General features: G+C 72.3%; 205 protein-coding genes, 2 tRNA genes, 3 pseudogenes and 1 riboswitch (2 of these 211 cut by a window edge). Of the genes and pseudogenes, 91 read left to right on the top strand and 119 right to left on the bottom strand.

What is annotated here, in order from left to right; translation table 11 throughout:
* The 4 genes and pseudogenes from AAC944_RS24560 to AAC944_RS24545 form a co-directional block, all read right to left on the bottom strand.
* Positions 1-456 carry the start of an SAV_2336 N-terminal domain-related protein gene (locus AAC944_RS24560; protein ID WP_051872174.1) on the bottom strand. 2,835 nt of this gene lie to the left of the window's left edge, so only the first 456 of its 3,291 coding nucleotides appear in the window; its start codon is at positions 454-456; its stop codon lies off the left edge, out of view.
* A 7-nt stretch (positions 457-463) separates the two neighbouring features.
* A complete protein-coding gene (locus AAC944_RS24555; protein ID WP_030620942.1) occupies positions 464-1,486 on the bottom strand; it encodes an AAA family ATPase in 1,023 nt (340 codons plus the stop codon).
* A gap of 110 nt (positions 1,487-1,596) precedes the next feature.
* Positions 1,597-3,621, bottom strand: a complete 2,025-nt coding sequence (locus AAC944_RS24550) for a VMAP-C domain-containing protein (protein WP_051872173.1) — start codon at positions 3,619-3,621, stop codon at positions 1,597-1,599.
* A 29-nt stretch (positions 3,622-3,650) separates the two neighbouring features.
* Positions 3,651-4,049, bottom strand: a pseudogene (locus tag AAC944_RS24545) (CU044_2847 family protein); the annotation flags it as partial.
* Positions 4,050-4,176: 127 nt separating this feature from the next.
* Here AAC944_RS24545 and AAC944_RS24540 point away from each other — a divergent pair.
* The 4 genes from AAC944_RS24540 to AAC944_RS24525 all read left to right on the top strand — a co-directional run bounded on the left by AAC944_RS24540 (position 4,177) and on the right by AAC944_RS24525 (position 7,475).
* Positions 4,177-4,356, top strand: coding sequence for a DUF6104 family protein (locus AAC944_RS24540; protein ID WP_018536135.1), 180 nt, complete (start codon positions 4,177-4,179; stop codon positions 4,354-4,356).
* 115 nt (positions 4,357-4,471) lie between these two features.
* Positions 4,472-5,350, top strand: coding sequence for a DUF4097 family beta strand repeat-containing protein (locus tag AAC944_RS24535; RefSeq protein ID WP_051872171.1), 879 nt, complete (start codon positions 4,472-4,474; stop codon positions 5,348-5,350).
* A 3-nt stretch (positions 5,351-5,353) separates the two neighbouring features.
* Positions 5,354-6,418 (top strand): PadR family transcriptional regulator, encoded by a 1,065-nt coding sequence (locus AAC944_RS24530; RefSeq protein WP_030620934.1) that lies wholly within the window; start codon positions 5,354-5,356, stop codon positions 6,416-6,418.
* Positions 6,419-6,596: 178 nt separating this feature from the next.
* Entirely contained in the window at positions 6,597-7,475 is an 879-nt protein-coding gene (locus AAC944_RS24525; protein ID WP_030620931.1) for an SCO6745 family protein, read from the top strand.
* A gap of 93 nt (positions 7,476-7,568) precedes the next feature.
* Here AAC944_RS24525 and AAC944_RS24520 read toward each other — a convergent pair whose 3' ends face one another.
* The 5 genes from AAC944_RS24520 to AAC944_RS24500 form a co-directional block, all read right to left on the bottom strand.
* Positions 7,569-8,006, bottom strand: a complete 438-nt coding sequence (locus tag AAC944_RS24520) for a Clp protease N-terminal domain-containing protein (protein ID WP_030620928.1) — start codon at positions 8,004-8,006, stop codon at positions 7,569-7,571.
* A gap of 143 nt (positions 8,007-8,149) precedes the next feature.
* Positions 8,150-9,376, bottom strand: a complete 1,227-nt coding sequence (locus AAC944_RS24515; RefSeq protein WP_051872170.1) for an extracellular solute-binding protein — start codon at positions 9,374-9,376, stop codon at positions 8,150-8,152.
* A gap of 192 nt (positions 9,377-9,568) precedes the next feature.
* Positions 9,569-10,195, bottom strand: coding sequence for a HutD/Ves family protein (locus AAC944_RS24510; protein ID WP_368396438.1), 627 nt, complete (start codon positions 10,193-10,195; stop codon positions 9,569-9,571).
* A complete protein-coding gene (locus AAC944_RS24505; protein ID WP_030620920.1) occupies positions 10,195-11,157 on the bottom strand; it encodes a zinc-binding dehydrogenase in 963 nt (320 codons plus the stop codon). Before AAC944_RS24505 ends, AAC944_RS24510 begins: the two co-directional genes overlap by 1 nt.
* A gap of 232 nt (positions 11,158-11,389) precedes the next feature.
* Complete coding sequence (locus tag AAC944_RS24500; protein ID WP_030620918.1) at positions 11,390-12,598, bottom strand: NAD(P)-dependent malic enzyme; 1,209 nt, start codon at positions 12,596-12,598, stop codon at positions 11,390-11,392.
* A gap of 539 nt (positions 12,599-13,137) precedes the next feature.
* Here AAC944_RS24500 and AAC944_RS24495 point away from each other — a divergent pair.
* The 3 genes from AAC944_RS24495 (at position 13,138) to AAC944_RS24485 (ending at position 15,900) form a co-directional block, all read left to right on the top strand.
* On the top strand, positions 13,138-14,106 hold the full coding sequence (locus AAC944_RS24495) for an ABC transporter substrate-binding protein (RefSeq protein ID WP_030620916.1): 969 nt from the start codon (positions 13,138-13,140) through the stop codon (positions 14,104-14,106).
* 67 nt (positions 14,107-14,173) lie between these two features.
* Positions 14,174-15,118, top strand: coding sequence for an amino acid ABC transporter permease (locus AAC944_RS24490; protein ID WP_030620913.1), 945 nt, complete (start codon positions 14,174-14,176; stop codon positions 15,116-15,118).
* A gap of 29 nt (positions 15,119-15,147) precedes the next feature.
* Complete coding sequence (locus AAC944_RS24485; RefSeq protein ID WP_030620909.1) at positions 15,148-15,900, top strand: amino acid ABC transporter ATP-binding protein; 753 nt, start codon at positions 15,148-15,150, stop codon at positions 15,898-15,900.
* A 67-nt stretch (positions 15,901-15,967) separates the two neighbouring features.
* On the opposite strand, the gene AAC944_RS24480 is transcribed toward AAC944_RS24485, so the two are convergent.
* Positions 15,968-16,774: a class I SAM-dependent methyltransferase gene (locus AAC944_RS24480; protein WP_078888822.1), complete on the bottom strand. Its 807-nt coding sequence runs from the start codon at positions 16,772-16,774 to the stop codon at positions 15,968-15,970.
* Positions 16,775-16,820: 46 nt separating this feature from the next.
* On the opposite strand from AAC944_RS24480, the gene AAC944_RS24475 reads away from it, so the two are divergent.
* Positions 16,821-17,441, top strand: a complete 621-nt coding sequence (locus AAC944_RS24475; protein ID WP_051872169.1) for a CGNR zinc finger domain-containing protein — start codon at positions 16,821-16,823, stop codon at positions 17,439-17,441.
* Here the strand turns inward: AAC944_RS24475 and sodX are convergent.
* Positions 17,438-17,905, bottom strand: a complete 468-nt coding sequence (gene sodX / locus AAC944_RS24470; RefSeq protein WP_037772921.1) for a nickel-type superoxide dismutase maturation protease — start codon at positions 17,903-17,905, stop codon at positions 17,438-17,440. The two genes, AAC944_RS24475 and sodX, sit on opposite strands and share 4 nt — an antisense overlap.
* Before the next feature lie 141 nt (positions 17,906-18,046).
* On the opposite strand from sodX, the gene sodN reads away from it, so the two are divergent.
* The 6 genes and pseudogenes from sodN (at position 18,047) to AAC944_RS24440 (ending at position 22,296) form a co-directional block, all read left to right on the top strand.
* Complete coding sequence (sodN, locus tag AAC944_RS24465) at positions 18,047-18,442, top strand: superoxide dismutase, Ni (RefSeq protein ID WP_030017226.1); 396 nt, start codon at positions 18,047-18,049, stop codon at positions 18,440-18,442.
* Positions 18,443-19,009: 567 nt separating this feature from the next.
* Positions 19,010-19,213, top strand: coding sequence for a cold-shock protein (locus AAC944_RS24460; protein WP_030620896.1), 204 nt, complete (start codon positions 19,010-19,012; stop codon positions 19,211-19,213).
* Between the two features lie 370 nt (positions 19,214-19,583).
* Complete coding sequence (locus AAC944_RS24455; RefSeq protein ID WP_030620893.1) at positions 19,584-21,068, top strand: DEAD/DEAH box helicase; 1,485 nt, start codon at positions 19,584-19,586, stop codon at positions 21,066-21,068.
* Positions 21,069-21,163: 95 nt separating this feature from the next.
* Positions 21,164-21,478 (top strand): SCO5918 family protein, encoded by a 315-nt coding sequence (locus AAC944_RS24450; protein ID WP_030620890.1) that lies wholly within the window; start codon positions 21,164-21,166, stop codon positions 21,476-21,478.
* Positions 21,479-21,594: 116 nt separating this feature from the next.
* A pseudogene (locus AAC944_RS24445) lies at positions 21,595-21,855 on the top strand (MerR family transcriptional regulator); the annotation flags it as partial.
* Between the two features lie 219 nt (positions 21,856-22,074).
* Positions 22,075-22,296: a CarD family transcriptional regulator gene (locus tag AAC944_RS24440; protein WP_030620888.1), complete on the top strand. Its 222-nt coding sequence runs from the start codon at positions 22,075-22,077 to the stop codon at positions 22,294-22,296.
* A 319-nt stretch (positions 22,297-22,615) separates the two neighbouring features.
* On the opposite strand, the gene AAC944_RS24435 is transcribed toward AAC944_RS24440, so the two are convergent.
* Positions 22,616-23,752: a fatty acid desaturase family protein gene (locus AAC944_RS24435; protein ID WP_078888820.1), complete on the bottom strand. Its 1,137-nt coding sequence runs from the start codon at positions 23,750-23,752 to the stop codon at positions 22,616-22,618.
* 69 nt (positions 23,753-23,821) lie between these two features.
* Positions 23,822-24,943 carry a ferredoxin reductase gene (locus tag AAC944_RS24430; protein ID WP_438272755.1) on the bottom strand — a complete coding sequence of 374 codons (1,122 nt, stop codon included), beginning with the start codon at positions 24,941-24,943 and terminating at the stop codon, positions 23,822-23,824.
* A gap of 577 nt (positions 24,944-25,520) precedes the next feature.
* Here AAC944_RS24430 and AAC944_RS24425 point away from each other — a divergent pair.
* Positions 25,521-26,261 (top strand): GAF and ANTAR domain-containing protein, encoded by a 741-nt coding sequence (locus AAC944_RS24425; protein ID WP_051872167.1) that lies wholly within the window; start codon positions 25,521-25,523, stop codon positions 26,259-26,261.
* Positions 26,262-26,301: 40 nt separating this feature from the next.
* On the opposite strand, the gene AAC944_RS24420 is transcribed toward AAC944_RS24425, so the two are convergent.
* Together AAC944_RS24420 and AAC944_RS24415 are read right to left on the bottom strand one after the other, a co-directional pair.
* Complete coding sequence (locus tag AAC944_RS24420; RefSeq protein WP_037772938.1) at positions 26,302-27,036, bottom strand: GAF and ANTAR domain-containing protein; 735 nt, start codon at positions 27,034-27,036, stop codon at positions 26,302-26,304.
* Positions 27,036-27,752 (bottom strand): GAF and ANTAR domain-containing protein, encoded by a 717-nt coding sequence (locus AAC944_RS24415; RefSeq protein WP_051872166.1) that lies wholly within the window; start codon positions 27,750-27,752, stop codon positions 27,036-27,038. The genes AAC944_RS24420 and AAC944_RS24415 overlap by 1 nt, the downstream gene beginning before the upstream one ends.
* Positions 27,753-28,167: 415 nt before the next feature.
* Between AAC944_RS24415 and AAC944_RS24410 the strand changes: the two genes are divergently transcribed.
* Complete coding sequence (locus AAC944_RS24410; protein WP_368396437.1) at positions 28,168-28,587, top strand: hypothetical protein; 420 nt, start codon at positions 28,168-28,170, stop codon at positions 28,585-28,587.
* Positions 28,588-28,593: 6 nt separating this feature from the next.
* Here AAC944_RS24410 and AAC944_RS24405 read toward each other — a convergent pair whose 3' ends face one another.
* From AAC944_RS24405 to AAC944_RS24395, 3 genes are all read right to left on the bottom strand, one after another.
* Positions 28,594-29,847, bottom strand: coding sequence for an RNA polymerase sigma factor (locus tag AAC944_RS24405; RefSeq protein WP_030620865.1), 1,254 nt, complete (start codon positions 29,845-29,847; stop codon positions 28,594-28,596).
* A 15-nt stretch (positions 29,848-29,862) separates the two neighbouring features.
* Positions 29,863-30,276, bottom strand: a complete 414-nt coding sequence (locus AAC944_RS24400; protein ID WP_030620863.1) for a YciI family protein — start codon at positions 30,274-30,276, stop codon at positions 29,863-29,865.
* 223 nt (positions 30,277-30,499) lie between these two features.
* The gene (locus AAC944_RS24395) at positions 30,500-31,459 is read right to left on the bottom strand and encodes a LysR family transcriptional regulator (RefSeq protein WP_030620860.1); all 960 of its coding nucleotides are present in this window, start codon (positions 31,457-31,459) and stop codon (positions 30,500-30,502) included.
* Between the two features lie 215 nt (positions 31,460-31,674).
* Here AAC944_RS24395 and snpA point away from each other — a divergent pair, with 215 nt between their 5' ends.
* The 4 genes from snpA to AAC944_RS24375 all read left to right on the top strand — a co-directional run bounded on the left by snpA (position 31,675) and on the right by AAC944_RS24375 (position 35,880).
* A complete protein-coding gene (gene snpA, locus AAC944_RS24390; protein ID WP_030620856.1) occupies positions 31,675-32,328 on the top strand; it encodes a snapalysin in 654 nt (217 codons plus the stop codon).
* Positions 32,329-32,721: 393 nt separating this feature from the next.
* A complete protein-coding gene (locus AAC944_RS24385) occupies positions 32,722-33,414 on the top strand; it encodes a FadR/GntR family transcriptional regulator (protein WP_030620853.1) in 693 nt (230 codons plus the stop codon).
* A 62-nt stretch (positions 33,415-33,476) separates the two neighbouring features.
* Positions 33,477-34,724, top strand: coding sequence for a CynX/NimT family MFS transporter (locus AAC944_RS24380; RefSeq protein WP_037772918.1), 1,248 nt, complete (start codon positions 33,477-33,479; stop codon positions 34,722-34,724).
* Between the two features lie 67 nt (positions 34,725-34,791).
* Positions 34,792-35,880 (top strand): magnesium and cobalt transport protein CorA, encoded by a 1,089-nt coding sequence (locus AAC944_RS24375; RefSeq protein ID WP_030620846.1) that lies wholly within the window; start codon positions 34,792-34,794, stop codon positions 35,878-35,880.
* Between the two features lie 59 nt (positions 35,881-35,939).
* On the opposite strand, the gene AAC944_RS24370 is transcribed toward AAC944_RS24375, so the two are convergent.
* Positions 35,940-36,938, bottom strand: a complete 999-nt coding sequence (locus AAC944_RS24370) for an NAD-dependent epimerase/dehydratase family protein (RefSeq protein ID WP_030620843.1) — start codon at positions 36,936-36,938, stop codon at positions 35,940-35,942.
* A 204-nt stretch (positions 36,939-37,142) separates the two neighbouring features.
* On the opposite strand from AAC944_RS24370, the gene AAC944_RS24365 reads away from it, so the two are divergent.
* Positions 37,143-38,081, top strand: a complete 939-nt coding sequence (locus tag AAC944_RS24365; RefSeq protein ID WP_030620840.1) for a beta-ketoacyl-ACP synthase III — start codon at positions 37,143-37,145, stop codon at positions 38,079-38,081.
* Between the two features lie 178 nt (positions 38,082-38,259).
* On the top strand, positions 38,260-38,706 hold the full coding sequence (locus AAC944_RS24360) for a VOC family protein (RefSeq protein ID WP_368396436.1): 447 nt from the start codon (positions 38,260-38,262) through the stop codon (positions 38,704-38,706).
* A 22-nt stretch (positions 38,707-38,728) separates the two neighbouring features.
* Here AAC944_RS24360 and AAC944_RS24355 read toward each other — a convergent pair whose 3' ends face one another.
* On the bottom strand, positions 38,729-39,640 hold the full coding sequence (locus AAC944_RS24355) for a glutaminase (RefSeq protein ID WP_030620834.1): 912 nt from the start codon (positions 39,638-39,640) through the stop codon (positions 38,729-38,731).
* Positions 39,641-39,650: 10 nt separating this feature from the next.
* Entirely contained in the window at positions 39,651-40,346 is a 696-nt protein-coding gene (locus AAC944_RS24350) for a helix-turn-helix domain-containing protein (RefSeq protein ID WP_030620831.1), read from the bottom strand.
* A 124-nt stretch (positions 40,347-40,470) separates the two neighbouring features.
* Here AAC944_RS24350 and AAC944_RS24345 point away from each other — a divergent pair, with 124 nt between their 5' ends.
* The 3 genes from AAC944_RS24345 to AAC944_RS24335 all read left to right on the top strand — a co-directional run bounded on the left by AAC944_RS24345 (position 40,471) and on the right by AAC944_RS24335 (position 42,560).
* Positions 40,471-40,707, top strand: a complete 237-nt coding sequence (locus tag AAC944_RS24345; RefSeq protein WP_030620828.1) for a hypothetical protein — start codon at positions 40,471-40,473, stop codon at positions 40,705-40,707.
* 241 nt (positions 40,708-40,948) lie between these two features.
* Positions 40,949-41,539 carry an N-acetylmuramoyl-L-alanine amidase gene (locus AAC944_RS24340; RefSeq protein ID WP_030620825.1) on the top strand — a complete coding sequence of 197 codons (591 nt, stop codon included), beginning with the start codon at positions 40,949-40,951 and terminating at the stop codon, positions 41,537-41,539.
* 127 nt (positions 41,540-41,666) lie between these two features.
* Positions 41,667-42,560 carry a 1-aminocyclopropane-1-carboxylate deaminase/D-cysteine desulfhydrase gene (locus AAC944_RS24335; protein WP_196943202.1) on the top strand — a complete coding sequence of 298 codons (894 nt, stop codon included), beginning with the start codon at positions 41,667-41,669 and terminating at the stop codon, positions 42,558-42,560.
* Between the two features lie 65 nt (positions 42,561-42,625).
* Here AAC944_RS24335 and AAC944_RS24330 read toward each other — a convergent pair whose 3' ends face one another.
* Positions 42,626-44,233, bottom strand: coding sequence for a Na+/H+ antiporter (locus tag AAC944_RS24330; protein WP_030620819.1), 1,608 nt, complete (start codon positions 44,231-44,233; stop codon positions 42,626-42,628).
* A 39-nt stretch (positions 44,234-44,272) separates the two neighbouring features.
* Between AAC944_RS24330 and AAC944_RS24325 the strand changes: the two genes are divergently transcribed.
* From AAC944_RS24325 to AAC944_RS24310, 4 genes are all read left to right on the top strand, one after another.
* Positions 44,273-44,533, top strand: coding sequence for a UBP-type zinc finger domain-containing protein (locus AAC944_RS24325; RefSeq protein ID WP_030620817.1), 261 nt, complete (start codon positions 44,273-44,275; stop codon positions 44,531-44,533).
* A gap of 97 nt (positions 44,534-44,630) precedes the next feature.
* Entirely contained in the window at positions 44,631-45,119 is a 489-nt protein-coding gene (locus tag AAC944_RS24320) for a GNAT family N-acetyltransferase (RefSeq protein ID WP_030620815.1), read from the top strand.
* A 265-nt stretch (positions 45,120-45,384) separates the two neighbouring features.
* Positions 45,385-45,801, top strand: a complete 417-nt coding sequence (locus AAC944_RS24315) for an ATP-binding protein (RefSeq protein ID WP_030620813.1) — start codon at positions 45,385-45,387, stop codon at positions 45,799-45,801.
* Positions 45,802-45,844: 43 nt separating this feature from the next.
* Positions 45,845-46,777 (top strand): RNA polymerase sigma factor SigF, encoded by a 933-nt coding sequence (locus AAC944_RS24310; protein ID WP_030620809.1) that lies wholly within the window; start codon positions 45,845-45,847, stop codon positions 46,775-46,777.
* A 324-nt stretch (positions 46,778-47,101) separates the two neighbouring features.
* Here AAC944_RS24310 and AAC944_RS24305 read toward each other — a convergent pair whose 3' ends face one another.
* On the bottom strand, positions 47,102-47,557 hold the full coding sequence (locus AAC944_RS24305) for a hypothetical protein (RefSeq protein WP_030620806.1): 456 nt from the start codon (positions 47,555-47,557) through the stop codon (positions 47,102-47,104).
* 82 nt (positions 47,558-47,639) lie between these two features.
* Between AAC944_RS24305 and AAC944_RS24300 the strand changes: the two genes are divergently transcribed.
* Both AAC944_RS24300 and AAC944_RS24295 read left to right on the top strand, forming a co-directional pair.
* Positions 47,640-48,623: a diacylglycerol/lipid kinase family protein gene (locus tag AAC944_RS24300; RefSeq protein WP_030620803.1), complete on the top strand. Its 984-nt coding sequence runs from the start codon at positions 47,640-47,642 to the stop codon at positions 48,621-48,623.
* A gap of 318 nt (positions 48,624-48,941) precedes the next feature.
* Positions 48,942-49,199, top strand: coding sequence for a WhiB family transcriptional regulator (locus AAC944_RS24295; protein ID WP_003983230.1), 258 nt, complete (start codon positions 48,942-48,944; stop codon positions 49,197-49,199).
* 430 nt (positions 49,200-49,629) lie between these two features.
* Here the strand turns inward: AAC944_RS24295 and AAC944_RS24290 are convergent, their stop codons facing one another.
* Both AAC944_RS24290 and AAC944_RS24285 read right to left on the bottom strand, forming a co-directional pair.
* The gene (locus AAC944_RS24290; RefSeq protein WP_030620801.1) at positions 49,630-51,099 is read right to left on the bottom strand and encodes a sensor histidine kinase; all 1,470 of its coding nucleotides are present in this window, start codon (positions 51,097-51,099) and stop codon (positions 49,630-49,632) included.
* A 376-nt stretch (positions 51,100-51,475) separates the two neighbouring features.
* On the bottom strand, positions 51,476-52,018 hold the full coding sequence (locus tag AAC944_RS24285) for a TetR/AcrR family transcriptional regulator (protein ID WP_368396433.1): 543 nt from the start codon (positions 52,016-52,018) through the stop codon (positions 51,476-51,478).
* 287 nt (positions 52,019-52,305) lie between these two features.
* Here AAC944_RS24285 and AAC944_RS24280 point away from each other — a divergent pair, with 287 nt between their 5' ends.
* Positions 52,306-53,067 (top strand): SDR family oxidoreductase, encoded by a 762-nt coding sequence (locus AAC944_RS24280; RefSeq protein ID WP_030620793.1) that lies wholly within the window; start codon positions 52,306-52,308, stop codon positions 53,065-53,067.
* Positions 53,068-53,214: 147 nt separating this feature from the next.
* Here the strand turns inward: AAC944_RS24280 and AAC944_RS24275 are convergent, their stop codons facing one another.
* The 5 genes from AAC944_RS24275 to AAC944_RS24255 all read right to left on the bottom strand — a co-directional run bounded on the left by AAC944_RS24275 (position 53,215) and on the right by AAC944_RS24255 (position 59,274).
* On the bottom strand, positions 53,215-54,285 hold the full coding sequence (locus AAC944_RS24275; protein WP_030620790.1) for an SIS domain-containing protein: 1,071 nt from the start codon (positions 54,283-54,285) through the stop codon (positions 53,215-53,217).
* Positions 54,286-54,336: 51 nt separating this feature from the next.
* Positions 54,337-55,911, bottom strand: a complete 1,575-nt coding sequence (locus AAC944_RS24270; protein WP_030620787.1) for a glycoside hydrolase family 3 protein — start codon at positions 55,909-55,911, stop codon at positions 54,337-54,339.
* A 217-nt stretch (positions 55,912-56,128) separates the two neighbouring features.
* Positions 56,129-56,959, bottom strand: a complete 831-nt coding sequence (locus AAC944_RS24265; RefSeq protein ID WP_030620784.1) for a carbohydrate ABC transporter permease — start codon at positions 56,957-56,959, stop codon at positions 56,129-56,131.
* Positions 56,956-57,942, bottom strand: coding sequence for a carbohydrate ABC transporter permease (locus AAC944_RS24260; protein ID WP_030620782.1), 987 nt, complete (start codon positions 57,940-57,942; stop codon positions 56,956-56,958). The genes AAC944_RS24265 and AAC944_RS24260 overlap by 4 nt, the downstream gene beginning before the upstream one ends.
* Before the next feature lie 78 nt (positions 57,943-58,020).
* Positions 58,021-59,274 carry an extracellular solute-binding protein gene (locus AAC944_RS24255; protein ID WP_030620780.1) on the bottom strand — a complete coding sequence of 418 codons (1,254 nt, stop codon included), beginning with the start codon at positions 59,272-59,274 and terminating at the stop codon, positions 58,021-58,023.
* A 242-nt stretch (positions 59,275-59,516) separates the two neighbouring features.
* Here AAC944_RS24255 and AAC944_RS24250 point away from each other — a divergent pair, with 242 nt between their 5' ends.
* The 8 genes from AAC944_RS24250 (at position 59,517) to AAC944_RS24215 (ending at position 70,453) form a co-directional block, all read left to right on the top strand.
* The gene (locus AAC944_RS24250) at positions 59,517-60,278 is read left to right on the top strand and encodes a GntR family transcriptional regulator (RefSeq protein WP_030620778.1); all 762 of its coding nucleotides are present in this window, start codon (positions 59,517-59,519) and stop codon (positions 60,276-60,278) included.
* A gap of 165 nt (positions 60,279-60,443) precedes the next feature.
* Positions 60,444-62,597: a carbon starvation CstA family protein gene (locus tag AAC944_RS24245; RefSeq protein WP_030620776.1), complete on the top strand. Its 2,154-nt coding sequence runs from the start codon at positions 60,444-60,446 to the stop codon at positions 62,595-62,597.
* A gap of 167 nt (positions 62,598-62,764) precedes the next feature.
* Positions 62,765-62,986 (top strand): YbdD/YjiX family protein, encoded by a 222-nt coding sequence (locus AAC944_RS24240; RefSeq protein ID WP_051872189.1) that lies wholly within the window; start codon positions 62,765-62,767, stop codon positions 62,984-62,986.
* A 310-nt stretch (positions 62,987-63,296) separates the two neighbouring features.
* Positions 63,297-63,566, top strand: a complete 270-nt coding sequence (locus AAC944_RS24235) for a DUF3311 domain-containing protein (RefSeq protein WP_051872068.1) — start codon at positions 63,297-63,299, stop codon at positions 63,564-63,566.
* A 74-nt stretch (positions 63,567-63,640) separates the two neighbouring features.
* Entirely contained in the window at positions 63,641-65,257 is a 1,617-nt protein-coding gene (mctP, locus tag AAC944_RS24230) for a monocarboxylate uptake permease MctP (protein ID WP_030619317.1), read from the top strand.
* Between the two features lie 253 nt (positions 65,258-65,510).
* A riboswitch (cobalamin riboswitch) is annotated at positions 65,511-65,641 on the top strand.
* Positions 65,642-65,795: 154 nt separating this feature from the next.
* Complete coding sequence (locus AAC944_RS24225) at positions 65,796-68,270, top strand: ribonucleoside-diphosphate reductase subunit alpha (protein ID WP_030619320.1); 2,475 nt, start codon at positions 65,796-65,798, stop codon at positions 68,268-68,270.
* The gene (locus AAC944_RS24220; protein ID WP_051872071.1) at positions 68,270-69,379 is read left to right on the top strand and encodes a ribonucleotide-diphosphate reductase subunit beta; all 1,110 of its coding nucleotides are present in this window, start codon (positions 68,270-68,272) and stop codon (positions 69,377-69,379) included. The genes AAC944_RS24225 and AAC944_RS24220 overlap by 1 nt, the downstream gene beginning before the upstream one ends.
* Positions 69,380-69,493: 114 nt before the next feature.
* Positions 69,494-70,453, top strand: a complete 960-nt coding sequence (locus AAC944_RS24215; protein WP_078888759.1) for a glycoside hydrolase family 20 zincin-like fold domain-containing protein — start codon at positions 69,494-69,496, stop codon at positions 70,451-70,453.
* 85 nt (positions 70,454-70,538) lie between these two features.
* On the opposite strand, the gene def is transcribed toward AAC944_RS24215, so the two are convergent.
* From def to AAC944_RS24175, 8 genes are all read right to left on the bottom strand, one after another.
* Complete coding sequence (gene def / locus AAC944_RS24210) at positions 70,539-71,180, bottom strand: peptide deformylase (protein WP_030619329.1); 642 nt, start codon at positions 71,178-71,180, stop codon at positions 70,539-70,541.
* Positions 71,181-71,289: 109 nt separating this feature from the next.
* The gene (locus AAC944_RS24205; RefSeq protein ID WP_030619331.1) at positions 71,290-72,276 is read right to left on the bottom strand and encodes a tetratricopeptide repeat protein; all 987 of its coding nucleotides are present in this window, start codon (positions 72,274-72,276) and stop codon (positions 71,290-71,292) included.
* 286 nt (positions 72,277-72,562) lie between these two features.
* Complete coding sequence (locus AAC944_RS24200) at positions 72,563-73,768, bottom strand: HD-GYP domain-containing protein (protein WP_037772816.1); 1,206 nt, start codon at positions 73,766-73,768, stop codon at positions 72,563-72,565.
* Between the two features lie 125 nt (positions 73,769-73,893).
* Positions 73,894-75,384 carry an HD-GYP domain-containing protein gene (locus AAC944_RS24195; protein ID WP_078888760.1) on the bottom strand — a complete coding sequence of 497 codons (1,491 nt, stop codon included), beginning with the start codon at positions 75,382-75,384 and terminating at the stop codon, positions 73,894-73,896.
* Positions 75,385-75,510: 126 nt separating this feature from the next.
* Positions 75,511-75,891, bottom strand: coding sequence for a mycothiol system anti-sigma-R factor (rsrA, locus tag AAC944_RS24190; protein ID WP_030619340.1), 381 nt, complete (start codon positions 75,889-75,891; stop codon positions 75,511-75,513).
* Positions 75,888-76,601: a sigma-70 family RNA polymerase sigma factor gene (locus AAC944_RS24185; protein ID WP_030619343.1), complete on the bottom strand. Its 714-nt coding sequence runs from the start codon at positions 76,599-76,601 to the stop codon at positions 75,888-75,890. Before AAC944_RS24185 ends, rsrA begins: the two co-directional genes overlap by 4 nt.
* Positions 76,602-76,917: 316 nt before the next feature.
* Positions 76,918-77,553: an alpha/beta hydrolase family protein gene (locus AAC944_RS24180; protein ID WP_030619345.1), complete on the bottom strand. Its 636-nt coding sequence runs from the start codon at positions 77,551-77,553 to the stop codon at positions 76,918-76,920.
* Between the two features lie 46 nt (positions 77,554-77,599).
* Positions 77,600-78,418, bottom strand: coding sequence for an SOS response-associated peptidase (locus AAC944_RS24175; protein ID WP_030619349.1), 819 nt, complete (start codon positions 78,416-78,418; stop codon positions 77,600-77,602).
* A gap of 35 nt (positions 78,419-78,453) precedes the next feature.
* Between AAC944_RS24175 and AAC944_RS24170 the strand changes: the two genes are divergently transcribed.
* The 4 genes from AAC944_RS24170 (at position 78,454) to AAC944_RS24155 (ending at position 82,137) form a co-directional block, all read left to right on the top strand.
* Complete coding sequence (locus tag AAC944_RS24170) at positions 78,454-79,170, top strand: M50 family metallopeptidase (protein ID WP_030619352.1); 717 nt, start codon at positions 78,454-78,456, stop codon at positions 79,168-79,170.
* A gap of 132 nt (positions 79,171-79,302) precedes the next feature.
* Entirely contained in the window at positions 79,303-80,664 is a 1,362-nt protein-coding gene (gene aroA, locus AAC944_RS24165; protein ID WP_030619356.1) for a 3-phosphoshikimate 1-carboxyvinyltransferase, read from the top strand.
* Between the two features lie 12 nt (positions 80,665-80,676).
* The gene (gene rsgA / locus AAC944_RS24160; protein ID WP_030619359.1) at positions 80,677-81,684 is read left to right on the top strand and encodes a ribosome small subunit-dependent GTPase A; all 1,008 of its coding nucleotides are present in this window, start codon (positions 80,677-80,679) and stop codon (positions 81,682-81,684) included.
* A 129-nt stretch (positions 81,685-81,813) separates the two neighbouring features.
* Entirely contained in the window at positions 81,814-82,137 is a 324-nt protein-coding gene (locus AAC944_RS24155) for a DMT family transporter (RefSeq protein ID WP_030619363.1), read from the top strand.
* 108 nt (positions 82,138-82,245) lie between these two features.
* Here the strand turns inward: AAC944_RS24155 and AAC944_RS24150 are convergent, their stop codons facing one another.
* Positions 82,246-82,941, bottom strand: coding sequence for a TetR/AcrR family transcriptional regulator (locus AAC944_RS24150; protein ID WP_030619366.1), 696 nt, complete (start codon positions 82,939-82,941; stop codon positions 82,246-82,248).
* A 189-nt stretch (positions 82,942-83,130) separates the two neighbouring features.
* Here AAC944_RS24150 and hisN point away from each other — a divergent pair, with 189 nt between their 5' ends.
* Positions 83,131-83,925 (top strand): histidinol-phosphatase, encoded by a 795-nt coding sequence (gene hisN / locus AAC944_RS24145; protein ID WP_030619369.1) that lies wholly within the window; start codon positions 83,131-83,133, stop codon positions 83,923-83,925.
* 228 nt (positions 83,926-84,153) lie between these two features.
* Positions 84,154-84,558, top strand: a complete 405-nt coding sequence (locus tag AAC944_RS24140) for a CBS domain-containing protein (RefSeq protein ID WP_030619372.1) — start codon at positions 84,154-84,156, stop codon at positions 84,556-84,558.
* A gap of 118 nt (positions 84,559-84,676) precedes the next feature.
* Here the strand turns inward: AAC944_RS24140 and AAC944_RS24135 are convergent, their stop codons facing one another.
* Positions 84,677-86,140, bottom strand: coding sequence for a catalase (locus AAC944_RS24135; protein ID WP_030619375.1), 1,464 nt, complete (start codon positions 86,138-86,140; stop codon positions 84,677-84,679).
* A gap of 155 nt (positions 86,141-86,295) precedes the next feature.
* Here AAC944_RS24135 and AAC944_RS24130 point away from each other — a divergent pair, with 155 nt between their 5' ends.
* Positions 86,296-86,712, top strand: a complete 417-nt coding sequence (locus AAC944_RS24130; protein WP_030619377.1) for a Fur family transcriptional regulator — start codon at positions 86,296-86,298, stop codon at positions 86,710-86,712.
* A 257-nt stretch (positions 86,713-86,969) separates the two neighbouring features.
* Positions 86,970-87,118, top strand: a pseudogene (locus tag AAC944_RS24125) (ABC transporter ATP-binding protein); the annotation flags it as partial.
* 497 nt (positions 87,119-87,615) lie between these two features.
* On the opposite strand, the gene AAC944_RS24120 reads toward AAC944_RS24125, so the two are convergent.
* The 4 genes from AAC944_RS24120 to AAC944_RS24105 all read right to left on the bottom strand — a co-directional run bounded on the left by AAC944_RS24120 (position 87,616) and on the right by AAC944_RS24105 (position 92,835).
* Positions 87,616-87,689, bottom strand: a tRNA-Met gene (locus AAC944_RS24120).
* Between the two features lie 106 nt (positions 87,690-87,795).
* Positions 87,796-89,631, bottom strand: coding sequence for a tetratricopeptide repeat protein (locus AAC944_RS24115; protein ID WP_196943153.1), 1,836 nt, complete (start codon positions 89,629-89,631; stop codon positions 87,796-87,798).
* A 202-nt stretch (positions 89,632-89,833) separates the two neighbouring features.
* Positions 89,834-89,907, bottom strand: a tRNA-Met gene (locus AAC944_RS24110).
* Between the two features lie 51 nt (positions 89,908-89,958).
* A complete protein-coding gene (locus AAC944_RS24105) occupies positions 89,959-92,835 on the bottom strand; it encodes a UPF0182 family membrane protein (protein ID WP_030619383.1) in 2,877 nt (958 codons plus the stop codon).
* 199 nt (positions 92,836-93,034) lie between these two features.
* On the opposite strand from AAC944_RS24105, the gene AAC944_RS24100 reads away from it, so the two are divergent.
* On the top strand, positions 93,035-93,589 hold the full coding sequence (locus AAC944_RS24100) for a PPA1309 family protein (RefSeq protein ID WP_030619386.1): 555 nt from the start codon (positions 93,035-93,037) through the stop codon (positions 93,587-93,589).
* 92 nt (positions 93,590-93,681) lie between these two features.
* On the opposite strand, the gene AAC944_RS24095 is transcribed toward AAC944_RS24100, so the two are convergent.
* From AAC944_RS24095 to AAC944_RS24080, 4 genes are all read right to left on the bottom strand, one after another.
* On the bottom strand, positions 93,682-94,776 hold the full coding sequence (locus AAC944_RS24095; RefSeq protein WP_030619389.1) for a YlbL family protein: 1,095 nt from the start codon (positions 94,774-94,776) through the stop codon (positions 93,682-93,684).
* A gap of 74 nt (positions 94,777-94,850) precedes the next feature.
* Complete coding sequence (locus AAC944_RS24090; RefSeq protein WP_490368269.1) at positions 94,851-95,018, bottom strand: hypothetical protein; 168 nt, start codon at positions 95,016-95,018, stop codon at positions 94,851-94,853.
* A gap of 544 nt (positions 95,019-95,562) precedes the next feature.
* Positions 95,563-96,042, bottom strand: coding sequence for a molybdenum cofactor biosynthesis protein MoaE (locus AAC944_RS24085; RefSeq protein WP_030619394.1), 480 nt, complete (start codon positions 96,040-96,042; stop codon positions 95,563-95,565).
* A gap of 241 nt (positions 96,043-96,283) precedes the next feature.
* Positions 96,284-97,435 (bottom strand): SDR family oxidoreductase, encoded by a 1,152-nt coding sequence (locus tag AAC944_RS24080; protein ID WP_030619397.1) that lies wholly within the window; start codon positions 97,433-97,435, stop codon positions 96,284-96,286.
* 249 nt (positions 97,436-97,684) lie between these two features.
* On the opposite strand from AAC944_RS24080, the gene AAC944_RS24075 reads away from it, so the two are divergent.
* Both AAC944_RS24075 and AAC944_RS24070 read left to right on the top strand, forming a co-directional pair.
* Complete coding sequence (locus tag AAC944_RS24075; RefSeq protein WP_030619400.1) at positions 97,685-99,160, top strand: zinc-dependent metalloprotease; 1,476 nt, start codon at positions 97,685-97,687, stop codon at positions 99,158-99,160.
* 2 nt (positions 99,161-99,162) lie between these two features.
* Entirely contained in the window at positions 99,163-99,693 is a 531-nt protein-coding gene (locus AAC944_RS24070; protein ID WP_030619405.1) for an NUDIX hydrolase, read from the top strand.
* Positions 99,694-99,781: 88 nt separating this feature from the next.
* Here AAC944_RS24070 and AAC944_RS24065 read toward each other — a convergent pair whose 3' ends face one another.
* From AAC944_RS24065 to AAC944_RS24050, 4 genes are all read right to left on the bottom strand, one after another.
* Entirely contained in the window at positions 99,782-100,540 is a 759-nt protein-coding gene (locus tag AAC944_RS24065; protein ID WP_030619408.1) for an AIM24 family protein, read from the bottom strand.
* 20 nt (positions 100,541-100,560) lie between these two features.
* Complete coding sequence (locus tag AAC944_RS24060; RefSeq protein WP_030619421.1) at positions 100,561-101,244, bottom strand: AIM24 family protein; 684 nt, start codon at positions 101,242-101,244, stop codon at positions 100,561-100,563.
* 11 nt (positions 101,245-101,255) lie between these two features.
* Positions 101,256-102,977, bottom strand: a complete 1,722-nt coding sequence (locus AAC944_RS24055) for a TerD family protein (RefSeq protein WP_030619422.1) — start codon at positions 102,975-102,977, stop codon at positions 101,256-101,258.
* 139 nt (positions 102,978-103,116) lie between these two features.
* Positions 103,117-103,716, bottom strand: coding sequence for a M48 metallopeptidase family protein (locus AAC944_RS24050; protein WP_030619425.1), 600 nt, complete (start codon positions 103,714-103,716; stop codon positions 103,117-103,119).
* A gap of 393 nt (positions 103,717-104,109) precedes the next feature.
* On the opposite strand from AAC944_RS24050, the gene AAC944_RS24045 reads away from it, so the two are divergent.
* Together AAC944_RS24045 and AAC944_RS24040 are read left to right on the top strand one after the other, a co-directional pair.
* Entirely contained in the window at positions 104,110-105,405 is a 1,296-nt protein-coding gene (locus AAC944_RS24045; protein WP_051872075.1) for a ThiF family adenylyltransferase, read from the top strand.
* Between the two features lie 139 nt (positions 105,406-105,544).
* Positions 105,545-107,080, top strand: a complete 1,536-nt coding sequence (locus AAC944_RS24040; protein WP_078888763.1) for an ABC1 kinase family protein — start codon at positions 105,545-105,547, stop codon at positions 107,078-107,080.
* A 76-nt stretch (positions 107,081-107,156) separates the two neighbouring features.
* Here the strand turns inward: AAC944_RS24040 and AAC944_RS24035 are convergent, their stop codons facing one another.
* The 5 genes from AAC944_RS24035 to AAC944_RS24015 all read right to left on the bottom strand — a co-directional run bounded on the left by AAC944_RS24035 (position 107,157) and on the right by AAC944_RS24015 (position 111,534).
* Complete coding sequence (locus tag AAC944_RS24035; protein WP_368397355.1) at positions 107,157-107,285, bottom strand: hypothetical protein; 129 nt, start codon at positions 107,283-107,285, stop codon at positions 107,157-107,159.
* A gap of 623 nt (positions 107,286-107,908) precedes the next feature.
* Positions 107,909-108,226 (bottom strand): putative WhiB-interacting protein, encoded by a 318-nt coding sequence (locus AAC944_RS24030; protein ID WP_030619430.1) that lies wholly within the window; start codon positions 108,224-108,226, stop codon positions 107,909-107,911.
* Positions 108,223-108,576, bottom strand: coding sequence for a WhiB family transcriptional regulator (locus tag AAC944_RS24025; protein WP_030619433.1), 354 nt, complete (start codon positions 108,574-108,576; stop codon positions 108,223-108,225). The genes AAC944_RS24030 and AAC944_RS24025 overlap by 4 nt, the downstream gene beginning before the upstream one ends.
* A 146-nt stretch (positions 108,577-108,722) precedes the next feature.
* Positions 108,723-109,073, bottom strand: coding sequence for a hypothetical protein (locus tag AAC944_RS24020; RefSeq protein ID WP_030619436.1), 351 nt, complete (start codon positions 109,071-109,073; stop codon positions 108,723-108,725).
* 193 nt (positions 109,074-109,266) lie between these two features.
* Positions 109,267-111,534 (bottom strand): ATP-dependent DNA helicase UvrD2, encoded by a 2,268-nt coding sequence (locus tag AAC944_RS24015; RefSeq protein ID WP_030619441.1) that lies wholly within the window; start codon positions 111,532-111,534, stop codon positions 109,267-109,269.
* Between the two features lie 223 nt (positions 111,535-111,757).
* Between AAC944_RS24015 and AAC944_RS24010 the strand changes: the two genes are divergently transcribed.
* Positions 111,758-112,015, top strand: coding sequence for a glutaredoxin domain-containing protein (locus tag AAC944_RS24010; RefSeq protein WP_030619445.1), 258 nt, complete (start codon positions 111,758-111,760; stop codon positions 112,013-112,015).
* Positions 112,016-112,107: 92 nt separating this feature from the next.
* Here the strand turns inward: AAC944_RS24010 and nudC are convergent, their stop codons facing one another.
* The 5 genes from nudC to AAC944_RS23985 all read right to left on the bottom strand — a co-directional run bounded on the left by nudC (position 112,108) and on the right by AAC944_RS23985 (position 122,803).
* Positions 112,108-113,043, bottom strand: a complete 936-nt coding sequence (nudC, locus tag AAC944_RS24005) for an NAD(+) diphosphatase (RefSeq protein ID WP_030619446.1) — start codon at positions 113,041-113,043, stop codon at positions 112,108-112,110.
* Positions 113,044-113,134: 91 nt separating this feature from the next.
* Positions 113,135-114,535: a dipeptidase gene (locus AAC944_RS24000; protein WP_030619447.1), complete on the bottom strand. Its 1,401-nt coding sequence runs from the start codon at positions 114,533-114,535 to the stop codon at positions 113,135-113,137.
* Between the two features lie 10 nt (positions 114,536-114,545).
* Entirely contained in the window at positions 114,546-118,226 is a 3,681-nt protein-coding gene (locus tag AAC944_RS23995; protein ID WP_078888773.1) for an ATP-dependent helicase, read from the bottom strand.
* Positions 118,227-118,359: 133 nt separating this feature from the next.
* Entirely contained in the window at positions 118,360-122,049 is a 3,690-nt protein-coding gene (locus AAC944_RS23990; RefSeq protein WP_063759989.1) for a UvrD-helicase domain-containing protein, read from the bottom strand.
* Positions 122,050-122,356: 307 nt separating this feature from the next.
* The gene (locus AAC944_RS23985) at positions 122,357-122,803 is read right to left on the bottom strand and encodes an MGMT family protein (protein WP_368396431.1); all 447 of its coding nucleotides are present in this window, start codon (positions 122,801-122,803) and stop codon (positions 122,357-122,359) included.
* Between the two features lie 464 nt (positions 122,804-123,267).
* Between AAC944_RS23985 and AAC944_RS23980 the strand changes: the two genes are divergently transcribed.
* On the top strand, positions 123,268-126,108 hold the full coding sequence (locus tag AAC944_RS23980) for a lysylphosphatidylglycerol synthase transmembrane domain-containing protein (protein ID WP_078888774.1): 2,841 nt from the start codon (positions 123,268-123,270) through the stop codon (positions 126,106-126,108).
* 143 nt (positions 126,109-126,251) lie between these two features.
* On the opposite strand, the gene AAC944_RS23975 is transcribed toward AAC944_RS23980, so the two are convergent.
* The 9 genes from AAC944_RS23975 to AAC944_RS23935 all read right to left on the bottom strand — a co-directional run bounded on the left by AAC944_RS23975 (position 126,252) and on the right by AAC944_RS23935 (position 136,532).
* Positions 126,252-126,905: a hypothetical protein gene (locus AAC944_RS23975; RefSeq protein ID WP_030619458.1), complete on the bottom strand. Its 654-nt coding sequence runs from the start codon at positions 126,903-126,905 to the stop codon at positions 126,252-126,254.
* Positions 126,906-127,024: 119 nt separating this feature from the next.
* Positions 127,025-128,203, bottom strand: a complete 1,179-nt coding sequence (gene moeZ / locus AAC944_RS23970; RefSeq protein WP_030619462.1) for an adenylyltransferase/sulfurtransferase MoeZ — start codon at positions 128,201-128,203, stop codon at positions 127,025-127,027.
* A 63-nt stretch (positions 128,204-128,266) separates the two neighbouring features.
* Entirely contained in the window at positions 128,267-129,085 is an 819-nt protein-coding gene (locus tag AAC944_RS23965; protein ID WP_030619468.1) for a spherulation-specific family 4 protein, read from the bottom strand.
* Positions 129,073-130,053, bottom strand: coding sequence for an NAD-dependent epimerase/dehydratase family protein (locus tag AAC944_RS23960; protein WP_030619469.1), 981 nt, complete (start codon positions 130,051-130,053; stop codon positions 129,073-129,075). The genes AAC944_RS23965 and AAC944_RS23960 overlap by 13 nt, the downstream gene beginning before the upstream one ends.
* Positions 130,050-130,193 (bottom strand): hypothetical protein, encoded by a 144-nt coding sequence (locus AAC944_RS23955; protein WP_196943155.1) that lies wholly within the window; start codon positions 130,191-130,193, stop codon positions 130,050-130,052. Before AAC944_RS23955 ends, AAC944_RS23960 begins: the two co-directional genes overlap by 4 nt.
* An 88-nt stretch (positions 130,194-130,281) precedes the next feature.
* Complete coding sequence (locus tag AAC944_RS23950; protein WP_063759990.1) at positions 130,282-131,787, bottom strand: hypothetical protein; 1,506 nt, start codon at positions 131,785-131,787, stop codon at positions 130,282-130,284.
* The gene (locus tag AAC944_RS23945; RefSeq protein ID WP_051872079.1) at positions 131,784-133,682 is read right to left on the bottom strand and encodes a glycosyltransferase; all 1,899 of its coding nucleotides are present in this window, start codon (positions 133,680-133,682) and stop codon (positions 131,784-131,786) included. Before AAC944_RS23945 ends, AAC944_RS23950 begins: the two co-directional genes overlap by 4 nt.
* A gap of 235 nt (positions 133,683-133,917) precedes the next feature.
* A complete protein-coding gene (locus AAC944_RS23940) occupies positions 133,918-135,408 on the bottom strand; it encodes a DUF3152 domain-containing protein (RefSeq protein ID WP_368396430.1) in 1,491 nt (496 codons plus the stop codon).
* Between the two features lie 8 nt (positions 135,409-135,416).
* Positions 135,417-136,532: an alpha/beta fold hydrolase gene (locus AAC944_RS23935; protein WP_051872082.1), complete on the bottom strand. Its 1,116-nt coding sequence runs from the start codon at positions 136,530-136,532 to the stop codon at positions 135,417-135,419.
* Between the two features lie 213 nt (positions 136,533-136,745).
* Between AAC944_RS23935 and AAC944_RS23930 the strand changes: the two genes are divergently transcribed.
* The 4 genes from AAC944_RS23930 to AAC944_RS23915 all read left to right on the top strand — a co-directional run bounded on the left by AAC944_RS23930 (position 136,746) and on the right by AAC944_RS23915 (position 138,757).
* Positions 136,746-136,961, top strand: a complete 216-nt coding sequence (locus AAC944_RS23930; protein WP_030619483.1) for a hypothetical protein — start codon at positions 136,746-136,748, stop codon at positions 136,959-136,961.
* 147 nt (positions 136,962-137,108) lie between these two features.
* Entirely contained in the window at positions 137,109-137,750 is a 642-nt protein-coding gene (locus tag AAC944_RS23925; protein ID WP_030619486.1) for a TetR/AcrR family transcriptional regulator, read from the top strand.
* A gap of 248 nt (positions 137,751-137,998) precedes the next feature.
* The gene (locus AAC944_RS23920; RefSeq protein WP_030619489.1) at positions 137,999-138,226 is read left to right on the top strand and encodes a DUF3107 domain-containing protein; all 228 of its coding nucleotides are present in this window, start codon (positions 137,999-138,001) and stop codon (positions 138,224-138,226) included.
* A 249-nt stretch (positions 138,227-138,475) separates the two neighbouring features.
* Positions 138,476-138,757, top strand: coding sequence for a hypothetical protein (locus AAC944_RS23915; protein ID WP_030619504.1), 282 nt, complete (start codon positions 138,476-138,478; stop codon positions 138,755-138,757).
* Positions 138,758-138,953: 196 nt separating this feature from the next.
* Here the strand turns inward: AAC944_RS23915 and AAC944_RS23910 are convergent, their stop codons facing one another.
* Positions 138,954-139,703 (bottom strand): ferritin-like fold-containing protein, encoded by a 750-nt coding sequence (locus AAC944_RS23910; RefSeq protein WP_030619507.1) that lies wholly within the window; start codon positions 139,701-139,703, stop codon positions 138,954-138,956.
* A gap of 486 nt (positions 139,704-140,189) precedes the next feature.
* Between AAC944_RS23910 and AAC944_RS23905 the strand changes: the two genes are divergently transcribed.
* Together AAC944_RS23905 and AAC944_RS23900 are read left to right on the top strand one after the other, a co-directional pair.
* A complete protein-coding gene (locus AAC944_RS23905) occupies positions 140,190-142,727 on the top strand; it encodes a DEAD/DEAH box helicase (protein ID WP_037772825.1) in 2,538 nt (845 codons plus the stop codon).
* Between the two features lie 128 nt (positions 142,728-142,855).
* Positions 142,856-143,731, top strand: a complete 876-nt coding sequence (locus tag AAC944_RS23900; RefSeq protein WP_030619513.1) for an alpha/beta fold hydrolase — start codon at positions 142,856-142,858, stop codon at positions 143,729-143,731.
* A 16-nt stretch (positions 143,732-143,747) separates the two neighbouring features.
* Here AAC944_RS23900 and AAC944_RS23895 read toward each other — a convergent pair whose 3' ends face one another.
* Entirely contained in the window at positions 143,748-144,680 is a 933-nt protein-coding gene (locus tag AAC944_RS23895) for an NYN domain-containing protein (protein WP_030619518.1), read from the bottom strand.
* 227 nt (positions 144,681-144,907) lie between these two features.
* On the opposite strand from AAC944_RS23895, the gene AAC944_RS23890 reads away from it, so the two are divergent.
* Positions 144,908-145,066: a DUF8834 family protein gene (locus AAC944_RS23890; RefSeq protein ID WP_181138532.1), complete on the top strand. Its 159-nt coding sequence runs from the start codon at positions 144,908-144,910 to the stop codon at positions 145,064-145,066.
* Positions 145,067-145,186: 120 nt separating this feature from the next.
* Here the strand turns inward: AAC944_RS23890 and AAC944_RS23885 are convergent, their stop codons facing one another.
* From AAC944_RS23885 to AAC944_RS23870, 4 genes are all read right to left on the bottom strand, one after another.
* Positions 145,187-145,792: a MarC family protein gene (locus tag AAC944_RS23885; protein ID WP_030619520.1), complete on the bottom strand. Its 606-nt coding sequence runs from the start codon at positions 145,790-145,792 to the stop codon at positions 145,187-145,189.
* 128 nt (positions 145,793-145,920) lie between these two features.
* A complete protein-coding gene (locus tag AAC944_RS23880; RefSeq protein ID WP_030619522.1) occupies positions 145,921-146,796 on the bottom strand; it encodes a PHP domain-containing protein in 876 nt (291 codons plus the stop codon).
* 168 nt (positions 146,797-146,964) lie between these two features.
* Positions 146,965-147,603, bottom strand: coding sequence for a DUF6758 family protein (locus tag AAC944_RS23875; protein ID WP_030619527.1), 639 nt, complete (start codon positions 147,601-147,603; stop codon positions 146,965-146,967).
* A 259-nt stretch (positions 147,604-147,862) separates the two neighbouring features.
* The gene (locus AAC944_RS23870; RefSeq protein WP_030619532.1) at positions 147,863-148,447 is read right to left on the bottom strand and encodes a suppressor of fused domain protein; all 585 of its coding nucleotides are present in this window, start codon (positions 148,445-148,447) and stop codon (positions 147,863-147,865) included.
* A 508-nt stretch (positions 148,448-148,955) separates the two neighbouring features.
* On the opposite strand from AAC944_RS23870, the gene AAC944_RS23865 reads away from it, so the two are divergent.
* Together AAC944_RS23865 and AAC944_RS23860 are read left to right on the top strand one after the other, a co-directional pair.
* Entirely contained in the window at positions 148,956-150,086 is a 1,131-nt protein-coding gene (locus tag AAC944_RS23865) for a magnesium and cobalt transport protein CorA (RefSeq protein WP_030619544.1), read from the top strand.
* Positions 150,087-150,149: 63 nt separating this feature from the next.
* Positions 150,150-150,698 carry a hypothetical protein gene (locus AAC944_RS23860; RefSeq protein ID WP_030619545.1) on the top strand — a complete coding sequence of 183 codons (549 nt, stop codon included), beginning with the start codon at positions 150,150-150,152 and terminating at the stop codon, positions 150,696-150,698.
* 40 nt (positions 150,699-150,738) lie between these two features.
* Here the strand turns inward: AAC944_RS23860 and AAC944_RS23855 are convergent, their stop codons facing one another.
* Positions 150,739-151,524, bottom strand: coding sequence for a hypothetical protein (locus AAC944_RS23855; protein ID WP_030619546.1), 786 nt, complete (start codon positions 151,522-151,524; stop codon positions 150,739-150,741).
* A gap of 258 nt (positions 151,525-151,782) precedes the next feature.
* Between AAC944_RS23855 and AAC944_RS23850 the strand changes: the two genes are divergently transcribed.
* The 3 genes from AAC944_RS23850 to AAC944_RS23840 are packed head-to-tail and all read left to right on the top strand — an operon-like array spanning position 151,783 to position 154,974.
* Complete coding sequence (locus AAC944_RS23850; protein WP_078888767.1) at positions 151,783-153,177, top strand: magnesium transporter MgtE N-terminal domain-containing protein; 1,395 nt, start codon at positions 151,783-151,785, stop codon at positions 153,175-153,177.
* Positions 153,167-153,757 carry a DUF1003 domain-containing protein gene (locus AAC944_RS23845; RefSeq protein ID WP_030619549.1) on the top strand — a complete coding sequence of 197 codons (591 nt, stop codon included), beginning with the start codon at positions 153,167-153,169 and terminating at the stop codon, positions 153,755-153,757. Before AAC944_RS23850 ends, AAC944_RS23845 begins: the two co-directional genes overlap by 11 nt.
* Positions 153,758-153,816: 59 nt before the next feature.
* The gene (locus tag AAC944_RS23840; protein WP_030619551.1) at positions 153,817-154,974 is read left to right on the top strand and encodes an Mrp/NBP35 family ATP-binding protein; all 1,158 of its coding nucleotides are present in this window, start codon (positions 153,817-153,819) and stop codon (positions 154,972-154,974) included.
* 159 nt (positions 154,975-155,133) lie between these two features.
* Here AAC944_RS23840 and AAC944_RS23835 read toward each other — a convergent pair whose 3' ends face one another.
* From AAC944_RS23835 to sigE, 5 genes are all read right to left on the bottom strand, one after another.
* A complete protein-coding gene (locus AAC944_RS23835; RefSeq protein ID WP_030619553.1) occupies positions 155,134-155,781 on the bottom strand; it encodes a hypothetical protein in 648 nt (215 codons plus the stop codon).
* A gap of 117 nt (positions 155,782-155,898) precedes the next feature.
* Positions 155,899-156,363 carry a sec-independent translocase gene (locus AAC944_RS23830; protein ID WP_030619557.1) on the bottom strand — a complete coding sequence of 155 codons (465 nt, stop codon included), beginning with the start codon at positions 156,361-156,363 and terminating at the stop codon, positions 155,899-155,901.
* A 220-nt stretch (positions 156,364-156,583) separates the two neighbouring features.
* Entirely contained in the window at positions 156,584-158,416 is a 1,833-nt protein-coding gene (locus tag AAC944_RS23825; protein WP_030619559.1) for a S1C family serine protease, read from the bottom strand.
* A 168-nt stretch (positions 158,417-158,584) separates the two neighbouring features.
* Positions 158,585-159,709 carry a zf-HC2 domain-containing protein gene (locus AAC944_RS23820; RefSeq protein ID WP_030619561.1) on the bottom strand — a complete coding sequence of 375 codons (1,125 nt, stop codon included), beginning with the start codon at positions 159,707-159,709 and terminating at the stop codon, positions 158,585-158,587.
* A complete protein-coding gene (gene sigE / locus AAC944_RS23815; RefSeq protein WP_368396429.1) occupies positions 159,706-160,485 on the bottom strand; it encodes an RNA polymerase sigma factor SigE in 780 nt (259 codons plus the stop codon). Before sigE ends, AAC944_RS23820 begins: the two co-directional genes overlap by 4 nt.
* 153 nt (positions 160,486-160,638) lie before the next feature.
* On the opposite strand from sigE, the gene AAC944_RS23810 reads away from it, so the two are divergent.
* Complete coding sequence (locus AAC944_RS23810; RefSeq protein WP_030619577.1) at positions 160,639-161,322, top strand: O-methyltransferase; 684 nt, start codon at positions 160,639-160,641, stop codon at positions 161,320-161,322.
* Positions 161,323-161,564: 242 nt separating this feature from the next.
* Here AAC944_RS23810 and AAC944_RS23805 read toward each other — a convergent pair whose 3' ends face one another.
* A complete protein-coding gene (locus tag AAC944_RS23805) occupies positions 161,565-161,732 on the bottom strand; it encodes a DUF3117 domain-containing protein (protein WP_103832883.1) in 168 nt (55 codons plus the stop codon).
* A gap of 327 nt (positions 161,733-162,059) precedes the next feature.
* Here AAC944_RS23805 and chcB point away from each other — a divergent pair, with 327 nt between their 5' ends.
* Entirely contained in the window at positions 162,060-162,860 is an 801-nt protein-coding gene (gene chcB / locus AAC944_RS23800; RefSeq protein WP_030619580.1) for a 2-cyclohexenylcarbonyl CoA isomerase, read from the top strand.
* 36 nt (positions 162,861-162,896) lie between these two features.
* Here the strand turns inward: chcB and AAC944_RS23795 are convergent, their stop codons facing one another.
* Positions 162,897-163,454 carry a DNA-3-methyladenine glycosylase I gene (locus AAC944_RS23795; RefSeq protein WP_196943159.1) on the bottom strand — a complete coding sequence of 186 codons (558 nt, stop codon included), beginning with the start codon at positions 163,452-163,454 and terminating at the stop codon, positions 162,897-162,899.
* Between the two features lie 47 nt (positions 163,455-163,501).
* Complete coding sequence (locus AAC944_RS23790) at positions 163,502-163,933, bottom strand: DivIVA domain-containing protein (protein WP_030619586.1); 432 nt, start codon at positions 163,931-163,933, stop codon at positions 163,502-163,504.
* 92 nt (positions 163,934-164,025) lie between these two features.
* Here AAC944_RS23790 and folP point away from each other — a divergent pair, with 92 nt between their 5' ends.
* A complete protein-coding gene (gene folP, locus AAC944_RS23785) occupies positions 164,026-164,886 on the top strand; it encodes a dihydropteroate synthase (protein WP_030619589.1) in 861 nt (286 codons plus the stop codon).
* Between the two features lie 44 nt (positions 164,887-164,930).
* On the opposite strand, the gene AAC944_RS23780 is transcribed toward folP, so the two are convergent.
* A complete protein-coding gene (locus AAC944_RS23780; RefSeq protein ID WP_030619592.1) occupies positions 164,931-165,710 on the bottom strand; it encodes an LOG family protein in 780 nt (259 codons plus the stop codon).
* A 210-nt stretch (positions 165,711-165,920) separates the two neighbouring features.
* The gene (gene dapE / locus AAC944_RS23775) at positions 165,921-167,012 is read right to left on the bottom strand and encodes a succinyl-diaminopimelate desuccinylase (protein WP_030619594.1); all 1,092 of its coding nucleotides are present in this window, start codon (positions 167,010-167,012) and stop codon (positions 165,921-165,923) included.
* Between the two features lie 103 nt (positions 167,013-167,115).
* Here dapE and AAC944_RS23770 point away from each other — a divergent pair, with 103 nt between their 5' ends.
* Positions 167,116-168,033 (top strand): VldE C-terminal domain-containing protein, encoded by a 918-nt coding sequence (locus AAC944_RS23770; protein ID WP_030619597.1) that lies wholly within the window; start codon positions 167,116-167,118, stop codon positions 168,031-168,033.
* A 324-nt stretch (positions 168,034-168,357) separates the two neighbouring features.
* Positions 168,358-168,831, top strand: a complete 474-nt coding sequence (locus tag AAC944_RS23765; protein ID WP_030619600.1) for a hypothetical protein — start codon at positions 168,358-168,360, stop codon at positions 168,829-168,831.
* Between the two features lie 106 nt (positions 168,832-168,937).
* Here the strand turns inward: AAC944_RS23765 and dapC are convergent, their stop codons facing one another.
* Positions 168,938-170,035 carry a succinyldiaminopimelate transaminase gene (gene dapC / locus AAC944_RS23760; RefSeq protein ID WP_030619603.1) on the bottom strand — a complete coding sequence of 366 codons (1,098 nt, stop codon included), beginning with the start codon at positions 170,033-170,035 and terminating at the stop codon, positions 168,938-168,940.
* A 90-nt stretch (positions 170,036-170,125) separates the two neighbouring features.
* The gene (fdxA, locus tag AAC944_RS23755) at positions 170,126-170,446 is read right to left on the bottom strand and encodes a ferredoxin (protein ID WP_030264070.1); all 321 of its coding nucleotides are present in this window, start codon (positions 170,444-170,446) and stop codon (positions 170,126-170,128) included.
* Positions 170,447-170,588: 142 nt separating this feature from the next.
* Here fdxA and AAC944_RS23750 point away from each other — a divergent pair, with 142 nt between their 5' ends.
* On the top strand, positions 170,589-171,596 hold the full coding sequence (locus AAC944_RS23750; protein ID WP_030619606.1) for a GNAT family N-acetyltransferase: 1,008 nt from the start codon (positions 170,589-170,591) through the stop codon (positions 171,594-171,596).
* Positions 171,597-171,613: 17 nt separating this feature from the next.
* Positions 171,614-172,489 (top strand): transglutaminase-like and tetratricopeptide repeat-containing protein, encoded by an 876-nt coding sequence (locus AAC944_RS23745; RefSeq protein ID WP_030619611.1) that lies wholly within the window; start codon positions 171,614-171,616, stop codon positions 172,487-172,489.
* On the opposite strand, the gene AAC944_RS23740 is transcribed toward AAC944_RS23745, so the two are convergent.
* The 5 genes from AAC944_RS23740 to AAC944_RS23720 form a co-directional block, all read right to left on the bottom strand.
* Positions 172,482-173,666 (bottom strand): PP2C family protein-serine/threonine phosphatase, encoded by a 1,185-nt coding sequence (locus AAC944_RS23740; protein WP_063759991.1) that lies wholly within the window; start codon positions 173,664-173,666, stop codon positions 172,482-172,484. The genes AAC944_RS23745 and AAC944_RS23740 overlap by 8 nt on opposite strands.
* A gap of 133 nt (positions 173,667-173,799) precedes the next feature.
* On the bottom strand, positions 173,800-175,893 hold the full coding sequence (locus AAC944_RS23735) for a hypothetical protein (protein WP_030619616.1): 2,094 nt from the start codon (positions 175,891-175,893) through the stop codon (positions 173,800-173,802).
* Between the two features lie 165 nt (positions 175,894-176,058).
* On the bottom strand, positions 176,059-176,529 hold the full coding sequence (locus tag AAC944_RS23730) for a DUF6113 family protein (RefSeq protein WP_051872084.1): 471 nt from the start codon (positions 176,527-176,529) through the stop codon (positions 176,059-176,061).
* The gene (mshB, locus tag AAC944_RS23725; RefSeq protein WP_030619621.1) at positions 176,526-177,461 is read right to left on the bottom strand and encodes an N-acetyl-1-D-myo-inositol-2-amino-2-deoxy-alpha-D-glucopyranoside deacetylase; all 936 of its coding nucleotides are present in this window, start codon (positions 177,459-177,461) and stop codon (positions 176,526-176,528) included. Before mshB ends, AAC944_RS23730 begins: the two co-directional genes overlap by 4 nt.
* Before the next feature lie 146 nt (positions 177,462-177,607).
* Positions 177,608-177,802, bottom strand: coding sequence for a hypothetical protein (locus tag AAC944_RS23720; RefSeq protein WP_030264052.1), 195 nt, complete (start codon positions 177,800-177,802; stop codon positions 177,608-177,610).
* Between the two features lie 208 nt (positions 177,803-178,010).
* Here AAC944_RS23720 and AAC944_RS23715 point away from each other — a divergent pair, with 208 nt between their 5' ends.
* From AAC944_RS23715 to AAC944_RS23690, 6 genes are all read left to right on the top strand, one after another.
* The gene (locus AAC944_RS23715; RefSeq protein ID WP_030619623.1) at positions 178,011-180,218 is read left to right on the top strand and encodes a S9 family peptidase; all 2,208 of its coding nucleotides are present in this window, start codon (positions 178,011-178,013) and stop codon (positions 180,216-180,218) included.
* Positions 180,219-180,633: 415 nt separating this feature from the next.
* Entirely contained in the window at positions 180,634-181,665 is a 1,032-nt protein-coding gene (locus tag AAC944_RS23710) for an ABC transporter permease (protein ID WP_030619625.1), read from the top strand.
* An 89-nt stretch (positions 181,666-181,754) separates the two neighbouring features.
* A complete protein-coding gene (locus AAC944_RS23705) occupies positions 181,755-183,560 on the top strand; it encodes an ABC transporter substrate-binding protein (protein WP_030619627.1) in 1,806 nt (601 codons plus the stop codon).
* Positions 183,561-183,673: 113 nt separating this feature from the next.
* On the top strand, positions 183,674-184,651 hold the full coding sequence (locus AAC944_RS23700) for an ABC transporter permease (RefSeq protein ID WP_030619629.1): 978 nt from the start codon (positions 183,674-183,676) through the stop codon (positions 184,649-184,651).
* A gap of 11 nt (positions 184,652-184,662) precedes the next feature.
* Entirely contained in the window at positions 184,663-185,724 is a 1,062-nt protein-coding gene (locus AAC944_RS23695; RefSeq protein ID WP_030619631.1) for an ABC transporter ATP-binding protein, read from the top strand.
* A 15-nt stretch (positions 185,725-185,739) separates the two neighbouring features.
* On the top strand, positions 185,740-186,891 hold the full coding sequence (locus AAC944_RS23690; RefSeq protein WP_030619634.1) for an ABC transporter ATP-binding protein: 1,152 nt from the start codon (positions 185,740-185,742) through the stop codon (positions 186,889-186,891).
* Between the two features lie 164 nt (positions 186,892-187,055).
* Here AAC944_RS23690 and AAC944_RS23685 read toward each other — a convergent pair whose 3' ends face one another.
* The 12 genes from AAC944_RS23685 to AAC944_RS23630 all read right to left on the bottom strand — a co-directional run bounded on the left by AAC944_RS23685 (position 187,056) and on the right by AAC944_RS23630 (position 203,889).
* Entirely contained in the window at positions 187,056-188,099 is a 1,044-nt protein-coding gene (locus AAC944_RS23685; protein ID WP_051872086.1) for an ABC transporter ATP-binding protein, read from the bottom strand.
* Positions 188,089-189,138, bottom strand: coding sequence for an ABC transporter ATP-binding protein (locus tag AAC944_RS23680; RefSeq protein WP_051872088.1), 1,050 nt, complete (start codon positions 189,136-189,138; stop codon positions 188,089-188,091). Before AAC944_RS23680 ends, AAC944_RS23685 begins: the two co-directional genes overlap by 11 nt.
* 41 nt (positions 189,139-189,179) lie before the next feature.
* The gene (locus AAC944_RS23675) at positions 189,180-190,169 is read right to left on the bottom strand and encodes an ABC transporter permease (protein WP_030619642.1); all 990 of its coding nucleotides are present in this window, start codon (positions 190,167-190,169) and stop codon (positions 189,180-189,182) included.
* A complete protein-coding gene (locus AAC944_RS23670) occupies positions 190,162-191,085 on the bottom strand; it encodes an ABC transporter permease (RefSeq protein WP_030619644.1) in 924 nt (307 codons plus the stop codon). Before AAC944_RS23670 ends, AAC944_RS23675 begins: the two co-directional genes overlap by 8 nt.
* Positions 191,086-191,089: 4 nt before the next feature.
* Complete coding sequence (locus AAC944_RS23665) at positions 191,090-192,718, bottom strand: peptide ABC transporter substrate-binding protein (RefSeq protein ID WP_030619646.1); 1,629 nt, start codon at positions 192,716-192,718, stop codon at positions 191,090-191,092.
* Positions 192,719-192,954: 236 nt separating this feature from the next.
* Positions 192,955-194,016 carry an ABC transporter ATP-binding protein gene (locus tag AAC944_RS23660; protein ID WP_030619648.1) on the bottom strand — a complete coding sequence of 354 codons (1,062 nt, stop codon included), beginning with the start codon at positions 194,014-194,016 and terminating at the stop codon, positions 192,955-192,957.
* Complete coding sequence (locus AAC944_RS23655; RefSeq protein ID WP_030619651.1) at positions 194,009-195,046, bottom strand: ABC transporter ATP-binding protein; 1,038 nt, start codon at positions 195,044-195,046, stop codon at positions 194,009-194,011. Before AAC944_RS23655 ends, AAC944_RS23660 begins: the two co-directional genes overlap by 8 nt.
* Positions 195,047-195,057: 11 nt before the next feature.
* Positions 195,058-195,984: an ABC transporter permease gene (locus AAC944_RS23650; protein WP_030619654.1), complete on the bottom strand. Its 927-nt coding sequence runs from the start codon at positions 195,982-195,984 to the stop codon at positions 195,058-195,060.
* On the bottom strand, positions 195,977-196,900 hold the full coding sequence (locus AAC944_RS23645; RefSeq protein WP_030619656.1) for an ABC transporter permease: 924 nt from the start codon (positions 196,898-196,900) through the stop codon (positions 195,977-195,979). Before AAC944_RS23645 ends, AAC944_RS23650 begins: the two co-directional genes overlap by 8 nt.
* Positions 196,901-197,040: 140 nt before the next feature.
* Entirely contained in the window at positions 197,041-198,669 is a 1,629-nt protein-coding gene (locus tag AAC944_RS23640) for a peptide ABC transporter substrate-binding protein (RefSeq protein WP_030619660.1), read from the bottom strand.
* A 469-nt stretch (positions 198,670-199,138) separates the two neighbouring features.
* On the bottom strand, positions 199,139-201,046 hold the full coding sequence (gene typA, locus AAC944_RS23635; protein WP_030619663.1) for a translational GTPase TypA: 1,908 nt from the start codon (positions 201,044-201,046) through the stop codon (positions 199,139-199,141).
* A 149-nt stretch (positions 201,047-201,195) separates the two neighbouring features.
* The gene (locus tag AAC944_RS23630) at positions 201,196-203,889 is read right to left on the bottom strand and encodes an ABC transporter substrate-binding protein (RefSeq protein ID WP_030619666.1); all 2,694 of its coding nucleotides are present in this window, start codon (positions 203,887-203,889) and stop codon (positions 201,196-201,198) included.
* 308 nt (positions 203,890-204,197) lie between these two features.
* Here AAC944_RS23630 and AAC944_RS23625 point away from each other — a divergent pair, with 308 nt between their 5' ends.
* The 4 genes from AAC944_RS23625 to AAC944_RS23610 all read left to right on the top strand — a co-directional run bounded on the left by AAC944_RS23625 (position 204,198) and on the right by AAC944_RS23610 (position 208,166).
* Positions 204,198-204,509 (top strand): Rv0250c family protein, encoded by a 312-nt coding sequence (locus AAC944_RS23625; protein ID WP_030619669.1) that lies wholly within the window; start codon positions 204,198-204,200, stop codon positions 204,507-204,509.
* A gap of 89 nt (positions 204,510-204,598) precedes the next feature.
* On the top strand, positions 204,599-205,426 hold the full coding sequence (locus AAC944_RS23620; RefSeq protein WP_030619671.1) for a succinate dehydrogenase subunit SdhC: 828 nt from the start codon (positions 204,599-204,601) through the stop codon (positions 205,424-205,426).
* 26 nt (positions 205,427-205,452) lie between these two features.
* On the top strand, positions 205,453-207,399 hold the full coding sequence (locus tag AAC944_RS23615; protein ID WP_030619676.1) for a fumarate reductase/succinate dehydrogenase flavoprotein subunit: 1,947 nt from the start codon (positions 205,453-205,455) through the stop codon (positions 207,397-207,399).
* Positions 207,396-208,166 (top strand): succinate dehydrogenase/fumarate reductase iron-sulfur subunit, encoded by a 771-nt coding sequence (locus AAC944_RS23610; protein WP_030619678.1) that lies wholly within the window; start codon positions 207,396-207,398, stop codon positions 208,164-208,166. The genes AAC944_RS23615 and AAC944_RS23610 overlap by 4 nt, the downstream gene beginning before the upstream one ends.
* Before the next feature lie 30 nt (positions 208,167-208,196).
* Here AAC944_RS23610 and AAC944_RS23605 read toward each other — a convergent pair whose 3' ends face one another.
* From AAC944_RS23605 to AAC944_RS23580, 6 genes are all read right to left on the bottom strand, one after another.
* Entirely contained in the window at positions 208,197-210,887 is a 2,691-nt protein-coding gene (locus AAC944_RS23605) for a SpoIIE family protein phosphatase (RefSeq protein WP_368396428.1), read from the bottom strand.
* Between the two features lie 291 nt (positions 210,888-211,178).
* Entirely contained in the window at positions 211,179-211,559 is a 381-nt protein-coding gene (locus AAC944_RS23600) for an ATP-binding protein (RefSeq protein WP_030619685.1), read from the bottom strand.
* Between the two features lie 215 nt (positions 211,560-211,774).
* Entirely contained in the window at positions 211,775-212,185 is a 411-nt protein-coding gene (locus AAC944_RS23595; protein ID WP_030619687.1) for a (deoxy)nucleoside triphosphate pyrophosphohydrolase, read from the bottom strand.
* A gap of 51 nt (positions 212,186-212,236) precedes the next feature.
* Positions 212,237-212,416 carry an SPOR domain-containing protein gene (locus tag AAC944_RS23590; protein WP_030619689.1) on the bottom strand — a complete coding sequence of 60 codons (180 nt, stop codon included), beginning with the start codon at positions 212,414-212,416 and terminating at the stop codon, positions 212,237-212,239.
* Positions 212,417-212,683: 267 nt separating this feature from the next.
* Positions 212,684-214,375, bottom strand: coding sequence for an APC family permease (locus AAC944_RS23585; RefSeq protein WP_030619691.1), 1,692 nt, complete (start codon positions 214,373-214,375; stop codon positions 212,684-212,686).
* Between the two features lie 283 nt (positions 214,376-214,658).
* Complete coding sequence (locus tag AAC944_RS23580; RefSeq protein ID WP_030619694.1) at positions 214,659-215,411, bottom strand: GntR family transcriptional regulator; 753 nt, start codon at positions 215,409-215,411, stop codon at positions 214,659-214,661.
* A gap of 451 nt (positions 215,412-215,862) precedes the next feature.
* Here AAC944_RS23580 and AAC944_RS23575 point away from each other — a divergent pair, with 451 nt between their 5' ends.
* Positions 215,863-216,630, top strand: coding sequence for a PIG-L deacetylase family protein (locus tag AAC944_RS23575; RefSeq protein WP_037772811.1), 768 nt, complete (start codon positions 215,863-215,865; stop codon positions 216,628-216,630).
* Between the two features lie 21 nt (positions 216,631-216,651).
* On the opposite strand, the gene AAC944_RS23570 is transcribed toward AAC944_RS23575, so the two are convergent.
* From AAC944_RS23570 to AAC944_RS23555, 4 genes are all read right to left on the bottom strand, one after another.
* Positions 216,652-217,599, bottom strand: a complete 948-nt coding sequence (locus AAC944_RS23570) for a helix-turn-helix domain-containing protein (protein WP_030619699.1) — start codon at positions 217,597-217,599, stop codon at positions 216,652-216,654.
* A gap of 169 nt (positions 217,600-217,768) precedes the next feature.
* A complete protein-coding gene (locus AAC944_RS23565) occupies positions 217,769-218,593 on the bottom strand; it encodes an alpha/beta hydrolase fold domain-containing protein (protein ID WP_051872089.1) in 825 nt (274 codons plus the stop codon).
* Between the two features lie 16 nt (positions 218,594-218,609).
* On the bottom strand, positions 218,610-219,572 hold the full coding sequence (locus tag AAC944_RS23560) for an alpha/beta fold hydrolase (RefSeq protein WP_051872091.1): 963 nt from the start codon (positions 219,570-219,572) through the stop codon (positions 218,610-218,612).
* The gene (locus AAC944_RS23555; RefSeq protein WP_078888771.1) at positions 219,569-221,206 is read right to left on the bottom strand and encodes a flavin-containing monooxygenase; all 1,638 of its coding nucleotides are present in this window, start codon (positions 221,204-221,206) and stop codon (positions 219,569-219,571) included. The genes AAC944_RS23560 and AAC944_RS23555 overlap by 4 nt, the downstream gene beginning before the upstream one ends.
* Before the next feature lie 125 nt (positions 221,207-221,331).
* On the opposite strand from AAC944_RS23555, the gene AAC944_RS23550 reads away from it, so the two are divergent.
* Both AAC944_RS23550 and AAC944_RS23545 read left to right on the top strand, forming a co-directional pair.
* The gene (locus AAC944_RS23550) at positions 221,332-222,357 is read left to right on the top strand and encodes an AraC family transcriptional regulator (RefSeq protein ID WP_030619718.1); all 1,026 of its coding nucleotides are present in this window, start codon (positions 221,332-221,334) and stop codon (positions 222,355-222,357) included.
* A 100-nt stretch (positions 222,358-222,457) separates the two neighbouring features.
* Positions 222,458-223,315: an SDR family NAD(P)-dependent oxidoreductase gene (locus AAC944_RS23545; RefSeq protein WP_037772813.1), complete on the top strand. Its 858-nt coding sequence runs from the start codon at positions 222,458-222,460 to the stop codon at positions 223,313-223,315.
* A gap of 50 nt (positions 223,316-223,365) precedes the next feature.
* Here the strand turns inward: AAC944_RS23545 and AAC944_RS23540 are convergent, their stop codons facing one another.
* Complete coding sequence (locus AAC944_RS23540; RefSeq protein WP_030619725.1) at positions 223,366-224,049, bottom strand: MOSC domain-containing protein; 684 nt, start codon at positions 224,047-224,049, stop codon at positions 223,366-223,368.
* Positions 224,050-224,090: 41 nt separating this feature from the next.
* Positions 224,091-224,483, bottom strand: coding sequence for a hypothetical protein (locus AAC944_RS23535; protein WP_030619729.1), 393 nt, complete (start codon positions 224,481-224,483; stop codon positions 224,091-224,093).
* A 283-nt stretch (positions 224,484-224,766) separates the two neighbouring features.
* Here AAC944_RS23535 and AAC944_RS23530 point away from each other — a divergent pair, with 283 nt between their 5' ends.
* From AAC944_RS23530 to AAC944_RS23515, 4 genes are all read left to right on the top strand, one after another.
* On the top strand, positions 224,767-225,099 hold the full coding sequence (locus AAC944_RS23530) for a hypothetical protein (protein ID WP_368396427.1): 333 nt from the start codon (positions 224,767-224,769) through the stop codon (positions 225,097-225,099).
* Between the two features lie 111 nt (positions 225,100-225,210).
* Positions 225,211-225,522, top strand: coding sequence for a pore-forming ESAT-6 family protein (locus AAC944_RS23525; RefSeq protein ID WP_030625554.1), 312 nt, complete (start codon positions 225,211-225,213; stop codon positions 225,520-225,522).
* Positions 225,523-225,567: 45 nt separating this feature from the next.
* Positions 225,568-225,972: a DUF6507 family protein gene (locus tag AAC944_RS23520; RefSeq protein WP_368396426.1), complete on the top strand. Its 405-nt coding sequence runs from the start codon at positions 225,568-225,570 to the stop codon at positions 225,970-225,972.
* Positions 225,969-227,251, top strand: partial view of an ADP-ribosyltransferase gene (locus tag AAC944_RS23515; RefSeq protein ID WP_368396424.1) — the 5' end (the start) only. It continues 1,762 nt past the right edge of the window; the window shows 1,283 of its 3,045 coding nt (coding positions 1-1,283); it begins with the start codon at positions 225,969-225,971; its stop codon lies off the right edge, out of view. The genes AAC944_RS23520 and AAC944_RS23515 overlap by 4 nt, the downstream gene beginning before the upstream one ends.

Genomic DNA, 227,251 nt, shown 5'->3' with positions numbered 1-227,251 from the left:
GCGCAGGGCGCGCTGCAGGGCGAGCAGGTCGGGCAGCGCGGGCGCGGCGGGCACGCCCACGGGCAGGCCGGTGCCGTACGGGCCGGCGGGCGCGCCGGTGCCGTCCGGACCGGCGCCGGGCAGCTCCTGGCCGTCCGGGTAGAGCGCGACGCGGGAGGCGGCGGGCGGCCCGGCGGACGCGTCGCCGGGCGGCTCGCGGTCGGTACCGGTGCCGCCCGGGGGCGTGCCGGTACGCGCGGGCGCGGACGCCTGCCCGCCCGGCGGTCCGCTCCCGGCGGCCGCCGTACCGCCGCCGCTCTCCTGCTCCGCCGCGCCGCCGCGCGGCCGGGACCACTGCGCCAGCCACAGGGCGTCGGCGAGCTCCCCGGCGTCCGGGTCCAGGCCCGCGCTGCGCAGGGCGGCGACCACGTCGGCCCAGCTCTGCGGGGCGGTGGGGCGTCCGGCACGGTCCCGCATCACGCCATCACCTCGGCCGGTCGAGGCGCTGGATGAGGAGGTCGGCGAGCCGGTCGCGGGTGGTCGGAGCCGCCTGGTGGGTGAGGTAGATGGCGTTCAGCAGCTGGTCGGCGGCGAGCAGTTCGCTGCGGGAACGTTCCAGGAAGCGGGCGATCAGGTCGTCCCCCGCGCGGGCCGCCTCCTCGCCGAGGTGTGCCCGTACGACCGTGGCCAGCCGTTTGTGGTCGGGCTGCCCCAGCTCCAGATGGATGCAGCGGCGCAGCAGCGGCGCGGGGAAGTCCCGTTCGCCGTTGCTGGTGAGGATGACGAACGGGAAGGCGTGGCAGCGCACCCGGCCGTCGCGGATGCGGACCTTCTGGCCGTCGTCGGTGAGCACCTCCACCTCGGGCTCCCGCTCGGCCAGCCGCTCCAGCTCCGGGATCGAGAACTCGCCCTCCTCCAGGACGTTCAGCAGGTCGTTGGGGAGGTCGATGTCGCTCTTGTCCAGCTCGTCGACGAGCAGGACGCGCGGCTGCGCGGTGGGCAGCAGGGCCGTGCCGAGCGGGCCGAGCCGGATGTAGCTGCCGATGCCGCCGGGCGCCGCGGCCTGCGCGCCGGGCCCGCCGGCCGCCCGGCTGCTCGCGGCGATCTGCACGTCCTGGAGCCGGGCGATGGCGTCGTAGTGGTACAGCCCGTCGCCCAGCGTCGTCCGGCTCACGATCGGCCAGCGCAGCACCCGGCCGAGCTTCAGCTCGTGTGCGACGGCGTGCGCGAGGGTGCTCTTGCCGGTGCCCGGATTGCCGGTGACCAGCAGCGGACGGCGGAGGTACAGCGCGGCGTTGACGATCTCCAGTTCTTCGGCGCTGGGCCGGTGCATCTCCGCGACGTGCTCGCCGAGCCGCCGGGTGGAGGAGCTGTCGGTGGCCGGGCCCGGCGCGACGAGCGGGGCACCGTCGAAGTCCCGCCAGGGCGGTGGGTCGGGGAGCGCCGCGATGCCGTCGTGGGGCTCGCCCGTGCCGCGGTAGATGAGCCATTCGTTCGGTCCGCTCACTGCGAACTCCTCATCACTGGTGGGTCATCGGCGGTTGCGCACCGGCCACGTCCCGACCGTATCGGGACCGGCGGCGGCCCGGTAGGAGCACACGGAAAGACGCGCGTCCCTCACGGTGTCTCCAGCACGTCGTCGTCCCCCGGCAGCGGCCGTCCGGGATCGTCGTACAACAGCGTGATCCCGCGTGACCAGTATGCTTCCGGCTCTCCCGCGCCGATGCCGGCGCGCAGCTCACGGACGGCGGCGGGCAGCCGGTGGGCGGTCGTCCCGCTCTTCACCGTGCGCAGGACGCCGCGGTGGTACTCCCCGCACACCGGGTCCATGCGCTCCCTGCGCCACAGTGCCACCGGATGTCCGCTGCCGACGATCCGGCGGACCGTCTCGCGTCCTCCGTCGCCCCCGGGAACCCGGCACAGCACCGGGAAGGTCCGCGGCCCCAGGTCCCGCAGGGCCTCGGGGGTCACGTCCTCGGGGCGGCCCTCGGCGCAGTCGACACAGGCGTGGTCCATGCCGTCCTCGTGCAGCCGCGTCCAGCGCTCCTGCGGGCCGGGCCCCGGCTCCGTACCGTCCGGCGAGGTGCCCGGGGGCCGGTCGGCACAGCGCACCACCACCGGCCGCAGCTCCCCTATCGGCCGGGATCCGGGCGGTATCCGCCAGGTGTCCACGTCCAGGTCCAGCAGCGCCTGTCTGAGGGCGACTTCGAGGACGGCGGGTCTGTCCGGCTCGTCGCTGCGGCGGAACGCCTCGCCCAGCGGCCCGGCCAGCTCGGCGGGCAGGTCGGCCAGCGCGGTGCCGTGCCGGCCCTCGCCCAGCGGCAGGTCGCCGGCGGGTCTGCTCGCGGTGATGTACCAGTCGAACCGGCCCTGCTCCCAGGCGCGTTCGGTGATCTCCAGCAGTACCGAGGGCAGCGGTCCAGCGGCCGCGGCGTCCTCCGCGCGCCGGGCCCGGCCGATCGCGCGGGCGCGCACCCTGGCGTGCCACTCGGCGCCCAGACGGTTCCTGGCCAGCGGCGGCAGTTCGGTCATCGCCAGGTCGCGCACCCAGTCCCAGACCGCCTCGGCGGCCTCGGGTGCGGCCGGGTAGGGGTGCTCGGCGGTGGCGGCGTACACCGCGTACCGCAGTACTGCCTCCAACTCGCTGTGAGCGTCGCGGAGTTCCAGCCGGTCGAGGTAGACCTCCAGGCCCTCGCGCCAGCCACGGGGCGCGATCCGCAGCCCCTCGCCGCGTCTCGGGAGCAGCTCGTCGACCAGGGCCACCAGCGCGGGCGTGCCGGCCGGCGGCGGGAGCTGGGCGAGCAGGCCGTGCAGTACCACGCGGCGCTTGGGCGTCAGCGCGGCGACCGTGGAGGCCGAGGCGGGCAGTCCGCTCTGCGCCTCCGTCCAGGTGTCCCGGGCCTCGCTGACGTCGGCGTGCAGATCGGCGTGGTACCGGTCGTGCGCGTGCAGCACGCGGTGGTACGGGTCGTCCTCCTCGCGGGCGATCCGGGCGCCGGGGACGCCGATGCGGCGCAGCTGGGCCAGCGCGACGCCGAGCCCGCCGTCCCGCGCGCCGCCCCGCCGTCCCTTCAGCACGCCGATCACCTCGCCGCGCTCCACGTCGACCAGCGGGCCACCGGACAGCCCCTCCGGCATCTCGTCCTCGTTGCCCAGCCGCAGCAGTCCCTCGCCGCCGAACTCGCCGCGTACGGTGCAGCGTCCGTCGAACGCGCCGACCGTCCCGGCGATCTCGGTGTACCCGAAGTAGGCGACGCGCTCGCCGCCGTGCGCCCGCACCGTGCGCGGCGAGAGCCAGCAGCAGGCGTGTGCGGTGGGCTGGAGCAGCCGGATCAGGGCGAGGTCGGGCGCGGGCAGGAAACCGCCGGTGCGCACGGCGGGCTCGGCCCACTCGACGCGGCCGCGTGCGCTGCCCCCTTCGAAGCTGACCCCCACTTCGCCCCCCTCGCCCTCGAGCGCGACATGGGCGCAGGTGAGCACCCAGTTGGGGGCGACGAAGAAGCCGCTGCCCCACAGGGGCGGCTCCGGCGGCCCTTCGTGGGGATACCCGTCGCGGACGGCGTGGATGCGCACGGTGGCGGCCTTGACGAGCGGGGCGAAGCGCCGGGAGAAGTACGCGTCCGGATCGTGCGCCCCGTTCATGCGCCGCCCCCGGTCCCGCCCTCCGCGAGGTCGGCGGGCGGGTCGCCCTGCCAGGTGAGGGTGACGTTGAGGGCGGCCTTGGCCTCGCCGTCGGCGAGCAGCCCGACCAGGGTCCCCGACTTCCCGCTCAGTTCGATGCCGAACTGCACGCTGACCTCGTCGGGCCGCAGTCCCCGCAGTGCTCCGGCGAGCGACCGGGCGACGCCGTGCACCAGCCCGTCCAGGCTCTCCACCCGGCCGACGACGCGATCGGTGAAGAAGCCGCTGTCGGCGTAGTCGGTGCCCTCTCCCCCGCCGCGCCGCCCGCTGTCCACGTACGCCGCGCTCCGCGGCCCCGGCAGGAGTCCTTCGGCGCCGGATATCCGGGCCCAGACGGGCGTGCCGTCCGGCAGTTCGATACGTGCGACACGTGTCGCGTCCTCGCTCATGCCACCCCCCGTTGTCCGCTGGGCCAGGAGACGCTCCCGCGTCCGGAGCCGATGCGGGGTCCCGGACCGCGGCTGCCTATCCTGACCTGGAATGTCCTTACCCCTACCCCTTTAGCGGAGCGCTCACGTGTATTTCACCGACCGAGGCATCGAGGAGCTGGAGAGCCGACGCGGCGAGGAGGAGGTGACCCTCGGCTGGGTCGCCGAGCAGCTGCGCACGTTCGTCGACCTCAACCCCGACTTCGAGGTGCCGGTGGAGCGGCTGGCGACGTGGCTGGCGCGGCTGGACGACGAGGACGACGAGTAAGGGGGGAGCGTCCGCGGGGCGGCCGCGCGGTGCTTGACTTCCGCAGACCGCGATATATCGTGTTCCACAGGGAACGCGATATGTTGCGTTGCCCGTCTACCGAAGGGGGTCCGGAATGTCAGCCCGGAAAGAGTGGCCGGACGGCCCGGTCGAGGTGACCGCACCGCGCACGCTCGACATCGAGGCGCCGGTGGACACGCTGCAGGTACGCGTCTTCGGCGGCACGGTCAACGTCGTCGGCAGCACCGGCACCGACCGCACCCGCGTCGAGATCACCGAGATCCACGGCCCGCCGCTGACCGTCTCCTACGACGCGGGCACCCTCACCGTCGGCTACGACGACCTGCCCTGGAAGAACTTCCTGAAGTTCCTGGAGCGCAAGTCCTGGCAGCGCAGCGCGGTCGTCTCGGTGACCGTGCCGGCCGCCGCCGGGGTGGAGCTGGGCACGGTCGGCGCCGGCGCGGTGGTCTCCGGCATCGCCGGCCGTACGGAGCTGCGCGGCGTCTCCGGCGACAGCACGCTCGTCCGGCTGGCCGGACCGGTGCGCGCCGAGACCGTCTCGGGCCGGGTGGAGGCCCAGGCCGTCGGCGGCGACCTGCGGTTCCAGTCCGTCTCCGGTGACCTCACCGTCATCGAGGGCGGCGGCGGTGCGGTACGCGCCGAGACCGTCAGCGGCGACCTGGCGGTCGACCTGGACCCGGCGGCCAAGGGCACCGACGTACGGCTGACGACGGTCTCCGGCGAGGTCGCCATCCGGCTGCCGGACCCCGCCGACGCCGAGGTGGAGGCCAACACCACCAGCGGCCGGGTCGCGAACGCCTTCGAGGACCTGCGGGTCGGCGGCCAGTGGGGGGCCAAGAACATCACCGGGCGGCTCGGCGCGGGCACCGGCCGCCTGAAGGTCACCACCGTCTCCGGCTCCCTGGCGCTGCTGCGCCGCCCGCGTTCCGAGGACGCCCCCGCCGACCCGCCCGCCGACAAGAAGGTGCTGTAAGCCATGCCTCCCGTCTTCGCGCACGGCCGCCTCCGTCTGTATCTGCTGAAGCTGCTGGACGAGGCGCCCCGCCACGGTTACGAGATCATCCGGCTGCTGGAGGAACGCTTCCAGGGCCTGTACGCGCCCTCCGCCGGCACCGTCTACCCCCGCCTCGCCAAGCTCTCCGACGAAGGCCTGGTCACGCACGCCACCGAGGGCGGCCGCAAGGTCTACTCCATCACCGAGACGGGCCGCGCCGAACTGGCGGCGCGCGGCGGTGAACTGGCCGAACTGGAGCTGGAGATCAGGGAGTCCGTCGCCGCGCTCGCCTCCGACATCCGCGAGGACGTCAGCGGCTCCGCGCGCGACCTGCGCCGCGAGATGCGCGAGGCCGCGCAGGCCACCCGCAGGCAGGGCGGCCGTCCGGACGGCACGGAGTACGGCAAGGGCGAGGCGTACGGCTACCCCGACCCGTCGGACTTCTTCGACCGCGCCGTCGGCGACCCCGAGGCCTGGCGGCAGGCCAAGGAGGAGTTCCGGCGCGCCAAGGAGGAGTGGAAGGAGCAGGCCCGGCGCGCCAAGGAGGAGAGCCGGCGCGCCAAGCAGGAGGCGCAGCGCGCCCGGCGGCAGGCCAGGACCGCCAAGGACTCCGCGCGCGAGGAGGTCCAGGAGGCCCTCCGCCGGGTGCAGGAGAAGGCCCAGGAGCATGTGCGGTCCGGCGACTGGCCGGGCGCGGTACGTGAAGCGCTCTCCGAGGTCTCGCGGGAGGTCGGCCGCTTCACGGAAGGCCTCACGGCCCCGTCCGGGTCCTCCGGCGCCCCTCAGGACACCGGCCCCGCGGACTTCAGGAAGGACGCGGCTTCCGAAGGGGGCCCGACGGCACCTCCCGCGCCCGCGTGGGCGCGGGAACCGGCCACCGGTGACCCGGCCCGCGACCTGGACCGGCTGCTGGACCGCTTCCGCGACGACCTCAGGGACGCCGCGCGCGATCACGGCGTGGACGAGGAGCAGTTGGCGGAGGCCCGCCGGCAACTCGCGGCGACCGCCGCACACATCGGCGCGCTGCTGCGCCGCCCCGCACGGTAGTCACTCACGGTCATTTTCGAAGGGCTGGGTTCACCCCGGGTAATCGGGGCACCCGGCCCTTCGCAGGGCCGTCCGTCCACCCTGGACCGACTACGGCGTTCCGTAGCCCCCTGGCCTTGCCGACGCTGGAAGTCAACTCTTCTCGCTCATAGAGACCTTGAAGGCCATGAGGTGTGCGATGTCGGAATACCCCGCGGTTGCCCGTCGGCTGTGGCATCAGTTCGAACCGCTGCACGCCACTCTCTACTTCGCCCCCGAGGCCTTCGAGGAAGCCGCGGCGATCGGGTACGACGTCGGCACCCGCTGGCCCAGCTACTTCGCCTGGCGCACCGCGCCGTTGGGTGCCGCGGGGCCGGAGCTGGTGTCCGCCACGTACTACAGCTTCAGTCCGCGGATGGTCGAGCAGTACGTGCCGCTGATCTGGTCGACCGCCGCGCCCGCCAAGGTCCTCGAAGCCCGGCTGCGCGCGATGGACCGGGTGCTGCGCGGGCTGATCGACGGCCGGCTGACCAAGGAGCAGCTCGCGGAGGCGGCCCGGCTGGCCCGCCAGGCGGCGGAGAACGCGATCCCCGCCGCCCGGCCGCTGGCCGCCGCCAACCTGGACCTGCCCTGGCCCGCCGAGCCGCACCTGGAGCTGTGGCAGGCGCTGACCATCCTGCGCGAGCACCGCGGCGACGGGCACCTGGCCGCGCTGCTCACCGCGGGCCTGGACCCGTGCGAGTCGCTGGTCTCCTTCGCCGCGGTGGGCGCGGCCCCGGAGGAGCACTTCCGCAGCCGGGGCTGGACCGCACAGGAGTGGAGCCAGGCCCGCGACCGGCTCGCCGCACGCGGCTGGATCGCGCCCGACGGCCGGGCCACCGGCCAGGCGCGCGAGGGCCGGGAGGAGGTCGAGCGGATGACGGACCGGCTGGCGGCCGGGCCCTGGCGGGCGCTGGGCCGGGCCCGCGCCGACCGCTTCGCGCAGCTGATCAAGCCGCTGCTGGCGGCCGTCTTCGAGTCCGGCCACCTCCCGAGGACCACCACCCTGGGCATCGGGAGGATCCGGGTCGCGTACTGACGCTCCGGGGGCGCGCGGATGTCTCCGCTCCGGCTGCCACGGGCGGTGGCCGGGGTGCCGCGGATGCCGGCCGGCTGCCGCGTACGGTGTCCTTCAGGCGGCCCGGGGCGGCTCGGCGAGCACCCGCTCGACCCCGGCGCGGGTCACGCCGTGGTCCGCCAGGACGGCGGTCGCCACGCCGGCGCCCGTGGTCAGCGCGAGCAGCAGGTGCTCGTCGCCGATGTGCTGCTCGCCGCGGCCGAGGGCGATCCGCAGCGAGCGTTCCAGTACGCCCTTCGCCTCGCGGGTGAAGGGGCGCCGCCCCAAGCGCCCCCGCGCCCGCGGCTCCGCCTGTGCCAGCGCCTCCTCCAGTGCCGCCCGGCGCGCGGGCACCCCGAGCGCCGCCAGTGCCTCGGCCGCGGCCGTGCCTTCCTGGTCCAGCAGTGTCAGGAGCAGTTCCTCCTCGCCCACCGTGCCACTGCCGGTGAGGTCGGCGCGGGCGGCGGCGCCCCGTACGACCTCCCGGGCGCTCGCCGTGAACGTCTCGAACATCAGCGCCTCCCGTGCTTCTTGTGGACCGCCTGCCGGCCGACCCCGGCGCGTCGGCGGTCTCCTGCCACGACCAGCCTCCGGCGCGGGCGCCGCGCACCTGCACCGCTTTCCGTTGCTCCGACGGCACGCCCCGGACGGACGCCTCAGGACACCTGCGACATCTCGCTGTCCGCCTTGTGCTGGATGGCGGACAGCACGGCCGCCGGGTTCCCGTCCTCGCTGACGGCGCCCGCGATCCGCTCCTGGAGGGCCGCGGTCACCTGTGGCCCGCCCACCGTGTCCAGCTGCGGGAACTGCGCGCCGCCCAGCTGGTCGACGAAGGGCCACAGCGCGCGGTGGTGGCCGTCCGCGCGCATCACCTCGGCCGCCGGCACGGTGACCGGCAGCGTGCCCTCCTGCTCGGCGTACCGGGTGACGTTCGGCGTGCTGTAGAGGAAGTCCAGGAACGCGCCGGCCTCCCGGGCGTGCCCGCGCTGCTGGAACGCCACCAGCCAGTCCGTCCGGCCGGTCGGCGTGGCACCGCCGCCCTGCCGCCGCGGGAAGGCGGCCGTGCCGTACGCCAGGTGCGCCCGGTCGGCCCGTGCCATCAGCGCCGGGTGGGCGAGCAGCATCCCGACCTTCCCGGTGACGAAACCGCGGTAGGCCTCGGTGCGGTTCAGGCCGGCTCCCTCCGCCCCGGTCAGCCCCGGCACCACCAGCCGGTCGCGGACGGCGCGGAGCGCCGTGACGTTCTGCGGGGAGTCCAGTATCCAGCTGCCGCCCAGGCCGACGTAGCCGCCGCCGTTGCCGAGCAGCCAGCTGAGCGTCTCGTCCTCGGCGGCCTCGGGACCGAGCTGGAGCGCGTACGGCGTCCGCACGCCCGCTTCGCGCAGCGCGGCGGCGTCCGCGGCGAGTTCGGTCCAGGACGTCGGCGGGCCGTCGAGACCGGCCTTCTCGAAGAGCTTCTTGTTGTAGAAGAGGCGCGGCGTGCTCGCGCGGAACGGCAGCCCGTACTGCACGTGGCTGATCTCCCCGGCCCGCGCCAGCGACGGCACGAAGTCGGCCTGGGTGCCGATGGAGAGCAGGTCGTCGGCGCTGTAGAGCCGTTCCGCCCGCGCGTAGGAGGCGAAGGCGCCCGTCTGCGCGATGTCCGGCGCCTTTCCTGCCGCGACGCGCGCCGCCACCACCTTGTCGAGCCGGGTGTGCGGCACCCGGTCCACGTCCACCGCGATGCCGGGGTGCCGCTTCTCGAAGGCGGCGACGAGCTCCTTCCAGAACCCGGTGCCGGCCTGTGTGCCGTCCTCGCCGTAGTCGGCCACCACCACCTGCAAGGTGACGTCCGCGTCCCCCGCGCCGCCGGAGCCGCACGCGCCGAGCGTGAGCGCCAGCACCAGCGCCAGCCCGGCCGCGCGTCTCCGACCGGCTGCCCGTCCCGTCGCGCGTAAGGGCGCGCTTCGCCGCCGTATGACCATGTCCGCCTCTGTGCCGAAATCCCGCGGGCGAGCGGCGGTTCCCCCCAGCCGTGCCCCTGCGCCACTTCCTGCGCACATGATTGCCGCACGGTTCGCACGGAGGTGCGGAAATCAGCCGCCTACGGAAGGGGCGGACGGGACGAGTGTGACCACTGCGGCGACGCCGTCCGGGCCCGCGTCGAGTCCGGCGGCGAACCCGGCGGGCAGCAGCGCGGCGTCGTAGCGGCCGAGCCGCACCGGCTCCCCGGCCGCGGCGGGCGTCAGCACCACCTCGCCGGCCACCGCCGCGACCAGGACGGCCCCGTCCGGGCCCGCCGCCGGGCGCACCGCGTACCGGCCGCGGGCCATCACCACGTCAGCGGTGCACCGTCCGTCCCGCACCATGACGTTGAAGTTGACGACGGGGCCGGCCGCGAGCCGGCAGTCCGTGGCGGCGCCACCGGGGAACGACAGCGGCCGGAACCGCTCGCCGACAGCGGTCCGCTCCCCGTCGACGGTCAGCTCCATACCGGCCCCGGCCACCATCGTCAGGACGCGCCGGACGCCGGGCAGCGGGGAGTACGGACCGTCCCGGTCCACGTCCGCCAGGCTCACCCGCCAGTCGAAGGCGTCCCAGCCGGCGCCGGGCGGCCCGGCGGCGATCTCCCGGGTGACGCCGCCCCCGTTGCTCCAGGGGGCGGCGGCGCGTCCGGCGGCCGGCAGCAGCTGCACGCGGTCCATCAGAGGTGCCGGGTCCATCAGACGGTCAGCACGACCTTGCCGAAGAGGTCGCCCTCCGCCATCTTCGCGAAGCCCTCGCGGGCCCGGTCCAGCGGCAGTTCCGAGTCGATGACCGGCTTGACGCCCTTGGCGGCGCAGAAGCTGAGCAGCCCGGCCAGCTCGTCCTTGCTGCCCATCGTCGAGCCGACGACCTTCAGCTCCAGGAAGAAGATGCGGTTCAGCTCGGTCTTCTCGGGGTTGAAGCCACTGGTGGCGCCGGAGATGACCAGGGTGCCGCCGGGCTTGAGGGACCGGACGGAGTGCGACCAGGTGGCGGCGCCGACGGTCTCGATGACGGCGTCGACCCGCTGCGGCAGCCGCTCGCCGGTCGCGAAGGCGCCCTCGGCACCCAGCTCCAGCGCCCGCTTGCGCTTGGCCTCGTCCCGGCTGGTGGCGAAGACCCGCAGGCCGGCCGCCGCGCCGAGCACGATCGCCGCGGTGGCCACGCCGCCGCCCGCGCCCTGGACCAGTACCGAGTCCCCGGGCCGTACGCCGGCGTTGGTGAAGAGCATCCGGTACGCGGTCAGCCACGCGGTCGGCAGGCAGGCCGCCTCCGCGAAGCTGAGCTCCTTCGGCTTGGGCAGGACGTTCCAGGCCGGGACGGCGACCTGCTCGGCGAAGGTGCCCTGGTACCGCTCGGTGAGGATCGAGCGCGGCTCCTCCGGGCCGACGCCGTGGCCGGACTGGCCGATCACGGAGTGGATGACGACCTCGTTGCCCTCCGCGTCGGTGCCGGCCGCGTCGCAGCCGAGGATCATCGGGAGGGCTTCTTCGCCGAGCCCCACACCGCGCAGCGACCAGAGGTCGTGGTGGTTGAGGGAGGCGGCCTTGACGTTGACGGTCGTCCAACCGGGGCGGACCTCGGGAGCCGGGCGCTCGCCCAACTCCAGGCCGCTGAGCGGATCGTCACGGTCGATTCGGGCGGCATAGGCAGCGAACATGATCCCAACGTAGGCGTCGGATACGCCGTTGCGGAACCGCTACGCGGTGTGACACGCGCCCCTTCAGGGGCGCGGGGAACTGCGCGACCGGCCACGACGTCGCCGCAGGGGTACGCGCCCGCGCCCGGCCGCGCCGCCGCGAGGGTTGCCCGCGCAGTTCCCCGCGCCCCTGAAGACGGGGCCGGGCCCGCCCCCAGAAGGGAGCGGGCCCGGAAACGTACGGCAAGCGGCGTCAGCGCCGTGCGACGCCCTCCGCGCGCGCGGCCGCGGCCACCGCGGCCGTCACCGCCGGGGCGACCCGCTCGTCGAACGGCGAGGGGATGACCTTGTCCGCGCTCAGCTCATCGGCGACCACGGCGGCCAGCGCCTCCGCGGCGGCGAGCTTCATGCCCTCGGTGATCTGCGAGGCACGCACCTGGAGGGCGCCCGCGAAGATGCCCGGGAAGGCGAGCACGTTGTTGATCTGGTTCGGGTAGTCGCTGCGCCCGGTGGCGACCACCGCGGCGTACTTGTGCGCGACGTCCGGGTGGATCTCCGGGTTCGGGTTGGCCATCGCGAAGATCAGCGAGTCCTTCGCCATCTTCGCCACCGCCTCCTCGGGCACCGTGCCGCCGGAGACGCCGATGAACACGTCCGCACCCTCCAGCGCCGACTCCAGGGAGCCGGTGAGTCCGCCCTTGTTCGTGAAGCCCGCCACCTCGCGCTTGACGTCGGTGAGGTCCTCGCGGTCCGCCGAGACGACGCCCTTGCGGTCGCACACCGCGACGTCGCCGATGCCCGCCTCGATGAGGATCTTGGCGATGGCGACCCCGGCCGCACCGGCGCCGGAGATCACCGCGCGCAGCTGCCCGAGCGAGCGGTCGGTGAGCTTGGCGGCGTTCCGCAGCGCGGCCAGCGTGACCACGGCAGTGCCGTGCTGGTCGTCATGGAAGATCGGGATGTCCAGCTTCTCCTGGAGCCGACGCTCGATCTCGAAGCAGCGCGGCGCGGAGATGTCCTCCAGGTTCACGCCTCCGAAGGAGGGCGCGAGCCGCACCACGGTGTCGATGATCTCGTCGGTGTCCGTGGTGCCGAGCGCGATCGGCACCGCGTCGACCCCGCCGAACTGCTTGAAGAGGATGGCCTTGCCTTCCATCACCGGGAGGGAGGCCTCCGGGCCGATGTCGCCGAGCCCCAGCACCGCGGTGCCGTCCGTGACCACGGCGACGACCTGGGACTTCCAGGTGTAGTCGTGGACGAGTTCGGGCTGCTCGGCGATGGCGCTGCACACCTTGGCCACGCCGGGCGTGTACGCGAGGGACAGGTCGTCCCGGTCACGCACGGGCACCGTCGCCTGGACGGCCATCTTGCCGCCGCGGTGGAGCGCGAAGGCCGGATCGAACGGCTCTCCGTCCGTGCTGCTGTCGCTGTCGCTGCGAGGATTGACGATCTCCGCTGCCACTGGTCTGACCCCTTTGTCGTAAATCAGTTGAGGGTGGCCACTCCCTGGATGAGGGGTGGGCGGGCACCGCGTCCGCGCCCTGAACAGCGGATGACCGCCGCACGGGGGGAGGTACGGACGCCGGGCGCGCCGCACACGCGCCCTGAGCCCCGGATGAGGGGTGTAACGACCCTTTGTACCCGACGGGCGTGCGCCCCGACGAGTCGGATGGGTTACCCTCGCGTTCGCGATTCCGACAATAACCGCGAATACCGCGGAATGCTGGACGGATACTCCAGCGGCCGTCCACATACCGAGACTTCGAGTCCGGAAACACCTTTCGTCCGGCCCGGACGGATTCGCCGTCCGCCGGTGACCAGCCACGCCACGTCCGTTATCCGATTTTGACCTGAGCGACAGTCCGAATAGCGGAGTCCGGATGGCAAGATTCCGTGACCGAACGAGGTCGCGATGCCCGATGGTGTGCGCCCGGCCCCCATCCCACCGGCTTTCACACCCCGGTCCGCAGTCGGCTCATTCCGATCCGCAGGAGGAAACGCATGACCGCAAGCTCCACCCGTCGCCCGGCCTCCGGCAGGTCACGCACGGCCGCCGGCGCAGCGACAGCGGTCGTGGCCGCCCTCCTGCTCAGCGGCTGCGGCGACCAGACGGACGCCGCGATAGCCCGCCGCGAGGCGGCGAAGACCCGCGACGTGAACGCCCCGCTCTTCAAGAAGCTCCCCAAGGCCGTCCAGGACAAGGGCTTCCTCCAGGTCGGTTCGGACGCGACGTACAAGCCGGTGGAATTCCGTAAGAACGGCGCGATCGTCGGCATCGACCCCGACCTCGCCGCGGCCATGAGCAAGCAGCTGGGCGTCAAGCTCAATTTCAACAACGCCACCTTCGACACCCTCATGGGCGGTCTGAAGTCCAAGCGCTACGACATCGCGATGTCGGCGATGACGGACACCAAGGAACGCCAGCAGGGCATCGACTCCTCCACCGGCAAGAAGATCGGCGAGGGCGTCGACTTCGTCGACTACTTCAACGCCGGTGTCTCCCTCTACGTCCAGAAGGGCAAGAGCGGCTCCGTCTCGGACTGGGACGGCCTCTGCGGGAAGTCCATCGCCGTGCAGCGCGGCACCGTCTCGCACGACTACGCCAAGGACCAGTCGGCGAAGTGCAAGAAGGGCGGTCAGGAGGAGATCTCCATCGAGGCCTTCGACAACGACTCCGAGGCCCAGACCCGGCTGCGCACCGGTGGCGTGGACGCGGTCTCCAGCGACTACCCGGTCGCCGCGTACGCCGTGAAGACCTCCGGCGGCGGCAAGGACTTCGAGGTGGTCGGCGACCAGGTGGAGGCGGCTCCGTACGGCATCGCCGTGCCGAAGAGCCAGCCGCAGCTGCGGGACGCCCTCAAGGCCGCGCTGGAGGCGGTCATCAAGAACGGGGACTACGCCAAGGTCCTCGAGAAGTGGCAGGTCAAGGACGCCGGGGTCAAGGAAGTGAAGATCAACGGCGGCTCCTGAGCCGGCCGCTCGAGTCGCTGTCCCTTCCCGCCCGCCGAACTCCGCCGAACCCCGAAAGGCAACACCCGTGTCTGTCGACGTCGACAAGGCGGCCAGGCCGCCGCAGGACGCTCCCCCGCCGCTGCCCGAGCCGATCAAGGCGATACCCGTGCGCCACTACGGCCGCTGGGTCGCGGCCCTGGTGGTCATCGGCCTGCTCGCGCTGCTCGTCCGGGCGTTCGCCTCGGGCAACGTCAACTGGGGCGCGATCCCCGACTACCTCTTCAACGCGGACATCCTGCGCGGTCTGCGCAACACCCTCCTGATCACCGTGCTGTCCATGGTGATCGGTGTGGTCCTCGGCGTGATCCTCGCCGTGATGCGCCAGTCCAAGAACCCGGTGACCTCGACCGTCGCGTGGTTCTACATCTGGTTCTTCCGCGGTACGCCGGTCTACGTGCAGCTCTTCCTGTGGTTCAACCTCGGCCTGGTGTTCCAGTACATCGACATCATGCCGATCTACAAGGACGAGTGGGCGGACTTCATGACCCCGTTCCTGTGCGCGCTGCTGGGCCTCGGCCTGAACGAGGCCGCGTACATGGCGGAGATCTGCCGCGCCGGTCTGAACGCCGTCGACGAGGGCCAGACCGAGGCCGCGCACGCGCTCGGCATGAGCCACGGCAAGACACTGCGCCGCATCGTCGTGCCCCAGGCGATGCGCGTCATCGTGCCGCCGACCGGCAACGAGGTCATCAACATGCTGAAGACCTCCTCGCTGGTGATCGCGGTCCAGTACTACGACCTGCTGCAGTCCGCACAGAACGTCGGCCGGGACTCCGGCGTCGTCGTCGAGATGCTGATCCTCGCCGCCGTCTGGTACCTGGTCGCCACCAGCGTGCTCAGCGTCGGCCAGTACTACCTGGAGCGCCACTACGCCCGCGGCTCCAGCCGCCAGCTCCCGCTCACCCCGCTGCAGAAGGCCAAGGCCAAGCTGTCCGGCGGCTTCAACCGTTCTGCTGCTGGAGGTGCCTGATGACGGACAAGAACAACAAGGCCGTCCCCATGGTGAAGGCCGAGGGCGTCCACAAGTCCTTCGGTGCCGCGCACATCCTCAAGGGCATCGACCTGGAGGTCGCGCCCAAGGAGGTCTTCTGCCTGATCGGCCCGTCCGGCTCCGGCAAGTCGACCTTCCTGCGCTGCATCAACCACCTGGAGAAGATCAACGCAGGGCGGCTCTCGGTCGACGGCGAGCTGGTCGGCTACCGCGAGCACCACGGCAAGCTGTACGAGCTGCGCGACAAGGAGGTCGCGGCGCGCCGCCGCGACATCGGCATGGTCTTCCAGCGCTTCAACCTCTTCCCGCACCTGACCGCGGCGGAGAACGTCATGGAGGCGCCGGTCCAGGTCAAGGGCGAGTCCAAGGCCTCGGCCCGCGAGCGCGCCATGAAGCTGCTGGACCGGGTGGGCCTGAAGGACAAGGCCGGCAACTACCCCTCCCAGCTCTCCGGCGGCCAGCAGCAGCGCGTGGCGATCGCCCGCGCGCTGGCCATGGAGCCCAAGCTGATGCTCTTCGACGAGCCGACCTCGGCGCTCGACCCGGAGCTGGTCGGCGACGTGCTGGACGTCATGAAGGACCTGGCCGCGGACGGTATGACCATGGTCGTGGTCACCCACGAGATGGGCTTCGCCCGGGAGGTCGGCGACTCGCTGGTCTTCATGGACGACGGCGTGGTCGTCGAGTCCGGCCACCCGCGCGACGTCCTGACCAAGCCGCAGCACGAACGCACGAAGTCGTTCCTGTCGAAGGTGCTCTGACCTGACGGACCGATGGCGAGGGGGTGGTGCGGGACGATCCCGCACCACCCCCCTCACCGCCCCCCGCCTACTTCAGCCCCAGCACCATCGCGTCCGACGGCGACGCCCAGACCGTGCGGGCCTCCGCGAAGCCGGCGTCCCGGAGGGTCTGTGCGTGCCACGCCGCCGAGGGGGTCTCGCCTTCCGCGTGCTCGCCGTAGATCTCGAACCGTTCGGCGGTCGGCCCGGCCAGCACCGGGTCGGCGGCGGCCAGCGCCCACCATTCCTTCCAGTCCACCGCGCCGGCCGCCTTGGCCGCGTCCATGCGGGCGTGCCGCTGCGCCCGGTCCGCGGCGTTCAGCCGGGGCGTCGCCGGGTCCGGCATGTGGTCGGCGTTCAGGAAGACGCCGCCCTCCCGGACCAGGCCCGCGAGCTGCCCGTACAGCACGGTCAGCTCATCGGCGTGCAGCCAGTGCAGCGCGGTGGCGGTGAGCACCGCGTCGTAGGAGTCGTACGGCAGCTTCGCCGGCCACTCCGGGTCCTTCAGGTCGGCGCGGACGAAGGTCACCCGCTCGTCGCCCGCGAAGTACCCCTCCGCGATGGCCAGCAGCGCCGGGTCCAGGTCGACGCCCGTACTGACGGCTCCCGGCAGCCGCTTGAACAGCCGGTCGGTGATACTGCCCGTACCGCACGCGAGATCGAGGACCCGTGGCTCGGGGCCCGCCACCGCCTCGACCATGTCCACCATCACCCGGAACCGCTCCTCGCGGTCCGGCAGGTACCACTCCTGCTGCCGGTCCCAACTCTCCTGCCAGGCCTGCCAGTCCGCCTGAGTCACGGCCTCGGTCACCGGAACCCCTCCCGCCTGTAATACCCTCGAACAGACAATGCCCATTACGGGCTCTGCACGCAGACTAGCCCGCGCCCGGTAAGGACTACAAGTGGAACTGGCCTATTACTCGGATTATGCCGTGCGGCTGATCAACAGCGAGCAGCCGGAGCGCGGCGGCGACACCCTCACCTCGGTCGAGGCGGTACGGGCCCTGTTCGGCGCGGCGCAGACCACCGCACGGCGGGCCACCGAGGCCGACGTGACGCGCCTGCGCGCCGTCCGCGGCCGGCTGCGCGCCGTCTTCGAGGCGGCCGACGCCGGGGACGAGACGCTCGCCGTCGACCTGCTCAACGCCCTGCTGATGGAGTACCCGGTCAGTCCGCAGATCTCCGGGCACGAGATGCGGGACGCCGACGGGCGCCCCGACTGGCACCTGCACATCGCCGACCACGCCGCCAACGCCACCGCCGGCTACACGGCCACGGCCTGCATGGGCCTGGCCGTCCACCTCACCGACCTGGGCGTGGACCGGCTCGGCATCTGCCGGGCGGCGCCGTGCCGCAACGCCTACCTCGACACCTCCACCAACCGCTCCCGGCGCTACTGCTCCGACCGCTGCGCTACCCGCGCCAACGTCGCGGCCTACCGCGCCCGCAAGCGCCAGGAGGCCGCCGGCGCCCACCCGGAGCCGGACCCGGCCCCCGGGGAGCCGGGGAACGCGGACGGCTAACGCCGGGCGGCCTTGGTCCCCCGCGCCGGACGCAGCGGCCGGACGGGACGGACCGCCGACACCGCCCAGGACAGCACGCCGGTGACCGACCGCCGGACGTCCCGCGGCGGCCGCACCCGCAGCCACGCCCTGGCCACTACCAGCTCGTCGGGCACCGTGCCGAACTCCCGGCTGTCGTTCGCCACGTAGGGGTTGTCCCCCTGGACCCACCAGCCACCCGTACGCCGCTCCACCGCCCGTTTGACGATGAGCAGGTCCTGCCGGAAGGGGTGCTTCAGCACGATCACGTCCCCCGGCCGCACCGCCGCGCCGTACTTGACCACCAGCTGGTCGCCGGGGTGCAGCGTAGGCACCATCGAGGGGTTGTACACCTCCGCCAGGCCGATCGTCCGGAGCGGTCCCCTGCCCTCCCGGCCCTGCTCGTGTTCCTGATCGGGCCAGCGCTCATGCACCTGCTCCGGCATCCGGCACCTCCCGGTCCGTTCCTCCACCAGTCCCAGCCTGACACTGGACTTTTGCCCTAAGACCCCCGGGGCACCCGAGAAAAGGCTTCCCGTACCGAGTAATCTCGCACCTGAGAAGACGATCACGAGGAAGGACTGAACATGCTTTCCCGCCTGTTCGCCCCCAAGGTGAAGGTCAGCGCCCACTGCGACCTGCCCTGCGGTGTCTACGACCCGGCCCAGGCCCGTATCGAGGCCGAGTCGGTCAAGGCCGTGCAGGAGAAGTACCAGGCCAACGAGGATGCGGACTTCCGCACCCGCGCCGTCCTCATCAAGGAGCAGCGCGCGGAGCTGGCCAAGCACCACGTCTCGGTGCTGTGGAGCGACTACTTCAAGCCCCCGCACTTCGAGAAGTACCCGGAGCTGCACCAGCTGGTCAACGACACCCTCAAGGCCCTCTCGGCCGCCAAGGGCTCGAACGACCCCGCCACCGGCCAGAAGGCCCTGGACTACATCGCCCAGATCGACAAGATCTTCTGGGAGACCAAGCAGGGCTGAACCCGGCCCTGAGCCGTCCGGCCCGCGCTTGCGCAGGCCGGACGGCTCACCTGTCCGCACCCGGTCCGCAGCCGCCGCACACGGCGGCACGGCGGCCGGGTGCGGTCGTCTTCCCGGCCGCAGGTGAGCGTGGACCCGCAGCGCGATCGCGAGCCCGAAGCGTGGCCGAGGACGCACCCGACCTGTCCGACGCCCGCCCGCCCTCAGCCGCCTGCGGTGCCGCGGTGCCCGCCGGAACCGTGCGGCGGGATTTTCCGGAAGCAAAAACCCTCTCGGGTCAGCAGGACGAATATCTGTCGCGGCGAAGTGAGAAATCAACGCGACGCACGGCCGGCCCACCGCGCACAACAGAGGGAACCGAACAAGCACCATGCGGGCCCGGCCTCGCCGTGCTACTGTCCATATCGGTTGCAGTTGTGGTTCCCAAAACTTTGAGCGGCTCACCGAGATTTCGCGCCGGTGGGGGCGCTTCTGTACTACCGGATCAATTTCCGGACGGGGCAATCATTGCGGCGACACGGAGTCCGCACAGTGCGGACTCCTGGCACTGCCCCGAAGGAGATCGACATGGCATCCGGCACCGTGAAGTGGTTCAACGCCGAGAAGGGTTTCGGCTTCATCGCGCAGGAGGACGGCGGCCCTGACGTGTTCGCCCACTACTCGAACATCGCCGCCCAGGGCTTCCGCGAGCTCGTCGAAGGCCAGAAGGTGACCTTCGACGTCGCGCAGAGCCAGAAGGGCCCGACGGCCGAGAACATCGTTCTGGCCTGACGCCGACCCGCGGTACGTGTGGGGCCCGCGCCTTGGGGTGCGGGCCTCCACCCGTCACAGCTCCTGGCGTGACCTTCCGCGCCACTCCGCGACGATCTCGCGCACCACGTGATCACCCAGAGAATCCGCCGGCCTCATCGAACGCAGATTCTCTTTTTCAGAGGCTCCGGACGCATATCCGACAGGGCCCATTTCGGCCGGCGCTTCACCTTCCCCGGTAAGGCGCGCCCCCCATTTCAGCGAGAGCATATGCGGATTTCTCCGCCGCGCCGACTCGCTTTCGCACTCCATCGGCTCATTCTTGCGACTCTCCGTACCGCGCACGGCTGCGGAAATTCCTTGATACGTGCCGCATCGAGGAAGGTTCCGCATGAACCGCACGTACACGAACGACCGTTCCGCCCGCCTCCGTGAGGGCGGTTCCGGCTCAGGGGACGACCGCAGCCGCTTCGGGGGCCGGCGCCGTTCGGCCGGCTACGGACACCGGACCACCACCGCCGACCCGGGTGAGTTCGCCCTCCCCGACACGATCACCCCCGCACTGCCCGCCGTCGGGGCCTTCGCCGACCTCGACATGCCAGGGCAACTACTGGCCGCACTCGGGGCGCAGGGCGTGACCGTGCCGTTCCCGATCCAGGGCGCGACCCTGCCGAACACCCTTGCCGGCCGTGACGTACTCGGCCGCGGGCGCACCGGTTCCGGCAAGACCCTCGCCTTCGGCCTCCCCCTGCTGGCCCGGACGGCCGGACGGCGCGCCGAGCCCCGGCAGCCGCTGGCGCTGGTCCTCGTGCCCACCCGCGAACTGGCGCAGCAGGTCACCATTGCGCTCGCCCCCTACGCCCGCTCGGTGGAACTGCGGCTGACCACGGTGATCGGCGGGGTGTCGATCGGCAAGCAGTCCGGCGCTCTGCGCACCGGGGCCGAGGTCGTCGTCGCGACCCCGGGCCGGCTGAAGGACCTCGTCGACCGCGGTGACTGCCGGCTGGACCAGGTCGGCATCACGGTCCTCGACGAAGCGGACCAGATGACCGACATGGGCTTCCTGCCCCAGGTCACCGCGCTCCTGGACGAGGTGCACCCCGAGGGCCAGCGGATGCTGTTCTCCGCCACTCTCGACCACAACGTCGACCTGCTGGTCCGGCGCTACCTGACCGACCCGGTGGTCCACTCCGTCGATCCGTGCGCAGGCGCGATCAGCACGATGGAACACCACGTACTCCATGTGCACGGTGCCGACAAACACCGGACGACGACCGAGATCGCGGCACGCGAGGGCCGGGTGCTCATGTTCCTGGACACCAAGCACGCCGTCGACCGGCTGACCCAGCACCTGCTGCGCAGTGGGGTGCGAGCCGCGGCCCTGCACGGTGGCAAATCGCAGCCGCAGCGGACCCGCACCCTGACGCAGTTCAGGAACGGGCAGGTGACCGTGCTGGTGGCGACGAACATCGCAGCGCGCGGCATCCACATCGACAGCCTCGACCTCGTCGTCAACGTCGACCCGCCCACCGACCACAAGGACTACCTCCACCGAGGCGGCCGCACCGCCCGCGCCGGCGAGACCGGCAGCGTCGTCACCCTGGTCATGCCGAAACAGCGCCGTGGGGTGCTCCGCCTCATGGCGGACGCGGGCATCCGCCCGCAGACCACCCAGGTCCACTCGGGCGAAGAGGCCTTGACCCGCATCACAGGTGCCCAGGCGCCCTCGGGCATTCCCGTGGTCATCACCGCCCCGGCAACCGAACACTCCCGGCGCGGCAGTGCCGGAACCGCAGGCCGGCGCCGCCCCCGTTCGACGGCCCGGCACACACCGGTGCGGCGGTCCGCCCTCGGCCGGGCAGTCGGCAACACCTGAGCGGAAACCGGCCCGCCTCCACGGCAGGCACTTCTGACGATGGTCCGGACACAGACACCTGATCCCGGTAAGCCCCCTTCTTCCTGTGAGGCATCATGCGCTGCGTCATCGCCCGTTTCCCGTTCGACCTGACCAGGAGTGGGGTGCTGGCGGCGATGAAGGACATCGAGCCCGAACCGGTCGTGGTCGGCGAGTCCGTGATCATCGGCCGCCACCGGTATCCCGTCAAACAGGTCGGCCAGGTCATCACCCGCCAGGACCGCCGCGACTTCAGCGCCGGCGAGGTGGTCCGGGCCATGACCCTCCTCGGCTTCACCTGTCGCGGCCTTGCCCAGCGCCCCGTTCCCACGCACCCCCTCACTCCCCAGCAGTGGGCCTCCGCGATGCTCGGCACCACCGGGCCCGCCTGACCGACGGGCCGGCAGCAAGGCCCGTACTCGAACCGCCACGAGGGCCCTCTCGGTAAGCTCCGGGAGGGCCCTCGTCGTCTGTCGCCGGGCTGCCGTGACGGCGAGGCCTCGGCAGCACGACGGGGCGGGCCGCTGAGCTGATCGACGCCACTCCCGGCTTCCTCCGCGCCGTCGGAGAGGCTCGCCTCATCACCCCGCTCCGGCCCGCGGGCGGGCACCGGCGTCACTCCCGCCACCAGCTGCGGATCGCGGCCGGCGCGCGAACTCATCGACCAGGGCGCCCCGTCGAGGCAGCTTGCCGCATCGTCGTCCTCGAAGACCAGCTCGAAGAAGTTCAGCGCATCGACACCGAGTTCCGCCGTACCGCCGACACACCGCACGACGACCTTCACCGAGACGGCCGGCCCTCCGCCGGACGACTGCGGAAACAGGCGTGCTCCAGGCCGAACGGCGTGGGGCGGCCTTGCCCGCGGGCAGAGGAGACCCCGCCCGTCGAGCTGGTGCAGCGGTCCTCGCCGTCCAGCCGTCCGGGTCCGAGTCGACGGCGGACGCGAAAACCATGGCAGAAAGAGGCAAGCAGCCGCATACTGGTGGCAATGACAAAGCCAGCCGCCTCAAAGCGGTATCTGCCTACCAGCCCCTTCAAGGCCCCGGCCCCTCTGCCGTGCGAGCAGTTCGCCGTGGGCGACCGGGTCACACACGACATGTACGGACTCGGCCGCGTGATCGGCATCGAGAACGGGCTCACGGTGCTCGTGGACTTCACTTCGGCGCAGAAGCGCATCACGAGCCCGTACGCCAAGATGAGCAAGCTGTAGGACCTCTGTGCCCGGTCACGGCACGCCATCCCGCTATGTCCTTGTCACGAATGGGAGCCGTCTCATCGACCTGACCTCGTTGTTCTCCGCCCCGGAAGGGGCACCCCGCCGTGCCACCGCAGCATCGCCGTCTCCGGCGACGAACCCCTTCAAGATCCCGGATTCCGAAGGGAACGAAGCTGCCCTCCCCAAGGATGCGCAAGCGTCCGTCCCGGGCACGGATCCGGCCCCGACCGTCGGTTAGGTCCTGGGCTGTTCCCCGGCCGGCCCCGGCCCCCGGCCGGGGCCGAAGGGGCAGGGGCCCCGGCCGGTGTGCCCCTCAGACGGACTCGTCGCCTTCCGGCCTGCTCCGCGTCGTCCGGCGGAGGTCCGGCAGCGCCATGCGGCAGATGCGCGCCCAGGTGGAGGCGTACTGCTTGAGGAGGGGGCCCGTGGTGTACGGGACGCCGTGGGCGGTGAGGACTTCGCGGACGCGGGGAGCGATCTCGGCGTAGCGGTTGCTCGGCAGGTCCGGGAAGAGATGGTGTTCGATCTGGTGGCTGAGGTTGCCGGAGAGGACGTGGAGGACGGTGCCGCCCTCGATGTCGGCCGATCCGAGAGCCTGGCGCAGGTACCACTGGCCGCGGGTCTCGTTCTCGGTCTCCTCGACGGTGAAGGAGCGGACGCCGTCGGGGAAGTGGCCGCAGAAGATGACGGTGTGGGCCCACAAGCTGCGCGCGGTGTTGGCAGTGAGGTTGCCGAGCAGGCAGGGCAGGGCGGAGGGCCCGGCGAGCACGGGGAAGAACAGGTAGTCCTTGGCGGCCTGGCGGACTCCTTTCCGCACGGTGCCGGTGGCGTCACGGAGGAAGGCCCGCAGGGACTTGCGGCGTTGGAGGACGGCGTCGGCCTCCAGGTCGTACAGGGCGGCCAGCCACTCGAAGAAGGGCGCACCCAGGGCCGTGTAGAAGGGCTGGAAGAGATGGACGGGGCGCCACGCCTGGTCCTTGGTCATCCGCAGGACGGTGAACCCCAGGTCGCGGTCGCGGCCGACGACATTGGTCCACGTGTGGTGGATGTGGTTGTGGGTGTGCTTCCAGGCGTAGGCAGGGGTCGGGTTGTCCCATTCCCAGGTGGTGGAGTGGATCGCCGGGTCGCGCATCCAGTCCCACTGGCCGTGCATGATGTTGTGCCCGAGTTCCAGGTTCTCCAGGATCTTGGCGGTGGTGAGCGCGGCCGTGCCGACGAGCCAGGCCGGGGGCAGCAAGGAGACCGCCAGCGCGGCGCGTCCGCCGATCTCCAGGCGGCGGTGGACGGCCACGACGGTGTGGATGTAGCGGGCGTCCTCCGCGCCGCGGCGGGCGAGGACATCGGCACGGATACGGTCGAGCGCACGGCCCAGAGCTTCGGTGTCCGTGCCCCGCGGGGGCACGTCAGGCGAATCGGGCAGGACCGGCTCGGTCGGAACAGCTGTGACCATGGTGGACGGCTCCTCCGGTGAGGCGCGCAGGAATACGCAGGACAGAGATCCGCGAAGCGATGCGGGGCTTCACAGGTCGAGGGTGACAGGGCCGCAGGCGGCCGATACGCAGGTCTGGATCAGATCGCCCGGCTCGCCGTGCACCTCGCCGGTGCGCAGGTCACGGACCCGGCCGTGCAGCAGTGGGGTGACGCAGCCGAAGCAGATGCCCATGCGGCAGCCGCTCGGCATGGCCACCCCGGCGGCCTCCCCGGCCTGCAGCAGCGGCGTGCCGGCGCCCACGGTGGTCTCCACCCCGCTCGCTGCGAAGCGCACCCGCGCGTCCGAGGACAGGCTGCCGGCAGGGCTGGACGGCCCCGGCGGCAGGGGCCGGAACCGCTCGACGTGGAGACGGTCGGCCAGTCCCGCAGCGGCCCAGAGCCGTTCGGCGGATTCCAGCAGCGCGGCGGGGCCGCAGGCCCAGGTGGCGCGCTCGCGCCAGTCCGGACAGACGGCGGGCAGCCGCGCCGGGGTGAGATGGCCGGCCGGGCGGGCGCCGGCGCGGGTGTGGTGCTCGTGCAGCCGGAACCAGGGCAGGCGCTCGGCCATCGCCCGCAGTTCCGGGCCGAAGACCGTGCGGCCGGGGTCGGGGGAAGAGTGCACCAGCAGCACGTCCGTGCCCGCCGTGCCCCCCTCATCACTGAGGGCGCGCAGCATGGCCATGACCGGGGTGATGCCGATCCCCGCGGTGAGCAGCAGCACTCGCCGAGGTGGTGGCGCGGGCAAGTGGAAGGTGCCCTGGGCCGGGCCGAGGCGCAGCACGTCCCCCGGCCGGAGGCGGTGGGCCAGGTACCGGGAGACGCGGCCCTCCGGCAGGGCCTTGACCGTGATCGAGAACGGTTCTCCGGGCCCGTCGGGCGGCGTGGTGAGCGAGTAGGCACGCCAGTGCAGCACGCCGTCGATCCGTACGCCGAGTGGAACGTACTGCCCGGCCCGGTGCGCGGGCCGCCAGCCGTGGCCGGGACGGAGCACCAAGGTCGATGCTTCCGCCGTCTCCGCTCGTACCTCCTCCACCCGCCCGGCCGGCCACCGTCGCGACAGGAGGGGATCGGCCAGCGCCAGGTAGTCGTCCGGCAGCAGGGGCGTGGTGAGCCGTCCCGCCGCTCCCAGCACCAGGCGGACGGCACCCTCGGTCAGCACCCTGCGAGGCAAGAGACGGACCATACTGCGCACATCCTCTCCCCGTCGGCGAAAGACCCGGGGGCGGGCTGAGCCGGTGCGGTACGGCTCGGGAGGCCGCCAGCCTTTACGGCCCCGGGGCGGAAGACAAAACGCCGGGGGCGGTAATCCGCCGCAGCACGCTCCGGCCGACCCGTACGCGGGGCGCCGCGTTGCTGCCGGGATCTCCGGTGCTCCGGGACGGCCACCGCCCTGGCCCGGGCGGGACGGGCCGCACGGCTCGCGGCCCGGCGGAGACGGGTGCCGGACTGGTGATCATGGGTTTGACCGGATCCGATGCCGGCACAGGCCAGGCCCTACGCATCCCGCCGCACCGGGACGGCCCCCTGAATGCCGTGTCCCGACCCGCACCAACAGCAGAGCCGGTGACAGACGCACGGCATGGGCGTCGGCCGGCAGCCGAGACCTGCGGGACCTCGCTCGTACGGTTCATCGGCCGGCCTCGGTGTCCCTACCGCCCCGGCGGTCGTCCGGGTTTGCGGCGGCGGCCGGAGGGTTACCCGTCGAGGTACGCCGTACCGACGGACCTCCGACCGGAGCGTGTGATCGTATGAGGGAGCCGTCCGCCGCCGCGGAGCACGTACTCGCCGCTGCCGCCGAAGCGGACTCGCAGAGCCTGCCCGAGCGGCTGTGTGCCGCCCTCTGCCAGGCGCTGCCGGTGGACGGGGCGACGCTCTCGCTGCTCACCGACACACCCGACCGGCAGCTCCTGCACGCGAGCGGTACCGCGGCGCTGCGGCTGGAGCAGGTCCAGTTCGAGATGGGCGAGGGGCCGTGCGTGACGGCCGCTGCGACCGGACAGCCGGTGATCGTGCCGGACCTGCACGGCCGGCTGACGCAGTGGCCGCTCTTCGGCCCCGCGGCGCGCGAGCAGCTCCCGGAGGTCGGGGCGGTGTACGCCTTCCCGATGACCGACGACGACGCGGAACACCCGATCGGCTCGGTGGACCTGCTGCGGCGGGAGGCGTGGGACCCGGACGAGGCCACCCTGGAGGAGTGCGCCGAGGCCACGCGGGCCGCGACGGTGGCACTGCTGACGGCGCCGGGCGCCCTGCCGTGGGAACCGACACCGGCGATGGACGCGCACTGGGGCCGCACGCACCGTGCGGCCGGCGTGCTCTCCCAGCGGATGGGCGTGCCCGTCGGGGAGGCGCTCGCCCGGCTGCGCGCCGACGCGTTCGGCAGTGGCCGGCCGCTGCCCGACGTCGCCGAGGAGACGCTGACCCGGCTGCTCGGCGGAGCGGCCGGTGGCGGGGCGAGCGACGGTCACGACCCCCGGGGGCCCGCGTGAGGCGTACGGACGGAAGCCCCACAGCCCCGCCCGGGACGCCCTAGCCGGCGTTGCGGAGGGCCGACTCGTCGAGCGTGCCGTCGACGACCTGGCGGGCGAGGTCGGCCAGCCGCTCGCGGTGTGCGCGGGCGTAGCCGCGCAGTACGTCGAACGCCTCGTCGACGCCGGTGGCCCAGTGTTCCGCGAGGACGCCCTTGGCCTGCTCGATGACGGTACGGCTGACGAGGGCCGCCTGCACCTGCGCCCGTTCGACGTTGCCGCGCTCGGCGGTCTGCTGCTGGAGGACGGCGATGGTCGCCACGTCGGCGAGGGTCCGGCCGAGCCGTGCCTCCGACGGGCCGAGGGTGTGCGGTCCCGCGTGCAGCAGCCCTATCGCGCCGATGGGCCGCTGCCGCAGCCGCAGCGGCAGGGCGTGGGCGGTGGCGTACCCGGCCTGCCGGGCGCGTTCGGTGAACGGGAGCGGGGCGGTGCCGGCGGGGGTGGTGAGGGGCACGTTCAGCCGGGGCTCGCCCGAGTGGTGGCTCTCCGCGCACGGGCCGCTGTCGCTCTGCAGCGCGAACAGCTCCAGCAGCCGGGTCCGCTCGTCGGAGACCGCGACCACCTGGAGGCCGCCGTGCGGATCGGCGAGCATGACGCCGACCGCGGTGACATCGAGGAGTTCGACGCCCCGGACACACAGCCGGTGCAGGGCGTCGATCAGGTCGAAGTCGTCGAGCAGCGTGCCGACCGCTTCACCGAACGCCTGCAGCGCCCTTTCCTGCGGAGCCACCGCCATCATCCCCTCTTCCGGCCGGACACGTCCGGCTCGGGTCCATCATCTCGGAAGTCCAGACGCCTGGCGACCACATCCTCGGCGACCTCCAGGATGGGCCGTCCGTACCGGTAGGCGTACGCGCGCAGCCGGAGCAGCGCCTGGGACAGCGGGATCTCCGCCTGCACACTGATCATGCCGGTCGCCTGGTGGACGGCCGCACGGTAGAGGTCGGACGGGCGCTCCAGGGCCAGGAGCGCGTCGCTCACGGCTCCGCCGTCCAGGAGCACGGCGGTCAGCGCGCCGGTCAGGATCAGCGCGTCGTCCATGCCGGCGTCGGACAGCGGCCCCGCCGCCTGCCGCTGGAGGGTCAGTACGCCCAGGCAGACGCGGCCGACCAGCAAGGGGAAGCAGAACACCGCGCCGATGCCGAGCGACGCCAGTTCGGGCAGCAGCAGGGGCCAGCGGTCGGCGGGGAGCCGCGTCAGGTCCGGTTCGATCAGCACGGCGCCGTGGGTCATCGCGTCGACGCCGGGGCCCTCGCCCAGCGTGAACTGGAGGTCCTCCAGCGGGCCGCTCGCGCCCGGCGCCACCCACACCACCTCGGCCGCCTGGTCGCTGGAGAGCAGGGACAGGGCTATGCCGTCCACGCCCAGCGCCTGGGCGCAGGCACGCGGGTCGCTGCCGATCACGCCCTTGCCGTCGCGGACGGGATGCAGGTCCTGCAGCACGGCGGCCATCCGTGCACTCGTACCCACCGGCGTTCACCCGCTCTCCCGTACTCGCCGCACCGCCGCTTTCCGCCTGCCATTTCGCAGCGGGCCCACCCCCCAGCCTATCGGCTGGTTCCGCACGATCAGCGGCGAGCGGACGACCCCACCGGAATCCCGTCTTCCGCGCCGCACCCGAACGGTGCCGGCCGGCCCTCGGCGGATTCGGGCCGCGGGGAATTCCGGGCGGATTTCCCGGTGCATTTCACCCACGGATTCTTTTGGCGGCGTATCGCGGGCGGGTGTAACGCGACGGGGGCCGCCCGGCGCAGACGGAGATGCGGATGCCGAGCGCAGCCGCGGGGACCACCGGCCGGATGCGCGTACCACCGGCCGTGATCATTTCCTTACCGCCGAGGCGTGCCGCGCCGGATTGGACATTCCCGTGACCCACCCCCACGGCTCCGTGCCGACGCCCGGGCCGCACCCCCCGCAGGGCCCCTACGACGCCGGGTACGCCCCGTACGCCCAGGGGCGGCCGGCCTACGACGACCGGAGCCGCGAGCGGTACCGGCGCCCCCGTGACGGCGCGGGCACGGCCCGGACGGCACTGATCGTCCACACGATCGCCGACATCGCCGCGGGTTTCCTCGTGCTGTGGATCCTGCTGTACCTGCTCGGCGCGAATCAGGCGAACGTCTTCGTCGATTTCGTGGAAAGCGTCGCGAACGGTCTCGCGTGGTGGTCGCAGGACATTTTCACCATGGACACCGAAGGCCTTCGCGTGTTCCTCAACTTCGGCCTGCCGGCAATCATCTACGCCTTTGTCGGGCACGGCATTTCCGCGCGGATACGCCGGCTCTGACCGCGGTCAGCCGGTTCCTTCCCGCAGCCGCGCCGCCCGGGTCTGGAGGTACCGCTTCTCCGGCAGGCCGAGTGCCCGCTCGGCGGCGCGTCCGTACGCCGCACGGGCCTCCTCGGTCTCCCCGGCCTGCTCCAGGAGGTGCGCACGGGTCGCTTCGAGGCGGTGGTGGCCCGCCAGGTGCGGATCGCCGGCGAGGGTGGCGAGGAGGTCCAGCCCGGCCCGGGGTCCGCTGACCATGGCGAGGGCGACCGCCTCGTTGAGGGTGACCACCGGGCTGGGGGCGATCCGGTGCAGCAGCCGGTACAGGCCGAGGATCTCGCGCCAGTCGGTGTCCTCGGGGCGCTCCGCCTCGTCGTGCACCGCGGCGATGGCGGCCTGCAGCTGGTACGGCCCGAGCGGGGCGCGGCGGAGCGCGTCGCTGACCAGCGCCACACCCTCGGCGATCGCCTTCCGGTCCCACGCGCCGCGGTCCTGTTCGGCGAGCGGGACGAGCGTCCCGTCGGGTGCCGTGCGCGCGGCGCGCCGGGCGTCGGTCAGCAGCATCAGGGCCAGCAGTCCGGCGACCTCGCCGTCCTCGGGGAGCAGCGCGTGCAGCGCGCGGGTCAGCCGGACGGCCTCCTGGGACAGCTCGACGCGGTGCAGCCGGCTGCCGGAGGTCGCGGTGTACCCCTCGTTGAAGATCAGATAGAGGACCTGCAGGACCGCGTCGAGCCGCGCGGCGCGGTCCTCGGGGGCCGGCTGCCGGAAGCGCCCGCCCGCCTCCCTGACCCGTTGCTTGGCGCGGGTGATGCGCTGCGCCATCGTAGGCTCCGGCACCAGGTAGGCGCGGGCGATCTCGGCCGTGGTGAGGCCGCCGACCGCGCGCAGCGTCAGCGCGGTCTGCGCGGCCGGGGTGAGCGCGGGGTGGCAGCACAGGAACAGCAGGGTGAGCGTGTCGTCCGCACCGGGGGCGCGGCTCTCCCCCGGCGCGGGAGCGTGGAACTCGTCGCGCGGCGTCAGCGCGTATGCCTTCTCCTCGCGTCGCCGGCGCGCCTCCTCGCTGCGCAGCAGGTCCGTCAGCCGGCGGGCACCGACCTTGATCAGCCAGCCGCGCGGGTTGTCCGGGCGGCCGGCCGCCGGCCACTGGAGGGCGGCGGCCAGCAGCGCTTCCTGCACGGCGTCCTCGGCGAGGTCGAAGTGACCGTACCGCCGGACGAGCGCGCCGATGACCTGCGGCGCCAGACTGCGCAGCAGGTCCTCGGTCCGTTCCGGTGCGCCCACGGCCCGGTGGCCGGCTCAGATGTCGCAGGGCGGGCTGTCGGGGACGGCCCGGATCGTGACGGGGCCGTTCCCGGCGCCCTCGGGGACCGGGCACTCCAGGATGCGCTTGGCGATCTCGGTGGCCCGGTCCAGGGAGGCGCACTCCAGCAGCCAGTAGCCGCAGAGCACCTCCTTGGTCTCGCCGTACGGGCCGTCGGCGACGACCGGCACGCCGCCCTCGCCGGGGGACACGACGCGGGCCTGGGCGGGCTCGCTCAGACCCTGCCCGTCGATCATCTCGCCGCTCTCGGCGAGGTCGTTGTTGAGCGCCGCCATGAACTGGAACATCGCCTTCAGGTCGGCCTCGGTCCACCGCGCCTTGCCGGTGTCCTTGCCGTTCATGGCGTCGTAGTCGGCCTGGCTCGCCTGGATCATCAGCATGTACTTCACGTCGCTCACTCCTTCGGGAGCTTCGGCGTCCCCGCTGGGCGCCTCTCGCCGGAGACGTCGGAGCCGGCGGCCGGACCACGACAGAAGCCGGGAGGAATTCCCGAGATTTTTCCGGGCCGCCCTGCCGCCCTTCCGCGCACGAGCCTCCGGTACGGATTCTCCTCACCCCGGATGCCCCTCGCACGGCATACAGGAGACGCGGCGCCCGTGCCCCCGAAGATGGCTAGGACCCCACCGGCAGCAGGCTCTCGTTGCGCACCAGCCACTTGCGGTAGGCCGTGCTCGACCAGGCCACTTCCATGTATGCGGCCCGCAGGTCGGCGAAGAGCGCGTCGACCCACTCGGTGTCCCGGCCACCGCCCCGGTACGCCAGGAACAGCCGGACGGCCAGCGGGTCGCCGCACAGCGGGCGGACCACCATCCCGTGCCGGGGCCGGGAGGTCGGCTGGCAGGGCGTGACGACCTCGCCTGCCGCGACCAGGTCGGCCGCCGCGAGGTAGTCGCCGTGCACCACGCGCGGGTCCATCCCGGCCGCGGTGAAGATCCGCCGCAGTCCGGCCCACTCGCCGTCCACCGACGGGTCGACCATCCACTGGTCGTCGGCGAGGTCGGCCAGCGTGACGCACTCCAGCGCGGCCGCCGGGTGCGTCGCCGGGAGCGCCATGAACTGCGGCTCCCGGGCGAGGAGTTCGCGTTCGGCCAGGCCGTCGGGGACGCGCAGCGGCGCCCCCTCGACCTCGTGCACGAAGGCCGCGTCGAGCTGACCGGCCGCGACCATCTGGAGCAGGGTGTTGCCGGAGAGGTCGATCCGTATCGTCGTGTCGGTCTCGGGCAGCCGGGCCCGCAGCCTGCGCAGCCAGCCGGCCACCGCGCGGCTCCCCGTACTGCCCACGCGCAGCCGGGTGCCCTGCTCGCGCACCACCGCCGACCTCGTCTCGTCGACCAGCGCGGTCATCTCTGCGACGATCGGCCGGGCGCGGTGCAGAACGGTGTGGCCGAGCGGGGTCGGCCGGCTGCCGGAGCGCTCACGGAAGAAGAGCTGGCCGCCCAGGGCGTTCTCGATGCGCCGCAGCTGTGTGGTCAGGGAGGGCTGGGTCATGCCCAGTTGCCGGGCGGCCTTGCGTACGCTGCCGGTGTCGGCGATGGCGCACAGTGCGCGTAGGTGCCTCACCTCAAGCTCCACGCGCGGAGCATAACGACGTCCTTACGTGTCGCACCAGCCACCCAAACCCCGCGAACCACACATTCCCCACGGGTTATTGGACTGTCCTATCGCCACATGAAATCTCCGCGGCCGTGAACATCTCGCGCAGACTCAGCGGCACCACAGTTCATCCGCGGGCCCCGGCCGTTGCCCCACACCTCGGCCGGGCCCCCGGACACTAAGGAGCCCCCCACATGAGATCTCCTAAGACGGTGCTGTCCGCTGCCCTCGGCCTGGGCCTGGCCGCGAGCCTCGCCGCCGCCGTGCCCGCCGCGGCCACCCCCTCGGCCGCCCCGGCGGACAACCGGGTCACCGCGGCGCAGTACGTCGGCTCGGCCGCCGAGAAGGCCGACACCAAGCGGTTCTTCGAGGCCGTGCTGAAGTCGGCGCTCGCCAAGCAGAAGAAGACCGGCGCCGCTTCGGTGACGGTGACGTACGACGCGAGCGCCGCGCCCACCTTCGCGCAGCAGATATCCGCGAGCGCGCAGATCTGGAACAGCGCCGTCTCCAACGTCAAGCTCCAGGCGGGCAGCGGCGGGGACTTCCAGTACCGCGAGGGCAACGACCCGCGCGGCTCCTACGCCAGCACCGACGGCCACGGCCGCGGCTACATCTTCCTGGACTACCAGCAGAACCAGGAGTACGACTCCACCCGCGTGACCGCGCACGAGACCGGCCACGTCCTCGGCCTGCCGGACCACTACGAGGGCCCGTGCAGCGAGCTGATGTCCGGCGGCGGCCCCGGCCCGTCCTGCACCAACTCCCAGCCGGACGCCAACGAGCGCGCGAAGGTCGACCAGCTCTGGGCGAACGGCCTGAAGGGCGCCCGCTCCGGCGAGGCGTCCTGACCCACCGGGACCGTCGGCCGTCGGCCGACTGCCGATGACCATGGGCCGACGGCCGGCCACCAGGCCGGCACTGGAACGCGCGGTGGGACCCGCGAACCCCACCGCGCGTGCATCCCCCCACAGCGCGCCCGCCCGCGGCCGCGCGTTTCACCCCCCGCCATGCGCGGTGGCTTCCCCCCCCCCCGCGGCGCTCCACCGCGCGTTTCAGTGCACCGCCCCGGACCCGCCCGCTCCGCCTCGCCGCTCCGCCTCCCCGTTCCCGCCCCGGCCCCGTGCGGCCCCGGGGCTTTTTGACACGTCCAAACATGGGATGTTCCTATCACCGGTGTACTCGTGTCATCTCATCGATACCGGGCTCGTCGGGGTCCGGACACCGAAAGGGGACGGCAGCCGATGCCGTTGCGCAGCACCACCCGGACCAGCCTGGTGGACCTGGTCATCGACCAGATGGAGGGCCTGATCGCGGCCGGTGAGTGGGCGGTCGGCACGAAGATCCCGGCGGAGCCCGTGCTCGTCGAGCAGCTCGACGTCGGCCGCAACACCGTCCGCGAGGCCGTCCGGGCCCTCGTGCACACCGGCATGCTGGAGCCGCGCCAGGGCGACGGCACGTACGTGCGCGCCGGCAGCGACTTCGGGGCCGCCGTGCAGCGCAGGCTGCGCCGCTCCTGCGACCTGGAGGCCTACGAGGTCCGCGCCTCCCTGGAGCGGGACGCGGCACGGTACGCGGCGCAGCGCCGCACCCAGGAGGACGTCGCCGCACTGCGCGCCGCCCTCGCCGACCGCGACGACGCCTGGCGGGCGGGCGACACCGCGGCCTTCATCGAGGCCGACATCGCCTTCCACCGCACCGTCGCCGCAGCCGCGCACAACAGCGTCCTGGCCGACCTCTACGGGCACCTCACCGACGCGCTGCGCGCCACGCTGCGGTCCGTCGTCGCGGCGCCCGTGCCCGACGCGGTACGCCACCAGTTCGACGCGCACGCCGCGATCGTCGACGCCATCGAGGCCGGGGACGCGGACGCCGCGGAACAGGCCGCGCTGGCACACCTCGGCGAGGCGGCCACGGCCCTTCGGGAGCAGGCATGACAGCGGAACACACCGGGACGGCGATACGTACGGAAGGGGCCGGGACACGTACGGAAGGGCCCGTGGCACGTACAGAAGGGCCCGCGGCCGCCGCCCCTACGAGAGAGCCCGCGTCCGTCTCCCCGAGTACCGCGCGCGGCACGCTCTATCTGGCGGCGGGCGTCATCCTGCTGGCCCTGAACCTGCGCCCGGCGCTCGTCGCCGTCTCCCCGCTGGCGGACACCATCCGCACCGACAGCGGCATGTCGGCCGCCGCCACCAGCCTGCTGACCGCGCTCCCGCTGCTCTGCTTCGGCCTGCTCGCGCCCGTCGCGCCGCGGCTCGGCCGCCGCTTCGGCCTGGAGCGGACGCTGCTCGGCACGATGGCGCTGATCTGCGCCGGTACCGCGCTGCGGCTGGCCGACCAGGTGGCCGCGCTGTTCGCCGGCACGGTCGTCATCGGCGCCGGGATCGCGGTCGCCAACGTGCTGCTGCCCGGCCTGATCAAGCGGGACTTCCCCGCCCGGGCGGGCCTGATGACCGGGCTGTACTCCATGTCGCTGTTCGGCGGCGCGGCCCTCGCCGCGGGCGTGACCGTACCGCTGCGCACCGCCACCGGGCTCAGCTGGCAGGCCACGCTGGCCTGCTGGGGCTCGCTCGCGGTCGTCGCGCTGCTGGTCTGGCTGCCGCAGACCCGGTCCCGTACGCGACTGCCGGCGGACGCGGCGCGGCAGGCGGCGCACCCGGTGCGCGGCCTGTGGCGGTCCCCGCTGGCCTGGCAGGTCACCGGCTACATGGGCCTGCAGTCGCTCAGCTACTACGCGGCGGCCGCCTGGCTGCCGACCATGCTCACCGACGCCGGGACGAGCGCGGGCGACGCGGGCTGGATGCTGTCCTTCTCCTCGCTGCTGGGCATCGCGGGCTCCTTCCTCGCCCCGGTGATCGCGGGCCGCAGGCTGCGCCCCGGCCCCCTGGCCGCGCTGGGCGCGGTGCTGTGCGCCGCCGGCCTGGCGGGGATGCTGGCCGCACCGGTGTCCGGCGCGTACGTCTGGATGACGCTGCTCGGCCTCGGCCAAGGGGCCGCGATCAGCCTCGCGCTGCTCTTCATCGTGCAGCGCGCGCCGGACACGAGGCACGCGTCGCAGCTGTCCAGCATGGCGCAGTGCTTCGGGTACGTCCTGGCCGCGACCGGCCCGGCCGTCCTGGGTGCCGTGCACGACGCCTCCGGTACCTGGACGGTCCCGGTCGTCGTCCTGCTGGTGCTGCTGGTCCCCCAGGTCCTGACGGGCCTCGGGGCCGCGCGGAACCGGCACGTCACGGGCGCGGGGTGAACCGGAACGCCGTGATCGGCATACTGGACGGCGCCCGACCGTAGTCGCCCCGGAGCCGCCCATGTCGATGATCCGCCACCTCCGCCGGGCCGTACGTCTGCCCCAGCAGCGCAGCCGCGGGGTCGACCTCGCCCACCCGGCGCGCTCGCCGCTCGGCACCGCGGTCGTCAACTGCGCGGTCTACGCGGACGGGGTGCGGCTCGACGGCGACCACCAGGTCGAGGAGGCGGTGCGCAAGGTCCGCGCCTCGGGGGACGGTTTCGTGTGGATCGGACTGCACGAGCCGTCCGAGGCGGAGTTCGCCGGGATCGTCGAACTGTTCGGGCTGCACCCGCTGGCCGTGGAGGACGCCGTCCTCGCCCACCAGCGCCCCAAGCTGGAGCAGTACGAGACCAACCTCTTCACCGTCTTCAAGACCGCCTGCTACGTCGAACACGACCGGCTCACCGCGACCAGCGAGGTGGTGGACACCGGCGAGATCATGGTGTTCACCGGCGAGGACTTCGTGATCACCGTCCGGCACGGCGGCCACGGCTCGCTCGGCCCGCTGCGCGAGTCCCTGGAGGCCGTACCGGAACAGCTCGCGCTCGGCCCCTCCGCCGTCCTGCACGCCATCGCCGACCACGTCGTCGACGACTACCTGGAGGCCACAGCGGCCGTCCAGGACGACATCGACGCGGTGGAGAGCGAGGTCTTCGCCGAGGGCGGGCGGAACGCGGACGCCGGGCGGATCTACCAGCTCAAGCGCGAGCTGCTGGAGCTGAAGCGGGCCGTGGCCCCGCTGGACCGCCCGCTGCACCGGCTCTCCACCGAGGCGCTGACCCAGGTCGACCCGCGCATCCGGACCTACTTCCGGGACGTCGCCGACCACCTGGCCCGGGTCACCGAGCGCATCACCGCCTTCGACGAGCTGCTGAACTCCATACTCCAGGCACACCTCGCGCAGGTCACCATCGCGCAGAACGAGGACATGCGCCGGATCAGCGCATGGGTCGCCATCCTGGCCGTCCCGACGATGGTGTGCGGGGTGTACGGCATGAACTTCGAGCACCTGTGGGGCAAGGACTGGGTCTACGGCTATCCGGTGACCATGGTCGTGATCGTGGCGGCCTGCGCGGTGATCCACCGGGGCTTCCGGCGCAACGGCTGGCTGTAGCGGCACGAGGCCACGCGGGCCGGGCCGTACCGGGTGCGCGCCGGCCCGGCCCGCGGCGCTCAGCTGCCGGCCGCGCCCAGCGCCTTCGCCTCCTTCTCCGGGGACAGGCCGACCGGCGGGCGGTCCGGCCGCTGCGGCGCCCGGCCGCCCACCGACCGCAGCCAGTCCCAGGTGCCGGCCACCGTCTCCGCCACCGGGCGGCAGCGCAGCCCCGCGGCGTACGCCTTCTCCACCCCCGTGCGGTGCAGGGTGTCGTGGTACTCCGTTCCCGGCGGCACCCAGACCGGCAGCTCCGTCCACGGCTCGATGCCCGCGGCGAGCACGTCCTCGGGCGCGGTCCAGCGGAGCTCCGCCGCGGACCCCGTGACCGCCGCGCACGCCTCCAGCAGGCTGCCCATGGTGGCGTGGCCGCTCCGGCTGACCAGGTTGTACGGGCCGGACAGCCCCGCTCCGACGGCGTGCAGGAGCCAGTCGGCGAGGTCGCGGACGTCGAGGTACTGGATCGGGAGGCCGTGCGGGCCCGGCGCCAGGACGGGGCCGCCGCGGGCGATCCTGTTCAGCCACCACGGCAGCCGCCCGATGTTCTCGTACGGCCCGAGGAGCAGCCCGGCCCGCGCCAGCACCGACCGGCCGGCCCCGAAGGCCTCCGTGACCGCCAGCTCGCCGCCCCGTTTGTCCTCCGCGTACGCCACCTCACCGGCGTCCGGCGCGCCCGGCACCAGCGGGGCCTCCTCGCCCAGCCCGGCCGCCCGGGGGAACGCGTACACCGAACCGCTGGACACGTACACGTAGCGCCCGGCCCTGCCGGCCAGCAGCCGGGCCGTGTCCCGCACCGCCGACGGCGCCCAGGACCAGGTGTCCACGACCGCGTCCCACTCCCCCGTACGCAGCGCGGCGAGGCCCTCAGGGGCCGTGCGGTCACCGTGCAGCACCGCCGCGCCCGGCGGTGCCTCGTGGCGGCCCCGGTGGAACACCGTGACCTGCCATCCCCGCGCGAGGGCCGCCTCGGTCACGGCCCGTCCGACGAACTCCGTGCCACCCAGCATCAGCAGTCTCATGGCGCCGACTCTGCCCGTACGGACGTACGGGCGCACCGCGCCTCGCTCTCAGCGGAATCGCCGGGTGACGGTCGGAAGTCTCCAGAACCGTGCCTCGAAGACTGTACGGACTCGCACCCTTCACCACCGGCCCACCGCCAACACTGGTGAGGTCGGGATTCCGTTTCCGTTTCACACCGCTTCCATTCACCCACAGGGGGAGAGATGACCGGGTCGCGCATCCTTGCGCTGGGCCACTACCAGCCCGCCAAGGTGCTCACCAACGACGACCTGGCCGAGCTCGTCGACACCGACGACGCCTGGATCACCAGCCGGGTCGGCATCCGTACGCGGCACATCGCCGCGCCCGACGAGACCGTGGACGCGATGGCGGCGGCCGCAGCGGCGAAGGCGCTCGCGGCGAGCGGCCTGGCCGCCGCCGACATCGACCTCGTCCTCGTCGCCACCTGCACGGCCACGGACCGTTCGCCGAACACGGCCGCCCGGGTGGCCGCCCGGCTCGGCCTGGCGGCGCCCGCCGCGATGGACGTCAACGTGGTGTGCGCGGGCTTCACCCACGCGCTGGCCACCGCCGACCACGCCGTCCGGGCCGGCTCGGCACGCAACGCGCTGGTGATCGGCGCGGAGAAGTTCACCGACGTCGTGGACTGGACGGACCGCTCGACCTGCGTCCTGGTGGGCGACGGCGCGGGCGCCGCGGTGGTGACGGCGGCGGCGGAGCCGGAGATCGGCCCGGTGCTGTGGGGCTCGGTCCCCGAGATGGGCGACGCGGTGCGCATCGAGGGGGAGCCCGCCCGCTTCTCCCAGGAGGGCCAGGCGGTCTACCGCTGGGCCACCACGCAGCTGCCGGCCGTCGCCCGCCAGGTGTGCGAGCGCTCCGGAGTACGGCCCGAGGAGCTGGCCGGCGTGGTGCTGCACCAGGCCAACCTGCGGATCATCGAACCGGTCGCGGAGCGCATCGGGGCGGTCAACGCGGTGATCGCCCGGGACGTCGTGGAGTCCGGCAACACCTCGGCGGCGTCGGTGCCGCTCGCCTTCTCGAAGCTGGTCGAACGGCGCGAGATCCCTTCGGGCGCGCCGGTCCTCCTCTTCGGGTTCGGCGGCAACCTCTCCTATGCGGGGCAGATCGTCCGCTGCCCGTGAGCGCTGCGCCGCGCCGGCCCCGAAGGCGGGCGGCGGGCCGGCCCTGTAGACGCGGCGGCGGCCTCAGTGGTGCGGCGCGGCCCCGCCCTCGAAGACGCGACGCCGGCCTCAGTGGCGCAGCCGGACGATGTCCGATTCCTTCAAGACGGCCAGGGCGGCGCCTTCGTACGCTCGGCCCATGACTGAGCGGAACACCTCGAAGCACACGTCCGAGAACGCCACCGGCCGGGCCGTACCCGCGCCCCGGTTCGCCGCGCTCGGCCTGGCCGCCGCGGACATGGCGGCCTCGCTCGCCTTCTACCGGCGCCTCGGCCTGGACATCCCGGCGGAGGCCGACACCGCCCCGCACGCGGAGGCACAGCTGCCGGGCGGACTGCGGCTGATGTGGGACAGCCACGAGACGCTGCGCGCCCTCGACCCCGACTGGGAACTGTCCACCGGGAACACGCCCCACCTCGCCTTCGAATGCCCGGGGCCGGAGGCGGTCGACGCCCTCTACGCCGAGCTGGTCGACGCCGGGTACCGCGGCGGGAAGAAGCCGTGGGACGCCGTCTGGGGCCAGCGCTACGCCGTCGTCCTCGACCCGGACGGCCACGGCGTCGACCTCTTCGCGCCCCTGCCCTGACACGCGGGACGGGCACCGGCGCTCAGAACACCGACCACCCGGTGAGCGTCGTGAAGTGGTCCAGCGCCGCCGCCCCGGCGACCGAGTTGCCGCGCGCGTCCAGCCCCGGACTCCATACGCACAGCGTGCAGCGTCCGGGGACGACCGCCACGATGCCGCCGCCCACACCGCTCTTCGCGGGCAGCCCCACCCGGTAGGCGAACTCGCCGGCGGCGTCGTACGTACCGCAGGTCAGCATCACCGCGTTGATCCGCTTGGCGTCGCGGGCCTCCAGCAGCCGGGTGCCGTCGGCGCGCAGCCCGTGGCGGGCGAGGAAGCCGCCGGCCGTGGCCAGGTCCCGGCAGCTCATCTCGATGGAGCACTGCCAGAAGTAGTGCTCGATGACGCTGGGTACCGGGTTCTCCAGGTTGCCGAAGCTCGCCATGAAGTGGGCCAGCGCGGAGTTGCGGTCCCCGTGCTCGGCCTCCGAACCGGCCACGACCTGGTCGAAGGAGAGTCCGGGATTGCCGCTCTCCTCACGGAGGAAGTCCAGCATGGCGGTGCTGGCGTCACCGGTGAGGGTCTGCAGCCGGTCGGTGACCACCAGCGCCCCCGAGTTGAGGAAAGGATTGCGCGGGATGCCCTGCTCCCACTCCAGCTGCACCAGGGAGTTGAAGGCCGTACCCGAAGGCTCGCGCCCCACCCGCTCCCAGATGCGCTGGTCCTCCTGCGCCAGTACGAGGGCGAGGGAGAAGGCCTTGGAGATGGACTGCACGGAGAACGGGACCTCCCAGTCCCCCACCCCGTACACGTCCCCGTGGATGTCGGCGAGCGCGATCCCGAAGCGGTCCGGCGAGACCTGCTCCAGCGCGGGGATGTAGTCGGCGACCTTCCCCTGCCGTACCAGCGGGCGCGCGTGCGCCGCCACCTCCTCGAGAACGGCCTGGTAGTCCATGGGGCACACGCTATCCCGGCGCGAGGACCGTCCCCAGCGGAGCACCCGCCAGCGCCTTCACCTCGCGCGCCAGGTGGGCCTGGTCGGCGTACCCGGCGGCCGCGGCGACCTGTGCGTACGGCATCCCGGAGCGGGCGAGGTCCAGGGCGCGCACCAGGCGCAGCACCCGGCCGAGCGTCTTGGGACCGTACCCGAAGGCGGCCAGGCAGCGGCGGCGCAGCTGGCGCTCGCCCACGCCCACCGCTTCGGCCAGCTCCCCGACCGGCGTGCCCCGGGCCGCGGCGCGTGCGATCAGGCCGCGGGCCGGGTCGGGCGCGGCCCCCGTACGCAGCCGTCCGACGGCCGCCGCCTCCAGGGCCCGGCCGGGCGCCGTGGCCTCGGCGAGCTCGTCGGCGAGCCGCCGCACCTGGGCGGCGGGCCACAGGTCGGTGAGGGGGACGCGCAGGTCACGGAGTTCGTCCGCGGGCACCCCGAAGACGGCGGGGCCCTGTCCCGGGGCGAAGCGGAGGCCGACGACGGGCGCCTCCGGGGCGCGCTCCGGGGAGTGCGGCAGATGGGCGCGGGTGTCCGGGCCCGCGACGAGGAGCCTGCCGTCGTACCAGATCAGGTCCGTGCAGCCGTCGGGCAGCACGGGGCGCGGCGCCGGCTCGGGGGACTTGGTCCACACGGCGGCGCCGGGCAGTGCGGAGGGCCGTTCCCGGTACACCTCTCCAGCCTGGCACGGGAACCGCCGCAGCGTCCCGGCCGTTGATCGGGTACGGCACGCACCGGGCCGGGCAAGGCGGGCGCCGGTGTCTGCGAGACCGAAGGACCGAGCGGGAGGCAGCACGATGGCGGGATTCCTGGACCGTGCCAAGGAGCAGGCACAGCGCGGCCTGGCACAGGGCAAGCAGAAGATGGACGAGGTGCAGCAGCAGCGCGCGGGCTCCGACCTGCTGAAGCGGCTGGGCGCTGCGTACTACGCCGAGCGGCGCGGCAGCGGCTCCCCGGAGTCCACCGCGGCGGCCCTGCAGGCGCTCGAAGCGCACATCGCGGTGCACGGGGACAGCTTCCTGCGCGGCGCCTGACGGCTCCGGGCGCGCGCCGTGCGCTCCCCGGGCGCCGGCGCGCGAAGTGCCTCCGAGTTCCCTGAGTGCCCCTGCGTGAAACCCGGCCCGCGGGGACATATGTCCAGCGTATGCCCCGGAAGTGGCCGGTTCGCCTCGCATTGGCGGCGAACTGCTGACCCCGAACCTCCCGTTCCAGTACAAGCGATTTACGAGGCGGTACGCGATCGGCGGCCGTCGTGCACCTGGAACGGAGGCGCCCATGGCCGCACCCATGTCGGCGGACAGATTCCTCGAAGCGCTGCGGGACGAAGGGCTGCGCGTCGTCGAGGTCCGCGACTGGCGCACCCACAACCGCAACCACAAGGGCCCCTGGGGCGGCGTGCACGGCGTGATGATCCACCACACCGTGACCTCGGGCGCCGAGGAGACCGTGCAGCTCTGCTACGACGGCCACCCGGAACTGCCGGGCCCGCTGTGCCACGGCGTGATCACCAAGGACGGCACCGTCCATCTGGTCGGCCACGGCCGCGCCAACCACGCGGGACTCGGCGACGGCGACGTCCTCAAGGCGGTGATCGCCGAGAAGCGGCTGCCGCCGGACAACGAGGCCGACACCGACGGCAACCGCGTCTACTACGGCTTCGAGTGCGAGAACCTCGGCGACGGCGTGGACCCGTGGCCCGACGCGCAGATGGAGGCCATCGAGAAGGCGGCCGCCGCGGTGTGCCGGGTGCACGGCTGGAACGAACGCTCGGTGCTCGGCCACCTGGAGTGGCAGCCGGGCAAGGTCGACCCGCGCGGCTTCACGATGGACGCGCTGCGGGAGCGCATCGGGAAGCGGCTGCGGTGACCTCCGGCCGGGGCGGCCGCCCGCCGGGCGGCCGGGAGCCCGGCACAGCGGCCGTCCGTACACCGATTCGATCGGCGGCGGGTGCCGCACGGACAATGGGGGCGTGACCGGCACCGTCCCCGACCCCATGACGCTGCGGCCGCGCCTGCCTTCCCCGGTCCAGGAGATCGAGGACGACCGGTTCGCGCGCCGCGGCGTACGCCTGCTGCTCAAACGGGACGACCTGATCCACCCCGACCTGCCGGGCAACAAGTGGCGGAAACTGGAGCCCAACCTCCGCGCCGCCGCGGAGGCCGGCGACCACACGCTCCTCACGTTCGGCGGCGCGTACTCCAACCACCTGCGCGCCACCGCCGCGGCGGGCCGTCTGCTGGGCCTGGCCACCATAGGCGTCGTACGGGGCGAGGAGCTGGCGGACCGGCCGCTGAACCCTTCGCTGGCCCGCTGTGCCGCCGACGGCATGCGGCTGCACTTCCTCGACCGCGCCCGCTACCGCCGCAAGGACGATCCCGGCCTGCTCGACGCGCTCCGCGCGCGCTTCGGGCCGTACCGGCTGGTCCCCGAGGGCGGAAGCAACGCGCTCGCCGCCCGCGGCAGCGCGTCCCTGGGCCGCGAGCTGGCCGGGACCACCGATGTGGCGGCCGTGGCGTGCGGTACCGGCGGCACCCTCGCGGGGCTGGCCGCCGGCCTCGCCCCGGGGCAGCGCGCCCTCGGCTTCCCCGTACTGAAGAGCGGCCCCGGCCCCGGCCACTTCCTCGGAGCGGACGTGCTCCGCCTCCAGGAGGCCGCCTTCGGGGGCCGGCGCGGCGACTGGCGGCTGGACACCGCGTTCCACTGCGGCGGGTACGCCCGCACCACGCCGGAGCTGGAGGCGTTCGCCGCGGACTTCGAGGCGCGGCACGGCCTGTCCCTGGAGCGGGTCTACGTGGCGAAGCTGCTGCTGGGTCTGGTGACGCGCGCGGAGGAAGGCGCCTTCGCGCCGGGCACCACCGTGACCGCGGTGATCACCGGCGCTCCCTGAGACACGCCGCGCCGTACGGGGCGGCGCGCTTGTCGGCTCGCTGCCGTACGGGGCGGCCGGACCGCCTACTCCGGGCTCACCGTCTCCCGGTACGCCGCCGCCTCCTCCAGGTCCAGCCGGCGCAGCAGGGTCCGCAGCATCTCGTCGTCGATCCGCCGCGCGTCGCGCAGCTGCACGAAGACCTCGCGTTCCGCGCCGATCATCTCCCGGGCCAGCCGCAGATAGGTCGCCTCCACCGACTCCCCCGTCTCCGCGTTCGCCGGCCCCAGCCGCTCCCAGACGGCGTTGCGGCGCCGCTCCAGGACGGTGCGCAGCCGGTCCTCCAGGGGCCCCGGCAGAGCGTTGCGCGGGTCCTCCAGGAGCTCGCCCAGCCGCCGTTCCGCCGCGTCCGACGCGTCGTTCTGGGCCTGCGCCTCGGCGAGCGTCTCGGCCTGCGGGTCCGGGCGGGGCAGCTTCAGGGCGCGGATCAGCGGCGGCAGCGTCAGCCCCTGGATCACAAGGGTGCCGATGACGGTGCTGAAGGTCAGGAAGAGCACCAGGTTGCGCGCCGGGAACGGCTCCCCGTCGTGCACCGTCTGCGGGATGGAGAAGGCGATCGCCAGGGAGACCACGCCGCGCATCCCGGCCCAGCCCACGATCACCGGCGCCGACCAGGTCGTCGAGGGCTCGCGCTCCCGGATCCGCGCCGACAGCCACCGGGGCAGGTAGGTCGCGGGGAACACCCACAGGAAGCGCGCCAGCACCACCACCACGAAGACCAGCGCGGCGTACGTGAGCGCCTGCGCGGTGCTGAACTCCCCCAGCCCCCGCAGCACGACCGGGAGCTGCAGTCCGATGAGCGCGAACACCGCGGACTCCAGCACGAAGGAGACCATCGACCACACCGCGGCCTCCTGGAGCCGCGTCTCGAAGTTCACCTGCCACGAGCGGTGCCCGAGGTACAGCGCGACCACCACGACGGCGAGCACTCCGGAGGCGCCGACCTGCTCGGCCACCGCGTACGCGAGGAACGGGATGAGCAGCGACAGGGTGTTCTCCAGCAGCGCGGAGTCCCGCAGCTTGCAGCGCAGCCAGTGCAGCGGCCCCATGAGGACCAGCCCGATCCCGATACCGCCGACCGACGCGATCAGGAATTCCTTCAGGCCGCCGGCCCAGGTCGCGCCCTCACCGACGGCCGCGGCGAGCGCCACCTTGTACGCGGTGATGGCGGTGGCGTCGTTGACCAGCGACTCACCCTGCAGGATGGTCGTGATCCGGCCGGGCAGCCGCAGCCGGCGGGCGATGGCGGTGGCCGCCACCGCGTCCGGGGGCGCGACCACGGCACCGAGCACGAGCGCCGCGGTCAGCGGCAGGTCCGGGATCACGAGGTACGCGGCGTACCCCACGACGAGCGACGCGAAGAGCACGTAGCCGACCGACAGCAGCGCCACGGGGCGCACATTGGCCCGCAGGTCCAGGTAGGAGCTGTCCAGCGCCGCGGTGTGCAGCAGGGGCGGCAGCAGCAGCGGCAGCACGATGTGCGGGTCGAGCGGGTAGTCGGGGACCCCGGGCAGGTACGCGGCCCCGAGCCCCGCCGCGACGAGCAGCAGGGGCGCGGGCAGCGGGGTGCGCCGCGCGAGTCCCGCGACCGCCGCACTCCCGGCGACCAGCGACAACAGTGGCATCACGTCCATGGCACGACCCGTCCCCGTGTTCCGGCTAATCTGGCAATCATGAGCGAGTGTCCGCACGTTCTCGAACTGCCGCGCCCCGAACCGGCCGCACTGAGCGACACCTGTCCCGAGTGCCTCGCCGCCGGCAGCCACCCCGTGCAGCTGCGGCTCTGCCTGGTCTGCGGACACGTCGGCTGCTGCGACTCCTCGCCGTACCGGCACGCCACGGCACACTTCGAGCAGACCGGGCACCCGGTGATGCGCTCCTTCGGGGCGGGCGAGGACTGGCGCTGGTGCTTCGCCGACAAGTCCCTGGTGTGAGCCGCGCCCGGCGGTACGCGCGGACGGGACCTGCGGCCCGCCCGCCGGGGCCCTTCGCCGCGGCCGGCTGTCAGTGGGTACGGCTAGCCTTCACGGCATGATCCGCAACGCGACGCCCGACGACGTCCCCGCCATCCACGCCATGATCCGCGAGCTCGCGGAGTACGAGCGCGAGCCGGAGTCCGCGAAGGCCACCGAAGAGCAGCTGCGCGACGCCCTGTTCGGCGACCATCCGGCCGTCTTCGGACTGATCGCGGAGGAGTCCGGGGCGCCCGTGGGCTTTGCCCTGTGGTTCCGGAACTTCTCCACCTGGACGGGCACGCACGGTGTCTATCTGGAGGACCTGTACGTTCGCCCCGAGTACCGCGGCGGCGGCCACGGCAAGGCACTGCTCTCGACCTTGGCGCAGATATGCGTCCACCGTGGATACGGACGTTTTGAATGGTCAGTCCTGGATTGGAATGAACCGTCCATCGGTATATACAAGTCGATCGGTGCTCAGCCCATGGACGAATGGACCGTCTTCCGGCTCACTGGAGAGGCACTGCACGAGCTCGCGGCAACTGCAGATGCCAACGCAGCGTAACCGGCGCCGATTTGGCAGTGCAGACCCCTAGCCACTGTCCGTACCCGTAGGCTTACAATGAGTGACACTCGTAGGTTTGCGGGACACCGCGAGTCCCACTGTCGTGCCAGGCAGGCAGCCACGCCGATCCCGGGCGACATTGCACCGCAGATCGCGATAGCGTCACACAGCGCATGCGCTGTGCCGGTGGCCGCTTCTCCCGCCGGGAGAAGCCGGTCCGGCATGAATATCAGCTCAATCAGCTTGTGTCACCTTGGAGGTGAGGGTGTCCCCTATCGCAGGCGAGCCCGGGACTACTCAGGACTTCGTGGAAGTCCGGCTGCCCGCCGCGGGTGCCTACCTTTCGGTGCTGCGTACGGCCACGGCCGGACTGGCAGCCCGTCTGGACTTCACCCTCGACGAGATCGAGGATCTGCGTATCGCCGTCGACGAGGCGTGCGCGATCCTCCTGCAGCAAGCCGTCCCCGGCAGTGTGCTGAGCTGCGTCTTCCGGCTGGTCGGCGACGCGCTGCGAGTGACCGTGTCGGCCCCCACCACCGACGGCCGCGCCCCCGAGCGCGACACCTTCGCCTGGACGGTGCTCTCCGCACTGGCCGGCGAGGTCGACTCCACCGTCGCCGAGGACCGGACGGTCTCCATCAGTCTGCACAAGAAGCGCGGCGCCGCTCCCGGAGCGCCATGACCGAAGAGGGGGCCCTGTGAAGGATCTGGAGCGCGGCGCGCGGATGGAGCCGAGACTGGCCATCCCCGAGCAGCAGGCCCGGCCGCACCCGATGGGCTCGGACGACCTCAGCGGCCGGTTGAACGCGGCGGAGCAGGCAGAGCGGGCGGACCACATGGACCACAGCGAGCAGCAGCGGCAGCAGCAGGATCCGCAGCATCACCCCCATGATGCGCAGGATCCGCACGACCGCAGCGGTGCCCGCGCGATGTTCTACGAGCTGCGCAAGCTTCCGGAGGGCTCCGACGAGCGCGCGGAGCTGCGCAACACCCTGGTCCGGATGCACCTGCCCCTGGTGGAGCATCTCGCCCGGCGCTTCCGTAACCGCGGCGAGCCGCTGGACGACCTGACCCAGGTCGCCACGATCGGCCTGATCAAGTCGGTGGACCGGTTCGACCCGGAGCGCGGCGTGGAGTTCTCCACGTACGCCACCCCGACCGTCGTCGGCGAGATCAAGCGGCACTTCCGCGACAAGGGCTGGGCGGTCCGGGTGCCGCGCCGGCTGCAGGAGCTGCGGCTGTCGCTGACCACGGCGACCGCTGAGCTCTCCCAGCGGCACGGCCGTGCGCCCACGGTCCACGAGCTGGCCGAGCACCTGCGCATCTCCGAGGAAGAGGTGCTGGAGGGGCTGGAATCGGCCAATGCCTACAGCACCCTCTCGCTGGACGTTCCCGACACCGACGACGAGTCCCCCGCGGTCGCCGACACCCTGGGCGCCGAGGACGAGGCGCTGGAGGGTGTGGAGTACCGCGAATCCCTCAAGCCGCTGCTGGAGGACCTGCCGCCGCGCGAGAAGAAGATCCTGCTGCTGCGCTTCTTCGGCAACATGACCCAGTCGCAGATCGCCCAGGAGGTCGGCATCTCGCAGATGCACGTCTCCCGGCTGCTGGCCCGCACCCTGGCCCAGCTCCGCGACAAGCTGCTGGTCGAGGAGTAGGGCGACGCTCCGGCGGGGCGGGAGACCGCCGGACCTGCCGACTCCCGGCGACAGCACCCCTGGGCGCGGTCCGCACCGGACGGCCCGGGAGGCACAGCGAGCCTCCCGGACGGTGCGCCCGCGCCCTTCGCGTACGACCGGCCGCCCCGGCTTCCGGGGGCGCTCGCCGGCGCGCCCGTGTACGGCTAGAGCCCTTCTGACGGCTCTTGAACCCATCCGATGGCTGCCATGGGTGTGGCCGGCTGGGTGGCAGGCGCCTCACGAGGCAATTCGCGTTGCGCGGATGATCTCCCCGGCAGTCGGCCAAGAGCCGTCAGAAACGACCTAGCCGTCCTCGCGCGGGCCGATGCCCAGCGCCTCGGTGGCCGTCGGGTTGACCAGCAGGCCGAGCACGACGAGCGCCACCACGCCCAGGACGATGCCGCCCGCGAGCAGCGCGCCGCCGCCGTTGATCAGCGTCCAGGCCACCGGCAGCGCCACGATCTGGGTGATCAGCGAGGGCCCGCGGCTCCAGCGGCGCCGCAGCCACAGCCCGCGCGCGGCGATCAGCGGCAGCAGTGCCAGCACGATGAGGGTGATCCCGCCCATCTCGGCCTGACGCGGGCTGTCCGGCGAACCGGTGAGCCCGTCGACCAGCATGTAGACGCCCAGCGCCGCCAGCGCGAGCCCTTCCAGGCCCGTGAGCGCCGCCGCCGCGGTCAGCCTGCGCGGCCGTGGCCCGGCCGGCTCGGGGGCGGGCGTGGGGGCGGCTGCGGTCCGGTTCTGCTTGCTGCTGCTCACCCCAGCAGGGTAGCGCCGGAGCCCGGTCCACCTGACGGGCAGGGCTGGGCCCTCGTACCAGCAGGTAGGTACCCTGCATCCCATGCGTGCACTACTTGTGGTCAACCCCGCGGCAACCACCACCAGTGCGCGCACCCGTGACGTACTGGCCCACGCGCTGGCCAGTGACCTGAAGCTGGAGGTCGCGCAGACCGAGTACAGAGGTCACGCGCGGGACCTGGCCCGCCGGGCCGCGGAGAGCGGCGAGACGGAGCTGGTGGTCGCGCTCGGCGGCGACGGCACGGTCAACGAGGTCGTCAACGGTCTGCTGACGCACGGCCCGGATCCGGAGGCGCTGCCGCGCCTCGCCGTGGTCCCCGGCGGCTCCACCAACGTCTTCGCCCGCGCCCTCGGCCTGCCGAACGACGCCGTGGAGGCCACCGGCGCCCTGCTGGACGCGCTGCGCGACGGCAGCGAACGGACGGTCGGACTGGGTTTGGCCGCCGGCACAGCGGACACCCAGGACGAAATGATTCCCGAGCGCTGGTTCACCTTCTGCGCGGGGTTCGGCTTCGACGCCGGAGTCGTGGGCCGAGTCGAACAGCAGCGCGAACGCGGCAAGCGTTCGACGCACGCGCTGTACGTGCGGCAGGTGATGCGCCAGTTCATGGGCGACCCGCACCGCCGGCACGGCACGATCACGCTGGAGCGCCCGGGCGCCGAACCAGGCACGACGGAGGTGATCGAGGATCTCGTCCTGTCCATAATCTGCAACACCGCACCCTGGACCTACCTGGGCAACCGTCCGGTGTACCCGGCTCCGAAGGCGTCCTTCGACACCGCTCTGGACGTGTTCGCGCTGACCAGACTGTCCACCCCGGCGGTCGCGCGCTACGCCACCCAGCTGCTGGCGTCAACCCCCGACCGCGGGCCACAGGGAAAGCACGCCGTATCGCTCCATGATCAGACAGACTTCACCTTGCATTCACAGGTTCCACTGCCCTTTCAGATGGACGGCGACCACCTGGGACTGCGTTCCAGCGTGACGTTCACAGGCGTACGCCGTGCACTGCGTGTGATTGTGTGAGCAGTAGGGCCTAAAGTCCTTTCAGTCGAACGTTTAGGCTGACTTCCACCCCCTAGAAGTACGGCTGTGACCTAGGCGACACCAAGGAATCAAAAAAAAGTTTCCGGAAGGGGTTGTATCCGTCGCCGAGGTTTGCGAGTCTCTTCATGGCGATCGGGACGGCCGCTCTACCGGCCCCCTTGAGAGCCCGAATCCCCTCCTCTTTCCCAGGACCGCACCAGCCCCTTGCGGGCGTTCGGCCCTTCCCTTGCGGAGGGATTCGTGAAAGCGTTCACATTCACAAGCAACTTTCCCGTAATACGAGGAGATGGAGCAGCCATGGACTGGCGTCACCGCGCCGTTTGCCGCGAGGAAGACCCCGAGCTCTTCTTCCCCATCGGCAACACCGGTCCTGCGCTGCTGCAGATCGAGGAAGCCAAGGCCGTCTGCCGCCGCTGCCCCGTCATGGAGCAGTGCCTGCAGTGGGCGCTCGAGTCCGGCCAGGACTCCGGCGTCTGGGGTGGTCTGAGCGAGGACGAGCGCCGCGCAATGAAGCGCCGTGCGGCTCGTAACCGGGCGCGCAACGCCAGCGCCTGAACCAGACGCCCCGTGGCATCCGAGCCGCAGCGCGCAGTACCCCCGATGCGCTAAGCAACGTGAGCTTTGAGCCCCGGACCGTAACTCGGTCCGGGGCTTACTGCTGTCCGGGGCCGGGCCGGAGCCGCTGCTGCTGCCCGTCAGCCGTCCACCGTCCGGGCGACGCGTGCCGGGAGCGCCCGGGGCACATGCGGCGTGTGCACGGCGGGGGGGCGCCCGTGCGTACGCCCGCGCATCCGGCCCTCGGACGCGGCGCCCGAGTACCGGACCGAGCCCGAGTACTGAACCGCGCCCGAGCACCGGACCGCGCCCGAGTACCGGACCGTGCCCGAGCACCGGACCGTGCCCGAGCACCGGACCGTGCCCGAGTACCGGACCGTGCCCGAGTACTGAACCGCGCCCGAGTACCGGACCGTTCAGCCGCGGTACCTCAGTGCTTCTCGGCCCGCACCGGGATGTCCAGCACCACCTGGGTGCCGCGCTCCGGCGCCGGCAGCATGTCGAACGTGCCGCCCATCTCGCCCTCGACCAGCGTGCGGACGATCTGCAGGCCGAGGTTGCCCGCACGCTGCGGGTCGAACCCCTCGGGCAGCCCGCGCCCGTCGTCCTGGACGGTGACCCGCAGCCGCGGCTCCGTGGAGCTGCCGCCGCGTACCGCGCCCACCTGGACCGTGCCGAGCTCCCCCGGCGCGAAGGCGTGCTCCAGGGCGTTCTGCAGGACTTCGGTGAGCACCATCGACAGCGGGGTCGCGACCTCGGCGTCCAGAATCCCGAAGCGGCCGCTGCGCCGTCCGGTCACCTTTCCGGGCGAGATCTCCGCCACCATGGCCAGCACCCGGTCGGCGATCTCGTCGAACTCCACCCGCTCGTCCAGCGTCTGGGACAGCGTCTCATGGACGATCGCGATCGAACCGACCCTGCGGACCGCCTCGTTGAGCGCCTCGCGCCCCTGCGGCGAATCCATCCGGCGGGCCTGCAGCCGCAGCAGGGCGGCTACGGTCTGCAGGTTGTTCTTCACCCGGTGGTGGATTTCCCGGATGGTCGCGTCCTTCGTAATCAATTCGCGCTCTCGGCGTCGCAATTCGGTGACGTCGCGCAGCAGCACGAGTGAACCGATGTGCGTGCCCTTCGGTTTGAGCGGGATGGCGCGCAGTTGAATGACGCCGTCGTTCCCCTCGACCTCGAATTCACGCGGTGCCCAGCCGCTGGCGAGCTTCACCAGTGCCTCGTCCACGGGGCCGCGGGCGGGCGCCAGTTCGGCGGTGGCCCGGCCGAGGTGGTGGCCCACGAGGTCGGCGGCGAGTCCGAGGCGGTGGTAAGCGGAGAGCGCGTTCGGGCTGGCGTACTGGACGACGCCGTCGGCGTCGAGCCGGATGAGCCCGTCACCGGCCCGCGGCGAGGCGTCCATGTCGACCTGCTGGCCGGGGAAGGGAAACGATCCTGCGGCAATCATCTGCGCCAGGTCGGAGGCGCTCTGCAGGTAGGTGAGCTCCAGCCGGCTGGGGGTCCGTACGGTCAGCAGGTTGGTGTTCCGGGCGATGACACCGAGGACCCGGCCCTCACGGCGTACGGGGATGGACTCGACCCGTACGGGCACCTCCTCGCGCCACTCGGGGTCGCCCTCGCGTACGATGCGGCCCTCGTCCAACGCGGAATCGAGCATGGGGCGGCGGCCGCGCGGCACCAGGTGGCCGACCATGTCGTCCTGGTACGACGTCGGACCGGTGTTCGGGCGCATCTGCGCGACCGACACGTAGCGGGTGCCGTCCAGGGTGGGCACCCACAGGACGAGGTCGGCGAAGGACAGGTCGGACAGCAGCTGCCATTCGGAGACCAGCATGTGGAGCCACTCGAGGTCGGAGTCGCTCAGAGCGGTGTGCTGGCGGACGAGATCGTTCATGGAGGGCACACATGCGAGCCTACCGGCGTACGGTGTAAGCGTTGACCGTGCACAGGCATGGACTGATGAGCATGGTCTAGTCCACAATGATTCGGTAAAGGCCTCCGCCTTCCCCGCACAGGAAGGCGGATAGAGGACCGAGGCGCTCTCTGCCCTGACTGCGCCGCGGCCTCCGATCGGCCGGACCGGGCGCCGCGAGGAACCGCACACCTCACGGCGTGCACCGGCCGATGTCAGCTCCGGGCTGCGGTGCCGGACAGGTTGAGGGTCCTGTCCCGGCGCCGCGGCCCGCGGGTGTTTTCAGGGCCCTCTCCCCCGCTCCCGGCCGTCGGCCGCTCCCCCGTACGGGTGACGCGGCCGGCCGTCGCCGCACGTGTCAGGGTGTGCCGGGCCAGGCCCGCATCGCCGTACCCGCGATCCGCTCCAGCGTCTCCTGGTCGGCGCCGTCCCGTGACTGCTGCGACATCCCCTGGAGGACGGCTCCCGTGTAGTGCGCGAGGGCCGCGGCGTCCGTACCGGCCGGCAGCTCGCCCGCCGCCACGTCCGCGCGGATCTTCCGCTCGATCTCCGCGATGTTGGACTGCCGTATCTCCCGCAGCGACTCGGCGACTTCCGCGGAGGCGGGCGTGGTGTTGAGCGCCGCGCTGATGATGAGGCAGCCGTGCGGCCGGCCGGGCGCGGTGTACTCCACCGCGGCCTCGCGCAGCGCGCGCTCCACGGCCCGCCGGGCGGTCGGTTCCTCGGCCACGGCCCGGCCGATGAAGTTGCCGTACAGCCGCCCGTACTCCGCCACCACCTCGCCGAACAGGGCCTTCTTGTCCCCGAAGGCGGCGTACAGGCTGGGCGCGCTGATGCCCATCACGCGGGTCAGGTCGGAGATCGAGGTCGCGTCGTAGCCCTGCTCCCAGAAGGAGCGCATGGCTTGCTCCAGAGCCGTCTCCCGGTCGAAGGCCCGCGGCCGGCCACGCCGCTTGGCGGGGGCGGGGGGCGGGGGGCGGGGGCGGGGGCGGACTCCGCCGTCCCCGACGCGCCGGCCGCGCGGCGCGCGTGAACCGTTCCGGGCTGGTCGGCCGCCTGCCGCGACCGCTCGCCGTCAACCATCGTCGCCTCCCTCATCCCTCGTTCGAGAATTCTATAGCGCCCGCTAGCAAAACTCTGTTAGGTTCTTTCCATAGCGACCGCTACAGAAATAAGGGAGGGGCTTCCATGAGCAGGCTCGCAGGCAGGACCGCGCTGGTGACGGGTGGCAGCAGGGGCATCGGCCGGGCCATCTCGGAGCGGCTGGCGGCGGACGGCGCGCGCGTCGTCGTGCACTACGGCCGGGACGAAGCCGCGGCGAAGGACACGGTGGCCGCCATCGAGGCCGCGGGCGGCCAGGCGTCCGCCCTGCAGGCGGAGTTGGGGCGGCCGGGCAGCGCCGAGGCCCTGTGGTCCGCGTTCGACACCCAGGCGGACGGCCTGGACATCCTGGTGAACAACGCCGGCATCGCCGGCGTCCGCGAGCCGCTCGCCGGCGTCTCGGAGGAGGACTTCGACCGGCTCTTCGCGGTCAACACCAAGGCCCCGTTCTTCGTCACCCAGCTCGGCCTGGAGCGGCTGCGCGACGGCGGCCGCATCATCAACACCTCCACGAATCTGACCCGCGGTGCGGCCATGCCCGAGCTGATCGCGTACGCCATGACCAAGGGCGCCGTCGACGTCTTCACCTCCACCCTGGCCAAGGAGGTGGGCGCCCGGGGCATCACGGTCAACGCCGTGGCTCCCGGCGTGGTCGACACGGACATGAACGCCGGCTGGCTCCGCGGACCGGAGAACGCCGCGGCCCGCGAAGGGGTGCGCTCCGCCTCGCCCCTGGCCCGGATGGCCGACGCCACGGACATCGCCGACATCGTGTCGTTCCTCGCCTCGGACGACAGCCGCTGGATAACGGGCCAGTGGATCGACGCCACGGGCGGCGCCCTGCTCTGACCCCGCCCCCCGGAAACGCCACGGCCCCCGCTCCGTGAGGAACAGGGGCCGTGCCGAAAAGCGAGGGGCGCCGCCTGAGACGGGACTGCCTGGGACGGGGCCGCCGTGGGGCCCGGGCCGGTCCCGGCCGCCGGGTCCCGTCGTCTCTCAGCGGGTTTCGGTGACCTTGGCCAGGGAGCGGGGGGCGTCCGGGTCCTGGCCGCGGGCGATGGTCACCTCGTAGGCGAGCATCTGCAGCGGCAGGATCTCGAGGATCGGCTGGACCTCCTCGGCGACCCCGTCGGTCGGCAGGGCGAAGCCCGCGGCGGCCTTGTCCACCTCGGCCTGGCTGCCGACGACGACCAGGTCGGCGCCGCGCCCGCGCAGGCGCTCCAGCACCGGCTGCAGGGCCTCGCCGCCCTTGCCCTCGGTGACGATCGCGATGACCGGCGAGATGTTGTCGACCATGGCCAGCGGGCCGTGCAGCAGGTCGGCCCCGGAGTAGGACAGCGCCGGGATGTAGCTGGTCTCCATCAGCTTCAGCGCGGCTTCCTTGGCGGTGGGGTAGCCGTAACCACGGGAGGTGAGGACCATGCGCTCCGCGAAGCGGTAGCGGGCGGCGAGCGCCTTGACCTCGTCCTGGCGGGCCAGGACGGAGTCGGCGAGCTCGGGTAGGACCTTGGCGGCCGCGCCGTCGCCGCCGCGCAGACCCTCGACAAAGAGGTAGAGGGCCAGCAGCTCGGCGGTGTACGTCTTCGTGGCGGGCAGGGCCTTCTCGGGCCCGGCCAGTACGTCGATGTGGAACTCGCTGACCTCGGCGAGCGGGGAGTCGGCGTTGTTGGTCACCGCGAGGGTGATCGCGCCGGCCGCGCGGGCGGCCTTGGTGGAGGCGACGAGGTCCGGGGAGCCACCGGACTGGCTGACGGTGATGACCAGGCAGTCGGTGAGGTCGGGCTGGGCGCCGTAGGCGGTGGTGGTGGACATGGAGGTGAGGCCGCAGGGCTTGCCGAGCTGCACCTCGAGCAGGTACTTGGCGTACAGCGCCGCGTTGTCGGAGGTACCGCGGGCGGTGAGCAGGACGAAGCGCGGGTTGCGCGCGGCGATCTGCTCGGCGACCTCGCGGATCTTGGGAGCACCCTCGGTGAGGATGCGGCGCAGCACGGCGGGCTGTTCGGCCATCTCGCCGGACATGATCCGGCCCGGCTGCTCGCTGTGCTGGGCCGACGTCGTGGCGGACATGCTGGGTGCCTCCAGGTGGCAGTTCTATGCGGTTCGTGTGAACCGCGGGCGTCAGCGTCCGGCGTGGGTGCCGGTGATGACCTCCGCGGCGGCCCGTCCGCAGACGCGGGCGGCCCCATGAGTCGCGATGTGCAGCGCTCCGGTGGGCGGCGCCTGCGGTACTCCCATCTCGACCACGACGGTGTCGGGCCGGGCGGCGATGAGAGCGGCCAGGGCGTCGGCCATCCAGGGGTGCCGGTGAACGTCGCGTACCACTGCGACGATCCTACGATCCGCCGCCTCGCGGAGCACATTTGAGATTATTGCGGGCGTACCGGTCTCGGCGGCCTGAGCTGCGCTGAAGCCGCCGGTGTCGGTCCCGGGGAGCAGCCGGGTGAGTTCGGCGGCCACGCCCCAGGGGGTCTCGTCGCCCACGGCGATGTTGGCGACCGGCGTGAAGGCCGCCACGTAGGCCGGCGTGCGCAGCGGCTCGTAGGGTGCGCTGCCCGCGGTCGTCCGCAGCGCCCGGCGGGCGGCCCGCAGCCCGACCTCGGGGTCGGCGGCCGTCCGGGCGGCCGCGGCCGTCAGGTACGGCGCTGCCGTGTCCGTGCCCGGTGCGGCCTGCCGGGTCCACTGCGAGAGGGTGCGGACCCGGGCGGCGGCCTCGGCGAGGCGTTCCTCGGGGAGGGCGCCGGAGCGGACGGCGCGTACGAGGGCGTCGCGGAGGCGGAGGACGGTGTGCTCGTCGGCGAGGCCCCCGCCGACGCAGATGGCGTCGGCGCCGGCGGCGATGGCGAGCACGCTGCCGCGTTCGATGCCGTAGGTGGCGGCGATGGCCTGCATCTCCACGGCGTCGGTGACGATCAGGCCGTCGAAGCCGAGGCCGCCGGCCGCGACGGGCGCGCGGAGCAGTCCGTGCAGGGCGGCCGGGCTGAGGGTGGCGGGCAGGTCGTCGTCCAGGGCCGGTACGAGGATGTGGGCGCTCATGACGGCTTTGGTGCCGGCCGTGACGGCGGCCTGGAAGGGGACGAGTTCGCGGGTGTGCAGCGTGTCGAGGGCGGCGTCGATGCGGGGGAGGTCGTGGTGGGAGTCGACGGCGGTGTCGCCGTGGCCGGGGAAGTGCTTGGTGCAGGCGGCGACGCCGGCGGCCTGCAGGCCCTGGACGTAGGCGGCGGTGTGACGGGCGACGAGGTCCGGGTCGGAGCCGAAGGAGCGTACGCCGATGACGGGGTTGTCCGGGTTGGAGTTGACGTCGGCGCTGGGGGCCCAGTTCAGGTTGATGCCGCAGTCGGCGAGGCGGCGGCCGAGTTCGCGGGCGACGGCGTGGGTGAGGGCGGGGTCGTCGACGGCGCCGAGGGCGAGGTTGCCGGGGAAGGAGGAGCCGCCGCGTACTTCGAGGCGGGTGACGTCGCCGCCTTCCTCGTCGATGGCGATGAGGATGCCGTCGGTCTCGGCGCGGAGGCGGGAGCTGAGGCCGGCGAGCTGTTCGGGGCTGTGGACGTTGCGGCCGAACAGGCCGACGGACGTGAGGCCCTCGCCGAGTCGGCGCAGCAGCCAGTCCGGCGCGTCGGTCCCGGTGAAGCCGGGCTGGAGCACGGCCAGCGCGTCGCGGGTGAGGGTGTCGGCGGAGCGGGCGAGCGTCGTCATGGAGCTGCGTGTCCCTTCGCTGCGCAGGAGCGGGCAGGCGGGCGGGCGGCGGTACGGCCGGGGGCGGGCCGTACGGGGCCGGGGGCGGACCTCATCAGACCGCATTCCGGCGGCACCGGACCGGAGGCAGGCGGGATCCGGTCGCGGAACGGCGGGGTCGGCACCCCACGGGTGCCCGTGCTCGTGGCGGTGTCGCGGTACGGCAGGGTCGTCCCCGTCACCCCTTCACCGCCCCCGCCGTCAGTCCGCCGACCGCCTTGCGCTGGAGGAAGAGGAAGAGGAGCAGGATGGGAAGGGCGAAGAGGGAGGCGGCGGCCATGGTGGCCCCCCAGTCGTCGCCGAAGTTGGTCTGGAAGCCGGAGAGCCAGAGGGGCAGGGTCTGGGCCTCGGTCTGCTTGTTGAGGACGAGGACGAGGGGGAACTCGTTCCAGGCGGTGATGAAGCCGAAGAGCGAGGTCGCCATCAGCCCGGGGGCGAGCAGCGGCAGGATGACCTTCACGAAGGCCTGGGGGCGGGAGCAGCCGTCGACCATGGCGGACTCCTCCAGCTCCTTGGGGACGGCCGCGATGTAGCCGCGGAGGGTGAGGATCGTGAAGGGCAGCACCATCACCATGTAGAAGAGGGTGAGCGGGACCAGACTGTTCAGCATGGCGCCGTCCCGGACGATCATGTAGATCGCGATGACCATGACCTCCCAGGGCGCCATCTGGGCGATCATGAAGGTGACGATGATGCCGCGGCGTCCCTTGAAGCGCATCCGGGCGATCGCGAAGGACGCGAGCAGGGCGATGACGAGGGACATGCCGACGGCGAGGACGGTGACGGTGACGGAGTTGCCGACGTAACCCCAGAAGTTCGGGGCGCTGACGGCGGTCCGGAAGTGTTCGAGGGTCGGGGCGAGCGGGAACCACACCGGGTCCTCGCTGATGATGTCACCGGTGGGCTTCAGCGCCGTGCTGAACATCCAGTAGACGGGGAAGAGGAAGCCGGCGGTCAGGAACAGGGCCGTGGCGTTGGGCCAGATGCGGCCGAAGAGGGTGCGCTTCATCGCTCGTCCTCCTCTTGTCGGAGCACGATGCGGAGGTAGTACGAGGTGAGCGCGAGCAGGATGACGATGGTCAGCAGGGAGATCGCCGCGCCCATGCCGTAGTGCTGGTTGCCCATGCCCTCGATGAAGGCGTAGACGGGGAGGATCTCGGTGAGCCGCTCGGGGCCGCCCTCGTTGATGGCGAACACCTGCGTGAAGGCTTTGAAGACCCAGATGACTTCGAGGAACGTCGTCGCGTAGAGGAACGGCCTGATGAACGGCAGCGTGACGGAGCTGAAGCTCTTCCACACGCCGGCGCCGTCGAGGGCGGCGGCTTCGTAGAGCTCCTTGGGGATGGTGGTGGTCGCGGCGTAGAGGTTGATCGCGACGAAGGGGACGGACTGCCAGACGATCAGGACGATGACGACGAAGAAGGTGGAGAACTGGCTGCCGGTCCAGTTGAAGTCCGCCATGGAGTGCCAGCCGAGGCGGTCCAGTACCCAGTTGACGACACCGAACCGCTGGGCGAAGAGCCACTGGTAGACGGTGGTGGCGGCGATGGGCGGCATGGCCCAGGCGAGGACGAGGCCGAAGAGGAGCGTGAGCCGCATCCGGGGACCGAGCCGGGCGAGGAGCAGGCCGGTGAGGGTGCCGACGACCATGATGAGGAGGACGTTGGCGGCGGTGAAGAGGAGGGAGCGGACGGTGACCCGCCAGAATTCGGCGCTGCCGAGGATCTGGCGGTAGTTGTCGCCGCCGTTCCACTCCGTGACGTGCTGGATGAGCTGCCCCATGTTGAGGTTCTGGAAGGACAGCACGCCGTTGGTGACCATCGGATAGCCGAGGAGGACCACGGTGACGGCGAGGGCGGGGAGCAGCAGGAGGTACGGCGCCCGGCCGGCCGTTCGCCGGCGTGGCCGCTGCGATGTCCTGGGCGGGCCGCCGTTCCCCCGCTTGCGGGCGGTCCCGGGCGGGTCCGCGGTGCGTCTGCTCTGTACTGACATGGCTGCCATCTCGTTCGCGCCCTCCCCGGCGACGCACCTGCCGGGGGACGTGAGCCGTCCCCCGGCAGGTGCCGGTGCCTACTGCTGCTGGCTGAGCCGCTTGTTGAATTCGCCCTCGACCTGCCGGGCGGCGTCCGCGGCGCTCTTTCCGTTCAGGACGGCGGTCATGTACGTCTTGACGGGGTTGGGCGGGTTCTCCACCGCGCCCCATTCCGGGATGAGCGGGGTGGTGCCGCCGCCGGCGACGGCGGGGACGGCCGCCTCGCCCGCGGGGTTGCCCTTCAGCGCGTCCTGCAGCGACTCCTTGTTGGGGATGACGCCGCCTTCCTCGGCGAGCTGCCTCTCGTACTTGTCGGAGAGCGCGATCTTCAGGAACTCCTTGGCGAGGTCCTGCTTCTGGCTGCCCGCGGCGACGGCGAGGTTGGAGCCGCCGAGGAAGACGCCTTCGGGCGTGCCGGCGGTCTCACCGGGGATGGTGAAGTAGCCGATGTCCTTCTCGATCTTCGGGTTGGCCTTGACGGCGATGCCGGATTCCCAGCCCATGCCGATGAACGCGCCGGTCTTCCCCTTGGCGAAGACCTCGCCCTGCTGCGGGGTGGCCTCGTCCTTGTCCTTGGGGGCCTTGCTGAAGGACTGGTACTGCTTGTAGATGTCCATGGCCTTGGCGACCTTGGGGTCGGCGAGGTTGGAGACCCACTTGCCGCCCTGCTTCTTCACCAGGTCGGCCTTGGTGCCGATGGTCAGGCCGTCGAAGAAGTACCAGTTCTGGCCGGGCAGGTAGATCGGCTCGGCGTCGGTCTTCCGCTGGATCTGCTCCAGGTCCTTGAAGAACTCGCTGCGGGTCTTCGGCGTGTCCTTGATGCCGGCCTCGGCCCAGATCTTCTTGTTGTAGATGACGACGCGGTTGGCGGCGAACCAGGGGGCGGCGTACTGCTTGCCCTGGTAGACGGCCGACTTGTTCAGGGACGGCGTCCAGTCGGCGCCGATCTCCTTCTTGAGGTCGTCCAGTTCGGCCAGGCCCGAGGTCTTGGCGTAGGCGGGGGTCTGGGTGTTGCCGACCTCGATGACGTCGGGCGGGTTCTCCTCGGAGAGCGCCGTGGTGATCTTCTGCTGAATGCCGTTCCACTTCTGGATCTCGATCTTCAGCTTCGCACCGGTCTTCTTCTCGAAGGCCGCCTTGACGTCCTTCGTCCAGCCGGGCGGTGTGGAGCCGTCCATGGCCCATACGGTGAGCGTCTTGTCGTCCGCCCCCACCGAATCGCCGGACCCGCAGGCCGCGACACTTACCAGCATTCCCGCGACTGCCGTCGCCGCGATCAGCCCACGCTTCACAGCACACTCCCCTAATGGCTGGGTGTGGTCTTTAATGGTTTAGACCAGTGCCCGCAGCTTGGCCTAGACCTTTAGGGGTGTCAAGAGGTGTATAAGAGTCGCAGTCGGCTCCGTTACCGGACCGACATCCGGCAGGTGTGGACCTGCGGGGGAGCATCGGCACCCCACCCGTGCCACGATGTGAGCCGCTACGCACGGAGGAGCCGGTGACGACAGCACGAGTGGAGTCGGAAGGGCGGACCATGGAGACCGACGGGGCCGGCGCGGAGTCCGGCGGCGGAGCCGCGCGCACCGCCCGGGTGCCCAAGTACTACCGGCTCAAGAGGCACTTGCTGGAGATCACCGAGACCCTGCCACCGGGCACGCCCGTACCGCCCGAGCGCACCCTGGCCTCGGAGTTCGACACCTCGCGGACGACCGTACGGCAGGCCCTGCAGGAACTGGTCGTCGAAGGACGGCTGGAGCGCATCCAGGGCAAGGGCACCTTCGTCGCCAAGCCCAAGGTCTCCCAGGCCCTCCAACTGACCTCGTACACCGAGGACATGCGCGCCCAGGGCCTGGAGCCCACCTCGCAACTGCTGGACATCGGCTACGTCACCGCCGACGACCGGCTGGCCGGGCTGCTGGACATAGCGGCGGGCGGCCGGGTGCTGCGCATCGAACGGCTGCGGCTGGCCAGCGGCGAACCGATGGCCATCGAGACCACCCACCTCTCGGCCAAGCGCTTCCCGGCGCTCCGCCGCAATCTGGTCAAGTACACCTCCCTCTACACCGCGCTCGCCGAGGTCTACGACGTCCGCCCGGCGGAGGCCGAGGAGACCATCGAGACCTCCCTCGCCACCCCGCGCGAGGCCGGACTCCTGGGCACGGACGTGGGCCTGCCGATGCTGCTGCTCTCCCGGCACTCCCTGGACCACCAGGGCCGCCCGGTGGAGTGGGTGCGCTCGGTCTACCGCGGCGACCGGTACAAGTTCGTGGCCCGGCTGCAGCGGCCGAACGACTGACCGCGGCGGCCGGACGGCCGGCGGTACGGCGGGGCCCCGGCGGCCCGTCCGGCGGGGCGAACGGAACCGCTCATCCCCGTCACCCGGGTTATCCACAGGGTATGGCGCACGTCACAGCACCTGCCCTACCGTCCTTCCGTCACCGTCGGAACGGGAGGCCGGCCAGTGCGTACGACATCACTCCGAACGATCGTCATCTGGACAGCGGTAGCGCTGATCGGCGCGGCCGGCTGGACCCTGCTCGCACTGGGCCGCGGCGAGGAGGTGTCGGCGGCCTGGATGGTGGCCGCAGCGCTCGGTACGTACGCCATCGCCTACCGCTTCTACTCCCGCTTCATCGCCACACGCGTGCTGCGGGTCGACAAGACCCGCGCCACCCCGGCCGAGCGGCTGAACAACGGCATCGACTTCCACCCCACCGACCGCCGGGTCCTGCTCGGCCACCACTTCGCGGCCATCGCGGGCGCGGGCCCGCTGGTCGGACCGGTGCTCGCGGCACAGATGGGCTACCTCCCCGGCACGATCTGGATCATCGCCGGAGTGGTCTTCGCCGGTGCCGTGCAGGACATGGTGGTGCTCTTCTTCTCCACCCGGCGGGACGGCAAGTCACTGGGCCAGATGGCGCGCGAGGAGATCGGTCCGTTCGGCGGGGCCGCCGCGCTGCTCGCCGCCTTCGCCATCATGATCATCCTGCTCGGCGTGCTCGCGCTGGTGATCGTCAACGCGCTGGCCGCGTCGCCCTGGGGCACGTTCTCCATCGGCATGACGATCCCCATCGCCCTCCTCATGGGTGTCTACCTCCGCTTCCTCCGCCCCGGGCGGATCACCGAGGTCTCCCTCATCGGCATCGCCCTGCTGCTCCTCGCGCTCGTCGGCGGCCGCTGGGTCGCGGAGTCCTCCTGGGCCGACACCTTCACCCTCCAGCCGAAGACCCTGGTGATCTGGCTGGTCGCGTACGGCTTCATCGCCTCGGTGCTCCCCGTGTGGACCCTGCTCGCGCCCCGTGACTACCTCTCCACCTTCATGAAGATCGGCACGATCGGGCTGCTGGCCCTGGGCGTGGTGATCGCCCTGCCGACGCTGAAGATGGACGCGGTGACGGACTTCGCGAGCCGCGGCGACGGCCCGGTCTTCGCCGGCTCCCTCTTCCCGTTCGCCTTCATCACCATCGCCTGCGGTGCCCTGTCGGGCTTCCATGCGCTGATCTCCTCGGGCACCACGCCGAAGATGGTGCAGAAGGAGACCCAGATCCGGATGATCGGCTACGGCTCGATGCTGATGGAGTCCTTCGTCGCGGTGATGGCGCTGGTGGCCGCGTCCGTCATCGACCCCGGCCTGTACTTCGCGATGAACGCACCGGCGGGTGTCATCGGTGACACGGTCCAGTCCGCGTCCCAGGCGGTCGCCCAGTTCGGTTACGCCATCTCCCCCGACCAGCTGGCCGCGGCGGCCAAGGCCGTGGAGGAACAGACGCTGCTGTCCCGGACGGGTGGCGCGCCGACGCTGGCCGTCGGCGTCTCGGAGATCTTCTCCCAGGTGGTGGGCGGCGCCGGGATGAAGGCCTTCTGGTACCACTTCGCGATCATGTTCGAGGCGCTGTTCATCCTGACGGCGCTGGACGCGGGCACCCGGGTCGGCCGCTTCATGCTCCAGGACATGCTGGGCAACGCGTACCGGCCGTTCCGGGACATCAGCTGGAAGCCGGGGCTGATCCTCAGCAGCGCGGCCGTGGTCGGCCTGTGGGGGTACTTCCTCTGGGTGGGCGTCCATGAGCCGCTGGGCGGCATCAACCAGCTCTTCCCGATCTTCGGCATCTCCAACCAGCTGCTGGCGGCGGTCGCGCTGGCGGTGTGCACGACGCTGCTGGTGAAGTCCGGCCGGCTGAAGTGGGCGTGGGTCACGGGCGTCCCGCTGGCCTGGGACGCGGTGGTCACCCTGACGGCGAGCTGGCAGAAGGTGTTCTCGGGCGACCCGAAGGTGGGGTTCTTCACGCAGCGCGCGATCTACCAGGACGCGATCGACGCGGGGAAGGTGCTGCCGCCCGCGAAGTCGATGGACGACATGCACACGGTCGTCACCAACTCCACGGTGGACGGCGTGCTGTCGGCGGTGCTGGCCCTGCTGATCGTGGTGGTGATCGCCGACGCGGCCCGTATGTGCATACGCCATGTCCGCACACCGGACGCGACGCCGCTGAAGGAAGCACCGTACGTCGCTTCACGCATCGTGGCCCCCGCAGGGCTGATAGCCACACGGGAGGAGAAGGCGGAACTGGCCGCAGCCACAACCGGGGACGGCCACGAGGGGGCGCGGACATGACGGGCCCGGAGCGGGCCGCACGGATGACGGGGGCAGCGGGTACGGCTTGGGACGCGGACGATGCGCATACGGCCCGGGCGACGGACGCAGCGCGTGCCGCGTGGGCGGCGGACGTACCGCGTACGGCTCGGGAGACGAGGGGAGCGCGTATGGGAGAGGTGGCGCGGATGCCGGGCCGGAGGTCTCGGTGGGGGGCCGCGGTGGCGCGGTGGGGGCGCGGGGTGCGGTGGTACGTACGGGAGTTGACCGGTGAGTCGGCGTACGAGCGGTATGTCGGGCATCTCCGTCGACACGATCCCGACGCCCCGGTGCCCAGCCGCCGGGAGTTCGAACGCCGTCGCACGGACGCCCGGGAGGGCGACCCCCGCGCGGGCTTCCGCTGCTGCTGAGAGAGAGGGGGGTGCGGGGAGGGGGTGGGGAGGGGGCGGGGCGGGGGGGAGCCCCCCGAAGGCCCAGCTCCCAGCCCCCGGACGCCCCCCGCCCCCACCCCGAAGCCCCACCCGCACTCCACCCCCGAAGCCCTGCCCGCACCCCGCACTCCGCACCCCGCACCCCGCACCCCCATGCAACCCCGCCCGTCACCCTTCCCGGCCCGAACCGTGTCCGTACCGATATGCGGACAGTGGGTGACGTCAACTGCCCCTGGCGCTTAGATTTCCGGCCATTGCACAGATGATCGCCAGGGACGGAGTAGCGGATATGACAGAGCCAGCCGAAACACCCGGATCCGGGCCGATCGTCACGCCCACGCGTGTGGTGGCCGGCCTGTGCCTGCTCGCTCCGTTCGTGGCGATGCTGTGGGTGAGTTCGTACGCGAAGGTCGAACCGACCCTGATCGGCATCCCGTTCTTCTACTGGTACCAGATGCTGTGGGTGCTGATCTCGACGGCGCTGACGATGGTCGCGTACAAGCTCGTGCAGCGTGAGCAGCGTGCGCTGCGCGCCCGCAAGGACGGGGTGTCCGAGTGATGACCCTGGCAACAGAGACGCTCGGAGCGCAGGCTCCCGTCGGCCACGCCCTCGCGGCGGACGCGGCCGGCGGCGTGAACGGCATCGCGCTCGCCGTCTTCGTCTTCTTCTTCGTCGCCGTGACGATCATGGGCTTCCTGGCCGCGCGCTGGCGCAAGGCCGAGCAGTCCGACAACCTCGACGAGTGGGGCCTGGGCGGCCGTAGCTTCGGTACGTGGGTGACGTGGTTCCTGCTGGGCGGCGACCTCTACACGGCGTACACCTTCGTGGCGGTGCCCGCGGCGATCTACGCGGCAGGCGCTGCCGGCTTCTTCGCCGTGCCGTACACGATCCTCGTCTATCCGCTGATCTTCACGTTCCTGCCGCGGCTGTGGTCGGTGTCGCACAAGCACGGGTACGTCACCACCTCGGACTTCGTGCGCGGGCGCTTCGGTTCCAAGGCCCTGTCGCTGGCCGTGGCGCTCACCGGCATCCTCGCCACGATGCCGTACATCGCGCTGCAACTCGTGGGCATCCAGGCCGTTCTGGACGTGATGGGCGTCGGCGGCGGGGAGAACACGAACTGGTTCATCAAGGACCTGCCGCTGCTGATCGCCTTCGGCGTGCTGGCCGCTTACACCTACTCCTCCGGGCTGCGTGCGCCCGCGCTGATCGCGTTCGTCAAGGACGGTCTGATCTACCTCGTCATCGCCGTGGCGATCATCTACATCCCGATCGAGCTGGGCGGCTTCGAGCACATCTTCCACGTGGCGGGGGACGCCTTCGCGGAGACCAACCCGGCCACGGGCAAGCCGCGCGGAGAGCTGGCGAGCGGTCCGAACGCGCAGTGGGCGTACGCGACGCTGGCGCTCGGCTCGGCGCTGGCGCTGTTCATGTACCCGCACTCGATCACGGCGACGCTGTCCTCGCAGAACCGCAACGTGATCCGCCGCAACACCACCATCCTGCCGCTGTACTCCCTGATGCTCGGCCTCCTCGCGCTGCTGGGCTTCATGGCGATCGCGGCCGGCATCAAGGTGCAGAACGGGCAGCTGGCGATTCCACAGCTGTTCGAGAACATGTTCCCCGACTGGTTCACGGGCGTGGCGTTCGCCGCGATCGGTATCGGCGCGCTGGTGCCCGCGGCCATCATGTCGATCGCCGCGGCGAACCTCTTCACCCGCAACATCTACAAGGACTTCCTCAAGCCGGGCGCGACGCCCGCGCAGGAGCACAAGGTCGCCAAGCTGGTGTCGCTGCTGGTGAAGGTCGGCGCGCTGGCGTTCGTCCTGACGATGGACAAGACGGTGGCGATCAACTTCCAGCTGCTGGGCGGCATCTGGATCCTGCAGACCATGCCGTCGCTGGTCGGTGGCCTGTTCACCCGCTGGTTCCACCGCTGGGCGCTGCTCGCCGGCTGGGCGGTCGGCATGGTGTACGGCACGGTCGCGGCGTACGGCGTGGCGAGCCCGACGCAGAAGCACTTCGGCGGCTCGAACGCGGAGATTCCCGGTATCGGCGAGATCGGCTACATCGGCCTGACCGCGTTCGTGCTGAACGCGCTGGTCACGGTGGTGCTGACGGTGGTCCTGCGGGCCGTGAAGGCGCCGGCCGGGGTCGACGAGACCTCGCCGGAGGACTACACGGCGGACGCCGGTGACAAGGGCGTGCAGGTGGAGCTGCCGCCGGCCACGGCGGGATCCGCCCACTGACCCCGCCTGTGTGCGTGAGGCCGACGGGCCGCCGGTGGAAACCGGCGGCCCGTTGTCGTTGCCCGGCTGCACCACGGCCGCCCTGCCAGGGCACCCGCGGGCCGTGACCATCCGTACGTACCGCGGCACGCAGAGCAGTACACACAGCAGTACACACAGCAGTACACACAGCAGTACGCACAGCAGTACGCACAGCAGTACGCACAGCAGCACGGCGACACAAGATATGGGATTGGTCGCGAGGGGCGACACAAGATGTATGCTCGTCCTCGCTGTCGCCGCAGGGGAATCCGGTGCGAATCCGGAACTGTCCCGCAACGGTGTGCTGAGTGGGTATCTGCGCACTCAGCAAGTCCGATGACCTGCCGACGGTACGCCCGTAGCCGTCCCGGTGCGGGCGTCGAGACGTCCGGGCTCCGTGGGTTGGGCCGGTGGACGCTGCGTGGTGTGCCCGCGTGCCCGGCAAGGCGTCCGGCGCGGCTGCCCGTACGCCTCCGTCACCCCTCCTCCGGCGCCGGCCGAGTGAGGAGAGCACAAGGTGACCATCGCGCCCGCGGAGTCAGCACAACAGGCGCAGTCAGCACAACAGGCCCAGTCGGCACAGGAGGCCCGGCCGGCGCCCGCGCAAGGCCACGACGGCCCCGGCGCGGCCCTGCTGCGCACCCTGACCGACCTCACCGCTGACCTGCCGGCCACCGACCCGGGCAAGGTCGCCGCGGCCGCGCTGCGCGGCCGGCACGCCGGCTCGGACGAGGCGGAGCTGCGGGAGCTGGCGATGGAGGCCGCCGCCGGTCTGATCGGTGACGAGCCGCAGTACTCCAAGCTGGCCGCGCGGCTGCTGACGGCCGCGATCGCCGAGGAGGCCGCGAGCCAGGGCGCGACGGGGTTCGCCGCGTCGGTCGCCACGGGCCACCGTGAGGGCCTGATCGCCGACTCCACGGCCGCGTTCGTGAGCACGCACGCCGCCGCGCTGGACGCGCTGGTCGACGAGGCGCTCACGGACGGCGCCGACGACCGGTTCGGCTACTTCGGCCTGCGCACGGTGTACTCGCGTTATCTGCTGCGTCACCCGATCACCCGGAAGGTCATCGAGACGCCGCAGCACTTCCTGCTGCGGGTGGCGTGCGGCCTGGCCGAGGACCGCTCCGCGCGGGCGCTCGCGGACGTCGCCGAGCTGTACGGGCTGACCAGCACCCTTTCGTACCTCCCCTCCTCCCCCACGCTGTTCAACTCCGGCACCCGTCATCCGCAGATGTCCTCCTGCTATCTGCTGGACTCGCCGCTGGACGAGCTGGACTCGATCTACGACCGGTACCACCAGGTCGCGCGGCTCTCGAAGCACGCCGGCGGCATCGGTCTGTCGTACTCCCGGGTGCGTGCCCGCGGTTCGCTGATCCGCGGCACGAACGGGCACTCCAACGGCATCGTGCCGTTCCTGCGGACGCTCGACGCGTCGGTCGCCGCGGTGAACCAGGGCGGTCGTCGCAAGGGCGCGGCCTGCGTGTACCTGGAGACCTGGCACGCGGACATCGAGGAGTTCCTGGAGCTGCGGGACAACACGGGTGAGGAGGCGCGGCGGACGCACAACCTGAACATCGCGCACTGGATCCCGGACGAGTTCATGCGCCGGGTCGAGGCCGACCAGGACTGGTCGCTGTTCTCGCCGGTGGACGCGCCGGAGCTGGTGGATCTGTACGGCGCGGAGTTCGACGCCGCGTACCGGAAGGCGGAGGCCGCGGGGAAGGCCGTCAAGGCGGTGCCGGCCCGGACGCTGTACGCGCGGATGATGCGGACGCTGGCGCAGACCGGCAACGGCTGGATGACCTTCAAGGACGCCGCCAACCGCACCGCGAACCAGACGGCGGAGCCGGGCAGAGTCGTGCACTCCTCGAACCTGTGCACGGAGATCCTGGAGGTCACGGACGACGGCGAGACGGCCGTGTGCAACCTCGGGTCGGTCAACCTCGCGGCGCACCTCCGCGACGAGGCCGCCGGCTGGGAGGAGGCGATGGACTGGGCGAAGCTGGACGCCACGGTCCGTACGGCCGTGACCTTCCTCGACCGCGTGGTGGACATCAACTTCTACCCGACCGAGCAGGCCGGCGCGTCCAACTCGCGCTGGCGTCCGGTGGGCCTGGGCCTGATGGGGCTCCAGGACGTCTTCTTCCGGCTGCGGCTGGCGTTCGACTCGCCCGAGGCGCGTGAGCTGTCCACCCGGATCTCCGAGCGGATCATGCTCGCGGCGTACGAGGCCTCCGCGGACCTCGCGGAGCGGCACGGGCCGCACCCGAACTGGTCCGCGACGCGCACGGCTCGCGGTGTGCTGCACCCCGATCACTACCCGAACGCCGAGCCGCGCTGGGCGGACCGCTGGGCCGCGCTGCGCGCCCGTATCGCGGAGACGGGCATGCGGAATTCGCTGCTCCTCGCGATCGCGCCGACCGCGACCATCGCGTCCATCGCCGGCGTGTACGAGTGCATCGAGCCGCAGGTCTCCAACCTCTTCAAGCGCGAGACGCTGAGCGGGGAGTTCTTGCAGGTCAACGCGTATCTGGTGGAGGACCTGAAGAAGGCGGGCAGCTGGGACGCGCGGACCCGTGAGGCGCTGCGCGAGGGCAACGGCTCCGTGCAGGACGTGCCGTGGATCCCCGAGGAGATCCGCGCGCTGTACCGCACCGCCTGGGAGATCCCGCAGCGCGCGCTGATCGACATGGCCGCCGACCGCACGCCGTACCTGGACCAGAGCCAGTCCCTGAACCTGTTCATGGCGGCGCCGACCATCGGCAAGCTCAGCTCGATGTACGCGTACGCCTGGAAGCGCGGCATCAAGACCACGTACTACCTGCGGTCGCGTCCGGCGACCCGGATCGCGCGCGCGGCGTCAGCCGCTGATGTCAGCGCCGCGCGCGGTACGGGCGCCACCGCCACCGCCACCGTCCCCCAGCAGGCGGCCGATCCGGAAGCGATCGCCTGCTCCCTGGAAAACCCCGAGTCCTGCGAGGCCTGCCAGTAATGCCCAATCCGTCGCCCGACCACCACTCCGCAACGACGGCGCTGCGCGCCGTCGCCCCCACCACCGGAACCGCCGCCGCACAGACGCACACGGCCGCCCCCGGAGCCGTGAAGAACCTCCTCGACCCGGGCTTCGAGCTGACCCTGCGCCCCATGCGGTACCCGGACTTCTACGACCGCTACCGCGACGCGATCAAGAACACCTGGACCGTGGAGGAGGTCGACCTCCACTCCGACGTGGCCGACCTCGCCAAGCTGTCGCCGGGCGAGCAGCACCTGATCGGCCGGTTGGTGGCGTTCTTCGCGACCGGCGACTCGATCGTGGCGAACAACCTGGTGCTGACGCTCTACAAGCACATCAACTCCCCCGAGGCGCGGCTGTATCTGAGCCGTCAGCTGTTCGAGGAGGCCGTACACGTCCAGTTCTACCTGACGCTGCTGGACACCTATCTGCCCGATCCGGACGACCGCGCCGCCGCGTTCGCCGCCGTCGAGAACATCCCCTCCATCCGCGAGAAGGCGCAGTTCTGCTTCAAGTGGATGGACTCGGTGGAGGAGATCGACCGGCTGGAGACCAAGGCCGACCGGCGCCGTTTCCTGCTGAACCTGATCTGCTTCGCGGCGTGCATCGAGGGGCTGTTCTTCTACGGCGCGTTCGCGTACGTGTACTGGTTCCGCTCGCGCGGTCTGCTGCACGGGCTCGCGACCGGCACGAACTGGGTCTTCCGCGACGAGAGCTGCCACATGGACTTCGCGTTCGCCGTGGTGGACACCGTGCGCGAGGAGGAGCCCGAGCTGTTCGACGCGGAGCTGGAGCAGCAGGTCACCGACATGCTCAAGGAGGCCGTGGAGGCCGAGCTGCAGTTCGGCCGTGACCTGTGCGGGGACGGCCTGCCGGGCATGAACACCGACTCGATGCGCGAGTACCTGCAGTGCGTCGCCGACCAGCGGCTGCGGCGCCTCGGCTTCGCGCCGGTGTACGGCTCGGAGAACCCGTTCTCCTTCATGGAGCTGCAGAACGTCCAGGAGCTGACGAACTTCTTCGAGCGCCGGGCCTCCGCGTACCAGGTCGCCGTCGAGGGCTCGGTCGCCTTCGACGACGACTTCTAGGAGCCCGGCCTTCCAGAAGTCCGGCGCTCCAGAAGTCCAACGACGTCCCGTGGTGGGTCCATGGACACACCACGGGACACGGGCCATGGTGCGACTCTCCGATGAGAGGTGGCCATGGCCAGCAGCAGACCTTTGATCACCGGGCTCGCCGGCACCGTTCTCGCGGTGCTCGCCGCGCTCCTCCCCGCCGGCGGTGCCACCGCCGCCGGTCCCCCGGGCGCGGCCCCCGACGTGCTCCCCTCCCTCCGCCAGTGGGACGCCGCGCCGGGTGGGGTCCGGCTCGCCGCGCGCCCGCTGATCGTCCTGGAGCACGCCGACGCCCGTACGGAGCGGGACGCCCGCCGGTTCGCGGGCGAGCTGGCGGAGCGCAGCGGCACGCGTCCCGCGGTCAGCAGCCGCCCCGCGCGCCCCGGCGACCTCGTGCTCCGCCAGGACGCCGAGCTGCAGGGCGAGTGGGGTGAGGAGGGATATCGGCTGACGTCCGGGGACCGGCTCACCGTCACGGCCGCGACCGCCACCGGCGTCTTCTGCGGGACGCGTACCGCGCTGCAGTTGCTCGGCGACCGGACCGCGCCGCGCGGCTCCGCCACCGACGTCCCCTCGTACCGCGAGCGCGGCGTCGGCGTCTGTGCCTGCTACCTCCACGTGTCCGTGGAGTGGTTCGAGCGGCTGCTGCGCGCCATGGCGTACCGCAAGCGGCTCGCGCCGGGCACCGGCGGCCTGGCGGCGTTCGCGCGTTCCGGCAGCGCCACCTGGACGCTGAGCGCCACGTCCGACGGGTACTACACGGTGCGCTCGGCGCAGGGTGCGGGCTGTCCGGAGGACCGGCGGGACAGGCTGCACGGCGGGGCGCCGCTGGAGGCGGGCAGCGAGCTGACCGTGGAGCCCTGTGCGGCGGCGGCGGCGCGGACCCAGCGCCGGCAGCTGACCGAGGACGGCGGCGGGCGGCTGGTGATCCGTAACGCCGTCTCGCAGCTCCAGCTGAGCGAGCGGGCTGCGGACTCGGTGGCCGTGCAGACGGCACCGGACGTCACGACCGCCGACGCGGCACGGGCCGTCGCGGCGCAGCGCTGAACGGCCGGAACCGGACCCCGAACGGGCTTTCTCACCCGTTCGGGGGACGGCGGCGCGGTGGGACCGTGCCGGGCGCGCGGGCGCGTCAGTCGTTGGCGACCACGGGGTAGCGCGGCTCGCGCTCCGCCATCTGCTTGAGGGCGTCCTTGCGGTCGCGCTTGGAGAGGCGGTCGATGTAGAGGTAGCCGTAGAGGTGGTCGGTCTCGTGCTGGAGGCAGCGGGCGAAGTAGCCGGTGCCCTCGACGGCGATCGGGTTGCCCTGCGCGTCCTGGCCGCGGACCACGGCGTAGTCCGGGCGGGCCAGCTCGGCGTAGGCGCCGGGGACCGACAGGCAGCCCTCGTTGGAGTCGTCCAGCACCCGGCGCTCGGCGGGCAGCTCGTCCAGGACCGGGTTGCAGACCACGCCGACGTGGCGTACGCCCTGGTCGTCCATGCAGTCGTAGACGAAGACCTTCAGGTCGACGCCGATCTGGTTGGCGGCCAGGCCCACGCCCTCGGCGGTGCGCTGGGAGGCGAACATGTCGTCGATGAGCTTCGCGAGCTCGTCGTCGAACTCGGTGACGTCCTTGCACTCCTTGTGCAGCACCGGATTGCCGACCACGGTGATCGGGCGGGAGGTGCCGCGCTCGCGGTACGCCTTCTCCCGCTCGTCCGCGTCGGTCACGTCGTCGACGAACTCGTCGTTCACCTGCTGCTCGCCGTCTTGATCAAACACCTGCTGCGCCATGTCCGCCGCACGCCTTCCGCGATTTTCCGCAAAGATTTTTCTTAGCTGCCCGTACAGGGTACGGGGGCCTGCCGTGCGCCCGCCGCCCGCCGACGGAACCGGCGGGGACTCAGCAGACCTCTTCGAGGTCCCGCCACTCGCGGGTGTCCGGGCTGTCGGCGACCCAGCCGTCCAGCAGGCCCCGTACCAGCCCGGCGGGCGCGGCGATGCCGCACTCCCGCTCGGGCACCCACAGGGAGCCGGAGCCGGCCGTGCGGTGGCCCAGCGGGCCCGGATGCCCTGGCTCGCTGTGGTCGTGCGGGTCCAGATGCGCGCCGTCGCCCTCGTCGCTGGGCATCCGGCTCTCGGAGCAGGTGCGGCAGAGCAGGCGGACGGAGGAGGACCAGTCCTCGGCGGCGTACCCGGCGTCCGCGGCCAGCCGCTCCAGGGCGTCCCGGTCGGCCTCGCCCGCGGCCTCCAGCAGGACGACCCAGGTGGGCACCGGCGAGGGCGCCCACAGCTCGATCTCGTCGAAGACGGGGTAGGACGGCCCGGCGGTGGTGGTGCGCTCGCCGTGCGGGACGCCGTCGTGCAGGACGACCTCGCCCCAGCGGCGCCCGGAGGACGGCAGCGGGATGGAGAGCACTTCGATGCGGGCCGGGTCCAGCCGGCGGCCCCAGACGACCTCGGCCTCGCCCTCGGGCGAGAGGCGGACCGCGGCGCTGCCCAGCTGCATGCCGCGCGGTTCCCCGGCGGGCGCGCCCTCGCCGGGTACGTGCAGGCCGTACGCCTGCCAGGCGCGGCGGGCCAGCGGCCAGTCCTGGAGCGCTGTGGCCGCGATGCCGACGTTCCACCAGTCGGGGGCCCCGGCCTCGCGGTCCAGCAGGGCGACGGCGCGCAGTCCGGCGGTGCGGGCCTGCTCCCAGTCGTGCCGGAACTTGTGCAGCAGGGCGAGGTTGAACCACGACTCGGACAGCCACGGCTCCATGTCGGCGGCGCGGGTGAGCAGCGCGCCCGCGTCCTCGTAACGGCCGTCGCCGATCAGCGTGAAAGCGCGGTCGGTCGCCTGCCGCCACGAGGCGGAGGGCCGGTGCCGTACCTTGCCGAAGATCTTCACGATTCCCGCCTGCCGATTGCTTCCTTGGTGCCGTCCGGCGGACGGCCGAGGGGCTCACTCGACAACCTGCCACAGTTTGCCGCCGGGCTCAGCCCGATGGCCGGTGCCCCCTGCTGCTCCTTGCCTTGCGCAGCCCCCCTGAACCCCGTTTTTCGGGGCTCTCTTCGCATCCAACCATGCCCATATCCGGGGCCGCTCATTACCCATCGGTTCTATGACCTTGAACCGGTACCCCGATACGTCACAGCTATCCCCTGGGCACCCCGCACTCGGGTGGCGGCGCCGGTCAGGCCGGGCCGAGGGGCCGGGCGAGCACCCGGGCGAGGGCCTCCACGACCCGTGGCTCGAAGTCCTGTGCGGTCGACAGGCGGAGCCTCTCCAGGGCGCGCAGCGTGCCCCCGGGGCCGCCGTCCCCGCCCGCGAGGTCGTCGTAGGCGTTCACCGTGCGCACGATACGGGCGGGGAGCGGCTGGTCACGGAACGGGTCGGCCTGCCGCTCGACGATCATCGCGACCTCGGCGGGCACCCCGGTCTGGCGGACGACGGCGCCGCCGAGCAGGGCGATCCTGCGCTGTTCGGCGGGCGGCAGGCCGGCGGTGGCGCCGCCGGTCACCGGGTCCACCAGGGAGAGCTGTCCGATGTCGTGCATCAGCGCCGCGTACTCCAGCACGCTCAAGTCGGCCTCGCCCAGCCCCAGTTCCCGGCCGACGGCGCGGCTGAGGACGGCGACCCGGCGGGCATGGCCCGGCGGGGTGTAGCCGGCGATCTCGGTGGCGCGGGCGAGGGAGGCGATGGTCTGCCGGTAGGTGGCGCGGACGGCGGCGTAGCGGCGGAAGGAGAACTGGGTGAGGAGGAGCGGCAGACAGAAGACGGGCAGTGCCCACAGCCCGGCGACGGCCGTGGCCAGCGCGATGACCAGGCCGGTCGCGCAGATCGCCGAGCCGATGCCGAGCAGGGAGCGCAGCTCGTCGCGGAGGAGGGGACCGTACGGCCAGCCGGTACGGGCCTTGGCCAGGGCCGCGGCGAGCACGGCGTCGCACAGGGCGGTGAGCGCGAGCAGGCCGAGGAGGTAGCAGGTGTAGTACGTGCCGTCGCCGATCCAGGCGGCCAGCCGGCCGGTGTTGTAGAGCGGCTGGAAGCAGGTGGCGGCGAAGCCGACGGTCAGGACGCGGCGGGCGATGTGGTCCAGCGCCGGGCCGCGGCCGCGCGCCACATGGGGGACGAGACCCACGAGTCCGGCCGCGACGACGACGGCGACGGTCTGCAGGACGCCGTGCGAGGTCGCGCGGCCGCCGACCTCGCCGAGCAGGGCGTAGGCCAGGGCTCCGGCGACGCCGAGCGGGGCGCTCTCACGGTCGCCGGGCAGCGCGCCCGCGCCGCCGCGCGCCGACGGCCCCGCGCCCCAGCGGGCCAGCTCGCCGACCGCTATGAGGGCGCCGAACGCGAGGGCGATGCCGGGGTCGGCGAGGCCGCGCCAGAGGGTGTGGCCCAGCGCGAGGCAGGCGAGGGCGCCGGCGGCGGCGTAGACGAGGGCGACGGCGCGGGGGGTGCCGGTGCGGTACGGGACGGTGAGCGCCGCGCCGTGCTCCGTACCGGCGCGCCACGCTCCGGTACCGCTCACCGCTCACCTCCGGCGGGCCCGGGGTGCGGCGCGGCGGCGGGTCCGGGGGACGGTGCCGCCGCGGTGCCGGGCAGGGCGGCCGTGCCGGGCGGGGGCACGGCCTCCGGCGCCGCGGTGCGCCTGCGGAGGGTGACGCGCGGGTGGCGGGGCAGCGGCGGCGCGGGCCCGTCGGTGCCGGCGGTGACGACCTCGGGCTGCCAGCCGTGCCGGGCGAGCGCGGCGACCAGGGCGCGGACCATGCGCGGGTCGAGCTGGGCACCCGCGCTGCGGCGCAGTTCGGCGACGGCGGCGGCGACCGGGCGGGCGCGGCGGTAGGAGCGGGTGGAGGTCATCGCGTCGAAGGCGTCGGCGACCGCGACCACCCGGGCGAATTCGGGGATCTCGCGCCCCCTGAGGCCGTAGGGGTACCCCTTGCCGTCCATGCGCTCGTGGTGGTGCAGGATCGCGGCCCTGGCCTCGCCGAGGAAGCCGATGCCGCGGACGATCTCGTGGCCGTACTCCGGGTGCAGTTCGATGACGCGCCGCTCCTCGGGGGTGAGCGGGCCGTCCTTGCGCAGCAGCCGGGTGGGCACGCCGAGCTTGCCGACGTCGTGCAGGATGCCGGCGAAGCGGATCACTTCGAGGCGGTCCTCGGCCATGCCGAGTTCGCGGGCGATCATCACGGAGGCGCGGCCGACGCGTTCGCTGTGGCCGCGGGTGTAGCGGTCCTTGAGGTCGACGGCCTGGACGAGGGCGCGGATGGTCGCCTGGTGCGCCGCGCGTTCGCGGTGGTACTGCGCGAAGACCCAGCAGGAGATGTACATGGGCAGCAGGACGAGCAGCGCGGCGGGCGGCCCGTAGGAGCTGCGCCAGAGGACGGCCATCATCAGCCCGGCCAGGCCGTGCGCCAGGTGCGGGGCGAGGGAGCGGAGCAGCAGGCCGCGCCAGGCGGTGCGGGGCGCGTGCCGCTCGGCGGCGACCAGCACGCCGCCGTCCAGGGCCGCGAGGACGGTGCAGAAGGCGGCGGTGGCGGCCGCCGCGGGCAGCAGCGCGTAGGGGAACTCGGGGGTGAGCACGGCGCGGCTGCCGCCCGCGCCGAAGACCTGCGCGGCGGCCCAGGCGGCCAGGGCCAGTTCGGCGGCGTGCCAGACACGGCGGGCGGTGGCCGAGCGCTTCTCGGTACGGGAGAGGAGCGCGCCGGGGAGGGCGACCAGGGCGGCCGCGGCGGGTGGCAGCAGGAAGACCCCGGCGAGCAGCACGGGGCAGCCCCACCGGGGCGGCATGCCCTCGGCGGGGCCCGGGACGCCGCCCGAGCGGGCCCCCCGGGCCAGGGCCCGGGTCAGCGGGCAGTCGCGGATGCGCTCGCAGCCGGCGTAGAGCACGGCGAGCAGGGCCACGGTGGGCCAGGGCGTCCCGGCGGCGGGCAGGACGGCGGGGACGGCACAGCCGGCCGCCGCCAGCACGGCACAACCGATGTACGCGTACGCGGCCACGGGCAGCTGCCGCATGGCGCCCTCCTCCCACGGCTCCCCGGATCCGGCGAGCTTAGAAGGCGTCGGCGGCGCATGCGGGCGCAACGGCGGATTGGGCGGGGCTCGTGCGCCCGCCCTCACCCGATGGGGTGATCCAGCGCGTTATTCGGCGCGTGCGGCCTCGGTGGGTGCACCGGCGTCGGTCGGGCCGGCCTGGTGGCCCGGGCCCTCGGCGGCCGCGGACTCCTGCTGTGCCTGTTCCAGCACGCTCTTCTCGGGCACGGTCTCGCCGGCCCGGATCAGCTCGATCCGCCCCATGACCTTCGAACGCAGGTCCGAGGGGACGTCGTCCTGGCCGCAGCAGCGCTTCACGAGCTTCTTGACGGCCTGTTCGAGGCCGTACTTCTCCAGGCAGGGCGAGCACTCGTCGAAGTGCTCCTCGAACTTGGTGCACTCCCCGTCCGGCATCTCGCGGTCGAGATACTCGTACAGGTGGTCCAGGACCTCGGAGCAATCCGTCTCGTGCGGGTCACCGCAGCTCATGATGCCGAGCCTTTCCGATCGTGCGACTCCGTCGTCGCAGCGCCCGCTCCGGCCGGGACCAGCCCGCGGTCCCGGGCGTAGTCCTCCAGCATGCCGCGCAGCTGTCGGCGGCCACGGTGCAGGCGGGACATCACCGTGCCGATGGGGGTTCCCATGATGTCGGCGATCTCCTTGTACGCAAAGCCCTCCACGTCCGCGAGGTAGACCGCTATACGGAATTCCTCGGGGATCGCCTGCAGGGCCTCCTTCACGTCCGAGTCCGGCAGGTGGTCCAGCGCCTGCGACTCCGCGGAGCGCAGCCCCGTGGACATGTGCGACTCGGCGCGCGCCAGCTGCCAGTCCTCGATCTCCTCCGCCGCGCTGCGCTGCGGTTCCCGCTGCTTCTTGCGGTAGGAGTTGATGAAGGTGTTGGTCAGGATGCGGTACAGCCAGGCCTTGAGATTGGTGCCCTCCCGGAACTGGTGGAAGGACGCGTACGCCTTGGCGTACGTCTCCTGCACCAGGTCCTCCGCGTCCGCCGGATTGCGCGTCATGCGCAGCGCGGCGGAGTACATCTGGTCCAGGAAGGTCAGCGCGTCGCGCTCGAAGCGCGCATTGCGCTCGGCCTCCGACTCGCCCGTCGCCTGCGTGCGGGCAGCGTCCGCCTGGTCCTCGTTACGTGCTTGTGCCGTGCCGTCGGTCCCTGCGTCGGTACCGGTGACCGGACCCACCTCCTCCAACACCGTGCCGGACCCGGATGCGGATCCGCTCGAATCGGAGAATAGACGACGATCCGGTACCACCGCCGCTCCAGCCGTGACGTGGTGTCCCGTGTGGACCTGCGCCGGCTGCGGCACCGTCCATCCGGTCCCCTGCGGTCGGGCCGGGCATGCGATCCCCATGCGGTGGACTCCCATTCCTCGTGCGTGCCAGTACGTGGCTGCTGCCTACGTGACACACAACAGAACGGGGCCGCCGCGCATTCCCGCGCCCGGCGCGGGGCGTACGCCGGGCGGCCGGGCGGCCCGGCGCGGGGGCGGGCGAAGGTCAGTCGGGCAGCCCGACCAGCCACTCGGCGGCGGCCTCGACGATGAGCATGAGCGCCTCGTCCTGGCCGATGGGGGCCTTCTTGGGGACGGCGAAGCCGTGGTCGGCGTGCGGCACCTCGACGATCTCCGTGCCGTCGGGGAACTCCCCGGGCCGCCCGAAGGGGTCGCGGCCGCCCTGGATCACCAGGGTGGGCACGCCGGCGCCGGTCAGCTCGTCGGCGCGGGACTTCTCGGGCTTCCCCGGCGGGTGCAGCGGAAAGCTGAGGGCGAGGACGGCGTGCGCGCCGAGCTCCCGCGCCGTACGGCAGGCCACCCGTGCCCCGGCACTGCGCCCGCCCGCGACCACCGGCAGGCCCGGCTTCCGCAGGGCGGGCCACAGCGCCGTCCAGGCGGCGTCCAGGGTCTTCGGGGCGGGCGCCAGCTTCTTGCCCGCGACCCGCCAGGGCTGCTCGACGAGGGCGACGGTGACACCGCGCTCCGGGAGCGCGGCGGCCAGCGCCGCCAGGTCCCGCGCCTCGATACCGCCGCCGGCCCCGTGGCTCACGGCGAGCACGGAGCGGGCCGTGCCCTGGGCCTCGTGCCAGGTGATCCGGGCGTCGCCCGCCGGTGTGCCGACCGTCTCGCTCTCACTCATGGGCCCATCCTGCCCCGGCCGGCCGCCGGGAAGCGCCGGCGACCGGTCAGAACAGCGTTTCCTCCTCCGGCGCCGCCAGCTCCTTCACCAGCTCAGGGCTGTTGTTGCGGACGTTGCTGACCTCCGTGGAGACGGGGTAGGCGCGCATCGTCCCGGCGGGCGGCGGCGCGAGCAGCTCGCGCAGCCGGTCCAGCTCGGTGGTGGCGGGGTCCAGCCAGGCGTCCCAGCGGTCCGGCGGGAGGACCAGCGGCATCCGGGGGTGGATGTCGGCCAGCGACTGCGGGCCCGCGCCGCCGGACGCGCCGGCCAGCGGCGTGGTCTCGGCGGCGGTGGTGACCACGGAGCACGTCGCCCACCAGGCCTGCGGGTGGTCCGGGGGCAGCGTCGGGTCGCGCCAGAACTCGTACAGCCCGGCCATCGCCATCACGGAGCCGTCGGCCGGGGTGACGAAGTACGGCTGCTTGCGGGGGCGCTTCCGGCGGCCCTGCTCCTCCAGCTGCCGCTCCCCCGCGCCGGTCACCCACTCGAAATAGCCGTCGCCGGGCAGCAGGCAGCGGCGGGCCGCGAAGGGCTTGCGGAAGGACGGCTTCTCATGGACCGTCTCCGCCCTGGCGTTGATCATCTTCACACCGACGTCAGGTGATGTGGCCCACGACGGCACCAGTCCCCACTTCAGAGGCCGCAGCTGGCGAACCGGACGCCGGTCCTCAGCGTCTTTGACGGGGCGTTCGAGCACCGCGTAGACGTTCTTGGTGGGTGCGACATTCCAGTCGGGAGCGAGGGTCTCCTCGGGCTCCCACTTCTCGACCTCGAAGATCCCCACCAGGTCCTCGGGCCGCCTGCTCGCCGCATACCGTCCGCACATGTATGCCACAGTGCCACGCCACAGCAAGGGGAGTAATGGACACGGATCACATCACGGACGTATGGGACCGGGTTTTCGCCACCCAGCCCGACCCGTCGATCTGGCTGGTCGTGGCCACCGCCGTCGTCGCCCTGGCGGTGGTCGTCCCCTACGGCGCCTGGCGGGTGGCGCGTAACGCCATCACCATCGCGCACGAGGGCGGGCACGGCCTCGTGGCCCTGCTGACCGGCCGGAAGCTGGACGGCATCCGTCTGCACTCCGACACCTCCGGGCTGACCGTCAGCCGCGGCAAGCCGCACGGCCTCGGCATGATCCTCACCGCGGCGGCGGGCTACACCGCTCCCTCGTTGCTCGGCCTGGCCGGGGCCGCGCTGCTCGCCGCCGGGCACATCACGGCGCTGCTGTGGGGCGCGACGGCCCTGCTGCTGGCGATGCTGGTGATGACGCGCAACGCGTACGGCGTGCTGACGGTGGTGCTGGCCGGTGCGGCGTTCTTCCTCGTCTCCTGGCTGACCACGGCGGAGGTGCAGGCGGCCTTCGGGTACGCGGTGGTGTGGTTCCTGCTGCTGGGCGGCGTGCGGCCGCCGTTCGAGATCCAGGGCAAGCGCCGGCGCTCCGGTGGGGCCGTGGACTCCGACCCGGATCAGCTGGCGCGGCTGACGAACGTCCCCGCCGCGGTCTGGCTCGGGCTCTTCCACGTGGTGACGCTCTGCTCGCTGATCGGCGGGGGCCGGTGGCTGCTGAACCTGTGAGACGAGGTCCGGCGGAGCCGGGTGGTACGCCGCCGATCCACGCACTGCCGCTTTACCAGTGCCATGTTTCGTACAGGTTGCGACCCATTTGATCAAGATCTGCCCCGCTGATGAGCCATTAAAGTGAGCTACATGACCGAGAGCCCCGCACACTCCGCCCTCTGGCCAGCCCCCACCGCGTCCGGGGCGGTCGACGCGACCGTCACCGTGCCCGGGTCCAAATCGGTCACCAACCGTGGCCTGGTCCTGGCCGCGCTGTCCTCCGAGCCCGGCTGGCTGCGCCGCCCGCTGCGCTCCCGCGACACCCTCCTGATGGCCCAGGCGCTGCGCACCATGGGCGTGGGCATCGAGGAGACGATCTCCTCCAGCTCCGCACCGGCCGGCGAGCCGGGTGGCGGCGAGGCCTGGCGCGTCATCCCCGCCGGGCTGCGCGGCCCGGCCACCGTCGACGTCGGCAACGCCGGTACGGTCATGCGCTTCCTGCCGCCGGTCGCGGCGCTGGCCGACGGCCCGATCCGCTTCGACGGCGACCCCCGGTCGTACGAGCGTCCGCTGGGCGGCGTGATCGACGGCCTGCGCGCCCTCGGCGCCCGCATCGACGACGACCACCGCGGCGCGCTCCCGATGACCGTGCACGGCAGCGGCGGACTGGACGGCGGCCGGGTCGAGATCGACGCGTCCTCCTCCTCACAGTTCGTCAGCGCCCTGCTGCTGTCCGCGCCGCGCTTCAACCAGGGCGTGGAGGTGCGGCACGTGGGCGACACGCTGCCGTCCATGCCGCACATCCGGATGACCGTGGACATGCTGCGGATCGCCGGTGCCCAGGTGGACACCCCGGAGTCCGGCGGCGAGCCGAACGTCTGGCGGGTCACCCCGGGCGCGCTGCTCGGCCGCGACCTGGTCGTCGAGCCCGACCTCTCCAACGCCCAGCCGTTCCTGGCCGCCGCGCTGGTCACCGGCGGCCGGGTCACCATCCCGGACTGGCCGGAGCACACCACTCAGCCGGGCGACGCGCTGCGTGAGATCTTCACCGCAATGGGTGGTTCCTGCGAGCTGACCGAGCAGGGCCTGACCTTCACCGGCAGCGGCCGGATCCACGGCATCGACATCGACCTGAGCGAGGTCGGCGAGCTCACCCCGGGCATCGCGGCGGTCGCGGCGCTGGCGGACTCCGAGTCCGTGCTGCGCGGCGTCGCCCACCTGCGGCTGCACGAGACCGACCGGCTCGCGGCGCTCACCAAGGAGATCAACGGCCTCGGCGGCGACGTCACCGAGACCGCCGACGGCCTGCGCATCCGGCCGCGCCCGCTGCACGGCGGCGTGTTCCACACGTACGACGACCACCGCATGGCCACCGCCGGCGCGATCATCGGCCTGGCCGTCAAGGGCGTCGAGGTGGAGAACGTCGCGACCACGGCCAAGACCCTGCCCGACTTCCCCGAGATGTGGACGGACATGCTCAGTCCGGCGGCGAGCCCCGCCCGGAGAGGCTGAGAGTTCCGCCCGATGCGCCGCTACGGCAAGCACACCGACGAGGACGACGTCCGGGTCCGCCCCAACCGCAAGGGCACCCGGCCCCGTACGAACATCCGGCCCAAGCACGAGGAGGCCAGCGAGGGCCTGGTCCTCACCGTGGACCGGGGCCGCATCACGTGCCTGATCGAGGACCGTACGGTCACCGCGATGAAGGCACGTGAGCTGGGCCGCAAGGGAGTGGTGGTCGGCGACCGGGTCATGGTCGTCGGCGACCTCTCCGGCGCCAAGGACACCCTGGCCCGCATCGTCCGGGTCCAGCCGCGCACGTCCGTGCTGCGGCGCACGGCCGACGACGACGATCCGTACGAGCGGGTGGTGGTCGCCAACGCCGACCAGCTGGCGATCGTCACCGCGCTCGCCGACCCCGAGCCCCGGCCCCGGCTGATCGACCGCTGCCTGGTCGCGGCGTACGACGCGGGGCTGGAGCCGCTGCTGGTGCTCACCAAGTCCGACCTGGCGCCGCCGGACACCCTGCTGGAGTCCTACGGCGCGCTGGGCGTCCCGTACGTCGTCACCAACCGCGACGAGCTGGCCGACGGCACCGCCGCCGACCGGGTGCGCGAGCGGCTGGCCGACCGGATCACCGCGTTCGTCGGCCACTCGGGGGTGGGGAAGACCACGCTGGTCAACGCCCTGGTACCGGAACGGAAGCGGGCCACGGGACACGTCAACGCGGTGACCGGGCGCGGCCGCCACACCACGACCTCGGCACTGGCCCTGCCGCTGCCGGACGACGCGGGCTGGGTGATCGACACGCCCGGCGTGCGGTCCTTCGGGCTGCACCACATCGACCCCTCGCGGGTCATCCACGCCTTCCCCGACCTGGAGCCGGGCACGGCCGACTGCCCGCGCGCCTGCAGCCACGACGAGCCCGACTGTGCGCTGGACCGATGGGTGGCCGAGGGCCACGCCGATCCGGCCCGGCTCTACTCCCTGCGGCGCCTGCTGGCCACCCGGGAGCGCCGTGAGGGCGACTGACGGCCCGCCAGGGCCGGGCGGCCCGTGGGCAAAAGGTGGCTGCCGCGAGTCGGCATCAACTGCATAATCACATCAGGCACGGGCTCTCAGAACGGGCGAAGCGGTCGCCGGACTCACGGAGGCAAACTGATGGCGTGGCTGCTCGTCGTGGTGGCTGGACTTCTGGAGACGGGCTTCGCGGTGTGCCTGAAGCTCTCGCACGGGTTCACCCGGCTGTGGCCCACGATCGCCTTCTGCGCCTTCGCGCTCGGCAGCTTCGGGCTGCTGACGCTGTCGCTGAAGAAGCTGGACGTGGGCCCGGCGTACGCGGTGTGGACCGGTCTCGGCGCGGCCGGTACGGCGGCCTACGGCATGATCTTCCTCGGTGACGTGGTGTCGACCGTCAAGATCGTCTCGATCACGCTGGTGATCGCCGGCGCCATCGGACTCCAGTTCTCGGGCTCGGCGCACTGACCGGCGGTCACCTACCGGCCGGCCGCGGCGTACCGACCGGCAGCGGCGTACGGAGCCCGGCTCCGGGCCTCGCCGCACGCCGCTGCCGCCGGTCTCCGTACGCCGGGCTCAGCGCCCGGCCGGATGGCGCGGCAGGCCCGCGAACGCGCCGCGGACGAGCCGCCCGACCTCCTCGGGCTCCGCGGGCGCGACGACGCAGGACAGGGTGAGCCGGACCGCCGCCGTGCACGCGCTGCCCAGCTCGGTCAGCTCCTCCTTGGGCCAGTCCGCCTCCAGCGCGGCCACCGCCCGGTCGCTGAACCGGCCGACCAGCTCGCTCGGCCCGGGCAGCGGTGCCTCCACCGGCGGCGGGGACATCGGGAAGCCCGTACGGGGCCCGGGCACCGGCAGCGGGAGCGACTGGTCGGCGGGCGAGGGCAGCCGCTCGTTCCAGCAGCCGGTCAGCACGGCCCGTACGAGGGGATTGGCACGCGCGGTACGCAGCGTCCAGTCGGCCGCCGCCGCCAGCCTGGCCTGCGCCTCCTCGGGCACGCCGACCGCGCGTCCCGCGTCGGTGCCCCGGTCCTCGGGCGGCCCGTCCGCCGCGGGCCGGGACAGGATGCGCTCCACGCCCGCCAGATAGCCCTCGGTCTCGCGGCGCACCAGGGCCCGGGCGAGCCCCTGCTTGCTGCCGAACTCGTTGTAGAGGGTCTGCCGGGAGACTCCCGCCGCCGCGGCGACGTCGACCATCCGGACGCCTGCCCAGGGCCGCACTTCGAGCGCCGCATAGGCGGCGTCCAGTAAGGAATCACGCGCTGCGGGCATCGTCGCCTCCCAGGCCGTAGTGCCCATATGGCCTTGTGTGCGCACAGAATTGACGCCCCGCCAGGTGGTGTCAAGGGTCCGGACCAAAGGACCGCCGACGCGCCGGGAAGGGCTTCCGGGAAGGCGCCACGTTCCTCGGCCGCCCCGGAGTTTTCCGTGCTCAGGTGCCGAGAAAGATAGTGTTCGCACATGGCCGACTACCACGATGATCTCCGTCTCGCCCACGTCCTCGCGGACGCCGCGGACGCCGCGACCATGGAACGGTTCAAGGCGCTCGACCTGAAGGTCGAGACCAAACCCGACATGACGCCCGTGAGCGAGGCCGACAAGGCGGCCGAGGAACTGATCCGGGGCCAGCTCGCGCGGGCCCGGCCGCGGGACGCGGTGCTCGGGGAGGAGTTCGGCTCGGACGGCGCGGGGCCGCGCCGCTGGATCATCGACCCGATCGACGGCACGAAGAACTACGTGCGCGGCGTGCCCGTGTGGGCCACCCTGATCGCCCTGATGGAGCGCGGCGAGGGCGGTGACCGTCCGGTCGTCGGCGTGGTCTCCGCGCCCGCGCTGCACCGCCGCTGGTGGGCCGCCGAGGGGCTGGGCGCCTACACCGGCCGCAGTCTGACATCGGCCCAGCGTCTCCAGGTGTCGAGCGTGGGGCGCATCCAGGACGCGTCGTTCGCCTACTCCTCGCTCACCGGCTGGGAGGAGCGCGGCACGCTGGGCGGCTTCCTGGACCTGTCGCGTGAGGTGTGGCGCACCCGCGCGTACGGCGACTTCTGGCCCTACATGATGGTGGCCGAGGGCTCCGTGGACATCTGCGCGGAGCCCGAGCTGTCGCTGTGGGACATGGCCGCCTGCGCCGTCGTCGTACAGGAGGCCGGCGGGCGCTTCACCGGCCTGGACGGCACCCCTGGCCCGCACAGCGGCAACGCGGCGGCCTCCAACGGACTGCTCCACGAGGACCTGCTGAGCTACCTGCGGGACTGATCCCCCGCCGGTCCGGCCGCCGGCCGGTCAGGCACGCGGAACGTCAACCGGCGCTTTGGGGCGCGTGACCGGCAGACCGGCCCTCACGCGCCCCTTGTCGCGCGCCAGGAGGCATGTGAACATGAGAATCCCCCCGCTTGTGCGTTTGTGAAAATTTTCTCCAGGCGCTTCCGGCGCCGGGAATATTCCCCCGGGGGTTCACCAAGGAGGTGGCTCCACTCCATGCCCATGTACGTCCGCGACGCCATGAGCACGGTGGTCCTCACCATCGGGCCCGCTCACACACTCCGGCAGGCAGCACATCTGATGGCAGCACGGCGCGTCGGCGCCGCCGTGGTCCTCGACACCGACGCGGAAGGGCTCGGCATCCTCACCGAGCGCGACATCCTCAACTCTCTCGGCGCCGGGGAGAATCCCGACCATGAGACGGCACAGACCCACACCACCACCGACGTCGTCTTCGCCGCTCCGGACTGGACCCTGGACGACGCCGCCGCCGCGATGGTGCACGGCGGCTTCCGGCACCTGATCGTCATGGACGAACGGGAGCCGGTCGGCGTGGTGTCCGTACGTGACATCATGCGCTGCCGTTCGGCCGTCCGGGAACGGGCCGCGACAGCCGTACCCGCCTGACCCGGCCGCCGCGGCCGGCGGCCGGTATGCCGAGGAGGCCGGACACCCGAGGGTGTCCGGCCTCCTCTGTCCGGGGTGAAGGGGCCCCGGACGACGCGGTCCGTGCAGTGGTGACCGGTCAGCCGCGCAGGGCCTGGACCGCGGCCTCCAGTCGCTTGCCGTAGTCCGCGTCCGCCTTGCGGAAGTTCTCGATGGCGCGCTGCGCGATGTCGTCGCGCGAGACCTTCGAGATGAAGCCCGCGAGGTTGTTGATCAGACGCTCCTTCTCCTCGTCCGACATCAGCCGGTAGAGGTTGCCCGCCTGCACGAAGTCGTCGTCCTCGGCGTGCGAGGGGGCCGCGGCCTCACCGGTGGCGCCGGAGACGGACACCGGCTGCCACAGCGCGCGGCCGGTCTCGGCCGGACCGCCGAAGCTGTTCGGCTCGTAGTTCTTCTGGCCGCCGTGCCGGCCGTCGTACAGCGCGCCGTCCCGGCCGTGCGAACGCGCCTCGGTGGCGTGCGGGCGGTTCACCGGCAGGTGGTCGGCGTTGATGCCGACGCGGTAGCGGTGGGCGTCGCCGTACGCGAAGAGACGGCCCTGCAGCATCTTGTCGGGGGACGGGCCGATGCCCGGCACGAAGTGGTGCGGGGAGAAGATCGACTGCTCGACCTCGGCGAAGATGTTCTGCGGGTTGCGGTTCAGCTCCAGCTTGCCGATCTCGATGACCGGGTAGTCCGCGTGCGGCCACACCTTGGTGAGGTCGAACGGGTTGAAGCGGTAGTTCGCGGCCTCGGCGGCGGGCATGATCTGCACGCCGACGGTCCAGCTCGGGAAGTCGCCGCGCTCGATCGCCTCACGCAGGTCGCGCTGGTGGCTGTCGGGGTCCTTGCCCGCCAGCACCTCGGCCTCTTCCGTCGTCAGGCACTTGATGCCCTGGTCGGTCTTGAAGTGGTACTTGACCCAGAAGACCTCGCCGGCCTCGTTGTTCCACTGGAAGGTGTGCGAGCCGAAGCCGTCCATGTGGCGGTACGAGGCGGGGATGCCGCGGTCACCGAACAGCCAGGTCACCTGGTGCGTCGACTCCGGCGACAGGCCCCAGAAGTCCCAGACGTTGTCCGCCTCCTGCGAGCCGGTGTACGGGTCGCGCTTCTGGGTGTGGATGAAGTCCGGGAACTTGATGGCGTCCTTGATGAAGAACACCGGGGTGTTGTTGCCGACGAGGTCATAGTTGCCCTCTTCGGTGTAGAACTTCAGCGCGAAACCGCGGGGGTCGCGCACCGCGTCCGCCGCACCGAGGTTGCCCGCGACGGTCGAGAAGCGCAGGAACGTCTCGGTCTGCTTGCCGACCTCGGAGAGGAACTTCGCGCGGGTGTACTTCGTCACATCCGCGGTCACGGTGAAGGTGCCGTACGCGCCGGCGCCGCGGGCGTGCACGATCCGCTCCGGGATGCGCTCACGGTTGAAGTGCGCGAGCTTCTCGATCAGGAGCTGGTCCTGGATCAGACCGGGACCGCCGATGCCGGCCGTCTCGCTGTTCTGGTTGTCCGCGACCGGAGCGCCGGACTCCGTGGTCAGCGGTCCGGTGATGCTTTCTACCGACACGTGCGCCTCCTGTGTAAATACCTGCCCTTGGCTTGCGCCGAACTCGATCCTACATTGGACAATGTCTAAGTCAAGAAGGATTGGAAACCCGTACCCGGTCCGGTGATGGACAGCGCTGGTATCCTGGCTGATATCTGACTGATGGGTGATTTGGCATGAGCGACCTGCTCGAACGACTCCGGGGACGCGGCTGGCGGCTGACCGCGCAGCGCCGCGTCGTCGCCGAGGTCCTGGACGGGGACCACGTCCACTACACCGCCGACGAGGTGCACGCGCGGGCTTCCGAGCGCCTGCCCGAGATCTCCCGCGCCACCGTCTACAACACCCTCGGCGAGCTCGTCACGCTCGGCGAGGTGCTGGAGGTCAGTACGGACGGCCGCGCGAAGCGGTACGACCCCAATGCGCACCACGACCATCACCACCTCGTCTGCTCGCGCTGCGGCACGATCCGTGACGTGCACATAGCGAGCGACCCGATGGCGGCCCTCCCCGAGCCGGAACGATTCGGCTTCGAGGTCTCGGAGGTCTCGGTCACGTACCGCGGCGTCTGCCCGAACTGCGTGAGCGCCTGACCCGTAAGCCACCGCGGAGCCCCTCCCTCCCTCTGCCATCGCCGATCATTGCAGCCCGCCGCCTCCCGCGGCGGGCTTTTCGGCATGCCGGCCGGCGGGGTCACGACGCGTGCTCCTCCCCGCTCCCGGGGGACGCACGGTGCACATCCCTTCCCGTTTCTGACAGCTCGTCATATCGCGCGCCGCGCCCCCCCCCCGGCTGCCCGGGACCGCCGCGGCAGCGCCCGGGACGCCGTCCCCGCCCGCCTCCCCTCGCCTTGCGTGCCCACGCCCTCGGCCGCTCCTTCGGACGCGGCCGCACGGCCCTCACCGCACTCGGCCCGCTCGACCCCGACGTCGCGCGGGGCGAGTTCGTCTGCCTCGTGGGCCCTCGGGCTGCGGGAGGTCCACCTTGCTGTGGATCGCGCCAGCGCGTGGCCATCGCCCGCGCGCTCGCCGTGGAGCCCGAACTCCCACTCATGGACGAGCCCTCGCCCGCCGCCCTGGTCCTGCCGGCCCGAACCTGCCGCAACGGGACCCGGACGCCGGCGTCACCTTCCTCCGCTCGTACATCCGTACGGTCAACACCTCCTTCCGCGGCGACTACAAGGCCGACGGGGCGTTCGTCGCGGAGCCGGCGAAGCTGCTGAAGGTGCTGAAGGTGGACGCCGGGACGCTCACGGCGGTGCCGTCCCTGCGGATGCGGAGGGACCAGGAGATGCGTGAGGGCACGGCGGACCGGCTCCAGCGCGCCTACCGCGACGCGGGGTCACCGAGGGACCGCCGGCCCCGGAGAACCGGCTCGTGGACCGCGCCTTCTACGCGGAGGCGGTCGGCCACCGGCCGTGACCGGCATCGCACGCGGGAGGCACCGCACACATGACGAAGGCCCGGATCCTTGCGGATCCGGGCCTTCGCCTTCAGTAGCGGGGACAGGATTTGAACCTGCGACCTCTGGGTTATGAGCCCAGCGAGCTACCGAGCTGCTCCACCCCGCGCCGTTGTGTTCACAACTCTAACCCCAAGCCGACGACCAGCGCAAATCCATGCGCCGCGCCCCCCTGGCGCCCCAGGTCCGGCTGGCCCTCAGGGACCGGCCGGACCTCAGGCGCTCAGCTCCTCCTTGAGCGCCTCGCTCAGCCGGGAGGCACGCTGGGTGACCTCCGGCGGCCCCAGCTCCACGGCGCGCGCGCACCACCGCTGGCTCTCCGCGAGCGCGCCCCGCCGGGCCGCCAGCAGCGCGAGGCGCAGCGCCGCGCGGCCGTGCCCGGCCTCGGCGGCCCGTGTCCACCACAGGGCCGCCTCCGGGAGGCTGCCCTCACGGGCCAGCAGCAGCCCGAGGTTGAAGGCCGCGTTGCGGCTGCCGGCCTCGGCCGCCGCGCGGTACCAGTCGGCCGCCGCCACCGCGTCGCCCCGGGACGCGGCGAGCATGCCCATCCGCACCTGGGCACCGCGGTGCCCCTGCTCGGCGGCGCGCTCGTACCACTCCTCGCTCTCGCCCCCGGATTCCTCGGGGCCGCGGGCCTCGCGGTCCAGCAGCGCGGCGAGCCGGTAGGCCGCCTCGGCGCTGCCCGCGCCCGCGGCACGCCGCAGGTGCCGCTCGGCGTCCTGCCACTCGCCCTCCCGGAGGAAGGAGAGGGCGGCTTGGAGCGCCGCCTCGGTGTGCCCGGCGTCGGCGGCCCGCTCGTACCACTTGCGGGAGGTGCGCTCCGCGCCCCGGCCGGCGTGCAGGATGCCGAGGTTGAACGCGGCGTCCACGCTGCCCGCCTCGGCCGCCTTGGAGAACCACGGCTCGGCGCCGGCCGCGTCGCCGCGCTGCAGCAGCAGTACGGCGAGCGCGTTGGACGCCTCCCGGTGGCCCGCGTAGGCGGCCCGGCGGTACCACTGCTCACTGCGGCCGTCGCTGCCCTGCTGGGCGCAGAGCAGGCCGATGTTGTACGCGCCGTTGACGTCGCCGGCCTCCAGCGCCGCGCGGTACCAGCGCTCGGCGGTCTGCAGCTCGCCGCGGTCGGCGTGCAGCGCGCCCAGGGCGTTGGCGGCGTTGCCGTCGCCGTCCTGGGCCGCCCGGCGCCACCACTCGGCCGCGCTCTCCTCGTCGCCCGCGTCCTTCAGGAGGAAGCCGAGCGCACACGCGGCGCGCGGCTCGCCGTCCTTGGCCGCGATGAGGTACCAGCGCCCGGCCTCCTTGAGCTCGCCGCGCTCCTCCAGGAGCGTGCCGAGGTGCAGCGCGGCCCTGCGGTGTCCGCGGGCCGCGGCCTGGCGGTACCACTGCTCGGCGGCGGCACGCGGTTCGGCGTGCTCGCCGTACGCGGTGCCGTCGGCCTCCCGCTCGTCCAGGATGCGCGCGAGGCGGTACGCCGCTTCGCGGTGACCGCGTTCGGCGGCGGCCACGAACCACTGCTCGGCGCCCTCCTCGCCCCGGTGGTCGAGCAGGTCGGCCAGCGCGTAGGCGCCCAGGCAGTGGCCGGACTCGGCGGCCTGGCGCAGCCAGTACTCGGCGGCGGGCTCGTCGCCGCGCTCGCGGTAGTAGCGGCCCAGCGCGTGCGCAGCGGCGGCGGATCCGGCGACGGCGGCGATGCGCCACCAGCCGGCCGCCTCGTCGGCGTAGCCACGCTGGTGCAGGAGGACTCCGAGATTGTTGGCGGCGGCCCGGTCGCCCGCGACGGTGGCGGCGCGCAGGCACGGTTCGGCACCGTCCAGATCGCCGCGGCGCAACAGCATCGCGCCGAGCATGCTCGCCGCGGCCGGATCGCCCGCGGCGGCGGCCTTCCGGTGTCCCACCTCGTCCAGGACCTCGGCGGCCTCGGGCGGTTCCGCGGTCTCGGCCGCGTCCGTCGCGTCGTCCGCGACCGGCGGCAGCTCGGATTCGCGCCCGTCGTCGGGCGCATGCACAAACGGTCCTGTCTCCAACAACCTTGCCTTGTCCCCCATAAGGGCCATCGTCGCACCACCCGAAGCCCGGGTACACCTGGTATACCGCAGCCAGTGAGGTCACTACAGCGTTTTGTCGACTTCCCGACACGGCGACATGCCAAACGCTCGGAAGGCGAGTCTCCCCAATGCGAGTGGTTTAACGCGCACATACGTGACCGCGCACATGACGAAGGCCCGGATCCAAGAGGATCCGGGCCTTCGACTTCAGTAGCGGGGACAGGATTTGAACCTGCGACCTCTGGGTTATGAGCCCAGCGAGCTACCGAGCTGCTCCACCCCGCGCCGTTGTGTATCCAAGGTACCACGGCACGGAGGTGAAGCTGTAATCAGCGATCAACCGCCCTGTTCGTCCCCCTCGCCCGAACCGCTCCTGTCCGACGAACCGGCCTTCTCGCCCGCCCTCTTCTCGGCGGCGGCCGCCCGGTCCAGTGCGGCCTTCAGCTTCTCCTGCGCCTCGCCGTAGCCGGCCCAGTCGCCTTCCTCGCGGGCCTTCTCGCCCTCCTCGTACGCCTGCTGGGCGTCGTCCAGGGCCTCCTGGACGCTCTGGTCCGAAGGCGGTGTCGTACTGCCCTCGTCCGGCGGCGTGGTGGTGTCCTCCTCGCCGTCGTCACCGATGTTGGGCGCCTTCTTGCCGAAGACCACGTCCAGCGCCTCACCGAGACTGTTCTCGAAGGCCGCCTTGTTGCCGTAGGAGACGAGCACCTTCTTCAGCAGCGGGTAGTTGGTGCCCGCGCCCCTCAGGTAGACCGGCTCGACGTACAGCAGGCCGCCGTCCAGGGGGACGGTGAGGAGGTTGCCGTACTCGATCTCCGAGTCGCCCTTCTTGAGGATGTTGAGCGTCTTGGCGACCGTGTCGTCGGAGTTGAACTTCGACTGCACCTGCTGCGGACCCGGGACCGTGGTCTCGGACGGGAGTTTCAGGATTCTGATCTTCCCGTAGTCCGGACTCTTGGCGTTGGCGTCGACCGCCATGAAGGCGCCCAGGTTGTCCCGCTTGTTCGGCGTGAACGTCGTCGTCAGCGAGAACGTCTGGTTCTTCTGGTCCGGCATCTTCATGCTGAGGTAGTACGGCGGAACCGCGGTCGCCGACTTGGTCGTCGGGTCGTTCGGGATCTGCCAGCGCTCACTGCCGGTGTAGAAGGTGTTCGCGTCGGTGACGTGGTAGGTGGTCAGCAGCTGGCGCTGCACCTTGAACAGGTCCTGCGGGTACCGGATGTGCTCCATCAGGTCGTTGCTGATCTTCGACTTGGGCTCGACCGTGCCGGGGAAGGCCTTCATCCAGGTCTTCAGGACCGGGTCCTTCTTGTCCCACTGGTAGAGCTTGACCGAGCCGTCGTACGCGTCGACCGTCGCCTTGACGGAGTTGCGGATGTAGTTGACCTGGTTCTGCTGGGCCACCACCGCACGCTGGCCGTCGGTCAGCGAGTCCGCCGTGGTGTCGCCGAGCGTGGTCCGCGAGGAGTACGGATAACCGTTGCTCGTGGTGTACGCGTCCACGATCCACTTGATGCGGCCGTCGACCACCGCCGGGTAGGCGTCGCCGTCGATGGTGAGCCACGGCGCGACCGACTCCACGCGCTCCTTGGGCGTGCGGTTGTACAGGATCCGCGAGCCCTCACCGATGGCGCCCGAGTACAGGATCTGCGGCTCGCCGAAGGCCACGGCGTACGCCGCGCGGTTGACCGGGTTGGAGAGATTCACCCCGCTCTTGCCGGTGTAGCTGTAGCTCTTCTCGCCGCTGTCGTCGGAGTAGTCCAGCTCCTGCTGCGGCCCGCCGACGATGGAGTACTGCGAGGTCTTCTCGCCGTAGTAGATGCGCTGCTCGTACTTCCCCAGGTGGCCCTTGGCGGGGAGGTTCTTCTCGGTGTAGTCCGGCTCGCCCTTGTTGACCGTGCCGGTGCCCTTGGCGGTGACCGCGCCGTACCCGTGGGTGTACTTGAAGTGGTCGTTGATCCAGTTGCGCTCGGGGATGCCGGCGATGTTCAGCTCGCGCAGGCCGATGACGGTGTCCTGCTCCTTGCCGTCCTTGTCCTTGTACCGGTCGACGTCGAGCGTGGCGGGGAACTGGTAGTACCCGCGGACCTGTTGCTGCTGCTGGAACGTGGGCGAGACGACGTTCGGATCCAGCAGGCGCATGCTCGCCGTGGTGTCCGCGTCGCTCCGGAGCCGTTCGTTGTCCGCCTTGTCCTTGGGCTTGTAGTCGCCCTTGTAGCCCGTGACCTCGGAGCCGTCGATGCCGTACGCGTCCCGCGTGGCCTTGATGTTCTGTTTGATGTACGGCGCTTCCTTGGCCTGCTCGTTCGGCTGGACCTGGAACTTCTGCACGATGGCCGGGTACAGCCCGCCGATGAGCACGGCGGAGAGCACCATCAGGCCGAAGCCGATGACCGGCAGCTGCCAGGTCCGCCGCCACAGGGTGGCGAAGAAGAGCACGGCGCAGATGGCCGCGATGCAGAACAGGATCGTCTTCGCCGGCAGGTACGCGTTGGCGTCGACGTACCGCAGGCCCGTCCAGCCCTCCGCGGACTTCAGGCCGCTGGACTTCACCGCGAGGCCGTACCGGTCGAGCCAGTAGGCGATCGCCTTCAGCGACACGAAGATGCCCAGCAGCACCGAGAGGTGGCCGGTGGCCGCCGCGGTGGCCCGCGAGCCCGGGCTGGTGACGCGCAGCCCGCCGTACAGGTAGTGCGTGAGCGCGGCGGCGATCAGGCACAGCACCGCGCAGGCGAAGCCGAAGCTCAGCAGGAAGCGGAACCACGGCAGGTCGAAGGAGTAGAAGGAGATGTCCTTGTCGAACTGCGGGTCCTTGGTGCCGAACGGCACACCGTTGACCCACTGCAGCCAGGTGCGCCACTGACTGGACGCCGACGCACCCGCGATCAGACCCACCAGCGCGGTGACCGCGATCAGCACCCACTTCTTGTAGGGCGCGATGCTCATGCGGTAGCGGTCCAGGCTCTGCTGCTCCATCGACATGGCGCTGAGTGGCGGGCGGAGCCGGTGGGCCAGCCACACGTTGACCCCGATGGCCGCCGCCATCAGCACGCCGAAGAAGAAGAACAGACCGACCTTGGTCCACAGGGTGGTGGTGAAGACCGAGGAGTACCTCACCGAGCGGTACCACAGCCAGTCGGTCCAGAACCCGGAGAACATCACGAAGAGCATGGCCAGCACAGCCAGCACGCCCAGGGTCAGGAGCCCGGTCCGCATCCGCCGGGACGGGCGGCCCACTCTCGTCCGTGGCCCGGAAGGGCCTGAGCCGCGGTCCGGCATCTGGAAAGCCAAGGTGCGCACCTCGAAGTTCGCTGTCGTATGAAGCGGGCCCGGCGATACTAGGACCCACTGTTGCAACTTACTAAGGCTTTACCCGGTTCCCGTTTTCCGGGAAGTTCAGGGCACGATATTCCACATGACCAACCTCCCCGTGGACGGCACCCCTCTCGCCGCCGACCCGCTGACCCGCGCCGTGCTCGAGATCGACGAGTACGCGGCCGGGATCGGCTGGGACCAGCCCGCCCGACTTTTCGCCCTCGTGGACACCGCGCGCCTGCGTGACCAGGAGCCCGCGCTCGCCGCCCAGCTGGGCATCGACGAGACCGCCGACGCCTCCCTGACCCCGGTGGAGCAGGACGAGGTGCCCGCCACCGTCCCGCTCGACGAATTCCTCGCCACCATCGCCTGGCCCGACGCGGTGGCCGGCTGCGCCATGACCGTGGAGCGGCTGATGCTCCCGCCGTCCGCCGAGGAGTCCGTGCCGGCCGGCATGGACGAGGACGCACTCGCCAAGTGGGTCGCCGAGCACCCCGACCGCCAGGAGGTCCGGATGACCGTGGCGGTGCTGCGCGACGGCCGGCGCGAGTCGGCGCTGCGGCTGCGCGAGAAGGACTCCACCGCCGAGGTCCTCACGGGGGCCGACCTCGTACCGGGCCTGGCGGAGGCCCTGACGGCGACGTTCGAGGAGTAGGCGCTCGGAAGCGCGCCCGGGGGGGCTCGGGCGCTCGGTGGGCCGGCCGGGGCGCTGGGGAGGGGCGCCCCGTACGGAGAGCGGCGCCGCGGTCAGGAGCGCGCGGCCGGCGTGCAGCTCGGCAGGTCCTTCGTGTCGCCCTTCCGGATCTTCGTCAGGGCCTGCATCGCGTCGTGCATGGTGTTCACCTTGACGAGGCGGAGTCCGTCCGGGGTGTCCTTGGCCGCGGTCGCGCAGTTGTCCTTCGGCGTCAGGAAGTACTCGGCGCCCTTGTCGCGGGCCGCGACGATCTTCATGGAGATGCCGCCGATCGGCCCGACCTCTCCCTTGTCGTCTATCGTGCCCGTGCCCGCCACGAAGTTCCCGCCGGTCAGATCGGTGGGCGTGAGCTTGTCGACGATCCCGAGGGCGAACATCAGCCCCGCGCTCGGACCGCCGACGTCGGCGAGCTTGATGTCGATGTCGAACGGGAAGGTGTGGTCGAGCCCGGCCTGGATGCCGACGATCGCCCGGCCGTCGGTGGCCTTCTTCGTCGTCAGCGAGACCTCGCGGCCACCCGTCGGCTTCTTGCCCTTCTTCTCCGCCGCGGCCGCTTCCTTGGCCGGGATCAGCGTGAAGGTGACCTTCTCGCCCGGCTTGTGCTTGGTGACCAGTCCCGCCACGTCGGCCGGCTGCTTCACGGCCTTGCCGTCCACCGCCTTGATCACGTCACCGGCGTGCAGCGCCCCGTCGGCCGGCGTGTCCTTCATGACGGAGGCGACCACCACCTGCGAGTCCACCGGGATGTCCAGCTCCTTCAGGGCCGCCACCTTGGCGCTCTCCTGGGACTGGCTGAACTCCTCGGCGTTCTCCTGGTCGGCCTGCTCGGCGGTCTGGTCGTCCGGATAGAGCGTCTTGTGCGGCACCACGGCGCTGTCGTGCGCCAGCCAGCCGTACGCCGCCTCGAAGAGGTTCATGCGGTAGTCGGGGCCGGTGACGCGGACCGTCGTCATGTTGAGGTGACCGCTCGTCGGGTACGTCTTGCGGCCGTCGATCTGGAGCACCGGCTCGCCGGCGTGGTCGCCGAGAGTGTTGACCGTCGGCCCCGGCGTCATCTGCGCGTACGGCACGGGGATCAGCACTCCGGCGCACAGCAGTGCGATCAGCATGAGGGTCGAGGCGAGGAGCGTCGCGGTCCGGCGTGGCATGGAACGACAGTACGGGACGGGTATGACAAGCGGCCCGCGGGGCCGTCCGTACGGGTCCCGGCCCGCCCGGCGGCTCAGGCCGCGTCCGAATGCTCCTTCGGACGCGGGTCCTCGGACCGCTCCATCGCCTCGCGGAAGCGGGCGTACCCGGCCAGCTCCGCGACGTCCCCGGACTTGCGGTTACGTACGGTCCAACTGCTCCACACCGTGGCGGCCAGCGCGGCGAGAAGCGGAATCAGCAACCAGAGGAGCGCACCCATAGCGGCCTCCCGACCCCTTGTACAACCGCAACGACGAATAAGCAGATTAACCAGCCGACAGCTCAACGCTCATGCCCGGGGGTGGGTTACGCAACCGGAGGACGTTGTCGGCTGTCCGGCTGATCTACGGGCGTCTGCGGCGGGGCGCCCGTGGAGGGCGCGTACCCACTTCTGCGCGGCTCACCGCCCCCGCGCGCCCCATGAATGCGTCTTACACGCTTTCTTTACGCCATTCGGGTCGCTCAGGTTCCCGGAGGACGGGGAAAAACCCACCAGGCCCCACCCGCCCTTCACTCCCCCCGGAAGACGGCACTTACGCGCCGACCCGCCCTCCCGTCACCCGACCTCCACCCCCAGAAGACGGCACTACGCGCCGACCCGCCCTCCCGTCACCCGACCTCCACCCCCAGAAGACGGCACTTGCGCGCCGACCCGCCCTCCCGTCACCCGACCTCCACCCCCAGAAGACGGCACTACGCGCCGACCCGCCCTCCCGTCACCCGACCTCCACCCCCAGAAGACGGCGCTACGCGCCGACCCATTCCTCTGTCCCGTCCGAGAACGTCTGGTGCTTCCAGATCGGCACCTCGTGCTTGAGGTCGTCGATGAGTCTTCTGCACGCCTCGAACGCCTCCGCCCGGTGCGGGCAGGACACCGCGACGACGACGGCGAGGTCCCCGATGGCCAGGTCCCCCACCCGGTGGACCGCGGCCAGCGCCCGTACGGGGAAGTCCGCGGCCACCTTCTCCGCGACCCGGCGGAGTTCCGCCTCGGCCGACGGGTGCGCGGAGTAGCCGAGCCCGTCGACGTCCGAGCCGCCGTCGTGCGAGCGGACGGTGCCGACGAACAGGGCGGTCCCGCCGGACGCGGCGTCCCCTACCGCCGTGAACACCTCGTCCACGGAGAGCGGCGTGTCCCGAATGCCCAGCAGCCGGATCGGGTCCGCCGCCCCCTGCTCACCTGGGTGGTCGGGGCGCGGCGACGGGTGGTGGTTCGTACCAGACATGCGCCCATCGTGCCCCACGGACGCGGCGCGGGGGAATGGCTGTTCCACCTGGTGTACCGACCGCCGTATGGAGGGTCCTACCAGACCGTAGGGGTCCTACCGCCGCGTACGGACGACGCCTTCCCGCCGTCCGGAGGGAGCCGCCGCTTCCGTACGGTTCCCGGCGCTCCCGGGGAACGCGTGGCCCGAGGGGAGTCGACCGGCCGCCGGCCGTCCGTTTCAGGACGGCGGCAGCGGCCCTTCAGAGGCGCCGCCGGGCCTTACGGGCACGGCGTACGAGCGCTGCGGTACCCAGGAGGGCCACGGTCGCGCCCGCGGCACCGGCCGCGGTGGCGTCCTTGCGGCCCAGCCGGCGCCCGGCCACGGTGTGCCGCCCCGCGACCTCCTCCAGGAGCTCCGCGAGCACCTCCTCATTGGTCCACCGGGGCCGCCAGCCCGCCTCGTGCAGCCGGCTGCCGCTGACCACCCAGGGGTGCATGGTGTACGCCAGGTCGCCGGCGGGGGACGGCGTGAGCCCGATGCGGTGCAGCCGGGCGGCGGCGCCCAGGGCTACCGAGGACGGCAGCTCCATCCTGCGGATGCCGGTGAGCTCCTCGACCTCCTCCTGCTCCAGCCAGCCGTCGCAGCCGACCGCGAGTTCGCCCTCGACCTTCTCCAGCGCCGCGTACTCCAGTGCGCTGACCAGGTCCTCCACGTGGCAGAACTGCCACATGGGGCGGGAGCCCGCGACGACCAGGAGGCGCGGCGATTCGAAATACCGGGTGAGCGCGGTGTCGGTGCCGCCCACGAGGACGGTGGGGCGCAGCACCGTGACGTTCAGTCCGGGGTGGGCGCGCGGCGCTCGGTGGGCGAGGCGTTCGATCTCCAGGAGGTCGCCGACCCCGGTGGCGTCGGCGGTGGCGCGCAGCTCGGCGTCCTCGGAGAGCGGGACGTCGTTGTCGGGCAGCGCCCCGTAGACCATCGCGGAGGTGCACAGCACCACCCGGTGCACACCGGCCGCGGCGGCGGCCGTCAGGACGGTCTGGGTGCCGCGCACGTTGTACGCGGTACGAGCGGCCGGGTCCGTCTCCAGGTCGAGGTCGAGCGCGAGGTGGACGACGACGTCGGCGCCCCGGAGCTTCTCCGCGATGGCGGGGTCCCGGACGTCCAGTACGTGCCAGTCGGCGCCCTCCTCGTCCCCGCGCCGCTCGTCGATGGCCACGACCCGCTTGATCTCGTCGGATTCCGTCAGGGCGCGGGTCAGCAGCGCCCCGATACCGGAGGCGGCGCCGGTGACCGCCACGACGGGGCGGTGCTGCGGCGAGGCCGCCGCGGCGACGGTCGTATCGGGCGTCTTCTCGGGGTCGGCAGCGGTGTTTCGCGCTGCGCGAACGGTCGGATCTGGGGAACTCACCGGGCGTCTCCAGCGGTTGTCTTCAGTACGTATGCGCACCGGCGCGTACGGACCAGCGTGCGTCCATCCTGCCGCAGGCACCCCGACAGCCAAGCACCGAGCCCCTGAGCGGCGCAGGGTGTCACAGGGGGGCGCCGGACCGTCTTCTCCGCGGCCGCGGAGAACGGCCGGGCACCCTCTAGGCTGGAAGGGAATGTCGGGCAGCCGCCGTCGGCCCGGGGCCGGCGGCCCTACGAGCCGAGGAAACCCGTGAGTGACAACCCATTCGGATTCGGCCTTCCGCCGGAGGAGCCGGAGGACGGCGACAACGGCAAGCAGAAGGGCGGCCAGGGAGGTGGCCAGGGCCCCGCGAATCCGTTCGGGTTCGGCGGCGGGAGCGGCGGCGCGGACAACCCGTTCGCGGCGCTCTTCGGTGGCATGGGCGGGCCCGGGGGCGAGATGAACCCCGGCGATCTCGGTGCCGCCTTCCAGAAGCTCGGCCAGATGCTCTCGTACGAGGGCGGCCCGGTGAACTGGGACATGGCCAAGGACATCGCCCGGCAGACGGTGGCGCAGGGCGCCCCGGACGGCAGCAAGGACGCCAGCGTCGCGCCCGGTGAGCGGGCGGCGGTCGAGGAGGCCGTGCGCCTGGCGGACCTGTGGCTGGACGGCGTGACGTCGCTGCCGTCGGGCGCGGGCAGCGTCGTGGCGTGGAGCCGTGCCGAGTGGGTCGAGGAGACCCTCCCGGTGTGGCAGGAGCTGGTGGACCCGGTCGCCGAGCGCGTCGGCGCGGCGATGGGCGACGTGCTCCCCGAGGAGATGCAGGCCATGGCCGGCCCGCTGCTCGGGATGATGCGCTCCATGGGCGGCGCGATGTTCGGTACCCAGATCGGGCAGGCGCTCGGCACCCTGGCCGGTGAGGTCGTCGGCTCCACGGACGTGGGGCTGCCGCTGGGCCCGGCCGGCAAGGCCGCCCTGCTGCCGGGCAACGTCGAGGCGCTCGGCTCCGGCCTGGGTGTGCCGCCCGAGGAGGTGCGGCTGTACCTGGCGCTGCGCGAGGCCGCTCACCAGCGCCTCTTCGCGCACGTACCGTGGCTGCGCTCGCACCTCTTCGGCGCGGTCGAGGGTTACGCGCGCGGCATCAAGGTCGACACCAGCAAGCTGGAGGACGCGGTCGGCCAGCTCGACCCGGCCCACCCCGAGCAGCTGCAGGACGCCCTCCAGCAGGGCATGTTCCAGCCCGAGGACACCCCGGAGCAGAAGGCGGCGCTGGCCCGCCTGGAGACGGCGCTGGCGCTCGTCGAGGGCTGGGTGGACGCGGTGGTGCACGCCGCGGCGGCCCCGCACCTCCCGTCGGCCGACGCGCTGCGAGAAACGTTGCGGCGGCGCCGGGCGACCGGCGGCCCTGCCGAGCAGACCTTCGCGACCCTGATCGGCCTGGAGCTGCGTCCGCGGCGCCTGCGGGACGCCTCGCGGCTGTGGGCCTCCCTCACGGACGCGCGCGGCCTGGAGGGCCGGGACGCGCTGTGGTCGCACCCGGACATGCTGCCCACGGCGCAGGACCTGGACGACCCGGACGGCTTCGTCCACCGGGAGCAGATGGACTTCTCCGAGCTGGACAAGATGCTCGGCGAGGCGGCGAACGGCAAGGCCGAGGGCGGCAAGCCGGATCTGACCAAGCGCGAGACCGCCGAGGGCGACGCCCCCGAGGGCAAGGACGGCGACGAGGGCGACGGCGGCAAGTGACCGTGAGCCTTCATGAGGACGCGGCGCGGGTCCTGAAGGAGTGGCCCGCGCCCGCCCCCGACCAGGAGCAGCTGCGCCTGGCGTACCTGGACCACCTGGCCGCCCACCCGGACGGCATGTGGAAGCCCTGCGGTGACGGGCACCTCACGGCGAGCGCCCTGGTGGTCGACCCGTCGCGCGGCCGGGTGCTGCTCACGCTGCACAAGAAGCTGCGGATGTGGCTGCAGATGGGCGGCCACTGCGAGCCCGAGGACGCCACGCTGGCGGACGCCGCGCTGCGCGAGGCGCGCGAGGAGTCCGGCATCTCCCGGGGGCTGACGCTGCTGCCGGGCGGCCCGGTGCGCCTGGACCGCCACCACACGCCCTGCGCGTGGCACTTGGACGTGCAGTACGCCGCGCTGGCCCCCGAGGACGCCACGGAGGCGATCAGCGACGAGTCGCTGGACCTGCGCTGGTTCCCGTACGACGAGGTTCCGGACGTGGCCGACGAGTCGGTGGTCCGGCTCGTGGAACGGACGAGAGCGCTGCTGTGAGGCAGAGCGGGCGGGCCCGGCACCAGAAGGTGCCGGGCCCGCCCGCTCTTGTCCCTGAGGCGCGTCCTGCCGCTCCGGAGGCGCGCTGTCAGTTCGTGAAGATGTTGCCCTGGTTCTGTCCACGGGCGCCGTGCTGGCCCATGCCGTACTGCGCGGCGAGGCCCTGCCCGATGACCGCGTTCTGGGGCGGCAGCAGCTCGCTGGGCTGCACGAGCGCGTAGCCCTGGCCGAGGAAACTGAGCTCCCAGCCCTCGCCGGTGCTGCCGCGGCGCCGCCACACCCCCGAGGAATGCGTCTGGGCCTGCATCTGGACGCGCAGCGAGGTGGACCAGGCCACCACCGCGTCCGCGTCGGCGTTGACGTACTTGTCGGGCGTCACCTGCATCATCAGCGGCTGGCCCGAGGTCATCAGCGCGACCTTGCCCTGGCCGGAGATGTTGAGCTGGTACTTGCCGGTGCCCGAGATGCCGTACTGGCTGTCCACGGAGATGACCTCCCAGTGGAGCGTGGAGTCCAGCGCGAGCACGTAGTTGCTGTCGACGGTCAGCCCGTCGTGGTCGACGTCCACGAGGTGCACGTGCTGGGCGAGGTTGGCCAGGTAGACCGTGCCCTGCCCGGAGACGCGCATCAGGTCCAGGCCCTCACCGGCCCGGGCGCGCTGCCGGCGCTGGTTCGGGGTCTGGTACTCCCCGTCGAATTCGAGCAGCCCCTGATAGGCGACCATCGTGCCCTTACGGGCGAGCAGGTCCTCGTGGCCGGTCAGCGCGACCCGCAGCAGCTGCGGGTTCTGCAGCGCGTACCGGTCCTGGGTCTGCGCCTCGGTGTAGGCGAAAAGCGGGCTCTGCATGGTTACGGAAGTCCTCCCCCTCAGCCCCGGGCCCGGAGCCGGTCGGCGCTGTCCTCGCTGGGCTGTACGACCACGAAGCCCTGGCCGGAGAAGCCGAGCTGGTACGCCTCGCCGCTGCCGCGCCCGATCATCGAGGACGCCTTGAAGCTGCGCTTGCCCTTCATCTTCAGGTTCGTCGACCAGGCCACGAGCGCGTCCGGGTCCACGTAGGTCTCGTCCTCGCCGCGGCCGCAGTCGACGACGATCGGGGTGCCGCGCGAGGTCAGCGCGACCCAACCGGTGCCCGCGATCCCCACGTTGAACAATCCCTGCCCCGCGAACTTCGCCATGCCCTTGACGCGCTGCACCCCCCACTGGAGGTGCGCGTCGAAGGCGAGCAGGTTGGTGCCGTTCACGGAGATCGCGTCGTCGTTGAGGTTCAGGCACACGACGTCCGCGCCGTAGTCGGCGAGGTAGAGCAGGCCGTCACCACTGGCCTGCATGAGGGGCGCGCCCTCTCCGGTCAGCCACTGCGAGGCCATCTGACGGACGGCGGGCGGGTTCGGCTGGTACTGGACGAAGCCTTCGTAGGCGACCATCGAGCCGGTGCGGCAGAAGACGTCCTGGCCGCTCTGCATGGCGATCTTCACCATCGCACTGCCGTGGTTCTCCATGCGGGCCACGGGTGCGGTCGGGGCAAAGCCCGAAAGCTGCTGCTGAGTCATGGCGGGCTCCCTCAGACCTCGTAGGGCTGGACGACGACGAAGTTGCCGGGAGCGCCCCGGAACTGCAGGTTCACGGTCTCGCCCGAGTGACCCGGGTACGCGTTGCGGCGCAGCCGCACCTGGCTGGAGATGATCACCTGGGACGCGGCGGACCACGCGACGATGGCGTTGGCGTCCGCGAACGTGGTCGGGGTGACCGGCAGCACGACCGGCGTGCCCGCGGTCTTCACCACGACCGTGCCGGTACCCTGGAACTGCATGGTGAACAGCGCGCCTCCGGGGATGCCGTGCCCTTCGATACGGCGCACCTCGTGCTGGAGCGACTCGTCGAAGGCCAGCACGCTCTCGGCGTTGACGCAGATCGCGTCGCCCTGCAGCTCGATGGGGTGCACATGGGCGCTGTTCTCCGCGAAGAAGACCTGGCCCTGGCCGGAGCAGCGCATCAACTGCATCTCCTGGCCGGTGGCGTTGCCCACGATGCGGCCGCGGAAGCCGGCTCCCTTGTAGCTGAAGTCGACCTTGCCCTGGTAGAGCACCATGCTGCCCTGCCGGGCCAGCACCGGCTGCCCGTCGACGCCGAGGTCGACGCGGATCAGCTTCTCGCTCTGCGGCGTCCAGCGCTGCCCGGTGGCGGCCTCCCGGTACTTCTGCAGCGAGGCCTCCAGCCCCGCTCCCGCGCCCTGCGGCACGGCGTACTGCCCGCCGCCCTGCGGCGCGGGCTGCCCGTAGGCGGGCGGCTGCTGGCCGTACGGCATGGGCTGGGCGGGCGGCGGCGTGGGCTGGCCGGGGAACGGTCCGGGAGCCCCGTGGGGCGCGGGCTGGGCCTGCGCGCCGTAGGGAGCCTGCGGCGGTTGCGCGGCGGCGGGCGGCACCATGGGGGCGGCGATGGTCGGCGCCGCGTGCATCTGGGCCTGCTGGTCGGGCTGCTGGAACGCCTGCGGCTGCGGGGCCACGGGCTGCTGGGGAACCTGGGGCTGCACGGGGGCCTGAGGCTGCGGGGGCGCGTCCGGCTGCTGGACGACGGGCTCCGCCTGCGTGGCGTGCGGCCCAGCGGGCTCCGGGGCCGGCTGCTGCGGCGGGACACCGAAGCCGGGGGCCGGGGCGGGCTCGGCGGCCGCGGGCGGCGCGAAGGCGGGCGCGGGCTCCGCGGCGGCGGGCGGCGCGAAGCCGGGTACGGCGTCCGGCTGCGGCGCGGCCTCCGGCTCCTCGGCGACCTCACCCCCGAAGTTCCGCAGCAGCGCTTCCAGTCCACCGTCGAAGCCCTGCCCGACGGCGGCGAAGCGCCAGACGTCCTTCATGTAGAAGTCGCCGAGCATGACGGCACGCTCCGTGCTGAACTCCGACCCGGTGAAGGAGTACCGCGCGACCTCCTGTCCCCCGGCGACGATCCGGATGTACCCCGGGCCGATCTGCGACATCTGGCCCGCGCCGTCGATGGCCGCGGTGAAGGACAGCTTCTGGATGTGCTGCGGGATCCGGTCGAGCGTGACCCGGAAGGACTCGGTGTCCCCGGCCTGCGGGCCGAGCTGCTGGAGGGCCTCCTCGGGCGACTTCGGCTGGTTGAAGAAGATGAAGTACCGGTCGTCGGAGAGCCGTTCGTCCGCGTCCAGGCCGAAACAGCTGATGTCGAAGGTCAGACCGGGGGCGGCGATCTGTACGCCCACGTACAGATCCGTCCCCGCGGTCAGGTCACTGATCCTGGCCTTGTGGCCACGTTGGAATTCCCTGGCCATACGTAACGACCGTCCCCCATCCGAGCTTGATTGCGTTGCGCGTCAGGCTAACGGCTGGTCCGGACGTGACACGATGCCGGGGTTCGACGGTTCGGTCACGAAAGTTCCGCGGGCGGCCCGTGTCACGGGTGGTACGGCGTCATTCGCTGCGCGCGGCGGGCAGGTGCGGCAGCCGGCCCGCGGCCACCACGCCTTCGAGGTAGCCGCGCGCCCGCTCCGTCCGGGGATAGGTGGTCAGCAGCTCCCAGAAGCTGGGTCCGTGTCCGGGAACGAGCAGATGGGCCAGCTCGTGCAGCAGCACGTAGTCGATGACGTACTCCGGCATTCCCTGCAGCCGGTGCGAGAGACGGATGCTGCCTTCCGCCGGGGTGCACGACCCCCAGCGGGTGTTCTGGTTGGTGACCCAGCGGACCGACGCCGGACGGGCCCGGCCGCTCAGGTACTGGGCCGACAGCCGCTCGGCACGCTCGGCGAGTTCGTCGTCGCCCAGTATCCGTTTGCTCTCCTGCGCGGCCAGCTTGTCCAGCATGACCGTGACCCAGCGGCGCTCCTCGGCCTCGGACATCCGGGCAGGAATCAGGACGACGGTCCGGTCACCCTCGCGGTACGCCGAGACCGTGCGCCGCCGCCGTGAGCTTCTGCGCACCTCGACCGCGCTGGTCGCGGAGCCGCTGCCCGGCGGGCTCGCGGCGGTCCTGCGCTGCGGGTCGGCGGCACGGTGCAGTGGGTCGGCGGGCACGCCCCGACGTTACCCGCTCGCAGCGCGCGAAGTCCCGTCCCCGAGCCGGGTCGCGGGCGAAACCCTCCATGACGGGTACAGAGGTGCTCAGCGCTTGTACGACTAATCCCGCCCTCTGTGGATAAGTTCAGGCACCGGCTCGGCCGTTGCCGCATAGTCGACGCGTACGACAGTTCCGGATCTCCGCGAACGGCCCGCACTCGCCACCGCGAGGTCCGTGACCCGACGCACCGGCGACCGGACTCGCTGCGGACCAGCACCACACCAACGGGGGACGACATGCGGCACGCACACCCGACCACACCACCCACCCTCCTCGCGCCTCCCTCTCCCGCCTCTTCTCCTCCTCCCCCTACCGCCGCCCGCTCGGCTCCCCGTCCTTCCCCGCACCCGATGCTCAAACCGGCCCTGCGGCAGGGCTGGCGGGACAGGTCCACCGTGCGCTTCGGTGTCGCCCCGGCCCACGCCGTGGTGGTGGGCCCGGTGGACGGCGCGACCGGCAGCCTGCTGAGCCTGATCGACGGCACGCGCAGCATCGATCAGCTGGAGCGCGAGGCCAAGGCACTGCAGCTGCCGCCGGACCACGCCCGGGAACTCGTCGGCCGCCTGGACGCCGCCGGGCTGCTGGACTCTCCGGCTCCTGGGGCCCCGGCCACCGAAGCCCTTCAGGCCGACCTCCCCGCGTTCGACCGGCTGCGCCCGGACCGCGCCGCCCTGTCCGTACGCCATCGCGACGCGACGAGCGCCGACGAGCGGCTGTGGGCCCGCAGCGCGGCGCGGGTCCGGGTGCGCGGCACCGGCCGGGTGGGGGCATCGATCGCGGCGTTGCTCTCCGCCGCGGGGGTGGGGGACGTGGAGGTGCTGGACGGCGGCCGGGTCGAGCCGTGGGACGTGCTGCCGGCCGGCTTCCCCGCCGATCGTGTGGGCGAGCGCCGGGACGTGTCCGCCCGACGCCTGGTCAACGCACACTCCCCGTGGACACGACGCCCCCGGACGACCACCCGGAGCACGTGGACCGTCCGCCCCGACCGGACCGCTCCGTTCGCCCAGCCCCCTCCATCCGACCCGCCCGCTGTCTCCACCCGGTCTGCTCCGTCCGCCCAGGTCACCGACGACTTTTCGGCCTCACCGGGCGAGCCGGCTCTCGCCCTGACCGTGCTCGCCCCACGCGACGGTCTGGCCGCCTACGCGCCAGATCCCCGGCTCGCCGAGCCGCTCCTCGCCTCCGGCATCCCGCACTTGTACGCAGGCGTGATCGAGGCCACGGGAGTGGTGGGGCCGTTGGTGCTCCCCGGCGACACGGCCTGCGCCGGCTGCTGGGAGCTGCGCCGTACGGACACCGAGCCGGCCTGGCCGCGGCTGCTGGCCCAGTGGCGTTCCGGACGGGCCGCCCCGGTCGTGCCCGCGTGCGACGCGGCGTTGGCGACGACGGTGGCCGGACTGGCCGCGACACAGGTCCTGACCTTCCTGGACGGGTATCTGCCACCGTGTACGGGCGCGCGGACGGAGCTCGCGCTCCCCTGTATGAGCTGGGACGTCGATCAGATCGAGGCCCATCCCGACTGCGCCTGTGGCGCGGCGCGCTCCCCTGCCACCGCAGCCACCTCGGATCCTCGTCCCCGACACGCCACAATGACGGAGTGCCCCCGCCCGGGGCCGAAGCGAGTGGGAGGGACCGTGCCGGCATGACACCGACCCGACAGGTCCGGCTTTCCCCGCTCCACCGACTAGCCCGACTGGTTCGACCGACCTGATTGATCCGAGTACTGACCTGCCCCGTGGGAGTCATACGCCCCCATCAGGGCCGGGACCTTGGGAGGACGCGCACATGTCTGATCTGCCGCGCAAGGCCGTCGTGCGGACGGCCAAGCTCGCCGCCCTCCCCCTGGGCTTCGCCGGTCGCACCGCCCTCGGGCTGGGCAAGCGCATCGGCGGACGGCCGGCGGAGATGATCGCCACCGAGCTCCAGAACCGCACGGCCGAGCAGCTGTTCGCGACGCTGGGCCAGCTCAAGGGCGGGGCCATGAAGTTCGGGCAGGCACTGTCCGTCTTCGAATCGGCACTGCCGGAGGAGATCGCGGGGCCTTATCGCGCCGCGCTGACCAAGCTCCAGGAGGCGGCTCCGCCGCTGCCCTCGGCCACCGTCCATGCGGTCCTCACCGAACGGCTGGGTGAGGGCTGGCGGGAGCTGTTCGCGGAGTTCGACGACAAGCCGTCGGCCGCGGCCTCGATCGGCCAGGTGCACCGGGCGGTGTGGCAGGACGGTCGTGAGGTCGCGGTGAAGGTGCAGTATCCGGGTGCGGGTGAGGCATTGCTCTCCGACCTGTCCCAACTGGGTCGGCTCGCGCGGCTGCTGGGGCCTCTGGTGCCAGGGATGGACCTCAAGCCGCTGATCACCGAGCTGCGCGACCGGGTCTCCGAGGAGCTGGACTACGGCCTGGAGGCGGCGGCCCAGCGCACCTACGCCGAGGAGTTCGCGGACGACCCGGACGTCGTCGTGCCGGCCGTCGTCCACCAAGGGGACCAGGTGCTGATCACCGAGTGGATGGAAGGGGTCCCGCTCTCCGAGGTGATCTCGGGCGGGACGCCGGAGGAGCGGAACCGCGCCGGACAGCTGCTGTCCCGCTTCCTCTTCTCGGGCACCGCCCGTACGGGCCTGCTGCACGCCGACCCGCACCCGGGCAACTTCCGCCTGCTGACCGGCCACGCGCCCGACGGGCCGCCGGAGGAATGGCGGCTGGGGGTGCTGGACTTCGGCACGGTCGACCGGTTGCCGGACGGACTGCCGCCCACGATCGGTACGTCACTGCGGATGACCCTGGACGGCCGGGCCGAGGAGGTCTACGAGCTGCTGTGCGAGGAGGGGTTCGTCAAGGACTCGATCGAGCTGGAGCCGGAGGCGGTACTGGACTACCTCCTGCCGATCATCGAGCCGGCGCAGGCCGAGGAGTTCACCTTCACCCGCGGCTGGATGCGGCACCAGGCCGCCCGGATCGCCGACCCGCGCTCGCCCGCCCACCAGCTGGGCAAGCAGCTGAACCTGCCCCCGTCGTACCTCCTGATCCACCGCGTGACGCTGAGCACGATCGGTGTCCTGTGTCAGCTGGGTGCGACGGTCCGGCTCCGGGACGAACTCACCACCTGGCTCCCGGGCTTCGTCCACCCCGCCCCCGTCCCTGTGCCTTCCCCCGCGGCCGGCCCGGTCCCCGCCCGGACCGGCCGCGACACGGGCTCCGGCGCGGAGAAGAAGGACTCCGTGCCGGAGGGGACCGTGGAGAAGGGAACCGTGGTGAGGGGAACCGCGGTGGACGGGACCGGAGAGGAGGACACCGGGGACATCGGTGCCGAGGAAAGCTCCGCCTGACTCCGGGAACGCGGTTCGGCCGCGGTCGAAATGGAGACCGGGGCCGGGGCCGGGGCGAGTGTGCCCGGCGGCGCGGTCACCACCAGGCCGAGTCCAGGCGGGACTCGATGGCGCGGAGGTGGGTGCGGGCGCAGGTTTCGCAGAAGTAGCGGCGCGTGCCGTTCTCGACGGAACAGGTCCAGGTCGCAGGCGTACCGTCGGCCACCGCGCCGCATCGAGCACACACGGTACTGTCGCCGGCCTCCGACGCTGCACGGTCACCGGCCCCGGACGACGCCTCACCGCTCCCGGACGCTGCGCCGGCGCCGGTCCCGGACGCCTCACCGACCCCCGATGCGGTGTCGGCCCCCGACGCCCTGCCGAGCCTTGACACCTTGCCGCCCCCCACCGTCCCACCGGCCCCCGGTGCCCAGCCGGTCTCGGAGGTTTCGTCCGTTCCAGGGGGTGCGTCCGTGCGGACGGTGCCGCCCTCTCGGTCGGTTTTGCCGGTCAACTCCGCCCGCTCATGCGTCTCGTCATCCACTGCCCGACGATATCTCCGCCAAGGCCGACAATACGTGCACAACGCACCGGTGACGCCGGTCGTGTCGGAGCACGGGTCCGCCTTTCCGGTGCACGGGCCGGCTGACCCGGCGCACAGTTCGACCGTCGGGTGCACGTGCCATTCAACAGGCGCACGCCCGGATGAACCCGGCGCACGCTTCGCGCTTTCCGCTCCCCGGCTTCGCCGGTGCCGCCCGGGCGCCGCGCCGGAAAAGCGCGGAGCGCGCCGCACTGCCCGGTAAGGGCGTGCGGCGCGCTACGGAGTGGGAAAGCGGTCGGGCTCACTCACTGCATGACGGCCATGGCGAGGGCGCGGCGGGCGCGGAGGGAGACGCGTTCGGCGCGGCGCTGCATGCGGCGGGCCGTGGCGAGCCGGTGGGCTCTGCGGTCCCTCTCGGCCTCGCGCAACCTCTCATGGATATGCGCACGAGCCAGGGCTTCTGGGATGAGTTGCATTTCTCGGGTCCTGTTCTGTCGACGCTCGTTCGCGCCGGAGTTCGCGGGGGCGGGCATGTCGGTGAGGGACGGGTTCATCGTCGGGTCCTGCTTCCGGGGGTCCCGCGTGGCGGGACGGTCGATCGTTCCTGTGCCGGTGGTGTTCATGCCGCAACCGGGTTCTTGCGCGGACGGCCACGCGGGCGCTTCCGGGGGACGACGACGCCCTGGACGAAGAGCTCACCGCCCCAGACCCCCCACGGCTCGCGGCGGTCCTTGGCGCCGGCCAGGCAGGCCTCGCGCACCGGACAGGTCTCGCACAGCGACTTGGCGTACTCGACGTCGGCCGGGGACTCGGCGAAGAAGACCTCCGGGTCGTAGGTACGGCACGGAACGGCGGCGCCGAGGCGGTCGATCTCGTCGTCGAGCTCGGTGAGGGGCAGCAAGGAGTTCTCCTGGGAGTCGGGCGGAGGGATCAGGTCGGTGGCGACGGACGGGGTGTGCGTCTGGAGTTGCACGGTGGTGTGTTCCTCGTCTGTTCGGCCCGGCTCGTGGCTGGGCTGTCGTGTGGCGCCCTCTGCCGGCTGCAGAGGGACAAACAAAAGGGCCGCGGATCCCGGTGTGGGTTCCGCGGCCCTGGAAGGTACCGACCTGATCTCGCCGATCAGGCTGGATCACTCCAGGGTTCGAGCCCGCGGAAGGCCCACATGTCGTTCTGCTGCGTGTACTGGGTCGTGTACTGGGTCCGGGATTCGGCACCATTGGCCGCCGCAAAGGCAAAGGCATGCGCGTTTGCCACTGCTGCTACCTCAGGTGCCTCGGTCGGTCGCTCGCTGCGCTCACGAATCGGAAGAATCGCGAGGGACGCGGGGCGCACGGCCGCGACGCCGGACAGGCAGGCGGAACCGGACAGACCGGCTCCGGACAGACCGGTGCCACGGAGCGAAGAGCCGATCGGGCAGGCGGCGGCGACCGAGAGATCGGTCATTTTCGGGGTCTCGATGAAGCTGATCACTGGTCTCGCCTCCTTTCGGCGTCTTCGGGGACCGATGCGGACCGGTCCGGGTCGTTCAGTACAGCACGAATCCAACGGTTCTCGGAAGGCCCGTTGTCTCCGTGCTTCCGAAGGCTATGGGGATGCGCTCCGCGCGCGCAAACTATTTTTCCGACGACTTTTCCGCGTCACCGGAAGCGTTCCCCGGAAGCCTTCATTCCGCAGCGTCCTCGTCACCTTCGGCCCGGTCCGCCGCGAGTTCTCCACCCGGGAGTTCTTCCCCCGCGCACAGGGCCAGGACGTCGGCGCCGAATCTGCCGAGCTTGCGCCTTCCTACTCCAGGGATGCCCGCCAGCTCCTGTTCGGTTCCCGGAACGGCCTCGGCTATCGCCATGAGGGTCTTGTCGGTGAAGACGCAGAATGCCGGCTGGCCCAGCGCGGCGGCCTGCGCCTCGCGCCAGTCCCGCAGCCGCTCGTACAGCCCCTCGTCCAGGTCGGAGGGGCAGTCCTCGCAGCGCATGAGCTTGATCTCACCGCCGTCGGTGAGCACCCGGCCGCACACCCGGCAGCGGATCGGCCCGCGGCGCTTGCGCCGGACCGTCTCCCGCTCCTCGCTCCGGCCGGCCGGTCCGCCGACACCGCGCTCGATGCCGCCGCTCCCGCCGGGCGAGCGGTGTCCGGCGGCGCCTGAGCCCGGCCTCAGCTCCTTGAGGAAGCGGCTGGGGCTCCGGTGGGCGCGGCCGCCGGGAGAGCGCGAGAGAGCCCACGAGAGGCTCAGGTGGCGCCGCGCGCGGGTGATGCCGACGTACAGCAGGCGGCGTTCCTCCTCCAGCTGCTCGTCCGTCTTCGCGTAGGTGATCGGCAGCATGCCGTCGGTGAGGCCGACCAGGAAGACCGCGTCCCACTCCAGGCCCTTGGCGGCGTGCAGCGAGGCGAGCGTCACCCCGTCGACCGTCGGGGCGTGCTGGGCACTGGCCCGCTCGTCCAGCTCGGCGACCAGGTCGGCGAGAGTGGCCTCGGGACGCGCCCGGGCGAAGTCCTCGGCGAGCCGGACCAGGGCGGCCAGCGACTCCCAGCGGTCGCGCACGGCACCGGACCCGGCCGGCGGCCGGTCGCCCCAGCCCATCTCGCTGAGCACGGCCCGCACCTCGGAGGGCAGGTCCTGGGCGTCGTCCAGCAGGGCGTCGTTCCCCCCGAAGCGGGCGGCGGCGCGCAGCTTGTGCCCGGCCTCGCGCACCTCCGGGCGCTCGAAGAACCGCTCGGCCCCCCGCAGCTGGTACGGGACGCCCGCGTCGGCCAGCGCCTGCTCGTACACCTCGGACTGGGCGTTGATGCGGAACAGGACGGCTATCCCGCCCGCGGGCACTCCGGAGGCGATGAGGTCGCGGATGCGGCGGGCCGTGCCCTCCGCCTCGGCGGGCTCGTCGGCGTACTCGACGTGGACCGGGTCCGGGCCGGCCTCGCGCTGGGAGACCAGCTCCAGGCGGTGCTCGGCGGCACGGCCGCGGGCCTGCGCGAGGAGGCCGTTCGCGAGGTGGACGATCTGCGGGCTGGAGCGGTAGTCGCGGACCAGCTTCACGACGGTCGCGCCGGGGTGGCGGGTGCGGAAGTTCAGCAGGTGGTCAGGGGTGGCGCCGGTGAAGCTGTAGATCGTCTGGCTGGCGTCGCCGACCACGCAGATGCTGTCGCGGTCGCCGAGCCACAGCTCCAGGAGGCGCTGCTGGAGGGGGCTGACGTCCTGGTACTCGTCCACGACGAAGTGCTGGTACTGGGCGCGGACCTGCTCGGCGATGTCCGGGCGCTCCTGGAGCACGCCGACCGTGAGCAGCAGCACGTCCTCGAAGTCGATGACGCCGCGGTCCCGCTTGAGGTCTTCGTACGTACGGTAGATCTGGGCGATCTCGGCGGGGTCGCGGGGCGCCTCGCGGGTGGCCTTGGCGACGGCGGCGGGATAGTCGGCAGGCACGGTCTGGGTGACCTTGGACCACTCGATCTCGCCCGTGACGTCGCGCAGCTCGGTGCGGTCCAGGCGGATGCCGGAGCGGGCGCCGGCCTCGGCGACCAGCTGGACCTTGCGCTCCAGGAGCCGGGGCACCTCACCGCCGACGGCCTTGGGCCAGAAGTACTGGAGCTGGCGCAGCGCGGCGGAGTGGAACGTACGGGCCTGGACGCCGGCGGCGCCGAGCTGGCGCAGCCGGCCGCGCATCTCGCCCGCCGCTCGGTTGGTGAAGGTGACGGCGAGGACGGTGTTCGGCTGGAGGATGCCCGCGCGGACGCCGTACGCGATGCGATGGGTGATCGCGCGGGTCTTGCCCGTGCCCGCGCCGGCCAGCACGCAGACGGGGCCGTGCAGCGCGGTGGCGACCTCGCGCTGCTCGGGGTCGAGCCCTTCCAGCACCGCGTCGGCGTCCGCCGGGGCGGCGGGGAAGTTCGACGCCGACGGTGCCTGCGGGAAGAGGGTGGGGTCCGATGCTGCTGTCACCCCGCCATGCTGCCAGGTCCGCGGCGGCGGCCGGGAATGTTGTCCACAGCCGCGGCTCGGTGGTCGTACGAATACGCGAGCCCCGGAAGAGGCCGGGAGTGCCGGCGCCGGAAGTCCGGGAATGGTCCGGGGTAAGTGCGCGTTGAACCACTGCGGTCGCGGCAGAACGCCGGGGCCACGCCGAGCAGCAGCAAGCTGAACAGCTAGAAGGAGCGCGAGACTCATGGCGGGCACTGTCACGATGTACAGCACCACCTGGTGCGGTTACTGCCGTCGGCTCAAGGGCCAGATGGACCGCGAGGGCATCGCGTACACCGAGATCAACATCGAGCAGGACCCGGAGTCGGCGAAGTACGTGGAGAGCGTCAACGGCGGCAACCAGCTCGTGCCGACGGTCGTGGTGGTCCCCGAGGGCGGTGACGAGCAGCACGCGATGGGCAACCCGCCGCTGAAGTGGATCAAGGAGAAGCTCGGCGTCTGAGACCGCGGCTCAGCGGGCACGCTGTGAGACCGGTCATGCGGAAGGGCCGGCACCCCCTGGGGGTGCCGGCCCTTCCGCATGACCGCGGCAGCCTACGGCTTCGGCAGCGGCTTCCCGTACCAGAGCTCGATCAGCCGGGCGGCGATGGAGATGCCGTACGGCGGCAGCACCTCGCCCGACTCGAAGGCCTCACGCAGGTCCTCGCGGGAGAACCAGCGGGCCTCCTCGATCTCCTCGCCGTCCACCTGGATCTCGGGCCGCGTGGCGCGGGCCATGAAGCCGAGCATCAGGCTGGAGGGGAAGGGCCAGGGCTGGCTGGCGACGTACTCGACGTCCCCGACGACCACACCGGCCTCTTCGTAGACCTCGCGCCGTACCGACTGCTCGATGGACTCGCCCGGCTCCACGAAGCCGGCAAGCGTGGAGAACCGGCCTTCGGGCCAGTGCACCTGGCGGCCCAGGAGCGCGCGGTCCTCCTCGTCCGTGACGAGCATGATCACGGCCGGGTCCGTACGCGGGTAGTGCTCGGCGCCGCAGGCCGGGCAGCGGCGGATGTGGCCCGCCGCCGCGATGACCGTGCGCTCGCCGCAGCGCGAGCAGAAGCGGTGCAGCCGCTGCCAGTTCTCCAGGGCCACGGCGTGCACGAGCAGACCGGCGTCACGCTCGGACAGCAGCAGACCCGCCTCCCGCAGCCCCGCGGGGCGCGCCGACTGGTCCATGCGCCCCGGCAGCGAGTCCTTCTGCAGCGCGAAGTAGCGGACCCCGTCCTCGTCCTGGCCGAGGTAGTAGCGGTGGGTCTCGGTCATCGGCGCCTCGAAGGAGGGCGTCATGACCAGTTCGGTGCGGCCGTCAGGGGTGTCGTCCACCAGCGCCTGACCGCCGGAGACCACGAAGACGCGCGTCGTCGGGTGGCTCCACGCCGCGGCGAGCCATGCCTCGTCGAGTCGGTGATGCGCGCTGCGGTCGATGCCGCTGTCGGCGCTGAAGGTGATGGGCCGGTGTGCGTCGTGATCGATCCGGGTGGTCACTGGTGTTTCCAACTCCCCCTATGCGAGAAGTGCGGGCTGCGTACGTATGCGGGGCGCGGCGCGGCTGGGGGCCGTGGCCGCGGAGGTCGGGTCATGCCGGGCGCCAGTTCTCCGCCAGGTCGCCCCACAGGTACGCCGCGGTCTCGACGCCCTTCATGAGCAGGTCCAGCTCGACCTTCTCGTTCGGCGCGTGCCAGCCGTCGGACGGCACGGAGATGCCGAGGAAGAGCACCGGGGCGCCGAGGGCGTCCTGGAGGTCGGCGGCGGGCCCCGAGCCGCCCTCCCGGGTGAAGCGGATCTTCTGCTCGAAGGCCCGGCCCATCGCGCGGGCGACGGACTGCAGGGCGGGGTGGTCCAGCGGGGTCAGGCAGGGCCGGGTGGCGCCCCAGAAGGTGATGTCGTGCCGGATGCCGGCGGGCAGCCGTTCGGCGACCCAGGTGCGTACGGCCTGCTGGACGGCGGCCGCGTCCTGGCCGGCGACCAGCCTGAAGGAGAGCTTCAACTGCGCGCTGGACGGCACGACGGTCTTGCCGCCGGGGCCCTGGTAGCCGCCGCCGATGCCGTTGACCTCGGCCGTGGGGCGGGCCCAGATGCGCTCCAGGGTCGTGTGGCCGGACTCGCCGAGGGCGGCGTGCGAGTGCGCCGTGCGCAGCCACGCGTCCTCGTCGAAGGGCAGCTCGGCGAAGAGCTCCCGCTCCCGTTCGGTGAGCTCGATCACACCGTCGTAGAAGCCGGGGATCGCGACCCTGCGGTCCTCGTCATGCAGCGCGGCGGCCAGCCGGGCCGCCTCGGTGGCCGGGTTCGGCACGGCGCCGCCGAAGGAGCCGGAGTGGATGTCCTGGTCGGGGCCGTAGAGGTCGATCTGGCAGTCGGTGAGGCCGCGCATGCCCGTACACACGGTCGGGGTGTCCTTCGCCCACATACCGGTGTCGGAGACGATCACCGCGTCGCACGCGAGGCGGTGCGCGTGCTGGGTGATCAGCGCGGGGAAGTTCGGCGAGCCGGACTCCTCCTCGCCCTCGACGATCAGTTTGAGGTTGACGGCGGGTGCGGTACGGCCGGTGGCCGCGAGGTGCGCCCGCACCCCGAGGGTGTGGAAGAAGACCTGGCCCTTGTCGTCGGCGGCGCCGCGCGCGTAGAGCTTGCCGTCGGCGGTGTGCGGCTCGAAGGGGTCGGTGCGCCAGCCGTCCTCCAGGGCGGCGGGCTGCACGTCGTGATGGCCGTACACCAGCACGGTGGGGGCTTCCGGGTCCCCGGACGGCCACTCGGCGAACACCGCGGGCAGGCCCTCGGTCTCCCAGATCTCGGCGGTCGGGAAGCCGGTCTCGGTGAGCTTCGCGACGAGCCATTCGGCGCTGCGGCGTACATCGGGGGCGTGGCCGGGATCGGCCGACACGGAGGGGATGCGCAGCCAGGCGCCGAGGTCGTCGAGGAAGGCGTCACGTCGGCTGCTGATGTACGTGCGGACAGCGCTGTCCGGGGTGCTGCTCATACCCCTGAGCCTATCGGCCCGTGTGGGTCGTACGGTCGCCGGTCTCACCTGCCTGACCGGCCGGGTACGCCCGGTCGGCGTCGTACGCGCCCTCCGTGGCGGCCGCTTCGGCCGCGCCGTCCGGGTGCTCGCCGAGCAGGATGCGTTCCAGCTCACGGCGGCCGGGGAGCCGGGCGGGCCGGACCACCTCACCGCTGCGTACGTACAGGAAGGCGGCGCGCACGGCGGCGAGCGGGACACCGCGCTGCTCGGCCCAGGCCAGCCGGTACAGGGCCAGCTGGAGCGGGTCGGCGTCCTGGGTGCGGCCGGTCTTCCAGTCGACGATCTCGTACCGGGGGCCGTCGTAACCGTCCGCCGCCCGAGGATCGGGGTCGAGGCGGTAGACGGCGTCGATGCGGCCCCGGACGACGCGGCCCGCCAGGGTGAACTGGACCGGCACCTCCACCCTGTACGGCGTGCGCCGCGCATACGGGGTGCGCGCGAACGCCTCCTTGAGTGCGGCGAGGTCCCGCTCGTCGGCGATGCCGTCCCCGGCCGGCCCGTCGTCGTCGGCGCCGGGCAGCTCCTCGGGGCCGAGCATCGGGAGCGTCAGCTCCTCGAAGCGGGACTCGATCCAGGCGTGGAAGCGGGTACCGCGGCGCGCGGCGGGCTGCGGAGGCCGCGGCATCGGCCGGGCCAGCTCGCGCGCGAAGCCCTCCGGGTCGGCGGCCAGCCGCATGATCTGCGAGGCACTGAGCGAGGACGGCAGCGGCACGTCCTGGACGCGCGCCCGGGACCGGCGCAGCTCCCCCGCCAGCGCGTCGAGGTCGCGGTCCCAGGACGCGACGGTCCGCCGCTCCTCGGGGAGCAGCGCGGCCCTCGCGTCCGCCGCGTCGCCGTCGCGGGCGGCGGGGACGGAAGGGACGGGGCGGCCGGGCACTGCGCGCCCGGGGTGGCCCGGGTGCGAGGCGTCGTACGGAGCGCCGTACGGGTCGCCGGACGCCTCCGCGTCCTCGCCGTACGCCTCGTCCACGCCGTACGGGTCGCCGGACGCCTCCGCGTCCTCGCCGTACGGGTCGCCGTACATCTCCTCGTCCTCGTACGCGAGCTCCTCGGCCGGCGGCCACTCCGGGTCGTCCGGCGGCCCGGAGGGGCCCGTCCCGGCCGGCTCCGTGCCGGACTCCAGGCGCTGCACCCGGTCCAGTACCGCTTGCGCTGCCGCGCGGCGCCGGGCCATCGCCTCCGGGTCCAGCGGGAGCGGCCACTCCCCCGCGGCGTCGTCGGCCGCGGCCACGAGGGCGGGGTTCTCCGCGTCCTCCTCGGGCGGGTCGGCCCATTCCTCGATCTCGCCGTACCCCGCCTCGCAGTGCGCGCGCAGCGCGTCCAGGAAGGCGGACGGGCCGCGGGGCCTCTTCTGGTCGGGGCCCCACCAGTGGCCGGAGCCGAGCAGCAGGGAGCGCGGGCGGGTGAAGGTGACGTACCCGAGGCGCAGCTCCTCGGTGGCCTGGTGGTCCTTCATCGCCTCCTTGAAGGCCTTCAGGCCGCGGCTGTCCCATTCCTGTACGTCGGGGAGGGTGTCGGCGTCGCCACGCAGGGCGTGCGGCAGCACCTTGGCCTGGCTGGTCCAGGACTCGCGGGCCTGGCTGCTGGGGAACTGCTTCTCGACCAGCCCGGGGACGGCGACCACGTCCCACTCCAGGCCCTTGGACTTGTGCGCGGTCAGCACCTTGACGGTGTTCTCCCCGCCCGGGAGGGAGCTGTCCAGGCCCTTCTCGTGCTGCACGGCCGTACGGAGGAACCCGAGGAAGGCCAGCAGCGTGGCCTCGCCGTCCAGGGCCGCGAACCCCGCCGCGATGTCGAGGAAGGATCCCAGGGTCTCGCGGCGGCGGGCCGCCAGGGCGTGCGGTGAGGCGGAGAGCTCGACGTCGAGCCCCGTGGTGGCCAGGACGCGGTGCAGGACGTCCATCAGAGGGTCGCCGAGGGAGCGGCGCAGCTCACGGAGCTCGGCGGCGAGGTGGGCGAAGCGGACCCGCGCGGCGGCCGAGAAGGGCAGCCCGGCTCCCGGCTCGTCCTCCCCGGAAGCGCCGCCGTCCGCCCCGAGGAACGTGTCCAGGGCGTCGGCGAGCGAGATCACCTCGGCCGGGTCGGTGCCCTCGACGGCCTCGGCGAGGCGCCGCTCGGGGTCGTCGGAGGGCTCGTCGCGGTGGACGAGCGTACGGGCGAGGCGGCCGAGCAGGGCGAGGTCCCGGGGGCCGATGCGCCAGCGGGGCCCGATCAGCAGGCGGACCAGGGCGGCGTTGGCCGTGGGGTCCTGCAGCACCTCGCAGACGGCGACCAGGTCGGCGACTTCGGGGAGGTGCAGCAGCCCGGAGAGGCCGACGACCTCCACGGGGACGTCGCGGGCGACCAGCTCGCCCTGGATGCGGGCGAAGTCGCCGGCCGTGCGGCACAGGACGGCGATCTCGCCGGGCGGTGTGCCCGTGCGGACGAGGTGGGCGAGGGAGTCGGCGAGCCAGCGCATCTCGTCGGCGTGGGTGGGCAGCAGGGCGCAGCGCACGACGCCGTCGCGCTCGGCACCGGGGGCCGGGCGCAGCGCTTCGACGCCTTCGTGGCGCTCGCGCAGGGGGGCGGCCAGGCCGTTGGCGAGGTCCAGGAGACGGCCGCCGCTGCGGCGGTTCTCGCTGAGCGCGAAGCGGCGCGCCGGGCTGCCGTCGGCGAACGGGAAGTGCCGGGGGAAGTCGTCGAGGTTCGCCACGGAGGCGCCGCGCCAGCCGTAGATGGCCTGGCAGGGGTCGCCCACGGCGGTGACGGCGTGGCCTGTGCCCCCGCCGAAGAGCCCGGAGAGCAGCAGCCGCTGGGCCACCGAGGTGTCCTGGTACTCGTCCAGGAGGACGACGGCGAACTCCTCGCGCAGCAGCCGCCCCACCTCGGCGCGTGTGGTGGCGAGCGTGGCGGAGAGGGCGATCTGGTCGCCGAAGTCGAGGAGGTCGCGGCGGCGCTTCTCGCTCCGGTACGCGCAGACGAGGTCGAGCAGCTCCAGGCGGCCGCGCACCGCCTCGGGGACCTTGCGCAGCTCGGCGTTGCTCAGCTTGGCGGCGCCGAGCTCGGCGAGCAGCCGGGTGTCGTACGCGCGCAGCTCCTCCGGGGCGACGAGGTGCTCGGCCAGCTCACCGTCGAGGGCGAGCAGGTCCTCCACGAGGCTGGGCAGCGAGGTGGTGAGCGCGGGATACGGGCCCGGCGCCTCGCGCAGCACCCGGGCGGCGAGCTGGAAGCGGGTGGCGTCGGCGAGCAGCCGGGCGCTGGGCTCGACACCGATGCGCAGCCCGTGGTCCTTCAGGAGCTGGCCGGCGAAGGCGTGGTACGTGGAGATGCGGGGCTCGCCGGGCGCGTCGTCCGCGGCGCTCCCGTGGCCGGGCGGTGCCGGGTCGGGCTCGGTCACGCCGGCCGCGAGCAGGGCGGCGCGGACCCGCTCGGCCAGCTCTCCCGCGGCCTTGTTCGTGAACGTCAGGCCGAGGACCTGCTCGGGGGCGACCTGCCCGGTGCCCACCAGCCACACCACCCGCGCGGCCATGACCGTCGTCTTGCCGGACCCGGCGCCGGCCACGATCACCTGCGGAGCGGGGGGCGCCGTGATGCAGGCCAGCTGCTCCGGGGTGAACGGGATGCCCAGCAGCTCCTTGAGCTGTTCGGGGTCGGTGATGCGCGCGGACACGTCCGAGACGGTAACGGGCGGCACTGACAACAGGGCAAAACGGCCGGTCAGTGGGGCGGACCGAAACCCAGGGGCGAACCGCCACCCAGGAGGGACCGCCACCGGGGCAGCTCGTCATTCCCGGGACGGGCCGTCACTCGACGACGTGCTGCCCTTCGGGCCGCGCCGAGCAGGAGCTCTTGAAGGCGCAGTGCGTGCAGTGCTTACCGGTCGAGGGGACGAAGCGCTCCTCCAGGACCCGGCCGGCGGCGGTGGCCAGCAGCTCCGCCACCCATTCGCCTTCCAGGGGCTGCTGGGCCTGCACCACGGGGAGGGCGTCGCCGCCGTCCTTCTTCGGGGCACCCTGACGCAGGTGCACCAGCTCCGCGCCACCGGGCTCCGGGGTGCGGCCCCCGAAGACCTCGTCGACGGCTCCCTCACGCACCGCGAGCTGGTACACGGCGAGCTGCGGGTGCCGGGCCACCTCGGGGCCGGTCGGCCTGCTCTTGCCCGTCTTGAAGTCCACGACGTACGCACGGCCGTCCGCGTCGGTCTCGACGCGGTCCATGCTGCCGCGGATGCGGACCGCGTACTCCCCCGCCGCACCGGCCTCCAGAGTGACGTCGAAGCCGTGCTCGGTGGCGACCGTGTCGCGGCCGAGCGTCTCGCGCTCCATGACGTGCCAGCGCAGGAAGCGCTCCAGGGCGGCGCGTGCGCTGTCCTTCTCCTGGCGCGACTTCCACGGCGCGTCGAAGGCGAGCGCGTCCCACACGGAGTCCAGCCGCTCCATCAGGACGGCGAGGTCCGCCGGGGTGCGCCCGGAGGCGACCTCGTCGGCCAGCACGTGCACCACGTTGCCGAAGCCCTGCGCGGCGGTCGCGGGCGCGTCCGCCTTGACCTCCCGGCCCAGGAACCACTGGAGCGCGCAGGCGTTCGCGAGCTGGTCGAGGGCGCTGCCCGAGAGGGCCACGGGCCTGTCCCGGTCGCGCAGCGGTACCGAGCTGTGCGTCGGCTCGTACAGGCCCCACCAGCGGTACGGGTGTGCGGCGGGCACCAGGGGGCGGCCCTCGTCGTCCCGGAGCGCGGCCAGTCTGGCGAGCCGCTCCACGGCGGCCGTTCGCAGTGCTTCGGAGGCCGCGGGGTCGACGACGGTGGCGCGCAGCTCGGCGACGAGCGCGGCCACCGAGAGCGGGCGGCGCGGGCGTCCGGTGACGTCGACCGGGTCGACGCCGAACTCGGTGAGGAAGCGGGAGGGCTGGTCCCCGTCGTCGGCCGCGGCCTTCACGGCGGTGACGACGAGGCGCTCCCGGGCACGGGTCGCCGCCACGTAGAACAGCCGGCGTTCCTCGGCGAGCAGCGCCCCCGGGGTGAGCGGTGCGGCGATGCCGTCCCGGCCGATCCGGTCGGCCTCCAGGAGTGAGCCGCGGCGGCGCAGGTCGGGCCAGAGGCCTTCCTGCACGCCGGCGACCACGACGAGACGCCACTCCAGGCCCTTGGAGCGGTGCGCGGTCATCAGCCGTACCGCGTCCGGCCGCACCGTACGGCGGGTCAGCGTGTCGGCCGCGATGTCCTGGTTGTCCAGCTCCTCCAGGAAGTTCAGGGCGCCGCGGCCGCCGGTGCGCTCCTCGGCACGCGCCGCGGTCTCGAAGAGGGCGACCACCGCGTCCAGGTCACGGTCGGCGTTCCGGCCCGCGGCGCCGCCGCGCCGGGCCGTCCGTTCGAGCCGGCCCGGCCAAGGGGTGCCGTCCCACAGCTCCCACAGCGCCTGCTCGGCGGTGCCACCGCCGGCGAGCAGCTCACGCGCCTTGCGCAGCAGCAGCCCGAGCCGCTGCGCGCCCCGGGCGTACACCGGGTCGTGCGCCACCAGCCGCTCCGGCTCGTCCAGCGCCTCGGCGATCAGCACGTCCGAGGGGCGCGGCACGGCCTGTCCGGCGGCCCGTTCCTCCTCCCGGAGCGCGCGCCCGAGCCGCCGCAGGTCGGCGGCGTCCATCCCGCCCAGCGGCGACAACAGCAGCTCCACGGCCACCTCGGGGGCGATGCGCGTGCTGACAGCGGGCGCCTCGTTCTCAGGCGACGCGGTGGACCCGGCGGTTTCGGCAGGCTCGGCGGGCTCGGTGGGCTCGTCGGACTCAGCGAGCTCGGTGGACTCGGTGGACTCGGTGGACGCAGGGGACTCGGCGGGCTCCGTGTGCTCCTCTGCGCCCTCGTCCGGGCCCCCGGCTCCCTCCGGCACCCGGGCCGCCTCGTCGGCCCTCAGCGCCGCCTCCAGGTCCTCGTCCAGCGGCTCCTCCGTCCCGTCCGCACCCGGCGCGTCCGTCGCCGCCACCCGCAGCGCCAGCAGCAGCGGCGCGACCGCGGGCTCGTGGCGCAGCGGGAGGTCGTCGCCGTCGATGTCGAGGGGGACACCGGCCGAGGTGAGGGCGCGGCGTACGGACGGGATCGAACGGCCTCCGGCACGCACGAGGACGGCCATGTCCTGCCACGGGACGCCGTCCTCCAGATGGGCCCGGCGGAGGATGTCGGCGATGTTGTCGAGCTCGGCGCCGGCCGTCGGGTACGTGTACACCTCGGCCCGGCCGCCGTCCCGTACCGGCGTCGGCTCACGGTGTTCCCTGACCTGCCGGGCGGGCAGCCGGTTGAGCGGCATGCGGCGGGTGAGCAGCCGGGTGGCGGCGACCAGCGCGGCCCCGGAGCGCCGCGCGGTACGCAGCACCTCCACGGGCGCGGGCCTGCCGTCCGCGCGGCGGAAGGTCTCCGGGAACTCGAGGATGCCGTTGACGTCGGCGCCCCGGAAGGCGTAGATCGACTGGTCGGGGTCGCCGAAGGCGACCAGGGTGCGGCCGCCGCCCGTGCCGGGGTGCGCGGGCCCGCGGTTCCCCGCCAGCGCGTGCAGCAGCCGGACCTGCGCGGCGTCGGTGTCCTGGTACTCGTCGACGAACACCGCGTCGTACCGGCGCGCCAGCTCGGCCGCCACCTCGGGGCGCTCGGCGAGCAGCACCGCGCGGTGCACCAGCTCGGCGTAGTCCAGCACCCCCTGGGCGTCCAGGACGTCGAGGTACTCGGCGAGGAAGCCGGCGGCGGCGCCCCAGTCGGGCCGCCCCGTACGGCGCGCGAACTCGCCCAGCGCGTCCGGGCCGAGGCCCAGCTCCCGGCTGCGGGCGAGCACGGCGCGCACCTCGTCGGCGAAGCCGCGGGTGGTCAGGCACGCCCGCAGCTCGTCCGGCCAGCCCACCGGCGCGCGGCCCTCCCGGGCCAGCTCGGCCTGGCCCGCCAGCAGCTCGCGGACCACGAGGTCCTGCTCGGGCCCGGACAGCAGGCGCAGCGGATCGGCAAACAGGTCGGCGTCCTGATGGGCGCGGACCAACGCGTAACAGAAGGAGTGGAAGGTGGTGGCCTGCGGACTGCCCGCCCGGCGCACGGCAGCTCGGTCCGGTGCCCCGTCCGACGCGTGCGCCTCGTCCCGCTCACCGGACGCCTCGCCGCTTCCGTAGGCAGCCGCTCCGTCCGGCGTCCCGTGGCTCAGCCGGGCCGCCATCCTGTCACGCAGCTCGACGGCGGCCTTGCGGCTGAAGGTGAGGACCAGGATCCGCTCCGGGTCGGCGCCTTCCCTCACCCGCCGGGTGACCGCCTCGACGAGCGTCGTGGTCTTGCCCGTACCGGGACCGGCGAGCACGAGCAGCGGGCCGTCCTCATGGTCAACCACCGCGCGCTGACGTGCGTCCAAAGCAGGAGGGCGTACCGCGTCCGGCCGGGTGCGGACCAGGCGGTACGCGCCGGGGGCATCCCGCCGCGCCGGCCGCGGGTACGGCCGGGGCTGCGGAATCGCCGAAGGGGAGGAACTCACGTGGATCGCCTGTGCCGGGGTCTGAGGTGCGGTTGCGGTGGTACTGGGGTCCTGGTGTGCGGATGCGGTGGAGACGGGTGTGCGGTGAGTGATGCCGGACGCCCGATCTGCGGTGATGCTGGTGTTACGGACAAGGTTGACGAGGCGCGTGGTGTCGGAGTGTGGGGTGGTATGGGTGCTGGTGTCCGTCGTGGTGGCTGCGCCCGACGCTACGCCAGGTGGCGCACGAGCCGCAGCGCGTCCCGTGACCGGGCAGCGGAACCCGACGGCCGCGTACGCCCCGTACGCGGCCCGGAAGGCCCCGCGCTCAGCCGTCCCGGCCGGGGGCACCGCCCTCGCCCGGCAGGCCGCTCGGCCCCCGCTCGCCACCGCCGGGGCCCGGCTCGCTGCCGTCCCACCGCGCCCTCGCCATGTCCAGCCGCGGTATCCCGCGCTCCTCGCGGGAGCCGGCCGTGCGCTTCGGCTCGCGCAGCGGGGTGCCCTCGGTGCGGTAGTGCTGGAGCGCGCGCCGCTCGCTGCCCGGCAGCAGGACGCCGTCGGCGCGGACCACGCGCCACCACGGTACGGTGCCGCCGTACAGCGCCATCACGCGTCCCACCTGCCGCGGCCCTCCCTCGTCGAGGTACTCGGCGACGTCCCCGTAGGTCATCACCCGGCCCGGCGGAATCCGCTCGGCCACGTCGAGCACGCGGTCCGCGTACTCCGGCAGCTCGCCGCCGGGGGCGTCACTCCCGCTCTTTCCGGTCCCACTCATTCGGCCCATCCTGCCGCACGCCACCGACAACGCCCGCCGTTCCCCGCCACGGCGGTGACAGCGCGTGCACAGCCGGCCGACCCGGCGTACGCTGCGCTTCCCGCTCCCCCGAAATGCACCCTGATGCCCCCCTCCGCACCGGGGCCGTGCCACCATCTTCCGGGCGGTGACTGGTGATACGAGATCAAGAAGAGACGGCTGAGCAGCATCAGGGCGCGGCGCCTCCAGGGGAGGCGGGCGCTCCTGAGGTGCTGGCCGGGTCCGGCGGCAGCACCGCCGATCACCGGTCCACCGGGGCGGAGGCCGAGGCCGACGCCGCCACCGATGACGACAGCGACCGCGGTACCGGGACCGGTGCCGACAGCGGGACCGACGGAACGAGCACGAGGAAGCCGGAGCAGCCGGACCAGCCGGAGAAGACACCGGGACAGCCGCTACAACGGGGAAGGGCTTCCACCACCGACATGGCGAGTAAGACCGAGCAGGCCGGACGGGCCGACGTGCCCGGAGGGGCGGGCGCAGCCGCCGGCCGCACTCCGAAGGACGAACGTCCGCCGCCGGGTACGTCGCGCGACGACGCGGGCGGACAGGACGCCGACAGACCCGGTAGCGCGCAGGACCTCCGTACAGAGCGGGACCTCCGTACAGAGCAGGACCTCCATGCAGAGCGGACCGACCGCCTCGAGGGGGACGACCGCCTCGCCAGGGGCGAGCGGGTCGGCGACGAGGGCGTCGGCAGCGAGTTCCACGTCGACCACGTCTCGGGCGACGAGCCCCTGCTGCCCGCGCGCGTGCACCGCCCCTTCGACCTGCTGCGCTTCCTGCTCGGCATCGTCGGGATCGCGCTGGTCCTGGGGCTGGCGACGTTCGCGCACGGCACCACGCAGGGCCTGGAGAACGACATCGGCAAGGGCGCCGGGCAGGCGCCGCAGCTGCTGATCACCTTCGCCGGACTGACCGCGAGCATCGCGGTGCTGATCGTTCCGGTGGCATTCGCGATCGAGCGGCTGATCAAACGGGACGGTCTGCGGATCGCGGACGGCGTGCTCGCCGCCGTTCTGGCCCACGGGGTGTCGCTCGCGACGGACCTCTGGGTGGCCGAGGCCGCGCCCGAGTCCATCCGGGACGCGCTCACCCAGCCGCTGGCCAACGGTGCGATCACCGCACCCGTGCACAGCTATCTCGCACCGGTCATCGCCTACATGACGGCCGTCGGCATGTCCCGGAGGCCGCGCTGGCGCGTGGCCATGTGGTGCGTGCTGCTGCTCGACGCCTTCGCGGTGCTCGTCGGCCGGTACACCACGCCGTTCGCCATCGTCGTCACCGTGCTGATCGGGTACACCGTCGCTTTCGGCACGCTGTACGCGGTCGGCTCCCCGAACGTGCGGCCCACCGGCCAGAACCTCCTCGCCGGCCTGCGCCGGGTCGGCTTCCGGCCGGTCAGTGCGCTGCGCGCGGAGGACACCGCGTACCCGGAGCACTCCGACCGCGGCCGCCGGTACATCGTCACGCTGGAGGACGGCCCGCCCATCGACGTCACCGTCGTGGACCGTGAGCAGCAGGCGCAGGGCTTCTTCTACCGCGTGTGGCGCAGACTCTCGTTGCGCGGCATCAACCAGCGCCGCAGCCTGCAGTCGCTGCGCCAGGCGCTGGAGCAGGAGGCGCTGCTGGCGTACGCGGCGATCGCGGCCGGGGCGAACGCGCCCAAGCTGATCGCCACCTCCGAGCTGGGCCCGGACGCCGTGATGCTCGTGTACGAGCACGTCGGGGGCCGCACCCTGGACGCGCTCGCGGACGACGAGATCACCGACGAGCTGATGGACAACGCCTGGCAGCAGGTCGCCGCACTGCAGTCGCGGCGCATCGCACACCGGCGGCTGGTCGGTGACGCGCTCCTGGTGGATCGTTCCGGCACGGTCGTCCTCACCGACCTGCGCGGCGGTGAGATCGCCGCCGGTGACGTGGTGCTGCGGATGGACGTCGCGCAGCTGCTGACCACGCTGGGCCTGCGGGTCGGCGCCGAGCGCAGCGTGCAGGCGGCGGTGGAGGTGCTCGGCCCGGACGCGGTGGCGGACAGCCTGCCGCTGCTGCAGCCGATCGCCCTCAGCCGGACGACCAGGGCCACGCTGCGCCACCTGGCCAGGGAACGGGCCAAGCGGGAGCGTGAGGCGGTGCTGGCGGCCTCACAGGCGGCCAAGGCCGCCAAGGCGGCGGAGGGCCGTACCGACCGCAAGACGCTGCGCGCCGAGAAGAACGCCGAGAAGCGGGCGCTGGACGAGGCGATGGAGGAGGCTCGCGAGGAGGACCTGCTCTCCCAGATCCGCCGCCAGGTGCTGCTGATCCGGCCGACCGCACCGGTGGAACCGGCCAAGTTGGAGCGGATCAGCCCGCGCACGCTGGTCAGCTGGATCGCGGGCGCCTTCGCCGCGTACTTCCTGCTCTCGCAGCTCACCCACGTCAAGTTCGACCAGGTGATCGGCGAGGCGAACTGGGGCTGGGTGGCGGCCGCGCTGTTCTTCTCGGCGCTGACCTACATCGCGGCGGCGCTCAGCCTGCTGGGCTTCGTGCCCGAGAAGGTCTCGTTCGTACGGACGGTGATCGCGCAAGTCGCGGGCAACTTCGTGAAGCTGGTCGCGCCGGCCGCGGTCGGCGGCGTGGCGCTCAACGCGCGCTTCCTCCAGCGGGCCGGCATCCGGCCGGGTCTCGCGGTGGCGAGCGTGGGCGCGTCCCAGCTGTTCGGCCTCGGCAGCCACATCCTGCTGCTGCTGACCTTCGGCTATCTGACCGGTACCGAACGCACGCCCTCGCTCTCGCCCTCCCGTACGGTCATCGCGGGCCTGCTCACGGCGGCCGTGCTGGCCCTGGTGGTCACGGCGATCCCGGCGCTGCGCAAGTTCGTGGTCACCCGGGTCCGGTCGCTCTTCGCCGGCGTGGTGCCGCGCATGCTCGACGTGCTGCAGCGGCCGAAGAAGCTGGTCGCCGGCATCGGCGGAATGCTGCTGCTGACGGCGGCGAACGTGATGTGCCTCGACGCCTCGATCCGCGCCTTCGGGGGCGGCGACCAGATCTCCTACGCGAGCATCGCGGTCGTCTTCCTCGCGGGGAACGCACTCGGCTCCGCGGCGCCCACACCGGGCGGCGTCGGCGCCGTCGAGCTGGCCCTGACCGGTCTGCTCACCGCGGCCGGGCTGGGCAGTGACACGGCCCTGTCGGCGGTGCTGCTCTTCCGGCTGATGACGTTCTGGCTGCCGGTGCTGCCGGGCTGGCTGTCGTTCACGTTCCTGACGCGCAAGGGAGCGCTGTGACGCGCGGCGTACGGAGGAGGCGCGGGCCGCGCCCCTCCGTACACCGCGCGTCGCGCCCCTCCGTACGCCGCGCTTCGTACCGCTCCGTACGCCGCGCGCCATGCCGCTCCGTACGCCGCGCGCCGCGTGCCTCGTAGGGCCGGTCAGTCGTCCCAGAAGGGCCGGGCCCGGGCCGCGGCCGCCGCGATCTCCGCGCCGTCCAGCGGTGTGAAGCTGAGCTCCACGCCCAGCAGCGGCCACTCCACCGCGAGCTCGAAGAGCTGCGGCGGGGGCAGCGGCCAGAGCCAGAGCGCGTACTCGGTGTCGACGTTCTCGCCGGAGCCGCCGCCGCCCTCCTCGTTCAGCGCGAGCACCGGCCGTTCCGGGCGCTCCCCGGGCCACTCGTCCTCGTCGTCACGCTCGTCGACGGTGGTGACCACGCTGCCGTCCGCGAACCGCACCCCGAAGCGCAGCAACCCGTCCGGATGCCGGCCCTCCGCGGCCGCCGCCTCCGCCTGCGCCACCTGCCACGGGTCGTCGTCGAATCCCCACATGCCGCGGGAGACCAGCGCCCACTCCTCGCGGCTCATGCCGGGGCGGCGGCGGGCGCGCAGCCGCAGCCGGATCTCCACGCCGTCCGCGTAGGCGACGGCCTGGGTCGCGGCGATCACGAGATGGTCGTTGCGGGACAGCACGCGCTCCAGGGGCACGATGCCGCCGATGACGTCCTCGGGTGCACCCTCCCAGGGCACCCGTGCGAATGCCGGCTCATCGCCGGGTTCCTCGTCCCTCGGCCGGGGCGGCGGAAAGAAGGTCATACGGCCACGGTACGGCGGCGCCTTCCCGCGGTGTAACCGATTTACGGCGCGTCCGGAATATGAGAGATCCCGCCCGCATCGCGGACGGGATCTCTCCAGTGCTCCGAAGGCGCGACCGGTCAGTAGACCGGCTTCTCCGGCTCGATCTGGTTGACCCAGCCGATGACGCCGCCGCCGACGTGCACCGCGTCCGAGAAGCCCGCGGACTTCAGGACCGCGAGGACCTCGGCGGAGCGGACGCCCGTCTTGCAGTGCAGGACGATCTTCTTGTCCTGCGGCAGGTCCTGGAGGGCGTTGCCCATCAGGAACTCGTTCTTCGGGATCAGCTTGGCGCCGGGGATCGAGACGATCTCGTACTCGTTCGGCTCGCGGACGTCGATGATCTCGATCTTCTCGTCGCCGTCGATCATCTCCTTGAGCTGCTTCGGAGTGATCGTCGAGCCGAGCGCCGCCTCCTGGGCCTCGTCCGACACGACGCCGCAGAAGGCCTCGTAGTCGATGAGCTCGGTGACGGTGGCGTTGGGACCGCAGACCGCGCAGTTCGGGTCCTTGCGGACCTTGACCTGGCGGTACGTCATCTCCAGCGCGTCGTAGATCATCAGGCGGCCGACCAGCGGGTCGCCGATGCCGGCGAGCAGCTTGATGGCCTCGTTGACCTGGATGGAGCCGATCGAGGCGCACAGCACACCGAGGACGCCGCCCTCGGCGCAGGAGGGCACCATCCCGGGCGGCGGGGGCTCCGGGTACAGGCAGCGGTAGCAGGGGCCGTGCTCGGACCAGAACACCGACGCCTGGCCGTCGAAGCGGTAGATCGAACCCCAGACGTACGGCTTGTTCAGCAGCACGCAGGCGTCGTTGACCAGGTAACGGGTGGCGAAGTTGTCCGTACCGTCGACGATCAGGTCGTACTGCGCGAAGAGCTCCATGACGTTGGAGGAGTCCAGTCGCTCTTTGTGCAGGTTGACCGTGGTGTACGGGTTGATGCCGAGGACGGTGTCCTTCGCGGACTCCGCCTTGGAGCGGCCGATGTCCGCCTGGCTGTGGATGATCTGACGCTGCAGGTTCGACTCGTCGACCTCGTCGAACTCCACGATGCCGAGCGTGCCCACGCCCGCCGCGGCCAGGTACATCAGCGCGGGCGAGCCCAGGCCGCCGGCGCCGACACACAGCACCTTGGCGTTCTTCAGCCGCTTCTGCCCGTCCATCCCGACGTCGGGGATGATCAGGTGGCGGGAGTACCTGCGGACCTCATCGACGGTGAGCTCCGAAGCGGGCTCTACCAGGGGTGGCAGCGACACGGGGACTCCGTTGGTCGGTAATTCATGACAGTTGCTCTGCTGGTAACACTGCCACGCCCTTCTTCATTCCGAGACACCAGGTCCGATGCGCGAGACGAATTCGTCCCAGTAACCGGGCAGCGTCTGCCAGGCGTCCCCGGTGCCGGTGTCCCGGCGGTCGGTGAAGAAGACGGTGCCCGCGCCCTGCCACCGGGCGATGCGCAGCGCCTCCTCCAGGTGCGTGCGCGGCACGCCGTGCACCAGGTGGCAGAACCGCTCCGGCGGATGGTCCGCGGTCCATTCCGCCACCTGTGACCAGCGGTAATCCGTCCACGGACCGGCGAAGGTGATCAGCTGGTCGGCGCTCTCCGCGTACCCGGCACACGGGTGCTCGCCGTGCCGGAGGACGAGGTACGCGCCGTCCGTCAGGGCCCGCAGCGTAGTGGCGACGCGGCGGGTCTCGGCGAGGTGTGTCCGCTCTGTGGGACAGCGGTCCAGAAGGAAGCCGTCCACCTCGTACCAGTCGAGGTACCGGTGTGCCTCGGACACCAGCTCGCCGAAGCTCCGGGAGCCGTACGCCGTGTCCAGATGGCCGAGCAGCCGGGGGCCGGGCGGCCGCTCCCCGGTGTACCGGCGCTGACCGGCGGCTGCCTCCCGCAGCCGGGCGGCAGCGGCCAGACAGTGCGGATCGGGCCGGGAGCCGGGCCCGTCGGCGACGTTCAGCACCGCCCAGTGCAGCGGCCCGCCGCCGTACGGGCGCGGGCCTTCCTGGGCCAGCCGGTGCAGCTCGCCCCACTCGGCCGGGGCGAGCAGCGGATGCGCGTAACCGGGCACCCCGACCCCGAGCGGGCCGGCGCCGAGCGCCGCCTCCAGGCTCGGGGTCGGCGCGGTCAGATGCGACATGCGGCCTCCATCCAGATGTCCGCGAGCGACTCCTCCAGTCCGATGCGCGGACGCCAGCCGAGCCGGTCGCGGGCGGTCCGGACGTCGGCCTGCTGCCAGCTGCCGCAGCCGTCCGGGTACGGGTAGGCGGGCAGCCCGCCACCGGGATGGTCACCGCCCTGGCCGGGGATCGCGACCCGGCCCGGTGCGTGGCCCCCCGGGCCGTAACCGGGCGGCGTGTCCAGCTCGTGCAGCGCGCCGCCGAACCCGGCGACCCTGGCGAGCACGGCGGCGGTCTCACGCAGTCGTACGGCCTTGCCCGTGCCGATGTTCACCACACCCTGGGCGGCGGACAGCGAGGCGGCGTGCACGGCGCGCGCCACGTCGCGTACGTCGACGAAGTCCCGCTGCACGCCGAGCCCGCCGAGCTTCAGTTCACCCTCGCCGGACTGGATGGCGCGGCGCATCGCCTCGGCGAGCCTGCCCAGCGGCGACCCGGCCGGCGTACCCGGCCCGACCGGCGAGAAGATGCGCAGCACCACCGCGTCCAGGCCGGAGCCGAGCACCAGCTCGGTCGCGGCGAGCTTGCTCACGCCGTACGGGCCTCCGGGGCGCGGCACCGCGTCCTCGGCGGTGGACGAACCCGGCTGCGAGGGCCCGTACTCGGACGCGCAGCCGAGGTGCACCAGACGGGCACCGCAGCCGCTGCGCCGCAGCGACTCGCAGATCGTGGCGACCGCGACGGTGTTGTGCCGGGTCAGGTCGCGGGCGCCGCCTCGGGTGGCGCCGGCGCAGTTGATCACGACGCCGGGGTGCACCGCGTCCAGGAAGCGGGTGAGCGCGCCGGGACTGCCCGAGGCCAGGTCGAAACGGACGTCGGCGTCATCGCCGCGGCCGAGCGCGGTGAGCTGGACGGCGGGGTCGGCGAGCAGCCGGTCGGCGACGTGCCGGCCCAGGTACCCGTTGGCGCCGACGAGCAGGACCCTCATCGTGCGGCCCCCAGTTCTCGGGCGGCCGGAACGGCCGGGGCGGCGGCGTCCTGTTCCCGTACGGCCGGTTCACGTACGAACGGCTGCCGTACGAGCGGCTCTCGTCCGAGCGGTTCTCGTACGGCGTGGTGGACGGTCATCTGCGAGGGCTCCTCAGAGGGGGTCGTAAGGGGGTCGAAGGAGTACGGGCTGGGGGGTGACGACTGCGTGGCCGTCTGGCCGCGCGGGTCAGGGGGCGGCGGTCGCCGTGGGCGGGCCGGGCGGCGGGGTGCAGGCTCCGGACGGGAGCGCGGTGGTGCCGGGCGCCGCGGAGTGCGCCGACGCGCCGGTCAAGGCCCGCAGTCCGTACACGAACAGGCCGAGCGCGGCGGCGGCGCAGGCGACGGCCGGTACGACGGCGGGGCCGAGCAGACCGGCCGCCGTCTCCACGGGGCGGGCCACCACGTCCAGCGCGGGGAGCCGCCCGGCGGGCAGCGTGGCGAGCGCCACGGCCTCCAGCGCGCCGGCCGCTGCCAGCCCGGCGCCGGCGGCCCCTGGGAAGCCGTGGACGGTCAGGAGACGGGCGAGGAAGAGCAGTACGGCAAGGGCCAGGGCCGCGGCGAGGGGGGTGAGCGCGCGGAGCGGGGGCGGGTGCGCGGGGCCGCCGCCGAGCGTGCCGGACACGAGTCCGGCGAGGGCCAGCAGCGCGGCGACCGCGACCACGAAGAGCAGCGCCGTGCCGGCCAGCAAGGGCCGCATGCCGGCCGTGAACTCCCCGAGGCCGCGGCTGGCGACGAGCCGCCGCCGCCCGCGTACCGCGAACCGGCGTGCGCACCAGGCGGCGGGCGCGACCGCGCAGCACAGTGCGACCGCGACGGCCGTACCGTCCGGCGGCAGGCCGGGCAGACCCGGCAGGCGGGGCGGGGGGACGGCGGCCGGCGGGGCGGCGGTGAACAGCGTCCCGAGGGCGGCCTGCAGCCGGTCGGCGGACACGTCGGGGCCGCCGGACAGCAGCAGGCCGAACAGCCGGTCGCCGAAGAGCGCGTAACCGGCGAGCCAGCAGGTCCACAGGGCGGCCACGCGCCCGGTACGGTGCCCGCCGCCCAGCGGCCCGCCCCGCAGGCACAGCCGCAGCGCCAGAATGACGCACCCCGCGCCGACGGCGGCCAGGGCCGGGCGGACGTACGGCGCGGGCGCGGCACCCTGGACGGAGGCGACGGCGACCACGGTGGCCACGGCGAGCACGCCCGGCAGCATCTGCAGCGCCGCCCGGACCCGGCCGGCGGGCAGCGGTGCCGGGTCCGCGGGGCGCGGGACGGCCTCGGCGGCGTCGGCGCGCGGCACCCGGGCGTAGAGCTCCTCGGCGAGCGAGAAGACGTCACGGTGCCGGAAGCGGGCGGCCTCACGGTCGGTCACGCCGTGCGCCTCCAGCCCCGCCGCGATCTCCAACGGGTCCACGGCCCGTTCGCACAGCTCACGGTGGCGGTGCATCAGCTCCCGTACCGGGTCGGCCGGGCCTCTCCGGGGCGGGACCTTACGGGCGGGGCCCTCTCCGGAGGGCGCGTCCCGCGCCGCCTCAGGGGTGCGCCCGTCGCCCGGGCCCTGTGGTGCGTCGGCCGCGCCGCCTCCCGGTGCGGCGGCCCCACCTGAGCCGCCGCCGAGCATCGCGGCGGAGCGGCTGTCCCGGCCTCCGGGGCTCCGGGGGGTCATGGGGATGTCGGGCCGGTGCGCGGCCCGCGTCCGGTACGCGGTCATGCGTCGCCTCCTCCTCTCGTCCGGGCCGCGCCGGCCGGCTCCCGCGGCCCGGCGAGGTCCGGTCCCGCGGGCGGTCGGGCCCAGCTGGGGGTGTGGCCGCGGTCCTGCGGCGCGGACGACGGGCGGGTGGCGGACCAGCCGCCCGGCAGCTGCGATTCGGCGGTACGCGCGAAGAGGCGCGGCGCGCCGTCCGTGTCCCGCTCCGCGTGCAGCACCGGGATGTGCGACATCAGCTCCAGGTAAATGCCACGAAATGCCGCAATGTTCTGCTCGACGGTGAACAGTTCGAGGGCACGGGCGCGGGCCGCCGCACCCAGCCGGGCCCGCCGCTCCGGGGCACCCAGCAGGGCGACGCACGCCTCGGCCAGTGCCCGGGGGTTGCGCGGCGGCACGACCAGGCCCGTCCCGCCGATGACCTCGCACACCGCGCCCACGTCCGTGGACACCGTCGCGCGACCGCAGAACATCGCCTCCACCAGCGTCCTCGGAAAGCCCCCGACGTGACTGGAGAGCACCAGCACCGCACCCGCTTCGTAGGCGTCGGCCGGGCACGGCACCCCGGGGTCGCCGATCTCCTCGAACGAGACGGGGTTCTCGCCGACCGTGACCGCGTCGGCGGCCTCGTCCGGGAAGAGCTGCGCGGCCAGCGCCCGGCAGTGCGCCAGATAGGCGGCCGCCTCGGGGCCGGCTCCGGGCGAGCCGATGATGCGCAGGGACGCGTCCGGCTCGGCGGCGCGCACCTGCGCGAAGGCGTGCAGCAGCCCGATGAGGTCCTTCTCGGGCTCGACCGTCCCGACCCACACCAGGGTCTTGGACCCGTCGGCGGCGGCGTCCGGGACGGCGGCGAACGGGCCGGCGTCCATGCCCGGGTGGACCGTACGGAGCCGGTCACGGGGGGCACCGCACCGCTCCTGCCAGCGGCGGATGCGGGTGTTGCCGGGGGTGATCAGGTCGGCCCTGCGGTAGGTCTCGGTGGCCAGCGCGCCTTCGAAGGCCGCCAGCAGGGCGTGCACGGAAGCGCCGAGCGGTGCTGCGGCGCGCGCGAGGTAGTGCTCGCGCAGCCGGACGCCGTACTCCGTGACCAGGAGCGGAGTACCGCAGAAGCGTTTGGCCAGCAGTCCCGCGAGGGCTGCCGGGCCACCACACGTCACATGGCACAGGTCGACCCCGCCGAGGCCCTCCGCCGCGTCGCACCGGCCGCCCCGCCCCTCGCCGCAGCCGTCCTCGTACCGGCCGCCCCGCCCTTCGCCGTACCAGTCCAGCGACAGCGGGCGCAGCGCGGCTTCGAGCGCCTCGGTGACGGCCAGCAGATCGCTCACCTGGGCGGCGCGCGCCGCCGACAGGGCGCCGGGGGCCCGGCAGGCCGCTTCGAGGACGCGGACGGCCGTCTCGGAACGAAGCAGTTCGGGGAGCCTGCCGGTGCCGCGGGCGAGGTCGGCGAGTCCGTAGAGGCCGGCGGCGAAACGGTCCGCCTGCGCCCCCGCGCCGCCGTCCGCCACGCTCTTCCGCCCTTCACCGGCCGGGCTCGCGCCGCCGTCGGGCGACTCGCCCGGTGCCCCGCAGAACGCCGCCGTGAGGTCGGCGAAGTGCCGGGCGAAACGGCGTCGTTCGCGGCGGCCGACGGCGGTCGCAGCGCCACGCCGCCCGCCTCGGGCGCGCGAGCCGCCCGGCCACCGCCGGTGCTCGTCGGCCGGCTCGCGCCGCAGCGGCGCGGTGCGCACCACTCGGACCCGCCCGGCCGGCTCCTCCGGGAACGGCTCCGCAGCGGCGTCGCGCCCGAGCACGTACACCTCGAAGTCGTGGTCGGTGAGCCCGCGCACGAGCCGGTCGCACCAGGCGCGCGTCTCACCCGACGCGTACAGACCATCACCCTCGGTGATCAGACCGATGCGCACGAATGCACCCCCGTCCTCGGATCGGCGACCTTCGAGCGATGGCCGAATCGCCACCACCCGGGCCCTGACGCTACGCAGAAGCACCGGTGGTGCGATGGACGGTTGTCCGTCGCACCACCAAAAGGGGTGAAGAGGCGTAACTTTCCGACGAAGGTGACGTTCGGGTGCGCTACGTACGGGTTGTGCTAATCCGCGTGGCGGCGCTCCATGTGGCGATGCCTCGCAGTACCGCGCCTCACGCCGTCGGGAACGGCCAGGCGTTCGGGCGGCAGGTGGCGCCGTCCGTGGTGAGGAACTTGGTCTGCTGCATCATCACGGGGGCGAGCGCGCCCTGCCGGGGACAGCCCTCGTGGTCGTGGCCGAGCCGGTGGCCCACCTCGTGGTTGATCAGCATCTGCCGGTACGAGTACATCTTGTCGGGACCGTAGGTCTCGGCGCCGCGCGCCCACCGGTACGCGTTGATCATGACGCGCTCGGTCGCGGCGGAGTCGCAGGAGACCCGTTCCTGACTGGTGTCGAGACCGGACTTGGCGCACCACTCGTCCGTGGTCCCCGGACTCGCCAGGGTGATCACGAAGTCCGCCTTGCCCGAGGCGACGCGCTCGAACGTCCGCTGCCCTCCGTGCGCCCAGCTGCGTGCGTCGTTGAGCGTCTTGTGCACCGCCTCGGCGAACAGCTCGCCGTCCAGTCCGAGCCGGTCCTCGACGTCGACGCGGTAGCGCACGACGTGCCCCTTGCCCGGTGCCGCCGCGGCGCCGCCCGTCGGCCGGAAGGTCCCCGGCCCCTTCAGTTCGGGGGCGAGCGGGTAGACCTTGGCCATCTTGGCCGCGTACGTGGCGGGCGCCGCGGTGGACCCGGCACGGGGCACGGCCGCGTCCGCCTCGGGCGTGGTCTTCCCGCCGCTCACCGGGGGCTCCTGGGTGCCGTTCCTGCGGGCGTCGGCGACCTGGCCCGCAACCACCACCGCGAGCACCGTGATCACCGCGGCGGCGGCCACGCCGGTGAACGTGCGCCCCTTGGTACCCCGCCGCCGGCCCGCGTCACCGGACGCGTCCGGCGGCACTTCCTGTGCCCCGGACTCCGCTCCGTAGGCGGCGAGCTCCTCGTCCCCCTCGGGGCCGCGGGAGGACGGCCCCCGGGGCGAGGACGCGGGGGCCGGCCCTAGGGGTGCGTTCGAGGACGGTGCCGCCGGGCCGGCCGTCGGGGGCTGCGCGCCCCTCGGGGGACGCGGCGCACCCGGAGTGCCCGGCGCCCCCGGAGCGGGCCGGGCGCCCGGCGCACCCGCCGCGAAGAGGTCGTCGTCGGCGAAGGCGTCCAGGTACTCCTGGCGCGGACCCGGCCGGCGGCCGCCCGGATCGACCGGCGTACCGAGCACACCGGGCCGCGCGCCGCCCGTACCGCGCTGGTGCGGCACCAGGGGAACGCCCTGTGCGTGCGGGGGCTGCGGAGGGCGCGGGCCGCCACCGGTCTCCCACTCCCCCGGGTGGCCGCCCCGCACCGAAGGGCCGTCGGCGGGGCCGCCCTCGCCGCTGCGCCGCCTGCGTCCCGTGCCGCGCCCTGAGGCGCCCCGGGGGCCCGCAACGGGACCCTGGGCGGGCGACGTGGCCTCGCCGGCGCCCGCCTGCGTCCATGGCGCCGGGCGGGCAGCGGCGGACGCCCCGGTGGTGTCGTCGGTCTCCGTGATGTCGGTGGTCCCGTCCTGGGCCCGGCGGCTATGGCGTCCCACTCGGCCTTTCAGCTCCTGCCCGCATCGGCTGTCGTGTCACCCGGCGCGTCGTCGGCGCCGCCGCCCGAGGCGCCGCCGCCCGAGGCGCCCCCGGGCGGGGCGCCGCCCGTGCCGATGCCGGGCGGGATACCGCCCTTCCTGCCGTCCGCCGCGCCCTCGGAGGTCACGGGCTCGGTGTCGTCCAGCAGCTCGCGGACCGCCCGGGCGACCGTGGACGGGTACTCCATCATCGCGACGTGGCCCGCCTCGGGGAGCGTGAGCAGGCGCGAGCCCCGGAAGGCGGCGGCGGCCCGGCGCGCCATACGGAAGGAGACCAGCCGGTCCCGCCCGCCGTAGATGAGCAGGGTCGGCGCGAGGACGCGCTCCGCCTGCCGCCACAGGTTGTGCTGGCCGCCGATCGTGTAGGCGCTCACGATGCCGCGCGAGGCGCGCTCCATGACCTCCCAGAAGTACGGCAGCTGGAGCCGGCGCTCGGTCTCCTCGACCGCCGCGGCCACCTCCTCGGGCGTGGCCTTGCCGGGGTCGCCGTAACAGAGGGCCAGCACCTCACGGGTGCGGCGCTCGGCCGTCCACTCCCGTGTCAGGCGGCTGAAGAGGGTGGTCGCGCCGGGCAGCGCCAGCAGCCCCGTGGGCAGCGCGCTCAGCTGCGGCCGCAGTTCGGGGAGGGCGGGCGAGACCAGGGTGAGGGTCCGTACGAGGTCGGGGCGGACCGCGGCGATCCGGGTCGAGACCGCGCCGCCCATGGAGTTGCCGATGAGGTGCACGGGGCCGCGGCCGCGGTGGTCGAGGAAGCGGATGACCGTACGGGCCTGGCCGCTGATGGAGTAGTTGCCGTCGTCCGGAGGCGGGGAGTCGCCGAAGCCGGGCAGGTCGACGGCCTCGCCGTCCACCCGGTCGGCGAGCAGCGCCATCAGGGCCGACCAGTTCTGCGACGAGCCGCCGAGGCCATGGACGTACAGGGCGGGCGGCAGTCCCTCGCGCACTCTGGCGGGCGCGCGGACGCTGAGCGTGACGCCCGGCAGGCTCACGCTGCGCAGCGTCTCCTCGGCGCCGACATACGGGCCGGGCCCCCCGGGCGGCACCGGGAGCGCGGTTCGGGTGTCCGGCGGCTCCGTGGAAGACATGCGTCGATGTTACGAGACGATCACACCCCATCCGGTGTGTTCGCCATCACACGTCTCTCGCGTCACGGTCGGCACCCTCGTGGCGGCGCCGCTCCCCGGCCCGGCCGCGCGCCCCGGAACCGCCACCCGTTCGCGGCGCGTACCACGTCGCGCCGGACATTCCCCTCTCCTAGGCTCGTGTAAAGGACGCTCACCCAGGAAAGGGGAGCCACCATGCCTGTCGACCCCACAGAACCGGATACCTTCGACCAGGACGAGGTGACCGAAATCGGCGCGGAAGCACCCGAGGCGGACGCCCAGGAACAGCAAGCGGACCTCGCTCCGCACCATGACGACGCGCTGACCGGCGGTGACCCCGACGGAGCGAACGAAGCAGACCGCGCAGAACAGGCCCGGTTGGTCGAGCTCGACGAAGACGATTACCGGTGACCTGAACCGGTATGTCGGCTTCCCTCGGGCCCCGGGCGGATAAATTCTCGGCCTGGACCGCGCACAGCCTCGTTACCCAAAAGTACGATGGCGGGCGCGGTGCACCGTGCTGTGTGCATCTCGTACGGAACGACACTGGGAGGCGGCGTGAGCGCCATCGAGCAGACAGAGGCCGCGCGCCCTCGGGGCACGCGCCTGCCGCGCCGAGCGCGGCGCAACCAGCTCCTGGGCGCTGCACAGGAAGTCTTCGTGGCACAGGGGTACCACGCTGCGGCGATGGACGACATCGCCGAGCGGGCCGGCGTCAGCAAGCCGGTGCTCTACCAGCACTTCCCCGGCAAGCTCGACCTCTATCTCGCCCTGCTGGACCAGCACTGCGAGGCGCTGCTGCACTCGGTGCGGACGGCGCTGGCGTCCACCACGGACAACAAGCAGCGGGTCGCGGCGACGATGGACGCGTACTTCGCGTACGTGGAGGACCCGGGCGGCGCGTTCCGACTGGTGTTCGAGTCGGATCTGACCAACGAGACGGCCGTCCGGGAGCGCGTGGACCGGGTCTCGCTGCAGTGCGCCGAGGCGATCAGCGACGTGATCGCCGAGGACACCGGGCTGTCCAAGGAAGAGTCCATGCTGCTGGCGGTGGGCCTGGGCGGCGTGTCTCAGGTGGTCGCGCGGTACTGGCTCTCCAGTGAGCGCACGGTCACCCGTGACACGGCGGTGCAGCTGCTGACGTCGCTGGCCTGGAAGGGCATCGCGGGCTTCCCGCTGCACGGCACCGAAGGCCACTGAGAACAGGCACGCGCCCCGTATCCGGAGCGGGCGTCGGCCGCCCCTGAAACGGACGCCGACGCCCGCCACGGAGGCCCTCCCGGATGCCGGACGGGCACCTGCGGCTCCCGTGTTCGCTGCGGGCGTGCTCCGTGACGTCCTGTCCGTCCCCGTACCGGGCTAATGTGTGCTGCGTACGGCGCGGATCGTCGCGCACCCCGCCCCCTGGTCAGCCCGGGGGGACCGAGACCGTCGGAGGGACATAAGCCGTGGAGGTCAAGATCGGCGTGCAGCACGCGCCCCGCGAGATCGTCCTGGAGAGCTCGCAGTCTGCCGAGGAGGTCGAGAGCGCGGTGTCCGCCGCGCTGGCCGGCAAGTCGCAGCTGCTGAGCCTGGAGGACGAACACGGCCGCAAGGTCCTGGTGCCGGCGGACCGCCTGGCGTACGTCGAGATCGGCGAGCCGGCCGGGCGCAAGGTGGGCTTCGGCGCGCTGTAGGACGCTGCCGCAGCACAGCACGTAGGACGGGCGGCGGCCCGGGGAGACGTTCCCCGGGCCGCCGCCCGTCGTGCGTGCGCCCCCTGCCCGCGCCGTCCGCCACCGACGCGTACTTTTCCCAGCTCGGGACCGTGATCGCACCTTTGTCCGGCCCGGCACGATTGCCCGTGGCGCCCCTTGGGTACGACCGCCCACGAACGACAGTGACACCGCCGCATCACGACGGCGTCATCGCGCGGGAGGGGAACCATGATCTTCGAAGTGCTCGGCGCCGCCGCCCTGGGCCTCGCCATCGCCCTCGCCGCCGTGCGGCGACTGCCCGGCCGCTTCCCGTCACGGAGCCTGACGCTGGCCACGGGGCCCGGCGCGGCCGTCTTCGGCGCGCTGGTGGCCCACACGGTCCTGGGCCCCGGGTGGGCCCCCGCCGTCCTGCTCGCAGCCGTGGGGGTCTGCGCCGCACTGCTCTCGCTGCTGATGCGTCCCGAGCCCCGGCCGGGGGCCCGTCGGCTGCGCCGGTCAGCGCCGGCCTGACGAGCCCGGGGAGACCGGGCCGCGGTCCGGTGCGGACGGACCGTGACGGACGCTTTCCGGCCGATGTACGGGCGGAGAAACGGCGCGTTCCGCACGGTGGGCCCCGCACCGCGCGACGCGGTACGGGGCCCACGGCGTGAGCTTCCTCGGAGGAGAACGGGCGGCCCGGCCGGACCGCCCGGGCCGCCGCCAGGACTCAGGCGGCCAGCCCCAGGGCCGCCATCCGCTTGGTGTGCGCCTCGGTGATGCGCGAGAACATCCGGCCGACCTCCGCCAGGTCGAAGCCGTCGGCGACCCCGCCGACCAGCATCGTGGAGAGCGCGTCGCGCTCCGCGACCACCCGCTGCGCCTGCGAGAGCGCCTCGCCCATCAGGCGGCGCGCCCACAGCGCGAGCCGGCCGCCGACCCGCGGGTCGGCCTCGATGGCCGCGCGGACCTTCTCGACGGCGAAGGAGGCGTGCCCTGTGTCGTCCAGCACACCGAGCACCAGCTCCTTGGTGTCGGAGTCCAGCCGGGCCGCCACCTCACGGTAGAAGTCGCTGGCGATGGAGTCGCCCACGTACGCCTTGACCAGGCCCTCCAGCCAGTCCGACGGCGCGGTCTGGCGGTGGAACTCGTCCAGCGCCGCGGCGAACGGCTCCATGGCCGCGTTGGGCTCCGCGTCGATCTGCGCGAGCCGCTCCCGCAGCCGCTCGAAGTGGTGGAACTCCGCCGACGCCATCTTCGCCAGCTCCGCCTTGTCGTCCGTCGTGGACGCCAGCTTGGCGTCCTCGGCCAGCCGCTCGAAGGCGGCCAGCTCGCCGTACGCGAGGGCGCCGAGCAGGTCGACGACCGCGGCGCGGTACTGCGGGTCGGCGGCGGCCTGCTCCCAGGTCCGGGCGGCGATCCCGGTGGGTTCGTCGGGCGTGGCGGGGGCGTCGGCGGTGGCGTTGTCAGGCGTCTCCATGGAGCGCACAATAGCCCGCCCCGCAACCCGGGGAAGGGCCTGGTCAGCCTCTCGGGTCCCACCCGACCGAACGATTGCCCGGACACACATGCGCTCATCCGGGGTATGGTGGTATTGAGCCCGCCGACTATCGGTGGGTCTGCCACGCATGCGGATGCCCGGTCGGTGGCCCGATCGGCTCCCACACCCGACCGCCCTCTGTTGCGGCGCGTACGAGACGTACGCGCGGCAGGAGGGACACCGCTCGCGGCACGAGCGCCTGAGCGAAGGCAGTGGTCCCGCGCCATCCGGCCCTAGGAGGCCGGGCCGCGCCGAGTACGACCCGTACGACGGTGAGAAGGCACGGTTGATCCCCTTCGACGCCTCGCGCCGCGACTCACAGAAGAGGCAAGCATCCTGTCTACGTTCCGAGACCTCGGGATCCTCCCCGAGACCGCCGAAGCCCTCGAGGCCGTCGGCATCACGACCCCGTTCCCCATCCAGGCCATGACCCTCCCGGTCGCCCTCTCCGGCTCCGACGTCATCGGCCAGGCCAAGACCGGCACCGGCAAGACGCTGGGCTTCGGTCTGCCGCTCCTGGAGCGCGTCACCGTCCCCGCCGACGTCGAGTCCGGCCGGGCGGAGCCCGAGCAGCTGACCGACGCGCCGCAGGCCCTGGTCGTCGTCCCCACCCGTGAGCTGTGCCAGCAGGTCACCAACGACCTGCTGACCGCCGGCAAGGTCCGTAACGTCCGCGTCCTCGCCATCTACGGCGGCCGCGCGTACGAGCCGCAGGTCGAGGCGCTCCAGAAGGGCGTCGACGTCGTCGTCGGCACCCCGGGCCGCCTCCTGGACCTCGCGGGCCAGAAGAAGCTGAACCTCTCCCAGGTCCGCGCCCTGGTCCTGGACGAGGCCGACGAAATGCTCGACCTCGGCTTCCTGCCGGACGTCGAGAAGATCATCCAGCAGCTGCCGGCCAAGCGGCAGACCATGCTGTTCTCCGCGACCATGCCCGGCCAGGTCATCTCGCTGGCCCGGCGCTACATGTCGCAGCCGACCCACATCAGCGCCACCTCGCCCGACGACGAGGGCGCCACGGTCGCCAACATCACCCAGCACGTCTTCCGCGCGCACTCCATGGACAAGCCGGAGATGGTCTCGCGCATCCTGCAGGCCGAGGGCCGCGGGCTCGCGATGATCTTCTGCCGTACGAAGCGCACCGCGGCGGACATCGCCGACCAGCTCGCGCGCCGCGGCTTCGCCTCCGGCGCCGTCCACGGCGACCTCGGCCAGGGCGCCCGCGAGCAGGCGCTGCGCGCGTTCCGCAACGGCAAGGTCGACGTCCTCGTGTGCACCGATGTCGCGGCGCGCGGCATCGATGTCGAGGGTGTGACGCACGTCATCAACTACCAGTCCCCCGAGGACGAGAAGACCTACCTGCACCGCATCGGCCGTACGGGCCGGGCGGGCGCCAAGGGCACCGCCGTCACGCTGGTCGACTGGGACGACATCCCGCGCTGGCAGCTGATCAACAAGGCGCTGGACCTGCCGTTCAACGACCCGGAGGAGACCTACTCCACCTCCGCGCACCTCTACGAGCTGCTGAACATCCCCGAGGGCACCAAGGGCGTGCTGCCGCGCTCGGAGCGCACCCGCGCGGGCCTGGCCGCCGAGGAGGTCGAGGACCTCGGCGAGACCGGCGGCCGCGGCCGCGGCGGTCCGCGCCGGGACGGCCGTGAGCAGCGCGAGGAGGAGCGCCCGCAGCGTACGCGTACGCCGCGCAAGCGCCGTCGTACGCGCAGTGGCGCCCCCGTCGAGGCCGGCGCCGAGACCGGTGCCGCGGCGCCGCAGGGCGACGAGGCCGCCGAGGCCGCGGCCGACACCGCCGAGGGCACGGCCGCACCCCGTCAGCTGCGCCGCCGTCGCCGCACCCGCAGCGGGGCTTCCGCCGCCACGTCCGCCGCCGCCACGACCGCGACCGCCACCGCGCACGCCGTGGCCGAGCCCGCGCCGGCCGCCGCCGAGCAGGCCGAGCCGGTCAAGAAGGCGGAGACCGCGGTGGACACCGCCGAGGGCACCGTCACCGCGGCCGTCCCGGCGCAGGCCACCGGCCCGGACACCACCGGCCCGGACACCACGCAGGAGGCGCCGGCCAGGCCGCGCCGCCGTCGCAGCCGCGGCACCCGCGCCACGCAGGGCACGGCCGACGGGACCGTGGCCGCCCCCGCCGCGAGCCGGACCCCCGTGACCAGGACTCCGGCGCCCCGGCGCCCGGTCGTGGTCACGAAGGAGGACACCTCCGTGGGCTTCCAGACGGTCGAGGTCGCCGCGCGGCGCCTGGCCGCCGAACGCCGCGCCGCCGAGGAGGCCGCGAAGAAGGCCGCCGAGCGCGCCACCGCGGAGAGCGTCGCCACGGAACCGGCGCCGGCCGAGGCCGCCGAGGACGCGCCGGCCGCCGAGCCGCGCCGTACGCGGAAGACGGCCGCCAAGAAGACCACCGCGAAGGCCGAGGCCGCCGTCGAGGCCGCCGAGGGCACGGACGCGCAGGACGACGAGGCCCCGGCCAAGCCGCGCCGTACGCGCAAGGCCGCCGCCAAGAAGGCGGAGGCCGCGGTGGACACCGCCGAGGGCACCGAGCCCGCGGCCGAGGCGACCGCCGAGGCCCCGGCCGAGCCCCGCCGGACGCGCAAGACCGCCGCGAAGAAGACCACCGCGAAGGCCGAGGCCGCCGTCGAGGCCGCCGAGGGCACGGACGCGCAGGACGAGGCCCCGGCCAAGCCGCGCCGTACGCGCAAGGCCGCCGCCAAGAAGGCGGAGGCCGCGGTGGACACCGCCGAGGGCACCGAGCCCGTGGCCGAGGCGACCGCCGAGGCCCCGGCCAAGCCCCGCCGGACGCGCAAGACCGCCGCCAAGAAGACCGCCGAGAAGGCCGAAGCGGCCACCGGGGACGACGCGACGGATGAGGTTCCGGCCAAGCCGCGCCGGACGCGCAAGACCACGGCCAAGAAGACGGCGGCGCCCGCCGAGGCCTCGGCCGAGGGCTGATCCGCAGGCCACCGACGGCCCCGTACCGCTCAGGCGGTGCGGGGCCGTCGTCCGTGGCGCGCGGCCCGGGGAGCGGAGGTCATCTCTCCGGCACCCGCCGGTCACACGCGCCGGATAGCCTCGGGGCCATGAGTAGGCCTCCGTTCCTCGATCTGCCCGCGTGCGCCGGTGCGTACCGACTCGCCACCGCGCGAGGTGAGTTCGCGGTGCACGACGCGCGTCCCGACGGTCCGGTACGCGGCACCGCCCTGCTGGTACCGGGCTTCACCGGCAGCAAGGAGGACTTCCTCCCGCTGCTCGCACCGCTGGCGGCGGCCGGGTACCGCACCGTGGCCGTGGACGGCAGAGGCCAGTACGAGACCCCCGGCCCGCGCGAGGAACAGGCTTACACGCAGGGCGAGTTGGCGCGGGACATCGCCGCGCAGGCGGCCGCGCTCGACGCCGGCCCGGTGCACCTGCTGGGCCATTCGCTCGGCGGGCTGCTGGCGCGGGCCGCGGTGCTCGACGACGCCGCGCCGTACCGCTCGCTGACCCTGCTGAGTTCGGGCCCCGCGGCGGTCGCCCCCGAGCAGCGGGCCCGCGCCAAGATGCTGATCGACGCGCTGACCACGATGAGCATGGAGGCCGTCTGGCAGGCGATGCGGGACCTGGACCCGCCGGAGGCGGCGGGCGAGACCACCCCGCCGGTGATCGCCGAGTTCCTGCACCGCCGCTGGCTCGGCACCGTGCCGGAGCAGCTGATCGGCACCGCGCGGCAGATAGCGGGCGAGCCGGACCGGGTGGCCGCGCTGGCCGCCGTACCGCTGCCCAAGCACGTACTGTCCGGGGCCGTCGACTACGCCTGGCCGGTGCCGCTGATGGACGAGATGGCCGCGCGGCTCGGTGCCCGCCGTACGGTCATCGCGGGCGCCGAGCACTCCCCCAACGTCGAGCGGCCGGCGGAGACGGCGGCGGCCCTGGTGTCCTTCTGGGACGCGGCCGGGGACGGCACCGCCGGGCGGTAGCCGGGTGCGGGGCGGCTCAGAACTGCGCGCGTACGTGCTCCCAGAAGCCGTCCCGCAGCACCCGCCGGAGATCCGCGTACGGGCGCAGGGAGTGCCGCAGCAGCCCCTCGGCGGTGGTCAGCAGGTCCTGGTCGACGGCGCCCGGGAGGTAGGGGTGGCCGGGCAGCAGGTCGGCCGTCCAGTCGCGGCCGCGGGAGGCCAGCCACTGGGCGGCGACCTGTGCGCCGACGAAGCGGACGTCCTCGCGGCTGGGCGCCGGGCCGTCGTCGGCCGGTCCTGCGGGGCCGCCGTCGTGGAGGGTGCGCTCGGTGACGTACGGCTTGCAGAACTCCAGGTCGAAGGTGCGCTGGCTGTCGACCTCCCAGAGCAGCGGCTCGGCCTGGTTGCGCCCGTCGACGGCCTCGATGCCCCACAGGTGCACCCGCGCGCCGTACCCCTGGGCCGCCTCGACCGCGGAGACCAGGTCCTCGTCGCCGCCGATGAGGACGGCGTCGCTGATGGCGCGGTGCCGGGCGAGCGACTCCAGGTCGGAGCGGATCAGGGAGTCGACGCCCTTCTGCTGGTTGTTGGCGTTGAGGTTGCCGAGCCTGACCTTGACGTCGGGGAGCTCGGCGATGGACTGCTGCTCCAGGGTGTGGATGCGGCGCCGCGCGCCGTCGTACCAGTACACCCGCAGCAGCCGGCTGTCCGGGAAGACCGTGCGGGTCATCTCGATGAAGGCGTCGATGATCCCCTCGGCGTCCAGGTCGAAGGAGCGGCGGTCCTCCGTGCCGGTGACCAGCCGGCCGGCCGCGGCGTACAGATAGCCCGCGTCGACGAAGACCGCGTGTGTGGAAGGGGTCGTGGCGACCTCGGCCAGGACGCGGTTGAGCAGCTCGTTGGTGCGCTCGATGCCCGCCACGACAGCGGCGAGGTCGGTGGGGCCCACGGGCCGGACGTCGTCGTTCATACCGGTTCGATTCTCCTGGCGGGTACGGGGGAGACACAACCGGCCGGGTGCCGTGGGACGACTGAACTTACTTGTGAGTAATTAGACACTCGAAAATTTTCCTTAGCGTAGGGAATTATTGCTCAGGGCACATCGTTGTCACAGGTGGCGCGCCTGACACAGACGACAGGCACCCGCGCCGCCCAGCAGTTCTCCTCAGGAGGATCAGACGAAGGGAGAAGCCCTTTATGCGCTTCGAGATCATGCGCCTTGACGATGTCAACGGCACGGCCGTGGACAGCACCGTCGTGGACGCCGCCTCCGTCAACCGGATCGTGCAGCAGGCCGCCGCCATCGGCCAGCGCATCTACATCCGCCCCGCCGATTCCGCGGCGGCCGCTTCGTAACGCGGCCCCGCCCCCCGGCCCGCCGGCTCGCCGGCCGGCCGACAGCAGCGCCCCCGTACGGACGATCCGTACGGGGGCGGCGTGTTTCCGGGGCGCGGCGGCGGTCCTGGCGTACGTGGCTCAGGCGCCGTTGACCACCTGGGTCACCCCGTTGATGATCTGCTGCACGGCCAGCGCGGAGAGCATCATCCCCGCGAGGCGCGTCACCAGCACCACCCCGCCGTCCTTGATCACTCGAATGATCACCAGCGAGAAGCGCATCACCAGCCACAGCACCACGTGGATCGCGGCGATCGCCGCCCAGACCGAGACCTGACCGGTGACCCCGTCGGCGTGCTGCACGGCGAGGATCACCGACACGATCGCACCGGGCCCGGCCAGCAGCGGCATGCCCAGCGGCACCAGCGCCACGTTGACGTCCTTGGTCTGCGTCGGCTCCTCCGACTTCCCCGTCAGCAGGTCGAGCGCGATCAGCAGGAGCAGCAGCCCGCCCGCGATCATCAGCGCGGGCGTGGAGATGTGCAGGTAGGCCAGGATCTGGCGGCCGCAGACGCCGAAGACGGCGATGACACAGAACGCGACCGCCGCCGCCTGCCAGGCCATCCGGCGCTGCACCTTGGCCGGGCGGCCCGAGGTCAGGGCGAGGAAGATCGGGGTGATTCCGGGGGGATCCATGATCACGAACAGTGTGAGGAACAGGGATCCGAAGACGGCGAGGTCGAGCACGGTGATGGCCTTGCGGTGGTACGGAAGCACGCGCGCGGCACGGCGCGCGGGCGAGCGGAAGAGGACGGCGCGGGGCGCCGGAGGAGAGCCCGGGAAGGGCGGAAAGGTGTACGGCCGGGCGGGCCGGGTCAGCCGCCGGCGCCCGGCACGGGGAACGCGCCGGTCGCCCGGCGCACGATCTCCCCGTAGATCTCCGGGTCGGTGGTGTACTCGCCGAGCCGGCAGGTCTTGCGGCTGCCGTGGTAATCGCTGGAGCCGGTGGTGAGCACGCCGAGGTCGGCGGCGATGCCGCGCAGCCGGTCGCGGGTCGGCGCGTCGTGGTCCATGTGGTCGACCTCGATGCCGTCCAGCCCGGCGGCGGCCAGCTCGGCCATCGCGCTCTCGGGAACGCACACGCCGCGCTTGACGGCCAGCGGGTGCGCGAAGACGGTGACCCCGCCCGCGGCCTTGACCAGCCGGACCGCCTCGAAGGGGTCCAGCTCGTGCTTCTCGACGTACGCCCGGCCGTCGTTGGCCAGCCACTCGGGGGTGAAGGCGTCGGAGACGGTCGGCACGACGCCCAGCTCGACCATGGCGGTGGCGATGTGCGGCCGGCCGACGGCGCCGTCACCGGCGATCCGGGCCACCTGCTCCCAGGTGACGGGGACGCCCAGCTCCTGGAGCTTGGCGACCATGCCCTGGGCGCGGGGGATCCGGTCGTCCCGTACGAGCTCCCGCTCACGGGCGAGCTCGGGCTCGTCGGGGTCGAAGAGGTAGGCCAGCATGTGCAGGCTGATGCCGTCGCCGCTGCCGTCGCGCGCGGGCAGCCGGCAGGACAGCTCGGCACCGGTCACGAGCGTCAGCCCGGGCGGCAGCGCGGCCCTGGCCTCGGCGTGCCCGCCGACGGTGTCGTGGTCCGTGAGCGCGACGACGTCCAGCCCGGCGTCGGCGGCATTGCGTACCAGCTCGGCCGGGGTGTCCGTGCCGTCGGACGCGGTGGAGTGGGTGTGCAGGTCGATACGCACGACACGGACTCCAGACGCGGACGGGGCGGCGGACCGGGCAACGGCCGGACAGGGCGCCGGACAACAGGGGACGCCCAAAGGATAACCGCCGCACGTCCGGCTACCCGTCGGCCGGACGTGACACCGCTCTCAGTGCGCCAGGGAGCGGTCCGCCGTCCGCGGGGGCCCTCAGGACAGGATGCGCGGGGACAGCGCGCCGCACGGCAGCAGGTCGACCTCGGCCCCCGCGTCCCGCAGGTCGGTGAGGACCAGCTCGTCGTACATCAGCATCCCGGACTGCTCGGGCCAGACGACCGCCCACAGCCACAGCCCGCGCGCCTCGCCCGCGAAGACGGCACGGTCCTCGGGAACGCCCTCGACGTGCCACAACGGGGTCGGCCGGCCCGCGGCCATCACCTTGGCGTGCGGCGGCTCCTCCACCCGCATGCGCGCGCCCGGGTCCGGGCCCTCGATACCGGCGTACCGGGCGCCGAGACCCACGCCGAGCTCCTCGGCGACCAGCACCAGCTCGCCGGGGCCGCCCAGCGGCCCGGGACCCGAGCAGGCCACCGCGGTCGCCCGGCCGCCGCTGCGGTCGTCCCCGGCGCAGGCCACGCCCGTGAACAGCCAGCCCACCGGCAGCGGCCACGGCATCCATACGGGAACGCGCGCGCGATTGACCACGACGGCCAGCGCTTCGACGCTCGGCGGCACGACCGGCTGGAGTGGGTGCACGGTGCCGTGCACGCCGCACTGCCAGGAGTCGGCAAAGAGACCGGGCGCCCGCACCCGGCCACCGCACTTCGGGCAACTGGGTTCGCCCCTCATAGGGCTCAACGGTCCTCCAGGGCCGCCCGCGCGTCAAGGACGATCACCCGTCCGGGCTGTCCGGCGCCGCTCCGTCAGGTGCAGTCGGCATGCATGGGGTGTCCGCCTTGTCCCGTGCAGGCGCCCACCACGTCGGCACGGCAGAAAGGGCGCCCGGAAGGGCGCGCAGCCACAGACTCCGTCGCCACCGGCCACATTCGAGCCACTGAGGCACTGACATCACGCCAACTTCGTACCGTGGCGTTTCGATCTCTGTGCGTCAGTCCAAGGGGACGCCGCCACGCAGCGGGTCGCGCAGGTCGGTGCCCCGCTGGAGCCAGCGCTCCTCCAGGGCGGCGGCACCATGGACCCGCTTCCAGGCCGCCTCGTTGGGCGTCATGGGGAGCAGCGGCAGGAAACGCACCGGCTCCAGGGGGGCATCCAGCTCCAGGTCCTCGACGATCCCGCCGCCCTCGCTGACCAGTACCGAGGTGAAGGGGGCGCCGGGCCACAGCGGCTCGCCCACGTCCAGGGAGGCGCCGGGGGCCACGACGACGCCCTCGACCTGCGGGGATGCGGCCAGCACGGCGAGGGGCCTGAGTGCCTTGTCGGTGTCGGCGCGGCCGTTCCGCACGGTCAGGACCAGTTCGGCGCGGGGGCCGCGGAGCGGGTCGGCGAGGACCTCCGAGGGGTCGGTCATGGGACTGGCCGACATGCCGAGCGTGACGTATCGCACCAGCTCGGCGTCGGCGTAGCGCAGTACTTCGATGCGGTCCGTACCGAGGAACGTCACCGCCGCGCGCGCGTCCGGCTCCCCCAGGGCCATCAGCAGCCGGGCCTCGACCAGCTCAAGAACGTCAGACATGCGGCGAGCATACGGGCGGCCTGCGCGCGGCCGGCGTCCGCGGGGAAGCGGCCGGCGTTCGTATGGAACAGGCAAAGCGGCAGCCGAGCGGGCAGGTAACGGTTCAGTCGGCTGATAGCCTTGCCATCTGGTCAGCGAAAGACGTCGTCCCCCAGCAGGGACCGGCCGGAGGAGGTGGGACTGGCATGGATCCTAGTCGACCGTGCAGTACCGGCAGTTCTCCCGTCCTCCCGCTGATGATGCGACTCTCCTGATTCCGAGAGCTTCCGTACCCGGCCGCGTACCGCCGAAACGCGTGAAGACCCTTCGCACCCGCAGCTTCTGACGGAAGAACGCCTGCACCTCGCTTTTCCCTGTTCTTTCCGCACTGCGAACTGCCGTCAGCACCCACGCACGGAACGCCGCCCGCTTTGCGGACGTACGGCCGAGGATGCCGCGTACGTCCACGTTCCGGGTTGCGTTACGCCCCGCGCCCGCGGCTGACGGCCGGCCCGTGAAGGAGCCTGCCATGTCGATGATCCGCGACCTGCGCGCCGCCGTCCGCCCCTCCCGGCGTCGCGGCGACTCCCCGTACGAGTACGAGACCACCCGCGCCGCCACGGCCAACAGCGCCATCGTCGACTGCGGCGTCTACCGTGACGGACGCCGCGTCACCCAGCACATCACCCCGGCCGAGGCCATCGCCGAGGTGCAGGAGAACGGCGGTTTCACCTGGATCGGCCTGCACGAGCCGAACGAGCGCGAGTTCGCCGGCATCGCCAAGGAGTTCGGGCTGCACCCGCTGGCCGTCGAGGACGCCGTCCACGCGCACCAGCGGCCCAAGCTGGAGCGGTACGACGACACGCTCTTCACCGTCTTCAAGACGATCCACTACGTCGAGCACGCCGAGCTGACCGCGACCAGCGAGGTCGTGGAGACCGGCGAGGTGATGTGCTTCACCGGCCGGGACTTCATCGTCACCGTCCGGCACGGCGGCCAGGGCTCGCTGCGCGCGCTGCGGCACCGTCTCCAGGACGACCCCGAGCTGCTCGGCAAGGGCCCTTCGGCCGTGCTGCACGCCATCGCCGACCAGGTCGTCGACGGCTACATCGCGGTCGCCGACGCCGTGCAGGACGACATCGACGAGGTCGAGATCGACGTCTTCAGCTCCGGCACGAACGGCAAGGCCCAGGGCAAGGCGGGCGCCACCGCCAAGGGCGGTGACGCGGGCCGGATCTACCAGCTCAAGCGTGAGGTGCTGGAGTTCAAGCGGGCGGTCTCGCCGCTGCTGCGGCCGATGCAGCAGCTCAGCGAGCGGCCGATGCGGCTGGTCGACTCCGACATCCAGAAGTACTTCCGGGACGTCGCCGACCACCTCGCACGCGTCAACGAGCAGGTGATCGGCTTCGACGACCTGCTGAACTCCATCCTCCAGGCCAACCTGGCGCAGGCGACGGTGGCCCAGAACGAGGACATGCGCAAGATCACCTCGTGGGCCGCGATCTTCGCGGTGCCGACGATGATCGCGGGGATCTACGGCATGAACTTCAAGTACATGCCCGAGCTGCAGTGGAAGTTCGGCTACCCGGCGGTCCTGATCGTCACGGTCGCCATCTGCTTCGGCATCCACCGCGGCTTCAAGCGCAACGGCTGGCTGTAGCGGCCACGGGGCGCGGCACGGCCGCCCGGCCGGGGACATGACACAGGCTCTAGGCTTACGGGCATGACGGAGACCGTGCCCCAGCCGCTGCTCGACCAGGCACTCATCGAGGAGGCCACCAAGAAGTCCGGCCTCATCTGGGTCCAGGGGACTCAGGGCCCGGCCCGCGCGCTCTGGCACGTCTGGCACGACGGCGCCGCGTGTCTGGTGGGCGACGGCCCCCTGGAGCAGCCGCTGGCGGACCTCGGCCTCGCCGACGGCGCCACCGCCACGGTCACCGTGCGCAGCAAGGACAAGGGCGGCCGGCTGGTCGCCTGGACGGCCCGGGTCAGCGAGGCCGCGCCGCACAGCGAGGCCTGGGAGGCCGCCGTCGGCGAGCTGAAGGGCAAGCGGCTCAACGCACCGGACGCGGACACCATGCCGGAGCGGTGGGCCCGCGAGTGCCGGGTGCTGCGGCTGGCCCCGCTCACCGAGGGCGGGGCGCCCGCCGCCCGTACGGACTTCGGGGACGAGGCGGGCGCCGCCCGGCCGCTGGCGACCTCCGCCACGACCCGCGAGCCGGTTCCCGCCGCCCTGCCGAAGCTGCTCCGCCGCAAGAAGCGGCGCGGCTGACCGCCGCGGCAGGCCGCGCCGGAGCCGGACGCCGGCGCGCTCAGCCCCCGCTGCCGAGGCTCTCCCCGTAGTCCACGACCTGGTCGTCGGCCGGGCGTTCCAGCGCGATGTGCTTGCCCCAGTCGGCGAACCGGACCACGCCCGCGTCGCCGGCCCGCTGGAGACGCAGCGGGAAGGGCTCGCCCTCCAGGGAGACGTCCAGCGTGCCCCCGTTGCCCTGCGCCGCCGAGACGCGGATCGTACGGGTGCCGTCCAGGTCGCCGTGTGCGCCGCGGGAGAGGCTGCCGTGCAGCGAGAGCAGCGTGTCGAGCAGCGGGTCCTTCTCGGTGAAGCCGCTGAACTGGCGGTAGGTGCGGTCCTCGGAGGGCACCTTCACGTACTTGCCGTCCAGCTTGGCGGCGGCCGCGCTGTCGTTCTTGCTCGGCGCGGCGTCCTTCTGGTGCGCCCAGAAGTCGGCGTCGGCCTTCACCCACAGCGACCGGTCGATGCGCAGCAGCGAGAACCGCGTGTCCTTGGTGCTGACCGTGCCCTTTCCGCCGTTGTGGGCGAGCTGCATGTCGAGTTCGTAGGTGCTGCGGCCGCTGACGAGCTTGCCGGTGACGTGCACGCTCTTCGCGCCCTCCGCGGCGGCCAGCGTCTTCTTCCGGATCTTGGCGGCGGACAGCTTGCCGACGCCGTTGGTGCCCGCGTCCGGGTCCTCCTCGCCGCCGCAGGCCGTCAGCGCCAGCGCCAGGCCCGCGCACACCGTGACGGCGGCCGTCGCCCGTGCCGCGCGGCGGCGGGTGGTGCGGGGCCGGCGGCTGGTTCCTGGCGAAGTAGCGGTCACGGCTGCCTGCCTCCTGGTGCACTGGGTCGGTCGCGGGATGCCTCGACGGCGTACGGCAGCGTACCGGTGCCCCGCACGCCGTTCGGAGGAGAGGGAGGCGGACACCGGCCGGACAGCCGTACGGTGGTGCCTGCCGGGGCACCCGCCTGTGGGGCGCGCTAGCCTGAAGCCGACCGAAGCGCGATTTCACCTGATTTATCGGGAGTCGGCTGCCCCGGTCCGCCGGGAGCCGGAGGAGTAGGAGCGGAGGCGCACGGCATGGCGGTGGTCACCCCCCGGGTGTTCGTCTCGCACCTCTCCGGCATCGCCGTGTTCGACCCCAACGGCGACCAGGTCGGCCGGGTCCGGGACCTCGTGGCCATGCTGCGGGTGGGCGGCCGGCCGCCGCGGCTGCTGGGGCTGGTCGTCGAGGTGATCAGCCGGCGCCGGATCTTCCTGCCGATGACGCGGGTGACGGGCGTGGAGTCCGGCCAGGTGATCACGACCGGCGTGGTGAACATGCGGCGCTTCGAGCAGCGCGCCTCGGAGACCCTCGTCCTCGGCGAGCTGCTCGACCGCCGGGTGCGGATCGTGGAGACCGGCGAGGAGGCCACCGTCCTGGACATCGGGATCACCCAGCTGCCGGCCCGCCGGGACTGGGAGATCGAGAAGGTCTTCGTACGGAAGGGGAAGGGGGGCACCCTCCGTCGCCGGGGAGAAACGTTGACCCTGGAGTGGTCGCAGGTGACCGGCTTCTCGCTGGAGGAGCACGGACAGGGCGCCGAGAGCCTGCTCGCCACGTTCGAGCAGCTGCACCCCGCCGACCTCGCCAGCGTCCTGCACCATCTCAACCCCAAGCGCCGCGTCGAGGTGGCCGCCGCGCTGGACGACGACCGGCTCGCCGACGTCCTGGAGGAGCTGCCGGAGGACGACCAGGTCGAGATCCTCGGCAAACTGAAGGACGAGCGGGCCGCCGACGTCCTGGAGGCGATGGACCCCGACGACGCCGCCGACCTGCTCTCCGAGCTCCCCGAGGACGAGAAGGAGCGGCTGCTGACGCTGATGAAGCCGGGGGACGCGGCCGACGTGCGGCGCCTGATGTCGTACGAGGAACGGACGGCGGGCGGCCTGATGACCACCGAACCGATCGTGCTGGGCGCGGACGCCACGGTCGCCGACGCGCTCGCCCGGGTACGCGACCCCGACCTCTCCCCCGCACTCGCCGCCCAGGTGTACGTCTGCCGGCCGCCGGACCAGACGCCGACCGGCAAGTACCTCGGCGTGGTCCACTTCCAGCGGCTGCTGCGCGACCCGCCCTTCGCCCTCGTCGGCGCGATCGTGGAGAGCGACCTGCCGCCGCTGCCGCCGGACACCCCGCTGCCCGCCGTGACCAGCTATCTGGCCACCTACAACATGGTCGCGGCGCCCGTCGTGGACGAGAGCGGGTCGCTGCTGGGCGCGGTGACCGTCGACGACGTACTGGACCACCTGCTGCCCGAGGACTGGCGCGAGACGGACCTGCACGGCGCGCCCGGGGTGGACGCCACCGATCACATGGGCGAGCACGGGAACAGCCCGGACGGCCACCGGGACGGCCCGGGGAACGGGCACCCCGGCGGCACCACGGGCAGTGGCGCCGCCGGCACCGCGGGCGGGGGCGCACATGGGCGCTGAGGAGCGGGAGAGCACCAAGGAGCGGGCGCGGGCGGCCGCGGCCGCCGGCGAGCGGCAGCGGGTCCGGCTGGACGTGCCGCGCGCGCCGCGCCGCAGCCTGCTGCCGGAGTACGACCCGGAGGCGTTCGGGCGGCTGTCGGAGAAGATCGCCCGCTTCCTCGGCACCGGCCGGTTCATCGTCTGGATGACCGTACTGATCATCGTGTGGGTCGGCTGGAACGTCACGGCACCCGAGCCGCTGCGCTTCGACGAGTACCCCTTCATCTTCCTGACCCTGGCGCTGTCCCTGCAGGCGTCGTACGCCGCGCCGCTGATCCTGCTCGCCCAGAACCGGCAGGACGACCGGGACCGGGTCACCCACGAGCAGGACCGCAAGCAGAACGAGCGCTCGATCGCCGACACCGAGTACCTGACCCGCGAGGTCGCGGCGCTCCGCCTGGGGCTCGGCGAGGTCGCCACCCGCGACTGGATCCGCTCCGAACTGCAGGACATGCTCAAGGAACTGGAGGAACGGCGGGACGCCGGTCCGGACGACGGGGAGTACGAGGAACGGCCGTCCCGCCGCCGCCACCGGGAGTGACGCACACGTCGTCCGACGGGCCTTTGGGACGCGCTTTGCGCGGCCGTACTATGCAGTACATGGCTACCGACACGCCCACGACCGCCGCTCCGAGCGAGGACGCGATCCGCGATGCGCTCGCGACGGTGAACGACCCCGAGATCCACCGCCCCATCACCGAGCTGGGGATGGTCAAATCGGTGGACATCGCGGCCGACGGCGCCGTGTCGGTCGTGGTCTACCTCACCGTCTCCGGCTGCCCGATGCGCGAGACGATCACCAGCAACGTCCGGGAAGCGGTCGCGAAGGTGGCGGGCGTCACCAGCGTCGCCGTCGAGCTGGACGTGATGAGCGACGAGCAGCGCAAGGAGCTGGCGGCCGCGCTGCGCGGCGGCACCGCCGAGCGCGAGGTGCCGTTCGCCCAGCCGGGCTCGCTCACCCGGGTGTACGCGGTCGCCTCCGGCAAGGGCGGTGTCGGCAAGTCCTCGGTGACGGTGAACCTCGCGGCGGCGATGGCGGCCGACGGGCTGAAGGTCGGCGTCGTGGACGCGGACATCTACGGCCACAGCGTGCCCCGCATGCTGGGCGCCGAGGGCCGCCCCACCCAGGTCGAGAACATGATCATGCCGCCGTCGGCGAACGGCGTGAAGGTCATCTCGATCGGCATGTTCACCCCCGGGAACGCGCCGGTCGTCTGGCGCGGCCCGATGCTGCACCGCGCGCTCCAGCAGTTCCTCGCTGACGTGTACTGGGGCGACCTGGACGTCCTGCTGCTGGACCTGCCGCCCGGCACGGGTGACATCGCGATCTCCGTCGCCCAGCTGGTGCCGAACGCCGAGATCCTGGTGGTCACCACCCCGCAGCAGGCCGCGGCCGAGGTCGCCGAGCGGGCCGGCTCCATCGCCGTGCAGACCCACCAGAAGATCGTCGGCGTGGTCGAGAACATGGCCGGTCTGGAGCTGCCCGACGGCCAGATCGTCGACGTCTTCGGCACGGGCGGCGGCCAGCAGGTCGCCGAGGGCCTGACGAAGACGACCGGTACGCAGGTGCCGGTGCTCGGCTCGATTCCGATCGACGTCCGGCTGCGGGAGGGCGGCGACGCGGGCAAGCCCGTCGTGCTCACCGACCCGGACTCCGGCGCGGGCGCGGCGATCCGCGCGGTCGCCGGGAAGCTGGGCGGCCGTCAGCGCGGCCTGTCGGGCATGTCCCTGGGGATCACCCCGCGCAACAAGTTCTGACGCAGGCTCCGAGCGCTCACCGGGCGGTGCCCGGGCGTCACGAGGGGCGGACCCGCGGGTCCGCCCCTTCGTCGTGTCGGTGCCCTGTCCCGCCCGCCGTCGTCCCACGCCGGGGCGGGCCGTCAGCCCTCGTACGCGCTGTGAGCCTCGCGGGGCGGGTCAGCCCTCGTACGCGCTGAGGTCCTTGACGACGGCGAAGCCGAGGCCGTAGGCGCTCATGCCGCGCCCGTACGCGCCGATGTGCACGCCGTCCGAGCCGTCGCCCGCCGACCCGGCGAGCACCCAGCCGTACTCCGATTCGCGGTAGTGGAACGGCGTCGGTACGCCGTCCACCGGAAGGGTGAGCTCGCTCCAGACCTCACCCGTCAGGTCGTCCGCCAGCTCCCACGCGAGCATCGTCTGCTGCTCCAGCCAGTCCTGCCGCAGCGCCCGCTCCATCTGCACCGGCCAGGTGCAGTTCAGCAGCCCGGAACCGGCCAGCCAGGCCGCCGAGGAGACCGAGGTGGCCTCCAGGACGCCCGTGCCGTCGGCGCTGCGCCGTACGGGGCGGCAGGGGACGGTGACCACGACCGTGAAGCGCTCGGCATCCGGCACGGTCTCCACCCGAATGGTGGGCTCCTCGCCGTGCGCGAGCGAACCGTGCTCGACCGTGCCCTCGGGGGTGACGCCGGCGTGCATCAGCCGGCGCGGGCCCGTGAAGGCCTCGTCCAGGCCGTACCACGGGAAATCGGCCCTCAGGTAGCCGTCGACCTTCTCCCCGGTGTCAGCGGACACCGCGTGTGCGCCGGCCGGACTCTTCGTCTCCATCTGCGCGGAGCCTCCTCGTTGCCCTGCGTCGTGGGCGGCCCGCCCCCCTCAGGCGTCCTCACCCCGGACACGGGGAGCATAGCCATACGCGTCAACACAGCCGGGCATACCGGCTTATCAGGTGGCGTCGTCGTCGAAGGGCGGACGGTCCCCGGAGGCGGGCGTCTCGCGCTTGGTCAGCCGGTCCGGCGTGCCGCTTCCGGCCGCGGGGGTCTCCTTGGTGAGGCTGTGGCGGACACCGCTGTCCCCGTCGCTCCCGTTGCCCCGGACGGCTTCCGTGACCTCGGCCATCTCCTGCTTCACATCGAAGCCGTCACGGATCTCCTGGAGGCCGTACTCCTCCTTCTCCAGGACGTGCTTCCGTACGAAGTTCTTGGGGTTCAGGTCCTCGAACTCGAAGTCCTTGAACTCGGGGCCCAGCTCGGAGCGGATGTCCTCCTTGGCACTGTCGGAGAACTGCCGCACCTTGCGGATGAATCCCGTCACATCCTGGATGACCTTGGGCAGCTTGTCCGGCCCGAAGATCAGGACGGCGAGGATCACGAGCGCGACCAGCTCTAGGGGTCCTATGTCGAAGAACACCTTGCAGCTCCTTGATCCGTCCGTGACCTGTCCTGCGGCCTTTCGGCCAGGCCGACTATCACGGTACCTGGCCCCGGCCGTCCAACGGGAGTCACCCGCCCCAACACCGTGCAAACGATCGTCACACCGGGGGCACATCCGTGACGGCGCGCACCTCGTCCACGGTCCGCTCCGGCTCGGTGCCGGGGCGGCTCCCGGCCGGCGCCGGGGCGGGTTCCGGTCAGCTCTGGTCCGTGGACGAGCCGAGGGTGATCTCGACCGTGCGCGCGCTGCCGTCCCGCTCGACGGTGAGCTTCAGCCGGTCCCCCGGGCGGTGGCTGCGGATCTTGACGATCAGCTCCTCACCGCTGTGCACCGGGCCGCCGTCCACCTCGGTGATCAGGTCGCCCGCCGTGATCCCGGCCCGCGCGCCGGGCCCGCCCGGCGTGACCGCCGCGCCGCCGCCCCGGCTCTTGGCGCTGACCCGTGCGCCGTCACCGCTGTACGTCATGTCCAGGGTCACGCCGATCACCGGATGCGTCGCCCGGCCGGTGTTGATCAGCTCCTCGGCCACCCGCTTGCCCTGGTTGATCGGTATCGCGAAGCCCAGCCCTATGCTGCCGCCCTGCTCGCCGCCGAGGCTGTCGCCGCTGCCGGCCGCGCGGATGGCGCTGTTGATGCCGATCACGTGCGCCTGGCCGTCCACCAGCGGGCCGCCGGAGTTGCCCGGGTTGATCGGCGCGTCGGTCTGCAGCGCGTCCACGTAGCTGACGTCGCTGCCGTCGCCGCTCCCGCCGCCCGCGGTGATCGGGCGCTGCTTGGCGCTGATGATCCCGGCGGTCACGGTGTTCGCCAGGTCGAAGGGCGCGCCTATCGCCACGACGGGGTCGCCGACCCGCACGTCGTCGGAGTTGCCGAGGGTGAGCGGCTTCAGGTCGCCGCCGCCGTCGACCTTGACCACGGCGAGGTCGTAGCCGCTGTCCCGGCCCACGACCCGGCCGGTGGCGGTGTCGCCGTCGCTGAAGGTCACCGAGATCTCGCCGTCGCCGCCACCGGCCTCGACGACATGGTTGTTCGTCAGCAGATGGCCCTGGCGGTCCAGTACGAAGCCGGTGCCGGTGCCCTCCTCGCCGCCGCCGCTCACGTGCAGGGTGACGACGCCGGGCAGCGCGGTGCGGGCGATGCCGGCCACGCTGTCGGGAGCGCGGCCGGTCCGCTCCCCGGAGACCTGCGGCAGCCGCACGTCACCGACGCCGCCGCTGCGCTCGACGTACGCGCCGACGCCGCCGCCCACGACGCCCGCGGCCAGCGCGAGCGCGGCCGCGCCGGCCACGGTCCGGCCGCGTCCGCGCCTGCCGCCGCGCTCCTCCGGCACCGGGGCCCCCGCGCCGGGCGCCGCCGCCCAGGGGTCGTACCGGTCCCACGGCCCGCCACCCGCACCGGGGTGCTCGGCGGAGGGCTGGTGCGGGAGCCCGCTCGGGGGCTGGAACCGCTGTCCGGCGGCCTGCGGCTGGTGTGCCGCTGCCGCGACCGGCGCGGCGGGCACACCCGAGGCGGGCGCCTGGGGGTACGGCTGCGGAGTGCTCCGTGCCGACTGGTGCGGGATGCCCTGCGTGCCCTGCGCCGGCTGGTGTGGAGTGCCCTGCGTCGGCTGCTGCGACGCGGTCCGCGGGGCGTCCCGGGACGGCTGGTGCGGGACCGTGACGCCGTGCGGCGGGGTCGGTACCGGCCGCTGCACGGGCGGCGCCGGAGCCCACGGGCCGGGTCCGCCGTACGGAGGCGTCCCGTACGGGTCCTCCGGATGCAGCGGCCGCGCGGCCTGCTCCGGCTCCGGGGCCGCCGCCGGGATGTCCGGCGCGATCGCTTCGTCGGCCGCCTCCGCGGCCCGCGGCTGCGCCGGGGCCGGCCCCGGCGTCGGCGTCGGCGTCGGCGTCGGCGTCGGCGTCGGCGTCTCCTCCGGAACGGGCTGCGGGGCCGGCCCGGATTCCGTCCCCGGAGCCGTTCCCGGCCGCCCCTCCGTGCCCTGGCCGGAACGGTCCTCGTGGTGGGGCCCGGAGGCCGTGCCCTCGTTCATGTTCTCCCCACAGTTCGCCCACGTGCGGGGCCGCGCGCCCCCTGGGCGCGCTCATGGCGCGATGCGCGGCCCTCCGGCGATTCAACCAGGTTCAGGTCCGCCGCGTGCAGGGCCCGGTGGCTGCCGGGCCCTGGGACGGCGGAGACCGCCGCGCGAACTGACGGCGGATCAGGGAGCCGCCGGGGCGCTACGCGTCAGCAGGGGCCGTTTGGGCTCCAGCGGCGGCAGCGGCGGGGCCGGATAGGCGGTGGCGCCCGGCGAGGACGGGGAGGCCAGCGCCGAGGGCAGCGGGCCGCGGCCGCCGGACGCGCCCGCGGTGCCCGAGCCGCTGCCGGTACCGGCCGCCGCTTCGGTGAACCCGTGGGAGGCCCCCGCCGGCGTACCCGGCGCAGCACCCGTGCCGGCGGCCGTACCGGATCCGGACGAGCCGGGACGGCCGGGGGCTATGTGCGGGGTCAGGTGCCCGGTGCCGTCGCTGAGCAGAGGGGTGGCGTACCGCACCGGGAGGGACGCTGCCGCGGGGTAGAACTCGGCGGACCGGGCGGCCGGTGTCGCCCGGCCCTGCAGGACGCCGAGCAGCGCGTCCCGGTCGCGCGAACCGCGCGCCGCGACCGGCCGCTGCTCGCGCCCGGCGGCACCGCTCGCCTCGGCGGCCGGGGAGGCCGACAGCGGGCTGTTCGCGCCCTCGCCGCGCCCCGCTGCCGGGTCGACCGCGGCCTCCAGCGGCAGCGCGCCGCTGAGCGCGAACGCCGCGAGGGAGACCGCGCCCGCCGCGGCGAACGCGAAGCGCCGCCGGGGCGATCCCCCGGCGTGGCCCGCGCCCGCGGAACCGGCTGCCGCGGCGGCAGGCCGCTCCGCGGCGCGCTCGTGTATCCGGAAGCCCCGCCCGTCCGGCCGCGGGAGCAGCCCGGGGGCCGCGTGCGCGTCCGCGGAGGGGGCGTACGCGAACGACATGCCGCCGCGGCCGAAGCCGCCACCGTCCAGGCCGCCACGGCCGAAGGACCCGCGCCCGAGACCGCCCTCACCGAGCCGGCCGGCGGGCGCGCCGGGATCCCCCCCGGGCAGCCCCTGCAGACGGGCGAGCAGCCCGTCGGAGGGCCCGGGCGGGGCCATTTCCGCGAAGACGTTCTTCAGCTCCCGCTGGGCGTCGGCCTCGGCCTTGCACTTGCCGCAGGTCGCGAGGTGCGCGAGCACCCGCTCACGCTGATCGTGCCCCAGCTCCCCGTCGACCAGAGCCGCAAGGCGGTCGCCGAGATGCTGCTCAGCGGGGGACTGACCGCCGCTACCGCTCACGCGATTCCGACCTCCCCTGTCGCCAGGGGCGCGAAGGCGCGCTGCTGCCGCTCGCGCTCCCGCTCCTCGGCGCGCGCCGCCGGTGAACGGTGCTTGAGCGCCTTGCGCAGGTGGGAACGGCCCCGGTGGATGCGGCTGCGGACCGTACCGAGCTTCACCCCGAGGGTCGCGGCGATCTCCTCGTACGACAGGCCCTCGATGTCGCACAGGACGACGGCGGCGCGGAACTCGGGCGCGAGGGTGTCCAGCGCCTGCTGCACGTCGGCGTCGAAGTGGGTGTCGTTGAAGTGCTGCTGCGGCGACGGCTCGCGGCTGGGCAGCCGCTCGGCGGCGTCGTCACCCAGCGCGTCGAAGCGGATCCGCTGCCGGCGGCGGACCATGTCCAGGAAGAGGTTGGTGGTGATGCGGTGCAGCCAGCCCTCGAACGTGCCGGGGGTGTACGTCGAGAGCGAACGGAAGACGCGGACGAAGACCTCCTGGGTGAGGTCCTCGGCATCGTGCTGGTTTCCCGTCAGGCGGTAGGCGAGACGGTAGACACGAGCGCTGTGGGTGCTGACGATCTCCTCCCAGCTGGGCGGAGTCCACGCCTGCGATTCCGCATCGGCGGCGAAGGTCGCGGTGGGTGCGGAGTCGTTCGAGCGGGCACGGTCAGCATTGTTGGTCACGGATTTCGGCTCGCCGGCCGACCTTCGAAAACGCCGCAGCGTTCTTCGGTCACCCGCCGCAGCCGCACCTCCCCTGGTGGCTCTGGTGGTGTCCAGTAGAGCCCCTACCATATCCACCTCACCCGTTAGCTCCGGATAAGCAGTTTTGACCTGCATTTGGTCCGGGTTGTGGTTCTCTTCCGTCTTCACCTGCGCATCCCCCCTGTTTCTTCCTAACGCCCGGTCCCATCTGCGGGTTCCCGCACTCAGCGGATACAGTCACGGTTGCGTCAACTACGGGGACAGGAGAGGGCCATTACCGGCAACCGGCAGACGAGCTTGGCATTCGCCGAGGCCTACGGCGCCGGGACCATCGACGACACGGCCGACGCCGCCCTGCACTGGTCCCGTGACCGGGCCCGGGAAGCCGGCATCCGCACGGTCTCGACCGGCACCGGATCGGCCTTGAGCCTGCTCGCCGCCACCGCGGACGCCAAGGCCGTCGCGGAGATCGGCACCGGTACCGGCGTCTCCGGCATCTACCTCCTGCACGGCATGCGCCCCGACGGCGTCCTGACCACCGTGGACCTGGAACCGGAACGGCAGCAGTTCGCCCGGCAGGCGTTCCGCGCCGCGGGCTTCGCCGGCAACCGCGCCCGCTTCATCCCCGGCGGCGCCCTGGACGTCCTCCCCCGCCTCGCCGACGGCGGCTACGACCTGGTCTTCTGCGACGGCGACCGCATGGAGTACGCCGACTATCTCGCTGAATCGTTGCGCCTGCTGCGGCCCGGCGGCGTGGTCTGCTTCGAGGGCATCTTCGCCGACGGCCGGACCGTCGACTCCGGCGTGCAGCCTGCGGAGATACAGCGGCTGCGGGAGCTGCTGCGGTCCATCCGCGAGAGCGTGCAGCTGGTGCCGTCGCTGCTGCCGGTGGGCGACGGCCTGCTGTGCGCGGTCAAACGCGGCTGACGCCGCCCGGGGAACGTGTGTGCGGGGCCCCCTGCTCCGCGGGTGAGTAGGGGTGCGTAGGGTGCGACCTGACGAAAGCGCGTACGCCGGGGCTGATGCCCCGTACGCCTGCGCGTGTACATACGGACGCGTATTTCCGGGCCGCCGGTCTACGTCCGGGATACGACACGGCCCCGGGAACGGGCGCGTATCGTGTGCGCGCCGTCCGCCGGGGCCGGCAATTCGGTGAGGCTGCGCCTGCGTCAGACGCTGACCTTGTCCAGGGCCTCGCCGAGAGCCTTGGCTTCGTCGGGAGTCAGCTCGACGACGAGCCGACCGCCGCCTTCGAGCGGAACGCGCATGACGATGCCCCGCCCCTCCTTGGTCACCTCGAGCGGGCCGTCGCCCGTCCGCGGCTTCATGGCCGCCATGCTCGTTCCCCTTCCTGAAACCAGCTCATCGTCAGCCGACGGCCCTCTGGAGAGGGGCACGCGTCACCGGCATCGAACACATTGCTTCCATGTCATTATCCCGCATCGCAGGACCCGATGACCAACATCAGCGGGCATCCCTTCGGCAACGCACATTCGCAAAACCACCCAATTCGGGGAGTCACCTGCGATACTGCGCCACCCGCCGTCGTCCGGCACACCACCATTCTTTGATGTACGTCACACGACAGCGCGGATGATCTCCGGCATCCTGATCGCCGGCTGCACTTCTCCCGCAGCCCGAGCCGCGACGGAGGGGATCCCACCATGGCCGACACCGTGCTCTACGACGTCACCGACGGCGTTGCCACGATCACGCTCAACCGCCCCGATGCCATGAACGCGCTCGACACGGAGACCAAGGTCGCCCTCCGTGACGCCACGCGCGAGGCCGCCGCCGACCCCGCCGTACGGGCCGTGCTGCTGACCGCCACGGGGCGCGCCTTCTGCGTCGGGCAGGACCTCAAGGAGCACATCGGCTCGCTGGAGAAGGACCGGGCGAGCGGCGAGGGCGCCACGATGAGCACCGTGCGCGAGCACTACAACCCGATCGTCGAGGCGCTCACCGGCATGCCGAAGCCGGTGGTCGCGGCGGTGAACGGAGTCGCGGCCGGGGCCGGCGCCGGCTTCGCGATGGCGGCCGACTACCGCCTCGTCGCCGACTCCGCCTCCTTCAACACCTCCTTCGCCGGCGTGGCGCTGACCGCCGACTCCGGCATGTCCTGGACGCTGCCGCGGCTGATCGGCCACGGCCGCGCCGCCGACCTGCTGCTCTTCCCCCGCAACGTCAGCGCCCAGGAGGCGTACGAACTGGGCATCGCGAACAAGGTGGTGCCCGCCGCCGAGCTGGCCTCGGAGGCCCGCGCGCTGGCGCTGCGGCTGGCGCAGGGGCCGACCGCCGCGTACGCCGCGATCAAGGAGTCGCTGGCGTACGGCACCGACCACTCGCTGCCCGAGACGCTGGCCAAGGAGGACGAGCTCCAGACGCGGGCCGGGGCCTCGGAGGACCACGTGATCGCGGTGCAGGCGTTCGTGAAGAAGGAGAAGCCGCACTTCGTCGGGCGGTGAGCGGCGGTGCGGGGCCCGGCCGGCCCCGCACGGGTCTCACGCCGCCGCTGCCGCCTCCGTGGCCGCGCGGACGTGGCAGTCGGCGAGATGGTCGTTGACCAGCCCGCAGGCCTGCATCATGGCGTACGCGGTCGTCGGGCCGACGAAGCGGAAGCCGCGCTTCTTGAGGTCCTTGGCGAGCGCGGTCGACTCCGGGGTGACCGGCGGGACGTCGGCGGTGCTGCGGGGCACCGGGCGGTCCGCACGGTCCGGGGCGTACGACCAGATCAGGGCGTCCAGCTCACCGGGAGCCAGCTGGGCGGCGAGCCGGGCGTTGGCCAGCATCGCGGAGATCTTGAGGCGGTTGCGGATGATGCGCGGGTCGGCGAGGAGCCGGGCGGCGTCGTCCTCGGTGAACCGCGCGACCTCGGCGATCCTGAAGTCCGCGAAGGCGGCGCGGAACCCCTCGCGGCGGCGCAGGATCGTGATCCAGGACAGGCCCGACTGGAACGCCTCCAGGGACATCCGCTCGAACAGCGCGTCGTCCCCGTGCACCGGGCGGCCCCACTCGGTGTCGTGGTACGCGCGGTAGTCGGCCATCGTTTCCGCGGTCATGCCCCAGGGGCAGCGCGGCACGCCGTCCGGCGCGGTCTCGACGCCGCTCACGCGGGCTCACCGCCCTCGGGGGTCTCGCCGGGGCCCGCGGGCTTCCGCAGGTCGGTGCCCTGGTCCGGCGCGGCGTCCGGCGTCCCCGGGCGCTCGTCCGCCACCAGCCCCGGGCTTCCGCCCATCGCGGCGGCGTTCGCCCCCGCCAGGGCGGCCTCCAGCTCGGCGATCCGGGCGTCCCGCTCGGCCAGCTCGGCGCCGAGGCGGTCCAGCACGTCGTCCACGTCGTTCATGCGGTAACCGCGCAGCGCGGGCGGCAGCCGTACCTCCTCCACGTCGGCACGGGTGCAGGGGCGGTCGGCGGGCAGGGGGTCGTGCAGCCGCTCGGGCTCGGCCTCCCGCAGCGCGCCGCCGTCACCGCCACCGACCACGGCGAGCGTGACCACGGCGACCACCGCGACCAACGCGATGAGCAAGAACCAGAACACGACCATCTCCCCACGCTCTCCGTCGTCCATTGATCGTGCCATGCCCCTCCGACAGTTAAGGTCGCTGGCGGACCATGGAGAGGATGTAGGGAATGCTGCGGCTGGGGAATCGCGAGTTCGGTGCGCACGAGCCGGTGATCATGGCGATCGTGAACCGGACGCCGGACTCCTTCTACGACCAGGGCGCCACGTTCCGGGACGAGCCGGCGCTGGCGCGCGTGGAGCAGGCGGTCGCGGAGGGCGCGGCGATCATCGACATCGGCGGGGTCAAGGCCGGTCCGGGTGAGGAGGTCACCGCCGAGGAGGAGGCGCGGCGCACGGTCGGCTTCGTCGCCGAGGTCCGCAGGCGCCACCCGGACGTGGTGATCAGCGTGGACACCTGGCGGCACGAGGTCGGCGAGGCGGTCTGCGAGGCCGGTGCCGACCTGCTCAACGACGCCTGGGGCGGGGTGGACCCGAAGCTCGCCGAGGTCGCGGCGCGGTACGGCGCGGGCCTGGTGTGCACGCACGCGGGCGGCGTCGAACCGCGTACCCGGCCGCACCGGACCACGTACGAGGACGTGATGGCCGACATCCTGGACGTCACGCTCGGGCTCGCGGAGCGCGCCGTGGAGCTGGGCGTACGGCGGGACGGGATCATGATCGACCCGGGACACGACTTCGGGAAGAACACCCGGCACAGCCTGGAGGCCACCCGCCGGCTCGGCGAGATGACGGACACGGGATGGCCGGTGCTGGTCTCCCTGTCCAACAAGGACTTCGTGGGCGAGACGCTGGACAAGCCGGTCAAGGAGCGGGTGCTGGGCACCCTGGCCACGACCGCGGTCTCGGCGTGGCTGGGCGCGCAGGTCTACCGCGTCCACGAGGTCGCCGAGACCCGGCAGGTGCTGGACATGGTCGCCTCCATCGCCGGGCACCGGCCCCCGGCGGTGGCCCGCCGCGGCCTGGCCTGAGCCGGGCCGGGCGGCCCCCGGTCCTTCGGGGGCCGCGCCGCGCCTCACCGGGAGGGCCCCGGCCCCACTTCCTTCGTGACCAGCGCGACCGCCTCGTCCACGTCGTCGCTGAGGTGGAAGAGGTCCAGGTCGCGGGTGGAGGCCTTGCCCTGGGCGATGAGGGTGTCGCGCAGCCAGCCCACCAGGCCGCCCCAGTACTCCGTGCCGAAGAGCACGATGGGGAAGCGCGTGACCTTGCGGGTCTGGACGAGGGTGAGCGCCTCGAAGAGCTCGTCGAGGGTGCCGAGGCCGCCGGGCAGGACCACGAAGCCGCGGGCGTACTTCACGAAACACGTCTTGCGCACGAAGAAGTACCGGAAGTCCACGCCGAGGTTGACGTACTCGTTCATGCCCTGTTCGAAGGGCAGCTCGATGCCGAGCCCGACAGATGTGCCGCCCGCCTCGTGCGCGCCCTTGTTGGCGGCCTCCATGGCGCCGGGGCCGCCGCCGGTGATGACCGAGAAGCCGGCCTCCACGAGGGCCCGCCCCAGTCCGACGCCCGCTTCGTACTCGGGCGAGTCGCGGGGCGTGCGGGCCGAGCCGAAGACGCTGATCGCCGGGCCCAGTTCGGCCAGCGCGCCGAAGCCCTCGACGAACTCCGACTGGATGCGCATCACGCGCCAGGGGTCGGTGTGCACCCACTCGGAGGGGCCCTCGGAGTCCAGCAGCCGCTGGTCGGTGGTCCCTGCTCGCACCTGGTCACGGCGGCGCAGTACCGGGCCGAGTCGCTGCTGATCGCGCTCGGCTGCCATGGTCTCGCGCTCGGCTGCCTCAGGATCGGCCATGGTGTGCTCCCTCCGCAGGGTCCCCCGCCAGGGCGGAAGACAGATCGTTGCCGGTAAAGCGTATGTGCACAAAGGTGACGAGCAGCGGAATTCGGTCTGACAGCGGCCCCGGCCGCCGCGCAGCGCTCCGGTGAACCCCTTACCCGCGCAGGCCACCCGAGGTCACCGGAACCCCGGTCACCACATTTCCGATGCCCGCCGGATCGCGGTTCAGGCCTCCAGCCAGGCGCGCAGCCGCTCCTCGCACCGGATCACGTCGGCGGCGACGACGTGCTCGTCCCGCTTGTGCGCGAGCAGGGCGTCGCCCGGGCCGTAGTTGACCGCCGGGACGCCGAGCGCGGAGAAGCGGGAGACGTCGGTCCAGCCGAACTTGGGCATCGGCGTGCCGCCGACGGCCTCGATGAAGGCCTTGGCCGCGGGGTGCGAGAGGCCGGGCAGCGCCGCGGTGGAGTGGTCGTCGACCGTCCACTCGACGATGTCGCAGCCGGCGAAGACCTCGCGTACGTGGGCGAGGGCTTCGTCACCGCTGCGGTCGGGCGCGTACCGGAAGTTGACGGTGACCGTGCACTCGTCCGGGATGACGTTGCCCGCGACGCCGCCCTCGATGCGCACGGCGTTCAGGCCCTCGCGGTACTCCAGGCCGTCGATGACGGCGCGGCGCGGCTCGTACGCGGCCAGCCGCTCCAGGATCGGGGCCGCGGCGTGGATGGCGTTGGACCCCATCCAGCTGCGCGCGGAGTGCGCCCGCTCGCCCGCGGTGCGCAGCACGACCCGCAGGGTGCCCTGGCAGCCGCCCTCGACCTGGTTGCCCGACGGCTCCAGCAGGACGGCGAAGTCGCCCGCCAGCCAGTCGGGGTGCTGTTCGGCGATGCGCTTCAGACCGTTGTACTCGGCAGCGATCTCCTCGGCCTCGTAGAAGACGAAGGTGAGGTCGCGGTTGGGCGCGGGGACCGTGGCGGCGATGCGCAGTTGCACGGCGACGCCGGACTTCATGTCGGAGGTGCCGCAGCCCCACAGGACGCCGTTCTCGTCGAGCCGGGAGGGCACGTTGTCCGCGATCGGCACGGTGTCGAGGTGGCCGGCGAGGACGACCCGCTCGGCGCGGCCGAGGTGCGTGCGCGCGACGAGGGTGTCGCCGTCGCGGTCCACGGTCAGGTGCGGCAGCGCGCGCAGGGCGGTCTCGACGGCGTCCGCGAGGGCTTTCTCGTCCCGGCTGACGGACGGGACGTCCACCAGCGCCGCGGTGAGCTGTGCGGCGTCGAGCGACAGGTCGAGTACGGGAGTCTGCGCGGGGCTGTCCATGGTCCCGACCCTACCGTTCGCCGGTTGCCCCGCTGTTGCACGTTGCTGTCCGTTCCCCGAGGTCCGGCGGGGCCTGCCCGCGCCCTCCAGTACCGTATGGCGCGTGCTTCGCCGTCCCCAGCGTGCCCCCGTCCGCCGCAAGCGCCTCATACGCGCGCTCGTGGCCTTCGTCGTGCTCCTCGGACTCGCGGCCTACCTGGCCGTGCAGTACGTGACCGGCGGCCCCGGCGCCCCGCGCTGCACCGTGCAGCCCGAGGGCGGCGGCGAGCCGTACGAGCTGTCCCCGGAGCAGGCGGCGAACGCCGCGACGATCTCGGCGGTGGGCCTCTCGCGCGGGCTGCCCGAGCGGGCGGTGACGATCGCGCTGGCGACGGCCATGCAGGAGTCGGGGCTGCGCAACATCGAGTACGGGGACCGGGACTCGGTCGGCCTCTTCCAGCAGCGGCCTTCCCAGGACTGGGGAACGGCCGAGGAGATCATGGACCCGGTCTACGCGGCCGGGGAGTTCTACAAGCACCTGGCGCAGATCCCCGGGTACTCCCGGCTGCCGCTGACCGTCGCGGCCCAGCGGGTGCAGCGCAGCGGGTACCCGCAGGCGTACGCCAAGCACGAGGCGAACGCGACGGTGCTGACCGGTGCGCTGACGGGGCGCGCGCCGGCGGCGCTGAGCTGCGCGGAGAGCCGGCCCGCCGAGAACGCGCCGGGCGGCACGGCGCAGGTGCGCGAGAAGCTGGTGCGGGAGTTCGGGCCGGAGGTGCTGCCGCGGACCACGGTGGCCGCGCGCGCGGCCGGCCGGACGCTCACGGTGCCGGTGACGGCCGGTGCGGCCGGGACGGCGCGGCAGCGCGGCTGGCAGCTGGCGGCCTGGGCGGTGGCCCACGCGTCGGAGTTGCGCATCGAACGCATCTCTTACGGTGATCGCCGGTGGACCGCCGAGGAATCCGGGAAGGGCTGGCAGCAGTTGCCCGGCGATTCCCGTGGGATTACGCCGACAGATGTTCGGATCACCACCGCGCAATAGTCCGGGTATTCCCTCGGCAGTGGGAATGACGTCAATCCAGGACGACAATTCCCGCGGCATTCCTCACCCCTGCCCAGAACCGCGAAGGACCTTGCGGCACAAGGGGAGTGACGTTCTTTCACCTGCTCCGGACGTACGAATTTCACCCCATTTCATCCGAAACAGATAATGTGATGCGTTACCAATTCTTTACCGGGGCGCACCGCAACCTTCGGGGCTCTTGCGCGGTATTCACTGCGTCCGCCCGGCAGTCGACTGCCGCCGCCCGGCGGGCACCGCACGTCCGCACAGAAGAAACAAGTCCCTCTCCGTCAAAGGAGCACCATGTCCCTCCCCCTCACGCGTCGGATCGCCCGGGCCGCGCTGCTGGTCGCAGCGGGCGCAGCTCCCGTGGTCGGCGCCGCCGGCTCCGCGAGCGCCGTTGACCTGCCCAAGGCCGCCGACCTGGGTGGACTGACCAAGGTGGACCCGTCGAGCGTCACCGAGACCGCCGGCAACGCCCTGGAGAACACCAGCGCGGTGGCCGGCCCGGTCGCCGGCGAGGCCGTGAAGGAAACCGTCCCGGAGGCCGGCCGCACCGGCAACGAGACGCTGCAAGAGCTCGCCCCCACCGCCAAGAAGACCACCGGTCACGTCACGGGTGACACCAAGGACGCCGTCGGCGACACCACCCGTGCGCTGCCCACCGAGGGACTCACCAAGGACCTGCCGCTGGCCAAGGAGCTGCCCGCCGACAAGCTGCTCGCGGGGCTGCCCGTGGCCAAGGGCCTGTCGGGCTCGGGCGTGCTGGGCGGCTGACGCCCCCGCCGGACATCCGAAGGGCCCCGGGAGCACCGCTCCCGGGGCCCTTCGGCCGTGCCCGGCAACTCGGTCGGCGCCCGGTAACCGGTCGGCGCCCGGAGCCTCAGTCGGCGAGCCGGCTGACCGCCGCGGCCACGCGCTCGTCGGTGGCCGTGAAGGCGACCCGTACGAACCGCTCCCCCGCCGGGCCGTAGAAGTCGCCCGGCGCGACGAGGATGCCGCGCTTGGAGAGGTCGCCCACGGTGTCCCAGCAGGGCTCGTCGCGGGTCGCCCAGAGGTACAGCGACGCCTCGCTGTGCTCGATACGGAAGCCCGCCGCCTCGAAGGCGGTGCGCAGCGCGGCGCGGCGGCGCGCGTAGCGCTCCCGCTGCTCGGCGACGTGCGCGTCGTCGCCCAGCGCCGCGATGGTGGCGGCCTGGACCGGCGCGGGGATCATCATGCCGCCGTGCTTGCGGATCTGCAGGAGCTCGCCGAGCACCGCGGCGTCGCCCGCGATGAAGGCCGCGCGGTAGCCCGCGAGGTTGGAGCGCTTGGACAGCGAGTGGACGGCGACGATGCCGTCGTACGAACCGCCGTTGACCTCCGGGTGCAGCACGGAGGCCGGGTCGGCCTCCCAGCCCAGCTCCAGGTAGCACTCGTCGCTGAACACCAGGATGCCGTGCTCACGGGCCCAGGCGACCGTGCGGCGCAGGTCCTCGGCGCTCAGCACCCGCCCGGTGGGGTTGGAGGGGGAGTTCAGCCAGAGCAGCTTCAGGCCCGCCGGGTCCAGCTCCCACGGGGTGTCGTACACGACCGGTTCGGCACCCGCCAGCCGCGCGCCGACCTCGTACGTCGGGTACGCCAGGCGCGGGTAGGCGACCTTGTCGCCCGCGCCGAGGCCGAGCTGGGTCGGCAGCCAGGCCACCAGCTCCTTGGAGCCGACGACCGGCAGCACGTGCGCGTGTGTGAGCCCCGTGGCGCCGAGCCGGCGGCCCGCCCAGCCGGTGAGCGCGTCGCGCAGCGCCGGCGTGCCCCACACGGTCGGATAGCCCGGGCTGTCCGACGCGTCGGCGAGCGCCTTCTGGATCAGCGGCGGCACCGGGTCGACCGGGGTCCCCACGGACAGGTCCACGATGCCGTCGGCGTGCGCGGCGGCCGTCGCCTTGTAGGGCTCCAGCCGGTCCCAGGGGAAAACGGGGAGGCGTGCGGATACTGCGCCCACGTTGCTCTTCTTTCGTACGTGTCGGGAAACGCCTCGGTCCCGTACGGCGGAGAAGGCCGTACGGGACCGGAGCGGCGCTGCGGCCTGCCGTTACTGGTTCTGCGGCGGCAGGGCGGCGATGAAGGGGTGGTCCTTCTCGATCAGGCCCAGCTTCGACGCACCACCGGGCGAACCGAGCTCGTCGAAGAACTCGACGTTCGCCTTGTAGTAGTCCTTCCACTCCTCAGGGGTGTCATCCTCGTAGAAGATGGCCTCGACCGGGCAGACCGGCTCACAGGCGCCACAGTCGACACATTCGTCCGGGTGGATGTACAAGGACCGGGAGCCCTCGTAGATGCAGTCGACCGGGCACTCCTCGATGCACGCCTTGTCCTTGACGTCGACACAAGGCTGCGCGATGACGTAGGTCACGCTGTCGTTCCTCCTCGTTAGGGCCGGCGGACCGTCTGTTTGGGCGGCCGCCTCAGGGCGCGCGGGAGCGCGGCGTCGTCGATGCCCGCACCTAGTATCTCCGGTCCCGGGCACGAGACGAACAAGAGGGGCGGGCACAGCTGTGGAATTCACCACGGGCGGACGACTGGAGGTCGCCATCACCCCTGCTGACGTGGGGAAAAGGGTATCGGTCCGCAGGCTGACCGGGCCGGGCGAGTCCACGGAGCGATTCACTGACACGGTCGGTGTTCTCACATCGTGGGACGATGGTGTGCTGAGCATCACACGACGGACCGGTGAGGAGGTGCGGATCATGGCGAGCTCGCTGGTCGCGGGCAAGGTGATCCCGGCCGCACCGGCCCGCCGCAGAGGTCCCGCGACGAGCGCCAGGGAGCTGACGGAGGTGGCCGCGCGCGGCTGGCCGGCCGTCGAGACGGAGCGGCTCGGGGAGTGGACGCTCCGCGCGGCCGCCGGATTCACCCGGCGGGCCAACTCGGCGTTGCCGCTCGGCGACCCCGGCGTTCCCCTGGACGCCGCCCTGGAGCGCGTCCGCGCCTGGTACGCGGCGCGCGGCCTGCCCCCGTACGTCGTCGTGTCCACCGGCGCGGCCGGCAGCGACGAGCTGCTCGCCGCCGAGCTGGAGCGGCGCGGCTGGACGGCCGAGGCGCACACGGCCGTCCGTGTGGGAGCGCTGGCCCCGCTGGCCGACACCGGCGCGGACACCGGCCGGGTGCGACTGTCCCGGGACCCGGACGGCGGCTGGACCTCGGTCTACAACCGGAGCGCGGACGCCCCGCCCGAGGCGGTCAAGGTGCTGGCCGGCGGGCCCTCGGTGTGGTTCGCGACGGTGCCGGGCGAGGCGGGGCCCGCCGCCATCGGACGGATGGTGGTCGACGGCCGCTGGGCGGGCTTCGCGGCCCTGGAGGTCGCCCCGGACCACCGCCGCCAGGGGCTGGCCACGCTGGTGATGGCCGCGCTCGCCGAGCGGGCCCTGGAGGAGGGCGCCTCGGCGGCGTACCTCCAGGTCGAGGCGGACAACGAGGGGGCCGGGGCGCTGTACGACGGCCTCGGGTTCACCGATCACCACCACTACCACTACCGGCGCGCTCCCCAGGGCGGCACCCGCTGAACGGGTACGGACCAGACATGCACCCCGACCCCGATTCCGGCCGCGCCGCCCGGCGGCGGCAGTTCGCCGAGGCCGCCCGCGAGGAACGCCCCGACCTCACGCTGCTGTGCCTGCTGCTGGCCGCCGAGGCCGACCCGGAGCTGGACGAGCACGGCATCGACGCCGCCCAGGTCGAGCTGGACCGGCTGGCCGGCCTGCTGCCGTTCCGCCCGGCGCCCGCCCACGGCGCCGCCGGTACGGACAGCGGCGCGCGTGCCTGGGCCCGCAGCGTCGCCGGGCTGCTCGGCACCCGCTGCGGCTTCCACGGACTGCCCGCCGACTACCAGCGGCTGGAGTCCTCGCTGCTGCACGAGGTGCTGCGGCGCCGCCGCGGGCTGCCGATCCTGCTGTCGGTGGTGTGGACGGAGGTCGCGCGGCGGGCCGGTGCCCCGGTGTACGGCGTGGCGCTGCCGGGGCACTACGTCGTCGGGTTCGGCGACCCGTACGGTGCGCACGTCCTGGTGGACCCGTTCGACGGCGGGCGCATCCTGACCGACGAGGACGCCCGGGTGCTGGTCGCGGGGGCTACCGGGGAGCCGCTGACGCCGCAGATGCTGGCGCCCGCCGACCCGCTGGAGACGGTCCTGCGCATCCTGAACAACATCCGGGCCTGGGCGACGGCCCGGCCCGAGCGCAGCGACGTACGGCTGTGGGCGGTGGAGCTGTCGCTGCTGCTGCCCAGCCATCCGGCGCGGCTGCGCCACGAGCACGCCAAGGTGCTGGTGGAGCGAGGCGACTTCCTGCGTGGTGCCGCGGAGCTGGAGGAGTACGCGACGGTGCTGGCGGCCGTGGACCCGGGGGCCGCCGAAACGGTCCGCCAGCAGGCCGCGGCGGCCCGCGCGATGCTCAACTGACGGGGCGGGGCCGGCCCGGGGAGACGCCCGGGTCCGCCGGCGCGCGGTCCCCGGCGTGGCTCCCCGCCGGCAGCTCCGTCGCGGGCCGCAGCGGGGCGCTGTCCGGACCGCGCCGGACGATCAGTGCGGTCGCGTCGTCCTTCAGCTCGCCGCCGGTGAAGTCCGTCAGGTCGGCGCGGAGGGCCGCGGCCAGCTCGGCCGGTGCCAGCCCGGTCCAGCCCGCCAGCCGCTCGCCCAGCGGGTAGAACGTGCCGTCCCGGCGCCGGGCCTCGGTCACGCCGTCGGTGCAGAGCACGGCCCAGTCCCCGTCCAGCGGCCACGCGTCGAAGGCGCGGCGCCGCTCGCCGGTCAGCTCGCCCAGGCCCAGCGGCAGCCACTGCGCCTCGTTCCGCTCGGTGACGCGGTCGCCGCGGACGACGTAGTACGGGATGTGGCCGCAGGACAGCGAGCGGCCGTGGCCGTCGGGGCCGATCTCGATGAGCAGCGCGGTCACGAAGCGCTCCGTGCCGCCCTGTGCGACGGCCCGCGCGTTGTGGCGCTCGAGGGAGGCCTCCATGCGCGCCGCGACGCCCTCCAGCGTCGCTTCGTAGTGCGCGGCCTCCCGGAAGGACGCCAGCGCCTCGTGTCCGGCGCCGATCGCGGGCATGCCCTTGCCCTGGACGTCGCCGATCACCAGGCGGACGCCGTACGGCGTCTCGACCGCTTCGTAGATGTCGCCGCCGACGCGGGCGCCTTCGAGCGCCGAGACGTAGAAGCCGGCCACGGCGTACGGACCGGCGCGCAGCGGCAGCTCGTGCAGCATGGCCCGCTGGACCTCGTCGGCGACCAGCCGGGTGCGGTCGAACGCGTCGTCGCGCCGCCGCCGGTTGTGGCACAGCAGCAGGGCGAAGGCGGCGACCACCAGCGTGCCGAAGAGCCCCACGAGTGAGCCGGACACCGTCCAGTCGGAGAAGTTCACGGAGTAGACGACCGCGCCGGCGACGACGAAGGAGGCCGTCACCACGGCGGTCCAGCGCGCCGAGCAGCGCAGCGCCGCGAACATGGGCGCGACCCCGGCGAAGGAGATGAGGCGCACGTCGGGGCCGGTGATCACATCGGCCACCGCGATCAGCACGACCACGGCGCTCAGCAGCAGCGCTCGCCGGCGGCCGGAGTCCTGCAGTCGCGTGAAAGGCATAGCACTTCCAGCATGCGCACAGGCACCGCCGTCCTGCAGGGGGCGAAGGTCCCGTGCCCGCTGGCACGTACGGATGCGGGAAGCCCCGGCGGGCGGTGCCGCCGGGGCTTCCTCACGCCTGGTCCGGCGCTGGTCAGCTCGGGTTCGTCGGGATGGTGACGACCCGCTGCTCGGGGGTGGTGCCGCGCAGCGCCTGGCTGACGGCGCCCGCGACCTCCTCGACGCTGACCGGCTTCTTGGCGCCGTTACCCTTGGTGACCATGACGCCCTTGAAGGTCTCGCCGTACAGGGCCTTGAGGGCCGGCCGGTCGTAGTACTCCACCAGCTTGCCGTCGACGGGCCTCATGGACAGGAACTTCGGGATGGACTTCTCGGGGCTGAAGGACACCGTGTGCTGCGCGTCCGTCTGCACCGTGATCAGCCCGGACATCGCCGGCCTGGCGAACTCCTTCAGCGCACGGTTCACCTCGGCGTCCGGGACCGTCGGCTGCTGCATGCGGGTCTTGAGGGCGACGGGCTGCCCGGCACCGCCCGCGAGCCGGTCCTCGTACGCCTTGGTGACCATCCGCTTGGCGGCCGCGACGTCGATCGACTTGTACGGCTTGCCGTAGTGCGGGACGGCCTTGCCGGCGGTGAAGTCTATGCCGCCGTCCTTGGCCGCGCCCTGCTCGCCGGCCACCGACTTCAGCGCGATGTCCAGCTTCTCGTCGTCCACGACCATCCGGGGCTCGGCCGTGCGGGCGCCGCCGAACAGCGAGCCGATGACCGAGACCGGGTTGTAGTCGCGGCCCGCGGCGCCCCGGACGGTCTCCTGGGTGTCGATGTCCAGGCCCGCCTTGGCGGGCAGCAGGGTCTGCGGCTGCCCGTCGACGGTCAGCTTCAGCGGCGCGGTCCTGGTGTCCTTCAGGGCCGCGTCGAGCTTCTCGACGGCCTGCTCCTTCGTCGTACCGCCGATGTCCACACCGAGCGCGGTGGTGCCGCCGGGCACGTCGGAGTGGTCCAGCAGCAGCCCGGCGCCGTAGGCGACGCCCGCGAGCACGACGATGCCGCCGAGCACGAGCACGAACTTGTTCCGCCCCTTCTTGGGCGGATTGATCGGCTCGGGGATCTTCGCGCGCGGCGTGGACTTCGGCGCGGCGGTCGCGTCCGCCGCTTCGGGCTCCGCCGGGCGGGCCGCGTTCTGCGGGGCGGGCCGCCACGGCGCGGGCCCGTCGGCGGAGACCGCCGGGATGCCGCTGACGAGGGTGTCGCTGGAGGTGCGGTCGTCCGTACCGGCGACCGGGCCCACGGCGCCGGCCGGCGGGGCCGGCGGCTGCGGGGTCAGCTCCGCCGTGTCGTCCCTGAGGGGCGGCGGGGTGGCGCCGCCGGTCAGCGCGCCGCCGTACAGCGGGTCGCCGGGCTGCTCCGCACCGGGCCGTTCGCCGGTGAGGCCGGCCGGCGGCAGCGTCTCGCCCGCCGCCGGCGCCTCCAGGCCGGAGCGCGGCCGGGGCGCGCCGCCGGGGCCACCGGCCGGCGGGAAGGACAGGTCGCCGGTGGCCGGGCCGGTCGTCGGACCCGACGGGCCGGGCGTGCCGGGCGTACCGCCGCCGGGGCCCGCGGGACCGCCGCCGCCGGGCGCGGCGGGGCCGTCGGAGAAGTACGGCAGGACGGAGTCCTGACCCGGCTGGGCCGGGCCGCCGCCGGGACCAGGGCGCCGGCCGGCGCCGGGCCCCTGTCCGGCACCGAGGCCCTGCCCGGCACCGGGGGCCGGGACGCCGCCGGGCGGGGTGCCGCCCGGGGCCGCCGCCTGGCCGCCCGTGGGGCGCTTGGGCTTGCGCGGCGCGAACCAGTCGCTCGTACCGGACGAGGCCGCGGGCTCCTTCTTCTCCTCGGGCGCGCTGCCCTCGGACGCGGCGGGCGCCGCCTGCGGCCGGGGCCGCGGCGTGCTGCCGGTGCGCTCGGCGGTCCGGTCGGCGCCGCCACGGCCACCGGCCGGTCCGTCGGCGCCGTTCGCCGCGGCGTCCTCGCCGACCGGCTTGCGGACCACGACCGGCGGGATCGGCCGCGACCCCGGAATGTTGATCTTGATACGCGTGGTCAGCGTGGTCTCGGTCTTGGGCTCCTCCGGCCGCGCCACCGCCTCGTCGGCGTCGCCCTGGCGGGTTCCGTACGGCGGGGTCCCCGAGGGGTAGGCGGCAGCGCCGCGCCCCTGGGGCCCGGAGGACGAACTGTCAGATTCACGACTCAAAGCAGGATCTCCCGGTTGGCTCCGCCGCTCGTCATCAACGTGCTTGGGCGGCTCGGCGGCGCGCACCACCATACTGTCCGGCGCGCGCGGGTATCCGGGGTGCGGAGGAACGCTCCCCGTACGGACGCCCGCACACGCCGCGGAACAACGGCCTCGGCCGGCCCGTCACATGCCACGACGGGCCGCACCCATGGTCGCCGAGCGGCCCATCGCCACCGTGGTGCAGATCACAGCGACGGCGACACCGCCCAGCGGATAGAGGGAGGCCCCCAGCCCGCCGCCGAAGACGAAGTCCCCTTCGGCGCGCGTCATGCTGAGGCCGATCACCGCCAGCAGCCAGCCCGCGGCCGGCACCAGCGCACCGACGACGGAGACGGCCGCCCGCGCGCCGCCGGTGAACAGCGCCGCGGCGCCCGCCAGCCCGAGCAGCAGGCCGCCGGGGAACCACGCCCCCTGCACCAGCGCCCCGGCCACCGCGGTCAGCACGCCCAGCACGAACAGCAGGACGTACAGCCCGGCCTTCAGCGCACCGCGGGGTGCGGACTCCGGCTGCTGCGGCGGCCCGGCGGCCGCCGCGGCCTTCGCGCCGCCGCCGGACGCCCTGCTGCGCTCGTCCGCGCCGCCCTTGCCGCTCATCGCCCTGCCTCCGGCCGCTCCGCCGCCGTCTCCGGCCCGTCCTGTGTCCGTACGCCCGCGAACAGATCGTCCTCCCGCTCGCCCTCAGGCGCGCCGGGCGTGCCGCGCACCAGGCGGTAGTGCTCACCGCTGATCAGCGGCTGCCCGAGGTCGTTGGAGAGCGCGAAGAACGGGCCGTCGACCGAGATCTGGGTGACGTGTGCACGCATCGCGGCGGCCTTGGCCGCGCTGTACTCCGGCGTGGCCGGGATCGAGGCGGTGACCTCGTCGTCCGGCACCACGCCCGGCACGTCGTCCACGGCTGCCACGCCGGGGAAGGACAGCCCGGCGGCGCGCAGCCGCTCGAAGCCCTCCTCGACCACGGAACGCGGGTTGCAGTTCCAGTAGATCTTCTCGATCGCGTGCGGCTCGCCCAGCTCCGGCCGGAAGGCGGGGTCGGCGGCCAGGTCGGCCGCGCGCATGGCGACGCGGTGGGCCTGGATGTGGTCGGGGTGGCCGTACCCGCCGTCCGGGTCGTAGGTGACCAGGACCTGCGGGCGCACCTCGCGGACCACCTCGACCAGATCGCCGGCGGCGGTGTCCAGGTCGGCCTGCCAGAAGGCGTCCGGGCGGTCGTTCTGCGGCGCGCCCATCATCCCGGAGTCGCGGTAGCGGCCCGGGGCGCCCAGCTGGCGGTGGTCGGTGACGCCCAGCTCGGCCATGGCCGCGGCCAGTTCGCCGCTGCGGTACGGGCCGAGCGCGTCGTCCTTGTCGGCGGCCAGGTGGGCGAGGTCCGCGGGGATGACCTCGCCTTCCTCGCCCAAAGTGCAGGTCACCAGCGTGACGAGGGCACCCTCGGCCGCATATCTGGCCATGGTGGCGCCGTTGTTGATCGACTCGTCGTCCGGGTGCGCGTGCACCAGCAGCAGACGGCGGGCGGGAAGGTCGGACATGAGGACAGCGTACGAGTCATGCCCGCGGCACGGAGAACCCGACCGGGTGATCCACCCGGTCGGGCGCTGCGCTCCCCGGTCGCGGCGGGCCGGGTGGTGGTGCCGCGGGCCCGGGCGGCGTCATCGCCAGGCCCGGGGCCGCGCGCTCAGAACTTGATGCCGCCGATCATTCCCGCGATGTTGGTCGTCAGCTCTCTGATGGTCGGCGCGATCGTCGAGCTCGCGATGTAGAAGCCGAGCAGTATGCACACGACTGCGTGGCCCGCCTTCAAGCCTGACTTCTTCACCAGCAGGAAGACGATGATCGCCAGCAGCACCACCGCCGAAATCGAGAGTGCCACGGCGGTCACCTCCAAGTACGCATGGACGGAACGGGATTGGGCAGGTACGTGCCCCGGCCGCTTTGGCCAATGGCTCCATACCCACACGCCTCAGCGATCATAACTATCGATGGCTGTGCATATGCCGGTGCACGGTTGCAGAGTGGGGGCGCACACGATCTTGACGAGTGCGGCTGCCGTGAGCCCCGGGGCCCTTACGCTCGTCCGCATGACCGGACAGCTCTCATTTCCCCGGCAGCACGCGCGCACCCAGCGGTTCGGCCTGGGCGTGCCGCGCGGCTTCAGCGTCTCGCCGGATGGTACGCGTGTCGTGTTCCTCCGCTCCCGATCCGGTACCGATCGGGCGAACCTCCTGTGGGTCCACGACCTTGACGCCGGGCGCGAGTACCCCGCCGCCGACCCGGCGGACCTGCTGGGCGGCGCCGACGAGGAACTGTCCCCGCAGGAGAAGGCGCGCCGCGAACGGACCCGGGAGGGCTCGGCCGGCGTGGTCGGCTACGCCACCGACGCCGCCGTGGAGCTCGCCGCCTTCCCCCTCTCCGGACGGCTGTTCGTCTCCGAACTGCGGGCCGGCACCTGCCGGGAACTGCCCGTGCCGGGGCCGGTGGTGGATCCCCGCCCGTCCCCCGACGGCCGGTACGTCGCGTATGTCGCGGAGGGCGCACTGCGCGTCGTGCCCGTGGACGGTGACGGCACGGCGGACGGTGACGGCACGGCGGACGGTGACGGCTCGGCGGGCAGCGACGGCTCGGCGGGCGGCGACCGGGCGCTGGCGGCCCCGGACGGCGCGCACGTCACCTGGGGCCTCGCGGAGTTCATCGCGGCCGAGGAGATGAGCCGGTACCGCGGCTTCTGGTGGTCGCCGGAGAGCGACCGGCTGCTGGCCGCGCGGGTCGACGACTCCCCCGTACGCCGCTGGTGGATCGCCGACCCCGCGCATCCGGACAAGGCGCCCGCCGAGGTGGCCTACCCGGCGGCCGGCACCCCCAACGCCGAGGTGACCCTGGCGCTGCTGGACCTGGCCGGGGAGCGCACGGACGTCGTCTGGGACCGCGAGCGGTACCCCTATCTGGCCCGGGTGCACTGGTCCTCGGCCGGCCCGCCGCTCCTCCTGGTGCAGTCCCGTGACCAGCGGTCGCAGCGCTATCTGGCGGTCGACACCGAGACCGGCGCCACCCGCCTGGTGCACGCCGACGAGGACCCCGTGTGGGTCGAGCCGTACCCGGGCGTGCCGGCCTGGACGCCGGACCGGCGGCTGGTGCGGATCGCCGACGAGGGCGGCGCGCGCAAGCTCTTCGTCGGGGACCGGCCCCTGACCTCCGCGCCGCTGCACGTGCGCGGAGTGCTCGACATCGGCGAGGAGGACGTGCTGTTCTCCGCCAGTGCCGAGGATCTGCACGATGTCGGCGTTTACCGGGCCTGGTACCGCGGCAGCGGCGACCAGGGCGGCTGGGAGCGGGTGACGGAACGTCCGTACGCCTCGTACTCCTCGGCGGTGCGCGTGGGCGAGACCGCGGTCGTGTCGCACATGTGCGCGGAGCGGCCGGGCGTGCGGGTGGAGGTGCTGCGGCTGGCCGCCGACGGCAAGGAGACCCGGCTCGCGGAGATCGCCTCGTACGCGGAGACGCCGGTGCTCACGGCCCGGCCGCGGTTCACGACGGCGGGCGAGCGGGACATCCCGTGCGCGGTGCTGCTGCCGACCGGTTACCAGGAGGGGGACGGGCCGCTGCCGGTCCTGATGGACCCGTACGGCGGGCCGCACGCCCAGCGGGTGCTCGCGGCGCACAACGTCTTCCTCACCTCGCAGTGGTTCGCCGACCAGGGCTTCGCCGTGGTGGTCGCGGACGGCCGGGGCACCCCGGGCCGCTCCCCCGCCTGGGAGAAGGCGGTCTCCCGGCGGATCGCCGAGGTGACGCTGGAGGACCAGGTCGACGCGTTGCACGCGCTCGCGGAGCAGTTCCCGCTGGACCTGGACCGGGTGGCCATCCGGGGCTGGTCCTTCGGCGGCTTCCTGGCCGGGCTGGCCGTGCTGCGCCGCCCCGACGTCTTCCACGCGGCGGTGGTGGGCGCGCCCGTCACCGACCAGCGGCTGTACGACACGCACTACACCGAGCGGTACTTGGGCCACCCGGACGAGGACCCGGACTCGTACGTGCGGAATTCCCTGGTCACCGACGCGGGCCTGTCGGGCGCCGCCGAGCAGCACCGGCCGATGATGATCGTGCACGGACTGGCCGACGACAACGTGGTGGTGGCGCATTCCCTGCGGTTCTCCTCGGCACTGCTGGCCGCGGGCCGCCCGCACGAAGTCCTTCCGCTCTCCGGCGTGACCCATATGACGCCGCAGGAACAGGTGGCCGAAAACCTGCTTCTCCTGCAAGTCGCATTCCTCAAGCGCAGCCTGGGCCTCTCCTAGTACGAAGAATCCCGCGCCGTCCCGTATAGATATGTGCACGTGGACGCGGGGCGGAGCCGGACGAAAAGCGACCGGCCGGGGAGACGTTCGGCCTCCCCGGCCGGTCCACGGCACCCGCACGGCCGTACGCTGTCCAGGATGGCGCGTTCGTATATCGGTGCCGCGTCAGCCAAGTGTCCTTCATGTTAAGGATGTTGGGGACGATATGTCGCCCATGCCGTACACCTTCCACAGCTGTCAAGCACGCCGTGGCGTCAATCTGCGCAATCTTCGCTCAAGAAGCGAACAAGCTGGCTACGGTCGGTCCGCAGACTCTTGACTCCGCCGTAAATCACTTGCGAAAGTCCGCTCAACCAGCGGTGCGACTCGGTGCCGCTTCATGTTCCAAGAGAACTCGGCGCGGGGGCACTTCGCGATGACTAGTCCATCCCAGACCGCGGTTTCCAAGACCGACACCCCAGGCCTTGGACCCGACGGGCTGAGCAAGGGAAAGGACCGCAAGGGCGGCGAATTGGTCGGCCGTTCGCCCGGCCAATTGATGTGGGCCCGGTTCAAGCGTGACCGCACCGGAGTGATCAGCGCCTGGGTCGTGGTGTTCTTCTTCGCCGTCGGACTGCTGGCCCCGGTCATCTCCGCGCTGTACGGCAAGGACCCCTACACGCGGTACGGCATGCTCACTCCGGGGCTGCTGACCAACGGCTACCCGACCCAGCCCAACGGCGGTATCTCGGCCGACTTCTGGTTCGGCATCGAACCGACCCTCGGCCGCGACGTGTTCATGCAGCTCGTCTACGGCATCCGCACCACGCTCTACACCGCGGTCGCGATCACCCTCGCCTCGGTGCTCACCGCCATCGTGCTGGGTGTGGCGGCCGGCTACTTCGGCGGCAAGGTCGACTACTTCATCGGCCGGATCATCGACCTGCTGATGGCCTTCCCGAACCAGCTGTTCTTCGTCGCCTTCGTCCCCGTCGTGGGCGCCATCTTCGTGGCCCCCGAGGACGCCATGCCGACCTGGCTGCGCGCGGCCATCCTGATCCTGGTGATGTGGTTCCTGGGCTGGATGAGCCTGGCGCGGCTGCTCCGCGGCCAGGTCCTCTCGCTGCGGGAACGGGAGTTCATCGAGGCGGCCAAGGTCTCCGGCGCCTCGCCCGCCCGCATCATCCGGCGCGAACTGCTGCCGAACGTGGTGACTCCGATCCTGGTCCAGTCGACGTACATGCTCCCGAACTTCGTGACCGCCATCGCGGGCCTGTCCTTCCTGGGCGTCGGCTACGTCGAGCCCACTCCGGACTGGGGCCGGATGTTCGCGAACGCCGCCGACTACTACCGCAACGACATCACGTACTTGTTCTTCCCGGGTGTGGCGATGGTCGTCTTCATCGTCGCCTTCAACCTGCTCGGGGATTCGGTCCGGGACGCTTTCGACCCGAAGCGGGCTCGATGAGATCCGTTCCGTGGGGGGTGCTGCCACCCCGGCACCGCATGAGTCAGGCAGCAGCAACGGATCAACGACAGGCAGGTGCATACACCGTCATGAGCAGCAACCGTACGCGCAGAACTCACGCCACCCTGGTCGCGCTGGCCGCCGGCGCACTGGTCCTCACCGCATGCAGCAGCGGCGCGGGCACCGGCACCGGTGACGGCTCGGGCGACCGTTCGCACGCCGAGAAGCAGCGCGAGCAGATCGCGTTCGGCGACGCCGCGGCGTCCAAGGGCAAGGCCGAGGAGGTGCCGGGCGCCCAGAAGGGCGGCACCATCAAGGTCTACCAGCGCGACACCTACTCGCACCTGGACCCGGCGCAGATCTACGTCAGCGACGAGGGCGCGCTCGCCACGCTGCTCTTCCGCAAGCTGACGACGTACCACATGGACAACAAGGGCAAGTACACCATCGTCGGCGACCTCGCCACGGACAGCGGCCAGTCCTCCGACGGCGGCAAGACCTGGAAGTACACGCTCAAGGACAACGTGAAGTGGGAGGACGGCTCGCCGATCACCTCCAAGGACATCCGGCACAGCATCGAGCGGACCTTCGCGCCGTTCATCACCGACGGTCCGTACTACCTCCAGCAGTGGCTGGCGAACACGAACAGCACGGACTACCGGAAGATCCTCAAGGACGGTCCGTACAAGGGGAAGCACCTCCCCGACAGCATCCTTGAGACGCCGGACGACAAGACCATCATCTTCCACTTCAAGACGCCCCACCCCGACCTGCCCTACGCCCTGGCCATGGCGGGCTACAGCGCGGTGCAGGAGAAGAAGGACACCAAGGAGAAGTACGACAAGGCCCCGCAGGCCTCGGGCCCGTACAAGATCCAGCCGGGGTCCTTCAAGTCCGGCAAGGGCATGACGCTGGTCCGCAACACCGAGTGGGACCCGAACACCGACAACTCGCGCCACCAGTACGTCGACAAGTTCGACATCCAGTTCGGCGTGTCCTACCCGGACTCCACCCAGCGCCTGATCGCGGACAACGCCGACAACCAGAAGGCGATCAGCTTCAACAACCAGGTCGACGCGGCCAGCATGCAGACCGTGGCCAACGACCCGAAGGTCAAGAAGCGCTCGACCTCGGGTTACCAGCCCTACGTCGGCGTCATCAACTTCAACATGAAGCGGATCAAGGACAAGAAGGTCCGCGAGGCCCTCGCCTACGCGATGCCGACGCAGGCCGTCCTGGACGCGTACGGCACGCCGGGCGGCGGCGAGCTGGCCGGCAGCTACATCAGCCCGACGGTCACCGGTTACAAGGACATCGACCCCTACGGCAAGCTGAAGAAGCCGCTGGGCGACGTCGAGAAGGCGAAGAAGCTCCTGAAGGAAGCCGGCAAGACCGGCATGAAGATCACCTTCGCCTACATGAACGCGCCCGAGCCGCAGAAGTACTCGGTCTCCATCGTCGACAACCTCAAGAAGGCCGGCTTCGACGTCCAGCCGAAGGACCTGCCCTCCGACACGTACTACGACGTCATCGGCAAGGTCGACAACAAGTTCGACATCTACGCCTCGGCGTGGGGCGCCGACTGGCCGAGCGCCTCGACCGTGCTGCCGCCCACCATGGACGGCCGGCAGGTCCAGGACGGCTCGCCGAACTACTCGCACTACGACAACCCGGCGGTCAGCAAGGAGATGGACCGCATCTCCAAGATGTCCGACCAGGAGAAAGCGTCCGAGGAGTGGTTCAAGCTCAACGAGAAGATCCTCAAGGAGGACCTGCCGGCGATCCCGACCTTCTACTACAAGCAGATTCAGCTGCACGGCTCCAAGGTCGGCGGCGTGGTGAACAACGACATCATCAGCGGTGTCGACCCGACGAAGCTGTTCGTCAAGAAGTAACCGTGTCCGCGCGCCGGTGACCCCGGCGCGCGGTGTGCCCGTCCCGACCGGACGGGCACACCGCGCGGTCCCCACCCACTCCTTCCGCTGCCCCACGAGAGCTGCGATCTGCCATGCTTCGTTTCCTCTTCCGCCGGACCCTCGGCGCGCTCGTGATCCTGTTGCTGATCAGTGCGTTCACGTTCTTCCTGTTCTTCGCCGCCCCACGGGATCCCGCGCTGCTGTCCTGCGGAAAGAACTGCACCCCGGACGCCATCGCCCTGATTCACAAGAACCTCGGCCTGGACAAGCCGATCCCGGTGCAGTACTGGGACTTCATGTCCGGCATCGTGACCGGGCGCGACTTCGCCCAGGGGCCCTGCCCGGCGCCCTGCTTCGGCTACTCCTTCGCCAACGGCGACCCCGTCTGGGACACCATCATCGACCGCTTCCCCACCACGATCTCGCTGACCATCGGCGGCGCCGCGGTCTTCCTCACGGTCGGCCTGGGCACCGGCATGATCGCCGCCTGGAAGCAGGGCAAGCTGGTCGACAAGGTCTTCAGCTCCGCCTCACTGGTACTGAGTTCGATGCAGATCTACTTCATCGGCCCGATCGTGCTGGCACTGCTGGTCTACAACCTGGAGATCCTGGGGCAGCCCAAGTACGTGAACTTCACGGAGAACCCAGGGGCCTGGTTCATGGGCCTGCTGATCCCCTGGTGCGTACTGTCGATCATCTTCACCGCGCAGTACACCCGTATGGCACGCTCCTCCATGATCGAGCAGCTGGCCGAGGAACACGTCCGGACAGCGCGCGCCAAGGGCATGACGCGGGGGACGGTCTTCTTCCGGTACGCCTGGCGAGGGTCGCTCATCCCCATCGTCACCATCTTCGGCATCGACCTCGGGTCGCTCTTCGGCGGCGCGATGATCACGGAGCAGACCTTCGCCCTGCCGGGCCTGGGCACCCTCGCGGTGCAGTCCGTGCAGAACACCGACTTGCCCATGGTCATGGGCGTGATGCTGTTCGCGGCGACGTTCATCGTCCTCTTCAACATCATCGTCGACGCCTGCTACGCGTTCATCGACCCGCGCGTGCGCCTGTCTTAGGAGAGCCACCAGTGACCACACTCACCAAGACCGAAGGCGCACCGGTCCCGGCCGGCTCCGACCCCTTCCTGTCCGTGCGCGACCTGTACGTGCGGTTCTCCACCGAGGACGGCATCGTGAAGGCCGTCGACGGGCTCTCCTTCGACCTGGAGAAGGGCAGCACGCTCGGCATCGTCGGCGAGTCCGGCTCCGGCAAGTCGGTGACCAACCTCGCCGTCCTGGGCCTGCACAACCCCGCCTCCACCGAGATCACCGGCGAGATCACGCTGGACGGCCAGGAGCTGACCGGCGCGACCGAGCGCACGCTGCAGAAGCTCCGCGGCAACAAGATGGCGATGATCTTCCAGGACCCGCTGACGGCCCTGTCGCCGTACTACACGGTGGGCCGGCAGATCGCCGAACCGTTCATCAAGCACACCGGCGCGAGCAAGCGCGAGGGCCGGCAGCGCGCCATCGAGATGCTGACGAAGGTCGGCATCCCCCAGCCGAACCTGCGGGTGGACGACTACCCGCACCAGTTCTCCGGCGGTATGCGCCAGCGCGCCATGATCGCCATGGCGCTGGTCTGCAACCCGGCGCTGCTCATCGCCGACGAGCCGACCACCGCCCTGGACGTCACCGTCCAGGCGCAGATCCTGGACCTCCTCAAGGACCTCCAGCAGGAGTTCGGCTCGGCGATCATCCTGATCACCCACGACCTCGGCGTGGTCGCCGACATGGCCGACGAGCTGCTCGTGATGTACGCGGGCCGGGCCGTCGAGCGCGGCACGGTCCGGGAGATCCTCACCGAGCCGCAGCACCCGTACGCCTGGGGCCTGCTGGGATCGATGCCGCGCCTGTCGGCCAGCGTCGACGAGCCGCTGCACCCGATCCCCGGCTCCCCGCCGAGCCTGCTCAACCCGCCGTCCGGCTGCCCCTTCCACCCGCGCTGCGCGTTCACCTCGGAGGTGGGCGGCACCCGCTGCGCCGACGAGCGGCCGCTGCTGGCGCCGGGGCGCGCCTCGGCGTGCCACCTCACGGCCGAGCAGAAGCACACCTTCTTCACCGAGCAGATCAAGCCCCGGCTGGGCTAGGGAGCGACGACCATCATGAGTGAAACCAAAGACGTCACCCTCCCCGCTCCCCGCGACGCCGCCCCGGAGGGCGAACCGCTGCTGGTCACCGAGGGCCTGACCAAGCACTTCCCGATCATGGGCGGCTTCCCGTTCCGGCGCAGGATCGGCGCCGTGCAGGCGGTCGACGGCATCGACATGACCGTGTACGCGGGTGAGAGCTTCGGCCTGGTCGGCGAGTCCGGCTGCGGCAAGTCCACCACGGGCCGGCTGCTGACCCGGCTGCTGGAGCCCACCAGCGGCACGATCTCGTACCGGGGCACGGACATCACCCACGCGAACCGCAAGCAGCTCGCGCCGGTCCGGTCCGAGATCCAGATGATCTTCCAGGACCCGTACTCCTCGCTGAACCCGCGGCAGACCGTCGGCACCATCATCGGCGGCCCGATGGAGATCAACGGGATCAATCCGCCCGGCGGCCGCGAGAAGAAGGTGCGCGAGCTGCTGGAGACCGTCGGTCTCAACCCGGAGCACTACAACCGCTTCCCGCACGAGTTCTCCGGCGGCCAGCGGCAGCGCATCGGCGTGGCCCGCGCCCTCGCCCTGGAACCCAAGCTGATCGTCGCCGACGAGCCGGTCTCCGCACTGGACGTCTCCATCCAGGCGCAGGTCGTCAACCTCCTCCAGGAACTCCAGCGCGAGCTGGGCATCGCGTTCCTCTTCATCGCCCACGACCTGGCGGTCGTGCGGCACTTCAGCCAGCGGGTGGCGGTGATGTACCTCGGCAAGATCGTCGAGGTCGGTGACCGCGACTCCATCTACGCCCGCCCGCGCCACCCGTACACGCACGCGCTGCTCTCCGCCGTACCGGAGGCGAAGCTCACCGAGGACGGCGAGGACGAGCGCGAGCGCATCCGGCTCGCGGGCGACGTGCCGTCGCCGGTCAATCCGCCCTCCGGCTGCCGCTTCCGCACCCGCTGCTGGAAGGCGCAGGAGAAGTGCGCGACGGAGGAACCGCCGCTGCTCCAGATCGCGGGCAACGCGGCGGGCCACCTGACGGCCTGCCACTTCCCCGAAGAACCGACGATCGCCGCCCGCGGCGAGGACATCGTCCTCGACCCGGCGCTGGCGGCGATCGAGGAGGCGGGTCCGGCCGGTCCGGCCGGCGGGACCACGAAGACCCCTTGACCCGGGCTCGTCAGCCTCCGCTTCGGGCCGTGCCCGCCTCCTGACACCCCAGCACGACGGGAGGCGGGCTCCGGCCTGTGAACGGGCCCCGTCAGGGGCGCGGGGAACTGCGCGAACGGCCACGACGGCGCCGCGGTCGGCCACCGGGACCAAGGGGCACCCCCTCATTCGCTCGGCACGACGTGGCGCTCCTCCGCGAAGTGGCACGCGGACGGGTGCGCCGGCCCCGCGGCACCCGCGAACCATTCGGGTACGGCGAGCGGTGGGACAACCTCCGCACACACCTCCCGCGCCTTCCAGCACCGCGTACGGAACCGGCACCCCGACGGCGGATCGGCCGGCGACGGCACGTCCCCGGCCAGCAGGATGCGCTCCCGGTGCTCCCGCGCCTCGGGATCCGGCACCGGCACGGCGGACAGCAGCGCCTGGGTGTACGGGTGCGTGGGGTGCCCGTAGATCTCGTCCTCGGTGCCGGTCTCGACGATCCGGCCCAGGTACATCACCGCCACCCGGTCCGAGATGTGCCGCACCACCGACAGGTCGTGCGCGATGAAGACGTACGACAGATCGAACTCGTTCTGCAGCCGCTCCAGCAGGTTCACGACCTGCGCCTGGACGGAGACGTCCAGCGCGGACACCGGCTCGTCCGCGACGATGATCTCGGGCCGCAGCGCCAGCCCCCGCGCGATACCGATCCGCTGCCGCTGCCCGCCGGAGAACTGGTGCGGATAACGGTTGACGTACTCCGGGTTCAGCCCGACGACGTCCAGCAGCTCCTGCACCCGGCGCCGCCGGTCGCCCTTCGGGGCCACCTCCGGATGGATGTCGTACGGCTCGCCGATGATGTCGCCGACCGTCATGCGCGGGTTGAGCGAGGTGTACGGGTCCTGGAAGACCATCTGGATGTTGCGGCGCACCGCCTTCAGGGCGCGCCCGGACAGCTTGGTGATGTCCTCGCCGTGGTAGCGGATCGCGCCGGCGGTCGGCCGCTCCAGGCCGACCAGCGTCCTGGCGACGGTGGACTTGCCGCAGCCGGACTCCCCCACGATGCCGAGCGTCTCGCCCTTGCGCAGGCCGAAGGAGACCCCGTCGACCGCCTTGACCGCGCCGACCTGCTTCTTCAGGACGATGCCCTGGGTCAGCGGGTAGTGCTTGACCAGGTCGCGCACTTCGAGAATGGCCTCAGCGGTCATGCCCTCAACGGTCATGCGGGGGCTCCTCGTCTCGCAGGGTCTCCTCCCAGAAGTGGCAGGCGCTGGTCCGGCCCGGCGCCACGTCGTACTGCGGCGGCCGGTCCGTGGTGCACAGGTCGCGGGCCCGCGGGCAGCGCGGGTGGAAGGGGCAGCCGGGCGGAACGGCGGTCAGGCTCGGCGGCAGGCCCTTGATCGCGTACAGCTCCTGGCCCTTCTGGTCCAGGCGCGGAATGGAGTCCAGCAGGCCCCGGGTGTACGGGTGGGCAGGGCTCTTATAAAGATCATGAACAGGAGCGGTCTCCACGATCCGGCCCGCGTACATCACCGCGATCCGGTCGGCGACGTCCGCGACGACCCCCAGGTCATGGGTGATCAGGATGAGCCCCATGTCGTACTCCCGCTGGAGGTCGGCCAGCAGGTCCATGACCTGGGCCTGGACCGTGACGTCCAGCGCGGTCGTCGGCTCGTCGGCGATGATCAGGTCCGGCTCCAGGGCCAGCGCCATCGCGATCATGATGCGCTGGCGCATGCCGCCGGAGAACTGGTGCGGGTAGTCCCCCACCCGGCTGCGCGCGGCCGGGATCCGTACCCGGTCCATCAGCTCCACCGCCTTGGCGCGCGCGTCCTTCCGCTTCATCCCCTGGTGGACCTCGTACATCTCGCCGAGCTGGGCGCCGACGGAGAGCACCGGGTTCAGCGCGGACAGCGCGTCCTGGAAGATCATCGCCATCCGGGCGCCGCGGACCTTGCGGCGTTCCTCGGGCGCCGCCTTGAGCAGGTCCTGCCCCCGGAAGAGGATCTCGCCGCCGGTCACGAAGCCGGGCGGCGAGTCGAGGATGCCCATGACGGCCTGGGCGGTGACGGACTTGCCGGAGCCCGACTCGCCCAGCACGGCGAGCGTCTCGCCCGCGTCGACCCGGTAGCTGACGCCGTTGACGGCCCGGGCGACGCCGTCGCGGGTACGGAACTCCACGTACAGGTCGCGCACGTCGAGCAGCGCGGGCGTCGCCGCGCCGGGGCCGGGCGCGGTGTCGGGGTTCGTCGCGGTGGCCATCGGCTCTCTCCGTCTCCTCAGCGCAGTTCGGGCCGGGCTGCTCAGCGCAGCTTGGGGTCGAGGGCGTCGCGCACCGCGTCGCCGAGCATGATGAACGCCAGCACCGTGATCGACAGCGCGCCCGCCGGGTACAGCAGCATGTGCGGCGCGTTGCGGATGTAGGTGGAGGCGGTGGAGATGTCGATGCCCCAGGAGACGTTGGGCGGCTTCAGGCCCGCGCCGAGGTAGGACAGCGTGGCCTCGAGGGAGATGTAGGTACCGAGGGCGATGGTGGCGACGACGATGACGGGAGCCACCGCGTTCGGCGCGATGTGCCGCAGCAGCATCCGGCCGTTGGAGGCGCCGAGCGCCCGCGCGGCCTGTACGTAGTCGTTCTGTTGGGCGGTCACGACGGAGCCGCGGGCGATCCGGGCGATCTGCGGCCAGCCGAGCAGCACGATGAAGCCGACCACCGGCCAGACCGTCCTGCTGGTGACGACCGAGAGGAAGACCAGGCCGCCCAGCAGTACGGGGATGCCGAAGAAGATGTCGGCGACGCGCGAGAGCAGCGCGTCCCACCAGCCGCCGAAGAAGCCGGCCAGCCCGCCGAGGAGGCTGCCGAGGAGCGCTGCGCCCGCGGTGGCGCAGACGCCGACGATGATGGAGGCGCGCGCCCCGTAGACGGTACGGGTGTAGACGTCCCGCCCTTGTGTGTCGAAGCCGAAGGGGTGGCCGGGGGCCGAGCCCTCCTGTGCCTTGGAGAGGTCCGCGCGGTACGGATTCCCGTCGGTGATCAGCTGCGGCCAGATCGCGATGACGACCAGGAACAGGATGACGACCGCCGAGACCAGGAAGACGGGGTTGCGGCACAGATCGTGCCAGGCGTCCCCCCACAGGCTGCGGGGCCTGTCGCGCGGACCGCCGTCCCGGCCGCCCCGGCCGTTCCTGCCGTCCCGGCCGCCTTCCAGGGTCTCGGCCTCGGCCATCGCCAGGGCGGCGGTGCCGCCGTCCCCGTGGGCGACCGCCTCTTTCGGTACGTAGCGCTCAGGCATAGCGGATCCGCGGGTCGAGGACGGCGTACAGCAGGTCGACGACGAGGTTGGCGAAGAGGAAGACCAGGACGAGGACGGTGACGAAGCCGACGACGGTGGGCGAGTTCTGCCGCAGGATGCCCTGGTAGAGCTGGAAGCCGACGCCGTGGATGTTGAAGATCCGCTCGGTGACGATGGCGCCGCCCATCAGCGAGCCGACGTCGGTGCCGATGAAGGTGACCACCGGGATCAGGGAGTTGCGCAGCAGGTGCCGGGTGACGACGCGGCGGCGCGGCAGGCCCTTGGCCACGGCCGTCCGTACGTAGTCGGCGCGGATGTTCTCGGCGATGGAGGTACGGGTCAGCCGGGTGACGTAGGCGAGCGAGACGAGCGCCAGCACCACGCCGGGCAGCAGCAGCTCGTCGAGGTACGCGTCGGTGGAGACGGTCGGCTTGACCCAGCCCCCCTTCACGCCGAGCAGGAACTGCAGCACATAACCGCTCACGAAGGTCGGAACGGAGACCACGACCAGCGTGAACACCAGGACGCCGGTGTCCAGCGCGCGCCCGCGGCGCAACCCGCTCAGCACACCCGACGTGATACCGACGACGATCTCGATGACGACGGCGACCAGGGTCAGCCGCAGGGTGACGGGGAAGGCGGTGCCCATCAGCTCGGTGACCGGCTGCCCGTTGAAGGCGGTGCCGAAGTCCCCGCGGAAGATCTGGCCCATGTAGTGCAGGTACTGCTTCCACAGCGGCTGGTCGAGGAGGAGTTCCTCGCGGATCCTCGCGGCGGTGGCGGGGTCGGGGGCACGGTCGCCGAACATCGCGGCGACCGGGTCCCCGAGCGCGTACACCATGAAGAAGATGAGGAACGTGCTGCCGATGAACACCGGGATCATCTGGAGCAGCCGCCGGATGACATAGCGTCCCATGGGGTCAGCTGCCGACCTTGATCTGCTCGTAGACGGGCACGCTGAACTGGTTCAGCCGTACGTCACTCAGCCGGTCGGTATATCCCCCGCTGCCGTTCTGGTACCAGAGCGGAATCACCGGCATGTCCTTGACCAGGACCTTCTCCGCGTCCTGGAACTTCTTCACGGCAGCCTGCCGGTCGGTCTCGGCATTCGCCTCGTCGATCAGGCCGTCGAACTCCTTGTTGCTGTACTTCCCGTCGTTGGAGGAGGCGCCGGTGTAGTACATCGGCTGGAGGAAGTTCTGAATCAGCGGATAGTCCATCTGCCACCCGGCGCGGAACGGACCCCGCATCTTCTTCGCCGAAATCTGATTCCGGTAGTCGGCGAACGTCCCCACCGGATTACCCACACACGCCTTGTCGTCCCTCAGCACCTTGTTGACGCTGTTGCAGAGCGCGTCGACCCAGTCCTTGTGCGAGCCGGTGTCGGCGTTGTACGTGACGGTGACCTTGCCGCCGGGCAGCCCGCCGCCCTCCTTGATGAGCTTGCGGGCCTGCGCCGGGTCGTACGCGCAGGCCTGTCCGCACAGCCCCGCCTGGTAACCGCCCTCGGCCTTGAGCACCGGCGAGGTCCAGTCGGTGGCCGGGGTGCGCGTCTTCTGGAAGATCTGCTGGGTGATCGTCTTACGGTCGATCGCCATGGACAGCCCGCGCCGCACCTTCGCCCTCTTCGCCGACCCCCACCTGCCGTCGTACATCGGAAAGGTGAGGGTCTGGATGATGCCCGCCGGCTGATTGATGTACCGGTCCCCGAGATCCGCCTCGGCGTTCTTCAGCTGCGCCGCGGGAATGTCGTCGGTGAGGTCCAGATTGCCCGCCTGCAGATCGGTGTAAGCGGTGTTGTTGTCGGTGTAGACCCGCAGATCCACCCCCTTGTTCCGCGCCTTGTCCGGCCCCTTGTACGTGCTCCACTTCCGGAGCTTCATCGCCGAGCCCTTGTCGTAGGACTCGACCCGGTACGGACCGTTTCCGACCGGCTTCTTCAGCCAGCCGTCGTGGTCGGTGAAGAACGCCCGGGGCAGCGGCGCGAACGCCGGGTACCCCAGCGTCTGCGGCCAGGTGGAGAATTTCTGGTCGAGCTTGACGGTGAAGGTCCGGTCGTCCTTGACCTTCAACCCGGACAGCGTCTTGGCGGTCGCCTTCCCGCTCTCGGGGTGCACCTTCTCGTACCCCTCGATGTACCCGAAGAAGTAAGCGTTCTTCTGGCCATTTTCGATATGGGCGCCGTAATTCCAGGCATCCACGAACGACTGGGCCGTGACCGGCTCCCCGTTGCTGAACTTCCACCCCTTCTTGATCGTGACCGTGTAGTTCTGCTGGTCCTTGGTCTCGATCTTCCGGGCGAGCATGTCCTCGGCCTCGCCGGTCCTCGGGTCGTACCGCTTCAGCCCCCGGAAGATCATGTCGAGCACCTTGCCGCCCTGCACCTCATTGGTGTTCGCGGGCTCCAGGGGGTTCTGCGGGTCCCCCCACGACGAGCTGAGCACCCCCTCCTCACCACCGCCACCCCCGCTGCCGCCACCACACGCCGTCGCCGCGAGGGCGACGGCCATCGTTCCCGCCGCCCACTTCGCACGGGTGGCTCCACGCATCCGGTGCCTCCTCCGGCTAATAGGTACGTAGGCCACATAACAGCCCATAGGAGTTCCCCACGCACCCCCGCCTCCCCCGTACGAGCACGCCACGCCGCACATTCCCCCCGAACGCACGAGGGCGGCGTCCGCCGCAGGAAACGACAGAACGCCCGGGAGAGCGGGAGCTCTCCCGGGCGCTGCACCCGGATGGACCAGACGTAGGTCCCGGGTGCCCTCGTGGTCGTGCGAGCGGGCTACGCCGCCCCCACCACGTCCTTCTCCTCCGCGAAGTGGCAGGCCGAGGCGTGGGCGGCCAGGGAGTCGGTGCCCTTGAGGGCCTCGGGGACGGCGAGCACCGGGGTCTCCTCGGCGCACTTGTCCTGGGCCTTCCAGCAGCGGGTGCGGAAGCGGCAGCCGGAAGGCGGGTTGGCCGGGGAGGGCACGTCGCCGCTGAGGATGATGCGCTCGCGGGCGCCGCTGACCTCGGGGTCCGGGACCGGTACGGCCGACAGGAGCGCCTGGGTGTACGGGTGCGTGGGGTGCTCGTAGATCTCCTCGTCGGTGCCGATCTCGGCCATCCGGCCCAGGTACATCACGCCGACGCGGTCGGAGATGTGCCGGACGATGGAGAGGTCGTGGGCGATGAAGAGGTAGGAGAGGTCGTACTGGTCCTGGAGCCGCTCCAGGAGGTTCACCACCTGCGCCTGGACGGAGACGTCCAGCGCGGAGACCGGCTCGTCGGCGACGATGATCTCGGGCCGGAGCGCCAGCCCCCGCGCGATGCCGATGCGCTGCCGCTGCCCGCCGGAGAACTGGTGCGGGTAGCGGTTCACGTACTCGGGGTTGAGGCCGACCACGTCCAGCAGCTCCTGGACCTTGCGCCGGCGGTCGCCCTTCGGGGCCACCTCGGGGTGGATGTCGAAGGGCTCGCCGATGATGTCGCCGACCGTCATCCGCGGGTTGAGCGAGGTGTAGGGGTCCTGGAAGACCATCTGGATGTTGCGGCGGACGGCCTTGAGTGCGCGGCCCGTCAGCTTGGTGATGTCCTCGCCCTTGTAGAAGACCTCGCCCGCGGTCGCCCGCTCCAGGTTCATCAGGAGCTTCGCGACGGTGGACTTGCCGCAGCCGGACTCGCCGACGATGCCGAGCGTCTCGCCCCGGTACAGGTCGAAGGAGATCCCGTCGACCGCCTTGACCGCGCCGACCTGCTTCTTGAACAGCACGCCCTGGGTGAGGGGGAAGTGCTTCACCAGGTTGCGGACCTGGAGGATGGGCTCGCGGTCGCCCGCGGTCTGCTCGGCGGACTGCTCAGCCATGGAGCGTCTCCTTCCAGAAGTGGCAGGCGCTGCCGCGGCCGTCGGCGACCGTGGCCAGGACCGGGGTTTCCGTACGGCAGACGTCCTGGGCCTTCGGGCAGCGCGGGTGGAAGGCGCAGCCGCCGGGGATGTTCAGCAGGTTGGGCGGCAGGCCCTTGATCGCGTACAGCTCCTGGCCCTTCTGGTCCAGGCGCGGGATGGAGTCCAGCAGGCCGCGGGTGTACGGGTGCGCGGGGCTCTTGTAGAGCTCGCGGACGGGAGCGTGCTCGACGATCCGGCCCGCGTACATCACCGCGATCTTGTCGGCGACGTCCGCGACGACGCCGAGGTCGTGGGTGATGAGGATCAGGCCCATGTGGTACTCGCGCTGGAGCTCCGCGAGCAGGTCCATGACCTGGGCCTGGACGGTGACGTCGAGGGCCGTGGTGGGCTCGTCGGCGATGATCAGGTCCGGCTCCAGAGCCAGCGCCATCGCGATCATGATGCGCTGGCGCATGCCGCCGGAGAACTGGTGCGGGTAGTCCCCGACGCGGTTCCTGGCCGCCGGGATCTTCACCTTGTCCATCAGCTCGACGGCCTTGGCCTTGGCGTCCTTCTTGGACAGGCCCTGGTGGACGCGGAACATCTCGCCGAGCTGGTAGCCGACGGAGAGCACCGGGTTCAGGGACGACAGCGCGTCCTGGAAGATCATGGCGATCTTGGCGCCGCGGATCTTGCGGCGCTGCTCGCCGGACATCGTCAGCATGTCCTGGCCGCGGAAGAGGATCTCGCCCTGCGGGATCTTCGCCGGCGGCATGTCGAGGATGCCCATGATCGCCTGGGCGGTGACGGACTTGCCGGACCCGGACTCGCCCAGCACGGCGAGGGTCTCGCCCGCGCTGACGCTGTAGTTCACGCCGTTGACGGCCTTGACGACGCCGTCCCGGGTGTGGAACTCGACGTGCAGGTCACGGACCTGGAGCAGCGGCGAACCGGCCGCTTCCGGCGTCCGCTGCTCAGGAACGGCCGCGGTCTTCTCGGTGGTGGTCACGTACGCCTCCCTCAGCGCAGCTTGGGGTCGAGGGCGTCGCGCACCGCGTCGCCGAGCATGATGAACGCCAGCACCGTAAGCGACAGCGCACCTGCCGGGTACAGCAGGGTGTGCGGGGCGTTGCGGATCTGGGTGGCGGCCTGGGAGATGTCGATGCCCCAGGAGACCGTCGGCGGCTTCAGGCCGACGCCGAGGAACGACAGGGTGGCCTCCAGCGAGATGTACGTACCGAGCGCGATGGTCGCCACGACGATGACGGGCGCGAGGGCGTTCGGGGCGATGTGCCGGAGCAGCATGCGCGGGGTGGAGGCGCCGAGCGCGCGGGCCGCCTGCACGTAGTCCTGCTGCTTGGCGGTGATCACCGCGCCGCGCGCGATACGGGCGATCTGCGGCCAGCCGAGCACGGCCATCAGCAGGACGACCGTGAAGATCGAGCCGCCCTTGACGACGGACAGGAAGACGATGCCGCCGAGCAGGACCGGGATGCCGAAGAAGATGTCGCCGATCCGGGAGAGCAGCGCGTCCCACCAGCCGCCGAAGAAGCCGGCGAGGCCGCCCATGACGCAGCCGAGAACGGCGGCGAGCAGGGTGGTGCAGATGCCGACGGTGACGGAGGCGCGGGCGCCGTACACCGTACGCGCGTAGACGTCGCAGCCCTGCTTGTCGAAGCCGAAGGGGTGGCCGGGGGCCGCGCCCTGCGCCGACTTGGACACGTCGCAGGCGTACGGGCTGGTGCTGGTCATGATGCTCGGCCAGATCGAGACGACGACCAGGAAGAGGATCAGTACGGCGGAGATGTAGAAGATCGGGTTGCGGCGCAGGTCCCGCCAGGCGTCGCCCCAGAGGGAGCGGGCCTTGTCCTGCTGCTCGTCCCGCACGGCCTCGGAGGCCGCCACAGCCGCCTGGGTGTGGGCGCTGGGGTTCATCACTTCAGGCATACCGGATCCTCGGGTCCAGGACCGCGTAGAGCAGGTCGACGAGCAGGTTGGCGGCGAGGAAGACGACCACGAGCACGGTCACGAAGCCGACCACGGTCGGCGCGTTCTGCCGCAGGATGCCCTGGTAGAGCTGGAAGCCGACGCCCTGGAGGTTGAAGATCCGCTCGGTGACGATGGCGCCGGCCATCAGGCCGCCGATGTCGGTGCCGAGGAAGGTGACGACCGGGATCAGCGAGTTGCGCAGCAGGTGCACGCTGATCACGCGGCGGCGCGGCAGGCCCTTGGCGGTGGCGGTGCGGATGTAGTCGGAGCGGATGTTCTCCGCGATGGAGGTACGGGTCAGCCGGGCCACGTACGCCAGCGAGACGCCCGCGAGCACGATGCCGGGGAGGATCAGTTCCTCGAAGCGCACCTCGCTGGAGACCGACGGGGGCAGCGCGCCCCACTTCACGCCGACGAAGTACTGCAGCAGGTAGCCGGTGACGAAGGTCGGGATCGAGATCACGATCAGCGTGAGCACCAGCACGCCGGTGTCGATCAGACGGCCGCGGCGCATGCCGGCGACGACGCCGAGCGTCACGCCGACCACCAGCTCGATGACGAAGGCGACCAGGGTGAGCTGGACGGTGTTGGGGAAGGCGTCCCCCATCAGCTCGATGACCGGCCGGCCGTTGAAGGCGGTGCCGAAGTCGCCCTGGAAGATGCCCGCCATGTACTGCAGGTACTGGCTCCACAGCGGGTCGTTCAGATGCAGGGACTCCCGGATCTGGGCGGCGGTGGCCGGGTCGGGGGTCCGGTCTCCGAACATGGCCGCGACGGGGTCGCCGAGCGCGTAGACCATGACGAAGATCAGGAAAGTGGTGCCGATGAAGACGGGCACCATCTGGAGCAGTCGTCGCACGACATAGCGCCCCATGTGTCCTCCAGAAGTGCGCCGACGCGGGGGCAGCCGGGCCCGTGGCCTCGTCGGTGAGGCCGCGGGTGGCCGGCTGCTCCCTGCCGCCGTGAGCGGTCGTGATTACGGGGCCCCGCTCAGGGGCTCCTGCGTCGGACGGGTCAGGCCTTGACCTTGATGTCGGAGAAGACCGGCACGCTGAAGGGGTCGAGGGTGACGCCGGAGACGTTCTGGGACCAGCCGGCGACGCCGTTCTGGTACCAGAGCGGGATGGCGACCATGTCGTCCAGGACCAGCTTCTCTGCGTCCTGGTAGGTCTTGGTGGCCTTCTTGGTGTCGGGCTCGGCCGCGGCCTTCTTCAGGAGGCCGTCGAACTCCTTGTTGCTCCAGTGCGAGTCGTTTGAGGAGGCACCGGTGCCGTACAGCGGGGTCAGGAAGTTCTCGATCTGCGGGTAGTCCATCTGCCAGCCGGCGCGGAAGCCGCTGGTCATCTCACCCTTGGTGATCTGGGTACGGAAGTCGGCGAAGGTGCCCACGGGGTTGCCCACGCACGCCTTGTCGTCGCCCAGCACCTTGTTGACGCTGTTGCAGACCGCGTCCACCCACTCCTTGTGGGAGTCCTTGTCGGCGTTGTAGCTGATGGTCATCTTCCCGCCGGGGAGGCCGCCGCCCTCCTTGATGAGCTTCTTGGCCTCGGTCGGGTTGTACTCGCAGGCGTCGCCGCAGATGTCCTTGGAGTAGCCGTTGGCGTCACCGAGCACCGGGGAGGTGAGGTCGGTGGCCGGGGTGCGGGTGCCGTGGTAGATCTTCTCGGTGATCGTCTTGCGGTCGATCGCCATGGAGATGCCCTTGCGGACCTTCTCCATCCCCTTCTTGCTCCAGGCGCCCTTGTCCAGCGGGAAGCTGACGGTCTGCACGATGCCGGCCGGCTGCGAGACGTAGTTGCCCTGGAGGTCGGTCTCGGCGTTCTTGATCTGCTCGGCGGGCAGGCTGTCGAGCACGTCGAGGTTGCCGGCCTGGAGGTCGGAGTACGCGGTGTTGGAGTCCGTGTAGACCTTCAGCAGGACGCCCTTGTTCTTCGGCTTGTCGTCGCCCTTGTACTCCGGGTTCGGCACGAGCTTCATCTGCGAGCCCTTGGCGTACGAGTCCACCTTGTACGGGCCGTTGCCGACGGGCTTGTCGAGGTAGCCCTTGTGGTCGGAGAAGAACTTCTTCGGCAGCGGCGCGAAGGCCTTGTAGCCCAGGCGCGTCGGCCACGTCGACATCTTCTGGGTGAGCTTGACGGTGAAGGTGTGGTCGTCGACGACCTTCAGTCCGGAGAGGGTCTTGGCGGTCGGCTCGCCCTTGGCCGGCGCGACCTTGTCGTAGCCCTCGATGTCGGAGAAGAAGTAGCTGTTCTTCTGCTGGTTGGTGGCGAGCGCGCCGTAATTCCAGGCGTCGACGAAGGACTTGGCGGTGACGGCCTCGCCGTTGGAGAACTTCAGGCCCTTCTTCACCTTGACGGTGAAGGTCTGCTGGTCCTTGGTGTCGATGGACTCCGCGGCGTCGTTCTTGGCCTCGCCGGTCTTCGGGTCGTAGCTCTTCAGGTTGCTGAAGATCATGTCGAGGACCTTGCCGCCCTGCACCTCAGTGGTGTTGGCCGGCTCCAGCGGGTTCTGCGGGTCGCCCCACGCGGCCCGTACGACGCCGGCCTCCGAGCCCGCGCTGTCGCTGCTGCCGCCGCACGCCGTCGCGCCGAGGGCGATGGCTATGGCTCCTGCGACCCAAGTGGCGCTTCTGGCACCGCGCATGGGACTGCCTCCTCATGAGTCCATTCTTGACATGGAAAGGAGCCGGTCACCCGCTGACACCCCTGACAGCGCGCGACCAGCCCCCGATGCTCGTGAGTCGGCGCTTTTCACAGCGCGTGACCCATTGACCCGAGCTCAATAGCCCCCATCCTCAGTCACGTTCGCCCCATTAGCCACGAGATAGTGGTTACTTTTTGGTCACATCACGGAGACCCTCGTTCGGAATCCGGACAAACCAATCCATCCAGACGGGCAGGAATCGGACCTCCCGCCAGCCGGAGGATGCCTGGCGTCCACGTTCCGGACACCCGGCGGGGCGGCGGGCGACCCGCAGCGTCTTGACGTCACCGAGCATGTGCGGTAAGTGAGCTCGCCCGCACGCGAAAGCGCCCCGCCGGACAGGAAGTCCGGCGGGGCGCTCCGTCGCTCCACTGGGCTCCCGGTCGCGTCAACCGGGGCCCCGCGGGCGTCAGTTGTGCTTGGCGCGGGACGCGGCGCGGGCGCGCTCGCGGGCGTCCAGGTTCACCTTGCGGATGCGGACCGCCTCCGGGGTCACCTCGACGCACTCGTCGTCGCGGCAGAACTCCAGCGACTGCTCCAGGGAGAGCTTGCGCGGCGGGACGATCGACTCGGCGACATCGGCCGTCGAGGACCGCATGTTCGTGAGCTTCTTCTCCTTGGTGATGTTGACGTCCATGTCGTCGGAGCGGCTGTTCTCGCCGACGATCATGCCCTCGTACACCTCGGTGCCCGGCTCCACGAAGAGCACGCCGCGCTCCTGGAGGTTGGTCATCGCGAACGCGGTGACCGCGCCGGCGCGGTCGGCGACCAGCGAACCGTTGTTACGGGTCTGCAGGGTGCCGAACCACGGCTCGTGGCCCTCGTGGATGGAGTGCGCGATGCCCGTACCGCGGGTGTTGGTCAGGAACTCGGTACGGAAGCCGATCAGACCGCGCGACGGGACGACGAACTCCATGCGGACCCAGCCGGAGCCGTGGTTGGACATGTTGTCCATCCGGCCCTTGCGGGTGCCCATGAGCTGCGTGACGGCGCCCATGTGCTCCTCGGGCACGTCGATGGTCATCCGCTCGACCGGCTCGTAGGTCTTGCCGTCGACCTCCTTGGTGACCACCTGCGGCTTGCCGATGGTCATCTCGAAGCCCTCGCGGCGCATCTGCTCGACCAGGATGGCCAGCGCCAGCTCACCGCGGCCCTGCACCTCCCAGGCGTCGGGGCGCTCGGTGTCCAGCACGCGCAGCGAGACGTTACCGATCAGCTCGCGGTCCAGCCGGTCCTTGACCTGACGCGCGGTGACCTTGCGGTCCTTGACCGCGGCCTTGGCGTCCGCGCCCTTGCCGGTGCCGCCGCGGCCGACCAGCGGCGAGGTGTTCGTACCGATGGTCATCGAGATCGCGGGCTCGTCGACCGTGATCAGCGGCAGCGCGACCGGGTTCTCCGGGTCGGCCAGCGTCTCGCCGATCATGATGTCGGGGATACCGGCGACCGCGCAGATGTCGCCCGGGCCCGCCTTCTCGGCCGGCTTGCGGGTGAGCGCCTCGGTCATCAGCAGCTCGGTGATGCGGACGTTCTGGATCGTGCCGTCACGCTTGATCCACGCGACGGTCTGGCCCTTCTTCAGCTCACCCTGCTCGACGCGGAGCAGCGCGATACGGCCGAGGAAGTTGTCCGCGTCGAGGTTGGTGACGTGCGCCTGGAGCGGGGCCTCCTCGTCGTACTCGGGGGCCGGGGCGGTCTCCAGCAGCGTGGTGAAGAACGGCTCCAGGTTGGTGCTGTCCGCCGGGACGGTGCCGTCCTCCGGCTTGGTCAGCGAGGCGATGCCGTCGCGGGCGCAGGCGTAGACGATCGGGAACTCGATCTGGTCCTCGTCCGCGTCCAGGTCCAGGAAGAGGTCGTACGTCTCGTCGACGACCTCGGCGATCCGGGAGTCCGGCCGGTCGGTCTTGTTGATGCAGAGGATGACCGGCATCTTCGCGGCCAGCGCCTTGCGCAGCACGAAGCGGGTCTGCGGCAGCGGGCCCTCGGACGCGTCGACCAGCAGCACGACCGCGTCGACCATCGACAGGCCGCGCTCGACCTCGCCACCGAAGTCGGCGTGGCCGGGGGTGTCGATGATGTTGATCGTGATCGGGTCCCCGCCGTCCTTGGGGTGGTACTTCACCGCCGTGTTCTTGGCGAGGATCGTGATGCCCTTCTCACGCTCCAGGTCGTTGGAGTCCATCATGCGCTCGTCGAGGTTCTCGGCGGCGTGCGCGGCGAAGGCTCCCGCCTGCTTGAGCATGGCGTCGACAAGGGTTGTCTTGCCGTGGTCGACGTGGGCGACGATGGCGACGTTACGAATGTCGTGGCGCGTGGGCATACTTGCGGCGCTTCTCCCGGATTGTGGATGACGGCGCGTACGGTCCGGCACGCGCGCCCGCCGGGCATCAACACGCCACGGCCTTACCCCATGGTACGGGGCCGACGCGGCAACAGCAGCGCCAGCCCGTTCGCACCCGCGCTGACCTGCTATTTCTTGTAGCCGATGTCCTGGTACCTGGGGGTCGCGAAGCCGAAGGCGCCCACATTGGCCAGGTTCGCCCTGGCCGCCACGAGCTGGGGCTGCCGGTACAGCGGAATCGAGCCGGCGGCGGCCCAGATCCGCTGGTCGGCCTGGGCGACGAGATCCCGGGCCGCCTCCTGGTCGAGCTCGCCGGAGGCCTGGTCGAAGAGCTGGTCGATCCGGTCGGTGCCGACCCGGGTGTAGTTCTGCTCGACGGTCAGCGAGCCGTCCGCCGCCGGCCGGGGCTTGGCGTAGACGGGCCGGGCGTCGGTGGCCGGGTAGGCGCTGCCGGGCCAGGAGTAGAGCGCCAGGTCGTAGTCGCCGGACGCGATGTGGTCCTCGAAGTAGCTCTTGTCGGCCACCTTCTGGACGGTCGTCCGTACACCGATCCTCATCAGCATTCCGGAGATGCGGTCGGCGACCGTACGCAGCTGGGCGGTGCCGGGGCCGCCGGGCAGGACGAAGCGCAGCATGAGCGGCCGGCCGTTCTTCTTCACGAAGACGGCGCTCCGGCCGGCCGCCGCGTCGTCGTGGCCGCGCGCGCTCCGGCCGTGCTCGGCGGCCTTGCCGGCCTTGCCGTCCTCGCCCCCGGTGTCCCCGGCCCGCTCCGCTGCCGCGTCCTCGGCGCCGGAGCCGCTGTGGGCCGCCGTCCCCGCCCGGACGACGGCGCGGTCCTCGGCGGGCGCCTTCTCGTCCTGCGCGCCCCGCCCGGCCTCCGTGCGCTCCGCCGCGGCCGCGAGGCGGTTCCGCTCGGCGGCGGCCGCGGCCTCGCGTGCCTGGACGGCGCTGACCGGGCCGGCCGGGCCGGCACCCGCGACCTGCTCGCCGGCGCCCGGCTTGGTGTCGTCCCAGCCCGCGGCGAGCGCGGTGGTCCGCCGCCGGGCCGCCTCCGCCAGCACGTCGGCCTCGTCCCAGGCGTCCGCCGCCCGGGCGCCGGCCCGCTCGTACGTGGCGTACGCGGCCGACCGGGTGTCCCCCAGGGCACGGTGCCGCGCCGTGCGCGCCACCACGTCGTACAGCGCCGCGCTCTGCCGCAGCAGGGCCGCCCGCTGGACGCCCGCCGAACCGGCGCCGGTCAGCGAGGAGAGGGTGACGGGGGCGGTCGCGGCCGCCCGGCCGGTGCCGGGGCGGCCGGGGCCGCCGTGCGGCTCGCCGGCGGCGGGGGGCCGGGCTCCCTCGCCGCCCGGGCCGGGCTGCCCGTTCCTGCCGTCGGTGCGGCCGGCGTCCGCGTCGGCCCGGCCCCGGTCCGCCTCCCGCTCGCCGGGCTGTGCGTCGGTCTCCTCCTCGGCGCCGCCCTCCGGCATCCGCCAGCCGGCGTCGGCCAGCAGGGCCTGCGCCGCCTCGGTGTCCTGGCCGCCCAGCGCACCGCTGTTGTCGCGGTACCCGGGCTGCCCGGCGAGCAGGAGGTGGCTGCCGACCGGCGCGGCGGGCAGCTGGAGCGGGCCCAGCACCTCCTTCGCCAGCGCGCCGCGGTCGATGGCGCGGGCCACCGCGCGGCGTACCCGTTCGTCGGTGAGCGGGCCCGTGCTGCCGTTGAGGGCGAGCTGGGTGAAGGACGGCGAGAGGGCGCGGCGGACGGTGTAGCCGCGCAGGTGCGCCTGGCGGGCGGCGGCGGCAGCAGCCTCCTTGCGGCGTTCCCGCTCCGCCGTGCGCTCCGCCTCGGTGCCGTGCGCCTGCGCCTGGTGGCGCAGCGCGTCGGAGGAGACGGCACCGCGCGGCGCTTCGTCCCCGGCGGCGGCCTGCTGGTTCCCGCCGCGCGCCGTGGTGATCTCCTTGGCCGTGCCGCGGTCGATCTCCGCCACGTCGATCCGGCCCTTGGCGAGCGCGGCGGCCCGCTCCACCGCGGGCAGCCCGGTGAGCACGATCTTCTTCAGCCGGGCCCGGCCGCCCCACCACTCCGTGTTCCGTACGAGGGTGAGGGTGTCCTTCCGGCCGTCCTGCTCCGCCACCCGGAACGGCCCGGCGGCGGGCGTGAGCTTCGTGCGCGCGCCGTCGTTGAACGCCGCCGGGCTCGCCATGACGTTCTTCGGGTACAGCGGGGTGAAGAGCGACTGCCAGTCGGCGTACGGCCGGGCGAAGGTCACCTCGACCTCGCCGCGCTTCCCGCCCGCCGTGACCTTCTTGATGCGGTCGTACCCGGCGTTGCGGGCCGTCCAGTACGCGGCGTTCCTGCCGCGCAGCGCCTTCCACTGGGCGGCGAAGTCGGCGGCGGAGATCCGCCGGCCGTCGCTCCACCGTGCGTCGGGGTGCAGCGTGTACCGGACGATCTGCTCCGGCTCGCGCTGGGTGACCTCCGCGGCCTGGAGGTAGTCGGCGTTGCGCTGCGGCACACCGTTGGCGTCCAGGGTGAAGAGCGCGGGGAGGACGGCGCCCGCCACCGTGTCCGTGCTCTCGCCGGCGTCCGCCTGGAAGGCGTTGAAGGTAGCGGGGAGCTCGTCCACGGCCCAGCGCACCGTCCCGCCGTCGCGCAGCGTCGCCGCGGCGGCCGGGCCGACGTCCTGGCTGCCGGCCCCTGCCGCGTGCGGGTCGTCGTCCCCGCCGCAGCCGGCCAGCAGGGGCAGCGGGAGCAGCGCGCCCGCCGTGAGGAGCGCGACCCGGCGGCGCCCGCGGCCCGCCGCCCGGCTGCCCTGCACGTCCCGCGGTCCGAGGTCGTCGGTCATCACTGTTACCTCCGGGCTCGCCCGCGCGGCGCCGCCGCCGCTGATCACATTCGGCCGACTTTGCGGCTCATCACACCTATGGCCCGTCCACTGAAAACGACGGCGCGCGGCGGGGCCCGGCGACACGACGGCCGTACTTGCCAAGGCCACCCGGTCGGCCCAACGGCGCGCGGCCCGCCCGGCGGCACTCCCCTATGCGCCATCGTGACCCGCAATACGGCCCGATCCCTTCCCAACCGCGACTGTGACGCGCGACACTCGCAGGCGCATGAGATTGCTGACCGCTCCCTCGGAAGTGAGGGCTCGTCATGTCCTTGCACGATGATCTGACGGCTGTGCAGCGCAGCCTGGAGGACCTGGTCCGCTCGGTAGGGCGGCTGGAGCAGCGGGTCGGCGGCGGACTGGAGATCCGCCGGGTCCGCAGCGACACCGAGCACCTGCGCGAAAGCCTCGAACTGCTGCGCGCCCAGGCCGCGCCCGACGCCCATGACCGGCCGGCACCGACCGCGGGACGCGCGGTGTCCGACATGGTGACCATCCCCGACGCGCCGTACGACGCCTCCCTGTGGACCGACGCCGAGGACGAGGGGCTGGGCGCACGCGACCGCCGGGCGCCGTAGGCGTACCGCTCGTGCCCGGGTTCCCCCCGCCCGACCCCCACCCCCAGAAGGCGGCGCGCACGCGCCGACTGCCTCATCGGAGACCCACGTTGGCCACAGGTACTGAACCTTCCAGGACAACCGGCGCGGGCGGGGTGCACGGCCCCGCCCGCGCCGCCATTCCCGCGCGCCACCTGCGTACGGAGCGCTGGTGGCTGTACCCGGCGAGCACCGCAGCCGGACTGCTCGCGTTCGTCGTGTACTCGACGTGGCGGGCGTTCGCGAACGCCGACTACTACCACGCGCCGTACGTCTCGCCGTTCTACTCCCCCTGCCTCGCGGAGAACTGCGAGACCATGCGGGCCGGCCCCAACTGGGAGATCTTCGGCAGCTGGTGGGGCCTGTCCCCCGCGCTGCTGATCCTGATCTTCCCGCTGGGCTTCCGGCTGACCTGCTACTACTACCGCAAGGCCTACTACCGCGGCTTCTGGGCCTCGCCGCCGGCCTGCGCGGTCGCCGAGCCGCACAAGAAGTACAGCGGCGAGACCCGCTTCCCGCTCATCCTGCAGAACGTCCACCGGTACTTCTTCTACGCCGCGCTGCTGGTGGCGGGCGTGCTGACGTACGACACCGTGCTCGCCTTCCGCGACGAGAGCTACGCCTGGGGCCACATGGGCCTGGGCTCCCTGATCTTCCTCGTCAACATCGTGCTGATCTGGGCGTACACGCTCTCCTGCCACTCCTGCCGGCACATCGTCGGCGGGCGGCTGAAGCACTTCTCCAAGCATCCGGTGCGCTACCGGCTGTGGGGCCTGGTCGGGAAGCTCAACTACCGGCACGCCGCGCTGGCCTGGGCCTCGCTGATCAGCGTGGCCGCCGCCGACTTCTACGTCTATCTGCTGTCCGTCGGGGCCTTCGACGATCCGCGGTTCTTCTAGAGCTCCCAGGAAGGGTGCACATTTTCATGACGCAAGTCGAACGGCAGTCCTGGGACGTGGTCGTGGTGGGCGCCGGCGGTGCCGGTCTGCGGGCCGCCGTCGAGGCACGCGAGCAGGGCATGCGGACGGCGGTGATCTGCAAGTCACTGTTCGGCAAGGCCCATACGGTCATGGCCGAGGGCGGCATCGCCGCCAGCATGGGCAACGTCAACGAGGGCGACAACTGGAAGGTCCACTTCCGCGACACCATGCGCGGCGGGAAGTTCCTGAACCACTGGCGGATGGCCGAGCTGCACGCGCGGGAGGCCCCGGACCGGGTCTGGGAGCTGGAGACCTGGGGCGCGCTCTTCGACCGCACCCCGGACGGCCGCATCTCGCAGCGCAACTTCGGCGGGCACGAGTACCCGCGCCTCGCGCACGTCGGCGACCGTACGGGCCTGGAGCTGATCCGTACCCTCCAGCAGAAGATCGTCTCGCTGCAGCAGGAGGACGAGCGGGACCACGGCGCGTACGACGCACGGCTGAAGGTGTTCCAGGAGTGCACCGTCACGCGCGTGCTCAAGCAGGGGAACCGGGTCGCGGGAACGTTCTGCTACGAGCGGGAGTCGGGCCGGTTCTTCGTCCTGGAGGCCCCCGCCGTGGTGCTGGCCACCGGCGGCATCGGCAAGTCCTTCAAGGTGACCTCGAACTCCTGGGAGTACACCGGCGACGGCCACGCGCTGGCCCTGCTCGCCGGGGCGCCGCTGGTCAACATGGAGTTCGTGCAGTTCCACCCCACCGGCATGGTCTGGCCGCCGTCGGTGAAGGGCATCCTCGTCACCGAGTCGGTCCGCGGCGACGGCGGAGTGCTGCGCAACAGCGAGGGCAAGCGCTTCATGTTCGACTACGTCCCCGACGTCTTCAAGGAGAAGTACGCGCAGTCCGAGGACGAGGGCGACCGCTGGTACGACGACCCGGACAACAACCGCCGGCCGCCCGAGCTGCTGCCCCGCGACGAGGTGGCGCGGGCCATCAACGCCGAGGTCAAGGCGGGCCGCGGCTCCCCGCACGGCGGCGTCTTCCTGGACGTCTCCACCCGCATGCCGGCCGACGTGATCCGGCGGCGGCTGCCGTCCATGCACCACCAGTTCAAGGAGCTGGCGGACGTGGACATCACGGAGGAGGCGATGGAGGTCGGGCCGACCTGCCACTACGTCATGGGCGGCGTGGACGTCGACCCGGACACCGCGGCCGCGACCGGCGTCCCCGGCCTGTTCGCCGCGGGCGAGGTGGCCGGCGGCATGCACGGCTCCAACCGGCTCGGCGGCAACTCCCTCTCCGACCTGCTGGTCTTCGGGCGGCGGGCCGGACTGTACGCGGCGGAGTACGCCGCGGCGCTGGTGGCCGGGGAGCGCCCGGCGGTGGACCCGCGGGACATCGAGGCGGCCGAGGCGGAGGCGCTGCGGCCGTTCAGCGCGGAGGGCGCGGACACGCTGCACACCGGTGGCCCGGCGGAGAACCCGTACACCCTGCACCAGGAGCTCCAGCAGGCGATGAACGACCTGGTGGGCATCATCCGGCGGCAGCCGGAGATGGAGCGGGCCCTGGACAAGCTGGCGGAGCTGCGGGTGCGGGCGCGGCGGGCCGGGGTGGAGGGCCACCGGCAGTACAACCCCGGCTGGCACCTCTCCCTCGACCTGCGGAACATGCTGCTGGTCAGCGAGTGCGTGGCGCGTGCGGCCCTGGAGCGCAAGGAGAGCCGCGGCGGCCACACCCGCGACGACCACCCCGAGATGGACCGCCGCTGGCGCCGGGTCAACCTGCTGTGCTGCCTGGCGACCACCGGCGGCAGGCCCGAGCTGCCCGAGGATCCCGCGCTCGCCCACATCCACCTGACCCGGCGGGAGATGCCGGCGATCCGCGGCGACCTCCTGGAGCTGTTCGAGCGGGACGAACTGGCCAAGTACCTGACGGACGAGGAGCTGAGCTCGTGAGTTCGTACGACGCGCACTTCAGGGTGTGGCGGGGGGACGCGGCGGGCGGCAGCCTCGGCGACTTCACCGTCGAGGTGAACGAGGGCGAGGTGGTGCTGGACATCATCCACCGGCTGCAGGCCACCCAGGCGCCGGACCTGGCGGTGCGCTGGAACTGCAAGGCCGGCAAGTGCGGCTCGTGCAGCGCGGAGATCAACGGGCGGCCGCGGCTGATGTGCATGACGCGGATGTCGGTCTTCGACCGGGCCGAGACCGTCACGGTCACCCCGATGCGGGCCTTCCCGGTCGTCCGCGACCTGGTCACGGACGTCTCCTTCAACTACGCCAAGGCCCGCGAGGTGCCGTCCTTCGTCCCGCCCGCCGACCTCAAGCCCGGCGAGTACCGCATGCGGCAGGAGGACGTCGGCCGCTCCCAGGAGTTCCGGAAGTGCATCGAGTGCTTCCTCTGCCAGGACACCTGCCATGTCGTCCGCGACCACGAGGAGAACAAGGAGGCGTTCGCCGGCCCGCGCTTCCTCATGCGCGTCGCCGAGCTGGACATGCACCCGCTGGACGCCGCGGCCGACGAGGGCCTGGACCGCAAGCGCGCCGCCCAGGACGCCCACGGCCTGGGCTACTGCAACATCACCAAGTGCTGCACCGAGGTCTGTCCCGAGCACATCCGCATCACCGACAACGCGCTGATCCCCCTCAAGGAGCGGGCCGTGGACCGCAAGTACGACCCGCTGGTCTGGCTGGGGAAGACGATCCGCAGGCGGCGGTCCTGAGCCTCCTGCGCCCGGGGCCGGACGCGCCGCTCAGAAGAGGCTGAGCAGCGCGTCCGCCGGGTCCACCGGTTCGGCCTCGCCGTCGGGCAGGTCCAGCTCGAACCAGACGGTCTTGCCGCGGGGCGTGCGGCGGCTGCCCCAGCCCCTGCTGAGGAGGCCGACGAGCTGGAGGCCTCGGCCGCCCTCGTCGGTGTCCCGCGCGCGCCGCCGCCGCGGCTGTGCGAGGTCCGCGTCCCAGACCTCGCAGACCAGGGTGCGGTCCAGGAGCAGGCGGAGCCGGATGTCGCCGTGGCCGTGCCGGAGCGCGTTGGTGACCAGCTCGCTGACCAGCAGCTCCGTGGTGTCGACCAGGGCTTCCAGGCCCCAGTCGGTGAGCTGGTCGCGGGCCAGCTCGCGGGCGCGGGCGACCGAGCGGGCCTCGGGGGCGAGGTTCCAGTCGCCGACCGCGTCCTTGGGCAAGCCCTGCACCCGGGCCATCAGCAGGGCGATGTCGTCCTCGCCGTGCCGGGTGTCCAGTGCGGAGAGCACGTGGTCGCAGGCGTCCTCCAGCGGCCGCCCTGCCGCGGACAGAGCTGCGCGGAAGGCCTGCAGGCCCTCGTCGAGCGGGTGGTCCCGGGACTCGACCAGGCCGTCGGTGTAGAGCGCGAGGAGCGCTCCGTCCGGCAGCTCGACCTCGGTCTCCTCGAAGGGCTCGCCGCCGACGCCCAGCGGCATGCCGGGCGGGACGTCGAGGAGCAGGGCGTCCTCGCCCTCCTCCACCAGGACGGGCGGCAGATGGCCGGCGTTGGCGAACGTACAGCGCCGGGTGACCGGGTCGTAGACGGCGTACACGCAGGTGGCGAGGTAGACCTCGGAGCGGTCGGCGGCGCGGTCGGTGCGCCGGGAGCCCGCGTGGGCGCCTACGCCCGCGTGCGTACCGGCGTCCGCTCCGGCGTCCACGCCCGCGTCCGGTCCGGCGCCTTCCGTGCCCCCGCGCCCCCGCGGGCCCGTACGCGCCCCGCTGCCCGTGGCGCCCAGCCCGCGCGCGATCTCGTCGAGCGCCGAGAGCACCTCGGCCGGCTCCAGGTCCAGCAGCGCCAGCGTCCGTACCGCCGTGCGGAGTTCCCCCATGGCGACGGCGGCGCGCAGGCCGCGCCCCATGACGTCGCCGACGACCAGCGCCGTACGGTGTCCTGGCAGCTCGATGACGTCGAACCAGTCGCCGCCGACCTCGGTCGCGGTCGTACCGGGCAGATAGCGGCAGGCGATGTCCAGGCCCGCCGCCTCCGGGTCGCCGGGCGGCAGCAGGCTGCGCTGCAGGATCAGCGCGCGCTCGTGCTCGCGGCGGTACAGCCGGGCGTTGTCGATGCAGACGGCGGCGCGCGCGGCCAGCTCCACGGCGAGCGCGGTGTCCCGCTCGCCGAAGGACTCGCTGCCCTTGGTGCGGGAGAACTGCACCAGGCCGACGACGGTGTCCCGGGCGACCATGGGCACGGCGAGCGTGGAGTGGACGACGGCGCTGCCCAGCTCGGGCCGCTCGTCGGTCTCCCGCCCCGGGATGATCTGCGCCTGGGCCGTACGGAGCGCGCCCGCGCAGGGGGAGTTGAAGGGGAAGCGGTGCACGGCGCCGACCGCGACCGGCGCGCCGTCGTCGTCCTCCGAGTGCCCGCCGGGGGCGGTGCCGCCGCTGCCGCCCTGGGGCAGCGGCCCGTCGGACACGGCGCTGGCGAAGGCGACGCGGCGCAGCTCGGCACTGCCGTCGGTCATGCCGGGCGGCGCCTCGTCCCCGGCCAGCAGCCCTTGGTAGAGGTCCACCGAGGCCAGGTCGCAGAACTGCGGTACGGCGACGTCGAGCAGCGTGCGGGCGGTGGTCTCCAGGTCCAGGGAGTTGCCTATGCGCGCCCCGGCTTCGTTCAGCAGCGCGAGGTTGCGCCGGGCGTTGGCGGCCTCCCGCTCGGCGCGGCGGCGGCCTGTGACGTCCTGGGCGAGCGCCGCGACGCCGATGGGGCGGCCGCTGGCGCTGTGCAGCCGGTACAGCGAGACCGACCAGCGGCGGCGCTCGTCCGTGCCGTGCGGGGTCCCGACCAGCTGCATCTCGGAGACCGGTTCACCGGTCTCCAGGACGCGGCGCAGCGCGGCGTTGAGCCGGTCGGCCTCGGGGCGGGACAGGTAGTCCTCGGGCGCCGCGCCGCTGAAGCTGTTCGGCGGGCCGCCGAAGACGGTGGCGAACCGCTCGTTGACCCGGCGCAGCCGCAGGTCCGTGCCGAAGAGCATGAACCCTATGGGGGACTGTCCGAAAACCGCCTGCGCGGCGGCCAGATCCGTCTCGATGCCGCGCAGCGCCCGTACGTCCACGACGAGGCAGACCGCGGCCCGCTCGCCGGTTCCGGTCTCGGACGGCATGACGTAGATCTCCGCGAGGCCGTCGACGGGCGCGTCCGGGCCCGTGCGGTAGGGCACCAGCCCGGTCCATTCGCGGCCGTCGAGGATCTCGCTGACCGTGCGGTGGCCGGCCTCGCGCAGCTCGCGCGGGACGAAGGCCTCCACGGGGTCCTGGCCGATGGCGTCCTTGGCCGGGATGCCGAGCATGTCGGCGGCGCGGCGGCTCCACTGCTCGATACGGCCGTCGGGCCCCAGGGCGAAGGAGGCGACACGGATGTAGTCGTAGATCGATCCGGGCGCGCTGCTCTGCCAGACGGGCGGGCCGTCCGGTACGTCCATCCGGCCCGACCCATCCCTCATCGCAGGGTGTTCCTCACCCGCTGACATCTCGCTCACGAGCCCCGTCCCCTCCAGCTCATCGTGCCCGGACCGGACAGGCCGAGTATCCAGCAACACGGCTATCCGGAACACGGTCTTCACGATCACAGCACAGTCTCGATCGCAGGTCATCGACGAAATCTCGATGAATCAGCAACGATCGCAAACTCACTCAGACTCATAACCAACCACGGTGCGCTCCAACCTCCCCACCAGGCACGAAGCAGTGATTTCTGCTCCCGGCCCCCAAGGGGCGCGGCCGCCCGGCGCACCTCAGCCGGTTTCGGCGAGTTCGAACCACACCATCTTACCGCTCCTGCCCCGTCGGGTGCCCCACCGACGGGCGCTGCATGCCACCAGCTGCAGTCCTCGGCCGCCCTCGTCGTCGGGCGCCGCCGCGCGCTCGCGGGGCGGGTCGGGCAGCGGGTCGGACACCTCCACGAGGAGGTCGCCACCGCGCAGCCGGACGATCCGTACGCCGATCGGCCCGCTGGCGTACCGCAGGGAGTTCGTCACCAGCTCGCTGACGAGGAGGACGGCCACGTCCGCCGCCGGTTCCAGATCCCAGTCGTGCAGCGTCTCGCGCACCATGGCACGGGCCGTACGGACCACGCCGGGCTCGGCGGGGAAGCTCCACTCGGCGATCGGGGACACCGCTGCCGTGCCGAGGCGGCGGGCCTGCGACGCAGGAGACCCCGGGGACCCTGCCGCTGCGCTGTCGCTCACGCCGATCACTTCCCCAGCCCGATGCTCCCCCGGCGGATTTGTGCATTTTGAGGGGGGTTAATCAGCACATACCCGATATCAGGGTTCGGTTATCGCCCCAAGAGGGTCATCCAGGTGCATCGTGGCGCGAACGGCGTAGCCGATCAATCGAGCGCCCCCTGCCTCACAAGTCGGGCCATCACCTCCGCCACGGCCGGGCGGTCCTGGTCCAGCCAGTCCACCGCCTCCTCGTCACCGGGCGGCAGCCAGCGCAGCACATCGTGGTCCTGCAAGGGCCGCGGGGTCCCGGAGACCAGCCGTACGGTCCACACCTGGAGCACCAGTCCAGGCTTCAGCGGCCACTCCCCCGGGATGCGGGCCTGCGGCTCCACCGTGACGCCCAGCTCCTCGCGCAGCTCCCGCACGAGCGCCTGTTCGGGCGTCTCGCCGTCCTCGACCTTGCCGCCGGGCAGCTCCCAGCGGCCGGCCAGCTCCGGCGGCGCAGTCCGCCGCGCGGCCAGCAGCCGCCCCTCGTCCAGCACCGCTCCGCCCACGACCACGCGCACCGCACTCATGCGCCGCAGCCTATGCGGCGATCCTCCCCTTCCTGCCCGGGCCCCGGGGCCTCAGGCGGTGGCGCGGTCGACCCGCTCGACCACGTAGAGCCGCTGGTGTCCGCGGTCGTCGAGCCGGTCGGCGACCTGCTCCGCCTCCGCGCGGGTGGCGTACCGGCCGACGCGGTAGCGGTTGCCGTTGTCGTCCTCGCGGATGACCAGCCACGGCAGTACGACGCCACTGTCGGTCATCGCGCTCCTCCGTCCGCCGTCCTGCGCGCGGTGGCGCGCCCGTCCTGCACTAACACCGAAAACCCGTTCCGCATATGCCCGAGCCTACGCCCGACCTTCACGCAACGGATACGCCTTTGCACAAAGAGGAACCGAACCGGCCATGCCACCGTCCACATGCGGTGCCCCGCTTCACTCGCCTTGCTGACGGGCGGCCGGGACCCCGGAAACGACGGCCGCCCGGCACCACGGAGGTGCCGGGCGGCCGGGCGGTGTGCGGGCGGCGGCTCAGGCGCCGACGCCGACCTTCTCGGCCGGGCCCCGGCCGTCACCGTCACCGTCGGTGTCCGCTTCCCGCTCGGCGGCGGCGAGCGACTCGGCCTCGACCGCGACGAGCGAGGGGTTGCGCCAGGAGCTGCGCACGCCCCAGTAGTAGAACGCCAGGGCGAGCACCACGACGACCACGAGGTCCACGCCCTGCGGGATGAAGCCGCGGCCACCGAACTCCGTGCCGCCGCAGTACGAGACCACGGCCATGACCAGCAGGTACGCCACCATCCAGGCACCGGCCTTCAGGTGCGGCTTCAGCTCGGCCCACGGCTTGCGCAGCTCGTACCAGGCCCAGACGGGCAGGCCCACGGCCATGATCAGGATGACCTTGCCGGTGAGCGGCCAGCGGCCCCAGTACAGGACCAGCGAGCCGAAGACCATGGCGATCGGCGCGATGACCGGCATGGCGCGCAGCTTCACGGGGCGCTTGAGGTCCGGCGACAGACGGCGCAGCGACATCACGGCGACCGGCCCGGTGATGTAGGAGATCACCGTCGCGATGGAGACGATCTCGGCGAGCGAGCCCCAGCCGCGGAAGACCGCGAGGAACAGGAACGCGATCACCAGGTTGAGGACGAGGGCCGGGCGCGGCACGCCGGTCTTCTTGTCGACGCGGCCGAAGACGCCGGGCAGGTGGCCGTTCTCCTGCACGCCGTGGATCATGCGCGAGGTGGTGGCGGCGTAGATCATGCCGGTGCCGGACGGGGAGATGAAGGCGTCCGCGTACAGCAGCATCGCCAGCCAGTTCAGGCCCCAGGCGAGGGAGAGGTCGGCCAGCGGCGAGTTGAAGCCGAGCCCGGCCCAGCCGTTGGCCTCGGACAGGTCGCCGTGCGGGACGCCCATGAGGAAGGCGACCTGCAGCGCCAGGTAGATGATCAGCGCGATGACGATCGAGGAGATGACCGCCTTGGGCAGCGACTTGCCCGGGTTGCGCGCCTCGGCCGCCATGTTCAGCGGGGACTGGAAGCCGTTGAAGGCCCAGACGATGCCGGAGAGGGCGACGGCGGTGAAGACGGCGCTCCAGCCGTTGGGGGCGAAGCCGCCGAAGTCCTTGACGTTGCTGGTGTCGAAGTGGGCCAGCATCAGGGCGCCGGCGGTCAGGACCGGGACGACGACCTTGAAGACGGTGATCGCGGTGTTCGTCTTCGCGAACAGCGTGATCGCGAACCAGTTCAGGAAGAAGTAGAAGACCAGCAGGACGCTGGCGAACGCGACGCCGAGCCCGGTGAGCTCCTTGCCGTCGTACAGGTGATCCGCCCAGCTGAAGTCCCAGGAGCTCATGTACTGGACGGACGCGGTCGCCTCACCGGGGATGACGGAGACGATCGCGATCCAGTTGGCCCAGGCGGCGAGGTAGCCCGCCAGCGAGCCGTGGGAGTACTGGCCGTACCGGACCATGCCGCCGGCCTTGGGGAACAGCGCGCCCAGCTCGCTGTAGGTGAGGGCGATGGTGAGGGCGACGACCGCGCCGATGACCCAGGCCAGGATGGCGGCAGGACCGGCGATGGCGGCGGCCCGCTCGGCCCCGAACAGCCAGCCGGAGCCGATGATCGACCCGAGTCCCGTGGCCGTCAGGGCTATGGTCCCGAGGGACCTGCGGTAGTTCGAGTGGGAGCCCTGCTCCGCGCTCGAAGTCTTCGGCGTGCTCAACGTGCTTGGTCTCCTGATCTTCCCCCACGGCCGTGCACAAACTTCGCCATCGTAAAAGCGAAACGGAAGATCGGAATCCAAGGTTGGGTCAAATACCCCCGCTCACTGAGGGGGTGTGAGTTTTTCAACATCACCCGCCGCCCGCCGAATACGGACAAACTCGCACGTAGCGGACCGTTGGGCTGGGGGGTTACGTGCCGGTACGTGCGGTGCGCAACGGAAGTTGGCTATCGCCAGGCATGACGGCACTTGCCATGAACCTCACAGCGCCGGCAGCGGAACCTCACCGCACCGGCAGGTGGTAGGCGATCCGGTGCCGGTCGGCGAGCATGACCACGTCGGCGGTCTCCACGGGGCGGCCGCCCGCGTAATACGTACGCGAGACGACCAGCACGGTGTGGCCGGGCACCCCGCCCAGCACCATCGCCTCCTCCGCCAGCCCCGGCCGGGCCCCGACCTCCTCGACGACGTTGTCGACGATCAGGTCGATGGCCGCCATCCGCTCGACCACGCCGCGCCCGGCCAGCGGCCCCTCCTCGGGCAGCATCACGGGCGTCCGCCCGGTCACCTCCAGTGGCTCCCAGGACGTGGAGAGCATGGACGGCTCGCCCTCGGTGCGGAAGAGATAGCGGGTGCGCATGACCCGCTCGCCCGGCCGGATGCGCAGCCGGTCCGCGACCGTCTCGGTCGCCTCGTCCTGCTCGCTGCTGGACTCCCAGGTGCCCTTGACCTTCTCGTCCGACTGCTCCTGGCGGAACGGCGTCGCGCCGGCCCCGGTGCGGTAGCCGGCGCGGGCGACCCGGCGCTGGGCGGGGCGCTCGCGGACGTACGTGCCCGATCCCGAGCGGCCTTCCACCAGTCCTTCGGCCATCAGGACCTTGCGCGCCTCCAGCGCCACGGTGTCCGAAACGCCGTACTCCTCGCGGATACGGGCCTGCGAGGGGAGGCGAGTGTGCGGCGGCAGCACACCGTCGACGATCTTCTGACGCAGGTCGCCGGCGACGCGGAGGTACGCGGGCTGCTCACCGAAAGGCACATGCCCTCCCAAGGGCTTGACAGTCAGCAACAGCGTGGCAACCCACCGTTGTCACCCGCAAGCCTGGGCCACTTATTCACCCGATGTGATGACACGCAGCTCAGCAGGTACAGCAGCAGGGCAGTTCGCGCCCCCCGGCGCACGCCATGACCGGGCACCGGCGGCTCACCAGGCCCGACATGACCGTCCGGCCGGCGTGGTCACCACTCCTCTCTTTCCCCCCTTACGCACATGCATCCGCACACCCGGACGCAAATGCAGCCGCATCCGCACCGCACGCCCCTTCCGTACCCGCCCCGCGACCGTCGAGGATCAGCCGCGCCGGACGGGCCCGTTTCCGGCCATCCCCGGCCACCGCTCCGTGGGAGGATCGGAGCAGGCGTACGCCGCCGTCGGTACGCCGCCCAGGGAGCCGGCGCACGCGTGCGCCGCTCAGGGAAAGGAGCCTCCCGTGCCCGCACCCGAGCCCCCCGCCCAGGAACCGGCCGGCCTCACCCCGCTGCCGGACGACTGGGAGCGTGCCCTGGCGGTCGTCGCCCACCCGGACGACCTCGAATACGGCGCGGCCGCCGCCGTCGCCGAATGGACCGACGCGGGCCGCGAGGTCACGTACCTGCTGGTCACCCATGGCGAGGCGGGTATCGACGGGCTCGGCCCCGACGAGTGCGCGGTGGTCCGTGAGTCCGAGCAGCGGGCGAGCGCGGCGGCGGTCGGCGTGCAGAACGTGGAGTTCCTGCGCCATCCGGACGGCGTCGTCGAGGGCGGGCTGCCGCTCCGCCGCGACCTGGCCGCCGCGGTCCGCCGGCACCGCCCGGAACTGCTCCTCACCATCAACCACCACGACACCTGGGGCGGCGTGCACTGGAACACGCCCGACCACCGGGTGGTCGGGCGTGCCGTCCTGGACGCGGCGGGCGACGCGGGCAACCGCTGGATCTTCCCCGAGCTGTACGAGGAGTACGGACTCGCGCCCTGGAACGGCGTACGCCGGGTGGCGGTCGCCGGCTCGCCGCACCCCACGCACGCCGTCGAGGTCGGCCCCGGCATCGAGCGGGCCATCGCCTCGCTCGCCGAGCACCGCTCCTACATCGAGGGCCTCAACGGCGGGGCGCAGGACCCGGAGGCCTACGCCCGCGGGTTCATCGAGCAGATGCTCCAGATGGCGGGCGACCGCCACCGCGGCCGCCCGGCCGTCACCTTCGAGGTCTTCCCCCGCTGAGCACAGCGGCACCCCCGCCGCTCACCGGGACCGCGGATGGGCCCGCAGCGCCGCGGCCAGCCACCGGACCGCCGGGGCCGTGGCGGCCGGTGCGGGCTGCCCGTTGATCACCGCGAGCAGCTGCCAGTACCGCTCGTACTCCGCGACGTGCGAGGACTCCAGGCGCGCCAGCAGCCAGGCACGGAACTCCGGCCCGTCGCTCCGCCCGGCCAGTCCGGCGTACGCGGCCACGAGCTCGTCGGCCACCGGACCGGCCGCCGCCGACTCCGGCTCGATGCCGGCCGCGCGGGCCCGGGCGGTCCGCTCCTGGAGCAGCGCGGCCGTCTCCCGGGCCGCCGCCGGATCCGGTTCCCCGCCTTCCGTACGGACCCGTGCCTGGTCGGCGGCGGCCGCGCGGAGGCCGGCCCGGAACTCCGCGTCCTGCACCAGCTCCGCCAGTTCGGTCCAGGCCTCGATCTGCTCCGGGGACGCGTCGTCCGGCAGGTCCGGTACGGCGTCGCGCATCATCTCCGGGAACTCGGGGCCGACGTCGAGCCCTCCGAAGACGCTCTCGACGAACTCCTCGATCAGATTGCGGCGTTCCTGTCCGGACAGGTGGGCGAGCTTGTGCATGAGTTCCATCTCCTGAGGTGTGGACCCGCGTCCGGCCACCGCGCGCAGTACGGACCGGCGCAGCCGCAGGGTGCGGATCTGCACGTCCAGGGCCTCGGCGTGCGCCGCGGCGACCTCCGGGACGGTGATCTCGCGCGCCAGCACCCGCTGGACGGTGGCGAGGTCGATCCCCAGGTCGCGCAGCGTCCGCACGAGGCCGAGCCGGGCCAGTGCGTCGGGGCCGTAGAGCCGGTAGCCGGCGGGGGTGCGGTCGGTCGGCGGCACCACTCCGGCATCGGACCAGAACCGGATGGTCTTCACGCTCAGACCGGTCAGCCGGGACAGCTCACCGATGCTCCGGAGGGCGTCGTCGTTCATGTCCACCACCTTGGAGTCTCCCGTCGCTGGAGACTCAAGGCCGAGATGACGCGGCTTCCCGCGCCGCCTCCCGTACGCGTGCCGCCGTGCGTTCCGCCTCCCGTACGACCGCGTCCGTGTCGACGCCGATCAGCCCCGCGCGCCGTGCGCGCCAACTGACACCCCGTCGTCAGGCATGCGGCGAGCCGTTCCGCAGCAGCCCCCGCACCCTCGCGAGCGACCTGCGCGACTCGGGCGTCCACACCGCGCTCACGTACACGTGCTCGCCCTCCGGCTCGAACGTGAACGTGCCCCCGTTGCCGGCCGCCGCCAGCCGTTCGGCCAGCAGCCGCGCGTCGGCGGCGAAGAGGTCCCGGCCGCCCTGGAAGACGTGCACCGGCGGCAGCCCGGTCACCTCCGCGAACTGCGGGCTGAGCAACGGGTCGCGCGGATCGGCACCGTTCGCCCACAGCCGCCCCGCCTCGATCAGGTCGCCGGTACGGAGCAACGGGTCGAGCGGTTCCAGCGCCGGCAGCGCGGGGTGCGACATGGTGAGGTCCAGCCAAGGCGAGAACAGCAGGATCCGGCGGGGCGGGGCGACCCCCGCGTCCCGGTACGCGACGGCCTGGCCGAGGGCGAGCCCGCCGCCGGCCGAGTCGCCGCCGAGCGTGACGTTCCCGGACCCCGCCTCGGCGCACAGGTCCGCGTAGACCCTGCGCAGCAGGGCGTACGCCGCATCCGCGTCTCCTTCGGGCGCGAGCCGGTAGAGCGGGACGGTGAGGGTGACGCCGGTGTCCTTGGCGGCGTGCTGGAGGAGCCACCAGTGCGGCTCCTGCAGCGGGAAGGCGTAGGCGCCGCCGTGCGTGTAGAGCAGGTGGCGGCCGGTGGCACCGCGGCGCGGGGTGAGCCGCAGGACCGGGCGGCCCGCCACCACCGAGCGGGTGAGCTCGTAGCGGGCGCGCAGCGGGGCGGGGACCGGTGCGGCCTCCGGGGCCGGTGCCTGCGTCCCCGCCATGCCTCACGTCACCCCTTCACAGCGCCGCTTCCCCTCGCCGGGCTTCTTCCGGCGTCCCCGCCGCGGACGTGCCCCCGGTGCCGGTCCCCTCGGCATCCTTCGCCGGGCCCGCCGCGCTGTCCAGGAACCCGGCCACCAGCTCGGTGAATTCAGCCGCTCGTTCGATCTGGGGCATGTGCCCCGTGGCCGGGAAAAGATGACTGCCGGCGTGCGGCAGGGCGGCGACCGCGGCGTGGAAGTGCTTCACCGGCAGCACCGCGTCCGCTTCGCCCCAGACGACGAGCGTGGGCACCCGGGCCGCCGCCGTCCGCGCGAGGAGGGCGCGGCGCCAGCCGGGGTACGACCCGAGGACCGGCACGCCCAGGCTGAGCAGGGTGGCGGTGAAGGTGCCCCGGAAGTCGGGCTGCCGGCCGACCTCTCCCGCATGCCGGATCATCTCCTCGGTGGCGTGCCGCGGATCGTGGAACAGGTCCCGGTTGACCTGGATACCGGCGTCCCTGGCACGTGCCCGGAACCGCTTCCCGACGCCCGGCAGCGCCGCCAGCACCGCGTACCCCATCGGGCGCAGCGAGAGGTTGGCCTCGCGCCCGAAGCCGGCGCTGCCGGCGAGGACCAGGGAGGCCACCCGGCGCGGGTGCTCAGCGGCGACGGTCATGGCGACCGCGCCGCCGAGCGAGTTGCCCATGAGGTGCACGGGCCGCCGCTCCCCCAGCGTGTCCAGCACGCCCACCACGGCCCGCGCGAACGCGGCGAGCCCGGCGCGGCCCGGCATCCGCCGGGTCAGCCCGAAGCCGGGCAGGTCGGTGCTGATGACCCGGTACCCGCGCGCCGCGAGCAGGTCGTGGGTGAGCTGCCAGTCCTCCAGGCTGCGGGCGATGCCGTGCAGCAGCACGACCGGCGGGCCGCCCGCTTCGCCACTGACCCGTACGCGTACGGGGTGCCCTCCGACGTCCACGTACGTCGCGTCGACGGCGCTCACTTGGCGGCCTCGGCCCGCGTGTGCGCCTGGGACCGGCCCGGCGCGTGCCCCGGCGCGCGGCCTGCCGCCTGCTGCCCTCGGCGCACCGCCGCGCGGGGTGTGGGCTTCAGCGTGCGCCGGAGGTTGGTACGCATCGTCGTGGCGGCGTCCAGCACGTAGTTCTGGCGTACCTTCCACGGCCCGCGGTCGCCCTGGCGCGGGAAGGCGTCGATGGAGCGCTTGACGTACCCGGCGGCGAGGTCGAGCAGCGGGCGTTCGGCGAGCGGGCGCCCGGGCTCCGGCACCACCGCCGCGTAATCGTTCCGGTCCATGAAGTTCAGCACCTTGCACACCAGCCGCGAGGTGAGGTCCGCACGGAGCGTCCAGGAGGCGTTGGTGTAACCGATGCACACGGCGAAGTTGGGCACGCCGGTCATCATCGCGCCGCGCCACACGAACTGCCGCGACAGCTCGACCGGCCGCCCGTCGACCCGCGGCGCGATCCCCCCGAAGGCGAGCAGCTGGAGCCCGGTGGCCGTGACGACCACGTCCGCCGCCAGCACCTTCCCCGACCTCAGCCGGACGCCCTCGGGCACGAAGCTGTCGATGTGGTCGGTGACGACCTCGGCCCGGCCCTGCCGCAGCACCTTGAACAGGTCGGCGTCCGGTACGGCGCACAGCCGCTGGTCCCAGGGGTCGTACGGCGGCGTGAAGTGGTCGCGTACCGCCTGCTCGTCCTTCAGTACGCGGGTGTTCAGGCGGGTCAGCAGCTTCCGTGCGGCCTGCGGCCGGCGCCGGCAGAACTGGTAGAAGCCGATGCCGAAAAGGATGTTCTTGGTGCGGACGGCACGGTGGGCCACGCCCGCGGGCAGGGCGCTGCGCACCTTGTCGGCGATCCGGTCCCGGCCCGGTACCGCGCTGATCCAGGTCGGTGTGCGCTGGAGCATCGTCACGTGCGCCGCCTGCCGGGCCATCGCGGGCACGAGGGTGACGGCGGTGGCCCCGCTGCCGATGACCACGACGCGCTTGCCCGTGTAGTCCAGGTCCTCGGGCCAGAACTGCGGATGCACGACCGTCCCGGTGTAGCTCCCGATCCCGGGGAAGTCCGGCGCGTGCCCGCGCTCGTAGTCGTAGTACCCCGCGCAGGAGTACAGGAAGTCGCAGGTGACGGTGGACCGCACCGGCTCGCCGGCCGCTTCCGGGCGCTCCACGGTCAGCGTCCACCGCGCGTGCTCGGTCGACCAGTCGGCGCCGACCACCTTCGTGCGGTAGTGGATGTGCCGGTCGATGCCGAACTCGGCGGCCGTCTCCTTGATGTACCGCAGGATCGAGGCGCCGTCGGCGATCGACTTGTCTCCCCGCCACGGCCGGAAGGGGTAGCCGAGGGTGAACATGTCCGAGTCCGAGCGGATGCCTGGGTACCGGAAGAGGTCCCAGGTACCGCCCATGGACTCGCGGGCCTCCAGGAGCGCGTACGACCGGCCGGGGCACTCGGTCCGCAGCCGGTAGGCCGCGCCGACGCCGGACAGTCCGGCGCCGACGATCACGACGTCGAGGTGCTCGGGGAGCGGGTGCCCGTCAGCCGGGCGCTCAGCGGCCGGGCGCGGCGCCGCGGGGCGCTCGGGGACCGGCTGCGAGCCGGCGGAAGTCGTCATGGTCCCAGTCTGCGGAACGGCACGGGAGGCGTTCTTGACTTCACACGACACGTATTTGACCCTGGACGACATGCCAGCGATCAGCATGTCAGCGATCGGACCCGCGCGTCCGTGACCGGGCCGCCATGTCGGTGATCAGATCGGCCGGGCTGCGCGGCTTCCGCGCCACCGTCGCCGAGCTGGGCGGCGACGCCGAGGAGTACGCCAGGGCCGCCGGCCTGCCCGTCGCGGCGCTCGACACCGACGACCTCCTGGTCGACGACCTCGCCATGACCAGGGTCCTGGAGCTCGCCGCCACCGCGCTGGACCGCCCCGACCTCGGCCTGCGCGTCGCGACCCGCCAGGACTTCGGCATGCTCGGCGCGCTCGCCCTGGCCATCCAGAACTCCCCCACGGTCGCCGACGCCCTCGAATGCACCTCGCGCTACCTCTTCGTGCACGCGCAGGCCCTCAGCCTCACCCTCGAACCCGACCCGTACGGCGCCCCCGGCATCGCCGCCCTGCGCTACGGCCCGCACCCCGGCCTGCCGGCCCCCGTCCAGGGCACCGACCTCGGCCTCGGCTTCCTGCACCGTGCGATCCAGTTCCTCGTCGACGGCCCCTACGGCCTGCGCACCGTCGAACTCCCGTACCGCCCGGCCGCCCCGCTCTCCGCGTACGAGGAGTTCTTCGGCGTCCCCGTACGCGTGGCACGCCCCGCCGCCCTGCTCCGCGTACCGAAGAGCCTCGGCGGCCGGCCCCTCGCGGGCGGTGACGAACACCTGCGCCAGCTCGCCCTGGCCTTCCTCGCCGAACAGGCACCGGACGACCGCGCCAGCCTCGTCCCCCGGGTACGCGGCGCGGTCCAGCAGTCCCTGGGCACGGCCCCGCCCGGCATCGGCGCGGTCGCCCGGCTGCTCAGCGTCCACCCGCGCACCCTCCAGCGGCGGCTCCGCGAGGAAGGCACGACGTACGCCGCGCTCCTCGACGACGTACGCCGCCAGGCCGCCCGCCACTACCTCACCGGCACCGCCCTCCCCATGACCCAGATCGCCGCCCTCCTCGGCCTCTCCGAACAGTCCGCCCTGAGCCGCTGCTGCCGCCGCTGGTGGGGGCTGCCGCCCACAGCGGTGCGCCGTGGAGGCGCGGCCTCCGATGTCGCACAGGGATGAGCCTCTGTCGCACAAGGTCAAGTGCGGAGCGTCCGTCCCGGGCAGACTGGTACGCCCCGACAGCCGACCGTCCCGTCCCGCACACCCTCTGGAGGACCCCATGCCCGCTGCCCTCGCGCCGTACCGGTTCGCCGGTGGTACCGCCGTCCTGACCGGCGCGGCCGACGGCATGGGCGAGCAGCTGGCCTACGGTCTCGCCGCGCGCGGCAGCGGCCTGGTCCTCGTCGACCGCGACGCCGACCGGCTGGCAGCCGTCGCCGACCGGATACGCGAGGACCGCCCGGCCCTCACCGTCGGCACCTACGTCGCCGACCTCTCGGACACCGCCGGCCTGGACGCCCTCGTCACCCGCATCACCGAGGCGCACCCCCGCATCACCCTCCTCGTCAACAACGCGGGAGTGGCGCTCGGCGGCCGGTTCGAGCAGGTGTCGGCCGAGGAGTTCGACTGGGTGATGGCCGTCAACTTCCATGCACCCGTGGCCCTCACCCGCCTCTTCCTCCCGCACCTCCGGCGCTCCCCCGGCAGCCACGTCGTCAACGTCTCCAGCCTGTTCGGGCTGATCGCACCGCCCGGCCAGACCGCGTACTCCGCCAGCAAGTTCGCCCTGCGCGGCTTCAGCGAATCGCTCCGCCACGAACTCGCCGACCGGGCCACCGGGGTCACCACCGTCCACCCCGGCGGCATCCGCACCCGCATCGCCGAGAACGCCCGGGTGGCCGCCGGGGCGACCGAAGCCGAGGTCCGCGCGGGCAAGGAGAGCTTCGCGAAGCTGCTGACCTACCCCGCCGACAAGGCCGCCGAACAGATCCTGGCCGGCATCCGCACCCGCCGCCCCCGCGTCCTCATCGCCCCCTCCGCCGTGGTCCCCGACCTCCTGGCCCGCCTCTTCCCCGCCTCGTACATGACGGTCATGAACCGCCTCCGCCCGTCAGCAGGCCGCAAGGTCTCCCGCTAGCGCCCCACCACCAAGCCCCGCCCCTCCCTCACCAACTCCCCTTACCCTCCCTACTTCTCCGAGCACTGCTCCGCGTACTTCTCCGCATACTTCCGCGCGATGGCCAGCTGCTCCCGCTCCATCCACTCCGCGGCGGCCAGCACATCCGGCAACGACGCGCGCTCGGTCGTCACGGCACGGAACAACCGTCCGACGGTCACGTCGTGGTCAGGCCGGTCGACCACCTCGACCGGGTCCCCGGCACGCAGCTCACCGGGCTGTACGACCCGCAGCATCACCCCCGGTGAGCCCGCCAGCGTGAACCGCCGCAGCCAGCCCTTCTCGGCGAGCCGGCCCGCGAACGTACGGCACGGGATGCGCCCGCCCGACACCTCCAGCACGACCTCGTCCCCGACCCGCCACCGCTCACCCACGAGCGCCTCCCGCAGGTCCATCCCGAGGGTGGTGAGGTTCTCCCCGAACGCGCCGTCGGCGAAGGACCGCCCCAGCTCCCGCTCCCACCCGTCCAGTTCCTCCCGGGCGAACGCGTAGACGGCCCGGTCGTCGCCCCCGTGGTACCGCAGATCGCAGACCGCGTCCCCGGCCACCCCACTGGCCCCCACCCCGGCCGGCCCGGGCGCCGCCACCCGCACGGCCCCGCTCACCGGCCGCTTGTCGATACCGGTCGTTCCGGACGGCGCATCGGTGTACTCGACCGCCTTCGCCACCCCGACATTCACACTGAGGATCTCCATACCCCGAACCTATGCCGCCCGCGGAAGCGCTGGACGCCTGCTCACCCTGCGTGGGCCGAGTCCCTCTTCACCAGCGTTCCCGAGTTGTTGATCAGGAGGGTGGGGGTGTACTCCTCGTAGAAACGGAGCTGGCCGATGACTCCCTCGGTGCCGGAGTGGTGGGCAAGGCGCTCCGCGAGCTCTTCGAGTTCGGGGAGGACCTCGGCGTGTATTTCCTGGCGCGCTGTCAGGGACCATCCGCCGACCGTCCGCAGCAGCTCTCCGACCAGGACGCCACCGATGCGTACCGCCGGGCCGCGTGCCGTCAGCAACGGGAACGCGCCGTCCGCTTCGGCGCTCTCGATGCCGAGGTGCCACCTCAGGTCGGCGAGCACGGCGTCCGGTACGGACTCCCGGAGGTTCAGTGCGAGGTCCACGGCGTACAGATCACTCATGGCCTCAGCCTAGATATCGCCACGACTCGCCTTGACTCCGCTTGAACTCGGCATGAGAGGACATTCACATTCCGTTTGCGGTCGCTTCAGCGTCTCGCCCCGGCGGGCACACGCGAGGGAATGCCTTACTCCGGATATGTCCTCATTGGTGACTTACCGGCCCCGATGGACCATGTCACAGGCGGGTCACAAGGCCCCTCCCCCTCAATTGCACCGCCCACCCCCGCTTGATAGATATGACTCCACTTAGCAGCCGTCCAGCCCGGCAGGGGGAGCCAGCCAGATGAAGTTCGATATGGGGTCGCAGGTTCTGTCGAACCTGCAGTCGAAGTCGCGCGGGTCGAGCGAGGACCTGGGCGGACTCATCCGCCAGCTGGTGGACGCGGCGGCACCGTTGGAGGGCAAGTTCAACGGTTCGGGCAAGGCGGCCTTCGACCAGTTCAAGGCGCGTTCGGACGAGATCGCTTCGTCGCTGCAGAGCTCGCTGTCCGCGATCCTGGGCGGTCAGTCCGGCATGGAGTCGGCGTTCAGCTCCGGTGACCAGGAGCACGGCGACAACGCGCGGCAGCAGATGTCCGCGGCCAACTTCGACGCGGCCCGTTTCGGCAGCCGCTGAGCCTCCGGGCAGTCCGGCCCGCTCTCACCACCGAGACGGGCCGTTGATCCTTCGACGGTGCCCGGTGGCCGGGCCGTCGAGCTGACGAAACTTCACGGGGAGTGAGCGTTCATGGGTGCGGGTCAGGATCGTCGTTCGTACGACACGGGTGCGTCGGCGGATGCGCAGGGGAACATCCAGACGGTGATCGCGCGGCTGGAGCAGGTGATCACGGCGCGGGACGGTCAGGTGAAGGCGGCGATGGCGGACTTCACCGCCGATGGCGTGGCGGATGAGTACCACGGCAAGGAGATGCGCTGGAACCGGGCCTCGCAGGAGGTCAAGAACATCATCCAGCTGCTGAGGACGACGCTGGAGAAGAACGACGGGACGGCGCAGCACACGCTGTCCAAGGCGAAGGCCGCGGTGGACAACATCGGCTGACCTTTTTCGGTGGGTGTGGCTGGTTACGGGGAGCAGGGGTAGCGCATGGCCGGCTGGGATCTGGATCCGCAGGGCATTTCGGGTGTGCTGAAGACGACCGGCGAGGTGGCCGGGCGGATCGAGAGGCATACCAAGGCGTACGGGGAGCATCTGCAGTCCGCGGCGGCCCATGCGGGCACCATCGCCGCCGAGGGCGAGGGCCACGGCGGCGGGGGCAAGGGGGAGAAGCCGGCCGGGGGGCTGGTGGCGCTGGCGCTGTCGCAGTTCTCCGAGCACACCCTGAACGATCTGAAGTTCATCGCGATGCGGGCGGGCAAGTCCCTCAACGGCGCGGTGGATGCCACCACCGCCTATACCGACGGGGATCTGGAGATGGCCGCGGAGGCGCAGCGCAAGGCGCTGGGCGCGGTGGATGTGGATCCGACGAAGCCGGGGGCCCAGGAGCGGTGAAGATCGACCTGAAGCCCGAGCAGATTCCGCAGTACACCGGCAACCTGCCGGAGCTGGAGAAGGACCATGCGGCGCTGAAGGCGGACGCCGGGCGCATCCGCACCACCGGTGCGGAGGTCCACTCCCGCTTCCAGGGCCTGTCGGCGTACTACAAGGCGCCCGAGGCCGAGCAGCTGTTCGCCTCCACCAAGCCGGTGCAGACCCGGGCGGATGAGTTCGCCGACGGCCTGGAGACGGTGGCCTCGGCCCTGTCGGCCTATGCCGAGGAGATCCGCCCCCTGGTGCCGAAGCTGCAAGCGCTCAAGCGCGAGGCCGAGGCCTTCATCCGGGACCACAAGGACGATGAGGACGGCGACTACGACGAGGATCTGATCGCCGAGCACAACCGGATCCGCGACGACATCACCGCCACCGTGGCGGCGTTCTGGGCGGCCGAGCGGACCTGCCACAACAAGATCGTGGCGTTGTGGAACGGCCCGAAGATGGTGGCGGGGGACGGTTCGGAGAAGAAGAACCAGTACGGCTTCTCCGCCGAGGACATGAAGAACGCCAAGCTCCCCTGGGGCAATCCGGTGGAGGAGAAGCACCACTGGTACGAGGTCGGCCACTGGGTGAAGTCCTTTGTGTGGGACGGCCTGATCGTGGACGGGATCTGGGGCACCATCAAGGGGTTGGGCACCCTGGTGGGCTTCGGCGGCTGGGATGCCATGGGCCAGGCCTGGAAGGGCCTGGCGCAGCTGGCCACCGGGCTGGCCATCTCCTCCATCCCCGGGGTGGGCACCGCGTTCTGGGCGCTGCCGGATGACAAGATGCCGAGCTGGCTGCGGGATTCGCGCACCGCGATGAAGGAGACCGGCAAGGCCCTGGTGGCCTGGGACGAGTGGGGCAAGAACCCCGGCCGGGCGGCGGGGGCGGTGACCTTCAACGTGGTCACCACCGTCTTCACCGGCGGCGCCGGCGGCGCGGCCGCCGGGGCGGGCAAGGCCGGAGCGGTGGCCAAGGCCCTCTCCGTGGCCGGCAAGGCCGGCAAGGTCATCGACCCCATGACGTATGTCGCCAAGGGCGCGGGCGCAGGCCTGTCGAAGATCGGCGACATCGCCAAGAGCATCAAGGGCATCGGCAAGGTTGACGTACCGACGCTGCCCGACGGCTCACTGGACCTGCCCGACACGCACCTCCCGCAGACCGGTGCCGCTTCCGTCGGCACGAACGGCATCCCCCACGCGACCCCGGCCCCGCACGCGACGGTTCCCGGTACGGGCCTGCCGGAGTCCTGGAC

The sequence above is a fragment of the Streptomyces sclerotialus genome (assembly GCF_040907265.1).
Lineage (GTDB): Bacteria > Actinomycetota > Actinomycetes > Streptomycetales > Streptomycetaceae > Streptomyces > Streptomyces sclerotialus.
Note: the sequence above shows the minus strand (reverse complement) of the source record. Positions and strands in the feature narration are given on the sequence as shown.

Bases quoted from the DNA above. Each gene is read 5' to 3' on its own strand.
- AAC944_RS24550 (WP_051872173.1), bottom strand. From the start codon at position 3,621: ATGAACGGGGCGCACGATCCGGACGCGTACTTCTCCCGGCGCTTCGCC.
- AAC944_RS24535 (WP_051872171.1), top strand. From the start codon at position 4,472: ATGTCAGCCCGGAAAGAGTGGCCGGACGGCCCGGTCGAGGTGACCGCA.
- AAC944_RS24530 (WP_030620934.1), top strand. From the start codon at position 5,354: ATGCCTCCCGTCTTCGCGCACGGCCGCCTCCGTCTGTATCTGCTGAAG.
- AAC944_RS24525 (WP_030620931.1), top strand. From the start codon at position 6,597: ATGTCGGAATACCCCGCGGTTGCCCGTCGGCTGTGGCATCAGTTCGAA.
- AAC944_RS24520 (WP_030620928.1), bottom strand. From the start codon at position 8,006: ATGTTCGAGACGTTCACGGCGAGCGCCCGGGAGGTCGTACGGGGCGCC.
- AAC944_RS24510 (WP_368396438.1), bottom strand. From the start codon at position 10,195: ATGGACCCGGCACCTCTGATGGACCGCGTGCAGCTGCTGCCGGCCGCC.
- AAC944_RS24505 (WP_030620920.1), bottom strand. From the start codon at position 11,157: ATGTTCGCTGCCTATGCCGCCCGAATCGACCGTGACGATCCGCTCAGC.
- AAC944_RS24495 (WP_030620916.1), top strand. From the start codon at position 13,138: ATGACCGCAAGCTCCACCCGTCGCCCGGCCTCCGGCAGGTCACGCACG.
- AAC944_RS24485 (WP_030620909.1), top strand. From the start codon at position 15,148: ATGGTGAAGGCCGAGGGCGTCCACAAGTCCTTCGGTGCCGCGCACATC.
- AAC944_RS24480 (WP_078888822.1), bottom strand. From the start codon at position 16,774: ATGGGCATTGTCTGTTCGAGGGTATTACAGGCGGGAGGGGTTCCGGTG.
- sodX (WP_037772921.1), bottom strand. From the start codon at position 17,905: ATGCCGGAGCAGGTGCATGAGCGCTGGCCCGATCAGGAACACGAGCAG.
- sodN (WP_030017226.1), top strand. From the start codon at position 18,047: ATGCTTTCCCGCCTGTTCGCCCCCAAGGTGAAGGTCAGCGCCCACTGC.
- AAC944_RS24460 (WP_030620896.1), top strand. From the start codon at position 19,010: ATGGCATCCGGCACCGTGAAGTGGTTCAACGCCGAGAAGGGTTTCGGC.
- AAC944_RS24455 (WP_030620893.1), top strand. From the start codon at position 19,584: ATGAACCGCACGTACACGAACGACCGTTCCGCCCGCCTCCGTGAGGGC.
- AAC944_RS24450 (WP_030620890.1), top strand. From the start codon at position 21,164: ATGCGCTGCGTCATCGCCCGTTTCCCGTTCGACCTGACCAGGAGTGGG.
- AAC944_RS24440 (WP_030620888.1), top strand. From the start codon at position 22,075: ATGACAAAGCCAGCCGCCTCAAAGCGGTATCTGCCTACCAGCCCCTTC.
- AAC944_RS24435 (WP_078888820.1), bottom strand. From the start codon at position 23,752: ATGGTCACAGCTGTTCCGACCGAGCCGGTCCTGCCCGATTCGCCTGAC.
- AAC944_RS24425 (WP_051872167.1), top strand. From the start codon at position 25,521: ATGAGGGAGCCGTCCGCCGCCGCGGAGCACGTACTCGCCGCTGCCGCC.
- AAC944_RS24420 (WP_037772938.1), bottom strand. From the start codon at position 27,036: ATGGCGGTGGCTCCGCAGGAAAGGGCGCTGCAGGCGTTCGGTGAAGCG.
- AAC944_RS24415 (WP_051872166.1), bottom strand. From the start codon at position 27,752: ATGGCCGCCGTGCTGCAGGACCTGCATCCCGTCCGCGACGGCAAGGGC.
- snpA (WP_030620856.1), top strand. From the start codon at position 31,675: ATGAGATCTCCTAAGACGGTGCTGTCCGCTGCCCTCGGCCTGGGCCTG.
- AAC944_RS24385 (WP_030620853.1), top strand. From the start codon at position 32,722: ATGCCGTTGCGCAGCACCACCCGGACCAGCCTGGTGGACCTGGTCATC.
- AAC944_RS24375 (WP_030620846.1), top strand. From the start codon at position 34,792: ATGATCCGCCACCTCCGCCGGGCCGTACGTCTGCCCCAGCAGCGCAGC.
- AAC944_RS24370 (WP_030620843.1), bottom strand. From the start codon at position 36,938: ATGAGACTGCTGATGCTGGGTGGCACGGAGTTCGTCGGACGGGCCGTG.
- AAC944_RS24365 (WP_030620840.1), top strand. From the start codon at position 37,143: ATGACCGGGTCGCGCATCCTTGCGCTGGGCCACTACCAGCCCGCCAAG.
- AAC944_RS24360 (WP_368396436.1), top strand. From the start codon at position 38,260: ATGACTGAGCGGAACACCTCGAAGCACACGTCCGAGAACGCCACCGGC.
- AAC944_RS24355 (WP_030620834.1), bottom strand. From the start codon at position 39,640: ATGGACTACCAGGCCGTTCTCGAGGAGGTGGCGGCGCACGCGCGCCCG.
- AAC944_RS24345 (WP_030620828.1), top strand. From the start codon at position 40,471: ATGGCGGGATTCCTGGACCGTGCCAAGGAGCAGGCACAGCGCGGCCTG.
- AAC944_RS24340 (WP_030620825.1), top strand. From the start codon at position 40,949: ATGGCCGCACCCATGTCGGCGGACAGATTCCTCGAAGCGCTGCGGGAC.
- AAC944_RS24335 (WP_196943202.1), top strand. From the start codon at position 41,667: ATGACGCTGCGGCCGCGCCTGCCTTCCCCGGTCCAGGAGATCGAGGAC.
- AAC944_RS24330 (WP_030620819.1), bottom strand. From the start codon at position 44,233: ATGGACGTGATGCCACTGTTGTCGCTGGTCGCCGGGAGTGCGGCGGTC.
- AAC944_RS24325 (WP_030620817.1), top strand. From the start codon at position 44,273: ATGAGCGAGTGTCCGCACGTTCTCGAACTGCCGCGCCCCGAACCGGCC.
- AAC944_RS24320 (WP_030620815.1), top strand. From the start codon at position 44,631: ATGATCCGCAACGCGACGCCCGACGACGTCCCCGCCATCCACGCCATG.
- AAC944_RS24310 (WP_030620809.1), top strand. From the start codon at position 45,845: ATGGAGCCGAGACTGGCCATCCCCGAGCAGCAGGCCCGGCCGCACCCG.
- AAC944_RS24300 (WP_030620803.1), top strand. From the start codon at position 47,640: ATGCGTGCACTACTTGTGGTCAACCCCGCGGCAACCACCACCAGTGCG.
- AAC944_RS24295 (WP_003983230.1), top strand. From the start codon at position 48,942: ATGGACTGGCGTCACCGCGCCGTTTGCCGCGAGGAAGACCCCGAGCTC.
- AAC944_RS24290 (WP_030620801.1), bottom strand. From the start codon at position 51,099: ATGAACGATCTCGTCCGCCAGCACACCGCTCTGAGCGACTCCGACCTC.
- AAC944_RS24285 (WP_368396433.1), bottom strand. From the start codon at position 52,018: ATGCGCTCCTTCTGGGAGCAGGGCTACGACGCGACCTCGATCTCCGAC.
- AAC944_RS24280 (WP_030620793.1), top strand. From the start codon at position 52,306: ATGAGCAGGCTCGCAGGCAGGACCGCGCTGGTGACGGGTGGCAGCAGG.
- AAC944_RS24275 (WP_030620790.1), bottom strand. From the start codon at position 54,285: ATGTCCGCCACGACGTCGGCCCAGCACAGCGAGCAGCCGGGCCGGATC.
- AAC944_RS24270 (WP_030620787.1), bottom strand. From the start codon at position 55,911: ATGACGACGCTCGCCCGCTCCGCCGACACCCTCACCCGCGACGCGCTG.
- AAC944_RS24265 (WP_030620784.1), bottom strand. From the start codon at position 56,959: ATGAAGCGCACCCTCTTCGGCCGCATCTGGCCCAACGCCACGGCCCTG.
- AAC944_RS24260 (WP_030620782.1), bottom strand. From the start codon at position 57,942: ATGTCAGTACAGAGCAGACGCACCGCGGACCCGCCCGGGACCGCCCGC.
- AAC944_RS24250 (WP_030620778.1), top strand. From the start codon at position 59,517: ATGGAGACCGACGGGGCCGGCGCGGAGTCCGGCGGCGGAGCCGCGCGC.
- AAC944_RS24240 (WP_051872189.1), top strand. From the start codon at position 62,765: ATGCCGGGCCGGAGGTCTCGGTGGGGGGCCGCGGTGGCGCGGTGGGGG.
- AAC944_RS24235 (WP_051872068.1), top strand. From the start codon at position 63,297: ATGACAGAGCCAGCCGAAACACCCGGATCCGGGCCGATCGTCACGCCC.
- AAC944_RS24220 (WP_051872071.1), top strand. From the start codon at position 68,270: ATGCCCAATCCGTCGCCCGACCACCACTCCGCAACGACGGCGCTGCGC.
- AAC944_RS24215 (WP_078888759.1), top strand. From the start codon at position 69,494: ATGGCCAGCAGCAGACCTTTGATCACCGGGCTCGCCGGCACCGTTCTC.
- def (WP_030619329.1), bottom strand. From the start codon at position 71,180: ATGGCGCAGCAGGTGTTTGATCAAGACGGCGAGCAGCAGGTGAACGAC.
- AAC944_RS24195 (WP_078888760.1), bottom strand. From the start codon at position 75,384: ATGCGGCAGCTGCCCGTGGCCGCGTACGCGTACATCGGTTGTGCCGTG.
- rsrA (WP_030619340.1), bottom strand. From the start codon at position 75,891: ATGAGCTGCGGTGACCCGCACGAGACGGATTGCTCCGAGGTCCTGGAC.
- AAC944_RS24180 (WP_030619345.1), bottom strand. From the start codon at position 77,553: ATGAGTGAGAGCGAGACGGTCGGCACACCGGCGGGCGACGCCCGGATC.
- AAC944_RS24175 (WP_030619349.1), bottom strand. From the start codon at position 78,418: ATGTGCGGACGGTATGCGGCGAGCAGGCGGCCCGAGGACCTGGTGGGG.
- AAC944_RS24170 (WP_030619352.1), top strand. From the start codon at position 78,454: ATGGACACGGATCACATCACGGACGTATGGGACCGGGTTTTCGCCACC.
- aroA (WP_030619356.1), top strand. From the start codon at position 79,303: ATGACCGAGAGCCCCGCACACTCCGCCCTCTGGCCAGCCCCCACCGCG.
- rsgA (WP_030619359.1), top strand. From the start codon at position 80,677: ATGCGCCGCTACGGCAAGCACACCGACGAGGACGACGTCCGGGTCCGC.
- AAC944_RS24155 (WP_030619363.1), top strand. From the start codon at position 81,814: ATGGCGTGGCTGCTCGTCGTGGTGGCTGGACTTCTGGAGACGGGCTTC.
- AAC944_RS24150 (WP_030619366.1), bottom strand. From the start codon at position 82,941: ATGCCCGCAGCGCGTGATTCCTTACTGGACGCCGCCTATGCGGCGCTC.
- hisN (WP_030619369.1), top strand. From the start codon at position 83,131: ATGGCCGACTACCACGATGATCTCCGTCTCGCCCACGTCCTCGCGGAC.
- AAC944_RS24140 (WP_030619372.1), top strand. From the start codon at position 84,154: ATGTACGTCCGCGACGCCATGAGCACGGTGGTCCTCACCATCGGGCCC.
- AAC944_RS24130 (WP_030619377.1), top strand. From the start codon at position 86,296: ATGAGCGACCTGCTCGAACGACTCCGGGGACGCGGCTGGCGGCTGACC.
- AAC944_RS24115 (WP_196943153.1), bottom strand. From the start codon at position 89,631: ATGGCCCTTATGGGGGACAAGGCAAGGTTGTTGGAGACAGGACCGTTT.
- AAC944_RS24105 (WP_030619383.1), bottom strand. From the start codon at position 92,835: ATGCGGACCGGGCTCCTGACCCTGGGCGTGCTGGCTGTGCTGGCCATG.
- AAC944_RS24100 (WP_030619386.1), top strand. From the start codon at position 93,035: ATGACCAACCTCCCCGTGGACGGCACCCCTCTCGCCGCCGACCCGCTG.
- AAC944_RS24095 (WP_030619389.1), bottom strand. From the start codon at position 94,776: ATGCCACGCCGGACCGCGACGCTCCTCGCCTCGACCCTCATGCTGATC.
- AAC944_RS24085 (WP_030619394.1), bottom strand. From the start codon at position 96,042: ATGTCTGGTACGAACCACCACCCGTCGCCGCGCCCCGACCACCCAGGT.
- AAC944_RS24065 (WP_030619408.1), bottom strand. From the start codon at position 100,540: ATGCAGAGCCCGCTTTTCGCCTACACCGAGGCGCAGACCCAGGACCGG.
- AAC944_RS24060 (WP_030619421.1), bottom strand. From the start codon at position 101,244: ATGACTCAGCAGCAGCTTTCGGGCTTTGCCCCGACCGCACCCGTGGCC.
- AAC944_RS24055 (WP_030619422.1), bottom strand. From the start codon at position 102,977: ATGGCCAGGGAATTCCAACGTGGCCACAAGGCCAGGATCAGTGACCTG.
- AAC944_RS24045 (WP_051872075.1), top strand. From the start codon at position 104,110: ATGCTCAAACCGGCCCTGCGGCAGGGCTGGCGGGACAGGTCCACCGTG.
- AAC944_RS24040 (WP_078888763.1), top strand. From the start codon at position 105,545: ATGTCTGATCTGCCGCGCAAGGCCGTCGTGCGGACGGCCAAGCTCGCC.
- AAC944_RS24030 (WP_030619430.1), bottom strand. From the start codon at position 108,226: ATGAACACCACCGGCACAGGAACGATCGACCGTCCCGCCACGCGGGAC.
- AAC944_RS24010 (WP_030619445.1), top strand. From the start codon at position 111,758: ATGGCGGGCACTGTCACGATGTACAGCACCACCTGGTGCGGTTACTGC.
- AAC944_RS24000 (WP_030619447.1), bottom strand. From the start codon at position 114,535: ATGAGCAGCACCCCGGACAGCGCTGTCCGCACGTACATCAGCAGCCGA.
- AAC944_RS23985 (WP_368396431.1), bottom strand. From the start codon at position 122,803: ATGAGTGGGACCGGAAAGAGCGGGAGTGACGCCCCCGGCGGCGAGCTG.
- AAC944_RS23980 (WP_078888774.1), top strand. From the start codon at position 123,268: ATGGCGAGTAAGACCGAGCAGGCCGGACGGGCCGACGTGCCCGGAGGG.
- AAC944_RS23975 (WP_030619458.1), bottom strand. From the start codon at position 126,905: ATGACCTTCTTTCCGCCGCCCCGGCCGAGGGACGAGGAACCCGGCGAT.
- AAC944_RS23965 (WP_030619468.1), bottom strand. From the start codon at position 129,085: ATGTCGCATCTGACCGCGCCGACCCCGAGCCTGGAGGCGGCGCTCGGC.
- AAC944_RS23960 (WP_030619469.1), bottom strand. From the start codon at position 130,053: ATGAGGGTCCTGCTCGTCGGCGCCAACGGGTACCTGGGCCGGCACGTC.
- AAC944_RS23955 (WP_196943155.1), bottom strand. From the start codon at position 130,193: ATGACCGTCCACCACGCCGTACGAGAACCGCTCGGACGAGAGCCGCTC.
- AAC944_RS23950 (WP_063759990.1), bottom strand. From the start codon at position 131,787: ATGACCGCGTACCGGACGCGGGCCGCGCACCGGCCCGACATCCCCATG.
- AAC944_RS23935 (WP_051872082.1), bottom strand. From the start codon at position 136,532: ATGTCTTCCACGGAGCCGCCGGACACCCGAACCGCGCTCCCGGTGCCG.
- AAC944_RS23930 (WP_030619483.1), top strand. From the start codon at position 136,746: ATGCCTGTCGACCCCACAGAACCGGATACCTTCGACCAGGACGAGGTG.
- AAC944_RS23915 (WP_030619504.1), top strand. From the start codon at position 138,476: ATGATCTTCGAAGTGCTCGGCGCCGCCGCCCTGGGCCTCGCCATCGCC.
- AAC944_RS23910 (WP_030619507.1), bottom strand. From the start codon at position 139,703: ATGGAGACGCCTGACAACGCCACCGCCGACGCCCCCGCCACGCCCGAC.
- AAC944_RS23905 (WP_037772825.1), top strand. From the start codon at position 140,190: ATGACCCTCCCGGTCGCCCTCTCCGGCTCCGACGTCATCGGCCAGGCC.
- AAC944_RS23900 (WP_030619513.1), top strand. From the start codon at position 142,856: ATGAGTAGGCCTCCGTTCCTCGATCTGCCCGCGTGCGCCGGTGCGTAC.
- AAC944_RS23895 (WP_030619518.1), bottom strand. From the start codon at position 144,680: ATGAACGACGACGTCCGGCCCGTGGGCCCCACCGACCTCGCCGCTGTC.
- AAC944_RS23890 (WP_181138532.1), top strand. From the start codon at position 144,908: ATGCGCTTCGAGATCATGCGCCTTGACGATGTCAACGGCACGGCCGTG.
- AAC944_RS23875 (WP_030619527.1), bottom strand. From the start codon at position 147,603: ATGAGGGGCGAACCCAGTTGCCCGAAGTGCGGTGGCCGGGTGCGGGCG.
- AAC944_RS23870 (WP_030619532.1), bottom strand. From the start codon at position 148,447: ATGTCTGACGTTCTTGAGCTGGTCGAGGCCCGGCTGCTGATGGCCCTG.
- AAC944_RS23865 (WP_030619544.1), top strand. From the start codon at position 148,956: ATGTCGATGATCCGCGACCTGCGCGCCGCCGTCCGCCCCTCCCGGCGT.
- AAC944_RS23860 (WP_030619545.1), top strand. From the start codon at position 150,150: ATGACGGAGACCGTGCCCCAGCCGCTGCTCGACCAGGCACTCATCGAG.
- AAC944_RS23850 (WP_078888767.1), top strand. From the start codon at position 151,783: ATGGCGGTGGTCACCCCCCGGGTGTTCGTCTCGCACCTCTCCGGCATC.
- AAC944_RS23845 (WP_030619549.1), top strand. From the start codon at position 153,167: ATGGGCGCTGAGGAGCGGGAGAGCACCAAGGAGCGGGCGCGGGCGGCC.
- AAC944_RS23840 (WP_030619551.1), top strand. From the start codon at position 153,817: ATGGCTACCGACACGCCCACGACCGCCGCTCCGAGCGAGGACGCGATC.
- AAC944_RS23835 (WP_030619553.1), bottom strand. From the start codon at position 155,781: ATGGAGACGAAGAGTCCGGCCGGCGCACACGCGGTGTCCGCTGACACC.
- AAC944_RS23825 (WP_030619559.1), bottom strand. From the start codon at position 158,416: ATGAACGAGGGCACGGCCTCCGGGCCCCACCACGAGGACCGTTCCGGC.
- sigE (WP_368396429.1), bottom strand. From the start codon at position 160,485: ATGGTAGGGGCTCTACTGGACACCACCAGAGCCACCAGGGGAGGTGCG.
- AAC944_RS23805 (WP_103832883.1), bottom strand. From the start codon at position 161,732: ATGGCGGCCATGAAGCCGCGGACGGGCGACGGCCCGCTCGAGGTGACC.
- chcB (WP_030619580.1), top strand. From the start codon at position 162,060: ATGGCCGACACCGTGCTCTACGACGTCACCGACGGCGTTGCCACGATC.
- AAC944_RS23795 (WP_196943159.1), bottom strand. From the start codon at position 163,454: ATGACCGCGGAAACGATGGCCGACTACCGCGCGTACCACGACACCGAG.
- folP (WP_030619589.1), top strand. From the start codon at position 164,026: ATGCTGCGGCTGGGGAATCGCGAGTTCGGTGCGCACGAGCCGGTGATC.
- AAC944_RS23780 (WP_030619592.1), bottom strand. From the start codon at position 165,710: ATGGCCGATCCTGAGGCAGCCGAGCGCGAGACCATGGCAGCCGAGCGC.
- dapE (WP_030619594.1), bottom strand. From the start codon at position 167,012: ATGGACAGCCCCGCGCAGACTCCCGTACTCGACCTGTCGCTCGACGCC.
- AAC944_RS23765 (WP_030619600.1), top strand. From the start codon at position 168,358: ATGTCCCTCCCCCTCACGCGTCGGATCGCCCGGGCCGCGCTGCTGGTC.
- AAC944_RS23745 (WP_030619611.1), top strand. From the start codon at position 171,614: ATGCACCCCGACCCCGATTCCGGCCGCGCCGCCCGGCGGCGGCAGTTC.
- AAC944_RS23740 (WP_063759991.1), bottom strand. From the start codon at position 173,666: ATGCCTTTCACGCGACTGCAGGACTCCGGCCGCCGGCGAGCGCTGCTG.
- AAC944_RS23730 (WP_051872084.1), bottom strand. From the start codon at position 176,529: ATGAGCGGCAAGGGCGGCGCGGACGAGCGCAGCAGGGCGTCCGGCGGC.
- mshB (WP_030619621.1), bottom strand. From the start codon at position 177,461: ATGTCCGACCTTCCCGCCCGCCGTCTGCTGCTGGTGCACGCGCACCCG.
- AAC944_RS23715 (WP_030619623.1), top strand. From the start codon at position 178,011: ATGACCGGACAGCTCTCATTTCCCCGGCAGCACGCGCGCACCCAGCGG.
- AAC944_RS23710 (WP_030619625.1), top strand. From the start codon at position 180,634: ATGACTAGTCCATCCCAGACCGCGGTTTCCAAGACCGACACCCCAGGC.
- AAC944_RS23705 (WP_030619627.1), top strand. From the start codon at position 181,755: ATGAGCAGCAACCGTACGCGCAGAACTCACGCCACCCTGGTCGCGCTG.
- AAC944_RS23700 (WP_030619629.1), top strand. From the start codon at position 183,674: ATGCTTCGTTTCCTCTTCCGCCGGACCCTCGGCGCGCTCGTGATCCTG.
- AAC944_RS23690 (WP_030619634.1), top strand. From the start codon at position 185,740: ATGAGTGAAACCAAAGACGTCACCCTCCCCGCTCCCCGCGACGCCGCC.
- AAC944_RS23685 (WP_051872086.1), bottom strand. From the start codon at position 188,099: ATGACCGTTGAGGGCATGACCGCTGAGGCCATTCTCGAAGTGCGCGAC.
- AAC944_RS23680 (WP_051872088.1), bottom strand. From the start codon at position 189,138: ATGGCCACCGCGACGAACCCCGACACCGCGCCCGGCCCCGGCGCGGCG.
- AAC944_RS23675 (WP_030619642.1), bottom strand. From the start codon at position 190,169: ATGCCTGAGCGCTACGTACCGAAAGAGGCGGTCGCCCACGGGGACGGC.
- AAC944_RS23670 (WP_030619644.1), bottom strand. From the start codon at position 191,085: ATGGGACGCTATGTCATCCGGCGGCTGCTCCAGATGATCCCGGTGTTC.
- AAC944_RS23665 (WP_030619646.1), bottom strand. From the start codon at position 192,718: ATGCGTGGAGCCACCCGTGCGAAGTGGGCGGCGGGAACGATGGCCGTC.
- AAC944_RS23660 (WP_030619648.1), bottom strand. From the start codon at position 194,016: ATGGCTGAGCAGTCCGCCGAGCAGACCGCGGGCGACCGCGAGCCCATC.
- AAC944_RS23650 (WP_030619654.1), bottom strand. From the start codon at position 195,984: ATGCCTGAAGTGATGAACCCCAGCGCCCACACCCAGGCGGCTGTGGCG.
- AAC944_RS23645 (WP_030619656.1), bottom strand. From the start codon at position 196,900: ATGGGGCGCTATGTCGTGCGACGACTGCTCCAGATGGTGCCCGTCTTC.
- AAC944_RS23640 (WP_030619660.1), bottom strand. From the start codon at position 198,669: ATGCGCGGTGCCAGAAGCGCCACTTGGGTCGCAGGAGCCATAGCCATC.
- typA (WP_030619663.1), bottom strand. From the start codon at position 201,046: ATGCCCACGCGCCACGACATTCGTAACGTCGCCATCGTCGCCCACGTC.
- AAC944_RS23630 (WP_030619666.1), bottom strand. From the start codon at position 203,889: ATGACCGACGACCTCGGACCGCGGGACGTGCAGGGCAGCCGGGCGGCG.
- AAC944_RS23625 (WP_030619669.1), top strand. From the start codon at position 204,198: ATGTCCTTGCACGATGATCTGACGGCTGTGCAGCGCAGCCTGGAGGAC.
- AAC944_RS23615 (WP_030619676.1), top strand. From the start codon at position 205,453: ATGACGCAAGTCGAACGGCAGTCCTGGGACGTGGTCGTGGTGGGCGCC.
- AAC944_RS23605 (WP_368396428.1), bottom strand. From the start codon at position 210,887: ATGAGGGATGGGTCGGGCCGGATGGACGTACCGGACGGCCCGCCCGTC.
- AAC944_RS23595 (WP_030619687.1), bottom strand. From the start codon at position 212,185: ATGAGTGCGGTGCGCGTGGTCGTGGGCGGAGCGGTGCTGGACGAGGGG.
- AAC944_RS23590 (WP_030619689.1), bottom strand. From the start codon at position 212,416: ATGACCGACAGTGGCGTCGTACTGCCGTGGCTGGTCATCCGCGAGGAC.
- AAC944_RS23570 (WP_030619699.1), bottom strand. From the start codon at position 217,599: ATGAACGACGACGCCCTCCGGAGCATCGGTGAGCTGTCCCGGCTGACC.
- AAC944_RS23565 (WP_051872089.1), bottom strand. From the start codon at position 218,593: ATGGCGGGGACGCAGGCACCGGCCCCGGAGGCCGCACCGGTCCCCGCC.
- AAC944_RS23555 (WP_078888771.1), bottom strand. From the start codon at position 221,206: ATGACGACTTCCGCCGGCTCGCAGCCGGTCCCCGAGCGCCCCGCGGCG.
- AAC944_RS23550 (WP_030619718.1), top strand. From the start codon at position 221,332: ATGTCGGTGATCAGATCGGCCGGGCTGCGCGGCTTCCGCGCCACCGTC.
- AAC944_RS23545 (WP_037772813.1), top strand. From the start codon at position 222,458: ATGCCCGCTGCCCTCGCGCCGTACCGGTTCGCCGGTGGTACCGCCGTC.
- AAC944_RS23540 (WP_030619725.1), bottom strand. From the start codon at position 224,049: ATGGAGATCCTCAGTGTGAATGTCGGGGTGGCGAAGGCGGTCGAGTAC.
- AAC944_RS23535 (WP_030619729.1), bottom strand. From the start codon at position 224,483: ATGAGTGATCTGTACGCCGTGGACCTCGCACTGAACCTCCGGGAGTCC.
- AAC944_RS23530 (WP_368396427.1), top strand. From the start codon at position 224,767: ATGAAGTTCGATATGGGGTCGCAGGTTCTGTCGAACCTGCAGTCGAAG.
- AAC944_RS23525 (WP_030625554.1), top strand. From the start codon at position 225,211: ATGGGTGCGGGTCAGGATCGTCGTTCGTACGACACGGGTGCGTCGGCG.
- AAC944_RS23520 (WP_368396426.1), top strand. From the start codon at position 225,568: ATGGCCGGCTGGGATCTGGATCCGCAGGGCATTTCGGGTGTGCTGAAG.